This is a genomic window from Paenarthrobacter sp. YIM B13468, from assembly GCF_042788025.1.
In the GTDB taxonomy this organism is placed as follows: Bacteria; Actinomycetota; Actinomycetes; order Actinomycetales; family Micrococcaceae; genus Arthrobacter; species Arthrobacter aromaticivorans.
In genome coordinates, this window is record NZ_JBHZPI010000002.1 from 57672 (window position 1) to 287591 (window position 229920).

General features: G+C 61.9%; 219 protein-coding genes and 5 tRNA genes (2 of these 224 running past the window's edge). 155 read left to right on the forward strand and 69 right to left on the reverse strand.

The genetic code is table 11. The features are described 5' to 3' along the window. Together ACFX4T_RS02270 and ACFX4T_RS02275 are read right to left on the reverse strand one after the other, a co-directional pair. Window positions 1-15: the 5' portion of an MFS transporter gene (locus tag ACFX4T_RS02270; protein WP_377650662.1), read on the reverse strand. It extends 1266 nt beyond the left edge of the window; the window shows 15 of its 1281 coding nt (coding positions 1-15); the start codon lies at window positions 13-15; its stop codon lies off the left edge, out of view. A 76-nt stretch (window positions 16-91) separates the two neighbouring features. Further along, window positions 92-1534: a PucR family transcriptional regulator gene (locus tag ACFX4T_RS02275; protein ID WP_216927352.1), complete on the reverse strand. Its 1443-nt coding sequence runs from the start codon at window positions 1532-1534 to the stop codon at window positions 92-94. A gap of 146 nt (window positions 1535-1680) precedes the next feature. Between ACFX4T_RS02275 and ACFX4T_RS02280 the strand changes: the two genes are divergently transcribed. Together ACFX4T_RS02280 and gabT are read left to right on the forward strand one after the other, a co-directional pair. Further along, a complete protein-coding gene (locus ACFX4T_RS02280) occupies window positions 1681-3111 on the forward strand; it encodes a gamma-aminobutyraldehyde dehydrogenase (protein WP_223946637.1) in 1431 nt (476 codons plus the stop codon). Window positions 3112-3165: 54 nt separating this feature from the next. Then, the gene (gene gabT, locus ACFX4T_RS02285; RefSeq protein ID WP_377650663.1) at window positions 3166-4521 is read left to right on the forward strand and encodes a 4-aminobutyrate--2-oxoglutarate transaminase; all 1356 of its coding nucleotides are present in this window, start codon (window positions 3166-3168) and stop codon (window positions 4519-4521) included. A gap of 443 nt (window positions 4522-4964) precedes the next feature. Here gabT and rarD read toward each other — a convergent pair whose 3' ends face one another. Next, the gene (rarD, locus tag ACFX4T_RS02290) at window positions 4965-6059 is read right to left on the reverse strand and encodes an EamA family transporter RarD (RefSeq protein WP_377650815.1); all 1095 of its coding nucleotides are present in this window, start codon (window positions 6057-6059) and stop codon (window positions 4965-4967) included. A 128-nt stretch (window positions 6060-6187) separates the two neighbouring features. Here rarD and ACFX4T_RS02295 point away from each other — a divergent pair, with 128 nt between their 5' ends. The 6 genes from ACFX4T_RS02295 (at window position 6188) to ACFX4T_RS02320 (ending at window position 14015) form a co-directional block, all read left to right on the forward strand. Beyond that, a complete protein-coding gene (locus ACFX4T_RS02295; protein WP_377650664.1) occupies window positions 6188-7639 on the forward strand; it encodes an FAD-dependent oxidoreductase in 1452 nt (483 codons plus the stop codon). 148 nt (window positions 7640-7787) lie between these two features. Then, on the forward strand, window positions 7788-9131 hold the full coding sequence (locus tag ACFX4T_RS02300; RefSeq protein ID WP_377650665.1) for a GAF domain-containing protein: 1344 nt from the start codon (window positions 7788-7790) through the stop codon (window positions 9129-9131). Between the two features lie 96 nt (window positions 9132-9227). Further along, a complete protein-coding gene (locus ACFX4T_RS02305) occupies window positions 9228-10751 on the forward strand; it encodes an aldehyde dehydrogenase family protein (protein WP_377650666.1) in 1524 nt (507 codons plus the stop codon). Window positions 10752-10845: 94 nt separating this feature from the next. Continuing rightward, on the forward strand, window positions 10846-11868 hold the full coding sequence (gene adhP / locus ACFX4T_RS02310) for an alcohol dehydrogenase AdhP (RefSeq protein WP_216924996.1): 1023 nt from the start codon (window positions 10846-10848) through the stop codon (window positions 11866-11868). Continuing rightward, window positions 11868-12302 (forward strand): DUF779 domain-containing protein, encoded by a 435-nt coding sequence (locus ACFX4T_RS02315; RefSeq protein WP_377650668.1) that lies wholly within the window; start codon window positions 11868-11870, stop codon window positions 12300-12302. The genes adhP and ACFX4T_RS02315 overlap by 1 nt, the downstream gene beginning before the upstream one ends. A gap of 156 nt (window positions 12303-12458) precedes the next feature. Beyond that, window positions 12459-14015: an amino acid permease gene (locus tag ACFX4T_RS02320; RefSeq protein ID WP_377650669.1), complete on the forward strand. Its 1557-nt coding sequence runs from the start codon at window positions 12459-12461 to the stop codon at window positions 14013-14015. A 141-nt stretch (window positions 14016-14156) separates the two neighbouring features. Here the strand turns inward: ACFX4T_RS02320 and ACFX4T_RS02325 are convergent, their stop codons facing one another. From ACFX4T_RS02325 to ACFX4T_RS02340, 4 genes are all read right to left on the reverse strand, one after another. Further along, entirely contained in the window at window positions 14157-14792 is a 636-nt protein-coding gene (locus ACFX4T_RS02325; RefSeq protein WP_377650670.1) for a DUF2461 domain-containing protein, read from the reverse strand. Window positions 14793-14922: 130 nt separating this feature from the next. Next, entirely contained in the window at window positions 14923-16404 is a 1482-nt protein-coding gene (locus tag ACFX4T_RS02330; RefSeq protein WP_223946628.1) for a catalase, read from the reverse strand. Window positions 16405-16418: 14 nt separating this feature from the next. After that, on the reverse strand, window positions 16419-16898 hold the full coding sequence (locus ACFX4T_RS02335; protein WP_223946627.1) for a Fur family transcriptional regulator: 480 nt from the start codon (window positions 16896-16898) through the stop codon (window positions 16419-16421). A 30-nt stretch (window positions 16899-16928) separates the two neighbouring features. Further along, complete coding sequence (locus ACFX4T_RS02340) at window positions 16929-17723, reverse strand: hypothetical protein (protein ID WP_223946626.1); 795 nt, start codon at window positions 17721-17723, stop codon at window positions 16929-16931. A gap of 108 nt (window positions 17724-17831) precedes the next feature. Between ACFX4T_RS02340 and ACFX4T_RS02345 the strand changes: the two genes are divergently transcribed. Together ACFX4T_RS02345 and htpX are read left to right on the forward strand one after the other, a co-directional pair. Beyond that, window positions 17832-19103: an MFS transporter gene (locus tag ACFX4T_RS02345; protein ID WP_223946625.1), complete on the forward strand. Its 1272-nt coding sequence runs from the start codon at window positions 17832-17834 to the stop codon at window positions 19101-19103. A 115-nt stretch (window positions 19104-19218) separates the two neighbouring features. Then, entirely contained in the window at window positions 19219-20088 is an 870-nt protein-coding gene (htpX, locus tag ACFX4T_RS02350; protein WP_223946624.1) for a zinc metalloprotease HtpX, read from the forward strand. Window positions 20089-20186: 98 nt separating this feature from the next. On the opposite strand, the gene efeB is transcribed toward htpX, so the two are convergent. From efeB to ACFX4T_RS02370, 4 genes are all read right to left on the reverse strand, one after another. Continuing rightward, window positions 20187-21626 carry an iron uptake transporter deferrochelatase/peroxidase subunit gene (efeB, locus tag ACFX4T_RS02355; protein WP_223946623.1) on the reverse strand — a complete coding sequence of 480 codons (1440 nt, stop codon included), beginning with the start codon at window positions 21624-21626 and terminating at the stop codon, window positions 20187-20189. Next, entirely contained in the window at window positions 21623-22819 is a 1197-nt protein-coding gene (gene efeO, locus ACFX4T_RS02360) for an iron uptake system protein EfeO (RefSeq protein WP_223946622.1), read from the reverse strand. The genes efeB and efeO overlap by 4 nt, the downstream gene beginning before the upstream one ends. 69 nt (window positions 22820-22888) lie before the next feature. Then, entirely contained in the window at window positions 22889-23749 is an 861-nt protein-coding gene (gene efeU, locus ACFX4T_RS02365; RefSeq protein WP_223946621.1) for an iron uptake transporter permease EfeU, read from the reverse strand. Between the two features lie 245 nt (window positions 23750-23994). Continuing rightward, window positions 23995-24486: a YajQ family cyclic di-GMP-binding protein gene (locus tag ACFX4T_RS02370; RefSeq protein ID WP_018776783.1), complete on the reverse strand. Its 492-nt coding sequence runs from the start codon at window positions 24484-24486 to the stop codon at window positions 23995-23997. A 180-nt stretch (window positions 24487-24666) separates the two neighbouring features. On the opposite strand from ACFX4T_RS02370, the gene ACFX4T_RS02375 reads away from it, so the two are divergent. Together ACFX4T_RS02375 and ACFX4T_RS02380 are read left to right on the forward strand one after the other, a co-directional pair. Beyond that, window positions 24667-24933, forward strand: coding sequence for a hypothetical protein (locus ACFX4T_RS02375; RefSeq protein WP_216925007.1), 267 nt, complete (start codon window positions 24667-24669; stop codon window positions 24931-24933). Between the two features lie 128 nt (window positions 24934-25061). Then, window positions 25062-25143, forward strand: a tRNA-Tyr gene (locus ACFX4T_RS02380). A gap of 156 nt (window positions 25144-25299) precedes the next feature. On the opposite strand, the gene ACFX4T_RS02385 is transcribed toward ACFX4T_RS02380, so the two are convergent. Both ACFX4T_RS02385 and ACFX4T_RS02390 read right to left on the reverse strand, forming a co-directional pair. Beyond that, the gene (locus tag ACFX4T_RS02385; RefSeq protein WP_377650671.1) at window positions 25300-26088 is read right to left on the reverse strand and encodes a potassium channel family protein; all 789 of its coding nucleotides are present in this window, start codon (window positions 26086-26088) and stop codon (window positions 25300-25302) included. A gap of 45 nt (window positions 26089-26133) precedes the next feature. Then, complete coding sequence (locus tag ACFX4T_RS02390) at window positions 26134-26355, reverse strand: hypothetical protein (protein ID WP_377650672.1); 222 nt, start codon at window positions 26353-26355, stop codon at window positions 26134-26136. Between the two features lie 190 nt (window positions 26356-26545). Between ACFX4T_RS02390 and ACFX4T_RS02395 the strand changes: the two genes are divergently transcribed. Beyond that, window positions 26546-27091: a thioesterase family protein gene (locus ACFX4T_RS02395; protein WP_216925010.1), complete on the forward strand. Its 546-nt coding sequence runs from the start codon at window positions 26546-26548 to the stop codon at window positions 27089-27091. 6 nt (window positions 27092-27097) lie between these two features. Here the strand turns inward: ACFX4T_RS02395 and ACFX4T_RS02400 are convergent, their stop codons facing one another. From ACFX4T_RS02400 to ACFX4T_RS02410, 3 genes are read right to left on the reverse strand one after another with little or no spacing between them, the layout of a single operon-like run. Next, window positions 27098-27898 carry an ABC transporter permease subunit gene (locus tag ACFX4T_RS02400; protein WP_377650673.1) on the reverse strand — a complete coding sequence of 267 codons (801 nt, stop codon included), beginning with the start codon at window positions 27896-27898 and terminating at the stop codon, window positions 27098-27100. After that, window positions 27891-28877 (reverse strand): ABC transporter ATP-binding protein, encoded by a 987-nt coding sequence (locus tag ACFX4T_RS02405; RefSeq protein WP_377650674.1) that lies wholly within the window; start codon window positions 28875-28877, stop codon window positions 27891-27893. The genes ACFX4T_RS02400 and ACFX4T_RS02405 overlap by 8 nt, the downstream gene beginning before the upstream one ends. After that, the gene (locus ACFX4T_RS02410; RefSeq protein WP_216925013.1) at window positions 28874-29551 is read right to left on the reverse strand and encodes a TetR family transcriptional regulator; all 678 of its coding nucleotides are present in this window, start codon (window positions 29549-29551) and stop codon (window positions 28874-28876) included. The genes ACFX4T_RS02405 and ACFX4T_RS02410 overlap by 4 nt, the downstream gene beginning before the upstream one ends. 202 nt (window positions 29552-29753) lie before the next feature. On the opposite strand from ACFX4T_RS02410, the gene ACFX4T_RS02415 reads away from it, so the two are divergent. Then, entirely contained in the window at window positions 29754-31568 is a 1815-nt protein-coding gene (locus tag ACFX4T_RS02415; RefSeq protein ID WP_377650675.1) for a GDSL-type esterase/lipase family protein, read from the forward strand. An 81-nt stretch (window positions 31569-31649) separates the two neighbouring features. Then, window positions 31650-32027, forward strand: a complete 378-nt coding sequence (locus ACFX4T_RS02420; RefSeq protein ID WP_223946614.1) for a co-chaperone YbbN — start codon at window positions 31650-31652, stop codon at window positions 32025-32027. A gap of 120 nt (window positions 32028-32147) precedes the next feature. Here ACFX4T_RS02420 and ACFX4T_RS02425 read toward each other — a convergent pair whose 3' ends face one another. Beyond that, window positions 32148-32426, reverse strand: coding sequence for a putative quinol monooxygenase (locus ACFX4T_RS02425; RefSeq protein ID WP_216925016.1), 279 nt, complete (start codon window positions 32424-32426; stop codon window positions 32148-32150). Between the two features lie 83 nt (window positions 32427-32509). Between ACFX4T_RS02425 and ACFX4T_RS02430 the strand changes: the two genes are divergently transcribed. Both ACFX4T_RS02430 and ACFX4T_RS02435 read left to right on the forward strand, forming a co-directional pair. Further along, window positions 32510-34204, forward strand: coding sequence for an AMP-binding protein (locus ACFX4T_RS02430; RefSeq protein WP_377650676.1), 1695 nt, complete (start codon window positions 32510-32512; stop codon window positions 34202-34204). Between the two features lie 132 nt (window positions 34205-34336). Then, complete coding sequence (locus ACFX4T_RS02435) at window positions 34337-35242, forward strand: endonuclease domain-containing protein (protein WP_377650677.1); 906 nt, start codon at window positions 34337-34339, stop codon at window positions 35240-35242. Between the two features lie 75 nt (window positions 35243-35317). Here ACFX4T_RS02435 and ACFX4T_RS02440 read toward each other — a convergent pair whose 3' ends face one another. Then, on the reverse strand, window positions 35318-36292 hold the full coding sequence (locus ACFX4T_RS02440) for a DNA-3-methyladenine glycosylase family protein (RefSeq protein ID WP_377650678.1): 975 nt from the start codon (window positions 36290-36292) through the stop codon (window positions 35318-35320). Window positions 36293-36424: 132 nt separating this feature from the next. Here ACFX4T_RS02440 and ACFX4T_RS02445 point away from each other — a divergent pair, with 132 nt between their 5' ends. The 6 genes from ACFX4T_RS02445 to ACFX4T_RS02470 all read left to right on the forward strand — a co-directional run bounded on the left by ACFX4T_RS02445 (window position 36425) and on the right by ACFX4T_RS02470 (window position 42868). Continuing rightward, a complete protein-coding gene (locus tag ACFX4T_RS02445; RefSeq protein ID WP_216925020.1) occupies window positions 36425-36817 on the forward strand; it encodes a VOC family protein in 393 nt (130 codons plus the stop codon). A 57-nt stretch (window positions 36818-36874) separates the two neighbouring features. Continuing rightward, complete coding sequence (locus ACFX4T_RS02450; protein WP_377650679.1) at window positions 36875-38260, forward strand: cystathionine beta-synthase; 1386 nt, start codon at window positions 36875-36877, stop codon at window positions 38258-38260. Window positions 38261-38308: 48 nt separating this feature from the next. Next, complete coding sequence (locus tag ACFX4T_RS02455) at window positions 38309-39478, forward strand: cystathionine gamma-synthase (RefSeq protein WP_377650680.1); 1170 nt, start codon at window positions 38309-38311, stop codon at window positions 39476-39478. 4 nt (window positions 39479-39482) lie between these two features. After that, a complete protein-coding gene (locus tag ACFX4T_RS02460) occupies window positions 39483-40772 on the forward strand; it encodes a glycosyltransferase 87 family protein (protein ID WP_377650681.1) in 1290 nt (429 codons plus the stop codon). 150 nt (window positions 40773-40922) lie between these two features. Continuing rightward, on the forward strand, window positions 40923-41447 hold the full coding sequence (locus tag ACFX4T_RS02465; protein ID WP_377650682.1) for a winged helix-turn-helix transcriptional regulator: 525 nt from the start codon (window positions 40923-40925) through the stop codon (window positions 41445-41447). After that, window positions 41444-42868, forward strand: a complete 1425-nt coding sequence (locus ACFX4T_RS02470; RefSeq protein WP_216925025.1) for an MFS transporter — start codon at window positions 41444-41446, stop codon at window positions 42866-42868. Before ACFX4T_RS02465 ends, ACFX4T_RS02470 begins: the two co-directional genes overlap by 4 nt. A 52-nt stretch (window positions 42869-42920) precedes the next feature. On the opposite strand, the gene ACFX4T_RS02475 is transcribed toward ACFX4T_RS02470, so the two are convergent. After that, window positions 42921-44096, reverse strand: coding sequence for an acyl-CoA dehydrogenase family protein (locus ACFX4T_RS02475; RefSeq protein ID WP_377650684.1), 1176 nt, complete (start codon window positions 44094-44096; stop codon window positions 42921-42923). A gap of 159 nt (window positions 44097-44255) precedes the next feature. Here ACFX4T_RS02475 and ACFX4T_RS02480 point away from each other — a divergent pair, with 159 nt between their 5' ends. Then, window positions 44256-45596: a glycosyltransferase 87 family protein gene (locus ACFX4T_RS02480; protein WP_377650685.1), complete on the forward strand. Its 1341-nt coding sequence runs from the start codon at window positions 44256-44258 to the stop codon at window positions 45594-45596. A 15-nt stretch (window positions 45597-45611) separates the two neighbouring features. On the opposite strand, the gene ACFX4T_RS02485 is transcribed toward ACFX4T_RS02480, so the two are convergent. From ACFX4T_RS02485 to ACFX4T_RS02495, 3 genes are read right to left on the reverse strand one after another with little or no spacing between them, the layout of a single operon-like run. Further along, window positions 45612-47159: an APC family permease gene (locus tag ACFX4T_RS02485; protein WP_377650687.1), complete on the reverse strand. Its 1548-nt coding sequence runs from the start codon at window positions 47157-47159 to the stop codon at window positions 45612-45614. After that, on the reverse strand, window positions 47156-48361 hold the full coding sequence (locus ACFX4T_RS02490; RefSeq protein WP_377650688.1) for a glutathionylspermidine synthase family protein: 1206 nt from the start codon (window positions 48359-48361) through the stop codon (window positions 47156-47158). The genes ACFX4T_RS02485 and ACFX4T_RS02490 overlap by 4 nt, the downstream gene beginning before the upstream one ends. A 2-nt stretch (window positions 48362-48363) precedes the next feature. Next, the gene (locus ACFX4T_RS02495) at window positions 48364-49113 is read right to left on the reverse strand and encodes a Tat pathway signal protein (protein WP_377650690.1); all 750 of its coding nucleotides are present in this window, start codon (window positions 49111-49113) and stop codon (window positions 48364-48366) included. Window positions 49114-49264: 151 nt separating this feature from the next. Here ACFX4T_RS02495 and ACFX4T_RS02500 point away from each other — a divergent pair, with 151 nt between their 5' ends. From ACFX4T_RS02500 to ACFX4T_RS02540, 9 genes are all read left to right on the forward strand, one after another. Continuing rightward, entirely contained in the window at window positions 49265-50788 is a 1524-nt protein-coding gene (locus ACFX4T_RS02500; RefSeq protein ID WP_377650691.1) for a DUF4118 domain-containing protein, read from the forward strand. Next, complete coding sequence (locus ACFX4T_RS02505; protein ID WP_377650692.1) at window positions 50785-51459, forward strand: response regulator; 675 nt, start codon at window positions 50785-50787, stop codon at window positions 51457-51459. Before ACFX4T_RS02500 ends, ACFX4T_RS02505 begins: the two co-directional genes overlap by 4 nt. Before the next feature lie 30 nt (window positions 51460-51489). Next, on the forward strand, window positions 51490-52146 hold the full coding sequence (locus ACFX4T_RS02510; RefSeq protein WP_377650693.1) for an MOSC domain-containing protein: 657 nt from the start codon (window positions 51490-51492) through the stop codon (window positions 52144-52146). A gap of 417 nt (window positions 52147-52563) precedes the next feature. After that, entirely contained in the window at window positions 52564-54732 is a 2169-nt protein-coding gene (locus ACFX4T_RS02515) for a DEAD/DEAH box helicase (protein WP_377650694.1), read from the forward strand. A 311-nt stretch (window positions 54733-55043) separates the two neighbouring features. After that, window positions 55044-55604, forward strand: coding sequence for a LysM peptidoglycan-binding domain-containing protein (locus ACFX4T_RS02520; protein ID WP_377650695.1), 561 nt, complete (start codon window positions 55044-55046; stop codon window positions 55602-55604). Window positions 55605-55722: 118 nt separating this feature from the next. Then, window positions 55723-55794, forward strand: a tRNA-Thr gene (locus tag ACFX4T_RS02525). 61 nt (window positions 55795-55855) lie between these two features. Next, window positions 55856-55929, forward strand: a tRNA-Met gene (locus tag ACFX4T_RS02530). Window positions 55930-56013: 84 nt separating this feature from the next. Continuing rightward, a complete protein-coding gene (locus tag ACFX4T_RS02535; RefSeq protein WP_377650696.1) occupies window positions 56014-56670 on the forward strand; it encodes an NAD(P)-binding oxidoreductase in 657 nt (218 codons plus the stop codon). A 97-nt stretch (window positions 56671-56767) separates the two neighbouring features. Then, the gene (locus ACFX4T_RS02540; RefSeq protein WP_223946595.1) at window positions 56768-58339 is read left to right on the forward strand and encodes a Na+/H+ antiporter; all 1572 of its coding nucleotides are present in this window, start codon (window positions 56768-56770) and stop codon (window positions 58337-58339) included. A gap of 36 nt (window positions 58340-58375) precedes the next feature. Here ACFX4T_RS02540 and ACFX4T_RS02545 read toward each other — a convergent pair whose 3' ends face one another. Further along, window positions 58376-59599, reverse strand: a complete 1224-nt coding sequence (locus tag ACFX4T_RS02545) for an ROK family protein (protein WP_377650697.1) — start codon at window positions 59597-59599, stop codon at window positions 58376-58378. Window positions 59600-59834: 235 nt separating this feature from the next. Between ACFX4T_RS02545 and ACFX4T_RS02550 the strand changes: the two genes are divergently transcribed. From ACFX4T_RS02550 to ACFX4T_RS02570, 5 genes are all read left to right on the forward strand, one after another. Then, the gene (locus ACFX4T_RS02550) at window positions 59835-61109 is read left to right on the forward strand and encodes an extracellular solute-binding protein (RefSeq protein WP_377650698.1); all 1275 of its coding nucleotides are present in this window, start codon (window positions 59835-59837) and stop codon (window positions 61107-61109) included. A 24-nt stretch (window positions 61110-61133) separates the two neighbouring features. Then, entirely contained in the window at window positions 61134-62048 is a 915-nt protein-coding gene (locus tag ACFX4T_RS02555; RefSeq protein WP_216925038.1) for a carbohydrate ABC transporter permease, read from the forward strand. Next, a complete protein-coding gene (locus ACFX4T_RS02560) occupies window positions 62048-62959 on the forward strand; it encodes a carbohydrate ABC transporter permease (protein ID WP_377650699.1) in 912 nt (303 codons plus the stop codon). Before ACFX4T_RS02555 ends, ACFX4T_RS02560 begins: the two co-directional genes overlap by 1 nt. A 76-nt stretch (window positions 62960-63035) precedes the next feature. Continuing rightward, window positions 63036-64790, forward strand: a complete 1755-nt coding sequence (locus ACFX4T_RS02565) for a glycoside hydrolase family 13 protein (protein ID WP_377650700.1) — start codon at window positions 63036-63038, stop codon at window positions 64788-64790. 33 nt (window positions 64791-64823) lie between these two features. After that, window positions 64824-65783 (forward strand): aldo/keto reductase family oxidoreductase, encoded by a 960-nt coding sequence (locus tag ACFX4T_RS02570; protein ID WP_377650702.1) that lies wholly within the window; start codon window positions 64824-64826, stop codon window positions 65781-65783. 92 nt (window positions 65784-65875) lie between these two features. On the opposite strand, the gene ACFX4T_RS02575 is transcribed toward ACFX4T_RS02570, so the two are convergent. The 4 genes from ACFX4T_RS02575 to ACFX4T_RS02590 are packed head-to-tail and all read right to left on the reverse strand — an operon-like array spanning window position 65876 to window position 69774. Beyond that, complete coding sequence (locus ACFX4T_RS02575; protein ID WP_377650703.1) at window positions 65876-66814, reverse strand: TauD/TfdA dioxygenase family protein; 939 nt, start codon at window positions 66812-66814, stop codon at window positions 65876-65878. Between the two features lie 52 nt (window positions 66815-66866). Then, the gene (locus ACFX4T_RS02580; RefSeq protein WP_377650704.1) at window positions 66867-67811 is read right to left on the reverse strand and encodes an ABC transporter permease; all 945 of its coding nucleotides are present in this window, start codon (window positions 67809-67811) and stop codon (window positions 66867-66869) included. Beyond that, on the reverse strand, window positions 67811-68719 hold the full coding sequence (locus tag ACFX4T_RS02585; protein ID WP_377650706.1) for an ABC transporter ATP-binding protein: 909 nt from the start codon (window positions 68717-68719) through the stop codon (window positions 67811-67813). Before ACFX4T_RS02585 ends, ACFX4T_RS02580 begins: the two co-directional genes overlap by 1 nt. Window positions 68720-68721: 2 nt before the next feature. Beyond that, entirely contained in the window at window positions 68722-69774 is a 1053-nt protein-coding gene (locus ACFX4T_RS02590; RefSeq protein WP_377650707.1) for an ABC transporter substrate-binding protein, read from the reverse strand. Between the two features lie 378 nt (window positions 69775-70152). Here ACFX4T_RS02590 and ACFX4T_RS02595 point away from each other — a divergent pair, with 378 nt between their 5' ends. The 6 genes from ACFX4T_RS02595 to ACFX4T_RS02620 all read left to right on the forward strand — a co-directional run bounded on the left by ACFX4T_RS02595 (window position 70153) and on the right by ACFX4T_RS02620 (window position 74299). Then, on the forward strand, window positions 70153-71016 hold the full coding sequence (locus tag ACFX4T_RS02595; RefSeq protein ID WP_216925045.1) for a CoA ester lyase: 864 nt from the start codon (window positions 70153-70155) through the stop codon (window positions 71014-71016). Window positions 71017-71018: 2 nt separating this feature from the next. Next, window positions 71019-71939, forward strand: a complete 921-nt coding sequence (locus ACFX4T_RS02600; protein WP_377650708.1) for a DUF2797 domain-containing protein — start codon at window positions 71019-71021, stop codon at window positions 71937-71939. A gap of 85 nt (window positions 71940-72024) precedes the next feature. Then, window positions 72025-72249 (forward strand): DUF3188 domain-containing protein, encoded by a 225-nt coding sequence (locus tag ACFX4T_RS02605; RefSeq protein WP_216925047.1) that lies wholly within the window; start codon window positions 72025-72027, stop codon window positions 72247-72249. Between the two features lie 43 nt (window positions 72250-72292). Further along, window positions 72293-72754, forward strand: coding sequence for a MaoC family dehydratase N-terminal domain-containing protein (locus ACFX4T_RS02610; protein ID WP_216925048.1), 462 nt, complete (start codon window positions 72293-72295; stop codon window positions 72752-72754). Window positions 72755-72756: 2 nt separating this feature from the next. Continuing rightward, the gene (locus ACFX4T_RS02615) at window positions 72757-73194 is read left to right on the forward strand and encodes a MaoC family dehydratase (protein ID WP_216925049.1); all 438 of its coding nucleotides are present in this window, start codon (window positions 72757-72759) and stop codon (window positions 73192-73194) included. A 37-nt stretch (window positions 73195-73231) separates the two neighbouring features. Further along, window positions 73232-74299 carry a UDP-N-acetylmuramate dehydrogenase gene (locus ACFX4T_RS02620; protein WP_223946582.1) on the forward strand — a complete coding sequence of 356 codons (1068 nt, stop codon included), beginning with the start codon at window positions 73232-73234 and terminating at the stop codon, window positions 74297-74299. A gap of 25 nt (window positions 74300-74324) precedes the next feature. Here the strand turns inward: ACFX4T_RS02620 and ACFX4T_RS02625 are convergent, their stop codons facing one another. Beyond that, a complete protein-coding gene (locus ACFX4T_RS02625; protein ID WP_223946581.1) occupies window positions 74325-74804 on the reverse strand; it encodes a hypothetical protein in 480 nt (159 codons plus the stop codon). Window positions 74805-74890: 86 nt separating this feature from the next. On the opposite strand from ACFX4T_RS02625, the gene ACFX4T_RS02630 reads away from it, so the two are divergent. Together ACFX4T_RS02630 and ACFX4T_RS02635 are read left to right on the forward strand one after the other, a co-directional pair. Then, window positions 74891-76033 (forward strand): winged helix DNA-binding domain-containing protein, encoded by a 1143-nt coding sequence (locus ACFX4T_RS02630; protein ID WP_377650709.1) that lies wholly within the window; start codon window positions 74891-74893, stop codon window positions 76031-76033. Between the two features lie 1178 nt (window positions 76034-77211). Continuing rightward, complete coding sequence (locus ACFX4T_RS02635; RefSeq protein WP_377650710.1) at window positions 77212-78216, forward strand: DUF559 domain-containing protein; 1005 nt, start codon at window positions 77212-77214, stop codon at window positions 78214-78216. A 23-nt stretch (window positions 78217-78239) separates the two neighbouring features. Here ACFX4T_RS02635 and asd read toward each other — a convergent pair whose 3' ends face one another. The 8 genes from asd to ACFX4T_RS02675 all read right to left on the reverse strand — a co-directional run bounded on the left by asd (window position 78240) and on the right by ACFX4T_RS02675 (window position 86527). Further along, entirely contained in the window at window positions 78240-79382 is a 1143-nt protein-coding gene (gene asd, locus ACFX4T_RS02640; RefSeq protein ID WP_223946578.1) for an aspartate-semialdehyde dehydrogenase, read from the reverse strand. 106 nt (window positions 79383-79488) lie between these two features. Further along, complete coding sequence (locus ACFX4T_RS02645) at window positions 79489-79710, reverse strand: NF038396 family protein (protein ID WP_223946577.1); 222 nt, start codon at window positions 79708-79710, stop codon at window positions 79489-79491. Window positions 79711-79730: 20 nt separating this feature from the next. Continuing rightward, complete coding sequence (locus tag ACFX4T_RS02650) at window positions 79731-80330, reverse strand: dihydrofolate reductase (protein WP_223946576.1); 600 nt, start codon at window positions 80328-80330, stop codon at window positions 79731-79733. Continuing rightward, the gene (locus ACFX4T_RS02655; RefSeq protein WP_223946575.1) at window positions 80327-81130 is read right to left on the reverse strand and encodes a thymidylate synthase; all 804 of its coding nucleotides are present in this window, start codon (window positions 81128-81130) and stop codon (window positions 80327-80329) included. The genes ACFX4T_RS02650 and ACFX4T_RS02655 overlap by 4 nt, the downstream gene beginning before the upstream one ends. 144 nt (window positions 81131-81274) lie before the next feature. Continuing rightward, window positions 81275-82243 (reverse strand): NUDIX hydrolase, encoded by a 969-nt coding sequence (locus ACFX4T_RS02660; RefSeq protein WP_216925058.1) that lies wholly within the window; start codon window positions 82241-82243, stop codon window positions 81275-81277. Window positions 82244-82252: 9 nt separating this feature from the next. Continuing rightward, window positions 82253-84502 (reverse strand): RNA degradosome polyphosphate kinase, encoded by a 2250-nt coding sequence (locus ACFX4T_RS02665; protein ID WP_223946574.1) that lies wholly within the window; start codon window positions 84500-84502, stop codon window positions 82253-82255. A 104-nt stretch (window positions 84503-84606) separates the two neighbouring features. Continuing rightward, window positions 84607-85587 carry a mycothiol synthase gene (gene mshD, locus ACFX4T_RS02670; protein ID WP_377650711.1) on the reverse strand — a complete coding sequence of 327 codons (981 nt, stop codon included), beginning with the start codon at window positions 85585-85587 and terminating at the stop codon, window positions 84607-84609. A gap of 241 nt (window positions 85588-85828) precedes the next feature. Continuing rightward, window positions 85829-86527 (reverse strand): response regulator transcription factor, encoded by a 699-nt coding sequence (locus ACFX4T_RS02675; protein WP_216925061.1) that lies wholly within the window; start codon window positions 86525-86527, stop codon window positions 85829-85831. Between the two features lie 262 nt (window positions 86528-86789). Between ACFX4T_RS02675 and ACFX4T_RS02680 the strand changes: the two genes are divergently transcribed. The 6 genes from ACFX4T_RS02680 to ACFX4T_RS02705 all read left to right on the forward strand — a co-directional run bounded on the left by ACFX4T_RS02680 (window position 86790) and on the right by ACFX4T_RS02705 (window position 92322). Continuing rightward, window positions 86790-87524 carry a permease gene (locus ACFX4T_RS02680; protein ID WP_216925062.1) on the forward strand — a complete coding sequence of 245 codons (735 nt, stop codon included), beginning with the start codon at window positions 86790-86792 and terminating at the stop codon, window positions 87522-87524. Window positions 87525-87691: 167 nt separating this feature from the next. After that, window positions 87692-88291, forward strand: coding sequence for an FABP family protein (locus ACFX4T_RS02685; protein ID WP_216925063.1), 600 nt, complete (start codon window positions 87692-87694; stop codon window positions 88289-88291). Between the two features lie 55 nt (window positions 88292-88346). After that, entirely contained in the window at window positions 88347-89069 is a 723-nt protein-coding gene (locus tag ACFX4T_RS02690) for a flavodoxin family protein (protein WP_216925064.1), read from the forward strand. Window positions 89070-89144: 75 nt separating this feature from the next. Further along, window positions 89145-90230 (forward strand): YgfZ/GcvT domain-containing protein, encoded by a 1086-nt coding sequence (locus tag ACFX4T_RS02695; protein ID WP_377650712.1) that lies wholly within the window; start codon window positions 89145-89147, stop codon window positions 90228-90230. Beyond that, the gene (locus ACFX4T_RS02700) at window positions 90227-90661 is read left to right on the forward strand and encodes an ankyrin repeat domain-containing protein (RefSeq protein ID WP_377650713.1); all 435 of its coding nucleotides are present in this window, start codon (window positions 90227-90229) and stop codon (window positions 90659-90661) included. Before ACFX4T_RS02695 ends, ACFX4T_RS02700 begins: the two co-directional genes overlap by 4 nt. A gap of 92 nt (window positions 90662-90753) precedes the next feature. Continuing rightward, window positions 90754-92322, forward strand: coding sequence for a DHA2 family efflux MFS transporter permease subunit (locus tag ACFX4T_RS02705; RefSeq protein ID WP_223946571.1), 1569 nt, complete (start codon window positions 90754-90756; stop codon window positions 92320-92322). Window positions 92323-92332: 10 nt separating this feature from the next. On the opposite strand, the gene ACFX4T_RS02710 is transcribed toward ACFX4T_RS02705, so the two are convergent. The 5 genes from ACFX4T_RS02710 to ACFX4T_RS02730 all read right to left on the reverse strand — a co-directional run bounded on the left by ACFX4T_RS02710 (window position 92333) and on the right by ACFX4T_RS02730 (window position 96701). Further along, the gene (locus ACFX4T_RS02710) at window positions 92333-93082 is read right to left on the reverse strand and encodes a GNAT family N-acetyltransferase (protein ID WP_377650714.1); all 750 of its coding nucleotides are present in this window, start codon (window positions 93080-93082) and stop codon (window positions 92333-92335) included. A 17-nt stretch (window positions 93083-93099) separates the two neighbouring features. Next, window positions 93100-94125 (reverse strand): ATP-dependent 6-phosphofructokinase, encoded by a 1026-nt coding sequence (locus ACFX4T_RS02715; protein WP_216925068.1) that lies wholly within the window; start codon window positions 94123-94125, stop codon window positions 93100-93102. Window positions 94126-94332: 207 nt separating this feature from the next. Further along, a complete protein-coding gene (locus ACFX4T_RS02720; protein ID WP_377650715.1) occupies window positions 94333-94581 on the reverse strand; it encodes a PspC domain-containing protein in 249 nt (82 codons plus the stop codon). Window positions 94582-94648: 67 nt separating this feature from the next. Continuing rightward, window positions 94649-95179, reverse strand: a complete 531-nt coding sequence (locus ACFX4T_RS02725; RefSeq protein ID WP_377650716.1) for a hypothetical protein — start codon at window positions 95177-95179, stop codon at window positions 94649-94651. 1 nt (window position 95180) lies between these two features. Next, entirely contained in the window at window positions 95181-96701 is a 1521-nt protein-coding gene (locus ACFX4T_RS02730; protein ID WP_377650717.1) for a PspC domain-containing protein, read from the reverse strand. 125 nt (window positions 96702-96826) lie between these two features. On the opposite strand from ACFX4T_RS02730, the gene ACFX4T_RS02735 reads away from it, so the two are divergent. Together ACFX4T_RS02735 and ACFX4T_RS02740 are read left to right on the forward strand one after the other, a co-directional pair. Next, the gene (locus ACFX4T_RS02735; RefSeq protein WP_377650718.1) at window positions 96827-98371 is read left to right on the forward strand and encodes a PspC domain-containing protein; all 1545 of its coding nucleotides are present in this window, start codon (window positions 96827-96829) and stop codon (window positions 98369-98371) included. Beyond that, a complete protein-coding gene (locus tag ACFX4T_RS02740; protein ID WP_377650719.1) occupies window positions 98368-99042 on the forward strand; it encodes a LuxR C-terminal-related transcriptional regulator in 675 nt (224 codons plus the stop codon). The genes ACFX4T_RS02735 and ACFX4T_RS02740 overlap by 4 nt, the downstream gene beginning before the upstream one ends. Window positions 99043-99219: 177 nt before the next feature. Here ACFX4T_RS02740 and ACFX4T_RS02745 read toward each other — a convergent pair whose 3' ends face one another. Next, entirely contained in the window at window positions 99220-100449 is a 1230-nt protein-coding gene (locus tag ACFX4T_RS02745; RefSeq protein ID WP_216925073.1) for a pyridoxal phosphate-dependent aminotransferase, read from the reverse strand. Between the two features lie 256 nt (window positions 100450-100705). Between ACFX4T_RS02745 and ACFX4T_RS02750 the strand changes: the two genes are divergently transcribed. From ACFX4T_RS02750 to rplL, 9 genes are all read left to right on the forward strand, one after another. Next, window positions 100706-100778: transfer RNA gene (locus tag ACFX4T_RS02750), tRNA-Trp, on the forward strand. A gap of 81 nt (window positions 100779-100859) precedes the next feature. Further along, window positions 100860-101141 carry a preprotein translocase subunit SecE gene (gene secE, locus ACFX4T_RS02755; RefSeq protein ID WP_216925074.1) on the forward strand — a complete coding sequence of 94 codons (282 nt, stop codon included), beginning with the start codon at window positions 100860-100862 and terminating at the stop codon, window positions 101139-101141. Between the two features lie 114 nt (window positions 101142-101255). Beyond that, window positions 101256-102095 (forward strand): transcription termination/antitermination protein NusG, encoded by an 840-nt coding sequence (nusG, locus tag ACFX4T_RS02760; RefSeq protein WP_377650720.1) that lies wholly within the window; start codon window positions 101256-101258, stop codon window positions 102093-102095. 130 nt (window positions 102096-102225) lie between these two features. Then, window positions 102226-102657, forward strand: coding sequence for a 50S ribosomal protein L11 (gene rplK / locus ACFX4T_RS02765; RefSeq protein ID WP_166183617.1), 432 nt, complete (start codon window positions 102226-102228; stop codon window positions 102655-102657). A gap of 148 nt (window positions 102658-102805) precedes the next feature. Next, window positions 102806-103513, forward strand: coding sequence for a 50S ribosomal protein L1 (rplA, locus tag ACFX4T_RS02770; protein ID WP_216925076.1), 708 nt, complete (start codon window positions 102806-102808; stop codon window positions 103511-103513). Between the two features lie 120 nt (window positions 103514-103633). Further along, window positions 103634-104746: a GNAT family N-acetyltransferase gene (locus ACFX4T_RS02775; protein ID WP_377650722.1), complete on the forward strand. Its 1113-nt coding sequence runs from the start codon at window positions 103634-103636 to the stop codon at window positions 104744-104746. After that, window positions 104725-105897 carry a GNAT family N-acetyltransferase gene (locus tag ACFX4T_RS02780; RefSeq protein ID WP_216925078.1) on the forward strand — a complete coding sequence of 391 codons (1173 nt, stop codon included), beginning with the start codon at window positions 104725-104727 and terminating at the stop codon, window positions 105895-105897. The genes ACFX4T_RS02775 and ACFX4T_RS02780 overlap by 22 nt, the downstream gene beginning before the upstream one ends. A 313-nt stretch (window positions 105898-106210) precedes the next feature. Beyond that, complete coding sequence (rplJ, locus tag ACFX4T_RS02785; protein ID WP_216925079.1) at window positions 106211-106801, forward strand: 50S ribosomal protein L10; 591 nt, start codon at window positions 106211-106213, stop codon at window positions 106799-106801. A 76-nt stretch (window positions 106802-106877) separates the two neighbouring features. Next, window positions 106878-107255 carry a 50S ribosomal protein L7/L12 gene (gene rplL / locus ACFX4T_RS02790; protein ID WP_144659408.1) on the forward strand — a complete coding sequence of 126 codons (378 nt, stop codon included), beginning with the start codon at window positions 106878-106880 and terminating at the stop codon, window positions 107253-107255. A gap of 124 nt (window positions 107256-107379) precedes the next feature. Here the strand turns inward: rplL and ACFX4T_RS02795 are convergent, their stop codons facing one another. Together ACFX4T_RS02795 and ACFX4T_RS02800 are read right to left on the reverse strand one after the other, a co-directional pair. Next, a complete protein-coding gene (locus ACFX4T_RS02795; protein ID WP_223946564.1) occupies window positions 107380-107847 on the reverse strand; it encodes an aminoacyl-tRNA deacylase in 468 nt (155 codons plus the stop codon). A gap of 40 nt (window positions 107848-107887) precedes the next feature. Continuing rightward, window positions 107888-109087, reverse strand: a complete 1200-nt coding sequence (locus ACFX4T_RS02800; protein ID WP_377650723.1) for an acetyl-CoA C-acetyltransferase — start codon at window positions 109085-109087, stop codon at window positions 107888-107890. 458 nt (window positions 109088-109545) lie between these two features. Here ACFX4T_RS02800 and rpoB point away from each other — a divergent pair, with 458 nt between their 5' ends. From rpoB to ACFX4T_RS02840, 8 genes are all read left to right on the forward strand, one after another. Continuing rightward, window positions 109546-113052 carry a DNA-directed RNA polymerase subunit beta gene (gene rpoB, locus ACFX4T_RS02805; RefSeq protein WP_216925082.1) on the forward strand — a complete coding sequence of 1169 codons (3507 nt, stop codon included), beginning with the start codon at window positions 109546-109548 and terminating at the stop codon, window positions 113050-113052. A 104-nt stretch (window positions 113053-113156) separates the two neighbouring features. Continuing rightward, window positions 113157-117056 carry a DNA-directed RNA polymerase subunit beta' gene (locus ACFX4T_RS02810; protein ID WP_216925083.1) on the forward strand — a complete coding sequence of 1300 codons (3900 nt, stop codon included), beginning with the start codon at window positions 113157-113159 and terminating at the stop codon, window positions 117054-117056. Window positions 117057-117410: 354 nt separating this feature from the next. Beyond that, window positions 117411-117785, forward strand: coding sequence for a 30S ribosomal protein S12 (rpsL, locus tag ACFX4T_RS02815; protein WP_009358312.1), 375 nt, complete (start codon window positions 117411-117413; stop codon window positions 117783-117785). A gap of 1 nt (window position 117786) precedes the next feature. Beyond that, a complete protein-coding gene (gene rpsG, locus ACFX4T_RS02820; RefSeq protein WP_003803829.1) occupies window positions 117787-118257 on the forward strand; it encodes a 30S ribosomal protein S7 in 471 nt (156 codons plus the stop codon). 69 nt (window positions 118258-118326) lie between these two features. Beyond that, complete coding sequence (fusA, locus tag ACFX4T_RS02825; RefSeq protein ID WP_377650724.1) at window positions 118327-120441, forward strand: elongation factor G; 2115 nt, start codon at window positions 118327-118329, stop codon at window positions 120439-120441. A 232-nt stretch (window positions 120442-120673) separates the two neighbouring features. Beyond that, on the forward strand, window positions 120674-121864 hold the full coding sequence (gene tuf / locus ACFX4T_RS02830; RefSeq protein ID WP_216925085.1) for an elongation factor Tu: 1191 nt from the start codon (window positions 120674-120676) through the stop codon (window positions 121862-121864). A 157-nt stretch (window positions 121865-122021) separates the two neighbouring features. Continuing rightward, on the forward strand, window positions 122022-126239 hold the full coding sequence (locus ACFX4T_RS02835; protein WP_377650725.1) for a hypothetical protein: 4218 nt from the start codon (window positions 122022-122024) through the stop codon (window positions 126237-126239). 25 nt (window positions 126240-126264) lie between these two features. After that, on the forward strand, window positions 126265-126390 hold the full coding sequence (locus ACFX4T_RS02840) for a hypothetical protein (protein ID WP_256449717.1): 126 nt from the start codon (window positions 126265-126267) through the stop codon (window positions 126388-126390). A gap of 26 nt (window positions 126391-126416) precedes the next feature. On the opposite strand, the gene ACFX4T_RS02845 is transcribed toward ACFX4T_RS02840, so the two are convergent. Beyond that, the gene (locus tag ACFX4T_RS02845) at window positions 126417-127850 is read right to left on the reverse strand and encodes a GH1 family beta-glucosidase (RefSeq protein WP_216925086.1); all 1434 of its coding nucleotides are present in this window, start codon (window positions 127848-127850) and stop codon (window positions 126417-126419) included. A gap of 385 nt (window positions 127851-128235) precedes the next feature. Here ACFX4T_RS02845 and rpsJ point away from each other — a divergent pair, with 385 nt between their 5' ends. From rpsJ to ACFX4T_RS03025, 36 genes are all read left to right on the forward strand, one after another. Then, window positions 128236-128544, forward strand: coding sequence for a 30S ribosomal protein S10 (gene rpsJ / locus ACFX4T_RS02850; protein ID WP_003803825.1), 309 nt, complete (start codon window positions 128236-128238; stop codon window positions 128542-128544). A gap of 17 nt (window positions 128545-128561) precedes the next feature. Next, window positions 128562-129212, forward strand: a complete 651-nt coding sequence (gene rplC / locus ACFX4T_RS02855; protein WP_026539807.1) for a 50S ribosomal protein L3 — start codon at window positions 128562-128564, stop codon at window positions 129210-129212. Between the two features lie 4 nt (window positions 129213-129216). Further along, window positions 129217-129834 (forward strand): 50S ribosomal protein L4, encoded by a 618-nt coding sequence (gene rplD / locus ACFX4T_RS02860; RefSeq protein WP_216925087.1) that lies wholly within the window; start codon window positions 129217-129219, stop codon window positions 129832-129834. Then, window positions 129831-130136: a 50S ribosomal protein L23 gene (gene rplW / locus ACFX4T_RS02865; protein ID WP_011775593.1), complete on the forward strand. Its 306-nt coding sequence runs from the start codon at window positions 129831-129833 to the stop codon at window positions 130134-130136. Before rplD ends, rplW begins: the two co-directional genes overlap by 4 nt. Window positions 130137-130165: 29 nt before the next feature. Next, a complete protein-coding gene (gene rplB, locus ACFX4T_RS02870; protein WP_011775592.1) occupies window positions 130166-131005 on the forward strand; it encodes a 50S ribosomal protein L2 in 840 nt (279 codons plus the stop codon). A gap of 12 nt (window positions 131006-131017) precedes the next feature. Further along, window positions 131018-131299 carry a 30S ribosomal protein S19 gene (rpsS, locus tag ACFX4T_RS02875; protein WP_011775591.1) on the forward strand — a complete coding sequence of 94 codons (282 nt, stop codon included), beginning with the start codon at window positions 131018-131020 and terminating at the stop codon, window positions 131297-131299. A gap of 38 nt (window positions 131300-131337) precedes the next feature. Beyond that, the gene (gene rplV, locus ACFX4T_RS02880; protein ID WP_090817766.1) at window positions 131338-131703 is read left to right on the forward strand and encodes a 50S ribosomal protein L22; all 366 of its coding nucleotides are present in this window, start codon (window positions 131338-131340) and stop codon (window positions 131701-131703) included. Next, on the forward strand, window positions 131704-132525 hold the full coding sequence (gene rpsC, locus ACFX4T_RS02885; protein WP_216925088.1) for a 30S ribosomal protein S3: 822 nt from the start codon (window positions 131704-131706) through the stop codon (window positions 132523-132525). Further along, on the forward strand, window positions 132526-132942 hold the full coding sequence (gene rplP / locus ACFX4T_RS02890) for a 50S ribosomal protein L16 (RefSeq protein ID WP_003803795.1): 417 nt from the start codon (window positions 132526-132528) through the stop codon (window positions 132940-132942). It abuts the gene before it with no gap. A 2-nt stretch (window positions 132943-132944) separates the two neighbouring features. Next, on the forward strand, window positions 132945-133259 hold the full coding sequence (rpmC, locus tag ACFX4T_RS02895; protein ID WP_216925089.1) for a 50S ribosomal protein L29: 315 nt from the start codon (window positions 132945-132947) through the stop codon (window positions 133257-133259). After that, window positions 133256-133552 carry a 30S ribosomal protein S17 gene (gene rpsQ / locus ACFX4T_RS02900; RefSeq protein WP_142938371.1) on the forward strand — a complete coding sequence of 99 codons (297 nt, stop codon included), beginning with the start codon at window positions 133256-133258 and terminating at the stop codon, window positions 133550-133552. Before rpmC ends, rpsQ begins: the two co-directional genes overlap by 4 nt. A gap of 354 nt (window positions 133553-133906) precedes the next feature. Then, window positions 133907-134275 carry a 50S ribosomal protein L14 gene (gene rplN, locus ACFX4T_RS02905; protein WP_003803789.1) on the forward strand — a complete coding sequence of 123 codons (369 nt, stop codon included), beginning with the start codon at window positions 133907-133909 and terminating at the stop codon, window positions 134273-134275. A 3-nt stretch (window positions 134276-134278) separates the two neighbouring features. Next, on the forward strand, window positions 134279-134638 hold the full coding sequence (gene rplX / locus ACFX4T_RS02910; protein WP_062073171.1) for a 50S ribosomal protein L24: 360 nt from the start codon (window positions 134279-134281) through the stop codon (window positions 134636-134638). Next, window positions 134638-135216, forward strand: coding sequence for a 50S ribosomal protein L5 (gene rplE / locus ACFX4T_RS02915; RefSeq protein ID WP_144659421.1), 579 nt, complete (start codon window positions 134638-134640; stop codon window positions 135214-135216). Before rplX ends, rplE begins: the two co-directional genes overlap by 1 nt. A gap of 78 nt (window positions 135217-135294) precedes the next feature. Further along, entirely contained in the window at window positions 135295-135693 is a 399-nt protein-coding gene (gene rpsH / locus ACFX4T_RS02920; RefSeq protein ID WP_216925090.1) for a 30S ribosomal protein S8, read from the forward strand. An 18-nt stretch (window positions 135694-135711) separates the two neighbouring features. Beyond that, window positions 135712-136248: a 50S ribosomal protein L6 gene (gene rplF / locus ACFX4T_RS02925; protein WP_144659422.1), complete on the forward strand. Its 537-nt coding sequence runs from the start codon at window positions 135712-135714 to the stop codon at window positions 136246-136248. A gap of 3 nt (window positions 136249-136251) precedes the next feature. Beyond that, window positions 136252-136635: a 50S ribosomal protein L18 gene (gene rplR, locus ACFX4T_RS02930; RefSeq protein WP_216925091.1), complete on the forward strand. Its 384-nt coding sequence runs from the start codon at window positions 136252-136254 to the stop codon at window positions 136633-136635. Window positions 136636-136664: 29 nt separating this feature from the next. Beyond that, the gene (gene rpsE / locus ACFX4T_RS02935) at window positions 136665-137336 is read left to right on the forward strand and encodes a 30S ribosomal protein S5 (RefSeq protein ID WP_216925200.1); all 672 of its coding nucleotides are present in this window, start codon (window positions 136665-136667) and stop codon (window positions 137334-137336) included. 2 nt (window positions 137337-137338) lie between these two features. Continuing rightward, window positions 137339-137545 carry a 50S ribosomal protein L30 gene (rpmD, locus tag ACFX4T_RS02940; RefSeq protein WP_216925092.1) on the forward strand — a complete coding sequence of 69 codons (207 nt, stop codon included), beginning with the start codon at window positions 137339-137341 and terminating at the stop codon, window positions 137543-137545. Then, window positions 137545-138027, forward strand: a complete 483-nt coding sequence (rplO, locus tag ACFX4T_RS02945) for a 50S ribosomal protein L15 (RefSeq protein WP_216925093.1) — start codon at window positions 137545-137547, stop codon at window positions 138025-138027. The genes rpmD and rplO overlap by 1 nt, the downstream gene beginning before the upstream one ends. Window positions 138028-138213: 186 nt before the next feature. Next, the gene (gene secY, locus ACFX4T_RS02950) at window positions 138214-139524 is read left to right on the forward strand and encodes a preprotein translocase subunit SecY (RefSeq protein WP_216925094.1); all 1311 of its coding nucleotides are present in this window, start codon (window positions 138214-138216) and stop codon (window positions 139522-139524) included. A gap of 5 nt (window positions 139525-139529) precedes the next feature. Continuing rightward, window positions 139530-140099, forward strand: a complete 570-nt coding sequence (locus tag ACFX4T_RS02955; RefSeq protein WP_216925201.1) for an adenylate kinase — start codon at window positions 139530-139532, stop codon at window positions 140097-140099. A gap of 111 nt (window positions 140100-140210) precedes the next feature. Continuing rightward, entirely contained in the window at window positions 140211-141266 is a 1056-nt protein-coding gene (locus ACFX4T_RS02960; RefSeq protein WP_377650726.1) for a 3-oxoacyl-ACP synthase III family protein, read from the forward strand. Then, window positions 141263-142051, forward strand: coding sequence for a glycosyltransferase family 2 protein (locus ACFX4T_RS02965; protein WP_377650727.1), 789 nt, complete (start codon window positions 141263-141265; stop codon window positions 142049-142051). Before ACFX4T_RS02960 ends, ACFX4T_RS02965 begins: the two co-directional genes overlap by 4 nt. Beyond that, window positions 142008-143321 carry a cytochrome P450 gene (locus tag ACFX4T_RS02970; RefSeq protein ID WP_377650728.1) on the forward strand — a complete coding sequence of 438 codons (1314 nt, stop codon included), beginning with the start codon at window positions 142008-142010 and terminating at the stop codon, window positions 143319-143321. The genes ACFX4T_RS02965 and ACFX4T_RS02970 overlap by 44 nt, the downstream gene beginning before the upstream one ends. Then, window positions 143314-145053: a class I adenylate-forming enzyme family protein gene (locus ACFX4T_RS02975; RefSeq protein ID WP_377650729.1), complete on the forward strand. Its 1740-nt coding sequence runs from the start codon at window positions 143314-143316 to the stop codon at window positions 145051-145053. The genes ACFX4T_RS02970 and ACFX4T_RS02975 overlap by 8 nt, the downstream gene beginning before the upstream one ends. Continuing rightward, the gene (locus ACFX4T_RS02980) at window positions 145050-145961 is read left to right on the forward strand and encodes an NAD-dependent epimerase/dehydratase family protein (RefSeq protein WP_377650730.1); all 912 of its coding nucleotides are present in this window, start codon (window positions 145050-145052) and stop codon (window positions 145959-145961) included. The genes ACFX4T_RS02975 and ACFX4T_RS02980 overlap by 4 nt, the downstream gene beginning before the upstream one ends. A 33-nt stretch (window positions 145962-145994) precedes the next feature. Then, complete coding sequence (map, locus tag ACFX4T_RS02985) at window positions 145995-146822, forward strand: type I methionyl aminopeptidase (RefSeq protein ID WP_223946554.1); 828 nt, start codon at window positions 145995-145997, stop codon at window positions 146820-146822. Between the two features lie 78 nt (window positions 146823-146900). After that, window positions 146901-147968, forward strand: coding sequence for a P1 family peptidase (locus tag ACFX4T_RS02990; RefSeq protein ID WP_377650731.1), 1068 nt, complete (start codon window positions 146901-146903; stop codon window positions 147966-147968). A 195-nt stretch (window positions 147969-148163) separates the two neighbouring features. After that, complete coding sequence (gene infA / locus ACFX4T_RS02995) at window positions 148164-148385, forward strand: translation initiation factor IF-1 (RefSeq protein WP_011775571.1); 222 nt, start codon at window positions 148164-148166, stop codon at window positions 148383-148385. 72 nt (window positions 148386-148457) lie between these two features. Beyond that, a complete protein-coding gene (gene rpmJ, locus ACFX4T_RS03000; protein WP_011775570.1) occupies window positions 148458-148571 on the forward strand; it encodes a 50S ribosomal protein L36 in 114 nt (37 codons plus the stop codon). Between the two features lie 196 nt (window positions 148572-148767). Next, the gene (rpsM, locus tag ACFX4T_RS03005) at window positions 148768-149145 is read left to right on the forward strand and encodes a 30S ribosomal protein S13 (RefSeq protein WP_011775569.1); all 378 of its coding nucleotides are present in this window, start codon (window positions 148768-148770) and stop codon (window positions 149143-149145) included. A 51-nt stretch (window positions 149146-149196) separates the two neighbouring features. Then, entirely contained in the window at window positions 149197-149598 is a 402-nt protein-coding gene (rpsK, locus tag ACFX4T_RS03010; RefSeq protein WP_014922380.1) for a 30S ribosomal protein S11, read from the forward strand. A gap of 149 nt (window positions 149599-149747) precedes the next feature. Then, entirely contained in the window at window positions 149748-150758 is a 1011-nt protein-coding gene (locus ACFX4T_RS03015; protein WP_011775567.1) for a DNA-directed RNA polymerase subunit alpha, read from the forward strand. A 66-nt stretch (window positions 150759-150824) separates the two neighbouring features. Then, the gene (rplQ, locus tag ACFX4T_RS03020) at window positions 150825-151385 is read left to right on the forward strand and encodes a 50S ribosomal protein L17 (RefSeq protein ID WP_216925100.1); all 561 of its coding nucleotides are present in this window, start codon (window positions 150825-150827) and stop codon (window positions 151383-151385) included. 32 nt (window positions 151386-151417) lie between these two features. After that, window positions 151418-152308, forward strand: coding sequence for a tRNA pseudouridine synthase A (locus tag ACFX4T_RS03025; RefSeq protein WP_377650732.1), 891 nt, complete (start codon window positions 151418-151420; stop codon window positions 152306-152308). Between the two features lie 148 nt (window positions 152309-152456). On the opposite strand, the gene ACFX4T_RS03030 is transcribed toward ACFX4T_RS03025, so the two are convergent. The 9 genes from ACFX4T_RS03030 to ACFX4T_RS03070 form a co-directional block, all read right to left on the reverse strand. Further along, a complete protein-coding gene (locus ACFX4T_RS03030) occupies window positions 152457-153335 on the reverse strand; it encodes a type II secretion system F family protein (RefSeq protein WP_377650733.1) in 879 nt (292 codons plus the stop codon). A gap of 12 nt (window positions 153336-153347) precedes the next feature. After that, complete coding sequence (locus ACFX4T_RS03035; protein WP_377650734.1) at window positions 153348-154289, reverse strand: type II secretion system F family protein; 942 nt, start codon at window positions 154287-154289, stop codon at window positions 153348-153350. Between the two features lies 1 nt (window position 154290). Further along, a complete protein-coding gene (locus tag ACFX4T_RS03040) occupies window positions 154291-155655 on the reverse strand; it encodes a CpaF family protein (RefSeq protein WP_377650816.1) in 1365 nt (454 codons plus the stop codon). A gap of 74 nt (window positions 155656-155729) precedes the next feature. Further along, a complete protein-coding gene (locus tag ACFX4T_RS03045; RefSeq protein ID WP_377650735.1) occupies window positions 155730-156929 on the reverse strand; it encodes a CpaE family protein in 1200 nt (399 codons plus the stop codon). After that, window positions 156926-157693, reverse strand: coding sequence for a Flp pilus assembly protein CpaB (locus tag ACFX4T_RS03050; protein ID WP_377650736.1), 768 nt, complete (start codon window positions 157691-157693; stop codon window positions 156926-156928). The genes ACFX4T_RS03045 and ACFX4T_RS03050 overlap by 4 nt, the downstream gene beginning before the upstream one ends. Window positions 157694-157746: 53 nt before the next feature. After that, on the reverse strand, window positions 157747-158787 hold the full coding sequence (locus ACFX4T_RS03055; RefSeq protein ID WP_377650737.1) for a pilus assembly protein TadG-related protein: 1041 nt from the start codon (window positions 158785-158787) through the stop codon (window positions 157747-157749). Continuing rightward, window positions 158775-159182 (reverse strand): TadE/TadG family type IV pilus assembly protein, encoded by a 408-nt coding sequence (locus tag ACFX4T_RS03060; RefSeq protein WP_377650738.1) that lies wholly within the window; start codon window positions 159180-159182, stop codon window positions 158775-158777. The genes ACFX4T_RS03055 and ACFX4T_RS03060 overlap by 13 nt, the downstream gene beginning before the upstream one ends. Window positions 159183-159296: 114 nt before the next feature. Next, entirely contained in the window at window positions 159297-159491 is a 195-nt protein-coding gene (locus ACFX4T_RS03065) for a Flp family type IVb pilin (RefSeq protein WP_377650739.1), read from the reverse strand. A 330-nt stretch (window positions 159492-159821) separates the two neighbouring features. Further along, a complete protein-coding gene (locus tag ACFX4T_RS03070) occupies window positions 159822-160466 on the reverse strand; it encodes a prepilin peptidase (protein WP_377650740.1) in 645 nt (214 codons plus the stop codon). Window positions 160467-160753: 287 nt separating this feature from the next. Here ACFX4T_RS03070 and rplM point away from each other — a divergent pair, with 287 nt between their 5' ends. The 3 genes from rplM to glmM all read left to right on the forward strand — a co-directional run bounded on the left by rplM (window position 160754) and on the right by glmM (window position 163284). Continuing rightward, window positions 160754-161197 carry a 50S ribosomal protein L13 gene (gene rplM, locus ACFX4T_RS03075; protein ID WP_011775554.1) on the forward strand — a complete coding sequence of 148 codons (444 nt, stop codon included), beginning with the start codon at window positions 160754-160756 and terminating at the stop codon, window positions 161195-161197. Window positions 161198-161235: 38 nt separating this feature from the next. Continuing rightward, a complete protein-coding gene (rpsI, locus tag ACFX4T_RS03080) occupies window positions 161236-161742 on the forward strand; it encodes a 30S ribosomal protein S9 (RefSeq protein WP_216925110.1) in 507 nt (168 codons plus the stop codon). A gap of 177 nt (window positions 161743-161919) precedes the next feature. Beyond that, window positions 161920-163284 carry a phosphoglucosamine mutase gene (gene glmM / locus ACFX4T_RS03085; RefSeq protein WP_377650741.1) on the forward strand — a complete coding sequence of 455 codons (1365 nt, stop codon included), beginning with the start codon at window positions 161920-161922 and terminating at the stop codon, window positions 163282-163284. A 103-nt stretch (window positions 163285-163387) separates the two neighbouring features. On the opposite strand, the gene ACFX4T_RS03090 is transcribed toward glmM, so the two are convergent. Both ACFX4T_RS03090 and coaA read right to left on the reverse strand, forming a co-directional pair. After that, entirely contained in the window at window positions 163388-164239 is an 852-nt protein-coding gene (locus tag ACFX4T_RS03090; protein WP_377650742.1) for a D-alanyl-D-alanine carboxypeptidase family protein, read from the reverse strand. A gap of 22 nt (window positions 164240-164261) precedes the next feature. Further along, window positions 164262-165227, reverse strand: a complete 966-nt coding sequence (coaA, locus tag ACFX4T_RS03095; RefSeq protein ID WP_216925113.1) for a type I pantothenate kinase — start codon at window positions 165225-165227, stop codon at window positions 164262-164264. A 144-nt stretch (window positions 165228-165371) separates the two neighbouring features. On the opposite strand from coaA, the gene glmS reads away from it, so the two are divergent. From glmS to ACFX4T_RS03135, 8 genes are all read left to right on the forward strand, one after another. Beyond that, on the forward strand, window positions 165372-167255 hold the full coding sequence (gene glmS, locus ACFX4T_RS03100; protein ID WP_377650743.1) for a glutamine--fructose-6-phosphate transaminase (isomerizing): 1884 nt from the start codon (window positions 165372-165374) through the stop codon (window positions 167253-167255). Between the two features lie 4 nt (window positions 167256-167259). Then, the gene (locus ACFX4T_RS03105; protein ID WP_216925115.1) at window positions 167260-167607 is read left to right on the forward strand and encodes a holo-ACP synthase; all 348 of its coding nucleotides are present in this window, start codon (window positions 167260-167262) and stop codon (window positions 167605-167607) included. Between the two features lie 18 nt (window positions 167608-167625). Then, window positions 167626-169197: an NAD(P)H-hydrate dehydratase gene (locus tag ACFX4T_RS03110; protein WP_377650744.1), complete on the forward strand. Its 1572-nt coding sequence runs from the start codon at window positions 167626-167628 to the stop codon at window positions 169195-169197. 69 nt (window positions 169198-169266) lie between these two features. Next, a complete protein-coding gene (glgX, locus tag ACFX4T_RS03115; RefSeq protein WP_216925117.1) occupies window positions 169267-171639 on the forward strand; it encodes a glycogen debranching protein GlgX in 2373 nt (790 codons plus the stop codon). Beyond that, a complete protein-coding gene (treY, locus tag ACFX4T_RS03120; RefSeq protein WP_377650745.1) occupies window positions 171636-173948 on the forward strand; it encodes a malto-oligosyltrehalose synthase in 2313 nt (770 codons plus the stop codon). The genes glgX and treY overlap by 4 nt, the downstream gene beginning before the upstream one ends. 69 nt (window positions 173949-174017) lie before the next feature. Continuing rightward, entirely contained in the window at window positions 174018-175790 is a 1773-nt protein-coding gene (treZ, locus tag ACFX4T_RS03125) for a malto-oligosyltrehalose trehalohydrolase (RefSeq protein WP_377650746.1), read from the forward strand. Window positions 175791-175871: 81 nt separating this feature from the next. Next, the gene (gene mgrA, locus ACFX4T_RS03130; RefSeq protein ID WP_377650747.1) at window positions 175872-176909 is read left to right on the forward strand and encodes an L-glyceraldehyde 3-phosphate reductase; all 1038 of its coding nucleotides are present in this window, start codon (window positions 175872-175874) and stop codon (window positions 176907-176909) included. A 168-nt stretch (window positions 176910-177077) separates the two neighbouring features. Continuing rightward, window positions 177078-178163, forward strand: a complete 1086-nt coding sequence (locus ACFX4T_RS03135) for an inositol-3-phosphate synthase (protein ID WP_216925121.1) — start codon at window positions 177078-177080, stop codon at window positions 178161-178163. A gap of 90 nt (window positions 178164-178253) precedes the next feature. On the opposite strand, the gene ACFX4T_RS03140 is transcribed toward ACFX4T_RS03135, so the two are convergent. Next, entirely contained in the window at window positions 178254-179942 is a 1689-nt protein-coding gene (locus ACFX4T_RS03140) for a formate--tetrahydrofolate ligase (protein ID WP_377650748.1), read from the reverse strand. A 105-nt stretch (window positions 179943-180047) separates the two neighbouring features. After that, window positions 180048-181292: a D-inositol-3-phosphate glycosyltransferase gene (gene mshA, locus ACFX4T_RS03145; RefSeq protein ID WP_216925123.1), complete on the reverse strand. Its 1245-nt coding sequence runs from the start codon at window positions 181290-181292 to the stop codon at window positions 180048-180050. A 123-nt stretch (window positions 181293-181415) separates the two neighbouring features. Here mshA and ACFX4T_RS03150 point away from each other — a divergent pair, with 123 nt between their 5' ends. Beyond that, window positions 181416-181949, forward strand: coding sequence for a GNAT family N-acetyltransferase (locus ACFX4T_RS03150; RefSeq protein WP_377650749.1), 534 nt, complete (start codon window positions 181416-181418; stop codon window positions 181947-181949). Between the two features lie 13 nt (window positions 181950-181962). Here the strand turns inward: ACFX4T_RS03150 and ACFX4T_RS03155 are convergent, their stop codons facing one another. Beyond that, entirely contained in the window at window positions 181963-183339 is a 1377-nt protein-coding gene (locus ACFX4T_RS03155) for a 6-phospho-beta-glucosidase (RefSeq protein WP_377650750.1), read from the reverse strand. A gap of 46 nt (window positions 183340-183385) precedes the next feature. Between ACFX4T_RS03155 and ACFX4T_RS03160 the strand changes: the two genes are divergently transcribed. From ACFX4T_RS03160 to tsaD, 6 genes are read left to right on the forward strand one after another with little or no spacing between them, the layout of a single operon-like run. After that, complete coding sequence (locus tag ACFX4T_RS03160) at window positions 183386-184480, forward strand: carbohydrate kinase family protein (RefSeq protein WP_223946531.1); 1095 nt, start codon at window positions 183386-183388, stop codon at window positions 184478-184480. A 50-nt stretch (window positions 184481-184530) separates the two neighbouring features. Next, on the forward strand, window positions 184531-185802 hold the full coding sequence (alr, locus tag ACFX4T_RS03165) for an alanine racemase (protein WP_377650751.1): 1272 nt from the start codon (window positions 184531-184533) through the stop codon (window positions 185800-185802). Next, the gene (tsaE, locus tag ACFX4T_RS03170; protein ID WP_377650752.1) at window positions 185799-186410 is read left to right on the forward strand and encodes a tRNA (adenosine(37)-N6)-threonylcarbamoyltransferase complex ATPase subunit type 1 TsaE; all 612 of its coding nucleotides are present in this window, start codon (window positions 185799-185801) and stop codon (window positions 186408-186410) included. The genes alr and tsaE overlap by 4 nt, the downstream gene beginning before the upstream one ends. Next, the gene (gene tsaB / locus ACFX4T_RS03175) at window positions 186410-187081 is read left to right on the forward strand and encodes a tRNA (adenosine(37)-N6)-threonylcarbamoyltransferase complex dimerization subunit type 1 TsaB (RefSeq protein WP_377650753.1); all 672 of its coding nucleotides are present in this window, start codon (window positions 186410-186412) and stop codon (window positions 187079-187081) included. The genes tsaE and tsaB overlap by 1 nt, the downstream gene beginning before the upstream one ends. A 13-nt stretch (window positions 187082-187094) precedes the next feature. Beyond that, window positions 187095-187598, forward strand: coding sequence for a ribosomal protein S18-alanine N-acetyltransferase (rimI, locus tag ACFX4T_RS03180; protein ID WP_216925129.1), 504 nt, complete (start codon window positions 187095-187097; stop codon window positions 187596-187598). Beyond that, a complete protein-coding gene (gene tsaD / locus ACFX4T_RS03185) occupies window positions 187595-188737 on the forward strand; it encodes a tRNA (adenosine(37)-N6)-threonylcarbamoyltransferase complex transferase subunit TsaD (RefSeq protein ID WP_377650754.1) in 1143 nt (380 codons plus the stop codon). Before rimI ends, tsaD begins: the two co-directional genes overlap by 4 nt. Before the next feature lie 10 nt (window positions 188738-188747). Here tsaD and ACFX4T_RS03190 read toward each other — a convergent pair whose 3' ends face one another. After that, window positions 188748-189899, reverse strand: coding sequence for a glutamate--cysteine ligase (locus ACFX4T_RS03190; RefSeq protein ID WP_216925131.1), 1152 nt, complete (start codon window positions 189897-189899; stop codon window positions 188748-188750). Between the two features lie 186 nt (window positions 189900-190085). Here ACFX4T_RS03190 and ACFX4T_RS03195 point away from each other — a divergent pair, with 186 nt between their 5' ends. From ACFX4T_RS03195 to ACFX4T_RS03205, 3 genes are read left to right on the forward strand one after another with little or no spacing between them, the layout of a single operon-like run. Continuing rightward, window positions 190086-191225, forward strand: coding sequence for a GTP-binding protein (locus ACFX4T_RS03195; protein WP_377650755.1), 1140 nt, complete (start codon window positions 190086-190088; stop codon window positions 191223-191225). Between the two features lie 45 nt (window positions 191226-191270). Then, entirely contained in the window at window positions 191271-191393 is a 123-nt protein-coding gene (ykgO, locus tag ACFX4T_RS03200; RefSeq protein WP_011775528.1) for a type B 50S ribosomal protein L36, read from the forward strand. Between the two features lie 39 nt (window positions 191394-191432). Continuing rightward, entirely contained in the window at window positions 191433-192245 is an 813-nt protein-coding gene (locus ACFX4T_RS03205) for a shikimate 5-dehydrogenase (RefSeq protein ID WP_223946524.1), read from the forward strand. 6 nt (window positions 192246-192251) lie between these two features. Here ACFX4T_RS03205 and ACFX4T_RS03210 read toward each other — a convergent pair whose 3' ends face one another. Then, complete coding sequence (locus ACFX4T_RS03210) at window positions 192252-193478, reverse strand: SAM-dependent methyltransferase (protein WP_377650756.1); 1227 nt, start codon at window positions 193476-193478, stop codon at window positions 192252-192254. Between the two features lie 67 nt (window positions 193479-193545). Here ACFX4T_RS03210 and ACFX4T_RS03215 point away from each other — a divergent pair, with 67 nt between their 5' ends. The 17 genes from ACFX4T_RS03215 (at window position 193546) to ACFX4T_RS03295 (ending at window position 219093) form a co-directional block, all read left to right on the forward strand. Further along, window positions 193546-193974, forward strand: a complete 429-nt coding sequence (locus ACFX4T_RS03215) for a hypothetical protein (RefSeq protein WP_223946522.1) — start codon at window positions 193546-193548, stop codon at window positions 193972-193974. Window positions 193975-194165: 191 nt separating this feature from the next. Beyond that, window positions 194166-194462: a co-chaperone GroES gene (groES, locus tag ACFX4T_RS03220; RefSeq protein ID WP_011775524.1), complete on the forward strand. Its 297-nt coding sequence runs from the start codon at window positions 194166-194168 to the stop codon at window positions 194460-194462. 84 nt (window positions 194463-194546) lie between these two features. Continuing rightward, complete coding sequence (groL, locus tag ACFX4T_RS03225; RefSeq protein ID WP_377650757.1) at window positions 194547-196160, forward strand: chaperonin GroEL; 1614 nt, start codon at window positions 194547-194549, stop codon at window positions 196158-196160. Between the two features lie 310 nt (window positions 196161-196470). Continuing rightward, window positions 196471-198159, forward strand: a complete 1689-nt coding sequence (locus ACFX4T_RS03230) for a LuxR C-terminal-related transcriptional regulator (protein WP_377650758.1) — start codon at window positions 196471-196473, stop codon at window positions 198157-198159. A gap of 168 nt (window positions 198160-198327) precedes the next feature. Then, the gene (locus ACFX4T_RS03235) at window positions 198328-198654 is read left to right on the forward strand and encodes a hypothetical protein (RefSeq protein ID WP_216925137.1); all 327 of its coding nucleotides are present in this window, start codon (window positions 198328-198330) and stop codon (window positions 198652-198654) included. 35 nt (window positions 198655-198689) lie between these two features. Then, window positions 198690-199799 (forward strand): flavin-containing monooxygenase, encoded by a 1110-nt coding sequence (locus tag ACFX4T_RS03240; RefSeq protein WP_377650759.1) that lies wholly within the window; start codon window positions 198690-198692, stop codon window positions 199797-199799. Between the two features lie 147 nt (window positions 199800-199946). After that, window positions 199947-202049, forward strand: a complete 2103-nt coding sequence (locus ACFX4T_RS03245) for an acyltransferase family protein (protein WP_223949328.1) — start codon at window positions 199947-199949, stop codon at window positions 202047-202049. Then, on the forward strand, window positions 202046-204133 hold the full coding sequence (locus ACFX4T_RS03250; RefSeq protein WP_377650760.1) for an acyltransferase family protein: 2088 nt from the start codon (window positions 202046-202048) through the stop codon (window positions 204131-204133). The genes ACFX4T_RS03245 and ACFX4T_RS03250 overlap by 4 nt, the downstream gene beginning before the upstream one ends. 264 nt (window positions 204134-204397) lie before the next feature. Further along, window positions 204398-205909 carry an IMP dehydrogenase gene (guaB, locus tag ACFX4T_RS03255; protein WP_216925140.1) on the forward strand — a complete coding sequence of 504 codons (1512 nt, stop codon included), beginning with the start codon at window positions 204398-204400 and terminating at the stop codon, window positions 205907-205909. Window positions 205910-205998: 89 nt separating this feature from the next. Further along, window positions 205999-207888, forward strand: a complete 1890-nt coding sequence (locus ACFX4T_RS03260) for an ABC transporter ATP-binding protein (RefSeq protein WP_377650761.1) — start codon at window positions 205999-206001, stop codon at window positions 207886-207888. Window positions 207889-207940: 52 nt separating this feature from the next. Continuing rightward, a complete protein-coding gene (locus ACFX4T_RS03265; RefSeq protein ID WP_216925142.1) occupies window positions 207941-209077 on the forward strand; it encodes a GuaB3 family IMP dehydrogenase-related protein in 1137 nt (378 codons plus the stop codon). 72 nt (window positions 209078-209149) lie between these two features. Next, window positions 209150-210904 (forward strand): glycerol-3-phosphate dehydrogenase/oxidase, encoded by a 1755-nt coding sequence (locus ACFX4T_RS03270; RefSeq protein ID WP_216925143.1) that lies wholly within the window; start codon window positions 209150-209152, stop codon window positions 210902-210904. 47 nt (window positions 210905-210951) lie between these two features. Then, complete coding sequence (locus tag ACFX4T_RS03275; RefSeq protein ID WP_216925144.1) at window positions 210952-211440, forward strand: PTS sugar transporter subunit IIA; 489 nt, start codon at window positions 210952-210954, stop codon at window positions 211438-211440. An 85-nt stretch (window positions 211441-211525) separates the two neighbouring features. Continuing rightward, entirely contained in the window at window positions 211526-212422 is an 897-nt protein-coding gene (locus tag ACFX4T_RS03280) for an SURF1 family protein (protein WP_377650762.1), read from the forward strand. Further along, window positions 212419-212919: a DUF3817 domain-containing protein gene (locus ACFX4T_RS03285; protein WP_377650763.1), complete on the forward strand. Its 501-nt coding sequence runs from the start codon at window positions 212419-212421 to the stop codon at window positions 212917-212919. Before ACFX4T_RS03280 ends, ACFX4T_RS03285 begins: the two co-directional genes overlap by 4 nt. Before the next feature lie 121 nt (window positions 212920-213040). Continuing rightward, on the forward strand, window positions 213041-214630 hold the full coding sequence (gene guaA / locus ACFX4T_RS03290; RefSeq protein ID WP_223946515.1) for a glutamine-hydrolyzing GMP synthase: 1590 nt from the start codon (window positions 213041-213043) through the stop codon (window positions 214628-214630). A 128-nt stretch (window positions 214631-214758) separates the two neighbouring features. Then, a complete protein-coding gene (locus ACFX4T_RS03295; RefSeq protein ID WP_377650764.1) occupies window positions 214759-219093 on the forward strand; it encodes an AAA family ATPase in 4335 nt (1444 codons plus the stop codon). A 60-nt stretch (window positions 219094-219153) separates the two neighbouring features. Here the strand turns inward: ACFX4T_RS03295 and ACFX4T_RS03300 are convergent, their stop codons facing one another. The 3 genes from ACFX4T_RS03300 to ACFX4T_RS03310 all read right to left on the reverse strand — a co-directional run bounded on the left by ACFX4T_RS03300 (window position 219154) and on the right by ACFX4T_RS03310 (window position 221057). Beyond that, complete coding sequence (locus tag ACFX4T_RS03300; RefSeq protein WP_377650765.1) at window positions 219154-219804, reverse strand: RcpC/CpaB family pilus assembly protein; 651 nt, start codon at window positions 219802-219804, stop codon at window positions 219154-219156. Between the two features lie 209 nt (window positions 219805-220013). Continuing rightward, window positions 220014-220286, reverse strand: coding sequence for an FmdB family zinc ribbon protein (locus ACFX4T_RS03305; RefSeq protein ID WP_377650766.1), 273 nt, complete (start codon window positions 220284-220286; stop codon window positions 220014-220016). 156 nt (window positions 220287-220442) lie between these two features. Continuing rightward, window positions 220443-221057, reverse strand: a complete 615-nt coding sequence (locus ACFX4T_RS03310; protein ID WP_223946513.1) for a 5-formyltetrahydrofolate cyclo-ligase — start codon at window positions 221055-221057, stop codon at window positions 220443-220445. Window positions 221058-221169: 112 nt separating this feature from the next. On the opposite strand from ACFX4T_RS03310, the gene galU reads away from it, so the two are divergent. The 5 genes from galU (at window position 221170) to ACFX4T_RS03335 (ending at window position 224694) form a co-directional block, all read left to right on the forward strand. Beyond that, window positions 221170-222102, forward strand: a complete 933-nt coding sequence (galU, locus tag ACFX4T_RS03315; RefSeq protein ID WP_377650767.1) for a UTP--glucose-1-phosphate uridylyltransferase GalU — start codon at window positions 221170-221172, stop codon at window positions 222100-222102. A gap of 5 nt (window positions 222103-222107) precedes the next feature. Beyond that, the gene (locus ACFX4T_RS03320; RefSeq protein ID WP_377650768.1) at window positions 222108-222734 is read left to right on the forward strand and encodes a GNAT family N-acetyltransferase; all 627 of its coding nucleotides are present in this window, start codon (window positions 222108-222110) and stop codon (window positions 222732-222734) included. Between the two features lie 131 nt (window positions 222735-222865). Then, window positions 222866-223777 (forward strand): hypothetical protein, encoded by a 912-nt coding sequence (locus ACFX4T_RS03325; RefSeq protein WP_377650817.1) that lies wholly within the window; start codon window positions 222866-222868, stop codon window positions 223775-223777. Window positions 223778-223783: 6 nt separating this feature from the next. Next, the gene (locus ACFX4T_RS03330) at window positions 223784-224584 is read left to right on the forward strand and encodes an SDR family oxidoreductase (RefSeq protein WP_377650769.1); all 801 of its coding nucleotides are present in this window, start codon (window positions 223784-223786) and stop codon (window positions 224582-224584) included. A gap of 37 nt (window positions 224585-224621) precedes the next feature. Next, window positions 224622-224694, forward strand: a tRNA-Ala gene (locus ACFX4T_RS03335). Window positions 224695-224750: 56 nt separating this feature from the next. On the opposite strand, the gene ACFX4T_RS03340 is transcribed toward ACFX4T_RS03335, so the two are convergent. The 3 genes from ACFX4T_RS03340 to ACFX4T_RS03350 all read right to left on the reverse strand — a co-directional run bounded on the left by ACFX4T_RS03340 (window position 224751) and on the right by ACFX4T_RS03350 (window position 226110). Further along, a complete protein-coding gene (locus ACFX4T_RS03340) occupies window positions 224751-225500 on the reverse strand; it encodes a dienelactone hydrolase family protein (protein ID WP_377650770.1) in 750 nt (249 codons plus the stop codon). Between the two features lie 46 nt (window positions 225501-225546). Then, window positions 225547-225729 (reverse strand): putative glycolipid-binding domain-containing protein, encoded by a 183-nt coding sequence (locus ACFX4T_RS03345; protein ID WP_377650771.1) that lies wholly within the window; start codon window positions 225727-225729, stop codon window positions 225547-225549. Between the two features lie 177 nt (window positions 225730-225906). Then, a complete protein-coding gene (locus tag ACFX4T_RS03350; protein ID WP_216925157.1) occupies window positions 225907-226110 on the reverse strand; it encodes a cold-shock protein in 204 nt (67 codons plus the stop codon). Window positions 226111-226313: 203 nt separating this feature from the next. On the opposite strand from ACFX4T_RS03350, the gene ACFX4T_RS03355 reads away from it, so the two are divergent. From ACFX4T_RS03355 to ACFX4T_RS03375, 5 genes are read left to right on the forward strand one after another with little or no spacing between them, the layout of a single operon-like run. Beyond that, window positions 226314-226658 (forward strand): zinc ribbon domain-containing protein YjdM, encoded by a 345-nt coding sequence (locus ACFX4T_RS03355; RefSeq protein ID WP_377650772.1) that lies wholly within the window; start codon window positions 226314-226316, stop codon window positions 226656-226658. Between the two features lie 15 nt (window positions 226659-226673). Then, complete coding sequence (locus ACFX4T_RS03360; RefSeq protein WP_377650773.1) at window positions 226674-227180, forward strand: universal stress protein; 507 nt, start codon at window positions 226674-226676, stop codon at window positions 227178-227180. Beyond that, window positions 227170-227598 (forward strand): fluoride efflux transporter FluC, encoded by a 429-nt coding sequence (locus ACFX4T_RS03365; protein ID WP_377650774.1) that lies wholly within the window; start codon window positions 227170-227172, stop codon window positions 227596-227598. Before ACFX4T_RS03360 ends, ACFX4T_RS03365 begins: the two co-directional genes overlap by 11 nt. Further along, window positions 227595-227966, forward strand: a complete 372-nt coding sequence (crcB, locus tag ACFX4T_RS03370) for a fluoride efflux transporter CrcB (protein WP_377650775.1) — start codon at window positions 227595-227597, stop codon at window positions 227964-227966. The genes ACFX4T_RS03365 and crcB overlap by 4 nt, the downstream gene beginning before the upstream one ends. 45 nt (window positions 227967-228011) lie before the next feature. Further along, a complete protein-coding gene (locus tag ACFX4T_RS03375) occupies window positions 228012-228542 on the forward strand; it encodes a ferritin (protein ID WP_223946507.1) in 531 nt (176 codons plus the stop codon). Between the two features lie 52 nt (window positions 228543-228594). On the opposite strand, the gene zapE is transcribed toward ACFX4T_RS03375, so the two are convergent. Beyond that, entirely contained in the window at window positions 228595-229749 is a 1155-nt protein-coding gene (gene zapE, locus ACFX4T_RS03380) for a cell division protein ZapE (RefSeq protein WP_377650776.1), read from the reverse strand. Then, window positions 229746-229920, reverse strand: the 3' end of a protein-coding gene (gene corA / locus ACFX4T_RS03385) for a magnesium/cobalt transporter CorA (protein WP_377650777.1). Its footprint extends 821 nt past the window's final position; the window shows 175 of its 996 coding nt (coding positions 822-996); its start codon lies off the right edge, out of view — the gene reads right to left on this strand; its stop codon occupies window positions 229746-229748. The genes zapE and corA overlap by 4 nt, the downstream gene beginning before the upstream one ends.

Consider the following 229920-nt stretch of genomic DNA (forward strand, 5'->3'; position numbering starts at 1 on the left):
GGTCGTCGCAGCCATATCTAAAGGTTAGACGTTTGACGTCTAATGTCTACACTTTTGTGGTGAACCTCTCCAGGGACTTCAGAGGGGCCCCCTACCGCGGGTTGCGCGAACCCAAGCGCTGCACCGCCAAAGCGAGCCACAACTGCACCCGGTCCTGCGTTTGGGATGGGTCATAGCCAGTCAGTTCGGTGATCTGGGCCAGTCGGTACCGCACAGTATTGCGGTGCAGGGTCAGGGCTTCGGCGACGGCGGCGACGGACCCGTTGTGGTTCAAGTAGCTTTCCAGCGTGGCTACCAGTTCAGCACCGTGGGCGGCATCGAACTTCCTCAATGGTGTGAGCGACTCGCTGGCCATGTCGGCCAAGGGGACATCCTCGCTCGCCAGCAGGAGGGATGTGAGGCTCAGCCGTTCGGGCTCGTTGACCGGTAAGCCGTGCGCTACGGCGTCGCGCGCTTCAAAGTAGCTCCAGCGCAGGCCGTTCGGCTTGGTGTAGGCGCCGCCGATTCCGATCACGGCGTGGATCCCGGCCTCCTGCAAGTGATCGCTCAGGCTCTTGGCCAAGGCTGTCGCGGAGCTGCCGTCGTCGGTGATGACGGTGACCAGATCCTTCCCGACGACGGCGCTGACGCCGGCTTCCAGCGCCTGGGGCAGCGAGATGTTCACCAGTTGTTTATGGTGTGCCGTGGACTCCGCCACGAGCACCACGTTCTTCCGGGTGCTGTTGATTCCAACGCCTGCCAAACGGCGGGCAGCTTCTATGGTTTCCAGGGTCCCGTGGATGACGTCGTCCAGAACCTGTCCAGCCATGGCGCGCTGGGCCTGCCGCTGCTTGACCATGTTGTTCAGCTCCACGCTGATGAGGTTCTGCGCGTAGCTGACGATCCCCGAGTCCACGAACGGCTGGCGCAACCACAGCGTGCAGGCATCCCTGCGGCCGGTGGGGATCGGGTACGAAGCCCAGCCATCCGCCGTCGGGGCCGGTTTTCCGGGAACGCTGTTGTAGAGCTGCGCGCTGAACTGCGTGAGCACAACATCAGTGCGCAGCATGCTGCCCAACTGTTTCAGGAGCTCGCCCAAGCCGCCGCCAGTGAGGAGTGACCGGGCCAGGATCTGGTGTCCGGCCAGAAGCCGTTCCAGGTTTGAGTAGTGGTCAGCTGAATGTGACTCGGCGACGAGCTTTCCGATCGCGATAAAGGGAATCTCGTAGGGCACTTCAACCAGGGGCAAACCCCAGCGGTTGGCTTCGGCGATGAGCGCCTCCGGAACGGACTCGTGGGTGAGGCCGATGCCGAAGCCGATGCCCACCGCACCTGCCCGCTGGACCTGCCGGACGAATCGGCGCTGGTCGGCGGCACTCTTCAGGCGCAGGCCCGTAGTGAGGACCAATTCCCCGCCGCTAAGGAAGCGCTGTGGATCCTCCAGCTCGGTTACGGCCACCCAACTGATGTCCTGGGTCCAGGTTGCCTCTGCGCTACCTGTTTTACGGAGCTTCAATGACGGGACAGCGACGAGCGAAGAGAGGGACATTGCCATGGTTACAAGCGTAACCCGGCGCTGGTCAAGCGCACTAAGGAGGGTATGCCGGTGTGTGCAGCTGACTATTCCTTGGACCCCTCCGCTGGCATAGGCTCTGATCAGCTAAAACCCATGCCCCAGACACCGAAAGAGGGTTGCACACCGTGGTTCAAACCTTGCAGAACTTCATCAACGGCGAATTCGTTACGCCGGCAGGTACGGGTCTCCTGGACATCGTGAACCCCACCAACGGGGAGATCGTTGCCAAGTCGCCGATTTCGGTGCAGGCCGATGTTGACGCCGCCATGACTGCAGCCAGCGAGGCCTTCAAGACGTGGAAGCACGTTACGCCGGGCCAGCGCCAGCTCATGCTGCTCAAGCTCGCCGACGCCGTGGAGGCCAACAGCGAAGAACTCGTTGACGCCCAGCACCGCAACACCGGTCAGGTGCGTTCCCTGATCGCTTCCGAGGAAGTTGCCGCCGGCGCAGACCAGCTCCGCTTCTTCGCAGGTGCGGCACGCATCATGGAAGGCAAGTCCGCCGGGGAATACTTTGAGGGCCACACCTCCTACGTTCGCCGCGAACCGATCGGCGTCGTTGCCCAGGTTGCCCCTTGGAATTACCCGTTCCTGATGGCCATCTGGAAGATCGGCCCCGCCCTCGCAGCCGGCAACACCGTTGTCCTCAAGCCCTCGGACACCACCCCGGAATCCACTCTGGTGCTGGCCCGCCTCGCCGGTGAAATCTTCCCCGCCGGCGTGCTCAACGTTGTCCTCGGCACCGGCGAAACCGGCGCGATGATGGTCGACCACAAGGTGCCCGGCCTCGTGTCCATCACCGGTTCCGTTCGCGCCGGCATCGCGGTGGCCAGCGGCGCAGCCAAGGGCCTCAAGCGTGCACACCTGGAACTTGGCGGCAAGGCTCCGGCCATTGTCTTCAAGGATGCCGACATCAAGAAGAGCGCAGCGGCCATCGCCGAGTTCGCCTTCTTCAACGCGGGCCAGGACTGCACTGCCATCACCCGTGTGCTGGTGGAAGACTCTGTCCACGATGATGTTGTGGCAGCAATGGTGGAGCACACCAAGACCCTGCACACTGGTTCGCAGAACGACGAAGAGAACTACTTCGGCCCGCTGAACAACGTGAACCACTTCAACGCCGTCACTTCGGTGGTGGAGCACCTCCCGGCCAACTGCAAGATCGAAACCGGTGGCCACCGCGCAGGCGAGAAGGGCTTCTTCTTCGAGCCCACCATCATCACCGGCGCCAAGCAGACCGATGACATCGTGCAGAAGGAAACCTTCGGTCCGGTCATCACCGTCCAGAAGTTCAGCACGGAAGCCGAAGCGCTCGAGTTGGCCAACGACGTCGAATACGCCCTGGCGTCCAGCGTCTGGACCACTGACCACGGCACGGCCATGCGCATGAGCCGTGACCTGGACTTCGGTGCGGTCTGGATCAACACCCACATCCTCCTGACGGCAGAGATGCCCCACGGCGGCTTCAAGCAGTCCGGCTACGGCAAGGACCTCTCCATGTACGGCGTTGAGGACTACACGCGCATCAAGCACGTGATGAGTGCATTAGATGCATAACGCATTCGCGTAACCCGTACCCCCACCACAGCTTCCCAGAAAGGCCAATTCCCCATGACCACTACCGCGAATGAACTCTCGTACCGCATCGAGCAGAAGCGCAACATCAACGGCGCCTTCCCCGGCCCCAAGTCGCAGGCGCTGGCCGAGCGTCGCTCCGCCGTCGTTGCTGCCGGTGTCGCCTCCGGCGTCCCCGTTTATGTTGAAGACGCCGACGGCGGCATCATCCGCGACGTCGACGGCAACTCCTTCATCGACCTCGGCTCGGGCATCGCCGTGACCAGCGTCGGCGCGTCCGATCCCGCCGTCGTCGCCGCTGTCCAGGAAGCTGCTGCGCACTTCACGCACACCTGCTTCATGGTGACCCCGTACGAGGGTTACGTAGCTGTGGCCGAGCAGCTCAACCGCCTCACCCCGGGCGACCACGTCAAGCGCACCGTGCTGTTCAACTCCGGCGCTGAAGCCGTGGAGAACGCCGTCAAGGTTGCACGCCTGGCTACCGGCCGCGACGCAGTGGTTGCCTTCGACCACGCCTACCACGGCCGCACCAACCTGACCATGGCGCTGACTGCCAAGGCCATGCCGTACAAGACCAACTTCGGCCCGTTTGCGCCCGAGGTCTACCGCATGCCCATGAGCTACCCGTTCCGTGAAGAGAACCCGGAGATCACCGGTGCCGAGGCTGCCAAGCGCGCCATCACCATGATCGAGAAGCAGATCGGTGGCGACCAGGTTGCCGCAATCATCATCGAGCCCATCCAGGGCGAGGGTGGCTTCATCGTGCCGGCCGAAGGTTTCCTCCCGGCACTGTCCGCATGGGCCAAGGAAAAGGGCATCGTCTTCATCGCCGACGAGGTCCAGTCCGGCTTCTGCCGCACGGGCGAATGGTTCGCCGTTGACCACGAAGGTGTTGTCCCGGACATCATCACCATGGCCAAGGGCATCGCCGGCGGCCTCCCGCTGTCCGCGATCACCGGCCGCGCCGACCTGCTCGACGCCGTTCACCCGGGTGGCCTCGGCGGCACCTACGGTGGCAACCCGGTTGCTTGTGCAGCCGCCCTCGCTGCCATCGACACCATGGAACAGCACGACCTCAACGGCCGCGCCCGCCACATCGAAGAGCTCGCCCTCGGCAAGCTCCGCGAACTGGCGGCTGAAGTTTCCGTAGTTGGCGACGTCCGTGGCCGTGGCGCAATGCTGGCCATCGAGCTCGTACAGCCTGGCTCGAAGGAACCGAACGCCGAGCTCACCAAGGCCGTTGCGGCTGCCTGCCTCCAGGAAGGTGTCATCATCCTGACCTGTGGCACTTACGGCAACGTGATCCGCCTGCTCCCGCCGCTCGTGATCAGCGATGAGCTGCTCATCGACGGCCTCGAGGTCCTCGCTGCAGCCATCAAGGCCCACGCGTAAGATTCTCACGCTGTATACAAGGAGGGCCGGGATTCCCGGCCCTCCTTGTGCGTTAACGGGCGGCGCGTCGAGTTCGCCGGAACGCGTCCAGACCGCTGGAGCTATCCGGCGATTTCGCACTGTTCCCGCGTCCTCGGCGCAAGGAAGCCACGGAAGCGCTCGACGGCGGAGCTTGGCCATGTCCGTCGAGTTGTCGACTTCGCCGGAACGCGTCCAGGCCGCTGGAGCTGACCGGCGGTCTGGCAGTGTTCTCGCGTCCTCGGCAGGGGATCGGAGCTCACGAAACCAACTCCACTCCGAGAACGCGGGAAAGCGCTGAGTTCGCCGGAGGTTTCCGGGTGACCTCGCACCGTTCCGGCGACCTCGCTGCAGGAAGCGCTCGACGGCGGAGCTCGCTTGGGTGCCTAGCGCCAGATGAGCGCCAGGTGACCGTTCAGCAGGGGCTAGGCTCCCGCAGCAGCTGCGATCCGGGCCTTCTTCTTCAGCGACGAGTTCTTCTTCGCTGTGCGCAGCATGTCCACCGTGAGCACCAGCAGGGCGAGCCACACCACGCAGAATCCGATCCAGCGGGCCGTGGTCATGGCCTCGTTGAAAACGGCCAGCGCCACGATGAACTGAAGAATCGGTGCGAAATATTGGAGAAGGCCGATGGTGGTCATGGGCAGGCGACGGGCTGAGGCGCCGAAGAAGAGCAACGGCACTGCGGTGATGACGCCGGATGCCAGAAGCAGCCAGAAATGTCCCGGGCCAAGGGCCGTGAGGGTGGCGACGCCACTCACGCCCAGTACAACCATGGTGACGGCTGCAAAGGGAGCCAGGACCACTGTTTCAACGGAGAGGCTGGTGAGCGCATCGACCCTGGGTCCAACCCGCTTCTTCACGAATCCATACAGGCCGAAGCTGAAGGCCAGGATAAGCGCGATCCAAGGGAGCTGCCCGTAAGAAAAGGTCAGCACGCCCACGGCAACAAAACCAATGCCCACTGCGGCCCACTGGAGTGGACGCAGCTTCTCCTTGAGCACGAATACGCCGAGCAGGACCGACACCAACGGGTTGATGAAGTATCCAAGGGACGTCTCCACTGCGTGCCCTGTGGTGACGCCGAAGGTATAGGTGAGCCAGTTGATGGCTATCAATCCAGCGGCCAAGGCCAACGGCCCAAAGACTGTGCGGTTCTTCACAGCGGCGCCGAAGACCCTCCACGCCCGCGTGACCGTGATCAGCAACGCGCAGAAGATCAGTGACCAAACGACGCGGTTGGCAACGATTTCGATGGCCCCCGCCGGTTGAAGCGCGAGGAAGTACAGCGGAAGCAGTCCCCACAGGCTGTAAGCGCCAATACCAAAGAGGATTCCCGCCGTCGACTCGCTCCAGATCGGCTTTCGTCCACGGTTCCTGGCGCCGGAAGTATCGCCGTTGAGTTCACTGCTGGACGCACTCGCAGTCGCGGCTTGGCTGGAAGCGGACGAGTTTGCGGTGATCTGCTCGGGTGTCGACACAATGTCGCCAACACCAAACGTGAGCGCAATATTCCGCAATGTTGGCATCAATCGCCTGTTTTCGTGTGACTCCCGCCATATAGGAGGCCGGGTGCAGGGCAGACATCTAGAATTGGAATCTGCGCGCCCCAACAACGGCGTGGCTTACTGCTTCGGAAGGGCTTACGGTGTCCAACTCAGCCGGAACCACCCCCAAACGTCCGCTTCGCGTCGCCATCGTGGGCGCCGGTCCCGCCGGCGTGTACGCCGCCGACATCCTGACCAAGTCCAACGAGGTCAAGGACGGGGACGTGGAGGTCAGCATCGATCTCTTTGAGGCGTACCCTGCCCCCTATGGGCTGATCCGCTACGGTGTGGCACCGGATCACCCCCGCATTAAGGGCATCGTCAATGCCCTGCACAAGGTGCTGGACAGGGGGGACATCCGTTTCCTTGGCAACGTGACCTACGGCCGGGATCTGTCGCTTCACGATTTCCGTGCTTTCTACGACGCCGTGATCTTCTCCACGGGGGCCATCAAGGATGCGGACCTGAACATTCCCGGCATCGGGTTGGACGGGTCCTTCGGCGGAGCCGATTTTGTTTCCTGGTACGACGGACACCCGGACGTTCCCCGCGATTGGCCGCTGGATGCCAAGGAGATTGCGGTCATCGGCAATGGAAACGTTGCCCTTGACGTGGCTCGCATGCTGGTCAAGCACCCCGATGAGCTGCTGGTCACCGAGATCCCGGAAAACGTGTACGAGGGGTTGAAGAAATCGCCTGTTACCGACGTCCACGTGTTTGGTCGCCGCGGCCCTGCACAAGTAAAGTTCACCCCGCTGGAATTGCGGGAGCTGTCCCACTGCAACGACGTAGACATTGTGCTGTACCCGGAGGACTTCGAGTTTGATGAAGCCTCCGATGAGGCAATCCGTACCAACAACCAGATCAAGACCATGGTCAACACCATGACCAACTGGCTGGTGGAGGAACATGCGGAATCCGATCAGCCATCCTCGCGCCGCCTGCACTTGCACTTCCTGCATAGCCCGGTGGAAATCCTGGACTCGCCGGAAACTCCCGGCAAGGTTTCCGGCATCAAGTTCGAGCGCATGCAACTGGACGGAACCGGCAACGTCAAGGGAACCGGGGAATTCGTGGAGTACCCGGTGCAGTCCGTCTACCGCGCGATCGGCTACCACGGCTCGCCGCTTGAGGAGCTTCCGTACGATGCCCGCCGCGGTGTCATACCGAACGACGGCGGTCGCGTCCTGGATGCCGACGGCAAGCCCGTACCGGGAATTTACGCCACTGGCTGGATCAAGCGCGGACCAGTGGGCCTGATCGGTCATACCAAGGGCGATGCGCTTGAGACCATCGGCTGCCTCCTCGAAGACCGGCTGACGTTGCCTCCAGCAGAGAACCCGGATCCGCAGGCGATCATCGATCTCCTCGAGGAACGTGGCATCGAATACACCACTTGGGAGGGCTGGAACCGCCTGGATGCTCACGAGGCCGCCCTCGGTGCGGCCTGGTCGAAGTCCCAGTCCGAGTCCGGATCCAACGGCAATGGCGTGATCCGGGAACGCATCAAGGTAGTCCCGCGTGAGGAAATGATCCAGATCTCGCGCGGCTAACCCTTGGGATGATGCAGAGCCAACGTCCTGAATCGGCTTCCGAAAGACGCCAGCTGTACACAAACTCCATTCCTGGAACTAGACTTTCGGGTACTGTGCCGCCAGCACATGCGCAGCGCAGTGTCGTTGCGGATTACCGGGGAGTTCGATGAGGAATCCAATCCATCCGCCTGTTCCAGGCAGCGAAGCCGGAAGGCTGCTGCAGAAGCGCGCCTTGGCTGGCCACGAACAACTGGATATGCTGCGGGCCGGGACTCCGGAGGAAATCTCCGGCCTCCGACGCTTGGTGCGCGAATCCTGGCAGCGTTCGGCCAACCTGCTGGCCAATCCCGATGTTCCGGAAGCGCCACTCGCGATGGACCGCGACGAACTGGAGGACTACCGCCGTCAACACCCGCTGGCCGCGATCATGCCGGTCATCAGGAAGTTGCTGGTCCAGCCCAGCCATGACAGTGGGCTGCTCGTCGCGGTGGGAGATGACGTCGGGCGGCTTTTGTGGGTGGATGGCGATCCCGTCATGCAGCGCAGGGCCGAGGGAATGATGTTCGTTGCGGGCGCCGACTGGTCCGAAGCCTCAGTGGGTACAAGTGCCCCCGGGACGGCGCTTGCCTTGGATCGCAGCATCCAGATCTCCGGTGCCGAGCACTTCAAGAGATCAGTGCACCCGTGGAGTTGTACTGCTGTTCCCTTCCATGATCCCGATTCCGGTGCCGTGTTGGGCGTCGTGGACATCACCGGAACGGAGACCGCGGTTGCCCCGCACACGGTATCCCTGGTGGAAGCAACCGTTGCGGCCGCGCAGGCGCAGTTGCGCATCGAGCGTCTCCAGCTCGCTGCTGCCGTGCGGGAAAAACCACAACGCCGCAGCTCAATTTCCGCTTCCAGCCACACTCTTTACCGGAATAGCCTGCAGTTGTTGGGCCGCGACCAGGCCCTTCTCAGCATTGATGGCCGGACGGTTTCCCTGTCGGCCCGGCACAGCGAAATCCTGGCCATCCTCTGTAGCCAACCGGCCGGCCTCAGCGCGGATGACCTCTGCGCGCAGCTGTACCCCGGAGATGGATCGCCGGTGACGTTGCGGGCGGAAATGGTGCGCCTGCGCAAAGTTCTCCAGGAGCTCAGCCCCGAGGCGGTTCCAGAATCGAGGCCCTACCGCTTGCCTGTCGAGTTGCTTCCCGATTCGGGCCAGGTGCTCAGTTGCCTGCAGCGCGGTGCCCACCGGATCGCCTTGGAGATTTACAAAGGAGCAGTCCTGCCGCGCTCGGAGGCGCCCGGCGTCGTGCAGTTGCGTGAGCGGGTTGCGCATCTGTTGCGGGAAGCGCTGCTCAGCGATGGCAGCGTTGAGTCACTCCTGAAGTACGCTGAGCTGCCCGAGGCGAAGTACGACGTCGAACTCCGCCTTGCCGTGCTGAAGCTGCTGCCGCCGCGCTCACCCAAGCGGGCCGCCGTCGTGGCGGACCTTGAACGGATCGACACGGAATTGACAGCGTGAGCTGACTCACACTGTTGCAACGTAGCTGCAACCTGCCCGCTCCTAGGCTCGAATCAATGGCGACAGCCACCGTGATTCGCAGCAAAGGAGCTAGCAATGACCGTTTATGCACAGCCGGGTGCCGAGGGTTCGAAGGTCACCTTCAAGGACCGGTACGAGAACTGGATCGGCGGGGAATGGGTTGCTCCCGTCAAGGGCGCCTACTTCGAAAACATCACGCCCGTCACAGGCAAAGCTTTCTGCGAAGTTGCCCGTGGCACATCCGAGGACATCGAACTGGCACTCGACGCCGCGCACAAGGTCGCGCCCTCATGGGGCAAAACGTCAGCCACGGAACGCGCCGCGATTCTGAACAAGATCGCGGACCGGATCGACGAGAACGTGGAGCTGCTCGCCGTTGCGGAGACGTGGGACAACGGCAAGCCCGTCCGGGAGACCCTCAACGCGGACATTCCCTTGGCTGCCGATCACTTCCGCTACTTCGCTTCGGCTGTCCGTGCCCAGGAGGGCCACCTTTCCCAGCTCGACGAGGACACCACCGCCTACCACTTCAAGGAACCGCTGGGCGTGGTGGGCCAGATCATCCCCTGGAACTTTCCCATCCTCATGGCCGTGTGGAAGCTGGCCCCCGCGCTTGCCGCAGGTAACGCCGTGGTGCTTAAGCCAGCCGAGCAGACGCCAACGTCGATCCTGGTACTGATGGAATTGATCGGTGACCTGCTGCCCGCAGGCGTAGTGAACGTCGTCAATGGTTTCGGCGTCGAAGCCGGAAAGCCGCTGGCTTCCAGCCCCCGTATCCGCAAGATCGCCTTCACGGGCGAGACAACCACGGGCCGGCTTATCAGCCAGTACGCGTCCAACAACCTCATCCCTGTCACGTTGGAACTTGGCGGCAAGAGCCCCAACATCTTCTTCGACGACGTCGCAGCCCAGAATGACGCCTTTTACGACAAAGCACAGGAGGGCTTCACGCTGTTCGCCTTCAACCAGGGCGAGGTCTGCACCTGCCCATCACGTGCCTTGGTCCAGGAGGGGATATACGAGTCCTTCATGGCTGACGTCGTCGCCCGCACCAACAAGATCATCCAGGGCAACCCGCTGGACACGGAAACCCAGATCGGTGCCCAGGCTTCCAACGACCAGCTGGAGAAGATCCTCTCCTACATCGACATTGGAAAGCAGGAGGGCGCCAAGGTCCTCACGGGCGGCGCACGGGCAGAGCTTTCCGGTGACCTTGCCGGCGGCTACTACGTCCAGCCCACCATCTTCGAGGGACACAACCGGATGCGGATCTTCCAGGAGGAGATCTTCGGACCTGTTGTCTCCGTGACCAAATTCAGCGACTACAACGACGCAATCGGCATCGCCAACGACACCCTCTACGGTTTGGGCGCCGGGGTTTGGTCGCGCAACGGAAATGTCGCCTACCGCGCAGGCCGCGAAATCCAGGCCGGCCGCGTCTGGGTCAACAATTACCACGCCTATCCGGCAGGTGCCGCTTTCGGTGGCTACAAGTCCTCAGGCATTGGCCGTGAAAACCACGCCATGATGCTGGACCACTACCAGCAGACCAAGAACCTCCTGGTCAGCTACAACGAGAACAAACTCGGCTTCTTCTAGGAATTTGTGCACAGCTGATGCCCCTCATCGCGTTCGCAAGGGGCATTGGCTGTGCACCATCCGCTTCATTCATAGAGATCAAAGGAGATCGTCAATGTCCACAACCATGCAAGCTGCAGTAGTTACGGAGTTCGGAACCGACCTTAAGGTCATGGACGTGGAAAGGCCGACGCCGGGTCCCGGCCAAGCGCTGGTGCGCCTGATCACGTCGGGGGTATGCCATACGGACCTGCACGCTGCCGAAGGTGACTGGCCGGTCAAACCCACCCCTCCGTTCGTGCCGGGTCACGAGGGAGTGGGCGAAGTAGTGGCCCTCGGCGAAGGAGTAACGGACGTCGCGGTGGGGGACATGGTTGGAAACGCCTGGCTGTGGTCTGCCTGCGGAGATTGCCAGTACTGCCGAACTGGATGGGAAACGCTGTGCGAATCCCAGCAGAACGGTGGCTACAGCGTGGACGGTTCGTTCGGCGAGTACATGTTGGTGGACACACGTTTTGCAGCCCGCATCCCGAAGGGCTCGGATCCTGTGGAGGTTGCCCCGGTATTGTGCGCCGGAGTCACCGTCTACAAGGGACTGAAGATGACCGAAGCCAGGCCTGGCCAGTGGGTCACCATCTCCGGAATCGGCGGATTGGGACACATCGCGGTCCAGTATGCAGTGGCCATGGGACTTCGTGTTGCCGCCGTTGATATTGCCGACGACAAGCTGGCGTTGGCCAGGGAACACGGCGCTGAGCTCACGGTCAATGCACTGCATGAGGATCCAGCGGAGGTCATCCAGCGCGAAACCGGCGGCTGCCACGGTGTCCTGGTGACGGCGGTGCACCCCTCTGCTTTCGGGCAAGCGATTGGAATGGCACGCCGTGGCGGGACCATCGTCTTCAATGGGCTTCCTCCTGGTGACTTCCCGGCGCCGATTTTCGAGATCGTCCTTAAGGGGCTCACTGTGCGGGGATCGATTGTGGGCACCCGCCAGGATCTTGAGGAAGCGCTGGAGTTCTACGCACAAGGCAAGATCAAACCCACGGTCTCCACGCGTGAGTTGTCCGAGGTCAACGCGGTCTTTGACGAGATGAAGCACGCCAAGATCGATGGCCGAGTGGTTCTGAAGTTCTGATGGACCAACCCGTATTGGAAGCTGCGGTGACGCTCTCCGGGGAGACCTTTTCCCGGGTGGCGCTCGCCGCGGCCTCCGTCGAACTACTGCGGAAGCTCTGGGAGCAGCATGGCCCGCTCATGTTCCATCAATCCGGTGGTTGCTGCGACGGTTCCGCTCCCATGTGCTACCCGGCGGGGGAGTTCCTCACTGGTGATTCTGATGTGCTCCTGGGCCGGTTCGATATCAGTGCAGGCTTTGGAACCGGAGCGGGCGAGGATCCAAAGCCCCTCGAGTTCTGGATGTCCAGGGAACAGTTCGCCTACTGGTCCCACACCCATCTCACTGTTGACGTGGTCCCAGGCCGCGGAAGCGGCTTCTCTGTCGAGTCCCCGGAGGGGAAGCGGTTCCTGATCCGCTCCGCCCTCATGGACTGGAACGTCCCGGGAGTTTAGTGGTGTGACGGGGGCTACTAGCCTCCGTCACACCAGTCACATGAGTAACGTGGACGCGCAGGCCGTCTCACTATCTGGGATAAATATGGCCGTCCACTGACCGGACACTATTCTTGATGAGTCCTATACCACCCCCATCCAGAATGTGGCATTTTTATGAACATTTTCAGGACCAAGTCGATCGAGCAGTCGATCGCCGACGCCGACGAGCCCGGGCGCAAGCTGAAGCGAAGCCTCAGTACCTGGGACCTGATGATCATGGGTGTCGCCGTCGCTGTCGGTGCCGGTATCTTCTCCGTTGGCGCCAAGGCTGCCGCAAACTTTGCCGGCCCGGCCGTCACCATCTCCTTTGCCATCGCAGCCGTCACGTGCGCCTTGGCCATCATGTGCTATGCCGAATTCGCCACGGCAATTCCCGTGGCAGGCTCCGCTTACGTGTTCACTTATGCCACCATGGGCGAGGTGCTCGCGTGGATCATTGGATGGAACCTCATCCTCGAACTCTTTACTGCTGCCGCGGTGATCGCGAAGTACTGGGGCATCTACCTCAGCAAAGTCTTCGCCCTGATGGGCCTGGACATTCCGCCGGCGCTCAGCCTGGGCGGCGTTGACCTCTATTGGGGCGCCTTCCTGATTGTCGCGATCTTCACCGTGCTGCTGGTGCTGGGGACGAAGTTGTCCGCGCGCGTTGGCAACATCTTCACTTTGATCAAGATCGCCGTAGTGCTGTTCGTGATCGTTGTGGGCTTTAGCTATGTGAAGTTCTCCAACTACACCCCCTTCATTCCCGCCTCCGAGCCCACTTCCGGAACGGGTGCCGCTGATGTCATGAAGCAGTCCTTCTTCGGCTTCCTGACCGGTGCTGCTCCCGCCCAGTACGGCACCTTGGGCATCTTCGCAGGGGCTGCCCTGGTGTTCTTCGCCTTCATCGGCTTCGACGTCGTTGCAACCTCCGCGGAAGAGGTAAAGAACCCGCAGAAGACGCTGCCCCGCGGTATCTTCGGCGGCCTGGCAGTGGTCACGCTGCTCTACATCCTGGTCTCCCTTGCCTTGACCGGCATGGTCTCCTACACCCAGCTTGCTGAGGAAAAGAACCCCACGCTGACCACAGCTTTCGAGGCCGTGGGTAACAACGACGCCGCCAAGGTCATTGCCTTCGGATCCCTGGTTGGCCTGACGACGGTGATCATGGTGCTGCTCATGGGCCTTTCCCGTGTGGTGTTGGCCATGAGCCGCGATGGACTGCTCCCGCGATCCCTCTCCAAGACCAGCGACAAGCGCTCCACCCCTGCACGCCTGCAGATTATCTGTGGTGCGGCAGTGGCCCTGGTGGCCGGGCTGACCAACGTGGATCTCCTTGAGGAAATGATCAACATCGGAACGCTGTCCGCCTTTGTGATGGTCAGCCTGGGCATCCTGGTACTGCGCAAGAAGCGGCCGGACCTCAAGCCTGCGTTCCGGGTCCCCTTCGGCAAGGTCTTGCCCTGGGTGTCCGCCATCCTGTGCATCTACCTCATGACCAACCTGGCAGTGGAAACCTGGATCTTCTTTGCGATTTGGCTGATCATCGGCATGGTCATCTACTTCGCCTACGGGCAGCGCCACTCGCGGCTCAACGAGAAGTTCGCTTCAGCCAGGGCAGCCGTCAATGGCGATTCTGCAAACCCCGCGGTCAAGGGCGACGAGGACGAAGACTCCTTCACCAAGGTCTAAACCAATTCCAGCTGCTTGTCAGACAGCTGGCTTGAATCACCATCGAAAGCGCTCGGGAGCATCAATTCCCCGGGCGCTTTTGGTGTTCCTGGGCGCTCGACTGACGACGGACCCCGCGCTGTTCCGGGTGAGGACCAAAACCTAGGGCGCAGCGTGCTTCCCAACCCATTCCACCAGCGGCCTCAGCAGTTCCCAGCGGTCAGCGATCTCTTGTTTTGCTGAAGGCGTGGAGAGCCATTCCGGTTCACCAACCTCAACCCCGGCAGACAAGGACTTGTGCTTCAGGAGCTCGGCCCGTGGATGATCTTTGTCGAAGCCCCGCGGAACTGTCTTGAGTTTCTCGCCTTGGATGGCGAAGCCCGCCGCGGCAACCGAATCCACAATCTGCTGTAGTTCCCCTCCACTGTCAGGAGCGTCCACAGCCGCGCGGAAGCGTGCCAATTGCGCGGGAGTATAGGAATGGCAGCCGCCACCGACCAACAGACCATCGGCGCTTACCTGGAGGTAGAACCCGAGGCCTTCATGTGATGCTGCGAAGGCGCCCTGGGCCGTTTTGTAGGGCGACTTGTCCTGGGAGAACCTGACGTCCCTGTTTGGCCGGAAGATCTTCGCCGGCCCGAACTCAGGCTCCAGCTCCGAAAGGAGCGCCGCCAGCGGTTCCTTCACGGCGGCGTCGTAGATGTCTTTGTGCTCCAACCACCACTCGCGGTTGTTGTTCTCTTCCAGTTCTTCGTAGAAGCGGAAGGCTGCGGACGGAATTCCCTCGAATGTGCTCATGGAAGGATCCTATGGACCACGGCACCAGAGCGGCCAGAGCCCAGCCGGTCTATGTGGAAAACAAAGAAGAACACCCCGTTGCGGAGATCCGCAACGGGGTGTTCGACCTAATACTTACCGGCTCAGATGCTTAGAGCTTGTTGGCTGCTTCGGCGTCGGAAGCGGCCTGGCCTGCACCGAGGTTGGCGCGCAGCTTGGCGCCGAGTTCGGCGTCAACGTTGGTCCAGTACTGGATGGCGCGTTCCTTGATGTCGGCGCTCTTCACGCCACCCACGGCACCGGTGATGGTCTCCAGCAGGCGGGCCTTGGCGGCGTCGTCGTAAACCTCGCGGTACAGGGTACCGGCCTGGCCGAAGTCGCTGTCCTCGGAGTGCAGGGTGTGCGCGGAGAGGGTGAGCTCGCCGTCGTTCTCCCAGCCACCTGCCGGTGAAGCGGGCTCAAGAGCAGCCGGGCCACCAACGGAGTTCGGTGCGTAGACCGGGGTGGTGGGGGCGTTGAACAAGTAACGTCCGGCGCCGTCCTGGCTGTAGTTGTTGACCTGGTTCTTGGGCTGGTTCACCGGGATCTGGGCGTGGTTGGTGCCAACGCGGTAGCGGTGTGCATCGGCGTAGGAGAAGATGCGGGCCTGCAGCATCTTGTCCGGCGAGGCAGCGATACCCGGTACGAAGTTCGACGGCGCGAAGGTGGCCTGCTCGATCTGCGCGAAGTAGTTCTCCGGGTTCTTGTTCAGCTCCATGGTGCCCACGTGGATCAGCGGGTAGTCCGCGTGCGGCCAAACCTTGGTGAGATCGAACGGGTTGAAACGGTACGTCTTGGCGTCCTCGTAGGGCATGACCTGGACGTGCAGTTCCCAGGAGGGGAAGTTGCCGGCTTCGATGTTCTCGGAGAGGTCGCGGATGTAGAAGTCTGCATCCGAGCCTGCCAGCTCCTCGGCCTGGTCGCCGGTGATGGTCTTGACGCCCTGGTTGGACTTGAAGTGGTACTTGACCCAGAAGCGCTCACCAGCGGCGTTGATCCACTGGTAGGTGTGCGAGCCGTAGCCCTGCATTTCACGCCAGGAAGCCGGCAGGCCACGGTCGCCCATGAGCCAGGTGACCTGGTGTGCGGATTCGGGGGAGAGGGTCCAGAAGTCCCACTGCATGTCAGCGTCACGCAGGTGGGTACCCGGGAGGCGCTTCTGGGAGTGGATGAAGTCCGGGAACTTGATGCCGTCGCGGATGAAGAACACGGGGGTGTTGTTGCCCACGAGGTCGTAGTTGCCCTCGGAGGTGTAGAACTTCACGGCGAAACCGCGGGGGTCGCGCCAGGTGTCAGGAGAACCATTCTCGCCGGCAACGGAGGAGAAACGGATCAGCATGTCCGTCTCTACGCCCGGCTGCAGGAACGCGGCCTTGGTGTAGGCCGATACGTCCGAGGTGGTCTTGAACGTACCGAATGCGCCGCCACCCTTGGCGTGCACCACACGCTCCGGGACCCGCTCGCGGTTGAACTGCGCAAGCTTCTCCACCAGGTAGTGGTCGGTCAGGATGATGGCACCGTCGGCGCCGACGGACTTGGAGTGCGCGTCGGAAGTAACGGGGGCACCTGACTGGGTTGTTGAAATAGCAGTCATTGTTCTCCTTGTTCTTATTTTTGAGTTACGGACGTTTGTTTGGGGAGCTGTTGTTTTGCCTGGCAATCCTGGCAGATGCCCTGATAGAGGACGTCTGCGATCTGGATGGTCATTGGCTTGGAATTTTCATCCCAGTGCGGTGTGAGGCACGGTGCGTGTCCCACGGCGCAGTCCACGTCTTCCACGCGGCCGCAACTAACGCAGACGGCGTGGTGGTGGTTGTCGCCCACCCGGGTTTCATAGAGCGCCGGGGAGTGCGGGGGTTCAAAGCGGCGCAGCATCTGCAAATCCGTGAGGTCGCTAAGCACAACGTAAACGGACTGCGCCGTCAGTTCAGGGAGTTCTTTGCGGGCAGCGGCAAGGATGCCTTCTGCCGGGGAGTGCGGATGGTGCTGGACAGCGGCCAGCACTGCCAGCCGCTGTTTGGTCACACGCCTGCCGTGGGCATGCAGGGCACCGGCCCATGCTTCCTGGTCGGCTGTGTGATCGGTCATGCACTCATTGAATCACTTATTTTGAGCAGTTCACAATAAGGCAAAGCTAACTTCCGGCAAATTAAACAAATCCAGCATCGGATTGGCTTGCTCCGCAGCAGATCGACCCACCGCGTGGATGCGAAGGGCTGAACCCGGATTCCCGCCTTCGATAGCCACGCAGCTGAAGCCAGTGAGTCCACTTGTCAGCGGCAGGACACCCAGGGCGCTCCCCATCGCAACTAGTTCCCCCGGAAGGACACTGGAAATCGCGGCCGCCCCGCTGGCGGGCTCAATCACGCTGTGATGGCGGGCTGCGTCAACTGTCGCGACCAAGGGAACCGGCACCTGAACGGGTACGACGCCGGACGTGGCCGCAGGCGCGGACGCCACCTGCCCGGTGGGTGCTTCCGCGACGATGGCGGCACCAAGACCCAGCGAAACCCGGATCCGCGCATCGACGATGTCCAGGCTGTCCTCAGGCTCGGGCACGCGACGGTGGGCCGGCAGCGCGAGTTGGCGTCCCGGCGTCGTGCTTTCCGCCTCCCACCGAGCGAAGAGGTGAAACGTGGGCGTAGACGACTCAGCCACCGGCTCGCCAATAGCCGAACCTAGGGGGTGCCACCGGTTGGCGAACATCACGGCGAACCTCTTCGCTCCAAGGACGTCCTCCAATGCTGCCCGGGCGAGGTTGTGGCAGAACAACCAGTCGGCCGCCGAGGCTTCAGTAAATTCCGTGGAGGGGTCCGAGAGGCGGATCAGCACGTGCCCGGCCGTCAAAGGGTGGCGCGGCCTGGCAATTTCCCAGATGCCCGAGCGGAACAGCAAGCGTCGCGACAAGACCATGTGGACTCCTTCCCCCGGGTGAGCCTACCAACCAGCGCGTTACGGCGGGAGACGCACTATGGAAGCCAAACGGACAACAACGTCACTGGGGGTCGCTAGGGTGGCTAGGTGGCGAAATTACTGGCAGACATCACCCCGGTTAGGGAGAGCCCGGCTTTCCGGAGACTTTGGCTCGGGGCCTCGGTGGCTGCCATCGGTACCCAGCTCACGTTGGTGGCCGTCAGCTTGGAGGTTTACCGCCTGACCCAGGAGAGTTTCTACGTAGGCCTCCTGGGCATCTTCGCGCTGGTTCCGCTGGTCATCACCGGGCTTTACGGCGGATCCATTTCCGATGCCTACGACCGCCGCAAAGTAGCACTGATCGCATCCTTGGTGCTTTGGGCCACCACGGCTGGCTTGGCACTGCAAGCGTGGCTGGAGATCGGCAACATCTGGTTGCTTTATGCGTTGGTTGCCATCCAAAGCGGTGCACAAGGCATCAACGGTCCCGCCCGTAGCGCGATCATTCCGCTCCTTGTCCGCAAGGACCTGCTCCCTGCGGCGAACGCCTTGAGCCTGCTCACGTTCGGCCTGTCCATGACCGCCGGACCACTCCTGGCGGGTGTTTTGGTGGCCACCATCGGCTTCGGATGGACCTACACGATCGATGTCATCAGCTTCACTTTTGCCCTGTGGGGCCTCGCCAAACTCCCGCCGCTGCCACCATCAAAGGAGGCCGTCCGGCCCGGGCTTCGCTCCGTAGTTGAGGGTTTCCGGTTCCTGGGTACGCGGCCCAATGTCCGGATGACCTTCATCATTGACCTCATCGCCATGATCTGCGCCCAACCGCGCGCCCTGATGCCTGCAATTGGGGCAGTCATGATTGGCGGCGGTGAAACAACGGTGGGTGTGCTGTTGGCGTCTACCGCCGTGGGCGCCTTCCTGGCGGGATTGTTTTCCGGTCCCCTCGGCAGGGTGAGGCGCCAGGGCAGCGCAGTGGTGTGGGCAGTGGTTGGATGGGGCGCCTCGATTGCAGGCTTTGGCCTGGTGGTATTGCTGGCTGAAGATTCGGGCCGCGAGGGCGTAACTCCCTGGCTCCTTCCTGCTGCCCTATGTTGTGCGTTGGCGGGGATTTCCGATTCTGTCAGTGCGGTCTTCCGCACCACCATCCTCCAGTCAGCGACACCCGACCACCTGCGCGGAAGGCTGCAGGGAGTGTTCATTGTGGTGGTCGCAGGAGGCCCTCGAGTGGGGGACATGCTGGCAGGCGGTGTCACGCAATTCCTTAGCGAAGGCGGCGTGCTGCTGATTGGGGGGATCGTCTGCATTCTCTTGGCCTGGCTGGCATCGCGCATGCAGCCGGGTTTCGTCGCGTACGATGCGAAGCACCCGGTGCCGTAGCCAGCAGGGCTCGAGCGGGGCGACGCAGCCCAGGCGTGCTGCGGAACACGGCGACCGCCGTCGGCGTTAATCGATACAGAACTGTTCACGAGCCAACGAGAGTGGAAGAACAACCGTGCACAAACACAACAATGGACTCAAGACCGCGGCGCTTTTCGGTGTGCTGTGGGCGGTGCTGTTGGGTTTGGGCGCCATCATCGGGGCCGGCACGCGCAGCACCACGCCCATCTGGATCTTTGCCCTGATCGGGGTAGCCACTACTGCCTACGGATACTGGAACAGCGACAAGATCGCCATCCGCTCCATGGCGGCCTATCCGGTCACGGAAGCACAAGCCCCGCAGCTGTACCAGATTGTCCGGGAGCTTTCCGTGCGGGCAAACAAGCCCATGCCGCGGATTTACCTCTCGCCCACCATGACGCCGAACGCCTTCGCTACCGGGCGCAGCCCCAAGAACGCCGCTGTTTGCTGCACAGAGGGAATCCTGCATGTCCTTGACGCCCGCGAACTCCGGGGCGTCCTGGGCCATGAGCTTATGCACGTGTACAACCGTGACATCCTGACGTCTTCCGTGGCGGCTGCCGTTGCGGGCGTGATCACGTCCGTGGGGCAGATGTTGTTGTTCTTCGGCGGCGGGGATCGGCGCAACGCCAACCCGATCGCGATGATCGCCATGGCGCTGCTGGCGCCGTTCGCGGCCTCGCTGATCCAGATGGCGATCTCCCGCACCCGCGAGTACGACGCCGACGAGGATGGTGCCGAGCTGACCGGCGACCCACTGGCGCTCGCCTCGGCGCTGCGCAAGATCGAATCGGGCGTCTCCCAGCTTCCGCTCCCACAGGACCAACGGCTTGTGAATGCCTCCCACCTCATGATCGCCAACCCCTTCCGTGGCGGTGGCATGCGGCGTTTGTTCTCCACGCACCCGCCTATGCAGGAGCGCATCAGCAGGCTTGAACGGATGGCTGGGCGGCCGCTTTCCTAAGGACGCGGCTTACTCAACGCCTAAAACGTCGTGAACCCGCTATTCCGTGGTTGGCCAACAACGGGATAGCGGGTTCGCAACGTAATAGATGAATCAGCCTAGGCGAAAAGTCCTTCGCCGATGAAGCCGCCCTGCTGGGTCCCCGGAGGCACGGCAAAAAGCCCGGAGCCCGTGTGTTTCAGGTATTCCACGGACAAGGTATCGCCCTTGGCCAGCGCCAGCTGCATCGGAACGTAGTGGGTCCGTGGATCCTTCACGAACGCGATGAAGAACAATCCCGCGTCCAGATGCCCGAGTCCGTCTGAGCCGTCGGTGAAGTTGTAGCCACGGCGAAGCATCCGCACACCCCCATTCTGGTCGGGGTGGGCCAGCCGGACGTGCGAGTCCAAGGGAATGAGCGGGTCACCGTCGCGGCCCGCGAGCTTGAAATCGGGCGCCGTGAACTCTTCGCCACCGGACAACGGCGCTCCTACGCCCTTCGTCCGGCCGATCAGGCCTTCCTGTTCACGCAGGGACGTCCGGTCCCAGATCTCGATATGCATCTGGATCCTGCGCGCCACAAGGTAGCTGCCGCCCCTCATCCACTCTTCATTCGGTGAAGCGGGGGAGCCTACCCAGACATGCTCATCGAGGAGGGCGTTGTCCTCAACCTTGAGGTTGTTGGTGCCGTCCTTGAAGCCAAAGAGGTTGCGGGGCGTCACCTGCGCACGGGACGTGGAGGACGTGCGGCCAAAGCCCAATTGGGACCAGCGGACTCGCACCTTTCCGAAACCGATGCGCGCGAGGTTACGGATGGCGTGTACGGCTACTTGGGGGTCGTCGGCGCATGCCTGGACCACGATGTCGCCTCCGGTGCGGCCAGGTTGAAGGTCGTCACCCGGGAAATGCGGGAGGTCGATCAAGGCCTCGGGCCTGCGGCCGTCCAAGCCAAAGCGGACCTTGCCATTCTTCTCAAACAGCCCCGCGCCGAAACCGAAGGTCAAGGTCAATTGTGCGGCGGCCAGGTCCAGCGCCTCACCGGTATCTTCCGGCGGAGCATCGTAAGGGCCATCGACGGCGCCAGTCGCACCCGTAGTGCGGCCCGCCGTCATGGCCGCAGCCGCAGCAGTCCAGTCCTTCAGGAGCTTGATCAGCTCTTTCCGGTCCTCCGTGGTGACGTCGAACGCAGCCATGTGCAGGCGGTCTTGGGCCGGGGTGGTAATGCCGGCCTGGTGCTCGCCGAAAAAGGGAACAACAGCATCCCCTGCGTCGGATTCCGCGGCCGATGCAGCACCGGCTGTGACCAGGTCGTGGCCCAGGAAACCTGCGGCCAGACCAGCGACTGCTCCAGCGCCGCCCACTCCGGCAAGGGAAAGGAGGCCGCGGCGCGACAAGCGGGAGGTGCCAGCGGTGGCCGACGCACCGCCGTCGGACGTCCCCGTGGAAAGTTCGACGCCGGTCGCCTCGCCTGCGCGCGCGGAACCGTTCACATCCAGCGGCAGTCCGGCACCGGGGGCCTCCGGGGCGTCGCCGGTGTGCCCGTAGGGGCAGCCGCTCACAGCACGACGGCCGACGTGAGCTTGGACAGGGGTTCGCCCAAGGAGTCGACCAGTGCGGCGAGTTGCTGGATCTGATCCTCGCTCAGCTCGTTGTAGTAGGCGAAGCCATCGCCCTTGGCATGCTTCTTGAGCTCGGCCTGGAGGGCTGTGAACTTCTCGTCCAAGGACTTGGCAAGCTCTGCGTCTTTTTGAGCCAATGCCGGCTTCAGGCTCTCGAAGGCGATGCGGGCGCCGTCCACATTGGCCTGGAAATCCCAGAGGTCGGTGTGGGACCAGATCTCTTCCTCACCCGTCACCTTGCCGGTAGCAACCTCATCGAGGAGCTCCTTGGCGCCGTTGCCCAGCTTGTCGGCTGTCAGCTCCACTGTGCGGGTACGCGTTGCGAGGTCTGCAGTGTCTGAAACCAGCTGGGTGGATATCGCGCTACGTTCGGCCGGGGTCATGGCGGTGTAGTCCGCAGGCGGGAACAAGTCCTTCTCTGCGCGGTGCCAGCCGGTCCATTCCTGGCCGGGCTCGAGATCAGCCTCGCGTGCATCCAACTTGGGATCGAGATCGCCAAACGATTCTGCGACGGGCTCGATCCGCTCCCAGTGCATACGGGTCGCGGCGTAGAGCTCACGGGCCTTGGCGGCGTCACCGGCTGCGAAGGCGTCTGCAAAGGCTTTTGTGCCCGTGACGAGCTGCTCCGTTTGATCCTTGACATAGGCGGCGTACTGCTGGGACCCGGTCTCGAGGAGCTTTTGGAAATCAGCGTCCGCGCTCGGCTTGTTTCCCGATTCTGTGACCTCAAACGAAGCCCGGATGCCGTCGCCCTGCATACCCGGCTTGCAAGCGGTGGTGTACTTGCCGGCAGGAGCTGTAACTACAAGGTTGCGCGTAATTCCCGGGCCGATGTTTTCCACTTCACCGATGATCCGCAGGCCGTCCTCGGCCAGCAGATAGAACTCGGTGACCTCGGTGCCTTCGTTCTTCACGGCAAACGTCAGGTTGCCGCTGGGAGCGGTACCTGTGGAGACCTTGCACTCGTTCGCGGTGCTGCTGACCTGGATCGGCCCATCCTTGGCCGCCGTGGTTGTTTTCGTATTGTCAGTGCAGCCCACCACAAGCATGGGGACGGCCGCAGCCACACCGATGACGGTGAGGGTCCTGCGAAGCTTCGGGGACATGGACGGGGACAGGAACGTGCCAGGCATGGGGGTCCTTTGCGTTGGGGGAAGGCGCGGGGTGCGAGGGATGCCCACGAGTCGGGTGGGCTGCGGGTATTACTGCTGCAGGGCGACTGCCGGGTTCGGGGCCGACGTCTTCGCTGCTGCCGCCGGAGGATGGGAACGGTTGGCCCGGATGTACAGGAACAGGACGGGGATGACATACAACAGCCATGCTCCAGCTTCCAGCCAGGTGGTGGCCGGGGAGAAGTTCAGAGTGCCCTTCAGCAAGGTTCCGTACCAGGACGACGGCGGGACGGCGGCTGAGAGGTCGAAGGCCAGGCTATGCAGGCCCGGAAGGATGCCGGCTTCCTGGAGATCGTGGATGCCATAAGCAAGGACCCCTCCGGCAATGACGATGAGTCCCACTCCCGTCCAAGTGAAGAAGCGGCCCAGGTTGACCTTCAGGACGCCACGGTGGAGCAGGTATCCGAGTCCGGCGGCTGTCAGGAGGCCAAACAGGGCACCAAGGAGGGGGAACGTGGTTTCGCCTGTGGCTTGCGCTGCCGCCCAAATGAAGAGTGCAGTTTCGAGTCCTTCGCGGCCCACGGCCAGTGCCGCAACTAGCACAAGGCCCCATGCGGCGCCGTCGGCTGCTTTGTCCACGTGGGACCTGAGGTCGCTTCCGAGGCTGCGGGCAGTGCGCGCCATCCAGAAGACCATCCAGGTCACGAGTCCCACGGCAACAATGGACAGCCCTCCGCCGATCGCTTCCTGGGCCTCAAAGGTGAGGCCCCGCGGTCCGAAAGTAAGAAGGGCGCCGAAAGCGAGGGAGATGGCGATGGCCAGCCCGACGCCGGCCCAGAGCCGGGGGAGCAGGGACTGCCGGCCGGTCTTGATGAGGTAGGCCATCAAGAGGACCACGATGAGCGAGGCCTCGAGGCCTTCACGCAGGCCTATCAGGAAGTTGGCGGTCATGTGCGTTTCTTTCACTCAGGGGAGCCATACTTAGGCTTGCCTAATGAAGAAGAATACTGCCATGGGGTGATTACGCAAAAAGTTTGTGCCCTAATGCCCCGGCCATTACGATAATCGATGTAGCCAGGCCGCAAAAACCGGGGCACAGCAAAAAACCGGGGCATAGCGCCAAAAAACCGGGGCCCAGCGCCCTGAGTGGCGCCGGACCCCGGCTTTTATGACGCTGACGGTCCAGCGTCGGCAGCCTAGCTGCGGAAGTTCACGAACTGCAGGTCTGCCTCTTCGAACTTCTTGAGGATGTTCATGGTTTCCTGCAGGTCATCGCGGGACTTGGAGGTGACGCGAAGCTCGTCGCCCTGGATCTGGGACTTGACGGACTTGGGGGCTTCGTCGCGGATGATCTTGTTGATCTTCTTGGCGATGTCCTGCGCGATGCCCTCCTTGATGGTGCACTCCAGCCGGAATTCCTTGCCGGACGGGTAAGGCTCGCCCTGGTCCAGGGACTTCAGTGAGATGCCACGCTTGATGAGCTTGGACTGGAAGACGTCCAGGACGGCGAGGACACGATCCTCCGAGTTGGCCTTCATCAGGATCTTTTCGCCGCTGAAGTCAATCTCTGCGCCGACTCCCTTGAAGTCATAGCGCTGGGCGATTTCCTTCTGGGACTGGTTGAGCGCGTTGGCGACCTCTTGCTTGTCTACCTTGCTGACGACGTCGAACGTTGATTCGCCTGCCATGACTCTCCTTAGGTTGGGGGCCCGGTAAGGGCGGTTTGTCTGCCATCCAGCCTAGTACGGAAGGAGCGGGATGGGGCCGTGGATAACTCTCACAGTTCGCTCACAGCACATGCTTGGTTGGAACCGAGGTGGATGTTTGAGAGTTGTACCAGTTGGAAGAGCCCACCCCCGGAGGTAAGCATGAGCCACAAAGCCGTCCACTACGTCACGAAGTCCGCATCCGCGGCGGCTGGTTCGATCGGTACGGCGGCCGCAGCCGCGGCGAGTGCGGTGGCAGCGGTGACCGTGGCGGCGTCGATCGTCCTGAGTCCGGTGCCGGATGCGGCTTCGCGTATGGACGGGGTGCATGCGGATTTGCAGCGGGCTGTGGAGCTTAACCAAATCACGGCTGAGCAAGCTGAAAAGTTTGAAGCGAAACTGGCTGGCCGGATCCTCGGAGAAGCCTGAAATACAGGCCATTCGGGCGTGTCTGCCCTCGATTAGATTCTTGGCCGGAAGTTCTGTAAGGTTGTCTCTGCCTTCGGTTACCGGATCGAAAAGAAACGGTCTCCGGAAGTGATCTTCTTTTGAAGTTCGGCAGATTACCCGAGCGGCCAAAGGGGGCTGACTGTAAATCAGCTGGCAACGCCTACGGGGGTTCGAATCCCTCATCTGCCACCCAAAGGGAAATCCCCGGAACCAACAGGTTCCGGGGATTTTTCGCGTTCGAGGGTACACGCGTCAGGAATGCGGGGCCAGGGAACCCGCGGCTCCCGCTCTTGTTCGCTGAACTCACCGTTGTGCGGAGGGGAATTCGAACGATTCCGGGACTTCTCAGCTGGCCGTTGACTCCGTGCCAGTGTCACGCCCAGCAACCGCGCTCTCCCGAAGCTCGGCGATCTCACGCCGCAGCGCTGCAATTTCAGTGACAAGGTCTGCCAACTCAGCGCGGACCGGTTCTTCGGCGGCTGCTGCTTTGGTTTCCGCGGCGGCAGCCACGTCTTCTGCGTTTTCCTCGATTCGTTGCACCAGCCACGAGGCAATGGAGGCCGTCACGATACCCAGGACGGCAATCCCGCTCATCATGAGCGCTGCCGCCACGATCCTGCCGATGGGGGTGACGGGGTAGAGGTCTCCGTAGCCGACTGTGGTGATGGTGGTGATGGCCCACCATGCAGCGTCGCCGAAGGTGAGGATCTTGGCGTCCGGGGCATTCTGTTCCACATCAAGCACTGCCAAGGCGCCGATAAGCACCAACATGGCGGCTGAGCCGGCAACATATGTGGCGACGCGTCCGCGCAGGGTTTCTCCCACGGTGCGTTGCAGTACGGACAGGAGAGTGACTAGCCGAAGGAGTCGGAGTGGCCGGAAGAAGGGGAGCACCACGATGAGGAGCTCATGCAGGTTCCAGATGAACCATCGCCTTGGATCCTCGGCCAGCCAAAGGTTGGCGAAGTAGTCCAGCGCGAAGATCCCCCAGGTAATCCAGAGGATTATTTCGAAGGGAAGGCCTGCCGCGCCGTCTACCCGTCCTATGACCTGCCAGGCATATGCCGCGAGGAAAATCAGTGCGGTCGCCATCAAGGGCCATTCGACGAGGTCCCGGTATCGCGCTTGAGTCATACGGGAATCCTAGCCACAGCAGCAACCACGCCACTGAAAAACGGATCAGACGTTGGGCGTCTCCAGCCAGTATCCGTCCATGTGGTGAACCAGTTGCCGGCCCAAACCGCCCTTGAGCTGAACCCAGAGTGTGCTGCGGTCATCGGTCATGCCATCGATGGTTCCTTCGATGCGGTTGCCCCGGGCGTCCCGGAGCACGACGTCCTGGTGCCGGGCGAGGTCGGGCCAGACGTCGGCGTGCGGCTTGGTGGTTTGCAGTGTGCTCAAAGGGATCTCCCTGGGTGTGAGTCGGTGTTTCCGGGTTTCAGATATTGTGCACGGGATGGATGAACTGGCGGTAAACGTTTGTGCAATCGTTGGACATAAAGCCCCGGATGTACTACCGCGGCGCCTGCAGCATGTCCACCATGCGGTCCGCCTATTCCCTCGGAAGTTACTCGCAAGTAACATTGCTCGCATGCATTTGCTTCTTCGCACCCTCATGCTGCTGTTCACTTCATCCAAGCGTTCACCCTTGGGTGCTTGGGAGGCGTCCTCGCTGCCCCTGCGGGTTCTGCCGACGGACATCGACATCGCGATGCATGTGAACAACGGTATGTATTTCTCCTTGATGGACCTTGGCCGTTTCGACCTCATGGTTCGGAGCGGTATCTGGAAAAAGATGCGTAGACGCGGTTGGAGCCCCGTTGCGGCCGGAGAGACCATCGCTTTCCGCAAGTCATTGCAACTCTGGCAGCGCTACACCATCGAAACACGCATCATCGGACTGGACACCAAAGCTATCTACTTTGAGCAGCGCATGGTGGTGGACGGCGAGATTTACGCACGCGCCCACATCGCAACCCGCCTGGTAAGCAAGGGGAAGCCAGTGACGCAGGAGGAGATCATTGCTGAGTTCGGCGCGCCACCGGCTGATCTGGAATTACCGGAGTGGATCCATGAGTGGCGGGAAAACAATGCGCTCCCAGGAGCACGCCGGCCAGCTCCGCATTTGTGGGCCTAGGGGAGCTCAAACACCTACGTCCCGCCGCTGAAGCGCAACCGCGCCCAGGGCGATAAGCGCCGCGGAGATACCAAGTAAGCCTGCAGCCGCTCCCCAATCAGCGCCGTTCGTTACCGGTGAATTGCCGTACGCCCAGTGGTACGGCGAAAGGTTCAGCAGCCAGTCGACGTCGGGGCTTTGCCTCCCAACAGCGTTGAAGACATAGCCGAGGACGGCGACGGCCGCACCAGCAGCAATTGCATAGACCTTCCGCCCCGTCAGCGCACCCACGCACAGCGCCGCTGTTCCACTTAGCAGTGCCAAAGCGGCAAACAGCACTACCGCACCGAAGAGATGCCCGACGTCGATGTCCAGTTTCGAGGGCCCGTTCAGCACCAGCACCAGCAGGAAGACCAAGGCCGAAAGGATCCCGACGCGCACCACGAGTGCCAGGGCTCGTTCAAGGACCACCTGGATTCGGGTCACGCTATGGGCAAGGGTCAATTCCAGCAGCCCCGATTCTTCGTCCCCGCCCACTGCAGCCGCGCCCCAGCCTACGGATGCCATGGACATCAGCAGGAAACCGATCAGGCCGAACATGGTGGCCTGTGTATAACCAGGTCCGGTGGCTATCTGGTCATAGTTCAGGGCTTTGGTCATCTCTTGTGGGAGTGCGTCGATCATTTGCTGCATTTGCGCGCTGCCCCCGATGGACGGATAAAGGGGCAGGTACAGCATGATTGCGCCCGTCAGTCCCAAGGCCCACGCGAGGGTGGACCGCCACGAGTCTGTCAAGGCTTTGGTGAAGAGGGGGAGGAACCTAGGCATGGTGCGCTCCTTCCGTGTGGCTCGCGGATTTGTGTCCATTTCCGTTCCCCACATAGTGCCCCGTGTAGAGAGTCAACACGGCCTCCTCCAAATCCGGTTCCTCCAGGACGAGGTCTTTGAGGTTCAGCCGAGCCAGCTCCTGCACCAGTGGCTGGACCTGACCGGAAAGTGTCGCCGTTGCTTCGACGGCGGCTTCCGCTGCGCCGTCGCCGGGAAGCTCCCGCAGCACAACGTTGGCGACGCCAGGCACTCGCGCCAGCAGCGCGCCGACGTCGTTCGCTTCCGCGCCGGCCGCGTTGAACCGCAACTGCCGTACAGCCGCGTTCCGCAAGGCCTCAACAGTGGAGATTGTCACGATGCCGCCATCGCGGAGGATAGCTACGGTGTCGGCGGCCTGCTGGACCTCGCTCAGGACGTGTGAGCTGAGGAAGACCGTTGCGCCGCCGTCCACCACTTCGCGGACCAGTGCATGGAACTCCTGTTGGACCAGGGGATCCAGGCCGCTGGTTGGTTCATCGAGCACCAGGAGCTCGGGGCGGTGCATAAATGCCTGCAGCAGGCCGAGCTTCTGCTTGTTCCCCTTGGAGAGCTTGCGGGTCTGCCGGTCCAAATCCAGATCCAGCCGCTCTGCCAACTCGTTAACATACTTGGGCTCTACCGGGCCGCTGATAGCGGCGAAGTGTTCAAGCATGCGCCGGCCCGTGGTTCGGTTCTCCAAGTGAAGTTCGCCCGGGAGATAACCGATCCTTCGGCGCAGCCCGGTTCCGGCGCGGCGTGGATCCCGCCCCAACACTGAAATGGTTCCCGCGCTTGGCCGGATGATATCCAGCAGGCAGCGCATGGTGGTGGTTTTGCCCGCTCCATTCGGTCCAATAACGCCGAAGACCGTTCCCGGTTCGACGGCGAAATCGAGTCCGTGGAGGACCTCGCGCTGGCCGAACTTCTTGCGCAACCCTTCGACGACGATTGCCTGGGTCACGGGGCATGCTCCCTTCCTTGGTTGTTGGTGTCTTGTTGCAGGGCGTCGCGGGCCGCATCCAGGAATCGCGAATCCGCATAGAAGCCGTTGGTGTAGATGTCCAGCGCGGGGACGGTCAGTTGCCGCAGCAGTTCCGGTCCTATGCCGTGCGGTTCTATTACGTCCGCTCCCAGCGCCCGTGAGAGGTGCCTGCCGAGCATGAGCATGGAGAGGCTGTTTGAGGCGACGACGACGGCGGTGGACCGGACGTCGTCGAATTCGCGGATGGTGCCGGCGGCGATCCCGGCCTCGATAACGTCCTGCGTCTGGCGCACAACGGCGTCGAAGAATGCGTCGCCAGCCTCGGATTCGTCCCCCAGGGAGCGCCGAATGTAGGCGATCTCATCGGCGTACTGGTCCGGATGGTTGAGGTAGTCCTGGATCAATTGACGTGTAGTGGCGGGGTCGGTTTTCTCCTTGCCCTGGCTGGCGGTCTGCGCAAGGACATGCTGGTCGCATGCTTCGCGCAGACCTGCCTTGCTGCCGAAATGGTGGATCACCAAGCCGGGGCTGACCCCCGCCGCAGAGGCGACCGCCCGGACGGTGGCAGGGCCGAAACCATCGCGGCCGAACAGCCCGATTGCGGCATCGCGAATGCGCGCCCGGGTGGTTAAATCCTCTGCGGTTAAACGCATGTTTCATACACTAAACACTTGTTCAATCGCGATCAAGAGGCCGCGAACATAACGATGTGACACCGAACGTTGAGTCGTCGCTGCATGAAGTCCCGGCGTCGAAGATACTGGCTTCACTGTCTTCGTGGGGGAGCAGTGACGGGGCCCATGGGTCCGAAGATGCAGGGGTAGATAAGTGGGTTGTGCAGGGTCGGCTTCGTCCTTGAAGAAAAGCAAAATCGCCGGATCAGTGGCGGCGCTGCTGTTGGTCCTTGGCCAGCTCGGAACCTCGGTACCGGTGCAAGCCGTGCCGTCGGCGAGCATCCAGCTTGAGACTTCCACCCCTCCCGTTACGGGTGCCATCGGGCAGCTTTACAGCACGAGCACCTGGGCGCGAAGCGTGCTGATCCGGCCCACGGCAGCTGAGGAATGCTCCAGCACCGGCTGCGTGCAACGGTTCCTCGGTGGCGATATCGCTTGGTCGGCCCGCACGGGAGCGCGGGTGGTGGTCAATGGACCAGTCCGCAACGCATGGTGGGAAGCCGATGGCCCCGCGGGCTATCACGGCTATCCCACAACAGACACAGTCAGCGGCCTGCGTAACGGTGGTTCCAAGCAACTCTTCGAACGAGGAGCGATCAGCTACTCGGCAGCCACTGGAGCCCAACGCGCAACAGGGTCCATCCACTTGGCGTGGGGGAGAGCGGGTTTTGAGACTGGTTTCCTCGGGTACCCGGCTGGCAGCGAACGCACAGGACTGCCCGACGGCGGTGCCTACCAACTCTTCGAGCGCGGCTTTGTCGTGTGGTCCCCTGAAACTGGGGCGCATCCCTCCATGGGAGCCATACGTGAGCGCTGGCGCCAATCGGGGCTGGAAAGCGGCGAATTTGGCTATCCCACGTCGGATGAAGCGACCGGCCTGCGCAACGGTGGCTCCGCACAGCAGTACCAGCGCGCAACCATCATCTGGTCGCCCGCCACCGGCGCGAGGGCCTTGACGGGAGCTATCCGTAGCTACTGGTCCGCGACTGGAGGCCAGAACGGTGCCTTGGGGTATCCGGTCAGCGAGGAATACCGGCAAAACGACTTCGTCTACCAACTCTTCCAGGGCGGCACGGTCTATTGGTCGGCGGCAACGGGTGCGCATTCAACCACCCATGGTGACGTCCACAACCGCTACGTCTCCCTGGGTGGAGCTGCCGGACAATTGGGCTTGCCCCTCACGGACAAACTGCCTCGTGCCGGGGGACTGGTGCAGCAGTTCGTCAACGGCTGGCTTGTCTGGGGGCCGGCCACGGGAGCACGGATCGTAGGGCACCCGACGTACAAAGTGTGGTCCATCAATCCGGGCGAGTTCGGCTGGCCAGTGCGCGATACCTGGTCCGATGCCAGGGGCTCCCACGTGGCCTTCCAAAAGTTGGAAACCATCTGGAACGATTCCACGCAGGAGTTGTATTCAGCCGAAGCAGTGGACGCCTCCACAGTGGTCTTCCTTGGCGACTCGCAGCTGGACCTTGACTCATGGGGCGAACAGGGTGCCCGAGCCGCTGGCTATACCCGCCAGGTGGTCCGGAGCGTCGGTGGGATCGGATACGTTTCGGGGAGCCCCGCGGTCGGTGGCAATTCAGCGACGGATGCCGTACTCCTGGATCGGATCCTTTTGCCCCAAGGGAACCCAGGGCTGGTGGTGGTCACACTTGGCGGAAACGACGCCCGGATTTTTGCCACCGATGCCGCGATCCTGTCCCAAGCCAACCGGCTGTGGGATGAACTGCGCCGCAAATATCCCCGCAGCACGATCCTTATCACCGGGGTTCTCTCCCGCTATGACGCCAGCCATTTCCAACGTCGATGGGTGGACGGGCTCTTGACCCGCGAAGCCGCTGTCCGGGGCTGGCCCCGTATCTCGATGGCCGGCACAGCAACTATCGCCGGGGCCACCTGGAACTATCTGGATGATGTGCACATGAACCAAACCGGACACAACAAGGTGGCTCCGCTCTACGCGTCCGCGCTCAAGTACGTTCTGGGCAAGTAGCAGTTTATTCCCGGTGACGCGTGAAGCGAACATCGCCCCTCTCCACGGGACTTAGCGAGCGGGGTCGCGTACCGTGGAAACATGGCTACAGTTGACATCACTGGAGAACAGTTCGCATCGACCATCGAAGGCAATGACATTGTCCTGGTGGATTTCTGGGCTGCCTGGTGCGCCCCGTGCCGCCAGTTTGCGCCCACTTATGGGGCAGCTTCTGAGAAGCACCCGGACGTGGTCTTCGCGAAAGTGGACACCGAGGCTGAGCAGCAGCTCGCCGCCGAAGCCGGGATTACGTCTATCCCGACGCTCATGGCATTCCGTGAGAAAGTGCTTGTCTTCTCGCAGCCGGGTGCCCTCAACGGCCCGCAGCTGGAGCAGGTCATTGAGGCCGTGAAGGGCCTGGACATGGAAGAAGTCCACGCCCACGTGGCCAAGGCACGTGCCGAGGCCCAGGAAAGCTAGTACCAACCCGGCGAAATCGCCGGAAGCACATCGAGGCCGCCGGAGAGTTCCGGCGGCCTCGATGCTTTAAGGCGTTCCCGCAGTTTTGCAGCGGTTTCGCTGAGCTGGTGCTGGGAGAGATTAGAGCCGTTCGAGCTTGACCGGCTCGGCAAGCAGGGCGCTGAGGGACTCGTTCAGGTCCTGGACGGCAATGCCCTTGGAGTGCTTCTCCAAGGCCTCCTCAGACTCCCAGCGCTCTGTGAGCACCAGCTTCTCCTCAGTGGCTTCGGTCAGTTCATAACGGATGCAGCCGGGCTCGTTGACGACCTCGTCGATCGCGATTTCCAAGGCGAGCTTCACGCGGAAGAATTCGCCGTCGTTGGGGATGAACGTGGCCTGCAGGTCGATGGGTGCACTCATGGATCCAACCCTACCGGGAGGACACGGAGCCGATTGTCCACTTTACGGTTCTGTTGCGCGGACTGTCTTGGTAGCGTTCGGTCATGTTGTCCTACACCGCCGGAGACACTGACGTCCCGCTGCTCGAAGAGACCATCGGTGCCAATTTTGAACGCATCGCAGCGCAGTTTCCGCTCAGGGACGCCCTGATCGAAGCAGCTGCCACACCCGGCGGGGACGCCCGTCGGTGGAGCTACGAAAAGCTTAACGACGACGTCGATCACCTCGCCCGCGCGCTCCTCGCCCAAGGCGTGGAGAAAGGCGAGCGCATCGGCATCTGGAGCCCGAACTGTGCCGAGTGGACCATCCTGCAGTACGCCACGGCAAAGATCGGGGCCGTGCTCGTCAACGTCAACCCGGCTTATCGCAGACACGAACTGGAGTTCGTGGTGAAGCAGAACGGCATGCGGATGCTCGTGGCTGCGCCCTCAGATAAGAACAGCGATTACGTGGGCATGGCCAGGGAGACTGCCGGTACGTGCCCCGAACTCAGGGAGATCGTCTTCCTCCCCGGGGACCCGGTTGCGGGCCTCTCGGCGGGTGTCCCCGAGGCCGGCCACGAACTGACGTACGCCGAGCTCCTGACCCGGGCGGACGGCGTCGGGCCTTCTGCATTACGGGACCGCATGGCCGAACTGGGTCCGCACGATCCCATCAACCTTCAATACACTTCGGGCACCACGGGCTTCCCGAAAGGTGCAACCCTCACGCACCACAACATCCTCAACAACGGCCATTCGATCGGCAACGGCCATTCGATCGGCCGCCTCCTGGGATATACGGAACATGACCGCGTGGTGATTCCGGTCCCGTTCTACCACTGCTTCGGAATGGTGATCGGAAACCTGAATGCCCTGAGCTTCGGGGCGGCAACCATCATCCCAAGCAGGGGATTCAACCCATCCGCGGCGTTGGAAGCCGTGCAGGACTTTGGCGGCACATCGCTTTATGGCGTGCCCACCATGTTCATTGCCGAGCTCGCGCTGCCCGACTTCGCCACGTTCGATCTCTCTACGCTCAGGACGGGCGTCATGGCGGGGTCGCTGTGTCCCATGGAGGTGATGCGCCGGGTCATCGATGAGATGCACATGGTGGACGTGGCCATTTGCTACGGCATGACCGAGACTTCGCCGGTATCCACCATGACCCGGGCGGGGGACACTTTGGAACATCGGACCAGCACGGTGGGCAGGACCATGCCGCACCTTGAGAGCCGGATCGTGGATCCGGGTACGGGTGAAGTGGTGGAGCGCGGTGTCATCGGCGAGCTGTGCACGCGCGGCTACGCGGTGATGCAGGGTTACTGGGGCCAGCCGGACAAGACGTCCGAGGCCATTGACCCTGAAGGCTGGATGCACACGGGCGACCTCGCCCGAATGGACGAGGACGGGTATCTGGTGATCGAAGGCCGGATTAAGGACATGGTGATCCGTGGCGGCGAGAACATTTATCCCCGGGAGATCGAGGAGTTCCTGTATCTGCATCCGTCCATCCAGGACGTGCAGGTAATCGGTGTTCCGGATGCCAAATACGGGGAGGAGCTCATGGCCTGCATCATCCTCAAACCGGGGGCGGAAACCCTGACCGCCGAGGACATCGCCGAGTACTGCAGGGGCAAGCTGGCGCACTACAAAATTCCGCGATACGTGGATGTCCGCGAGAGCTTCCCGATGACCGTCTCGGGCAAGGTCCGGAAAGTAGATATGCGCCAGGAAGCCGTGTCCCGCCTCCACCTCTAAATGCAACGCGGGGTCACTTACGGCCCATGTTGACGACGTTTATGGGCCGTAAGTGACTCCGCGTTGCTGTCATCGGTATCCGGGCTGTGGATAACCCCGTGCTGACAGTTCCAAGCCGACACACTGGAATGCATGGTCCGTATCAACCCTCTGCCCGACGAACTCCAGTACCGTGCCTTCACGACGTACGAGTCCCGGGAGCTCGGTATCCCAGCTAAAAGGCTCAGGGCGAAGGACCTTTCCGACGGCGGTCGGCTGATTCATCTGCCAACGGGACGTGAGATTGAACTGCTGGAACGCGCGCGGGTTCTGGCCGCCGCAACACCCGGCGCCTGGGTTTCGCACGAGACTGCTGCCCTCTTGACCGGGCTGGGGCTTCCCCCTTGGATGGGCGGGGGAGACGCCATCCACCTCAGCAAACCGCATACCCTCCCGAGGGTCCGCCGTGCCGGGGTGACGGGGCATAGAGTGCGCGTCCACCCCGGTGAAGTCATGGATTTCGAGGGAATACCGGTTGCAGTTCGTCCTCGCACCTGGCTGGACTTGGCCAAGGACCTGTCTCTTCCCTATGTCATTGCGATGGGCGACCAGCTGATCCGTCGCCCTCGACCAAGCTTCGAATCACGGTCCGAACCCTATGCTTACCCTTCTGGTCTTCGACTGTTGATTCGGCAGCACCCCAACCTCCAAGGGGTGGAGAAGGCCCGCCTGGCGCTGGACGAAATGCGGGTGGGCGCGGACTCGTATCCAGAAACATTCCTTCGTCTGGCCATGCGGGATGCCGGCCTTCCCGAACCTGAACTACAACTGCAGTTGGACCTGCTGGATCCGATATCACCAAGGGCCGACCTCGGGTACCGGCGGTTTCGAATCGCAGTGCAGTACGACGGCGCCCATCACCTGACACGTGAACAGCAGTCCCGGGACAACCGGCGCGACGAGGCATTCCTCAGAGCGGGGTGGTCTTACTTCAAAGTCAATGCAGACGACCTTGCCGAAGGCTTCGCCGGGGTGATCTCCAGGATCAAGAGGGTATGACCCAACGCGGGGTCACTTACGGCCCATGGTGAGGGCAAACATGGGCCGTAAGTGACCCCGCGTTGCTTTAGAAGGTCAGTGGGCGCGGTGGTCCTGGACGGTCATGCGTGGGCCGAAGGTTGGTTTGCGGAACCCGCTCAGGTAAAGCATGCGGACCAGCCGCTGCCTCTGTCCCCGCCAAGGTTCCAGCAGTTCCAGCATGCCGGCGTCGTCAATTTTCCGTCCCAGCAGCGCATAGCCCACGAACGACGCCAGATGGTAGTCGCCCACGGAGATCGAATCCGGGCAGCCGTGCGTACGTTGGACCACTTCCGCGGCAGTCCAGACGCCGATGCCGGGAATAGTCTGCAGTTTGGCTCCGGCCCGGGCTGGGTCCAACCCAGCCAAGCGTTCAAGCGCGACGGCGGATTGCAGCGCCCGCATCACTGTCGCCGAGCGTTGTGGCCCGACTCCCGCCTTGTGCCACTCCCAGGACGGAATGGCCAACCATTGCCGCGCGGTGGGAGGCACGAGGAGCCCTGGCGGAGCCATACTGCCGGGGGCTTTGGTTCCGAAGCGGTACATCAAGTACCGGTAGCCACGCCTTGCCTCCAAGGTGGTGACCTTTTGCTCCAGAATGGTGGGCACCAGCGAGTCAACCAGCCGCCCGGTGGAGGGCAGCCGCAGGGCCAGGTTCCGGCGTCGTGCTTCGGTAACCAGGCGCGGCAGGGTTGCATGGAAGCCGGGTTCATCGAAAGCGGACCAGTCATCGTCGGCGCCGAGTAGCCGGGGAACGCTGGAAATGGCCTCCTCCGCACCGGGCCCCCACGCCTGGGCGTCAACGAACGTATCCTCGCCCAGTCCACCCGCAGAGAGCCGCAGGGTGACAGCGCCTGAGGGAGTGGTGAAGGCAATCCAGAAACCAGTGGGATGGGCCGCGAAAGAGGGGTCGGCGTTGCCACGCATCAGGGGAAACATGGTTTGGTCGAGCCTGTAAGAGGCGCCGGGGTGCCATCGTATGGAAGCGTCTGCCGCGGCCGCAACAAGGGGCGGAGCGTCTGCGATGGTCATGTTTTCATGGTCCCACGGCTGGCTGACAATTCACTCCTGTGAGCCTCTTACGGCGGCTGCTTCACGGGTCTAGACTCCCTGATGTGGCGCGGGTGGGCCGCGTCCGAACCCCAAATTCCAGGAGCACGAACCATGGCCGGAATAGTGCATTTCGAGATTCCCACGGATGACAACGAGAGGGCCAACACTTTTTACCAAAGTGCTTTTGGCTGGAATCTCAGCCCTATGCAGGAAATGGATTACACGATCGCCATCACTACTCCGTCTGATGAAGAGACGGGCAGGCCCAGCGAACCCGGAGCCATCAATGGTGCGCTGTTTCCACGCACGGACAGCCTGAAAAATCCCATCCTCACCATCGATGTGGACGATGTGGATGCTGCCCTCGGCCAAGTGGAATCCGCCGGTGGCTCCATCGTCCAGGGTAGGGACGCCGTCCCCGGGATGGGCTGGTACGCCTACTTCAAGGACACCGAGGGCAACATCCTGGGCCTCTGGCAAACCGACTCCTCCGCCGGGAAGTGATGCTCCGCAAGTGAGGCACGGCGGGGCGGGCTACGGGCAGGCGGTAACTTTGTACCTATGAAGTACGCCCAGTCCGTGTTGGAACTCATTGGCAACACGCCGCTCATCAAGCTCAACCATGTAACGGACGGGATCAAAGCCACCGTCCTGGTCAAGCTCGAGTACGTCAATCCCGGTGGATCCATCAAGGACCGCATCGCCGTGAAGATGATCGAAGAAGCGGAAAAGGACGGGCGGCTGCAGCCGGGCGGGACCATTGTTGAACCGACGTCGGGCAACACCGGAGTCGGCTTGGCGCTTGTAGCCCAGCAGAAGGGCTACAAGTGCGTTTTCGTGGTTCCGGACAAGGTGGGCGAGGACAAGCGGGCGGTCTTGGCCGCGTACGGGGCGGAGGTCGTGGTGACGCCCACGGCTGTTGCCCCCGACAGCCCGCAAAGCTACTACGGCGTCTCAGATCGCCTGGTCAAGGAAATTCCCGGTGCCTTCAAGCCGGACCAGTTCTCCAATCCAGCAGCCCCGGACAGCCACTTCGAGTCAACAGGACCGGAGATCTGGCGCGACACTGACGGCAAGGTGACGCACGTCGTCATCGGCGCCGGAACGGGCGGCACCATCACGGGCACGGGCCGCTTCCTCAAGGAAGTATCGGCAGGCAGGCCCGGGTCCGACGGCGGCAGGGTCAAGGTGATCGGCGCGGACCCGGAAGGTTCTGTGTACTCAGGCGGTTCGGGACGCCCCTATTTCGTGGAGGGCGTTGGCGAGGACATGTGGCCCGCCAACTACGACAAGACCGTGCCGGACCAGGTCATTGCAGTATCCGACGCTGATTCATTCGCCATGACCCGCCGCCTTGCACGCGAAGAGGGCCTCCTGGTGGGCGGCTCCTCCGGCATGGCCGTGGTCGCTGCCCTGGAGGCGGCCAAGGACCTGGACGAGTCGGCCGTCGTCGTGGTGATCCTCCCCGATTCGGGCCGCGGCTACCTTGCCAAGATCTTCAACGATCAGTGGATGCGCTCCTACGGCTTCCTCTCCGGCGGCGAAGAGTCATCCGTGGGCGAGGTGCTGAAGTCCAAGACAGGCGAGATGCCGGACCTAGTCCACATCCACCCGAACGAGAGTGTTCGCGACGTCATCAACATCATGAATGAGTTCGGCGTCTCACACATCCCGGTCCTCTCGCAGGAACCGCCGGTGGTCATGGGCGAGGTCCTCGGCGCAGTCGATGAACGCAGCCTCACCACCAAGCTGTTTCGTGGCGAAGCCAAACTCACGGACAAGATTGCCGAACACATGGGGGAGCGCCTGCCCGTTATTGGATCCCTGGAGACCATCTCCGCGGCACGCGAGCTCTTGTCCGACGTCGATACTGTCATGGTCACGTTCGTTGGGGCCCCGGTGGGCATCCTGACGCGCCACGACCTTCTGGCCTACCTGAGCAACTGAGCGCCACGCGCCCACTTCCAACCGTTGAACACTGAAAGAGGAGCTTCCATGTCCGTCAACAACAACGCCGGGTTCAACACGAGGGCCGTCCACGCGGGCCAGGCCTTCGAACCCCGGACCGGCGCTGTGGTGCCCCCTCTGCACTTCAGCTCAACCTACGCCCAGGACGGGATCGGCGGCCTGCGTTCGGGCTACGAGTACGGCCGTGGCGGCAACCCCACGCGTGACGCCCTGCAGGAACAGCTGGCAGCCCTTGAGGGTGGTTCCGCCGCATTCTCGTTCGGCTCTGGCCTTGCTGCCGAGGACTCGCTGATCCGCGCTGCGGCCCGCCCCGGGGACCACATCGTCCTGGGCAACGACGCCTACGGTGGCACATACCGCCTCATCGACCGTGTGCTCGGCGACTGGGGCATTGGCAACACTCCTGTTGACATGTCCGATCTCGATGCTGTGGCACGTGCCGTTGCAGGGAACAAGACGCGCATGGTGTGGGTGGAAACCCCGTCCAACCCCTTGATGAAGATCACCGATATTGCGGCGCTCGCCGCCGTAGCGCACGACGCCGGTGCCCTCCTGGTGGTCGACAACACCTTCGCGTCTCCCTACTTGCAGACCCCGCTGGACTTGGGCGCCGACGTCGTGATCCATTCCACCACCAAGTACATCGGTGGCCACTCGGATGTGGTGGGCGGTGCGATCGTGGTCAACGATCCCGAACTCGCCGAGAAGATCGGTTTCATCCAGTTCGCCGTTGGTGCCGTTTCGGGACCGATGGATGCTTTCCTGACCACGCGGGGCCTGAAGACCCTGGGCGTGCGCATGGACCGGCACAGCGAGAACGGGCAGGCTGTAGCTGAATGGTTGCTGCAGCGTCCCGAAGTTGAAGCCGTGCTGTACCCGGGCCTCCCGGACCACCCCGGCCACGAACTCGCTGCCAAGCAGATGAAGAAGTTCGGCGGCATGGTCTCTGTCCAGTTCAAGGGCGGCGAGGCCGCAGCCCGTACAGTTGCCGAATCCACCTCGATTTTCACCCTGGCCGAATCGCTGGGCGGAATCGAATCGCTCATGAACTACCCCTCGGAGATGACGCACGCATCCGTCAAGGGGACCGAACTGGCCGTCCCCGTGAACCTCTTGCGCCTGTCCTGCGGCATCGAGGAGTCCGAAGATCTGATCGCGGACCTTGAGCAGGCCTTCGCCAAGATCAGCAACGGCTGACACTGTGGCTTCTTCTTCACCCACGGTCGTTTCGGCTGCCCAGCGCGGCTGGATCCTGACCATCGCAGGCGTTCTGACCCTCGCCGTCGCCGTTTGGTTCCTCTACACGGACTACAAGCCGTTCCTGAACGACTTCGAGGTCTATTTCTACGGCGGCGGCAAGGTTCTCCAAGGCGGGGACCTTTATGCCGTGCGCGACGGCCTTCCCTTTACCTACCCGCCGTTCGCGGCCTTGCTCTTTGCCGGCCTGGCAGCAATGGGTTTCTTCGCCAGCAGCATGGTCTTCATCATCGCCGCCCTGGCAGGTGCCGCAGTGGTGGCTGCCTGGTTGGCACGCCACTACTTCGGCCTGAAGACATGGCGTTCAGCTTTCGCCGACTATCGCTTCAGGACCACGGCTTTGGTGGGAACGGGAGCGATCCTGCTTCTGGGCCCATGGCGGGATACGTTCGTTTTCGGCCAGATCAACATCATCCTGATGGGCGTGATCCTTGCCGACTTCGCGCTCTACGGTAAGGTGCGGGCGGGCCTCATCCGCTGGCCCGCCGGGCTGTTGATCGGCCTGGCCGCTGGCGTGAAGCTCACGCCGCTGGCGTTCGGACTGTATTTCCTGGTCCGCCGGGACTTCAAGGCCCTCGGGTGGATGGCCGCTGGGTTCTTTGGATCCATCGCCATCGCGTGGGCCATCCTGCCGCAAGCATCCCTGGCATTCTGGACCCAGATCCTCCCCGATACCGGGCGCATCGGTGGTCCGGCCTACGTGGACAACCTGTCCGTCAAGGGGCTGCTCCTGCACTTCGGCATGCCGGATTCCTCTCTCACCAGCTTGGTGTGGATGGTTCTTTCGCTGGGACTCGCGATCCTCGCGGCCTTGGTCATCAAATGGGCCGTGGATGTGGAAGAAAACTTCATCGCGGTCTCGGCCACAGCCATCCTGATGCTCCTGATCAGTCCTGTCTCCTGGTCCCACCACTGGGTGTGGGTGGCAGTGGCCCTGCCGAGCATGGCCTTCGCGATGCATCGGGTGCCGTCCCGCAGCGGGCGCATGCGAACAGCAGGGTGGATCATCGTGGCCTGTTCCACGGTTGCCTTCTATATGACGCCAAAGAACCTTGCCGTCTGGGCCGGTGCTGCCGAGTGGGGCAAGGACCCCCAGACGCAATGGCAGCTGATGGTGTCAAGCCTGGGTGTGGTGTGCGGAATCGCGCTGCTGGTGTACTGGGCCTTGGCTTACCGGCCTTCGCGCACGGGCCTCGTTCCCGCAGGTATGCGCGCGGGGCATGTGGCTTCCTGACTTCCTTTGCCGCGCTTTTCAGGCCAAATCAACCCAAATAGGGTGCTTCCGAGGATTTTGAACTGCAAAGAAGGTCAGGAAGCAGCGGCGCTCACCAGGACAACTGCAGCGAGCATAGCTTTCTTTAGAAAAGTCATGTACTTTGTCCACATGCCTTTACGATCCGACTGGTCCGCCCGGACGTGCAGCCTGGCCCGCGGACTCGATGTCCTGGGCGATCCATGGGGAAGCCTGGTCCTGCGCGAGATCTTCTTCGGGAACGGGCGCTTCGACGCCATCAAGCAGCGCCTGGAAGTGGCGGACAACATACTCAGCAAACGGCTCGGATGGCTCCTCGAGGCCGGTCTGCTGGCACAACGTCCCTACCAGGATGGTGCCCGGACCCGCCAGGAATACGTACTCACCTCCAAGGGCGAGGACGCTCTCCCGGTCCTCAACGCCATCATCATTTGGGCCGAGAAGCACCTGAACGCACCTAACGAGGTGTCCCACATGCGCGTCATTCATACTGACTGCGGACAAGTCACGGCATCAGCAGACACCTGCACCCACTGTGGGGTCCAGCTGACGGCCGCCAACACGAGCTGGCATAGTTTCACCCGCAGCGACCATCCGCTGCCACTGGCCGTCGCTCCCGCTTTAGCAACTTCCCCTGAAACGGAGATCTCCGCATGACCGCTCCCGATGTCACAGGAACTCCGACAAGCGATGAAAAAGTCCCAACCAGCAAGCAACCCCGCAAGCAACCCCAACCCCGCAAGCAATCCAGTCGCAGGCTTCACCCGGCCTGGATCGTGGCCGCCGTAGCTTTCCTCGCCCTGGTTGGGGCGGCCGGCTTCAGGGCCGCGCCCGGAGTACTGATGGTCCCGCTGCAACAGGAATTTGGCTGGTCCACCACAGTGCTGTCCCTTGCGGTAAGCATCAACCTCGTCCTGTTCGGGCTGACGGCACCCTTCGCCGCTGCCCTCATGGAACGCTTCGGCATACGCAAAGTCACCTCGCTCGCGCTTTGCCTGATCGGTCTGGGCTCAGCGCTTACTGTGTTCGTGAACCAGTCCTGGCAGATCCTGCTCACCTGGGGCGTGCTGATTGGCCTGGGAACGGGATCAATGGCCCTCGTCTTCGCAGCCACCATCGCCAACACCTGGTTCGCCAAGAGCCGTGGCTTGGTCATTGGCATCCTGACCGCCGGCAGCGCCGCTGGCCAGCTCGTCTTCCTGCCCTTCATCGCCGCCCTGGCCCAAAACCCGGGCTGGCGGGGCGCGTCGCTGCTCATCGCCGCCGGGGCGCTCGCTGTAGTACCGCTGGTCCTGCGCTGGCTGCGGAACTCACCAGCCGACGTCGGCGTGTTGCCATACGGTGCGGAAGCACCTGACGCCAATCCCTCAGGTTCAAAGACCACGACGCCGGGCGTTGCAGTTGCGTCGCCACCGTCGGGTTCCGCGTCAGTCAAGCCGGATTCGGCGAACGCGGCCGTCCGGGCGTTGCAGGTCCTCAAACGTGCCAGCAAAGTCCGTACGTTCTGGGCGTTGGCGGCGGGTTTCGCCATTTGCGGCGCGACGACCAACGGGCTCATTGGAACGCATTTCATTCCCTCAGCGCACGATCACGGCATGCCGGAAACAACAGCGGCGGGCTTGCTGGCCGTCGTCGGGATCTTCGACATCGTGGGGACCATCGCCTCCGGGTGGCTGACAGACCGCTTCAACCCCAAGGTCCTGTTGGCGGTGTACTACCAGTTCCGGGGGATCGGGCTGTTGGTCCTGCCTCTGTTGTTGGGCTCATCCGTGGAACCCAGCATGATCATCTTCGTCGTGGTCTACGGCTTGGACTGGGTAGCTACGGTGCCTCCGACGGCAGCCATCTGCCGCTCGGTGTTCGGCGCCGATGGCTCCGTGGTGTTCGGCTGGGTGTTTGCGGCCCATCAGCTCGGTGCAGCCGCTGCCGCACTGGCCGCCGGTTTTATCCGCGATGCCACCGGCCACTACAACTACGCCTGGCTGGGTGCAGCCGCGATGTGCACGGTAGCTGCGGTGATCAGCGCAACCATCCGCAAGGATGCAGCAAAGAAGCAACCCAAACCGGTTTCCGCCTGACCCGGGCCTGACCCAGCCGGCAGCGCCAGCCCAATCCAAGCCCAACCCAGCCTCAGCCCCGGAACGCGGCAACCCCTGTGATGTGCTGCCCAAGGATCAGGGTGTGAACCTCGTCAGTGCCCTCATACGTGCGCACTGATTCGAGGTTGTTGGCATGCCGCAGCGGCGAATAGTCCAGTGTGACTCCGTTGCCGCCCAGGATCGTGCGGGCCTCCCGCGCGATTTTGATGGCCTCCCGGACGTTGTTGAGCTTGCCCACGGAGATCTGCTGGGGCTGAAGGTGTCCGGCGTCCTTCAGGCGGCCAAGGTGAAGGGCAAGCATGGTGCCCTTTTGGATCTCGAGGAGCATGTTCACCAGCTTCTCCTGCGTCAGTTGGTATCCAGCGAGTGGTCGCCCGAACTGGAGCCGGCTGCCGGCGTATTCCAGAGCGGACTCATAGGAGTCGCGGGCTGCGCCCATGGCTCCCCACGCAATGCCGTACCGGGCCTCGTTCAGGCACGAGAAGGGTCCACGAAGGCCGATGGCACCCGGGAGGATTGCTTCCGGACCCAGCCTTACGTCGTCGAACTTTATGTCGCATTGGATTGATGCGCGCATGGAGAGTTTCGGTTCGATAGGCGTGGCCGTTACACCCGGGGTGCCCGCGGGTACCAGGAAGCCGCGGATGCCGTCGCCTGTTTGGGCCCACACCACCATGACGTCGGCAATGGAGGCGAGTCCGATCCAGCGCTTGGCGCCGTTGAGGACCCAGCCGTCGGAGGTCTCTCGGGCGAACGTGGCCATCGATGACGGGTCCGAACCGGCCGTCGGCTCCGTCAACGCAAAGCATCCGATCAGTTCGCCGGCCGCCATCCGTGGCAGCCACTGTTCTTTCTGCTCCTCCGAGCCCCATTTGTGAATGGCTGTCATGGCGAGCGAGCCCTGCACCGAGACGAAGGTGCGGATGCCGGAATCGCCGGCCTCCAGTTCCATGGCCGCCAGGCCATATTCGACGGCGGTGCGTCCGGGACAGCCGTAACCCTCCAGATGCATTCCCAGGACGCCGAGCTCACCCAACTCCGGCACGATCTCCTGCGGGAAGACTGCGTCCTCATACCAGCGCGCGATGTTCGGCCGGATCCGCTGGGTTGTGTAATCCCGGACCTTTTCGCGGAGAGCCAGTTCTTCGCTGGTCAACAGGGAATCGAGGGCCAGCACATCCGAGGTGTTCGTCGTTGAATCGCTCATTCCAGCATCCTAAGTGGCTGGATGCCCTCATGAAGCGGAGGCCCCGCGCCGTCTGCTGGGTCGGGCCGCCGCCGGGCGTTTAATCCGGGCGTTTAAGTAGTATGTATTCCGGGAGCCACTGGGTTCCCACTGCACAAAGAAAATATTGGGGGACAAGACATGGCACTGCCCGGCGTCGATTTACAGTCTAAGGCGGATGCCCGAAAGTCTGCATCCACCACTTCACGGGCACTCCATTGGCTCCCGTGGGCGCTCTTGATATGGCCCGTCTGGCTGATGCTTGCTGGCTGGAGTAAGGAGGGCCTGGACTTCAGCGTCTACTGGTTCGGCGGAAGCATCCTCAACGACGCCGGTGCCTCGCCCTCGGACTTGTACGGCCCAAGCGTTGCCGCAGCCGGAGGACCGGAACTTCCCTTTACCTATCCGCCGTTCGCAGCCCTGATCTTCGGCCTGCTCGCCCTCTGGCCGCAACCCGCCGCGCTAATGCTGTTCAACGTGGCCGGCGTGGCGATTGCCGCCTGGGTTGCCGCCACCATTGTGAAGTATTGGGCCTCCAAGCACGACTGGCGCAGTGCGTTGTCATCTAGCCGCAGCCGCTGGGTCGTAGGGGCGCTGTTCCTGGCTGTCCTGTTCCTTGGTCCATGGCGTGAGACGTTGGCGTTCGGCCAGATCAACATCCTCCTCATGGGCTTGATGGCCGTCGACCTGCTGGGCGCCTCCCGTCGTCGGGGGTTCCGTGGCAGCGGCTTCCTGGTGGGCATAGCTGCGGGTATCAAGCTGACGCCTCTTGTCTTTGGCCTGTACTACCTGATGCGCAAGGATTGGCGTGGACTGGTCAACATGTCCATCGGTTTCGCCGGCACCGTCCTCCTGGCATGGGTGGTCCGGCCAGCTGAGTCGCTGCAGTTCTGGCTGGAAATACTCCCTGATACGTCCCGGATCGGCGGCGCTGGCTACGTGGACAACCTCTCGATAAAGGGCGCTTTGCTGCACTTCGGCGTGCCCCAGGATTCAGTAACCGTTCCGTGGCTCGCGCTCAGCCTCGCCACGGTTGTACTCGCGGCCTTCCTGATCCGCGCGGCCAGTTCGCAAGGAGCCCGCGTCATTGCAATGTCGACGACGGCACTCACCATGTTGCTCATCAGCCCCGTCTCGTGGTCCCACCATTGGGTCTGGATGGCCGTGGTCCTGCCGGCGTTCGCCTGGAGCATCAAGGAAACGCCTGGCCGGTACAGGGCGCAGAGAATCGTGATGACCGCTGTGCTGGCCGTTTCCACCCTGGTCTTCTTTTATTCGCCAAAGACCATCGGCACGGCACTGGGTGCCGCGGACCTCAACGTCCAGACGCCGGGGCTCTGGATCATGGCATCCAGCGCAGGCGTGTTCTGCGCCGTGGCGATTCTGGTCTGCTGGTTGGTCGCGTTGCGGCGGGACGCTGTCCAGCTCGAGGTCCCTGACATTCCCACCCGGCTGCGTCAGTGGACCGCAGCGCAACGCTAGGCTTGCTCGCGCAGCTTAGTCGCCGCGTACCAGCCCGGCGTCAGCGCGCTCCCCAGTGAAGAAGCCACGCGTGGCAGGTGCAAAACGGCACACGATGGCCAGCACCACGCCCAGGAGCAGAAGCAGGACTCCGCTGACAAACGCTCCGCCGATTCCAAAGATCTGGGTATCTCCATACTCCGGATCCCACATCTGCACCGCCGAAATGAAGAACGCCACCGTCAGCGATACCGCTCCCAGGAAGGGCAGGATGCCACGGAACCACAGGTTGCGGGCAGAATCCCGGAGGGTGGAGCGGAAGAACCACACGCACGAGAAACCGGTCAGGGCGTAGTAGAACGCGATGAACAGGCTGATGGCACTGATGGAGTCCGCCAGCAGGTCCTCGCTGAGGAAGCTCATGGCCACGTAATACACCACGGCAGCCACGCCCATGACCTGGGTTGAGAAACCCGGTGTCTGGAATCGTTCGTGGACCTTGCCAAAACGCGCCGGCAGGGCACCGTGCACCCCCATGGACAGCGTGCCCCGGGCTGTGGGGAGGATGGTGGTCTGCGTTGAGGACAGCACGGATGCCAGAACTGCCACCACGATCAGCCAACCCCACGGACCCAGCACTACATCCTTCATAGCCAGGAAGACGTCATCCTGGTTCGCTTCATTGCCCAGGCCGATGCCCTCGGTCCCGACACTCGCGTACATCATCACCAGCAGGGCAACGGAGACATAGATTGCCACCAGGACGAACGCAGAAATGACTGCACCCCGGCCGGGAGTCTTCGCAGGGTTTTCGGTTTCTTCGTTCAGGGCCAGGCAGGTGTCCCAGCCCCAGTAGATGAACAGGGCCAGCAGGACCCCGTGAACCACCGCGCTGGGATCGGCGAAGGCACCGGCGGGGTTGAACCACTCAAAGTCGAAAGGCTGGATGGTTGCGCTGCCGTTGGCTCCGCCAGGCGCGCCACCGGCGATCCCAACAATAATGGCCACCGCGAAGATGCCCAGTGAAATGTACTGGATGTAAGTCAAGGTCCGCTGGACGTGCTCGCCCAGCCGGATGCCGCGGTGATTAACGTAGGTCATGAACGCGATGAACAGGACCCCGGTGGCGGTAACCAGCCAGGTGTTGGCGGCCAGGGAACCGTCGCCGATCAGCAACCACAGATATTTCCCTGCGATCTGGGCCAGGTTGGCGAGGACTACGATGCCGGCCAACGCCACGCCCCAGCCGCCCAGCCAGGCAGCCCACGGACCAAAGGCCTTGCGGGCCCAGAAGAACGTGGTGCCACAGTCAGGGAGCGCACTGTTCAGCTCGCGGAATGCATAGGCGATAAAGAGCACTGGAATGAAGGCAAGAACCAGGATCAGGGGCGTGTAGTTGCCGTTGACGGCAACAATGAGCCCCAGTGTAGCGGCCAGCGAATATACGGGAGCCGTGGACGCCAGCCCGAGCATGACCGAGTCGCCAAGGTCCAGGATGCCTGCATGGAGGCCTTTGGAAGGTACGACGGCGGTACGGCCGCCGCCCGCTGAACCGCCGTCCGGCGTCGAGGTTTCAGTGCTCAAAGTGCAGCTCCGTAAGAAGTAGTAGTTGGCGCGGCAGGCGCCGGGGCGTCGATGGTGTTGGGGACGAAGCGGCAGAAATAATCCGTGATGGGGCCATCCGATTCACGGATGCCGCAGCCCACGGACTCGCCGTCCACCACCCAGAGACCAAGCACCGGATGGTTTCCATCGAAGTCGGGGAGAGAGTGGTACTCCTGGAAGCACCACCCTTCACGGCCATAGCCGCCGGGCTGCTGCAGTTCGATGCCGGGCGCATGGATGCGGATGTTGTCGCCCTCGCGGCCATGAAGAGGCTTGGCCACCCATTCCTTGAGCGGGCCAGGATCGCCAAGGAACGCCGGCAGCAGGTTCTCGTGGCCGGGGTACAGGTGCCACAGCGCAGCGAGCAGGGCCTTGTTGGAGAGCAGCATCTTCCACGCGGGCTCCACCCAGCGGGGGTTGTGTGCCCGCGTCAGCAGCCGGTGTCCGAAAGGTTCCTTCATCATCAGTTCCCACGGATACAGCTTGAACATGGTGTTGATCATGAAATTGTCCAGGTCCACAAAGCGGTTCAGGTTCGGGTCCCAGCCGATGTCGGACATATTGATGCCGATAGTCGTCCACCCACCCTGGCTCGCCACATCCCGCATGTAGGCGGCAGTCATCCAGTCCTCACCGGACTCTTCGGCCTCCGAGTGAGCCACATGCAGTGTGCTCATCCCGGTGCGGAACTGCAGCTTTTTCCATTGCCGGATCAGCGCCTCATGGATTCCGTTCCACTGGTCCTTTTCCGGGAACACATCCTGCAGCCAGAACCACTGCGCAACGGCTGCTTCAATGAGGCCTGTCGGGGTATCGGCGTTGTACTCCAGCATTTTTGCCGGACCACCCTTGCCGTCATAGATGAAGTCGAAGCGACCGTAAATATCCATATCCCCGGCCTGCAACGATTCGCCGGCGAGCTCCAGCGCCTGTTGTCCGATGCCAATATCGCCCATGGCCCCGGTGGCAAGGAACTTTGCTGCTTCCAGGCACATGAGGTGCATGTCCTCGGCAGTCTTCTCGAGCGTCTCCACCTCGTCCATGGTGAATTCGTAGTACGCCGACTCGTTCCAGTATTCGATTTTGCGGCCATCGGGCATGGTGGTGGTCGAAAAGACCAGGCCCTGTTCTTCGATCTTCTTTTTCCAGTCCGGCCTGGGCTCGGAGGGCAAACGCTGCACGCCTAGCCTCCCGAGCTTCCGCCGCTTTTGGAACTGCTGCCAAAGCCGCCACGGCTGACTGTGCCGCCCTTGGTGCTGTAGCCCGTTGAAGTCTTTGCGCCCTGTGGAACTGTCTTGTTGGCGCCCGGGTAGGAGTTGCGGGTCTGTCCCACAGCAGGCACGCTGGCTCCCCGCGAGTAGAAGTACCAGGCGTAGATGGCCGAACCACGGCCATTCGAGCTGCTGTTGTTGCACTGGGAATCGTCCACGCGCTCGCCGGTTTCATCGTTGAAACAGACCTGCGCGTAGTCAGCCTCTTGTTCGCTGCTGGCAACCACGGCGGTGATGGTTCCGGCCAGAAGAGCCGTAACGCCCAAACCCACGACGACGGTGCGGCGCCGGGAACGCTTCTTCCGGGCTTCGGCGTGGGCTGCTTCGCGTTCACGTTCCTTGGCGAACGGGTCAATAATGGGGAGCGGCCCGCCGGGCCCGGGCTGGGATGCGCCGGGCTTGGAAGTACCGGGCTTGGAAGAGCCTGCGTTTAAAGAGCCTGGCTCCTGTCCGCTCGGAGCTTTGTCCCTGTCGTCATTGGCAGGAGGAATCAGCTCGGGATGGAGCTCGGGTTTGGGCACCTGCCACGGTGGCGGCTTGGGCGGATTCTTCGCCGCGTCCGGGCCTTGGCCGCCCCCGGCAGCGCCGCTGCCTGACGCGCCGTTGCCTGAAGCGCCGCTTCCTGAAGCACCGCTGCCTGCGGCGCCTTCGTTCGGGTCCATGTATATCCCCCTGGATAGACCGTTGGATTGTCCGGCGCCATGCCGGACCAGATGCTGAAAGCAAGCCTAGTCCTTGAGTGAAGCGCGGGCACTGCTCTCACCGCAGGATGGGCAGAACTGCCCACCCTGCCAACCGTGGAAGGATGTAGCCATGCCAGGTCCTGAAGCACAAAGCAGCGATTCCGACGCCGTTCTGCTGCGCCTTCCCGCTGTTCGAGGCATCGGCCGTGGACGCGTCGTGACTGGCCTGGTCCTCGCCCTGCTGTTGCCGCCGGGCGTCGAAGTCATGGTCACTGTGCTGGGCTTCCGTAACTTCGCCATGATCATGCTCCTTCAGCTGGCAGCGGCCGTGGCCGTTGCCGCAATCGGAGGCCTGTGGCCCGCCGTGGTCGCGGCGGTGCTGGGTAGTTTCCTGCTGAACTACCTCTCCGCCGAACCCGTGGGTTCCCTGTCCATCGCCGATCCAACCACCCTGTTTACCCTGGTGGTTTTCCTGGCTGTGGCTTGCGGCGTGGCGCTCGCGGTGGGACTGGCAAGCCGCAGGGCCCAGGAGGCTGCGAGGTCCGAGGCCGAGGCCACAGCCCTGAGCGAGTTGGCCCTGCGCATCCTTAGCTCGGACGGCAGCCTTGAATCCTTTCTTGAGAAAGTCCGCGGAAATCTCGGCATGGAGGCTGTGACACTCTTGGGCTCCCCGGGACCGGACAGCGTTACAGTGCCAGGAGCGCCGCCGCAGTGGCGGATTCTTGCGAGCGCCGGCCCCAATCCGCCGGTGACCCATGCAGCCGCGGACCACGCCGCCGTCGTCGATCCCCATTACACGCTGTTGTTGCGCGGTGGTGCGCTGTCCTCCCAACACCAGCGGCTGCTGGCGGCCTTCGGAGCGTTTGTGGTGGCTGTGCGTGAGCGGCAGCAGTTGGTCAAGAGCCGGCGGGACAACCTTCGCCTGGCCGAGGGAAACAAGATGCGGACGTCCATCCTTCGCGCCGTTTCCCATGATTTGCGGACTCCGTTGGCCGGAATCAAACTGGCTGTGAGCAGCCTGCGGCAGGAAGAGGTCCAGTTCCCTCCGGACGTGCAGAAGGAGTTGTTGGAGACGATCGAGAATTATGCTGACCGCCTGGATCATTTGGTGGACAACCTGTTGGATATGTCCCGGATTACCGCCGATGCCGTGAACCCTTTGCTCGCGGGCACCACCTGGACCGAGATATTGCCCGAAGCACTTCGAGGGATCCCGAAGGAAAGGATACGCAGCGAGCTGCAACCCAACCTGCCGCCCGTAACAGCGGACGCCGGCATGTTGGAGAGCGTGGTGGCAAACATTGTTGAAAACGCGGTGAAGTACGCGCCTGGTTCGGACGTTATCCTGACTGCGCGTGCCGGTGCCGGGATCACAGTGGGGGACCAGCCTGCCAGTGAACTGAGGATCGTGGACCACGGAAGCGGGGTGGGGCATAACGAAGTGCTCGAGATGTTCCAGCCCTTCCAGCGGCTTGGTGATTCGCCCTCCCCGGCAGGTGGCGCGGGCGGCGGCATCGGGTTGGGACTTGCGGTGGCCAAAGGCTTCACGGAGGCCATGGGCGGCACGCTCATGGCGGAGCCGACGCCAGGTGGCGGCTTGACAATGGTGGTTACCTTGCCGCTGTGGACCGGTCACGGGGGAGGCAGGGCATGACCCGTGTGCTGATTGTTGAGGACGAAGCCCAGATCGCGCGGGCAATGCAGGTAACCCTGCAGGCCCACGGGTACCAGGCAATGACCGTTGGAAACGGCGCCGATGCCCTAAACGCCGTGGCGAAACAAAGCGTGAACATTGTTGTGCTGGACCTTGGATTGCCGGACATGGACGGGGTGGAGATCATCCGCCGCATCCGCGGGTGGAGCAGTGTGCCCATCATCGTGTTGTCCGCCCGGCATGCCTCGGAGGACAAAGTGGAAGCGCTCGACGCCGGTGCGGACGACTACGTGACCAAGCCCTTCGGACTGGATGAGCTGCTTGCACGGCTTCGGGTCGCCTCGCGCCGGGTGCTTAGCGATCGGGAGGAACCTACCTTGGCGACGTCGGACTTCATGGTGGACCTGGCGGGCAAGAAGATCGTGAAGGACGGGTCAGAGGTGCGGCTGACCCCCACCGAGTGGAACATCCTGGAGTTGCTGGTCCGGAACAAGGGAAAGCTGGTGAGCCAGCAGCAGATCCTGACCCAGGTCTGGGGGCAGGCCTATGCGAAGGAGACGCAATATCTCCGGGTCTATATTGCCCAGTTGCGGCGAAAGCTGGAGCGGGACCCGGCCGTGCCCCGGCACCTGCACACTGAAGCGGGAATGGGTTACCGTTTCGACCCTTAAATCAGGCTCCCCGTCCGTAAACTGTTGTCCATGAACACCGCATCCCTCCTCGCCGTCTGCCGTGTCCACCAGTTGTTGCCGGACCCGGAAGGAAGCGTTGGCGTCACCGCGATAGATAAGCGTCCTGTGGAAGGCCCCGTCAAGATCCACAAGCTCGGCGTCCACGGCGACGTCCAAGCCAACAGGATCGATCACGGCGGTGCAGACCAGGCTCTGTATGCCTATTCCCAGGCGGACGCCGATTACTGGTCAGCCGCACTGGACCGGGAGCTTCCAGCTGGCGTCTTCGGGGAGAACTTGCGGGTGGACGGAATCGAGACCACGGGAGCCGTCATTGGTGAACGTTGGAAGATCGGGCTGGACGTGGAAGTGGAGGTAACGTCACCGCGCGTCCCGTGCGCCACCTTCCAGCGCTTGCTGGACGAGCCGCAATGGGTGAAGCGCTTCACGCAGGCCGGGCGGGTGGGGACCTACCTGCGGGTGATCAAGACCGGGACGGTCTCAGCGGGAGACCATATTCACCGGCTATTCGTTCCGAAGCACGGCATAACTGTTGGCCAGTGGTTCAGTGAGCCTACCCCGGACATGGTGCAAACCCTGCTCGATGCCGAGGCGGACGGGGAGATCCGGCTTCAAGACGAATACCATGAGAAGTTCGAGAAAGTGCTGCGGCGTAACGGGTTGTAAGCCTACTTGAGCGGGCTGGAGGGCTGCCTGGAAGGGCCGAAGGTTCCGGGTGTGCTCAAGCTCACCTGGTCTTCATCGGCCCTCAAGTCGCGGTGATGGCACTCTGTGCCCTACACTTGAAATATCCCCCACTCCGGAAATCCCTTTATCCTGCCCAATTCTTGAGGCAGGACTGGTAAGTGTTGGGGCCCGCAAATGTGTGCGGGCATTTTCATAGGGAGAGCCGGCTAAAGAAAACGCTGTACAGACTGCTGGGATAGCAGCCAAGAGATGCAGCGGGAAGTCCTGCCATGGGATTGCGATAGCGCCGGACTTCTTGCGAAAGCAGGGCACCTTTGCCTGGCTCTTCGCGACGAGTAATGCGGCCAAGCCCAACCGGGCCGCGCCGACTGCCCTATGGATGAGGAATTTCCCCCTATGACCGAAAATCTCAACGAAAACTTCGACGCCCCCAACGCTGAGTCTGCTAACGCAGCAGAGACCGCCGCTGAAGGCACCGTAGTAGACGCACCGGCCACCGCCGCTGCCCCCGTCGAGAACGCTGCACCCGAGTCTGCAGCCCCCACCTTCACCGAAGCTCCTGCCCCCAAGGCAGACGACGAGGAAGAAGGCGTCCGCTTCGTCGATCTTGGCATCGATGGCCGCGTTCTGGCCGCACTGCAGGATGTCGGGTACGAAAAGCCGTCCCCCATCCAGGCAGCCACCATCCCGCTGCTCCTGGAAGGCCGCGACGTCGTCGGCCTTGCCCAGACCGGTACCGGCAAGACTGCAGCCTTCGCTGTCCCTGCCTTGTCACGCCTCGCTGAGCTGCACGACCTCAACGGACCGTCCCGCAAGACCCAGGCATTGGTCCTGGCGCCGACGCGTGAACTGGCCCTGCAGGTTGCTGAAGCGTTCACTTCCTACGCCAAGCACATTGACGACTTCACCGTGCTCCCGGTTTACGGTGGTTCCGCTTACGGTCCCCAGCTGGCCGGCCTTCGCCGCGGTGCGCAGGTTGTTGTCGGTACCCCCGGCCGTGTGATCGACCACATCGCCAAGGGCTCCCTGGACCTCTCCGAACTCCAGTACCTGGTGCTGGACGAAGCTGACGAGATGCTGCGCATGGGCTTCGCCGATGACGTAGAGCAGATCTTCCAGCAGACCCCGGAAACCCGCCAGGTTGCGCTGTTCTCTGCCACCATGCCGGGCCAGATCCGCCGCATGTCCAAGCAGTACCTGAACAACCCTGCTGAAATCTCGGTGAAGTCCAAGACCACCACCGGTGCCAACACCAAGCAGCGCTACCTTCAGGTCATGGGCCCGCACAAGCTGGACGCCCTGACCCGCATCCTCGAGGTTGAAGACTTCGACGGCGTCATCGCCTTCGTGCGCACCAAGATGGCAACCGAGGACCTCGCTGACAAGCTGAAGGCCCGCGGTTTCCAGGCTGCCGCCATCAATGGCGACATCCCGCAGCAGCAGCGCGAACGCACTGTTGACGCGCTGAAGGAAGGCCGCATCGACATCCTCGTTGCTACCGACGTCGCAGCCCGTGGTCTTGACGTTGAGCGCATCAGCCACGTCATCAACTACGACATCCCCCACGACACCGAGTCCTACGTCCACCGCATCGGCCGTACCGGCCGTGCAGGCCGTTCCGGTGACGCGATCCTGTTCATGACTCCGCGGGAGAAGTACCTGCTGCGTTCCATCGAGAAGGCTACGCGCCACCCGGTGGAGCAGATGCACCTGCCCACGGCCGAGACCGTGAACACGCTGCGCCTGGGCAAGTTCGCTGAGCGCATCACCGAGACCCTCGAGTCCGAGGATGTTGCAGCATTCCGCGACCTCATCGCCTCCTACGAGGAAGAGCACAACGTACCGGCCTCGGAGATCGCTGCTGCACTCGCGGTCATGGCACAGGGCGGACAGCCGTTGCTGGTCAAGGAACTGCCTGCAGCTCCTGAGTACCAGAAGCGCGAACGCTCCAAGGACGGCTTCGGCTCCCGTGGTCCGACCCGTGCACTGACCGAGGGCAACGCCACCTACCGGATCGCCGTCGGACGCCGTCAGCGCGTCATGCCGGGCTCCATCGTGGGTGCGATTGCCAACGAAGGTGGCATCTCCTCCGCACAAATCGGTGGCATCGACATCCGCTCGGACCACTCCCTGGTGGAGCTCCCGGCAGACTTGAGCCCCGAGCAGCTGCGCGCACTGTCCCGTACCCGCATTGGTGGTGAACTGATCCACCTCGAGCTGGATAACGGACGCAGGCCCAACAGCGACCGTGGCAGCTACTCCGGTGGTGGCGCCGGTGGCCGTGGTGGCTATGGCGACCGCGAAAACCGTGGTGGCGGCAACTTCAAGGGCAGCGGTGGGTTCAAGAAGGACTTCCGCAAGTCCGAAGGTGGCGAGCGTTCCTCTGCCGACCGCGGCGGCCGCACGTACAGCGACCGCTCCGAGCGCACTGCAGGCAGCTTCGGCGATCGCGATCGCGGCCAGTCCAGCGGCTCCCGCTTCGGCGGACACGGCGACGGCGCCCGCAAGCCCCGCAGCGGCGGCGAAGGCGGACACCGCGACTTCAACCGCAAGGGCAAGTGGTAAAGAGTAAGTAGTTCCCGTCAGGGGGTCGGCTTTCGGGTCGGCCCCCTGTGGCGTTTAATCCCCTCAATCCCTGCCCTTGTTCGATATACGGCGCCTTGTACGTCGGGTATGTCGAACAAGACCGGGATTTGTGTACCCGTCCACAGAGCCCTGCCCATGAAATAGCTGCTTGACCGCCCCTGCAGGCCGTGCAGGCCTCGGAAGTCTTGGAAGCCTTGGAACGGCCGGAGTGCCGCCGTACGATCGAGGTGCTACGCGTGGCGTAGCTGCGAAGAGCCTGACGGTCGCACGCTGAATGTAGGAGGGTTCCGATGGGATTGCTCGACAACTTGAAGAAGAACCTGGGCCTTGGTGAGAAAGATCACCCAAGCACGGATGCCAGTGTGGTGGATGCCGGTGAAAAGGATCACGGGAACCAAGGTGCGGCCACCATGCCGGACATCTCAGTTGATCCAGCTGACCAGCCGGCTGCCGACCCCTCCGCTGTGGCCCAGGCGGCAGAGGATGCTGCCGCCGTCGATGCTTCTGCTTCGAGCAAAGCCGATGCAGAAGCCGCTGCAGCCCAGGCCGCGGAACAGCAGGCGGCAGCCAACGCTGCGGGCGCTCAGATCGCCGAGCAGGCGGGCGTGGAGCCGGAAGCCCCGGAGGTCCAGCCAATGGCCCAGCAGGCAGCCTCTGAGGCCGCAGCCGAGGCAGGACAACGTGGTCCGGTCGCCCCGCGCGTCACGGAGGTCGTGGTGGAGCCCGGCGACACCATGAGGGGCATCGCTGCGCAGTTCGGGGTGGACCTCGGAGCCCTGATCGCGACGAATGCTGACACCGTGCCCAACCCGGACCTCATCTACCCCGGACAGGTGCTCCGGCTGCCCTGATTTGGGCGGTATCTGGATCAGGAAAATGGCGTCTGCGCAAATTGTGTCGGCGCCGTTTTTCCCCGGTTTTTCGCCGATTTGTAGCTTCTGAAAACGTCCGGTAGAGTATTTACTCGTTGCCCCCCTAGCTCAGTGGTAGAGCGCGTTCTTGGTAAGAACGAGGTCACCGGATCGATTCCGGTGGGGGGCTCTGAATGAGGGCCTGTGTCAAGGCGGTTTTGACCGGCTTGACACAGGTTTTTCTCATTCGTGGCGGTGTAGCTCAGTTGGTTAGAGCGCACGACTCATAATCGTGAGGTCGGGAGATCGAGCCTCCCCACCGCTACAGAGCAAGACCCCGCAGGTATCATCTGCGGGGTCTTTTCGTTTGCCCGTCGGCGCCGCCTTCCATCTGGGACAGAATGGGTGCATGAGCCGAATCGCAATCATTGGCGGCCACGGCAAAGTGGCCCTTCATTTATCCCGGATTCTTAGTGGCGAAGGTCACGATGTCACGTCGTTCATTCGAAATCCCGACCATGTGGCAGATGTCACGGAGACTGGAGCCGCTGCGCAGGTACTGGACGTGGAAAACTCGACGACGGCGGAACTCGCCCAGGCGCTGAAGGGCCACGACGCCGTGGTCTGGTCGGCGGGGGCCGGTGGGGGCAACCCGGCCAGGACGTATGCCGTGGACCGGGACGCCGCGATCCGATCCATGGACGCGGCCAAGGAAGCCGGCGTTAAGCGTTACGTGATGGTGTCCTACATAGGAAGTGCAAAGGATCACGGCATTCCCCAGGACCACCCTTTCTTCCCTTACGCAGAGTCCAAAGCAGCGGCCGATGACTACCTGCGCAGTAGCGGCCTGGATTGGACGGTGCTGGGACCCGGAACCCTGACAGAGGAGCCGGCGTCCGGGTTGATCGAAGTCAACCCGGCAAACCCTGGCAACGGCACCGGGACGTCCCGTGCCAACGTCGCCCTGGTGGCCGCTGCCGTCCTGGAACTTCCTGGCACTATCCACCGGACCATCACTTTCAAGGATGGAACAGTTGACGTGGTGGATGCCCTGACCGCGGATTAACGTGGCAAGGCATCCGTGGACCCCGGGATAGGTTGGTAGGTAGCTTCCGCAGGCCAGGCCTGGGGAAAGCTCGTACAACTTCTGGGGAAGCGGGAACATGGATCAGCTGGCACTCATTATCGGATTGCTGCTTGCCACGGTGCTGGCCGTCGGCTTGGGGGACAGGCTTCGGCTTCCTTATCCGGTCCTGATGCTGCTCCTGGCTGTTGCACTAACGTTCATACCAGGCTTCCCTGAGTTTGAGATTTCACCGGAACTGATCCTGCCGATCTTCCTCCCACCGTTGCTCTTTGCCACTGCGCAGAAGAGTTCCTGGGCCGTTTTCCGCGTGCGGTGGCGGACGCTGCTACTCATGGCTGTCGCCTTGGTGGTGGTTTCCACCGCGGTGGTGGCTGGTGCTGCATGGCTCATGATTCCTGGCATCGGGATTCCGGCAGCGATTGCCCTGGGAGCCATGGTTGCGCCGCCGGACCCCGTTGCAGTGGAGTCCGTGGCTGGCCGGGTTCACATGCCCAGGCGGCTCATTACCGTTCTGCAGAGCGAGGGCCTTTTCAATGACGCCGCCGCCATCGTGATCTTCCAGGCAGCGGTTGCCGCTACGGTCTCCGGTAGCGAGGTGGGGCCTAATGTCATCCTGCAGTTCGTGGTGGGTGCGGCCTTGGCGGTGGTCATCGGCATCGCCATGGGCTGGCTGACGAAGTTCATTACCAAGCTTGTGACGTCCATGGTGGCACGCAGCGCGGTCACGCTCGTGGTTCCGTTTGCTGCGTACATCCTGGCGGAAGAGCTGCACGCGTCAGGTGTGGTGGCCGTCGTCGTGACCGCCTTGGAACTGCAACGGCACGCACGGCCGCAGGACGCTGCTGAGCGCATCACGCGGACAGCGTTCTGGGACGTGGTGGAGCTTCTGGCGACCGGACTGGCCTTCGGCCTGGTGGGCTTGGAGATCCGCCACGTCATCCGTGACGAGGGGACGGCGATTTTCGGGATGATCGGCGTTGCCGTGGTGATTTGTGTCCTGGTGTTCGTTGTTCGTTACCTATGGCTCGGTCTTCTAGCTCTAACCGCCCACCAGCGACGAAATCTCCTGCAGCCAACCTCGCCCAAGGAAGTACTCATCCTGACGTGGTGTGGAATGCGTGGGCTGGCCACACTGGCTCTCGCTTTGGCGCTCCCGGTGACCTTGCCGGATGGGAGTGACTTTCCCGCACGGCACGAAATCCTGGTCATCGCATGCGCCGTGCTTCTGGCCACGCTGGTACTGCCGGGCCTGACGCTTCCTTGGCTGATGCGGGTCCTGAAAGCCACGGAGGACGGTTCCCATGAAAAGGACGCGGCACGCGTTCTGGCTAAACGTGCCCAAACGGCAGCGGTGTCGGCGCTGAAGGACCACGAGCTCATGAAGGAACTCCCAGCGGACAAAGTGGCACTGGTCAAGGAAAAGATGCGCCGGCTCCATGCAGAGCTGCTGGATGGGACGTTGCGGAACGAGTCGGCGGCGGAGAAACGCAAGCGGGGGCGTGAACTTGCCATTGCCGTGCAGACGATCGCCCTGGATGCCGCCCGCCAGGAAGTGGTGGAGGCCCGCAATGAGCCTGGGACTGATCCTGAAGTGGCAGATCGTGTTCTGAGGCAGCTGGATCTGCGCACCATGTCCATGCCGGAATAGCGATCCGCGTGGGCCCGCAGCCGGGCACGGACAGGATCAGGAAGCGTTCGCGGGCTTCGGCAATGACGACGGGGAGAGATCCAGCGCGTGCTCCTCGACGTAGTCCAGGGCGTGGCGGATCGCACCGAGGGACACAATGCCCTCACTGAGGGTGGAGGTTGCCAGCCGCGGGGGAGTGAACGTGAAGTCCGGCAACTGCTTTTCAATGGCTGGGATCAGGGCGTTTGCAGAGGATGCGACGGCTCCCGCAATAACAACCAACTCGGGGTTGACCAAAGTGCTGATTGAGCCGATGACCCGGGCCATGCGGTGCGCCAAACGGTCCAGGACCTGAGCGGCGGCGTGGTCGCCTTCCGCGGCTGCCTTGAAAACCATCTCTGCTGTCAGCGCTGCGGGATCATCCCCGCAAAGTTTCCGAAGCTTCGTGCCCTTGGTATCGTCAAGGACTTCCCGCCCCCAGAGCGCAGCGTAGTGCGCGATGCCGTAGGTGTCGCCCACGCCGTCCACGGTGTCCAGGTATCCCAGTTCCCCGAAGCCACCAAGCTGCCCGTGGAGCAAACGGCCGGATTCGAGGATTCCGGAACCCAGACGGTCGCCGGCGAGCATGACAACGAGGTTGTCGACTCCCTGCGCGGTGCCCTGCCACCGTTCCGCGAGGGCTGCGAGGTTGGCGTCGTTTTCAAGGAGTACATGCCAGCCATGCCGCTCTGAAACAATCCCGCGGACATCGAAGGATTTCCAGAATTCCTGGACGGTGAGGACCTCGCCGTCGCGGCTTACCGGGGCAGCCACTCCAACGGACACAGCAAGGATCGAGTCTGCAGATACGCCGGCCTTTTTCAGGACGTCTGCTGCGATCCGGTCCAGCACATCTGCGCGCTCATTGGCAGAGACGTTGTACGTCCGGAAGGGCATCGTGACCTGGGATAATGGTGTTCCGGCCATGTCGGCCACTATGGCGGTGATCTTATTGGCGCCGATGTCGATTCCGAGCACGCTGGCCGCGCTGTCGTCGAAAACAAAGCGACGTGCCGGCCTGCCCTTGATGTAGTCTCCTGCCCCTCGCTGGTTTTCCAGCTCCTGGAGCCAGCCCAGCCGGACGAGTTCTTCGCAGATGGAAATGACGGTGGCGCGGGAGAGCCCAGTGGAAGCCATGAGTTCGGTGCCTGTTACCACACCGGCGCCACGCATGGCCTTGAGCATCGCGCCGGCATTGACCCTGCGAACCAGCTGTGTTGACGGCGCAGTCCCGATCAGCATTCCGGCGCTCCCACCTTTCCAGCCGCCTACCGGAGTGATAGAACGGTCTCTCTAAATTTAGTACATAAATTTAGATGACGACGCATTTCCCCAAAAGCTTGACGGTGTGGTGCTCCTCACTAAATACTAGCGATAGGTCATAAATTTACCTCCTATCTAAAACCGGGTTGAGGTTGAGGTCGACCACTTCCCCCAAGGCATAGCGGCCACTGGGGATCCGCGAGACGAAAGGACTATGGAGTCTGTGAAAGCTACGCGCAAGAAACGCATGGCAGCGATGGGCCTGGGTCTGGCTCTGCTGGCCGGCCTTCTCTCGGGCTGTACCGGAGAACCGGGTAAAGAGACCATCCGCTTCACCTTCAGTAAGCGGGAGGCCATCGGCTTCATGACCAAGCTGGTGGCCGACTACAACGCTTCCCAGGACAAAACCCAGGTGGTGCTGGACACTTCGGGCGTCGACGTCGTGTCCGCAAGCTTCGTCCGCGGCAATCCACCGGACATCGCGCTTGCAAACTACAACATGGAAACGTCCCGCTTTGTTCAGCGCGGAGCGTTGAGCGACTTGTCCGGCACGCAAGCCGCCTCCCGCGTCCGCGAGGACCTCCAGCCGCTGATGGACCAGTACGGTTCCTATCCGGGACGCACCAGTGCCCTGCCCTACTCAGTCATGGCGTCCTCGGTGATCTACAACAAGGAGATCTTCGCTGCGCACAACATCGCGGTGCCGAAGACCTGGAGCGAGATGATCGCGGCGTGTGAAGCACTGAAAGCCGCTGGGGTGACGCCGTTCTATGCCACATGGAAGGATGACTGGACGATCGCCCAGGGGTGGTTTGACTACTCCGTAGGTGGGCAGGTGGACACCATTGACTTCTTCAAGAAGCTTGCTGCCGAAGGCACGGAGGTTGGGCCGGAATCCTCGGTGTCATTCCAGAAGGACTTCAACCAGCCGGTCGAGAAGATGCTGAGGCTCGCAAAGAACTACGTCAACAAGGATGCTGCAAGCCGCGCCTACGGTGACGGTAATCTTGCTTTCTCTCAGGGCAAAGCGGCCATGTATCTGCAGGGCCCGTGGGCATTCAGCGAGATCGCCAAGACCGCCCCGGACCTCAAGCTCGGAACCTTCCCACTCCCGATGACCGAGGACCCCAAGGACCTGCGTGTTCGGGTCAATGTGGACCTCGCGGCCTGGATTCCAGAGGCATCCAAACACAAGGACGCTGCGCGTAACTTCCTCGAGTACCTGTACCGGCCAGAGGTGATCGATGCCTACAACAAATCACAGCTGGGCTTCACACCAACCAAGGATTCTGCGAACGTCCCGGACCCCCGGATCGAGGGGATGGTGGAGTACTACGAGAAGTCGCAGGTTTACCAGGGGCCGTCGGTACTCGTTCCGCGCACCATACCGATCATGAACTACACGCAGGCAATCGTGTTCGGCGCGTCCCCTGCATCCACCCTTCGCACACTCGACGCTGATTGGGCGCGCCTGGCCTTCCGCCAGTAGTGCAGAACATAGGAAGTCAGAATCATGTCCAGCATTAGCACCTCAACCACATCCGGGCAGAGTCGCCAAAGGCCACGCAGCAGGCGCCGTGTGGAACCGATCTTCTACTTTTTCCTGGTACCCAGCCTCATCCTGTTCACCCTTGCCATCACGATCCCGGGCATCATCGGTATCTTCTTCAGCTTCACCAACTCCATCGGGATCGGTGACTGGGAGTTCATCGGCCTGACCAACTACATCGCGATCTTCAGTGACCCCGCTATCCTGCAGAGCTATCTGTTCACCTTTGGGTTCTCGATCGTCACGGTGATCGCGGTCAACGTGATCGCTTTCCTCCTTGCCGTCGGCCTCACTGCACGCATCCGGATGAAGTCGGCACTGCGGACCATCTTCGTCATCCCGATGGTGGTTTCCGGCATCATCATCGCCTACGTGTTCAACTTCCTGTTCTCGAACTCCCTGCCGGAGGTCGGTGCTGCGGCAGGGATCCCGTGGCTGGAAAGCAGTCTGCTGGCCAACCCCGATCTCGCGTGGATTGCGATTGTTCTTGTCACAGCATGGCAGGCAGTACCTGGGGCGTTGCTCATCTACATCGCGGGCCTCGTTGCCGTGCCCGGGGACGTCTATGAGGCCGCGGAAATCGACGGCGCGAGCAAATTCCAGCAGCTCTTGAAGATCACCCTTCCGTTGGTGGCCGGTTACGTCGTCATCAACATCATTCTCGGGTTCAAGGGCTTCCTGAATGCTTACGACATCATCGTGGGGCTGACGAACGGTGGCCCGGGGACCTCCACCAGGAGCATTGCGATGACTGTCATTGCCGGCTTCAATGGCGGCGACTACGCCTACCAGATGGCCAACGCGACGATCTTTTTCGTGGTCGCCATCCTTATCTCACTCCTGCAGCTTTCGCTGACTCGCGGACGGAATGCACTCTGATGACCAAGCAAACCACCCTCGCAATCGAGGACTCCTCCCACGTTGAAACCGTCACCGCTCCAAACATCCGACGGCGGCCGGCTCCGGCGATCGAGCGCGTCAACTGGCCTGCGACCACGGTCCTCGTCCTGTGCGCAGTGACCGTCCTGCTTCCTCTCTATGTCACGGTGTCCATGGCTTTCAAGACCCAGGGGCAGGCTGTGGATGGCAACGCCTTCTCATTTCCCGCCCCCTTCAGCCTCGACGGTTTCATCCAGGCCTGGACCCTGACGAACTTTCCCGTGGGTGCCGCGATGTCATTGCTGGTGACTGCAGGGACCGTCCTTGCCACCATCGTCCTTGCTGCATTCGCCTCCTACGCGATTGTGCGCAACTGGGAACGCCGTTTGTTCAGGTACTCGTTCTTCTACCTTCTTGGAGCGATGTTCATTCCGTTCCCGGTGGTTGCACTGCCGCAGATCCAGCTCACCGGTCGTCTTGGGCTGGACAACCCGTTCGGCGTAATCCTCCTGGCCACCATGTTCCAACTGAGCTTCAGCGTGCTGCTCTTCACGGCATTCCTGCGTTCCATACCCATGGAACTGGAAGAGAGTGCCCGGATCGATGGCGCCACAACATGGCAAACATTCTGGAAGCTGATCTTCCCGCTATTGGCGCCGATGAGCGCGACCGTGGGTATCTTCGCATTCCTTTATGCATGGAATGACTTCATGATGCCGTCGCTGATCATTTCCGATCCCGCACTGCAGACACTGCCGGTACGGCAAAACCTGTTTCAAACCCAGTTCAGCAACAACTACCACGTATCTTTCGCCTCCTACCTGATGGCGATGGCACCCGCGATCGTCGCGTACCTCTTTACACAGAGGTGGGTCATGGCCGGCGTGACACAGGGGGCCGTCAAGGGCTAGTGGATGTTGACCTTCCGTGCCCAGCGTTTCATACTGGTCCGGGATATAAATTTAGATTCTAAATCAAAGGAGTTTCGTGAGCACTTCCGCCACTCAGGCACACCGTACCGATGCAGAGCGAATGGCTGATCCGAACTGGTGGCGCCAGGCAGCTGTGTACCAGATCTACCCCCGCAGCTTCGCCGATTCCAATGGCGACGGCATCGGCGACCTCAAAGGCATCACTGCCAAGGTTCCGTACCTGAAGGAACTGGGGATCGACGCCGTATGGCTGAGCCCGTTCTACCCGTCGGCGCTTGCGGACGGTGGCTACGACGTCGATGATTACCGCAACGTGGACCCCAAACTGGGGACGCTTGAAGATTTCGATGAGATGGCAGCAGCACTGCATGCCGCCGGCATCAAGCTGGTGGCCGACATCGTGCCCAACCACTCTTCGGACCGCCATGAATGGTTCAAGGAGGCCCTGGCATCGCCCAAGGGCTCTGCAGCGCGGGAACGCTACATCTTCCGTGACGGCAAGGGGGAAAACGGCGAACTGCCGCCCTCGGATTGGGACTCCGTGTTTGGCGGACCGGTCTGGGAACGCATCACCGAGCCCGATGGCACACCCGGCCAGTGGTACATGCACATCTTTGCCAAGGAGCAACCCGACTTCAATTGGAACAACCCTGAGGTTCGCGAGGACTTCCTCAAGACCCTGCGGTTCTGGTCCGACCGCGGCGTGGACGGCTTCCGCATCGATGTCGCCCACGGCATGGCCAAGGATCTCTCCGAGCCGTTGCCGATGAAGGCAGACCTCGAAGCCCGCGCTCACGGCACGGACGGTTTCGTGGACGGATCGCACCCCTTCTGGGACCGCGACGAAGTCCACGAGGTCTACGCGGAGTGGCGCAAGCTCTTCAACGAGTACAACCCGCCGCGCACCGCCGTAGCCGAGGCCTGGGTCCACGAATCGCGTCGTGCCCGCTACGCCAGCCCCGAGGGACTGGGCCAAGCCTTCAACTTCGACCTCCTGCAGGCCGACTTCGAAGCACCATCCTTCCGGAAGATCATCACGGAAAACCTGATCGCGGCCAAGGAAACCGGGGCGTCCTCCACCTGGGTGTTCTCCAACCACGACGTCGTTCGGCACGCCACCCGCTATGGACTGCCCAAGGGCGGTTCAGTTGCGCAGGGAACCAACGCCGCCCAGGACGTCTCGGCCACCAAGCCAAAGGGCCAGGACGGCAAAGGCTGGCTGCTTGCCGGCGCACCGGCGGAAGAGCTAGACGTCGAACTCGGCTTGCGTCGTGCCCGCGCCGCCACGCTGCTGCTCCTCGCGCTACCCGGCTCCGCCTACCTCTACCAAGGCGAAGAGCTTGGCCTGCAGGAAGTAGCTGAGATCCCGGACTCTGAGCGGCAGGACCCGTCCTTCTACCGCAACCCAGGGGTCGAGATCGGCCGCGATGGTTGCCGTGTCCCGCTGCCATGGACCGCAGAAGGGCCCTCCTTTGGCTTCGGAGAAGGCAAAGCCCACTTGCCACAGCCGGAATGGTTCGCAAACTACGCGGTGTCCGAGCAGGAAGGACGTGAAGGCTCAACCCTGGAGCTCTACCGCAAAGCCCTGCGCCTGCGCAGGGAACTTCAGACCGACGAGGAACTCGAATGGGTTGAGACCGGAAACCAGGACGTTCTGCACTTCAGCCGTCCGGGCGGTTGGGAAACCGTAACCAACTTCGGAACTGAGCACTTCGCGCTTCCGGCGGGCAGCGTCGTCGTGAGCAGTGGACCGGTGGAAGGCGGCCTGCTGCCGGCCGACACCACAGCCTGGGTGGTCCGCGACGCGTAAGCGCCGGGCAAGTCAACTGGATTGAATACAGGTATGAATAACGCGAACGGGCGCGGGCGCCTGATCTACGGCTGCATGGGACTTGGCGGTCCTTGGGACGGTACGTCCTATGGTGCCGCCGAGATCGAACAGGCCGCCGCAGTCATCGAGGCAGCACAAGGTATCGGCATTGAATTGTTCGATCACGCTGACATCTACCGCAGCGGCAAGTCCGAAGCCGTCTTTGGGGAAGTCCTCGCCCGTTCGCAGGGCCTGCGCGAGAAGATCCTGCTGCAAACCAAGTGCGGGATCAGGCTGGGGGAGCGCGGGCTGGATACGCACTACGACCTCAGCCGGGAAGCCATCCTTGAACGGGTCAATGAAAGCCTGAAGCGGCTTCAAACGGATTGCGTAGACGTCCTTCTCCTGCACCGCCCGGATCCTTTGATGGATCCGCGCGAGGTGGCGGACGCCGTCGGGCAGCTTGTTACGGAAGGAAAGGTGCGGCAGCTGGGTGTGTCCAACATGTCCGGTGCGCAGATCGCGTTCCTGCAGGACTGCCTTGAGATGCCCATCGTTGCCAACCAGCTGGAGATGAGCCTGCTGCGACGGGACTGGCTGGAAAGCACCGTGTTGGTCAACCATGCCGACGGCCTGGGCTTCAACTTTCCGCATGGGACGGTGGAGCTATGCATGGCCAAGGGGATTGAGCTCCAGGCCTACGGCTCCTTGGCTCAGGGACGCTACACAGGGGCGCCGTCCGAGGAAATGTCGCCGGCCGAGTCCGCAACCGCTGGAATGCTTCAGCGGCTCGCGGCGGAGAAAGGCACCACCCCCGAATCGGTACTGCTGGGGTGGCTGATGCGGCATCCGGCGCGGATCTCTCCCGTACTCGGAACCACCAATCCCGGGCGGATCGCTGCCTGCTCTGATGCCGCGTCCGTGGCTGCCGCCATGACCCGCGCCGAGTGGTATGGCCTGTGGGTGGCAGCTCGGGGAAGCAACATCCCTTAAACCCAACTGAGTCGCAGTTAAGCACGTTTTGAGGGTTCAAAACGCGCTCAGCTGCGACTCAGATGGGTTACAACAGCAACACATACGGGCTCCTACGAAACTGCCGCGGCAGCGACCGGGGCCACCACCGAGTAGGTGCTTGAATCACCCTGGATGGCCTGGCTTGCCTTGCCGTCGATGCTTACAGGAATGTCGCCGGCAATGGTCACACGGTTCAACTTGCGGGGCTGGCCGTCGTAGTTGTCCGGGGCGTAGTGCTGGGTGATCCGGTTATCGAACAACACAACCTGGTTGGGCTCCCAGTTCACGCGGACCACATTCTCAGGACGCGTCACATAAGCCTGCAGCAGCCTGATGATGTCCCGGGATTCAGTGTTGGACAAGCCCACGATCCGAAGCCGCTGCGCGAAACCCCCAATGAACAATCCGCGCTCGCCGGTCAACGGGTGGACCCGCACCACGGGATGGGCGGTTTCGAACTTCAGGCGGGTAAACTCCTTGCGGCGCTTCTCGGCATTCTGGTGCTCAAGGTTTTTGGGCACGGAATAGTCGTAATCGTTGGTGTGGATGGCCCAAAGGGTGTCTGCGAAGTTCCGCAGTTCCTCCGGCAGGTCCTGGTACGCCCCGGCGGAGGAAGCAATGAGCGTCTCGCCGCCGTAGGCGGGCAAGTCGATGCTGCGCAGCGTGGAGGCCTGCGGCGGATTGACGACGAACGTGACGTCCGTGTGCCAGTTGTTCGCGGAGCCGTTCTCGCTGTCCACCGGCAAGACGTTTTCTTCACCTTCCACGGAGGCAACCGTGGGATGCGCCTTCGTGAGCGGGCCGAAGTGGCTGGCGAACTTCACCTGGGCTTCGTCGGTGCGGATGTTGGCCTCCCGGAATACCAGCGCCTTGTGCTCGTTGAGCGCGCCGCGGATCTGAGCGATCGTGTCCTCGCTGAGGTCTCCACTGATATCGAGTCCTCGTATTTCCGCGCCGATGCGGGAGCCTAGCTTGGCGAATTCAAGCTTGGTTTCGGTAATGACGGTCATTATTTCTTTCCTTACTTTGTGATGGGTTGTGGCAAGTGCCACGGGGTGGTTTTCAGGGTGCATCCGCGCCCACTGCGGTCCGCCAGCGGGAGAAATGGCGTTCCAGTGCGACCAGCAGGAAGTTCACGCCAAGGCCCAGGAGCGAGACTGTGAGGATGCCCGCGTACATGTCCGGGATGAGGAAGCTGCTCTGTGCGTTCACGATCAAATACCCAAGGCCGGCCTTGGCGCCCACCATCTCGGCGGCGATCAGCACCAGGATGGACGCGGTGCCAGCCATCCGGATTCCGGTAAAGATCGTGGGCACGGCCGATGGCAGGATGACCTTCTGGAAGAGCCGGAAACTGTTCAGCCCCAGCGAGCGCGCAGCCCGTATGAGCAGCGGATCCACGGTTTTCACTCCTGCGATCGTGTTCAGCAGCACCGGGAAGAAGGCTGCGTAAGCCACGATGCTGATCTTGGATTCCTCGCCGATGCCCAGCAGGAGCGTGAACACCGGCAGCAGGGCTAGCGCGGCCGTGTTGCGGAAGAGTTCCAGCAAGGGGTTGAGGACTGCGTTGAGCCGTCCGTACCAGGCGATCAGGAGTCCCAGCAACACACCTGCAACGAGCGCCGCGCCGAAACCGGTGACTGACCTGGTGAGGCTGGCCGCAATGTGGCCTTGGATGGTGCCGGCTTCAAAGAGCTTGCCCCATGCCAAGAGCACGTCGTGCAACGGTGGCAGGAATACCTTGGTGGACGGGCTGGCCAGATACGTCGGGCCGAACTCCCACAGTGCCAGGAAGGCCAGGATGCCGGCGGACTTCCACACGCCTGATCCGGCTGCTGCCGTAACCCTTCGCGCGGTGGCGAGGACCGGCGTCGAACGTTGCGCGTTAGCCTCGGGGGCGGGTGCGGCAGCAGTACCGGACGGCCCGACGGCGTTACCCGGCTCAGTCCTGATGCTTGCCTTGCGCGTTGCCGCCGCGGTTTCTGTCTGGGTCAATGTGGTGCTCATCAGGCCGCAGTCCTCTCGTGGGTAATGGTTCCCTCTTTGGTGGCGGTTGCCGGTTCATCCGGTGCGCTGCCGTCCGGGAGGATCTTCCGGTGCCCGGCGTCCTGCGCGCGGCGGACCTCATCGTGCAGGAGCGTCCACACCTCGTGCCGGTGCTCGACGAAGGCCGGGTGGGAGCGGATGTCGTCCTCGCCGTCGCGATCGGGGATGTTGATGTCCACAATTTCCTTCAGCCAGCCGGGGCGGGCGCTCAGCACAGCCACGCGCTCGCCGAGGTACACGGCCTCGTCAATGCCGTGCGTGATGAACACGATCGTCTTGCCGGTTGCCCTCCAGATGCGCAGCAGTTCGTCCTGCAACTGCTCGCGGGTTTGGGCGTCCAATGCCGCGAAAGGCTCGTCCATCAGCAGGACGTCGGGCTCATAAGCCAAGCTGCGGGCAATGGCGACACGTTGCTTCATGCCTCCCGAGAGCTCATGGGGATAGCGGTCCTCGAAGCCGGCCAGCCCGACGAGCGCCAGATACTCCTTGGCCTTCGCTGCCCGTTCCCGGCGGTTCAATTTCCTGCCGTCCGGCCCTGCTCCTTCCAGGCCGATGGACACGTTGGCGGAAGCTGTCCGCCAAGGGAACAGTGCGTACTGCTGGAACACCACAGCACGGTCCTTGCCGGGACCCGTCACGGGCTTGTTGTCAACGAGAACCTCGCCGGACGTGGGTGTTGAGAGACCCGCGAGCAAGTCCAGCAGCGTGGTCTTGCCGGAACCACTTGGCCCTACCAACGTAAGGAACTCGCCGTCGCGCACGTCCAGGCTTAGCGAATCGATGGCCGTGAGCGTCGTTGCGGCCGTGGACTTCGTAGCCCGGACCGTGAATTGCTTGGTGACATTGCGGAGGCTGATTTTGGCAGTCATGGCTATCCCTTCTTGGCTGCGTTAGTAGTTGTGCCGTTCGTGGCGCTGGCGAGATCGTTGAATTCATTGGTGTAGTACTTGGCCGGCGTGAGCTTGTCCTTCACGATCCCGGCAGAGTTCAGCCACGCCTCCCACCGGGTAAAGTCCTCGTCCTTGATCACGCCGCTGTCCGGAACACCAGGGCTCTTCCAGAACTTCAGGTTGGCTGTGCTCTCATTGCGTCCGCGGTTTTCGATGATCTTGGTGAAGCGGGCAATGACTTCGTCGCGCGGTGATTCTGCCGCCCATTTGATGGCTTTGGCAACGCCGGTAGTGAAGGTGCGGGTGGTGTTCGGGTTCTTTTCGATGAAGTCGTTCCGGAGCACGATCTGGCCGCCTGCAAAGTTGCCGAACAACTGCACATCGCTGAACAGCGAACGTAGTCCGCCAGCCTCAATGGCCCTGTCCTGCAGCACGCCGCCCAGAGTTCCCGCGTCCACTTGCCCGCGGCGGATGGCTTCCTCGGTGTCGTTCGGAGCCAAGGGGACGAGTTGGACCTGCTTGATCTCGTCCTGGCTGAGACCGTTCCGCGTCAGGTATGTGTTGATGACCGCTTCGTGGTGGGCGCCCAGTGTGTTGACCGCGATCTTCTTTCCGATCAGGTCACGGGGTCCCTTGATGGAGCTGTCTGCCTTCACGTAGTAGCCACTGAAGGTCTTCTCATCCGAGCCGTAGTAGTTGACCACGGCCTTCACCGGGGCGCCCGCTTCGATCAGCTTCACCACCGCTCCGGAGAACGCGCCACCGAAGTCGGTCTGGTTGGTGGCTGCGGATTGGATGTCCTGGGGTCCGCTGGTGGTGTTGCCCACCCAGTTCAGTTTCAGGTCGCCCAGGTATCCGAGGTCTGCGGCAAGTTCGGGGAAGGTCACGTTGTTGGCTGAGCCTTGGTAGCGGAGTTCTTTGACCTCCGTGCCTTGGTTGGCTTGTCCGGCTTCGGCTGCACCGCCGCAGCCGGACACCGTCAGCGCTAGTACGACGGCGGCCGCGACGCTCAGCAGGGGCAGGTGCAGTTTCATGGGAGCTACTTTCGAGTGCAAGTTGTTAGTTGGAGAGCCGTACGTTCACCGGCTTGGGAACGATGTAAGCCCATCCACGTGGCCCGTGGAAAGCGCCGCGGTCACGCTGGGAAACCGCGGGAAATGGTGTGAAACAGCGGGCAACGCGAAGCCATGAACTGCAATCGACGGACACAAAGTCGCAGCGTTGAGCTTGATGAAGACTGTGTTAAGTTCAATTACTCACGGCGGGTGGTGCGTTGAAAACGAATGGTGCCTGCCGCCGTCGGCCGGTCATACTGGGCGCGGGCACAGTCATAAGGGATTTAGTTCGTATTGATCCTCACAACCGGGCGGATTTCTTCGCCTTGCGGGCCGCCGGGCGGATACGGTAGATACATGACGTCTAGCATCGCCGCCGAATCCATTCGGCCTACCCGCAACATTCCCGCCGACATCGCCCGTTCCTGGCTCCTTGTGAATGCCATGAAGACGGAGCTTTTTGACGAATCCGCGGGTTCACGGGCAGACGCCATCATCCTTGACATCGAAGACGCCGTTGACCCCTCCCAGAAGGACGCGGCGCGCGAGAATGTCGTGAACTGGCTGAGGTCCGGCGGTCAGGCCTGGGTCCGCATCAACGATGCCACCAGCCCGTTCTGGGCAGACGACCTCGCAGGCCTGCGCGGTACCCCGGGCCTGCTCGGGGTGATGCTCGCCAAGACTGAGTCCGCGGACCAGGTCACGGAGTCCTACCACCGCATGGACGGCAAGACTCCCGTGATTGCACTGGTCGAGTCCGCCCTCGGCATCGAGGAAGCCAACCACATTGCCCGCGCCCAGGGCGCGTTCCGCCTGGCCTTCGGTTCCGGTGACTTCCGCCGCGACACCGGCATGGCCGCCACCCCCGAGGCCATGGCCTACCCGCGTGCCAAGCTCGTCGTAGCCAGCCGCGTGGGCAACCTGCCCGGCCCCATCGATGGCCCCACGGTCGGCACCAACCACCCCATCCTGCGCGAGCAGACCGGTATCACGGTAACCATGGGCATGACCGGCAAGCTGTGCCTGGCCATCGACCAGACCACCGTGATCAACGAGGTCATCAGCCCCACTCCGTCGGACGTTGCCTGGGCTACCGACTTCATGAGCGACTTCGAAGCCAACGGCCGGGTCATCCGCGATGGTTCGGACCTCCCACGCCTTGGCCGCGCCGAGAAGATCATGAAGCTCGCAGTTGCCTTCGGGGTTCAGCCCTCCCTGTAGCCATGCTGGTCCACGGCATAGCTTGGGACTCTTCTTCACCGGCTTTGAAGTTGTTGTCGCCGGATGGGGAGTTCACTGACCTTGCGTTGGCCCCGGGTTCAACCTTGGGCCTGCGCGTCATGCCCGGGGTGTGGTGCCTTGGCCATACCAAGGTCCACGGGCCGGGCAACCGTACCCATGTTCCTTGCCGCAGCGGCTCCCCAGCCGAACGTGGGAAACAGTGCGGGGCCTGCTTTGCCCGGGACGATTCCCGGCTCATGCATGACTTCCACCGGGGCGGCTCTGTGCCTGCCGGTCTTCGCGCTTACCTCATGCAGCCACACTGGCTTTACGTTGCAACGTTCGCCAATGGGGCAACCAAGGTCGGGACTGCCTCGGCGCCGCGCAAGTGGAACCGGCTGGCCGAGCAGGGCGCCGTTCAGGCTTCCTATGTTGCCCTTGCCGAGGACGGCCGGGTTGTTCGAGTGCTCGAGGACCTTGTGACCCGCGAGCTTGGACTCGTCCAGCAGGTCCGTTCCGCCGCCAAGGCGGCGTCGCTCGTTGAGCCGCGCCCCGGCGTCGAGCTTGTTGCCACCAATCGCCGGCATGCCGCGCAGGTTCGTGGCTTGCTGGGCGGACTTGCCATGACCGGATTCGCCCTTGTGGAGGAAGAGTGGGAGCGGCCGGCCTTGGCTGACCGGCTCTGCACCGTTCGTGCCGCCGGTTCTTCGCGCCACCCGTACCCGGCAGCGTTCGACGGCGGAGGGCATGGCCTGCGGGTCCACTCACTTTCCGGTGCTATCGCCTTGGTTGGCCTCCCGGATGCCAAGGGAAACGAGGTGGAGGGTAGCTTCGTGGCAGATCTGGGCGCGTTGAAGGGACGAAAGATCGAGTTCGGCGCCCACGTCACGGAAATCCCAGCACTGCAGGATTCTTTGTTCTAACTCCTTGTGCGGCCTGCTGTGCGCGCTATTCCTGGGTTTTGGGGCGCAGAGCGGGCCCCGCAACGCGCACCGGTAGACTTGGACGGTGCTGAACGAATTCTGGGCCACCTCCTCCACCGCCTACAAAACGCTGGTTTTCAGCGCCATGGGGCTCATCGCCGTCGGACTCATCCTTTCCATTGCCGGAAACACCACCGGCAACCAGGGATTGGCCATTGCATCACTGCCCGTGATTGGCGTCGGGCTGCTGCTCCACGTCACAGGGCTCGTAGTCCGGGGCCAGAAGATCCGCAAGAGCTACAAGAAGTAGTCGCAACACCACCGGAGGCTCGCTGGCCCGATAGGGTTGGACCATGAGTATCAATCCGGACCTGCAGGGCCGAAGCTACCCTGCCGCAGAGGTTTATGACGTCTCCCGCGAGAAGATCCGCGAATTTGCGAAGGCCGTGAAGGCCAGCAATCCTGCGCACTTCGACGTTGAGACAGCACGGGCCATGGGGCACAGCGATCTTGTAGCCCCGCCGACGTTTGCCATCATTGTTGCCCAGCGCGCCGACGCCCAGCTTGTGGAGGACCCCGAGTCCGGCATCGACTTCTCCCGCGTGGTGCACGCGGACCAGCGCTTTACCCATCACCGCGCCATTGTGGCCGGGGACCGCCTCGTGGCTGAACTGCATGTTGATGGAGTACGGGCCATGGGCGGGGGCGCGATGATCACAACGCGTTCAGAGATTTTCGCCCTCGACGGCAACGATGACCGTGAAAAAGTAGCCACCACCACCTCGTCCATCCTGGTCCGCGGAGAGGGACAGTAACCATGAGCCCAAAATTTGAAGAACTGACGGTAGGCCAGGAAATTGGCACCCGCAGCATTGAGGTCACCCGCCAGGACCTGGTCAAGTATGCCGGCGCTTCGGGGGACTTCAACCCGATCCACTGGAACGAAGCTTTTGCGACCTCTGTTGAGTTGCCCGGCGTGATCGCCCACGGCATGTTCACCATGGGCTCGGCAGTGCAGCTGGTCAGCGACTGGGCAGGGGACCCCGCCGCCGTCGTCGATTACCAGACGCGCTTCACCAAGCCGGTCCTGGTGGCTGACACCACCGGAACGGACGAGGCCGGTGCTGTTATCGATGTCACCGGGGTAGTGGGAGCCCTCGACGCCGAGGCCGGCACCGTGCGCATCGACCTCACCGTTGTAGCCGCCGGGCAGAAGGTCCTCATGAAGTCCCAAGCAGTCGTGAAGGTTTCTTGAATCAAGTGAGCACTTCATTCCCCGTTAGGCTTGATTGGTGACCCAGACGCTGCTTTCCGACCTGACCACAGCTGCCGTCGGCGGCCCGGCAGGAAAATATGTAGAGGCCCGCACTGAGGCCGAAATCATCGACGCCGTGCGGTCGGCTGACGCTGTGGGGGAGAAACTCCTCATCATTGGCGGGGGTTCCAACCTCCTGATCTCGGACGACGGCTACCCCGGCACGGTCCTGAAGATAGCGTCCGAGGGCTTCACCGTGGACTCGGAAGACAGCTGTGGCGGTGTGTCCGTGGTGGTTCAGGCCGGCCATAATTGGGACGCGCTGGTGGAGTACTCGGTTCTGCATGCGTGGTCCGGGCTTGAAGCTTTGTCCGGCATCCCGGGGGCCACAGGGGCCACGCCCGTACAGAACGTTGGCGCGTACGGCGCGGATGTTTCGCAAACCATCGCCGCCGTGCGGACTTGGGACCGGCAACGCAATGCAGTTCAGACGTTCACCAACTCAGAACTCAAGTTTGGCTACCGCGATTCCATCCTAAAGCAGACCACGGTGGAAGGTTCCCCGCGCTACGTCGTGCTGACTGTTGAATTCCAATTGCCGCTGGGGCGAATGAGCGCCCCCATTCGGTACGGTGAACTCGCCCGCGTGCTGGGCGTGGAAGCCGGCAAACGTGCCTACTCCAACGATGTCCGCCGGGAAGTCCTCCGGCTCCGCGCGTCCAAAGGCATGGTCTTGGACGCCGCAGACCGGGACACTTACTCCACAGGCTCGTTCTTCACCAACCCGATCATCCCTGCCGAACGCGCCGCAGGGTTGCCGGAGAACGCGCCGAAGTACCCGGCAGGCGAGGACGGACTAGTAAAACTTTCCGCTGCCTGGCTCATCGATCACGCGGGATTCGGCAAGGGATTCGGACTCGATGAAAGCAGTGTTTCCGGTGGCAGGGCATCCTTGTCCACCAAGCACACCTTGGCGATCACCAACCGCGGCTCGGCCTCGGCGTCGGACATGGTGGCTATCGCGCGCGAAGTGCGTGCCGGCGTCGTGAATCGCTTCGGCATTGAGCTGCACCCTGAACCCTTGCTGATTGGCGTTTCCCTCTAGCGCGACACAGCGCGCCGCCGTGGGCTTAGCGTGTGCGTCGTGCCGCGATGGGCAGGACTTTGTTGAGTAGCAGGAAGGTCAGCCCGCAACTCACTGATCCCAGTAGGAAGATCTGGCTGAAGGCAATACTTTGGGGTGAAGGGCCGCTAGGCATGAAGAGCCCTGCCATGGCGAAGCCAACCAGGCCCAGGAGCATCACGATGGCACCAAGCAGGAAGCTGCGTACTTGTGCTGCGGCCGCGGGGTAGAACCAGGGTTCCGGGGCGTCGTCCCCGGGATCGGCAACAGGTTGGATAGCGGCTGCGGAACCTATGAGCAAAGCGGCAGTGGCAGTTGCCACCAGCCCCGCCATCTGGATCACTTGCATGGCCGGCGTGAGGCTGACCCCGGTACCGACGGCCACAACGAGTCCCGTTCCAAGCCCGACGACGGTGCAGCACCAGCCAGCCGCAGCCAACCATCTGCTGAGCGGCCGCACAAGCGGAGCAAGATCACCAAAGAGCATGCGTCCATCCTAGGAAACTGTGCTGGAAGGCTGCTGGGAGGTGTTGCAAGGTTCCCTGTACCGGCTGGGCGCTTTTAGGATGGAGCATGCCTGCACCCCAAGCGCGTCCTGCCGCTATCACTCCGCGAGTTATGGGCCGCCTGCGGCTCGCTAGCCAGGGACTCCTGAATGGTGGTCTTGCCGCCGTGCCTGATGTCGTTCGCTGGATGACAGCCATGCAGGCGCAGGACCTCGGATCCGCGCTGTGGGCCGTGGGGCAGCGTGTCCCGGGATCTGCAGCATCCGACGTCCGCGCAGCCCTTGACTCCGGAACCATAGTCCGGTCATGGCCAATGCGGGGAACACTGCATCTACTGGCACCCGAGGATCTCCGCTGGATCCTGCGAATCACCAGCCCACGACTCATGAACATGGTGGCAGGGCGGCATCGGGAGCTTGGCATCACCGCCGAGGACATCAGCCATTGCCGGGACATTGCACTGAAGACGTTAGAGTCCCTCAAGACGGCCGACGGCGGACGTGGGGCCACGCGCGAGCAACTCTTTGACGCCTTCGAGGAAGCCGGCCAGATCACCAAGGCCCAGCGTGGCATCCATCTGCTTGGAAGCCTGTGCCAGCGTGCGTGGCTCGTCCAAGGCCCCATGGCTGGTTCACGCTGCAAGGTGGGCGTCCAACAGTTGTTTGTGCCCTTCGAGGAGTGGATCAAGGACTCCAGGGACCTTGATCGCGAGGAAGGAATTGCGGAGCTCCTCTTCCGGTACATCCGCAGCCACGGACCTGCGACGGTGAAGGACTTCGCCTGGTGGAGCCAAGTGCCCCTCACCGAAGCGCGCAAGGCCCTCGCCTCGGTTCAGGATCGACTGGTGGAGCTGCCGTTCGGCGATACCAGCTATTGGCTTTCGCCTGAAACAGCAGCACTGCTCGACGACGGCGTCCCCGGCTCGCGGGCGTTGCTGGCTCTTCCTGGCTTCGATGAATTCCTGCTCGGTTACCAGGACCGAAGCCTGGTCCTTGCGCCCGAGCACGCTGAATTGGTAGTGCCGGGCAGGAACGGAGTGTTCAAACGGATCATCGTGGCCGGGGGAGAAGTGGTGGGCACGTGGGCGAGGACCGGCAACGGCAAGGCGCCCGGCGTTGTTCCCGAGCCCTTCGAAGGGCAGCTGGGCCCGGCCGCGGAGCGTTCGTTCCAAGCGCAGGGGCTGGCTTACCTGAAGTTCATGGCGGGCTGAGCGCTGGGGGCCGGGTGCTGGGGGCTGGGGAACCCGTCGCTTGCCCGCAATCTCGTGGTTTGCCCGCTTCCAAGTTGTTGGCCAACAACGGGTCGGCGGGCCCACGACGTTGTTAAGGGGGGGCAGGCCCTTGTGGCTCAGGGCAAGGCGGGGCAGGGCTCGGCTGCGGCTTGGAACCCCGTTGCTTGCTGCATTCTCGTGGCTTGCCCGCTTCCAAGTTGTTGTCCAACAACGGGTTAGCGGGCCCACGACGTTGTTAGCTGGCAGGGCATCGTGACAGGGCAGGGCTCGGCTGCGGTTGGAAACCCGTCGTTTGCCCGCAATCTCGTTGCTTGCCCGCTTCCAAGTTGTTGGCCAACAACGGGTTAGCGGGCCCACGACGTTGTCAGGTGGCAGGTCATTGTGGCGCAGGGCAAGGGCGGGGCAGGGCAGGGCACGGCTGCGCTTGGAAACCCGTCGCTTGCCCGCATTCTCGTGGCTTGCCCGCATTCTCGTTGCTTGCCCGCTCCTGCGTCGTTGGCCAACAACGGGTTAGCGGGCCCACGACGTTGTTAGCTGGCAGGTCATTGTGGCGCAGCGCAGGGCAGGGCAGGGCAGGGCAGGGCAGGGCTGCGCTCGGAAATCCGTCGCTTGCCCGCGATCTCGTTGCCTGCCCGCTTCCAAGTTGTTGCCCAACAACGGGTTAGCGGGCCCACGACGTTGTTAGGTGCCAGGCCTTTGTGGCACGGGAGGGCTCGGCTGCGCTTGGAAACCCGTTGCTTGCTGCATTCTCGTTGCTTGCCCGCTCCTGCGTCGTTGGCCAACAACGGGTTAGCGGGCCCACGACGTTGTTAGCTGGCAGGTCATTGTGGCGCAGGGCAGGGCAGGGCAGGGCAGGGCAGGGCAGGGCAGGGCAGGGCAGGGCAGGGCAGGGCTGGGCAGGGCAAGGGCGGGGCAGGGCAGGGCGGGGCAGGGCAGGGCCGGGCTGGGGCTTGGAAACCCGTGGCTTGCCCGCTTCCAAGTTGTTGCCCAACAACGGTTTAGCGGGCCCGCGACGTTGTCAGGTGGCAGGGCATCGACAGGGCAGGGCTGTGCTGACAGCTGCGGCTTGGAGTGTCCAGGGCCGACAGGCCGTAGTTGTCCACATACGCCCTTGAAGGGCTGTCCGCGAGGCCCACGGCAGACGCACGATGGACCCCATGAAACCACAAAAACTTGACGCCCTGATCGCCGGGAACTGGCCGGATAACATCATCGCCGTGACAGCGGATCTCGCCGAGAGTGGTCTCGGCGACCGGGTGCTTACGGCGGGTGTGCGATCGGGAAAGCTGATCAGGCTAAGACGCGGCGTGTATGCCCGTGCCGCTGACTGGCGCGGACGAAGTCCTTGGGAGCAGGACATGCTGAGGATCCAGGCACATCAGAGCGGGTCATGCGTCGCGAGCATCTACAGCCATCTGAGTGCCGCGCGACTACATGGGTGCTCACCCTGGGATGGTGGCCCACTGGTGCACGTCACCACGCCGTTTTGGCCAGCTCAGGCGAGTTCCGGGGAAGATGTATCGGCGCACGGTGCTCCACTGGAGTCCGCGGAGATCGTTGAGCTGCAGGCGCCGTGGCGACGACCCGTCAAAGTTACGAGCCTTGAGCGCACTGTTGTGGACTGTGCACGGACCCTGGATTTTGAACGGGCATTGGTGATCGCAGACCAAGCTGTTCGCAGGGGCGCTGATCCGCTTTTGATGCATGACTATGTGGACACTGGCAAAATCACAAGAGGTGCACGACGCTTGCGACGGGTTCTCGACGCAATGGATGCACGTTCGGAATCCGTGGGAGAAACCCGGACGCGCGCACTCCTGAGCAAATTGGGGATCCACGGAGCGGTGCTTCAGCTCGAAGTCGATACACCCCTCGGTCGGTACCGAGGAGACTTCGGCTGGCCGGAAAACAAGGTGATTTTGGAATTTGACGGCCGGGCCAAGTACTTCGATTACGCACCAACCGATGAGGTGCTCTTTCAGGAGCGACGCCGGGAGAAGGCACTCCAGGCTCAGGGTTGGAAAGTGGTCCGCATCGAATGGGATGATCTCAGCCGCCCGTGGGACGTTGACCGGAATCTCAGGCAGGCACTTGCCGAGACACCCCTTAAGCGTGGAAAACCCGCTGTTCCGTTGCTGGGCAGCAACAGAACAGCGGGTTGACGACGAAACAGCGCGGACAGGGCCTAGAGCTTGCCCGTCACGATGTTCAGCATGCGGCGCAGCGGCTCAGCTGCACCCCAAAGGAGCTGGTCACCCACCGTGAAGGCGCTGATGTACTCCGGACCCATTTCCAGCTTGCGGATACGTCCAACGGGAATGTCCAGGGTGCCGGAGGCAGCCACAGGAGTCAGGTCCGCCATGGAGGCTTCCTTGGTGTTTGGAACAACCTTGGCCCACTCGTTGTCCTTGGCCAGGAGGTTCTCGATCTCCGTGACGGACAGGTCTTCACGCAGCTTGAGCGTGAGGGCCTGGGAGTGGGAGCGCATGGCGCCGATGCGGACGCACAGGCCGTCCATGGCGATGTGGTCCTTGCCCGCGGTGCCCTTGCCCGTTCCGAGGATCTTGTTGGTCTCCACTCCTGCCTTCCACTCTTCCTTGGACTGGCCGTTGCCGAGGTCGGCATCGATCCAGGGAATGAGCGAACCGGCCAGCGGAACGCCAAACTGGGTGGCGTCAACGCCAGTGCGCTGGGCGGCGAGGACCTTGTGGTCGATCTCCAGGATGGCTGAGGCCGGATCCTGCAGTTCGCTGCTTACCTCGTTGTTGAGGGTGCCGAACTGGTTCAGGAGCTCGCGCATGTGGCGGGCGCCGCCACCGGAGGCAGCCTGGTACGTCATTGAGGTGCCCCATTCGACCAGGTTGTTCTTGAACAGTCCGCCAAGGCCCATGAGCATGCAGGAGACCGTACAGTTGCCGCCGATGTAGTCCTTCACGCCGCCGGACAGACCGGCGTCGATTACGTCGCGGTTGATCGGATCCAGCACGATGATCGAGTCATCGTTCATGCGCAGTGTGGAGGCAGCATCGATCCAGAGGCCATCCCAGCCGCGGTTGCGGAGTTCGCCGTGAACCTGCTTGGTGTAGTCACCGCCCTGGGCGGTAACAATAATTGGCAGCTTGGCAAGCGTCTCAATATCGAACGCGTCCTCGAGCTTGCCAGCCCCGTCAGCAAAGGAAGGGGCGGCACCTCCTGCGTTCGAGGTGGAGAAAAATACCGGGTTGATGTTGGCGAAGTCGTTCTCGTCCTGCATACGCTGCATCAGGACAGAGCCGACCATGCCACGCCAACCGACCAGTCCTACGGACGGATTAGCTGCTGTAGTCATTTACCCAGTCTAAACTTTTGCGGCGGAGAGCCGCTGTTGGTTACGTCACGCGCGCAACGCACGACGCCGGCACTCGCCCCAGGGTCACGTCAGCCGACCGCCGCGGCTAGCTCCCGGCGTCGGGCCCTTGCAGCAGGACGGCTTTGCGCTTGCGCAAGGCAAAGAACGCACCGAACGTGAAGACCTGTGTGACCACGATCAAGACGATGATGCCGACGACGCGGTTGCCGCCAAGAATCATGGTCAGTCCAACAATGGCTGAGATCAGCGCGAAAAGCGGCAGCAGCATGTATCCCAGCACGAACAATGTTTCGGGTTTCTTCAGCATGTGGAGCATGTCCTGGTTTTCTAGTTTTCCGTCCGGCGCCACGTGGTGAACCGGTATTGTGTGCCGTTCTTGGCGGCCAGCCAGCCTTCGGGCGGCGCGGCAATATCAAAGGTCCAGTCGTCGCCGAGTTCAGGCGCGAAGGTATCGCCGTCGAGGTCGGCATCGATGATGGTGACGACGGCAACGTTGGCAATTCCCATCGACTGTTCAAAGATCTGGCCGCCGCCGATGATCCAAACCTTCTGGCCACCGGGTGCGAACTGGGATTCCAGCAGGGCTGCGTCCAACGAGGAAACCACGACGGCGCCCTCGGCCTCGGGCGTGGAAGCCCACTCCGGGTTGCGGGTCACCACAATGTTGGTGCGCCCAGGCAGGGGTCGGTACTTGTCCGGGAACGATTCCCAGGTCTTGCGGCCCATGATGACGGGGTGTCCCGTGGTCAGTTGGCTGAAGTGCTTGAGGTCCTCGGGGAGGTGCCACGGCATGGAGCCGTCCTTGCCAATCACGCCGGATTTGGTCTGGGCCCAGATCATGCCGATGCCGGTCATCTTGGCCGCGGTTTCCTGAGTGAAGATAACACCGGGAAGCTGGGAAGGATTCTCGGACGGGGGAGTGCTCATACGGCGATCGGCGCCTTGATGGTGGGGTGGTGCCGATATCCCACAACTTGGAAGTCGTCCAAGGTGTAGTCGAAGATAGAGTCCGGTTTGCGCAGGATTTTCAGCTGCGGATACTCGTACGGTTCACGGGTGAGCTGCTCGGCGACTTGCTCCACGTGGTTGTCGTAAATATGGACGTCACCGCCTGTCCAGACAAACTCGCCAGGCTCAAGGCCCAGCTGCTGGGCGACCATGCACGTCAGCAAAGCGTAGGAGGCGATGTTGAACGGGACTCCCAGGAAAGTGTCCGCGGAGCGCTGGTACAGCTGGCAGGACAACTTGCCATCGGCTACATAGAACTGGAAGAACGCATGGCAGGGCGGCAGTGCCATGTCCTTGAGCTCGGCGACGTTCCAGGCGGAGACGATGTGTCGCCGGGAATCCGGGTTGGCCGCCAGGTTGGCCATGAGCTCGGAGATTTGGTCGATGTGCCCACCGTCGGGCGTGGGCCAGCTGCGCCACTGCACACCGTACACGGGGCCGAGTTCGCCGTCGGCATCCGCCCATTCGTCCCAGATGGAAACACCTTGGTCCTGCATCCACTTCACGTTCGAATCGCCGCGAAGGAACCAGAGGAGCTCCACTGCCACTGATTTGAAGTGGACCCGCTTGGTGGTGATGAGCGGGAAGCTTTCGGCGAGGTCGAAGCGCAATTGACGGCCGAAAACGCTTCGCGTTCCGGTTCCGGTGCGGTCCGACTTATGCGTGCCGTTGGCCATGACGTCGCGCAGGAGGTCTTCATACGGGGTGGGGATGCTCACGAGTCCAGCTTACTGGTTTCGACCATGCGGACCCTCAGTAGATCGATGAGTGTCTCATCACCGACGCCGGCTGCCCAAGCTCCTTGTAGGCGCGCGTGACGCTCCCCGCGGCAGATCCCCGGATCGCCGCCGGGAGCGTCGCCACTAGTCGTCGAAAGGTTTGACCTGTTCCACGGACACAATCTTCCGTTCAGAGCCACGCGCCACCTGGCAGACGATGACCTCGCCCGGAGAAAGGAACGGATCGGACGTTGGCAGCAAGCCCCGCAAGGCGGCCGACATGTGCTGGCCCAGTTGGTTCAGCACGGTGGGCAACGCCGGGCGATGGGTGCACACAGCGATTGGCACCTGCTTATCGAACAGGGCCTCCACTGTAGCCGCCGTTTTCTTTGGTGACCGGTTGTGGTTGTGCTCGGTGAGGGCTTCAACCAGCTTTACCTTCGCTCCACTTGCCTTCGCATAGGGGGCAATGGTTGCTACGCAACGGGTCCACGGGCTGGTAACTATCCGTTGCGGCTTCCACACTTCCAACAGGCGCCGGACGGCAGCAGCCTGGCGTTGTCCGCTGGCGGCCAGCGGACGCTCGCCCTCAGCCTTGGTCCATGAGGACCTGGGCTTTGCCTTTGCATGGCGGATCAGTACGAGCGGCCACGTATCGAGTTCGCCCCGGATATGAGCCTTCTCGAGGTACTCGAGGGGCTCCACATCCGTGGGGTTGCTGAGGAAGGATGCAGCCCTGTCCGGGCTGCACCACATGACGCTGTCTACTTCCTTGCCGTCGGGCCTGAGCTGTTCGCCGTTGACCCGCATGGCCCAGTAGTGCACAACTTTCAGGCCGGCACTGACGTGGTAATGAATGGGCGGCAAGGGCAAGCCGAGCCAACTATTGAGGCCGATCTCTTCATGCACTTCACGGACGGCACACTGCGGAACTGTTTCGCCGTCGTCGAGCTTTCCTTTGGGCCAGGACCAATCGTCGTAGCGGGGCCTGTGGATCAGGAGCACCTCAAGGGCGCCCTTCTGAACGCGCCAAGGAATGGCACCGGCCGCGACAACGGCCACCCGTTCACCGGGGTGGTCCGTTTGATCCGCCACGGGGGTATCGCTTTTCAACTCGTTCCCTTACCGCCGGGCCGCAGCCCGCTGGCGTGACCGGGATGCAAGGAGCCAAGACTGCATGTCCAACAGAGGCTTTCCGTCCTCGTCAAGGTGGTGCCTGGTCCAATGACCTTGGTTGTCCAAGTGCCAACTCGCGGTTCCGTCGTCTACGTAACGGTTCATGAGGTCCACGACCGTCGCGGTGTCTTCCTTGCTGGCCAACTGGACGAGCGCCTCAACACGCCGGTCCAGGTTGCGGTGCATCATGTCTGCGGATCCGATGTAGACCACAGGATCTCCACCGTTTGCAAAAGCAAAGACGCGGGAGTGCTCCAGGAACCGGCCGAGGATGGAGCGGACCGTGATGTTTTCGCTCAGGCCCGGTACGCCCGGCCGGAGGGAGCAGATGCCACGGACCACCACGTCCACCTTCACACCGGCCTGTGAGGCGCGGTAGAGGGCGTCGATGATGGCTTCGTCCACCATGGAATTGACCTTGATCTGGACGCGGGCAGGAACGCCGGCGCGGGCGTTGCGGATTTCCGCTTCGATTCTTTCGATCAGGCCGGCACGCACGGAACGCGGCGCTACGAGCAGGCGTTTGAACGTGGACTTCGGCGCGTAACCGGAGAGCTGGTTGAAGAGCTTGGACAGGTCTTCGCCCACTTGCTCGTTCGCCGTAAGCAAGCCGAGGTCCTCATAGTAGCGGGCGGTCCGAGGGTGGTAGTTGCCGGTACCAATGTGGCAGTAGCGGCGCAGGCCGTCCACTTCCTGCCGAACCACCAGGGACAACTTGCAGTGGGTCTTCAGGCCCACAATGCCGTACACAACGTGCACGCCTGCCTGTTCCAGCTTCCGGGCCCAGGAGATGTTTGCCTGCTCATCAAAGCGGGCCTTGATCTCCACCAAGGCAAGGACCTGTTTGCCGGCCTCGGCCGCATCGATCAACGCGTCAACGATGGGGGAGTCGCCGGACGTCCTGTACAGGGTCTGTTTAATGGCCTGGACTTTGGGGTCCGCGGCAGCCTGCTCCAGGAAGGCCTGAACGGAGGTGGAGAACGAGTCGTACGGGTGGTGGAGCAGGATGTCCCGGCGGCGCATGGCGGCAAATACGTTGGCCGCCTTGGACGTTTCGGATTCGTTGAGATACCTGGACGTGTGCGGGACATGCTTGGGGTAGTGGAGATCGGGGCGGTCAATGGCGCTGATCGCAGAGAGACCACGGAGATCCAGGGGTGCCGGAACGGAGTAGACCTCGGACTCTTCAACGCCGAGTTCCCGGATGAGCAGCGCTTTGATGTTCGGGTTGATGTCCGTGGTGACTTCCAGACGCACAGGAGGACCGAAGCGGCGGCGAAGGAGTTCCTTCTCCAAGGCCTGGAGGAGGTTCTCGGCGTCGTCTTCTTCTACCTCAAGGTCCTCGTTGCGGGTGACGCGGAAGGTGTGGTGCTCCAGGACTTCCATGCCGGGGAAGAGCTTGTCCAGGTGGACTGCGATGACTTCTTCCAACGCAATGAAGCGGGCAACACGGCCTGGAATGGCACCTGCACGGGGGCCATCCACGGAGATCAGGCGCGGCAGCTGGTCCGGAACCTTCACACGGGCGAAGAGTTCCTTGTCGCTGATCGGATTGCTGACAATCACCGCAAGGTTCAGTGAGAGGCCGGAAATGTAGGGGAAGGGGTGCGCAGGATCCACGGCCAGGGGCGTCAGGATCGGGAAGACCTTTTCCTGGAACATGATGCTGATCCGGTGACGGGCATCTTCATCCAATTCATTCCAGTGCATGATGTGGATGTGTTCGTAGGCCAGGGCAGGACGGATCTGTTCGGCGAAGACACGTGCATGGCGTTCCTGTAGCTTGTGCGCCTCCTCACCGATCTGCTCCAGCACCTCGATGGGGCTCAAGCCTGCAGGGGAGGGAACAGCCAGTCCGGTGGCGATGCGCCGCTTCAAACCTGCAACGCGGACCATGAAGAACTCGTCCAGGTTGGAGGCAAAGATCGACAGGAAATTCACTCGTTCCAGAAGGAAGAGGTCCGGATCCTCCGCGAGTTCCAAAACGCGGGAGTTGAACGCCAGCCAGCTGAGCTCACGGTCCAGGAAACGGTCCGGCGTGATGTCGCCTTCGGGTTCCAGGCTCGGCGCAAATTCCGGGATGTCAATGCGGTCCTGGGTGGCTCGTGAAGCCGGAACTTCCGATGATCCGAAGCGTGGGGGCAGCGTGGCGCCCTTCGAAGTGGATCCGGCGGTGCCGACGGGGTCCGGCTGCATGGGGGTTCTCCTAAGCTCAGGACTGGGTTTCCTCCCACATTACAAGCAATTCCAGTGCCCGAATCCAAGAAGTCCCGGGCTTTCCTTGCGGCGGGATGCTGACGTTAATTCTTGGTTAAAGGTCCATACATCACATCGGTGTCCCAGCGGATAAAGCCAAGCTTCTGGTATAGGGATACGGCGGCCTGGTTGTCGGCGTCGACGTAAAGCATGACGGCGTGCAGGTCCTTGTCCTGCAGATGCCTGATTCCGGCCACGGTGAGTGCCTTGCCCAAGCCCAGGCCCTGCGCCTCGGGCGTCACACCCACTACGTAAACCTCGCCGATCGCGGGATGGGGTCCCTGCCGCGGGTGAACCTTGGTCCAGTGGAACCCCAGTAGTTCGCCGGCATCATTAACGGCCAGGAGGAAGCCGGCCGGATCAAACCAATCTTCGGCCTTGCGGGCCTCAAGGTCGGCGCGCGTCATCGAGCCCTGCTCGGGATGATGCGAGAAGGCCGCGCCGTTAGCTGCCAACCAAGCGTCCTCGTCCTGTCCCGGCACGAAGGCACGTAATGAGACCCCGTCCGGAAGGCCGACGTCGGGCAGTGCGGACGTGGAGGTCATCAGCCGCATCTTCCACAGTTCCCGCACGGGACCGTAGCCAAAACGAGTGGCCAGCTCCGCCGCGGCCTCGTGATTGCCGTGGGACCAGGCACTCAAGCCGTCAAAACCGCGTTTGCCTTCCAGCGCTTCCAGCAGGCGGCCCGCTACGCCTTGGTTGCGGTAGGCGGGGTGGACCGCCAATTCGAGGACACCCGTTGTTCCTGATGGGCCCGGCGCTTCAACGACGACGGCGATTCCCGCCAGATCTTCTCCGGTCGCCGGATCCGAATCCTCATCAGGGGCATAAAGGGCAAGCGACAGGACGGAGTGATCGCCCGCATCGACGCCCCGCAACATGACCAGTGTCTGTTCAGACAAGGGAGGGTTGCCGTCGGATTCCTCGGCGGCCGCTGCGAGGGTCCTGAAGTCCTTGAGGAGTTCGGGATCGAGGGCGCCGGTGACGAGCAGTACTGGCCAGTTCTCGGGGTGCGCGTGACTCATGATGCAAGGCTATACGTCCGGGGCAAGCACTGTAATTTGAAGTCCCCTTGAATCGGCTGTAGGCTCGTTATCTCGTTCGGCTTTGCGGCGGGGTTCTGTAGCTCACCGTGAAGTCAACACAGGGGGGATCCACCAGTGGGGTGGCCTCGATACGTTCGACCCGTATGTCCTCCACGAAAAGAAGAAGAGGCCAGGATTCTTGTGAATCCTGGCCTCTTCGTTTGTCTCTGAAGTGGAAGCCTTACGCTTCCGAGAGTTCGTCATCCGGGAGCCTGACCAACGTCAGGCGATAACCGACGTTGCGGACTGTGCTGATGAGGTTCTCGTGGTCAACACCGAGCTTGGCGCGAAGGCGTCGGATGTGCACGTCTACAGTCCGGGTGCCACCGTAATAGTCGTAGCCCCAGACTTCAGTCAACAGCTGCTGACGGGTAAACACGCGTCCGGGGTGCTGGGCGAGGTACTTGAGGAGCTCGAATTCCTTGAACGTCAGGTTCAGGGGTTGGCCGCTGACCCGGGCGGTGTAGCTCGCTTCGTCGATAACGACGCCGGCGGCGCGGATCTCCGTCTGGGTCTCCTCTTCGCCTGGTACAGCCCGGGCCATGGCCAGGCGGATTCTGGCTTCGACCTCAGCAGGGCCTGCAGAGTCCAGCACGATGTCATCCACTGACCACGCAGAAGAAACGGCTGCCATGCCGCCCTCGGTAAGAATCAGCATGAGCGGGGCGCTGAGTCCGGTGGCCTTCAGCAACTGCGTTAGGGAGCGTGCCCCCACCAAGTCCTTGCGGGCGTCCAGGAAGACGATATCCGTGGGATCGGTTTCGAGCAGCGCGGTCGGTTCTGCCGGGAGAATGTGAACACGGTGGTTGAGCAGCTCAAGGGCAGGCAGAATGTCCACCGAAGAGCCGGTGCTGTTCGTCAGGAGCAGGATGTGCGACATAGTTCCTCCAATGGGCTTTACGCGCATCATCGGGCGTCGAAACCGGAGTTTCACCGGCCGGTCACGGCAGCTGGCAAACCTTTGCCCGTTGTAACGGGATCAAGGCAAACAGTGTGCGCCGTTGAAGTCCGAGTATACCCACCCGAGCCCCGCCAGTCAGGGATTCGTGACGGGCTGCCACCGGAATTACGACATATTTGCCCGCCATAAGGCAGGATTGTCGAGAGGTCGTAAGGCGCATCGAATTGAGGTCGGGCACACAGTGAAGTCTTGGAGCATCGGGGTATTCGGACTCGTGGCGCTCGCAGCCATCGTGGCCAGCACCTTCGTTTCCCGGGAAGCCATGGTGGGCGTTGGCATCGTGGCGTCCGCGGCCGTGGGGCTTGGTTGGCCGCATTTCCTTGCAGTCCCGGCGAAGAAAACCCTGGCCTCCGTCATTGCCTTGGCCGGCGCCGGCTCGGCAGTCACGGCAGCTTACATGCCGGCTCCTGGATTCCTGGATGGTACCCCCGCCTTTATTGCCTTGGGGGTAATGGCGGTGTTCATCATCCAGCTCGTGCGGGGAACGGGGCAGGCACAGCGCCTGGAATCCACGCTCGGCTGTTGCGCTGGCGTCCTCTTGAATTGCCTCGGTGCCGGATGGATTGCCGGCGCCCGGTTCAACGGTGTCAAGGAAATGGTCCTGGTTGCCGGGTTGAGCGCCGCAGTTGCACTCCTGGTAGGCATCATTCGATGGCCGGACCGGATTGTGGCTCCCCTTGGCATCGTCATGGCCGGCCTCATGGGCCCCTTGGCCGGACTTGTTTTTTCCGACATCGCCGTCCTGCCTGCTGCCTTGGTGGGCATGGTGGTCGGATCGGTTCTGGTTTGCTTCCGGCGGATGACTACTCTCAGGCGCGGGCGGCTCAATATTCCCGCAGCACTGGGAATGGGTGTCGCGCCAGTTTGGGCCGTGGGAGCCTTGGCCTACTTCATAGACAAACTACTCATCTACTAACGGTTAGGATTGCATCATGTCTGTACTCGCATTTGAAATCTTCTTCCTCGTTCTCCTTGGCCTGGCAAGCATTGCCATGGCGTGGTTTGCGGGTTTCGTTGTTTACCGCCTTTTCAAGGGCCAGAAGTAGAGCCTTCTGATCCTGCAGTCCAAAAGAGGTAGTCGTTGTGCCTATTGAGATTCCAACAGACCTGACGCCTGAACTCGTCCCGCTTTCCTGGCTCATTGGTGAGTGGGAAGGCCGCGGCCGGCTTGGCAGTGGTGATGAGGATTCGGAACATTTCGTCCAACACGTCTCCTTCACCCATAACGGTTTGCCGTACCTGCAGTACAGGGCCGAGACCTGGCTCAGCGACGACGCTGGCGCAAAGTTGCGCCCGCTGACCGTGGAAACCGGGTTCTGGGCCCTGGAGCGCAAACTCCAGGAAGGCGACGGTGGTCCCGGACTTATCCCGGCGGACATCGTTCCTGTGCTCAAGACCGCCGATGAGGTTGAAGAACGCCGCAACAAAGAAGGCGGCTTCGATATCTCCGTGTCAATTGCCCACCCCGGGGGAATTACCGAGCTCTACTACGGCCAGATCAAGGGGCCGCAGATCCAGCTCACCACGGATATGGTGATGCGCGGCAGCCACTCCAAGGAGTACACCGCCGCAACACGGATCTTTGGCCTGGTGGATGGCAATCTCCTCTGGCGCTGGGATGTTGCCGCCAACGGCAAGGCGCTGGAAGCACACGCATCAGCGTTCCTGCACAGGGTTTCCTGACGCCGGCACGAGGTCTCACTGAACGTTCCACACGCAACCAGCAAAGGAGCAGCTAGTGAATAACCACCTCAAGCCGGGAGGCTACGAGGGCCTCAAGGCCGTGTTCTTCAACGGCACCTTGAAACCTTCGCCTCAGGTCAGCAACACCGATGGGCTGATCCGCATCAGCCGCGACATCATGGAAAAGCAGGGCGTCACCACCAGCCTCATCCGGACCGTGGACCACGATATCGCCAGTGGTGTCTATCCGGACATGCGCGAGCACGGCTGGAAAACCGATGAATGGCCAGAGATCTATCCCATGGTCGCCGAGGCCGACATCGTGGTGGTGGCCGGTCCCATCTGGCTGGGTGATAACTCTTCCCAAACCAAGAAGCTCATCGAGCGGCTTTATGCCCACTCCGGAGAACTGACTGACAAGGGGCAGTGGGCGTTCTACCCGAAGGTGGGCGGATGCCTTATCACCGGCAACGAAGACGGCATCAAACACTGTTCCATGAATGTGCTGTACAGCCTCCAACACATAGGCTTCACTATCCCTCCGCAGGCTGACGCCGGCTGGATTGGCCCAGTAGGCCCAGGGCCCAGCTACCTGGACGAAGGGTCTGGTGGTCCGGAGAGTGATTTTACTAACAGGAACACCACGTTCATGTCCTGGAACCTGATGCACATGGCCCGCCTTCTCAGGGATGCAGGTGGCATCCCTGCCTATGGCAACCTTCCGCAGGAATGGAAGGCCGGCACACGATTCGATTTCGAGAACCCGGAATACCGCTGACCCCGGAATATCTGCGAGTTCCGGAATACCACTGAGTTTCGGAATACCACTGAGCCGCAAGGACTTCTACTACATATGACTTACAAGAGCCCCCTGTTGTCGCGCCCTGGCGCCGTTGAAGACACTGGCCTGGATGCCGGCGTCGCGGCCCACTACGGCGAGCCCCTGCGGGAGCAACGCGCCCTGGCAACCGGAACCGCCGTCGTTGATCTTTCGCACCGGGGCGTGGTGACGGTGTCCGGACCGGACCGCCTCAGCTGGCTCAACACGCTGTCTTCCCAGCATGTGACCAATCTCCAGCCGCAGGTTGGTAGCGAACTATTGCTGCTCAGCGTCCAGGGCCGCATCGAGTTCGATGCACGGGTCATTGACGACGGTGAAACCACCTGGCTTATCGTCGAAACCGCGGAAGCGGCGCCGTTGGCCGAGTGGTTGAACAAGATGAAGTTCATGCTGCGTGTGGAGATCACGGATGTCTCCGGGGAGTGGGCTGTCCTTGGTTCCACGAAGCCCGTGGAGAAGCTCGGCGGTTACTTGGCTTGGGAAGATCCGTGGCCGCATGTAGGCCCGGGCGGCTATTCCTACAGCACCGTCCCGGAGGAGTCCCACCCTGGGCTGGAACGCCCATGGTTCGAATACCTCGTCCCGGCGGCAGAGTTGGAATCCGTGGTCGAAGGCCTTCCTCTAGCGGGTGCCATGGCGGCCGATGCCCTGCGGATTGCCGCGTGGCGGCCACGCCTGGGGGCGGAGACCGATGATAAGACCATTCCGCATGAGCTGGACCTTATTCGTACTTCCGTTCACCTGAACAAGGGCTGCTACAAGGGCCAGGAAACCATCGCACGCGTTCATAACCTCGGCCATCCGCCGCGGCGCCTCGTCTTCCTGCAACTGGACGGCTCACAGCACACGCTTCCGGCCGTTGGCAGCGTTGTATTTGCGGGGGAGCGCAAGGTGGGTACTCTGACATCTGTGGCGCAGCACTTCGAGATGGGCCCCGTGGCTTTGGCTGTCATCAAGCGCTCCGTTCCGGCGGATGAAACGTTGACAGTCATGGACGGCGAGGAGCCTTATGTCGCAGCCCAGGAAGTGATCGTCGCCCCCGACGCCGGCCAGGTCGTCGGGCGCCAAACCGGATTCCTGAAGGGACCCCACCGATGAGCCAACCAAGTCACAGCACCGGACCCGAAACCGGGTCCGCCAGCACCGATATGGGCGCCGACGACGAAGCAGTTGCCTTGGCCCATGCGCTCTTCGATGCCGCACGCGAAGGCGACACCGAGATGCTTCGCAGCTACCTGAACGCCGGTGCACCCGCCACGCTCACCAACGCTTCCGGAGATTCGCTGCTCATGCTTGCTGCCTACCATGGGCATGAGGAAACCGTGCAGTTGATTCTGCACCACGGCGCTGACGTGAATACCCCCAATGACCGTGGTCAGACCCCCCTTGCCGGGGCCGTATTCAAGGGATACACGGGCGTCGCCCGGGCGCTGCTGGACGCAGGAGCAGACCCCGACGCCGGAACTCCCACCGCGCGCGAAGCAGCCAAGATGTTTGCCAGGGCGGAAATATTGGCCCTTCTCGGCTAAGGCGCGGGGGGTTCCAAGAAAGCCCGGCAGCTACGACAACCGCACTAATGGGTGCGGGATCAGAGAACTTTCATACCAGCCGAAGGAATCCCTTGGAAAACGTAGCTAAGCCGTGGCCGGCGTTGTGGTCACTGGTCATAGGCTTCTTCATGATCCTTATCGACACCACTATCGTGTCGGTCGCGAATCCGCGGATCATGGAGGGTCTCAATACGGACATCAATGCCGTCATCTGGGTTACCAGCGCCTACCTCCTGTCGTACGCAGTTCCACTGCTCATCACCGGCAGGTTGGGTGACCGTTTTGGGCCGAAGAATCTGTACTTGATCGGCCTGGTGGTCTTCACTCTGGCTTCGCTGTGGTGCGGCCTCTCCGGCGATATCACCATGTTGATCGCCGCCCGCGCGGTCCAAGGACTCGGCGCGGCCATGATGACGCCGCAGACCATGGCTGTCATCACCCGTATTTTCCCTCCGGACCGCCGGGGTGCCGCCATGGGACTTTGGGGAGCAACAGCCGGCATGGCTGTACTCGTGGGTCCCATTCTGGGCGGGGTCCTGGTGGACGGACTGGGATGGGAGTGGATCTTCTTCGTCAACGTCCCGATTGGAATTGTTGCCTTCGTCATGGTCACGCGTTTCGTCCCGAAGCTGACTACGCACAGCCATTCATTCGACGTCGCGGGCGTGGTGCTCTCCGCCGTCGGCATGTTTCTTTTGGTCTTCGGCCTCCAGGAAGGCCAAACCTATAAGTGGGGAACCGTAACCGGTGCCGTTACCGTGTGGGGCTTGATCATCGCAGGGCTCGTGGTCCTGGTTCTCTTTGTTCTCTGGCAGTGGCTACTGGGCCGGCGCGGCGGGGAACCGCTGCTGCCGCTCGCTTTGTTCAAGGACCGCAATTTCTCGCTGGGCAACACCACCATCATGGTGGTCGGCTTCACCGTGACGGCGTTCCCGCTGCCCACCATCTTCTACTACCAGGTTGTGCGGGGCTTGACCCCCACCCAATCAGCCTTGCTGATGATTCCCATGGCAGTGATCTCCGGCGGCCTGGCGCCGGTGGTGGGTAAGCTGATCGACCGTGCCAACCCGCGCTGGTTCGCATCCTTCGGCCTGGTTTGTATGGCAGGAGCGCTCTTCTGGACAGCTTCACTTCTGCGTCCGGATACTCCCATTTGGATGTTCCTGCTTCCCAGCGCCCTGCAGGGTGTTGCCAATGGCTTCATTTGGGGGCCGGTATCCAATGCCACAACGCGCAACCTTGAGCCACGCCAAGCTGGCGCCGGTTCGGGCGTGTTCAACACTACCCGCCAGATCGGGGCAGTCCTTGGATCGGCGGCCATTGCCGCCCTGATCCAGGCCCGGCTTGCGGCCGAGTTGCCTGCAGCGCCAGCGGGAGCTCCGGCGAACGAAGCGTCCATGAACGGTGCCCTGCCCGAGGCCCTGCATGCAGGATTCTCGACGGCGATGGGCCAGTCGATCGTGCTGCCCGCCTGTGCGATTCTCGTCGGGGCAGTGGTGGCCATGTTCTTTGCCAAGCCGAGGTCCGTTGAAGGGTGGGGCGGTGCTGCTGCAAAGGGCGGTGCCGCTGCAAAGGAGGCTCCTCATGGCCGGGACACCGATGCAGCCGGTGCTTCGCGCCAGGACGCCGGGCGGAAGTAAAGGCTTAGGCTCAGCCGAGCAGCACGCTCGCATGGAGTCCGCCAGTGGCGAATCCCAAGCTCCGCGCCATCGCGAGCGCGCTGCTGTTGCTGACATCGGCCTTCCACTGGAGCGTCAGCCCGGCGGCCAGGGCTTCGTGGGCGGCAATCGATGCAGCGAGAGTTCCCAGACCCCGCCGACGCCAGGGGGGAGCTACCAGGACGCCCATGTTGGCCAGGATTCCCTCCCACTCGGAGTAGGCCCCGCACGCCACGGGAGTGGGCTGCTCTTCCTCGGGATGCATGATGGTGAAGCGGTACTCGAGGGCTTGCAGGCCCACTTCGTTGACGTCATCCGGCGGGCACAGCCCTTCCAGCGCGATCGCCTCTGGATTGCCACGTGAGACCGTGAGGTCTTCGGAAGGTTGATTGAGCTGGAGGTCGTCGGCAAAGAACAAGGCAGAGGACCCCAAGCCGTGTCCACCGTGGGAGCGGGTGAGGGTCAACAGCGTGACATGCTGGGCAAGCTCAGTGTCTGGAATTCCAGCGGCTGCGTCGAGGACCCATTGGGGTCCCACCAGTGCTGAGGCACCAAAAAGGCGGAGGAAAACGACCGCCCGCGCCGATTCGTCGGCGAGGGTGATGCGGTTTGAGGGGTCGGTTGGGTCTACGTCCGAAGTGGTGACCCGGGCCGCAGCGGCGGCGAAAGCGTCGTCGTCGAACCCCAAATGGCGAGCCCACGCCAGCTGGATAATGGCAGCGGACGTGGGCTCAAGAGTCATGGATTCAGCCTAGCCGACTAGCCGAACAGCACCGACGCTTCGTCGTAGCGGTGCTGGGGAACGGTCTTGAGCTTTCCCAGTGCTTCTTCGAAACCAACGTGGGAGATGTCCGTCCCCTTCAGGGCCACCATGGTGCCCCAACGGCCTTCTACCACTGAATCGATGGCTGCCATGCCCAGGCGGGTCGCCAGAACGCGGTCATAGGCAGTTGGTACGCCGCCACGCTGGATGTGGCCAAGAATTGTGGCGCGGGTCTCTATGCCGGTGCGTGCTTCGATTTCCGGTGCGAGCTGGTCCGCGATTCCGCCCAGGCGGGGTCGGCCAAAAGTGTCCAGTCCGCGTTCGGAGTGAGGGGATTCCATGTGGTCAGGAACGAAGCCTTCAGCTACCACCACCAGGGGCGCGCGACCGCGGTCGTGGGCTTCTTGGACCCACTCGGTGATCTGCTCGATGCTGACCGACTGTTCCGGGATAAGGATGGCGTGCGCACCAGCGGCCATACCAGCGTGCAGGGCGATCCAGCCTACGTGGCGGCCCATGACCTCGGCGATCATGCAGCGGTGGTGGGACTCACCTGTGGTGCGGAGGCGGTCGATTGCTTCGGTGGCGATTTCAACCGCGGTATCGAAGCCGAAGGTGTAGTCGGTTGCATCGAGGTCGTTGTCCACGGTCTTGGGAACACCAACAATTTTCAGTCCGGCATCGGTGAGTCGTTTTGCCGCCGCCAGCGTGCCTTCGCCGCCAATTGCGATGATGGCGTCAATGCCCAGGCGTTCCATGTGGGCCTTGATGACGTCCGGTCCGCCACCATTTTCGAACGGGTTGGTACGCGAGGTGCCCAGGATAGTGCCGCCCTGCTTGGCGATGCCGCGGACCAAGGTGCGGGGGATGTCGATGACATCACCTTCCACAACGCCGCGCCAGCCGTCCTTGAAACCCACGAACTCCTGGCCGTGGATTGCGATCCCCTTCAGGACCGCTCCCCGGATTACTGCGTTGAGTCCGGGGCAGTCGCCACCGCTGGTAAGAATGCCAATTTTCATGTTTGCTCACTCATGGCTTGGAGGAATACGTGTAGAGCGCCACGCTGAGCTCCCAACGATTCTAGACGTGGATGTGGGGTGGGACACAAATGGTTACTTTCGACCCCGGCCGTGCGGTATTGGAAATCTCCCTGAAAACAACGAAAGCGCCCCGGAGGTGCGGGGCGCTTTGTGTCGCTGACGTCGAAGTTGTTGGTCGTTGTGACCCTAACGGGAACGCTGGCTGGTGAACGATTCCAGCGCGATCCTGTTCTTCTGGTCCGGCAGGATGAGCCAAGCGAGGATATAGAACACGGCAGCCGGGCCGGGCAAGAGGCAGAAGAGCAGGAAAGCGACGCGAACATATGCGACGTCCACCCTGAGCTTCGCAGCGATCCCACCGCAGACGCCACCCAACCAGCGCTGGGGTCCACGCTTCAGGCCGAAGCCCCTGACGATGCTGAAGAACTTGTCCATGGCTACAGACTTCCTTGTTGTGGTTGCTTTGTCACGTTGTTGGTACCTGTCCCGATGGTGTTGGCAGTTACTTCGCAGGGCTCTTCGGTTTGCCAGCACTCTTGCGGGCGGCGAGGAGCCCTCCGATGACCAAGGCTGCGCCTGCACCGATCATGAGGCCGATCAGCACGTAGGTGCCGTCCAGCACCACCCAACCAAGGGTGGAGATCACCAACAAAGCGGCCAGGGCAATCACAATCAATCCCCACACCACGGTGCCGATCCGCGCCTGCTGCGGTTCGTCGTCGTCGATGTTCCGTTCCACCCGATAGCTGGGCTCAAGCGGTGGCGTGAGCGGTATTGGCTGGAGCGGCGGGGTTGGCTGGAGCCGCGGTGTTGGCTGGAGCGGGGGTGTTGGCTGCAGCCGCGGTGTTGGCTGGGGCTGCGGGGAGGGTGCCGGCTCCTCTGCCAGAGGCTCCCTTGCGGGGGTTTCCCTTGTCAGCGGTTCCGTCGGATTGTTGTTCTGTTCCTGGGTGAGCGGAGTGGTGGGCACTGAATTCTTGGCATCACTGCTGGATTCCGCTGCTTCACGGGCGTTGCTTGACTCGTTCGTGCTCATGTCAGTTTCCTTCCTGGATGGTCACGTTGCTGAAGGTGCCATCGATCTCCACCACGAGGTTGGCTCCGGGCTTTTCGGCGTTGTAGACCGTCCGCTCGTCCTGGAGGCGGCCGCCGCGGTCCGAGCCGTGTTCGTTGAGGTTGCCGAAAGTCATATCCGCCCTGACCTCAACGGGTACGTCGTCCGGGATGATGACGGTTACGTTGCTGAAGGTGGCGTCCACGGGGACCACGATTTCGGTGGTCAGCGGAGGCGTCAGGGCCAGATCGTCCAGGTTCACCGTGCCCTTGCCGCCAGTGACGTCCACCCCCTGCCGGGCCTGCTCGATGCTCAGCGGTGCCCAGTTCACGTCATGGAAGGTGAAGCGATCGCCATTCCGTGGGACAACATTGAAGATTCCACCGATGATCAAGGCCACTACCGCCAGGAAACCGAGGAAACCGGAGGTCCGTCCGCGCAACCCCGCGATGAGGATGCCCAGACCCAGAACCGCTGCGCCCGTGGCCCACACCACGGTGTTGGCTGAATGGCCGAGCTCGATGATGTTGCCGGCGTCCAACGCTTTCAGGGTGCCCCCAACCAGCAGTGCCACACCCGCGGTGACTGCAACCATCGCCGGCCCGGGGCCCCTGCGCCTGGCGCGGGGCGGCTTGGGTTCACCGTTGTGCGGCTGGCCGCCAAAAGGCTCGCCGCCCTGGGGAGGGGTAGGGCCGAAGGGCGGTCGCGGGCCTGATGGCTCGTATGTGCCAGCCCCATGAACCTGCGGTTTGGTGCCTGCCTGGCCTGGGCCGTACACCGGAACACCGCTGTTGGTCCCGGTAGCAGCGTTTGTCCCGGTTGCTGTTGGCGTTCCGTAGGCTGGCGGGGCTCCGTAGGAGCTGGCCGTTCCGTAAGAATTGCCCGCAAAGTTCTGTTGGGTCATGGGCTGGCCGGCCTTCGGTCCCTTGTTGCGTTGCACCAGGTAGTAGATGAGGTAGATGACGCCGCCCACCCAGAAGAGCGTCCACAACAGGCCAGGAACGCCGTTCCAGCCCCACCCCCAGAACCCGCGGCCCAGGCCGGGCAGCCCGATGATCGTGGTGATCAATGCACCCGTCATGCCACCGGACCAACGCCCGGCGGCTGCTTCCTGAACGTGGATGCGGCCGTCAGGTTCAGGCAGCAGGGCCCACGCCAGGCCGTAGAGGAGGACGCCAATGCCGGCAAAGAGCGCAAGGACGATGAATATGCCCCGAACAATCAGGGGGTCGATGCCGAACCGGTGCGCCACTCCGCTGCAGACACCACCGATCCAGCGGTCCGGCCCACGGCGGACGCCCTGGCCGCGGATCCAGTCGAAGAAGTTCTGCTGGGGTGCACCGCCGGGTTGGGGTGCAGCGGGACCGGTCCCGGAGGAAGGATCGGTCTGGGGAGACGGTTCCCCTGGGGCGCCGGCGGAGGTGCTGGCGTTGGCGCCAGGATCAGGTGTGCCGGCATTGCCAGGCGTTCCGGATCCCTCTGGGTTCATGCTGTTCGCGTTCATACTTCGATCCTGCCGTCCCGGGCATCCTGTCCTCTACTGGGGGATACCCTGAATGATCCCTGAGGGACCCCCGAAGAACGCTGGTTTCCGGTCCTGGCAACCCTGATCCGTGTTTGGATTGGTACATGACAACCGCTGTAGAACGCCCGCCGCTGGTCCGCAGCAGCGACCGCATGATCGCCGGCGTCTGCAGCGGACTGGCCGACCATTTGGGCTGGCCCGTGAAGTACGTCCGGCTGGGCATGGTTCTCGCATGCTTCGCCGGGGGAGCGGGGCTAGCCTTCTACGCCTGGCTGTGGACCATGGTTCCCACCGCTGATGAGAGCGCGCGCCGCAATGCCCGCCGGCCGGCGTCGCCTATTGCTCCTGCAGTCAGCTTTCCGCCGGCAACGGAGTCCGTACCAAGAGCGCCCGACGCCGGACCCGCACCGCCGGTGGTCGGCTCTCCAGCGGTGAGTGGCAACCCTTCGGCACCCGATGGCACAGGTGGCTTTGGTCCACCGTTTGGTAGCCCACCGATTAGTAGCCCCCTGCTTGGTAGCTCAGCGTCTGCCAGGACAACTACAGGCAGCCCGGCGGCTCCAGCCGGCGGTTGGGCCGAATCCGGAAGCCCCGCACTAGCCGTCTCGCGCTTCAACCTGCGAAGAATCCCTTATGGCAAGGAGATCCTGCTCGGAGCCGGCCTGCTTCTTGTCGCTGTGATCCTGATTGTCCGCCAGTTCGGCGTCGATGTGCCCTTGGGAACGCTGATTCCGGCAGCTGCCATCCTGGGCGGCGCGGCGATCGCATGGATGCAACTCGACGAGACCCGCAGGGCTGGTTTGGTAGACAAAACCAAGGCCGACCAAGCTGGCGGCTGGGTCCGCCTGGCTGCTGGCCTTGCGTTGGTGGTGGCCGGGGTCCTGGTCATGGTGTCCGGATCGGGATCCTGGGAGCAGACCTGGCTGGCGCTCCTGGCGTCCGTTGCCGTCCTGGGCGGCGTTGCACTGGTCCTACTGCCGTGGGGACTGAAATTCTGGAAGGACCTTGAGACTGAACGGGCGGGGCGTGTACGGGAAACCGAGCGCGCAGAGATCGCAGCCCACCTGCACGATTCGGTGTTGCAGACCCTTGCGCTGATCCAGCGCAGGGCAGGCTCGGAGCAGGATGTTGTCCGGCTGGCGAGGGCCCAGGAACGTGAACTTCGGTCCTGGCTCTTCACCGATGCCGCCAAGGACGCCGGACTCCTGGCCGAGCGGATCAAGGCCGTAGCCGCCGAAGTGGAAGATGCTCACGGCCAGGCCGTGGAAGTGGTTACCGTGGGCGACGCAGATATGACTGACAGGCACGAGGCCCTGGTCCAGGCAGCCAGGGAAGCCATGCTCAATGCGGCCCGGCACGGCGGGGGAACAGTATCCGTCTACATGGAGAGCACCGCAGGAAGTACCGAGGTCTTCATCAAGGACCGCGGTCCGGGATTTGACCTCGAATCTGTCCCCGATGACAGGCTGGGCGTCAAAGAATCAATCATCGGCCGCATGAAGCGCCACGGAGGCACGGCAACCATCAACAGCAGCAAGGACGGAACCGAAGTCCGGCTGGCCCTCCCCTCGATAAACGCCGACGGTAGCGATACACGCACTGGAGATGTGCCCAGCGGCGAAGTACGGAATGGAGAACCACGGCAATGAACAACTCCTCCCACAGCGGTGAGCCGCGCAGTGTACGAGTGGTGATCGTCGATGACCACACGATCTTCCGTTCCGGGCTGAAGGCGGATCTCGATCACCGCATGGACGTCGTGGGCGAGGCGGGCACGGTTGAGGAGGCCATTGCTGTCATTGCGGAAACCCGGCCTGAGGTTGTCCTGCTGGACGTGCACCTTCCCGGTGGCCTTGGTGGCGGAGGGCGCGAGGTCATTGCGGGGTCCGCGGCGCTGCTGGGCACCACCAGCTTCCTGGCCCTGAGTGTTTCCGACGCAGCCGAGGACGTCGTGGCAGTGATCAGGGCTGGTGCCCGTGGCTACGTCACCAAGACGATTTCCGGTGCCGGTATTTCCGATGCGGTGATCCGCGTGGCGGACGGCGACGCCGTCTTCTCACCCCGGCTGGCTGGCTTCGTCCTGGATGCCTTCGGTACGGCACCGGCGGACATCGCGGACGACGAATTGGACCGCCTATCGGCGCGTGAGCTGGAAGTCATGCGCCTCATCGCGCGCGGATACAGCTACAAGGAAGTGGCCAAGGAGCTGTTCATTTCCGTCAAGACCGTGGAGACGCACGTGTCCGCAGTGCTCCGGAAACTGCAGCTCTCCAGCCGCCACGAACTGACCAAGTGGGCCGCCGAGCGCCGCCTCCTCTGATCCTCTCTCACATCCGCCAGCCTTTGAACGGATCCTCTCTCACATCCGCCGGCCTTTGAACGGATGTTCTCTCACATCCCGCCGCTTAAACGGAAATGCTCCCGCACCAAACATTGGTGCGGGAGCATTCAACCTTGAAGCGCTGCCGGCAATCCTGAAGCGCTATTGGGCCATGAGCTATTTCGCCCGGCCCAGGAATTCCTGGATCCGGCGGACACCCTCGGCGAGGTCGTCGTCGCCCAGTGCGTAGGAAAGGCGGACGTAACCGGAGGGGCCGAATGCTTCGCCGGGAACGATGGCAACCTCGACCTCGTCCAGGATGAGCGCGGCCAGCTCTGCCGAAGTGCTCGGGCGCACGGGGCCGTGGGAGGTTTCGAATTCCTTACCCAGCAGTCCGCGGACGTCGGCATACACATAGAAGGCGCCCGTCGGCGTCGGGCATTCCACGCCCTCAATCGCGTTCAGGCCGGCGACGATTGCCTTGCGGCGGCGGTCGAAGGCGACCTTCATTTCGTCGACGGCGGTCAGCGGACCCGTGAGGGCAGCGGCGGCGGCGACCTGCATGATGTTCGAAACGTTGGACGTCGCGTGCGACTGGAGGTTGGTTGCGGCCTTGATGACATCGGCCGGGCCGATCATCCAACCCACGCGCCAGCCTGTCATGGCGTAGGTCTTGGCCACGCCGTTCAGGATGACGACCTTGTCGCCAAGCTCCGGGGCAGCGGTGGCGATGGAGGTGAACTCCACGCCGTCATAGGTCAGGTGCTCGTAGATTTCATCCGTGACCACCCACAGGCCCTTGGAAGCGGCCCACTTTCCGATCTCCGCAACCTGCTCCGGGCTGTATACGGCACCAGTCGGGTTGGACGGGGAGACGAACAGCAGGATCTTGGTCTTGTCCGTCAGCGCGGCTTCCAACTGCTCGATGGTGACGAGGTAGCCCTGCTCGGGACCGGCGAATACCTCCACCGGAACGCCTCCTGCGAGACGGATGGCTTCCGGATACGTGGTCCAGAAGGGCGTGGGGATGATGACTTCGTCGCCCGGGTCAACCAGGGTGGCGAAGGTGTTGTAGACAGCCTGCTTGCCACCATTGGTCACCAGGACCTGCGATGGGTCCACTTTGTAGCCGGAGTCCCGGAGGGTTTTATCGGCGATGGCCTTCTTCAGCTCGGGAAGCCCGGCGGCGGGGGAGTAGCGGTGGTACTTCGGCTGGGCAGCAGCCTCAATTGCTGCCTTGACGATGTAATCCGGGGTGGGGAAATCGGGTTCGCCGGCACCGAAACCGATCACGGGGCGCCCCGCGGCCTTCAGTGCCTTGGCCTTGGCGTCAACGGCAAGGGTGGCGGACTCGGCAATAGCGGAGATTCGTTGTGAAATGCGGGCGGCAGGTGTTCCGGCAGACATCTATGTACCGTTCTTCGCAGGCAGCTCGTGGGCTGGATGATGGGATTCGACGTAAACTACCTTATGCTGTTCTGCGGAGCTCCCGGGCGCCTGCTGGACAATGTGACTGATAATGATGCTCACATTGATTTATAAGCGGCCGGAAGGCCCGGAATTAGTCCGGTTCGACTAACGCGAAGTTCTTGCGTAGACTGGTTCACCGGTGTTGAAAAGCACCACAGGCTGAAGTGCGGCCTGAAACATGGATTCGATCCATAGGGTAGTGGCGCAATTGGTAGCGCAGCGGTCTCCAAAACCGCAGGTTGCAGGTTCGAGTCCTGTCTGCCCTGCGCAAGCTGTTCCGGCGGAAACGCCGGGGCAAGCGCAGCAACCATGGCTCTGATCAGAGCCGGGTCAAACGACTTTGCAAGGTGAGTGAGGACCAGGTGACCGAAACGGCTGCTAGCAGCTCAAAGGGCCGTCCTGCCAAGAAAGCCGATGCCGGCTTCTTTGCCCGAATTGCACTCTTCATCCGCCAGGTCATCGGCGAACTGAAGAAGGTCGTCGCACCGACCCGCAAGGAACTGATCAATTACACGGTCGTGGTGCTGGTGTTCGTAGCCATCATGATGCTCATCGTCACCCTGCTGGACCTTGCCTTCGGCACGGGAGTGAGCTGGGTCTTCGGTGGATCAGGTGCTACGGACCGCTAAGCGGATCTGTCCGTAAACCGTACGAAATTCCTTGATACTTTAGGAATTTTGTGGGGTTTGCGGAATTGAGCCATTTAAATAGGCATGTTAGGCAATGAGGAAGCAGGAGACCAAGTGTCTGAGCAGGAGCTTGAGGTAAACGAGGCTGAGCTGGATGGGCCCGCTGAAAGCACGGACGACGCCGCGGCTGAGGCTGCGGAAGAGTCGGAGGCTGACTCTGCTGCGCCCGAATCTGCCGACGTCGATGATTCCGAAGAGGATTTCGAGTCTGACGTAGACGCTGAGTCTGATGACGAGTCCGACGAGGATGCTGCTGATGTCTCGCTGGAAGCCGCTGCTGCTGCAGCGCCCGCGGATCCGGCTGAGGAATTCAAGGCCAAGCTGCGCCGCCAGGAGGGTGACTGGTACGTCATCCACTCCTACGCCGGTTACGAAAACCGCGTGAAGGCCAACCTTGAGACCCGCATCCAGACCTTGGACATGGAAGATTACATCTTCGAAATCCAGGTCCCGATGGAAGAAGTCGTCGAGATCAAGAACGCGCAGCGCAAGGTGATCAACCGCGTCCGCATCCCCGGTTACGTCCTGGTCCGCATGGACCTGACCGACGCTTCCTGGGGCGCCGTCCGCCACACCCCTGGCGTCACTGGCTTCGTGGGCAACGCCCACAACCCGGTCCCGCTGCGCCTTGACGAGGTCTTCTCCATGCTCGCCCCGGTCTTCGAAGAAGAGCAGGCCGAGAAGGGCAAGCCGGTCAACAAGCAGAACCAGGCTCCCGTGGCCGTCGACTTCGAGGTCGGCGAGTCCGTCATCGTCAAGGAAGGCCCGTTCGAGACCCTTCCGGCAACGATCTCCGAGATCAAGCCCGAGTCCCAGACGCTCGTGGTCCTGGTCTCGATCTTCGAGCGCGAAACCCCGGTTACGCTCGCATTCAACCAGGTCACCAAGATCTAGCTGATTCCAAGATTTCGCTCCCGTTCCGCCTGCTTTGCGGTTCGGAAGCGGCCGGCCGCCTTGCCATGGCGGCCACAAACCTGGGACGCGCTCCTGTGTCCCAGGAAGCTATTGAGAGAAGGACCCTACATTGGCTCCCAAGAAGAAGGTCACCGGCCTCATCAAGCTGCAGATCCAGGCAGGTGCCGCTAACCCGGCTCCGCCGATCGGTCCTGCGCTTGGCCAGCACGGTGTCAACATCATGGAATTCTGCAAGGCGTACAACGCTGCAACGGAATCCCAGCGCGGAAACGTCATCCCGGTGGAAATCACGGTCTACGAAGACCGTTCCTTCACCTTCATCACCAAGACCCCGCCGGCTGCAGAGCTCATCAAGAAGGCTGCAGGCGTTGCCAAGGGTTCGGCTACCCCGCACACCGTCAAAGTTGCCAAGCTGACCCAGGCACAGGTCGAAGAGATTGCTTCCACCAAGATGGAAGACCTCAACGCCAACGACATCGCGGCAGCTGCCAAGATCATCGCAGGCACCGCCCGCTCTATGGGCATCACGGTAGAAGGCTAGTAACCGTCGAAGGCTGTTTACAGCCTTCACCGCCGGGCAACCGGCATCTGAAACATTGAAATGTCGCAGGATCCTTGCCGGATCCACGACTTGTGGCAGGGCCCAGCGCGGTCCGCAGACCACAACTGCACAAGGAGAAATAAGCAGCATGGCAAAGCGCAGCAAAGCATATGAGGCAGCCGTAGCCAAGATCGAGGCAGACAAGGTCTACGCCCCGTTCGAGGCAATCACCCTCGCGAAGGACACCAACCCTTCCAAGTTCGACGCAACCGTTGAGGTCGCTTTCCGCCTGGGTGTTGACCCGCGTAAGGCCGACCAGATGGTTCGTGGCACCGTCAACCTGCCGCACGGCACCGGTAAGACCGCCCGCGTCCTCGTTTTCGCAACCGGCGACAAGGCTGAAGCAGCAATCGCTGCCGGCGCCGACTTCGTTGGTTCCGATGACCTGATCGAAAAGATCGCAGCCGGCTGGACCGACTTCGACGCCGCAGTGGCAACCCCTGACCTCATGGGCAAGGTTGGCCGCCTCGGTAAGGTCCTCGGCCCGCGTAACCTCATGCCGAACCCGAAGACCGGCACGGTTACCCCGGATGTCACCAAGGCTGTCAACGACATCAAGGGCGGCAAGATCGACTTCCGCGTCGACAAGCACTCGAACCTGCACTTCATCATCGGCAAGGTGTCCTTCGACGCTCAGAAGCTCGCTGAGAACTACGCAGCTGCACTGGAAGAGGTGCTTCGCTTGAAGCCGTCCGCTTCCAAGGGCCGCTACATCCAGAAGGCTACTGTCGCCACCACGTTCGGCCCGGGCATCACCGTTGACCCGAACGTCACAAAGGTTCTCACCGAGGCGTAAGCTCCGCGAGTACGAACTCTAAAAGGGACCGTCCGGCATTGCCGGGCGGTCCCTTTTTGTGCCTTCGTTCCGGCTGGCTATGACTTGTTTGGCACCTGCGGCGGCCGTAGGCTGTGGGGCGTGGCGTCGTCGTCGAACTTTTCCGCCAGCGGTGGGCTCACCATAGAGCCATTGCCTGTTCCGCAAGGGCCGGAGGCCACAGCCTCACCGGACTTCAAAGCCTTCCATGCGTTACGCATCGCCCATGAGCTTGCTTTGTGGGGGGATCTGAACCATTCGGCCACCCTTGCCGAGGCGTTCAGGTTCTGGCAGGGCAACGAATACGAAAAGCGGCAGGTTTACTTGGCCCGCCTGGACGGCGTCGTGGTGGGCTCCGGTTCGCTGACCCTCCCGCTGAGCGAGAACACGACGACGGCGGGTGTGGACGTCGTCGTGGACGCTGCTTTCCGGCGGCGAGGCATCGGGACGAGGATCCTGAAGTTCCTTGAAGAGGCGGCAGTGGAGCGGAACCGCACTTCCCTTGACGGGTACTGCGGGGAGCCGATCGCCCCCGTGCTGGCCGGGGAAGCCCTGCTGGAGGCAAAGTCCGGTACGGGCGGTGTACCCCTGGACGCGGCATCGACCCGCTTTGCCTTGCACCACGGCTATTCCCTGGAACAGGTGGAAACCAGTAGCACACTGACCCTGCCGGTTGATGAGGCCCACCTGATCGCGCTTGAGGTGGAGGCGATGCGTCGGGCAACGGAGTACGACATCATCGCTTGGACGGACGAATGCCCTGAAGAACTCGTGGATCGCTTTGCCACGCTGAAGAGCCTCATGAGCACGGAGGTGCCCATCGCCGGTCTGGGGTGGGAAGGCGAAGAGTGGGACGCCGTGCGGGTTCGGCGTGAGGAATCCACGTGGCAGGCAAGCGGCGTGAACTCAGTTGTAGCTGCCGCCCAGCACCACGGGAGCGGGGAGTTGGCGGCCTACACAGTCCTGACCCACCGTGAGGCGTTGCCGGCGGTCGTCAACCAGGAGGACACACTGGTGGCTCCCGGGCACCGGGGACACGGCCTTGGCATGCTGGTCAAAATCGCCAATCTTCGGGGTGTAGAAGATCTTTGGCCGGACGCCACGTGCGTCATGACATGGAACGCCAATGAAAACCGGCATATGCTGGCCATAAATATCGCCCTTGGATTCAAGCCTTCCGGTTTTGAAGGCGAATGGCAGAAACGGCTGGGATGACTGTAGACGAGGCGAAGACCGTTGTAGTCGAGCAGCTATGGGTGCCGGACAATCTGGACAGCCCCAAAGCAGGGGATTTCCTGGACGCCGTGGAGGTTGCCCGGCGGGTCCGGATGCAGACCTGGGGGAGTGACGACCTCGCGTACACGCCCTTGGAGAAGCTGCTTGAATTTTCCGACCCCTACGAGCGCCAGATCATTTTGGTAGCCAAGGTGGACGGGGTCATCGTGGGAACAGTGGACATTGCGCTGCCGCTCGCGGACAACATGGACCTGGCGGAGTTCACCCTGGATATTCTCCCGGAGTATCAGAGCCAGGGCGTCGGACGCCAGCTTCTGGAGGCCGCTGAGCAGTTGGCACGGTCCGAGGGCCGCACCATGGTTTTGGTGGACACGAACCACCCGGCAACCTCGCTAACAGAGATACCTGAAGACCAATTGATTCCCGGCAGCGGCCCAGGCTTCGTTCCTGTCAGCAGCAGGGAAGTGGACTTTGCCCAGCGGGCCGGGTACACACTTCAGCACATCGAACAATTCAGTTCCTGCGTGTTGCCGCTGGATTCCAAGCTGGTTGCGGATCTTCAAGCCGAAGCCGAGGATGCGAACGCTGGCCGCTACAGGCTGCACCACTGGACTGATCGGTGCCCTGAGGCTTGGTTGGAGGCCGTGGCGGAGCTGGAAAACGCTGCGGGTGAGGTTGTCCACGGTGAGGACGGCGAGGAAGAAGACTCGGCTGTCGAGGTTACCGGGATGGTCTTCGACGCCGCGGTTTTGCGCGAAACCGAAGACGCCGCATTGGCGCAGGGCCGGCGTACGGTGGTTACCGCCGTCGAGCATATTGAGAGCGGGCGGCTGGCAGGCCTCACCACCATCAGCGTCCTCGCGCATCGCCAGGACGTCGTTTTCCAGGACGATACTTTGGTCCTGCAGGAACACCGCGGCAACAAGTTGGGCCTGCTGATCAAGGTTGCCAACATGGAAAGGCTCAGTGAGCAATTTCCCGATGCCCGGGTCATTTACACCTGGAACGCACCGGAAAACCGATACCTCCTGACCGTGAACAAGCAATTGGGATTTACGACGGCGGGAGTCACCGGGCTCTGGCAAAAGGAGCTTCCGGATCGGGGACCGAAGGTCACCTCGTCGGAGTAGCGCGCACCCGGCAGGCCTAGCCGATTTGGTTTGCTGATCCCTCTCCCGTAACCTTGAAGTACCAAAGACCGTCGGTTGATGGGAATCCACTCTTTCGAGCGCAGCTCAATTCTGCAGCGACGCCCCTGAGAACAAAGTGCATTCCTTGACGAAGGACCCTGAACATAGGGCGGCCAACGCAGGTGAACGAAGCAAGTCTCCGCAGTGCAAACTGCGTTGAGCCAAGCCCCGTGCATCTGCGCGGGGCGTTTTTAGTTTTAGCTCTCGTGAGCGGGGACCCGGAAGACCGGCTTTATTCCCCGGAAGGAGGGTTATGACAACGCCTAGCAAGGTCTCCGCTGTTGCAGAGATCACCAACGATTTCAAGGAATCGAACGCGGCTGTCCTGACCGAATACCGCGGGCTCACTGTTGCACAGCTCAAGGAACTGCGTGTTGCGCTCGGCCAGGACACCAAGTTCTCGGTCGTCAAGAACACCCTGAGCGCCATTGCAGCCAAGGAAGCTGGTGTCGACGCGTTCGGCGATCAGCTTGCCGGCCCCACTGCAATCGCCTTCATCAAGGGCGACGCTGTTGCTGCTGCCAAGAGCCTGACGGACTTTGCCAAGACCAACAAGCAGCTGGTTATCAAGACCGGTTACTTCGAAGGCAAGGCATTGGACGCAGCAGGTGTTGCCGCACTGGCAGCCCTGGAGTCCCGCGAGCTGCAGCTTGCACGTGTTGCTGGTGTCCTCAAGGCCCCCGCATCCGCTGCCGCACGCATCATCGATGCACTGCGCCTCAAGCTTGAAGAAGAGGGCGGCGCACCTGCACCGGCCGCTGAAGAAGCTCCGGCCGCCGAGGCTGCTGCTGAAGAGGTTGCGGCTCCGGCCGAAGCCGCTGAAGCTGCAACCGAAGAGAACTAAGTTCTCCCCCCAATCAAACTCTGGTGCAGGGAGCGGCATTGTCCGGATCTGCACCGACTAATGGAAGGACGCCACCATGGCGAAGCTCAGCAACGAAGAGCTCATTGAAGCTTTCAAGGAACTGACCATCATCGAGCTCTCCGAGTTCGTCAAGCTCTTCGAAGAGACCTTCGAAGTTACGGCTGCTGCTGTTGCAGTTGCTGGTCCCGCTGCCGGCGGTGCCGCTGAAGCTGCTGAAGAGAAGACCGACTTCGACGTCATCCTCGAATCTGCTGGCGACAAGAAGATCGCAGTGATCAAGGAAGTTCGCGCCATCACCTCCCTCGGCCTCAAGGAAGCCAAGGACCTGGTTGACAGCGCACCGAAGGCTGTTCTCGAAGGCGCCAACAAGGAAGCCGCAGAGAAGGCAAAGGCTCAGCTCGAAGAAGCTGGCGCAACGGTTACCCTCAAGTAACTCGTCTTGCTTTGGAAGCCCCGTCCGGTTCACCGGGCGGGGCTTCCTGCTTTAACAAGCAACGCGGGGTCACTTACGGCCCATCCCAGGGGGAATTACGGGCCGTAAGTGACCCCGCGTTGGTTTAAGCGGGTTCACTGATGTCCGCGACGGTGGCATTCAGTGCGGAGGTCAGGGCGTCGGCGTCCACGAATGCACTCCTGCCGTGCGCGCCGGCACCCATGGAGATGCGGCGTCCGGTGATGGTGGCATCCGCATACACCGGCCAAGGGGTCGTGCTTCCCAAAGGAGTGATGGTCCCGCGTTCATAGCCGGTTGCGGCCAAGGCAACATCGGCGTGCGGCAGCGAGAGCTTGTTGACGCCCACCAACGCCCGCAGCTTGGGCCAGGAGATCTGCCGGTCGCCGGGGATCAGCGCGAAGAGGAAGCTACCATCGCGATGCTTGACCACGAGGGACTTTACGATGTCCCCGGGGCTGATCCCAAGGATGCCTGCGGCCTCCTCGAGACTTCTGGCAGCAGGACGCTCGACGACGTCAACGTCCAGTCCGCGCGCGGCGGCGTCGGACAAGAACCGTTCGGCCCCGTTCATTTGTGGTTCCACGCCGGATGCCATCAGTCGCGGTACAGCATCAGTCGCGGTACAGCAGGAGGGCTTCACCCTGGCCACCGCCGCCACAGAGGGACACTGCAGCCTTGCCCGTTCCCCTGCGCTTGAGTTCGTGGGCCGCGTGCAGGGCAAGCCGGGCGCCGGAAGCACCGATCGGGTGGCCGAGGGCGATTGCGCCGCCGTGGATGTTGCACTTCTCCAGCGGGTAGCTCAAGTCCTTCAATGATTGGACGGCCACTGAGCCAAAGGCCTCGTTGATCTCGATGAAGTCCAGGTCCTCTGCAGTCCATCCGGCCCGCTTCAATGCTTGCGAAATAGCGTTGGACGGCTGGGAGTGCAGCGAGTTGTCCGGACCGGCCACTTGGCCGGGCTTGCCCACGACCGCAAGGTATTCCAGCCCGTTGTCCTTGGCAAAGCGGCGACTTGTCAGCACGAGTGCGGAGGCGCCGTCGGACAGGGGAGAGGAGTTGCCGGCGGTAATGGTGCCGTCCGTAGCGAAGGCGGCCTTCAAAGGGGCAAGGGTTTCCAGTGTGGTGTTCGGGCGAACGCCCTCGTCCGAGGTGAGGTTTACTGGATCGCCCTTACGCTGCTTCACGCTCACGGGAGCGATTTCGGCGTCGAAAATTCCCGCAGCGATCGCGGCAGCCGCGCGCTGGTGGGATGCAGCAGCAACTTCGTCCTGCGCCCGGCGGTCAATGCCCAGCGTTACGTTCTTGGTTTCTGTGGACAAGCCCATGGACTGGCCATCGAACGCATCCGTGAGGCCGTCATGTGCGGCAACGTCCAATGCCTGGATTGCGCCGTAGGTCCAACCCTGCCGGGAGCCGGGGAGCAAGTGCGGCGCGCGGGTCATGGATTCCTGGCCCCCGGCCACAACCACGGTGGCGTCCCCGCTGCGGATCATCCGGGCGGCATCTATGACAGCCGTGAGGCCGGAGAGGCAAACCTTGTTGATGGTGACGGCAGGGATGTTCCAACCAACACCTGCCGCGATGGCGCTCTGCCGTGCAGGATTCTGGCCAGCGCCCGCTTGCAGCACCTGTCCCATGATGACAGCGTCCACTTGTTCGGCTTTTACGCCGCTGGCCGCCAGTGCGGCGCTGATGGCGTGGGCGCCAAGGTCGACGGCGGTGAATCGGGCAAGCTGCCCATTCAGCCGACCCTGTGGGGTACGGGAAGCAGCAAGGATGACAACGTCATTGTCGTCAGCGGAGTTGTTCATGGTCTCTCTTCCGATCCGTGGTGGTGTAGCCAAGGCTATCGCGCGGTGTGCGCCAGCCTATCCTTTTCAACGTTCCTACCCATCGCTGGATTCCACGTCACGAGATTTCACGACTGGTTTGACGCCTCTGTCCGGCAGATGCCCCGGTCAGAGTCCGTGGACCCTGTATAGGTGCCTGTAGCAACAGTGCTTGCATTCGCGGACAATCTGGGGTAGACAGGAAGGCTACTTTGCCGTATCGTAGATATTTGCGTCTTCCCTGTTAACCTTCAGCCTTCATATAGCGGTGGGCTTTACCTCTCAGCTGCAACATTGACGTGCCGTTCACAACGTGCACTGCATGTTCGGACTGGGTCCGGGTCATATAGCGGAACCGGAATAAGTATGCTGCGGAGCACTCCGCATCATGCAAACGGGGGAGATCTGAAAACGCCTGAAGGTCTGTGGAAGGATCCCTCTTGGTCGCCTCGAGCACCTCTAATAACGAAACCGCTAACACGGCAAGCACCGATGGTGCCACTCGCCGCCTCTCATTCGCAAAGATTCACGAACCCCTTGATGTTCCGAATCTTCTCGCCCTGCAGACGGACAGCTTTGACTGGCTCGTCGGAAACGAACGCTGGCAGGCGCGGGTAGCGAAGGCTGTCGAGGAGGGCGACCTCAGCGTCGCCACCACCTCCGGACTTGCCGACATCTTCGAAGAGATCTCCCCCATCGAGGACTTCCAGGGCACTATGTCCCTGAGCTTCTCCGAGCCGGAGTTCGCTGATCCGAAGTACACCATGGCCGAATGCAAAGACCGTGACGCCACTTACTCGGCACCGCTGTATGTCAAGGCCGAGTTCATGAACAACAACACGGGCGAAATCAAGCAGCAGACCGTGTTCATGGGCGACTTCCCCCTCATGACTGAAAAGGGAACGTTCGTCGTCAACGGCACCGAGCGTGTCGTTGTCTCCCAGCTGGTCCGTTCGCCGGGCGCCTACTTCGAGCGCACCGCGGACAAGACCAGTGACAAGGACATTTTCACTGCGAAGATTATCCCGTCCCGCGGTGCATGGTTCGAACTCGAAATCGACAAGCGCGATCAGGTCGGCGTTCGCCTCGACCGCAAGCGCAAGCAGTCGGTCACCGTTCTGCTGAAGGCCCTCGGTTGGACCGAAGGCCAGATCCTGGAAGAGTTCGGCCAGTACGACTCCATGCGTGCAACGCTGGAGAAGGACGCCACCGAAACCCGCGAAGACGCACTTCTGGACATCTACCGCAAGCTGCGTCCGGGCGAGCCGCCCACCGTCGAGGCTGCCCAGTCCCTGCTGGACAACCTGTACTTCAACGCCAAGCGTTATGACCTCGCCAAGGTTGGCCGTTACAAGATCAACCGCAAGCTCGGCATCGACCGCTCCCTTGGTGACAAGGAAGCTTCGGTCCTGCACGTCGAAGACATCGTCGCCATGATCAAGTTCCTCGTCGCGCTGCACGCCGGCGAGAAGACTCTCATGGGCAAGCGTGATGGCGAAGACCACGAGCTCCGCGTCGAGATCGATGACATCGACCACTTCGGCAACCGTCGCATCCGCGCCGTTGGCGAACTGATCGAAAACCAGGTCCGCACTGGCCTTTCCCGCATGGAGCGTGTTGTTCGCGAACGCATGACCACGCAGGACGTCGAGGCCATCACGCCGCAGACGCTGATCAACATCCGCCCGGTTGTCGCTGCCATCAAGGAGTTCTTCGGAACCTCCCAGCTGTCGCAGTTCATGGACCAGAACAACCCGCTTTCGGGTCTGACCCACAAGCGCCGCCTGTCGGCTCTTGGTCCGGGTGGTCTTTCCCGTGACCGCGCAGGCATGGAAGTTCGAGACGTTCACCCGTCCCACTACGGACGTATGTGCCCCATCGAAACCCCTGAAGGCCCGAACATTGGTCTGATCGGTTCGCTGGCTTCCTACGGCCGCATCAACCCGTTCGGCTTCATCGAGACGCCTTACCGCCTCGTTTCCGAGGGCGTTGTTTCGGACGAGGTCCAGTACCTCACTGCCGACGACGAAGCTGAAGTCCTGATCGCACAGGCCAACGCTCCGCTGGACGCTGACAAGAAGTTCTCGGAAGAGACCGTCCTTGTCCGTGCCCGTGGTGGTGGAGGCGAGCCGGTTCTGGTTCCCGCTGCCGAAGTTCAGTTCATGGACGTTTCCCCGCGCCAGATGGTGTCCGTGGCAACCGCCCTGATCCCGTTCCTCGAGCATGACGATGCCAACCGTGCACTCATGGGTGCCAACATGCAGCGCCAGGCTGTGCCGCTGGTCCGTTCCGAGGCTCCTTTCGTGGGTACCGGCATGGAGCGCGCAGCAGCAGTCGACGCCGGTGACGTTGTCATCGCGAAGAAGGCCGGTGTGGTCACCGAGGTTTCCGCTGAGCTCGTTGTCATGATCAACGACGACGGCACGGAGACCAACTACCGCATCAACAAGTTCGCCCGTTCCAACCAGGGCAACTGCTACAACCACCGTGTCCTGGTCAACGAAGGCCAGCGCCTGGAAGTCGGCGGCATCATCGCCGACGGTCCTGCAACGGACCAGGGTGAACTCGCCCTCGGTAAGAACCTGCTCGTGGCATTCATGTCATGGGAAGGCCACAACTTCGAGGACGCCATCATCCTGTCCCAGCGCATTGTTGCTGAGGACGTTCTTTCCTCCATCCACATCGAGGAGCACGAGATCGATGCCCGCGACACCAAGCTTGGTGCCGAGGAAATCACCCGTGACATCCCCAACGTGTCCGAGGAAGTCCTTGCAGGCCTGGATGAGCGCGGCATCATCCACATTGGTGCCGAGGTTGAAGCCGGAGACATCCTGGTTGGAAAGGTCACACCCAAGGGTGAAACCGAACTGACTCCGGAAGAGCGTCTTCTCCGCGCTATCTTCGGTGAGAAGTCCCGCGAAGTCCGCGACACCTCCCTGAAGGTTCCCCACGGCGAGTCCGGTACGGTCATCGGCGTCCGCGTCTTTGACCGAGACAACGACGACGAACTGCCCCCGGGCGTGAACCAGTTGGTCCGCGTCTACGTTGCAGCCAAGCGCAAGATCACCGACGGCGACAAGCTCGCCGGCCGTCACGGCAACAAGGGTGTTATCTCCAAGATCCTTCCGATCGAGGACATGCCCTTCCTTGCAGACGGTACCCCGGTGGACATCGTCCTGAACCCGCTTGGTGTTCCGGGTCGTATGAACGTTGGCCAGGTCCTGGAAACCCACCTCGGTTGGGTTGCCAAGACCGGTTGGAAGATCGAGGGCGAGCCGGAGTGGGTCAAGAACCTGCCCAACCTGCCCCGTGAAACCGGCCAGACCACCGTTGCCACCCCGGTGTTCGATGGCGCCCGCGAAGAAGAAATCACGGGACTGCTTGACTCCACCAACGTGACCCGCGACGGCGACCGCCTGATCGATTCCTCCGGCAAGACCCGTCTGTTCGACGGCCGCTCCGGCGAGCCGTTCCCGGACCCGATCTCCGTCGGTTACATGTACATCCTGAAGCTCCACCACCTGGTGGACGACAAGATCCACGCGCGTTCCACCGGTCCGTACTCCATGATCACGCAGCAGCCGCTGGGTGGTAAGGCACAGTTCGGTGGCCAGCGCTTCGGTGAAATGGAAGTGTGGGCGCTCGAAGCTTACGGCGCTGCCTACACGCTTCAGGAACTCCTCACGATCAAGTCCGATGACATTCATGGTCGTGTGAAGGTCTACGAAGCCATCGTCAAGGGCGAGAACATCCCTGAGCCTGGCGTTCCCGAGTCCTTCAAGGTCTTGATCAAGGAAATGCAGTCGTTGTGCCTGAACGTGGAAGTTCTTTCCACCGATGGAACCACGATCGAAATGCGTGACTCTGATGACGCAGTCTTCACGGCTGCGGAAGAACTGGGCATCGATCTGTCTCGTGCAGAGCCCAGTTCCGTAGAAGAGGTCTAGTAGCCGTTCCGGTGGGCAGCAGTACGTCACTGTCCACCGGAACAGCTCCCTCTTCCCGTAACCAAGACTTCAGAATTTAGAGAACAAGAGAGAACAGGGACCATATGTCCAGCGAATCCTCCTTCGGCCTCATGCAGATCGGCCTCGCCACCGCGGAAGACATCCGTGGCTGGTCTTACGGTGAGGTCAAGAAGCCGGAAACCATCAACTACCGCACGCTCAAGCCTGAGAAGGACGGTCTTTTCTGCGAGAAGATCTTCGGTCCTTCCCGCGACTGGGAATGCTACTGCGGCAAGTACAAGCGCGTCCGCTTCAAGGGCATCATCTGTGAGCGTTGTGGCGTTGAAGTCACCCGCGCCAAGGTGCGCCGTGAGCGCATGGGCCACATCGAACTGGCTGCGCCCGTAACCCACATCTGGTACTTCAAGGGCGTTCCCTCGCGCTTGGGCTACCTCTTGGACCTGGCTCCGAAGGACCTTGAGAAGGTCATTTACTTCGCTGCCTACATGATCACCAGCGTTGACACGGAAAACCGCCACGCTGAACTGCCGAACCTCCAGGTCGAGCACGACCTCGAGAAGAAGCAGCTGGTGGACAACCGCGACAGCGACATCGCCACGATCGCCCGCGACCTTGAAGACGAGCTTGCCCGTCTTGAAGGTGAAGGCGCCAAGGCTGCCGACAAGAAGAAGGCCCGGGACTCCGCAGACCGCCAGATGGCGAACGTCCGCAAGCGTGCCGACGCCGATATCGAGCGCCTTGAGCAGGTCTGGGACCGCTTCAAGAACCTCAAGGTCGCTGACCTTGAGGGCGACGAGGGCCTGTACCGCGAACTGCGTGACCGCTACGGCATGTACTTCGAAGGCTCCATGGGTGCCGAAGCGATCAAGAAGCGTCTTGAGACCTTCGACATGCAGGCTGAAGCCGAGTCGCTGCGCGACACCATCCAGAACGGCAAGGGCCAGCGCAAGACGCGTGCCCTGAAGCGCCTGAAGGTTGTCAACGCATTCCTCACCACCAACAACAGCCCGCTCGGCATGGTTCTGGACGCCGTCCCGGTGATCCCGCCGGAACTGCGCCCGATGGTCCAGTTGGACGGTGGCCGCTTCGCGACCTCGGACCTCAACGACCTCTACCGCCGCGTGATCAACCGCAACAACCGACTCAAGCGACTGCTTGACCTTGGTGCTCCGGAGATCATCGTCAACAACGAGAAGCGCATGCTTCAGGAAGCTGTTGACAGCCTCTTCGACAACGGTCGTCGTGGCCGCCCAGTTACGGGTCCGGGCAACCGTCCGCTGAAGTCCCTGAGCGACATGCTCAAGGGCAAGCAGGGTCGTTTCCGCCAGAACCTCCTCGGCAAGCGTGTTGACTACTCCGGCCGTTCGGTCATCGTCGTTGGCCCGCAGCTGAAGCTGCACCAGTGTGGTCTGCCCAAGCAGATGGCGCTGGAGCTCTTCAAGCCGTTCGTGATGAAGCGCCTGGTTGACCTCAACCACGCGCAGAACATCAAGTCGGCAAAGCGCATGGTCGAGCGTTACCGTCCGCAGGTTTGGGACGTGCTGGAAGAGATCATCACCGAACACCCGGTGCTGCTCAACCGTGCACCTACCCTTCACCGCCTCGGCATCCAGGCCTTCGAACCGCAGCTTGTGGAAGGCAAGGCAATCCAGCTTCACCCGCTGGTTTGTGGCGCCTTCAACGCTGACTTCGACGGCGACCAGATGGCAGTGCACCTGCCGTTGAGCCCGGAAGCCCAGGCCGAAGCCCGCATCCTGATGCTGTCCTCGAACAACATCCTGAAGCCGTCCGATGGCCGCCCGGTTACCCTGCCTTCGCAGGATATGATCATCGGCCTGTACCACCTGACCACCAAGCGCGTCGGCTCTGCCGGCGAAGGCCGCATCTTCTCCTCGGTTTCGGAAGCCATCATGGCGTACGACGCCCGCGATCTGCACCTGAACTCCCAGGTCAAGATCCGTCTGGAGAACTTCGTGCCTTACGCCGGTTGGGAAGCTCCGGAAGGTTGGGAGCCGGGTCAGCCTGCTCTCGTGCAGACCTCCCTGGGCCAGGTCATCTTCAACCAGACGCTGCCCGAGGATTACCCGTGGGTTGAGGCTGTTGCGGACAAGGGCGAACTGTCCCGGATCGTCAACGACCTCGCCGAGCGCTACCCGAAGGTTGTCACGGCCGCAACGCTGGACAACCTGAAGGATGCCGGTTTCTACTGGGCAACCCGCTCGGGCGTCACCGTGGCTATCTCCGACATCGAGGTGCCTACGTCCAAGCCCGCCATCCTGGCTGGTTACGAGAACATGGCCGCCAAGATCCAGGGCCAGTACGACAAGGGCCTGATCGACGACGACGAGCGTCGCCAGGAACTGATCGAGATCTGGAACAAGGCCACCAACGAGATCGCCCAGGCGATGCGTGACAGCCTGTCCCCGATGAACACCATCAACCGCATGGTGTCCTCCGGTGCACGTGGTAACTGGATGCAGGTTCGCCAGATCGCGGGTATCCGTGGTCTTGTGGCCAACCCGAAGGGTGAGATCATCCCTCGCCCGATCAAGTCCTCCTACCGCGAGGGCCTGTCCGTGTTGGAATACTTCATCGCCACGCACGGTGCCCGTAAGGGTCTGGCCGATACCGCTCTCCGTACCGCCAACTCGGGTTACCTGACCCGTCGTCTGGTGGACGTTTCGCAGGACGTCATCGTCCGCGAAGAGGACTGCGGTACCGAACGTGGTCTGCTCACGCCGATCGCCGTTCCGGATTCCAACGGTGAGCTCGTCCTGGACGAGAACGTCGAGAACAGCGCTTACGCACGTACGCTGGCTGTCGACGTCGTCGATGCCCAGGGCAACGTCCTGGCTGCCGGTGGAACCGACTGCGGCGACGTCGTTATCGACCAGCTGCTGGCTGCAGGTATCACTGAAGTCAAGGTCCGTTCCGTACTCACCTGTGAGTCCAAGGTCGGCACCTGTGCACTCTGCTACGGCCGTTCGCTGGCAACGGGCAAGACCGTGGACATCGGAGAGGCCGTGGGCATCATCGCCGCACAGTCCATCGGTGAGCCCGGTACCCAGCTGACCATGCGTACGTTCCACACCGGTGGTGCCGTTTCTGCTGGTGGTGGCGACGACATCACCCAGGGTCTGCCCCGTATCCAGGAGCTCTTCGAAGCCCGTACTCCGAAGGGTGTTGCACCGATTGCTGAAGCAGCCGGCCGCATCACCATCGAAGAGTCCGAGCGCCAGATGCGCCTGGTGATCACTCCGGACGATGGTTCCGAAGAGATTGCCTACCCGGTGCTGCGCCGTTCCCGTCTCCTCATCGAGGATGGCGAGCACGTCAGCGTCGGCCAGAAGCTGATCAACGGTCCGGTGGACCCGAAGCAGGTTCTGCGCATCATGGGTCCCCGTGCCGCACAGAAGTTCCTTGTGGACGAGGTCCAGGGCGTTTACCGCAGCCAGGGTATTGGTATCCACGACAAGCACGTCGAGGTTATCGTCCGCCAGATGCTGCGCCGCGTGACCGTCATCGAATCCGGCGACTCCGACCTGCTCCCTGGTGAGCTTGCAGAGCGCTCCCGCTTCGAAGACGAGAACCGCCGCGTCGTGTCCGAGGGCAAGTCCCCGGCTTCGGGTCGTCCGGAACTCATGGGTATCACCAAGGCGTCCCTGGCAACTGAGTCCTGGCTGTCGGCCGCTTCCTTCCAGGAGACCACCCGCGTCCTGACGCAGGCGGCCATGGAAGGCAAGAGCGATCCTCTGCTCGGCCTCAAGGAGAACGTCATCATCGGTAAGCTCATCCCGGCCGGTACGGGCCTGCCCCGTTACACGGAGGTCACGGTTGAGCCGACCGAGGAAGCAAAGGCAAGCCTGTTCACGGGCCCCAGCGCTTTCACCGATTTCTCCTATGACGCCCTGGGCGGCGACGGTGCTCCCGAGTTCCACGCCATCCCGCTGGATGACTACGATCTCGGCAACGACTTCCGCTGAAACCAGCAGTAGTTAATGGCTGAAGGACGGGCCCCGCACTCAAGAGTGCGGGGCCCGTCCCGTTAACGGAACGCCATACACCCGATTAAGGCCTCAGATCAAGCCGTGCTAGAATTTTGGTAATTGTTCTGTGTGGCAGTGGATGAAGGCCGCCGCAGCATCATTTTGGTTTTGTTCTCATGGTGCTGGGTGGAGCCTGTTTCCGGGTTGCGGGCAACATGCGCAACGAATGCCGCACTTTTGCACGCCTACCGGATGTTTCGGCCGGCCGCATGAGCAACGCCAAAGTTCCCACGTTTACACTGGCTGGCGCCTGTGTGTGGGGGCAGAGATCAAACAACGGAGAACACGAAAGTGCCTACGATTAACCAGCTGGTCCGCAAGGGCCGCACGCCGAAGGTCTCCAAGACCAAGGCTCCCGCGCTGAAGGGCAGCCCGATGCGCCGCGGTGTTTGCACCCGCGTTTACACCACCACCCCCAAGAAGCCGAACTCGGCTCTTCGTAAGGTGGCACGTGTGCGCCTCAACGGTGGCGTTGAAGTTACCGCTTACATCCCCGGCGTTGGCCACAACCTCCAGGAGCACTCCATCGTGCTCGTCCGTGGTGGTCGTGTGAAGGACCTTCCGGGTGTCCGCTACAAGATCGTCCGCGGCGCACTCGACACCCAGGGTGTCAAGAACCGCAAGCAGGCCCGCAGCCGTTACGGCGCAAAGATGGAGAAGAAGTAATATGCCTCGCAAGGGTCCGGCCCCGAAGCGGCCGCTAGTTTCCGATCCCGTTTACGGCTCCCCGTTGGTCACTCAGCTGATCAACAAGGTTCTGGTTGACGGCAAGAAGTCCACCGCAGAGCGCATCGTTTACGGTGCCCTCGAAGGTGCACGTGCCAAGTCCGGCGGCGACCCCGTTGCTGCCCTCAAGAAGGCCATGGACAACGTCAAGCCTTCCCTCGAGGTGCGTTCACGCCGTGTTGGTGGCGCCACCTACCAGGTTCCGGTTGAGGTCAAGCCGGGTCGCTCCACCGCCCTCGCCCTGCGTTGGCTCGTGGGCTACTCCAAGGCCCGCCGCGAGAAGACCATGACCGAGCGTCTCCAGAACGAAATCCTGGATGCCTCGAACGGTCTCGGTGCCGCTGTCAAGCGTCGCGAAGACACCCACAAGATGGCCGAGTCCAACAAGGCCTTCGCACACTACCGCTGGTAAATCCTCCCGGGCGCCGTCGGCTCAACCGAGCCGGCGGCGAACGTGTAGTCCATCCGAAAGGGAGACCCCGTGGCACAGGACGTGCTTACCGACCTTAACAAGGTCCGCAATATCGGCATCATGGCCCACATCGATGCCGGCAAGACCACCACTACCGAGCGCATCCTGTTCTACACGGGTGTGAACCACAAGATCGGCGAGACGCACGACGGCGCCTCGACGACCGACTGGATGGAACAGGAAAAGGAACGCGGCATCACCATCACGTCTGCCGCCGTGACTTGCTTCTGGAACCAGAACCAGATCAACATCATCGACACCCCGGGCCACGTGGACTTCACGGTTGAGGTTGAGCGCTCCCTGCGCGTCCTCGACGGTGCTGTCGCAGTGTTCGACGGCAAGGAAGGCGTGGAGCCGCAGTCCGAGACTGTTTGGCGCCAGGCTGACAAGTACAACGTTCCGCGTATCTGCTTCGTCAACAAGATGGACAAGCTGGGTGCGGACTTCTACTTCACCGTAGACACCATCATTTCCCGCCTTGGTGCCAAGCCGCTGGTCATGCAGCTGCCGATCGGCGCTGAGAACGACTTCATCGGCGTGGTTGACCTCCTCGAAATGCGTGCCCTGGTTTGGCCTGGCGACGCAAAGGGTGACGTCACCATGGGCGCTTCCTACGAAGTGCAGGCAATTCCGGCGGACCTCCAGGCCAAGGCTGAAGAGTACCGTGCACAGCTCGTAGAGACTGTGGCTGAAGCCTCCGAAGAGCTCATGGAGAAGTACCTCGAAGGTGAAGAACTCACCCTTGAGGAACTGAAGGCCGGCATCCGCAAGATGACCATCAACTCCGAGCTCTACCCCGTGTTCTGTGGCTCTGCCTTCAAGAACCGTGGCGTACAGCCGATGCTTGACGCTGTTGTTGACTTCCTGCCGAACCCGCTCGACGTCCCGCCGATGATCGGTCACGATCCCCGCGAGGAAGAGAAGGAACTCACCCGCAAGCCGTCTGCAGACGAGCCGTTCTCGGCCCTCGCCTTCAAGATTGCTGCGCACCCGTTCTTCGGTCAGCTGACCTTCATCCGCGTGTACTCCGGTCACGTTGAGGCCGGCGCCCAGGTGGTCAACTCCACCAAGGGCAAGAAGGAACGTATCGGCAAGCTGTTCCAGATGCACGCCAACAAGGAAATGCCCGTTGAGGGCGCTACCGCCGGCCACATCTACGCAGCCATCGGTCTGAAGGACACCACCACAGGCGATACCCTGTGTGACTCCAACCAGCAGATCGTCCTCGAGTCCATGAGCTTCCCGGAGCCCGTGATCTCGGTTGCCATCGAGCCCAACACCAAGGGTGACCAGGAGAAGCTCTCCACGGCTATCCAGAAGCTCTCCGCTGAGGACCCGACCTTCCAGGTCTCCCTCAACGAAGACACGGGCCAGACCATCATCGCCGGCATGGGCGAGCTCCACCTGGACATCCTGGTGGACCGCATGCGCCGCGAATTCAAGGTTGAGGCAAACGTCGGCAAGCCGCAGGTTGCTTACCGCGAAACCATCAAGCGCGCTGTAGAGCGTCACGACTACACGCACAAGAAGCAGACCGGTGGTTCGGGTCAGTTCGCAAAGATCCAGATCGCGATCGAGCCGATGGACACCTCTTCCGGCGAGCTGTACGAGTTCGAGAACAAGGTCACCGGTGGCCGCGTTCCGCGCGAATACATCCCGTCCGTTGACGCTGGTATCCAGGATGCATTGAACGACGGCGTCCTGGCCGGCTACCCGGTTGTCGGCATCAAGGCCACGCTGATTGACGGCGCGTCCCACGATGTTGACTCTTCGGAAATGGCGTTCAAGATCGCCGGCCGTATGGCTTTCAAGGAAGCTGCACGCAAGGCGAACCCTGTTCTGCTCGAACCGCTCATGGATGTTGAGGTCCGCACACCTGAGGAATACATGGGTGATGTTATTGGTGACCTGAACGCCCGTCGTGGCCAGATGCAGTCCATGGAGGACGCAGCAGGTGTGAAGGTTATCCGTGCACACGTTCCGCTGTCCGGCATGTTCGGTTACATTGGCGACCTCCGTTCCAAGACGCAGGGTCGTGCCGTGTACTCCATGACGTTCAACAGCTACGCGGAGGTCCCGAAGGCTGTAGCCGACGAGATCATCCAGAAAACCCGCGGAGAGTAATCTCCCGGAAAACGGATGCTATTCCGATTCCGGGAGGGCATCTTAGCGTGTGAGGTGGGGCTGCGGCGAAGGCCGCGGCCCGGCCCCTGCGCGAACAGGCTCTAGGAACTAGTATTGGTTCCTGAATCTGCAATTTCACCAAAACCAAGCCCCCAAGTAGACTTGCTAAAGTTTCTGCCGCGAAAAGCGCGGCCGAGGAGCACTTCACTTGAAATCGTTCTAGGAGGAACCTGTGGCAAAGGCAAAGTTCGAGCGGACTAAGCCGCACGTCAACATCGGCACCATTGGTCACGTTGACCACGGTAAGACGACGCTGACTGCCGCCATTTCCAAGGTGCTGTACGACCAGTACCCGGATCTCAACGAGCAGCGCGACTTCGCGTCCATCGACTCTGCTCCGGAAGAGCGCCAGCGCGGTATTACCATCAACATCTCCCACGTGGAGTACCAGACCGAGAAGCGTCACTACGCACACGTTGACGCCCCGGGTCACGCTGACTACATCAAGAACATGATCACCGGTGCTGCCCAGATGGACGGCGCAATCCTCGTGGTTGCCGCAACCGATGGTCCGATGGCCCAGACCCGTGAGCACGTTCTGCTCGCCCGCCAGGTTGGTGTTCCCTACCTGCTGGTCGCACTGAACAAGTCGGACATGGTTGATGACGAAGAACTCCTCGACCTCGTCGAAATGGAAGTTCGTGAGCTCCTGAGCTCGCAGGGCTTCGATGGCGATGAAGCTCCGGTTGTTCGCGTTTCCGGTCTGAAGGCTCTGGAAGGCGACCCGGTTTGGGTCAAGTCCGTCCAGGACCTGATGGCAGCTGTCGACGAGTCCGTTCCGGACCCCGTACGTGACCGCGACAAGCCGTTCCTGATGCCGATCGAAGACGTCTTCACCATCACCGGTCGTGGCACCGTTGTTACGGGCCGCGCCGAGCGTGGAACCCTCGCCATCAACTCCGAGGTCGAGATCGTTGGCATCCGCCCGATCCAGAAGACCACGGTTACCGGTATCGAGATGTTCCACAAGCAGCTCGACGAAGCATGGGCCGGCGAGAACTGTGGCCTCCTGCTCCGCGGTCTCAAGCGCGACGACGTCGAGCGTGGCCAGGTTGTCGTCAAGCCGGGTTCCATCACCCCGCACACCGACTTCGAGGCCAACGTCTACATCCTTTCCAAGGACGAAGGCGGACGTCACAACCCGTTCTACTCGAACTACCGCCCGCAGTTCTACTTCCGTACCACGGACGTAACCGGCGTTATCACCCTGCCGGAAGGCACGGAAATGGTTATGCCTGGCGACAACACTGAGATGACCGTTGAGCTCATCCAGCCGATCGCTATGGAAGAGGGCCTCGGCTTCGCTATCCGCGAAGGCGGCCGCACCGTTGGTTCGGGACGTGTTACCAAGATCATCAAGTAGTTTCTACTTGTAGATCGGCAAACTTCCGGCATCGCCGGTAGCAAGCTAAGGAAGAACCCCATCGCTTATGTGGTGGGGTTCTTCTTTGTTATCATTAATCTATCGATTGGATTAATGTCGTGCAGGCCTTATGCCCGGCATCACCGTAGGAGCTTCCATGCTGGGATTCTTGACAACAGGCCTTGTGCTGCTGCTTTTGGCCGCTATCGGCGTCATTGGCTACGCGCTGGGCGTGGTGCGGGGCCGGCGGGAGGGGGCCCGTTCGACGCCGCCTGTCAGAATCGACGACGCCGCCACTTACCGTGCGGGGTATCTCGCCGGGCATCTGGCAGGTTGGGAGGACGCGCGAGGGCAAAGCCAGCGGCCCGCAGTGCGGCAGCAACCGGCGACAGTGGAGCAATCGGCGACTGTAGTGCAATCGTCTGCTCCACGGCAGCCGGCGACGTTCCAGCCGACGATCTTGCCTCCTGTCTTTCAGCAAGCGGTGGGGATCGCTGCGCCACCCGCGGTGCCGCCGTCGTACAGTCGCGGGCCGGTTCCCCCGCGCAATGTGGCTCCTACGCCACAACAACTGCAATTCCAGCCGACGCTTCCCCCGCGCGAGAGCCCGGAAACGGTAGCGGCGAGAAAGGAGAAGCGCGACCGCCAAAACATCAACATCACGTTGTACGTCGCGAGTCTGTTGCTTGTTGCCGCTGGCGCCCTGTTTGTTGGAACCAGCCTTCCGGAGGTTTTTCGTTTTGTGGCTATTTGGGCCATCACCATCTTGTTCTATTCTTCGGGGCTCATCATCCAGCGAAGGGTGCCTCGGCTTCGCCCGGCAGCCATAGCCTTTACAGGTACAGGGCTGGCATTGGTCCCGGTTACAGGCTTGGCCATGTACAACTTTGCCCTCCATGACGGCCCCATGGCATGGCTGATCACGTCATTGCTGGGAACTGCTGCCTACGTTTACGCTGCGCTGCGCCTCGATAACAAGGTGCTGGCGTTGCTCTCACTCACCTTCGTGGTTTCCGCTGCCTGGTCCGGAGTATCAGTGCTTGGCGGTGCCTTGGTCTGGTACTTTACCGCGCTGATTGGCGTTGCCTTTCTCTTCACACTGGGTGCACTGGTTCGCCCCCGTTGGCTTCCTCCGCTCTATATGCGTCCTCTGGTGGTACTGCATCCGTTTGTGGTGCCGTTCGTCGGGCTCGCCGTCAGCATGACGCCCAATTTCCTGGCCAAGGGGGAGTACCCCATGGTCATGGTGATGTGCGGGCTTTATTTTGCCGTGATGGTGTTTGTGAAGTCAGATCAGCACCGATTGCTCAATTTCTATGGCGCCCGCACCGCCTTCACCCTGGCCGTTTTGGGTCTTGTGTGGGATGTATCTGCGGACTCAAGCCGTGTGGTGCTGGCTGCAATCATCTGCCTGGGGGTTCAATCGGTTGGAGTCGCGTTCGGCGGAAAGCGCGTGGTTTCGCGCACGTGGTGGTACGACGCCGTCTCGTGCCTCGGGCTGCAAGTTGTTGCCGCGGTTGTCCTCACGGTCATGCTTGGCGTGGGAACATTCCAGATGCCGGAGTTTGTGCCGTTCTTCATTGCTATGCCGACAGCCATGGTGCTGGGCTGGAAGCTGGGCCACGGGGCAGAGTTCGCACCGGCCGCCGTACTTGTTGTAGCAGCACCGTTCGTTGGGTTGCTGGGTGCGTGGCCTGTGACCGTGCTGCTCGCTGTCGCGGGCCTCTATTGGTTCCTTCTGGGAGCCATCACGCCGGGGCCCCTTCGACATGTCTACTTCCTGGCTGGGCGGGTCGCCCTGACGCTAGCCGTAGCGGCGTCGGCTGCGGGCGTCTTCACCGATCATCCGGGCAGGTCTTCCTACACGTTGTTCGCTTTCCTGGCGGCGTGTGCCGTACAGCAGCTGGTGAGTGCCTTGCTTGAGGGCAACGGTGTTCGCACCGTGGGAGGGCGGGCGTCCACAGCGGGGTTCGGCGGGGCGGCGATGGCAGGACTTCTTGCTTTGCCTATTTTCGATGACGCACCCGGGCGGCCCACTGTGGCAGTTGCTGTAGGAGTAGTGGTTGCCGCAGGAATGGTCTCCGGCTGGTTGGCGTTCCCGCAAGGTAGGGACAGTAGTAGTTCCGGTCCCACAGGTGGTGGCGTGCTGATCTGGCGTCCGACAATGGGGGAGTTCCTGGCTCCGGCCGCCGCTACGGTGGCAGGCATCGTGGCTGCGGTTTCTGTGTCGCGCACACTGGCTAACGTGGTTCTCTTGGCCGCTGTCACATACTTTTGCGCCACAGCCCTCCGGTCGCCAGCTTCCTTGCATAGGCAAAGCTACTGGTGGTTGGCGCGCGCTGCAGGAACCGTGTTGGTGGCCTCGGCCTACTACGACACAACGAAGGACGCCCTATTCCAGATTGCCGGTGAAGGGGTTGGCGTCGGCCTGATTGTCATCGTCGTCCTTGCTCTGCAGCTGATGCTGCCGCTGCGTGCAGGTTATGTTGCGAAGTTCCTGCGGCCCGCCATTATCGATGCTGTAGTCGTGCTTGCCGGGATGGTTCTGTGCAGTATGTTCCTCACCATGGCGCCCGGGGTTCGCGAGGGCTGGCAGCCAGGTGCGAGTGCCACCATTACGGCTCTTGCGGCTGTGGCCATCAGTACGACGCTTCGAGCCGACAAACTGGGATGGTTGTTCGCTCCCGCGGCAATGGTTCTGCTGTTCGCGCTCCGGCTAGGAAATATCAGGGATCTGGAACTCCTGCTGGTCATCTTTACGGCATATAGCGGCTTCATGGTTGCTGTGACCGGCAAACGCCTCGCCCGCGGTGGATACCTGTTGGCTGTGCGGCTTCTGTCCGGGGTCTTGGTCACCCTAGTGGTGGCCGACTTCACGGAGTCGGCTGCGGCTACGTCCGTCGCTGTCGCGCTGATCCTCATCCTGCAGTTGCCAGTGCAGTTCCTTGTGCAGTCCTTCCTCCGGGGCCGAGGCAGCGATGACCCCTTCCAGAAGGCAATGGTTTGGGCTGTACCAAGTGCACAGCTTCTTCTCCCACTGGCCTACTTACTCACAGCAGATTACGACGGCGGTGGCCGTTGGGTGCTCCTCGTGGATTTGGCGTTCGTTCCGCTAGGGGCCGTGATTGCGTGGCGCACCTTTGGTGCCCGGGGAGCGCAGTACTTCGGGATCGCTGCAGTCACAGCAGGAGTGATTGCGGCTGGACCATCTCTGGGCTTCCCATCCGATACGTGGCTGTATCAGCCGTTGCTGGACAAGTATCAAGTGCCATGGGTGCTGCTGGGGCTGGCGGTGGTTGCCGTCGTAGCCAGGGCAGTTTTCGCGCCTGTGAACGCAGGGCCCGTCAAGACTGGCGAGGGTTCCGTTGCAGCTGTGGCCGAACGGTGGTTGTGGTTGGTTTCTGCACTGACTTTCACCACTACCGGCGGTTTGTTGGCTGTGACGACGTCGCTGTCGCTTAGTGGTTTTACCGTCCTGGTTCTGGCGTCCGTGCTGTTCGCTGCCTCGCACTTTGAGTGGATGCCCTCCCTCTATGCCGCTGCCGCGCCCGCCGCGCTGGTTGGTGCCGTGACCGCCGTCGACGGTTTGCTGGATGGGCGGGAGTTGACCGCCTGGGACTCCTTCCTTCCCTGGCTGATAGGCGCAATGGGAACCGGGGCAGCCATGTATGTGGTCCGACGGTTGGGCGGCCCCTCTATCACCTCACAACCCTGGCGGCGCAACGCCCTGGTGATAACTTCGATCACCGGGCTTGTCATAGCTGCGGCCGTCGGCCTGGGACGGGACCAGACCTCGCTGGTGGGTGCGGCCCTGATCCTTGTTTCCGGAGTGTTGGTGGTTACCGAGGTCACGAACGGCAAGTGGCTGGCCGGAGAAATCACTGTCCTCGCAACCCTTGCGGGATTCCAGCGGGCGCTGCTGTTTGTGGATGGCGGCTCGCCTGATTGGTTCTGGGCGGCACAATGGTACGTCGTTGCCGGCGCGGTTATGGCAGAGGTGCGCTACATGGGCCGGCAACGTTCCGAGGGACAAATGCGGCTTACAGTCACAGCAGGGCTGCTCTCCTTGACCGCCGTGGGGACAATTTTCGCGGGGACATCATCCCAGCAGATCTATGTCCTCGTGGCCCATGTGGTGCTCCTGGTGGCCGGACTTCTCCTGGCCGAGCGCATGTTCGTGTGGTGGGGCGCTGCGGGCGTGGCTGCCAGTGTGATGTGGGCGCTGCGAAGTTACGCATTCGCCATGCTGGCGCTCGTTGCCTTGGCCCTGATCGTGCTGGCGGTATGGCGGCTGAATCGAAAACCGCCAGCAACCGGCGGCAACATCCCAACAGAAGAAACTACACAAGCATCCAGCCGGGATGGGATCCGCTAACGTTGAACCCTATGAGAGGAGCACCATGGAATTCCTGATTTTCCTTGTCATCATCGCGGTGATCGGCGGCGGACTGCTGTGGGGTCGCAAGTACTTCCGCCATGAAATTGACCGCGCCAAGCGCATCAACCGCGCCAACAAAAACAAGTAGCCCGATCGGTAGTTAACCCACATGGGCTAGGGTTCCCGGTGGCGTGCCCGTTCCAGTGCCCGGAACCAGTAAAACGAGTCTTTGGGTGTGCGCTCCAAGGTATCGAAGTCCACATGCACCAAGCCAAAGCGTTGCGAGTACCCTGCCGCCCACTCGAAATTGTCCAGTAGCGTCCACACGTAGTAACCGCGGAGTTCAACGTCCTCGGCGATGCCGCCGGGTCCTGTAGCAGTCAGAGCGTGGCCAAGATGCTCCGCCAGGTAACTGATCCGGTTATGGTCCCGTATGGGCCCATCCACGTGCGAAGGCTCGGGGAAACTGGCTCCTCCTTCGGTGATATAAACCGGTGGAAGGGCGTCACCGTAGCGGTCCTTCATCTCGCGGAGCAGTACTGCCAAATGCTCCGGCGCAACCGGCCAGCCGAACCCGGTCGTTTCGTACTCCTGATAGGCGGCCAGATGGAATGGCACTTTCGTCATTTCTACGGCAGTGCCTGTGGGGATCTCCGCGGGTCCGCGCCCGGCAGCAACCTTGATGGGGTAGTAGTAGTTGAGCCCATAGAAGTCCAGTGGCTGGCTGATCAGCTCAAGGTCACCATCCCTGACGGTTCCCAATGACCGGAACCACGGTTTCATGGGCAAAGGTGGCCTGGGGTACTGACCCAGCAGGACGGCGTCAGCATATATGCGATTGAGGAGCACATCGAAGGACTGGGCCATCAAGCGGTCCGAGAGGCTGTTGCTCGCCGGGCGGACGGGGGAGTGCATGTTGGAGATGCCGATCTGCCCCTTCACCCCGGCTTCACGCAGGGCGCGCACTGCCAAGCCATGGCCCAGCAGTTGGTGATGCGCAGCTGGCAAGGCATCGAACAACAACTGGCGGCCGGGCGCGTGGACCCCCAAGGCATAGCCCTGGAGCGTGACGGAAACTGGTTCATTCATGGTGACCCAGTGCTCCACGCGGTCCCCAAATCGCTCTGCTGCAGCGCTGCAATAGACAGCAAAGCGTTCCGCTGTATCCCGGTTCATCCAGCCGCCCGCGTGTTCAAGCTCCAAGGGAGTATCCCAATGGAAGAGCGTTGCCATGGGTGAGATGCCCGCAGCAAGGAGTTTGTCGATCAGGCGATCGTAGAAGTCCAGCCCACGTCGATTGATTCCGCCCTTGCCGCCGGGCTGGATCCTTGGCCAGGAAAGGGAGAAACGGTACGAATCGATGCCGAGTTCCTGCATCAGGGTGACATCTTCGTCGGCGCGGTTGTAGTGATCGCAGGCTATGGTGGGGGAGTCGGCGTCGACGATTGCTCCAGGCTTTTGCGCGAACGCATCCCAGCCCGACGGTCCCCGCCCATCAGCGGTCACGGAACCTTCAATCTGGAAGGCGGCGGCCGCGACCCCCAGCGTGAACCCTGGACGTAGGCGCGCGGCCAGATCTTCCACGGAACCCGTATCCTGGGCGGTCATTCCACTATCATCCACAGCGGGTGGCAGATGTGGCAATGCCCGCAAAGGGCCCGATTGGCCTTTGGTCTTTAATTCCGGCATACTGGATGAGTTGTTCAAGCGCTTCTTCGTGTCCCGATCCGGATAATGCCGGGTGTCAGGGTCCAGGCTGAAGCCCAAACATAACCCTGAACCCCATGGAATGCGGTCGAGTTTGCGTGAAAATCGCGACACGCCCGACCGCGGGGGTCGGTGCGCCGGCAGGTTGAGGAACCCGGAATGATCCGGATTCAGCTTGTGCGGCGTGTGGTGGTAAAACCTCAAACGCTTCGGCGGCCACGCCAACAGGTAAGTAAACAGAGCAGCCCTAACTAGAGCAGCACTAGCTGAAAGAGAGTCAGGCGACATGGCGGGACAAAAAATCCGCATCCGGCTGAAGTCATATGACCACGAGGTCATTGATGTTTCAGCGCGGAAGATCGTTGAGACGGTCACGCGCGCAGGCGCAACGGTAGTCGGCCCGGTGCCGCTTCCGACGGAGAAGAACGTGTACTGCGTTATCCGCTCTCCGCACAAGTACAAGGACAGCCGTGAGCACTTCGAAATGCGTACTCACAAGCGTCTGATCGACATCATCGACCCCACGCCGAAGGCTGTTGACTCGCTTATGCGTCTCGACCTGCCGGCCGACGTGAACATCGAAATCAAGCTCTAGGGAGGTGCTGAGAGACTATGACCGCAACCCGTAACGTAAAGGGCCTGCTGGGCACGAAGCTCGGCATGACCCAGGTCTGGGACGAGAACAACAAGCTCATCCCGGTAACTGTCGTCCAGGCTGACTCCAACGTCATCACCCAGCTGCGCAACGCAGAGGTAGATGGCTACGTCGCCGTCCAGATCGGCTACGGCCAGATCGACCCCCGTAAGGTCACCAAGCCGCTGGCTGGTCACTTTGAAAAGGCAGGCGTAACCCCTCGCCGCCACGTTGTCGAACTGCGTACCGCAGACGCCGCATCCTACGAGCTGGGCCAGGAGCTCTCTGTTGAGATCTTCGAAGCCGGCCAGAAGATCGACGTCGTCGGCACCTCCAAGGGTAAGGGCTTTGCCGGTGTTATGAAGCGTCACGGCTTCCACGGCGTTGGCGCTTCCCACGGTGCCCACAAGAACCACCGTAAGCCTGGCTCCATCGGTGGCGCATCCACCCCGAGCCGCGTCTTCAAGGGCCTGAAAATGGCCGGCCGCATGGGCGCCGAGCGTCACACGACGCTGAACCTCACGGTTCACGCTGTTGACGTTGAGAAGTCGCTGCTCCTTATCAAGGGTGCCGTCCCCGGTGCCCGCGGCCAGGTCGTACTCGTACGCACCGCCGTGAAGGGAGCCTAGTTAGATGACTAGCACTGTCAAGGTAGACCTGCCTGCAGAGATCTTCGACGTCCAGACCAACGTGCCGCTGCTGCACCAGGTCGTCGTCGCACAGCTCGCTGCTGCCCGCCAGGGTACCCACAAGACGAAGACCCGCGCCGAGGTTTCCGGTGCAGGTCGCAAGCCGTTCAAGCAGAAGGGCACCGGCCGCGCCCGTCAGGGTTCCATCCGTGCTCCTCACATGACCGGCGGTGGCGTTGTCCACGGTCCGACCCCTCGTGACTACAGCCAGCGCACCCCCAAGAAGATGAAGGCTGCTGCTCTCCGCGGCGCCCTGTCTGACCGCGCCCGCAACGGTCGCATCCACGTCATCGCTGAACTGGTAGCCGGCACCAAGCCGTCCGCCAAGGAAGCACTGGCTTCGCTGCGTGCAGTCTCCGAGCGCAAGAACCTGCTCGTTGTCATCGAGCGCGCGAACGACGTCGCTGCACTCTCCGTGCGCAACCTCGCAGATGTTCACGTTCTGTACGCAGACCAGCTGAACACCTACGACGTTCTCGTTTCCGACGACGTGGTCTTCACCAAGGCTGCTTTCGAGGCGTTCGTCGCTGACAAGGCTAAGAACGAGGAGGCCTCCAAGTGAGCGTAACCACCATCAAGGACCCGCGCGACGTCGTGCTTGCACCCGTCGTATCGGAAAAGAGCTACGGTCTGATCGACGAAGGCAAGTACACCTTCCTGGTGGACCCTCGCTCGAACAAGACCGAGATCAAATTGGCCGTAGAGAAGATCTTCTCGGTCAAAGTTGACTCGATCAACACCATCAACCGTGCCGGTAAGCGCAAGCGCACCAAATTCGGCTGGGGACAGCGCAAGAGCACCAAGCGTGCAATTGTCACCCTCAAAGAAGGCACAATCGACATCTTCGGCGGTCCGCTCGCGTAGCGGAGACCACTTTAACGAGGAAATAAATTATGGGAATCCGTAAATACAAGCCGACTACCCCGGGCCGTCGTGGCTCGAGCGTAGCCGACTTTGCTGAAATCACGCGATCGACTCCGGAAAAGTCGTTGCTGCGTCCGCTGCACAAGACTGGCGGCCGTAACAACTCCGGTAAGATCACCACCCGTCACAAGGGTGGTGGGCACAAGCGCCAGTACCGTCTGATCGACTTCCGTCGTCACGACAAGGACGGCATCAACGCCCGCGTTGCCGAAATCGAGTACGACCCGAACCGCACGGCTCGCATCGCACTCCTGCACTACGTTGATGGCACCAAGCGTTACATCATCGCTCCTAACAAGCTGTCCCAGGGTGACTTCGTCGAGGCTGGTCCCGACGCTGACATCAAGCCGGGCAACAACCTGCCGCTGCGCAACATCCCGGTTGGTACCGTTATCCACGCAGTTGAACTGCGTCCGGGTGGCGGCGCCAAGATGGCACGTTCCGCTGGTGCTTCGGTACAGCTCGTTGCCAAGGAAGGCCGCTTCGCCCAGCTGCGTCTGCCCTCCGGCGAAATCCGCAACGTTGACGTGCGCTGCCGCGCAACCGTCGGCGAGGTCGGCAACGCCGAGCAGTCGAACATCAACTGGGGCAAGGCCGGCCGTATGCGCTGGAAGGGCGTTCGCCCGACCGTCCGTGGTGTAGCCATGAACCCGGTTGACCACCCGCACGGTGGTGGTGAAGGTAAGACTTCCGGTGGACGTCACCCGGTTAACCCGAACGGCAAGCCCGAGGGCCGTACCCGCCGTCCGAACAAAGAGAGCGACAAGCTTATTGTTCGTCGCCGCCGTACTGGCAAGAACAAGCGATAGGAGCCTGGACACATGCCACGCAGCCTGAAAAAAGGTCCTTTCGTTGACCAGCACCTCTTTGTGAAGGTCGCACGGGAAAACGATAAGGGCACCAAGAACGTCATCAAGACCTGGTCCCGCCGTTCGATGATCATCCCCGACATGCTCGGGCACACGATCGCCGTACACGACGGACGCAAGCACATTCCGGTGTTTGTCACTGAGTCGATGGTCGGGCACAAGCTCGGCGAATTCGCTCCCACGCGGACATTCCGCGGCCATGTTAAGGACGACCGTAAGGGCAAGCGCCGCTAGGCGCCTGACTTTACGTCTTAGACGAGAGAAGGAAAGCAATGGAAGCCAAGGCTATTGCGCGTCACATCCGCGTAACGCCTATGAAGGCCCGGCGCGTCGTCAACCTTGTTCGTGGTAAGCAAGCGAATGAGGCTCTGGCAATTCTGAAGTTTGCCCCGCAGGCAGCTTCGGAGCCGGTATTCAAGGTACTTCAGTCGGCAATGGCCAACGCACGTGTCCTCGCGGACCGTGACGGCGTTGCATTCGACGACAGCGACCTGTTCATCAGCGAAGCATTCGTTGATGAAGGCCCGACCATGAAGCGGTTCCAGCCGCGTGCCCAAGGCCGCGCTTACCGCATTAGGAAGCGGACCAGCCACATCACCGTGGTCGTCGCAACCCCGGAGAAAGAGGAGGCTCGCTAAGTGGGACAGAAAGTAAACCCGCACGGGTTCCGACTCGGCATCACCACCGACCACGTTTCGCACTGGTTTGCTGACAGCAACAAGGCCGGACAGCGCTACAAGGACTTCGTCCGCGAGGACATCAAGATCCGTCAGCTCATGTCCACTGGCATGGAGCGCGCCGGCATCGCCAAGGTTGAGATCGAGCGCACCCGTGATCGTGTCCGCGTGGATATCCACACGGCACGCCCGGGTATCGTCATCGGTCGCCGTGGCGCCGAGGCAGACCGCATCCGCGGCGAGCTCGAAAAGCTCACTGGCAAGCAGGTTCAGCTGAACATCCTCGAGGTCAAGAACCCCGAGATGGAAGCACAGCTTGTTGCCCAGGGCATCGCTGAGCAGCTGACTTCCCGCGTGGCTTTCCGCCGTGCGATGAAGAAGGCCATGCAGTCCGCACAGCGTGCGGGTGCCAAGGGTATCCGTGTTGCTTGCTCGGGTCGTCTGGGTGGCGCAGAAATGTCCCGCTCGGAGTTCTACCGCGAAGGCCGTGTGCCCCTGCACACCCTCCGCGCGAACATCGACTACGGCTTCTACGAAGCCAAGACCACCTTCGGCCGCATCGGTGTGAAGGTTTGGATCTACAAGGGTGACGTAACTGCCAAGGAACTGGCTCAGCAGGCAGCTGCTGCTCCGTCCCGTGGCCGCGCAGGAGACCGTCCGGGCCGCCCGGGTGGCGACCGCCGTCGTCGTAACGACCGCCCGGCCGCTGACGCAGCACCGGTTGCTGCAGAGGCTCCGGCCGCTGAAGCTGCTGCTCCGGCAGCAGAAGGAGGAGAGGCTTAAATGCTTATCCCACGTCGAGTCAAGCACCGTAAGCAGCACCACCCGGGTCGTTCCGGCGCTGCAACGGGTGGCACCAAGGTCAGCTTCGGTGAGTACGGTATCCAGGCCCTGAGCCCGGCATACGTGACGAACCGTCAGATCGAGTCCGCCCGTATCGCGATGACCCGCCACATCAAGCGTGGCGGTAAGGTCTGGATCAACATCTACCCGGACCGTCCGCTGACGAAGAAGCCTGCTGAAACCCGTATGGGTTCCGGTAAGGGTTCTCCGGAATGGTGGGTCGCAAACGTCAAGCCGGGCCGGGTTCTCTTCGAACTCTCCGGTGTCAATGAAGAGGTAGCTCGCGAGGCCCTGCGCCTGGCAATCCACAAGCTCCCGTTGAAGGCACGCATTGTGCGTCGCGAAGGTGGTGAATAGAAATGGCAGTAGGGTCGAAGGATCTCGCACCCGCACAGCTGGACGGTTTCGACAACGAGCGTCTCGTTGAAGAACTCCGCAAGTCCAAGGAAGAGCTGTTCAACCTGCGTTTCCAGTCCGCCACCGGTCAGCTGGAGAACCACGGTCGCCTGCGTGCGGTAAAGAAGGACATCGCACGCATCTACACCGTTCTGCGTGAGCGCGAGCTGGGCATTCGTGCCGAGGTTGCCGCACCGGTTGTGGAAGCCAAGGAAGAAAAGAAGTCCAAGAAGGCTGCCAAGGCTGAAACTGCCGAAGCTGGAGAGGACGCCAAGTGAGCGAGAAGGAAACTGTGACGGAAGCAGCAGCCAGCGCTGAACAGCGCGGTTACCGTAAGACGCGTCGCGGCTACGTTGTCTCTGACAAGATGGAAAAGACCATCGTTGTTCAGGTTGAAGACCGCGTGAAGCACGCTCTGTACGGCAAGGTTATTCGCCGCACTTCGAAGGTCAAGGCTCACGACGAAGAGAACACCGCCGGCATCGGCGACCTCGTTCTCATCTCTGAGACCCGCCCGCTGTCCGCTACCAAGCGGTGGCGCCTGGTGGAGATCCTCGAAAAGGCCAAGTAAATCCGCCGCCGGGCTTGCCCGGTTGGGATTCACTGGAAGGGTCCGCGTTCCGCATGGAACGCGGGCCCTTCCGCGTTCCCAGCACGTTTCGGAAAGACCAACGAAACATGCTAGGATATTGAGTTTGTATGGCGCCATTTGTGCGTCATCGACTACCTCGTAAACAATCGTGCCGCTGCATACTGCCCCGCGCAGAGTTTTCTGCAAGGGAAGCTGATGCTCGTGGCACGGGCGTTTAGGCCTGTTCTGGCAAAATCCAGGCAGGTCAAGAGACACCCCGATCAACCGTTCCGCAAGGCTCATTCCGTATGCATGATTTCGGTCTGAGAACCGGCGCGACGCAAGGAGTAAAAATTGATTCAGCAGGAGTCGCGACTCAAGGTCGCCGACAACACGGGTGCTAAGGAAATCCTTACCATTCGCGTTCTCGGTGGATCCGGTCGTCGCTACGCAGGCATTGGCGACGTCATCGTCGCTACCGTCAAGGACGCTATTCCCGGCGGAAACGTAAAGAAGGGCGACGTCGTCAAGGCGGTCATCGTCCGTACCAAGAAGGAACGCCGCCGTGCGGATGGTTCCTACATCAAGTTTGACGAAAACGCAGCTGTGATCCTGAAGAACGACGGTGACCCCCGCGGTACCCGTATCTTCGGCCCGGTTGGTCGTGAACTTCGCGACAAGAAGTTCATGAAGATCGTTTCGCTGGCCCCGGAGGTGCTTTAGTCCATGGCTAAGATCAAAAAGGGTGACCTCGTTCAGGTCATCACCGGCGCCAAGCAGGAACGTGGCGGCGACCGCGGCAAGCAGGGCAAGGTCCTGCGCGTATTCCCGGACACCAACCGCGTGCTGGTAGAGGGAATCAACCGCGTCACCAAGCACACCAAGGTCGGTCAGTCGCAGCGCGGCACCAAGACCGGTGGCATCGAGGTTGTTGAAGCCCCGATCCACGTTTCCAACGTTGCTCTGGTTGACCCGTCGACCAAGAAGCCGACCCGTGTTGGTTTCCGTCTCGACACCGTTGAGAAGGATGGCGCTACCAAGACCGTCCGTATCCGCGTGTCCAAGGCCACCGGGAAGGACATCTAATGACTGAGACTCTCGAGACTCCAGTGAAGATCGTTCCGCGTCTGAAGACGAAGTACGCAGAGACCATCAAGAAGTCGCTGCAGGACGAATTCAACTACGCGAACGTGAACCAGGTTCCCCGTCTGGTGAAGGTTGTTGTGAACATGGGTGTTGGAGATGCCGCCAAGGACTCCAAGCTGATCGACGGCGCTGTCCGCGACCTCACCCTGATCACCGGCCAGAAGCCGCAGGTAACCAAGGCCCGCAAGTCGATCGCACAGTTCAAGCTGCGCGAAGGCATGCCGATCGGTGCGCACGCAACCCTGCGTGGAGACCGCATGTGGGAATTCGTGGACCGTCTGGTTTCGCTGGCTCTGCCGCGTATCCGTGACTTCCGCGGCCTCAACGGCAAGCAGTTCGATGGCAACGGCAACTACACCTTCGGTCTGACCGAGCAGGTTATGTTCCACGAAATCGACCAGGACTCCATCGACCGCGTTCGCGGTATGGACATCACGGTCGTCACCACTGCCAAGACCGACGACGAAGGCCGCGCGCTGCTCAAGGCGCTTGGTTTCCCGTTCAAGACCGAAAACTAACTACGTAACAGGTCCGGCAGCGCAGGCTCGCAAGAGCAGGCGCAGCGGAAACCGTTATGAGGAAGGGCTATAGCCCAAATGACTATGACAGATCCTGTCGCAGACATGCTCACGCGTCTGCGCAATGCAAACTCGGCGTACCACGACACCGTGACCATGCCGTACAGCAAGCTGAAGGCACGCGTTGCTGACATCCTGAAGGCAGAAGGCTACATTGCCGGCTGGAAGGAAGAAGACGCCGAGGTTGGCAAGAAGCTGACCATCGACCTGAAGTTCGGTCCGAACCGCGAGCGTTCCATCGCTGGCGTCCGCCGCATCTCCAAGCCCGGCCTCCGCGTTTACGCGAAGTCCACCAACCTGCCTCACGTGCTGGGTGGCCTGGGTATCGCTATCCTGTCCACCTCTTCCGGCCTCCTGACTGACAAGCAGGCCGGTAAGAAGGGCGTGGGCGGCGAAGTCCTCGCGTACGTCTGGTAACGGGAAAGGAAGAGAATAATGTCACGTATTGGACGTCTCCCCATCACCGTTCCTGCCGGAGTTGAGGTCAAGCTCGATGGCTCCGTCATCAGCGTCAAGGGTTCCAAGGGAGAGCTGAGCCACACTGTGGCCAGCCCGATCGAGGTTTCCCTGGAAGAGAACACTCTCACGGTCACCCGCCCGAACGACGAGCGCAACTCGCGTTCGCTGCACGGCCTGACCCGCACCCTGATCGCCAACATGATCCAGGGCGTTACCGAGGGCTACGAGAAGAAGCTTGAAATCGTTGGTACTGGTTACCGCGTTCAGGCAAAGGGTTCTGACCTGGAGTTCGCTCTTGGCTTCAGCCACCCGGTTAACGTCTCGGCACCCGAAGGCATCACCTTCGTAGTAGAGGGTCCGACCAAGCTCTCTGTTGCGGGTATCAACAAGCAGCAGGTCGGCGAGGTTGCTGCCAACATTCGCAAGCTGCGCAAGCCTGACCCCTACAAGGGCAAGGGTGTCCGTTACGCCGGCGAAGTCATCCGCCGCAAGGTCGGAAAGGCTGGTAAGTAAACCATGGCCATCGCAATTAACAAGAAGCGTACGAACAAGAGCAAGTCTGCTGCACGCAGCCGTCGCCAGCTTCGTATCCGCAAGCGCATCACCGGTACGGCTGCACGTCCTCGTCTGGTCGTCAACCGTTCGGCTCGCCACATCTTCGTCCAGGTTGTCGATGACAGCAAGGGTGTAACCGTGGCTTACGCTTCCACCTTGGAAGCTGACCTTCGCGCTCTCGACGCAGACAAGACTGCCAAGGCCAAGCGCGTCGGCGAGCTCGTTGCCGAGCGTGCCAAGGCTGCAGGCGTCGAAGCTGTTGTCTTCGACCGTGGCGGTAACAAGTACCACGGCCGCATCGCCGCCGTCGCTGACGGTGCTCGCGAAGGTGGGCTGGCACTGTGACCGTTGAAAATAACGAAAAGGACATTCAGGTGACTGAAGCTGTAGCTGCTGAAGCAACTGAGACCGCACCCGCTACCGACGACCGCCGCGGCGGACGTCGTGGCGAGCGCGGCGAGCGTGGCCAGGGCCGCGGCGACCGTGGTGGCCGTGGAGGCCGCGACGGCGGTCGCGAAGCCGAGAAGAGCCAGTTCGTAGAGCGCGTTGTAACCATCAACCGCGTTGCCAAGGTCGTCAAGGGTGGTCGTCGCTTCAGCTTCACCGCTCTCGTCGTCGTCGGTGACGGTAACGGCATGGTCGGCGTCGGCTACGGCAAGGCCAAGGAAGTTCCCGCTGCTATCGCAAAGGGCGTCGAAGAGGCCAAGAAGTCCTTCTTCCGCGTTCCCCGCGTTGGCAACACCATCCCGCACCGCGTGCAGGGTGAGGCTGCTGCAGGCGTTGTCCTGCTGCGTCCGGCTTCCGCCGGTACCGGTGTTATCGCCGGTGGTCCGGTCCGCGCGGTACTGGAGTGCGTGGGTATCCACGACATCCTCTCCAAGTCGCTCGGTTCCTCCAACGCGATCAACATCGTTCACGCGACCGTTGACGCTCTGAAGCAGCTCGAAGAGCCCGCTTCGGTGGCTGCCCGCCGTGGCCTGCCGCTGGACGAGGTTGCTCCTGCTGCTCTGGTGCGCGCGCTCCAGAACCAGAAGGCAGGTGTTTAGTCATGGCTAAGAACCTGACTCCCTCCGACGCCAAGTTGGAGATCACCCAGATCAAGGGCGTCATCGGCGCCAAGCAGAACCAGAAGGCTACCCTCCGGTCCCTCGGCCTGAAGCGCATCGGACACACCGTTGTCCGTGACGCCGACGCCGTGACCGTTGGAATGCTCAACACGGTTCCGCACCTCGTGAATGTAGAGGAGGCGAAGTAATGGCCGAGAACAAGACCGCTGCAGAGGCTGCTGAGAAGCAGAACGCTCTGAAGGTCCACCACCTGCGTCCCGCCCCGGGTGCCAAGACCGCCAAGACCCGTGTTGGTCGTGGTGAAGGCTCCAAGGGTAAGACCGCTGGTCGCGGTACCAAGGGTACGAAGGCCCGCTACCAGGTGAAGGCTGGCTTTGCCGGCGGCCAGCTGCCGCTGCACATGCGCCTGCCGAAGCTGCGCGGCTTCAAGAACCCGTTCCGGGTTGAGTTCCAGGTTGTGAACCTGGACAAGCTCAACGAGCTGTTCCCGGAAGGTGGCGCTGTCACCGTTGAGTCCCTGGTTGAGAAGGGTGCCGTTCGCAAGAACCAGCCCGTCAAGGTCCTGGGCACTGGCGACATCACCGTCAAGGTTGACGTCACCGCCCACGCTTTCTCTTCCAGCGCTGCTGAAAAGATTGCTGCAGCAGGTGGAAGCACCACTGCTCTCTAAGAGCCAGTGGGGCTGATCCCCGTTGTAAAAAAGATCCCGGTATGCGGGGCTTCGGCCCCGTATACCGGGATTTTTTGCGTGAAGGTGGACTCTCGATTATTACGACGGCGTCACAAGCAGCTAGACTCGGTTGTTGGGTTTCATTGAGCCCATCCACATCCTTGTACTTTCTACTCAGGAGGACGCTTGCTAAGCGCATTCGGCCGGGCGTTTCGGACGCCTGATTTGCGACGCAAGTTGTTGTTCACGCTGGGAATCATCACAATCTTCCGCTTGGGAGCTTTCATCCCCTCGCCTGGTGTGAACTACCAGAATGTCCAGCAATGCTTGAACAACGGTGACACCTCGCAGGGCATCTACCAGCTGGTCAACTTGTTCAGCGGCGGCGCGTTGCTGCAGGTCTCGATCTTTGCACTGGGCATCATGCCCTACATCACGTCGAGCATCATCGTTCAGCTGCTCCGGGTGGTCATTCCCCGGTTCCAGCAGCTCTATGAAGAGGGCTCCTCGGGCCAGTCGAAGTTGACCCAGTACACCCGGTACCTCACCATCGCGCTCGGACTCCTGAACGCCACCACGCTGGTGTCCTTGGCGCGGTCCGGCCAGCTTCTTCCGGGTTGTAACCTCCCGATCATTCCTGATGACAGCATCATTACGACGCTGCTCATCATCATCACCCTGACGGCCGGCACGGGCCTCATCATGTGGATGGGCGAGCTCGTTACGGAGAAGGGCGTGGGCAACGGTATGTCGCTGCTCATCTTCACCTCTATTGCTGCAGGCTTCCCGCGTTCACTTGGTTCCATCTGGGAGACGAAGGGCCCGGGAACGTTCTTCATTGTCCTGGCAATCGGCTTGCTCACGGTGGCCCTGGTGGTCTTCGTGGAGCAGTCCCAGCGGCGGGTTCCCGTCCAGTACGCCAAGCGCATGATCGGACGCCGCACCGTGGGTGGCACAAGCACCTACATCCCCATCAAAGTGAACATGGCCGGCGTCGTGCCCGTCATCTTCGCTTCCTCCATGCTGTACCTGCCAGGCCTGATTGCGCAGTTCAACCAGCCGAAGGCAGGGGAGCAGCTGGCACCATGGGTTGAGTGGATCAACAATAACCTCACCCGTGGTGACCACCCCATCTACATGGCGCTCTACTTCGCCATGATCGTGTTCTTCACCTACTTCTACGTGGCCATCACCTTCAACCCTGAAGAAGTGTCGGACAACATGAAGAAGTACGGCGGGTTCATTCCGGGCATCCGGGCGGGTAAACCGACCGCGGACTACCTGCAGTACGTGCTTTCCAGGATCACCTTGCCGGGAGCCTTCTACCTGGGCTTTGTGGCATTGATTCCGCTGGTTGCACTCGTCCTGATCAATGCCAACCAGAACTTCCCGTTCGGTGGTACGTCAATCCTGATCATGGTGGGTGTCGGCCTGGAAACCGTCAAGCAGATTGATGCGCAGCTACAACAACGTCACTACGAAGGGCTTTTGCGATGACGAGAATGCTGATCATTGGACCTCCCGGTTCGGGTAAGGGTACGCAGGCTGAGCGGATTTCCGAGCGCCTCGGCGTAGTCGCCATCTCCACCGGCGACATCTTCCGTGCCAACGTTAAGGGCGAAACCCCTTTGGGCATTGAAGCCAAGAAATACATGGACGCTGGTGACTTCGTTCCGGACAGCGTCACGAACAACATGGTTCGTGACCGCCTGAGCCAGAGCGACGTCGAGAATGGCTTCCTCCTGGATGGTTACCCGCGCACCACCGCGCAGGTCGACTACCTGGACCAGATCCTCGCTGAAGGCGAGCAGGAGCTCGACGTCGTGCTCCAGCTGACTGCCGACGACGAAGAACTGGTGTCCCGCCTCCTGGGCCGTGCGAAGGAAACCGGGCGCTCTGACGACAACGAGGCCGTCATCCGTCACCGGCTGGACCTTTACCACGAGCAGACTGAGGCCGTTGTTGCCAAGTATGCCGAGCGCGGCATCCTGACGAAGGTGGACGGAATCGGCGGCATCGACGAAGTGACCGACCGCGTCCTGACCGCCATCGAGTCGGCCAAGGCCGTCTAGCACGGCTTTTCCACATAGCCGGATCATCGGCGCTGGAGCAAAGGGTGTGTCCCGTACCATTGGTGCGGGACACACCCTTTTCGTTTCGCGGCAGTTTTTTGGGGGAACCGCATGCAAACAGCTCTTTCCGGACACAGCAGGATTGCAGGTTTGGAGGTCTACCTTCCACCTGCGCGCCTGGGGACTTCCGCCGTCGAACGCCGTATTGGTGAGTCGAGTCCGGGGTTCCGGGTACCCAAGGGTTTGATTTCCCGTGTTACCGGGATCCACTCCCGGAGCGTCATGGCTGACTCCGAGCAAGCATCGGACCTTGCGGCCAATGCAGCGGCAAAGCTCCTTGCCGAATGCGGGCTGCAGGCCCCGGACATAGACCTCCTCATCTTCGCGTCCGCCAGCCAGGACATGGTGGAACCGGCCACGGGCCACATGGCCGCCGCCAAACTTGGACTCTGCTGCCCTGTGATGGACGTGAAGAATGCGTGCAACAGTTTTCTGAACGGCCTGGAAGTGGGCGATGCTCTGATTGCCACGGGACGGTATGCCAGGGTCCTGGTGGTCACAGGGGAGTCGCCGTCGCGGGCGATCCGTTGGAGGGTTCCGGACTTTGCCACTTTCGCGTCAAGCTTTCCCGGGTACACCATGAGCGACGGCGGCGCGGCAGTGTTGCTTGAACCTGCGGGTGCAGAGGCAATGGAGTCGGACGGACTTGAGGCCGGGTCGGCCGGCATTCTTGGCATGGGCTTCACTGCCCGAAGCAGCCACTGGTCTGTCGGCACTTTGGCTGCAGGTGGTTCTGCGTATCCGCGCGATCCGGAAGCTACCTATTTCACCATGGACGGGGAGAAGCTCAAGGACGCGTTTCTGGATCTGGGCTGCGGCGTCCTGGACGAAACATTGGACCGGCTGGAACTGCAGTGGACGGACTTCGCCGTGGTTTGCGTGCACCAAGTGAGTGGACCGTACCGGGAGGTCTTTGCGGAACGGGCCGGTGTTCCACCTGAGTTGCTGGTGCCTTCGGTAGAGGACTTCGGAAATTTGGCCTCAGTTAGCCTGCCCCTGCAATTGAAACTCGCCGTGGACAGCGGACGCTGCGGTCCGGGCGATCTCGTGGCCTTGGTGGGACTCGCCGGCGGCGTCAGCCTGGGTATGGCGGTGGTGCGGCTGTGACGCTGGAACGCCATCTCGGAAGCACGGCCCCTACCCGGCCCTTGTCCATCGCGCTGCCCATGCTGAACGAAGAGAAGCTTGTCCAGCAGACGCTGGACTCTCTCGCGGCCCAGGAACATCAGGACTTCACGGTGGTGGTGGTCGACAACGGATCGACGGATGCCAGCTGTTTGATCGTCTCAGAGTTCGCCGCGGCTCATCCCCACATGGATATCAGGCTTGTACATGAAGCCGAGAAGGGGACGGGCACGGCCGCTGACACGGGCATGCGCTTCGGTGTGGAGCACGGCGCAAGGTGGCTCGCCCGGACAGATGCCGATTGCCTCGCTGCGCCGGATTGGACCGCCAAAATTGTTCGGGCGTTCGACGACGGTTTGGAACTCATCGCCGGCCAACTTGTGCCCCGACGGGACGAAGGGATCAGTACCCGGGAGCGGCGGATGATGTTGCTCGCAGTCGAGATCGCATCTTTCTTCGGCCGGATCCGTCCCGGCAATAAGGGGGAGGGGTACCTGGGCCCTTATCAGATGCTTCCAGGGTGCAATATGGCGATCACGGCAGACATGTATCACCGTTCCGGGGGATTCCCGCGGACCAGCATAGAAGACCTCCATGAAGACCGAGCACTGTCCAACCGCGTGCGAAAGCTGACCCGCAATTACGCGTTGCGCCGGGATGTTGTGGTGTACGGCTCCTCACGGCGGGTCAAAGCCTGGGGTTTGAAGAACACCCTTGCTTGGTATGCGGACCACCGGTACCGCCCAGAGCACGTGGACATCCGGTGACGCCGTGATTTTCGACGGAGGGGTGCCCAACAGCGGGGTGCCGAGCGGCAGGATGCCCAACGACCGCATGCCCAACAGAAGAATGTCCAGCGGCGTCAGGAGTAAGGCTGAACGCTGGGAGCAGCGTGTCCAGTTGGGGGCGCATCCATTGCTGTACCCGGCCATCCGGGGTCTCGGCAGCATACGGCCGGTGATGCGTTTGCCCGGCCTGGGGATTCTTGTCAGCGAAGCCGCCTTGGTGCGCGAAGTTCTCATGGATAGCCAACGATTCATCAAGAACGGACCGTCGGGTTCGGGTGCGCTCTGGACTCCCGTAGTGGGACCAAAGGCGTTAGTGAACATGGACGGCGCGGAGCACAGGGAGCTGCGGCGCAAGCTGGCTGACCTCTTCACTCCAGGCTCAGTGGCGGCGATTGTCGAGCCGGCGGCTGATTCGCTTCATGACCGGTTACACCACGGACTGGACGCAGGTGGCCACGTAGATCTGGTGGACTGCGTCAAGGAGCTTGCTGGGGGAGTCATCTCCAGGCTGCTGGGCGTGCCAGATGATGCCCCTGGCCGGTTGCCCAATAGGGAACTCTTCAATTTAGGGTCTTCCATCTCTTCGCTCGTGCGCCTGGGGCGTCCCACGCTGACGGAGAGGCAGATCGCCAAGGGAAGATCCGCCGTCGGGGTTTTGGCAGGACCGGCGCGGGCAGCGTACAGAAAGAGCGACTCCCAAACGTTTCCCGGTCGGCTGCGCGCACTCGGCATGACCGAGGAAGAAGCCATGGGCATCGTCAGCGCGTTCGTGATGGTGGGAACAGAGACGTTGGTGTCCTTTGTTCCGCGCCTGATTGCCCTGCTCGCTGACAGCGGACGCATAGAAGGCCTCGTTGAGGATCGGTCAGGTGTTCCCTCCGCCGTGAACGAGGCATTACGGTTCACTGTGCCGTCCCCGATGATGCTGAGGGATGCTGTGTCTTCTTGCACCCTTGGCGGAGTCGCTATCCGGGCCGGAGACCGTCTTTTGCTATCCACCGTTCACGCCTCCAAGAGCCTGGGCGGATTCGAGCCTGGGATTCCCATCCCGCCGCATGCGCGGCAGCTGTGGTTCGGTGCGGGTCCGCACTTTTGCATCGGCATGCCGTTGGCCATGGCCGAGATCAATGCGACGCTGTCTTTGCTTCTGGACAGGTATGCCCGGCACCCGTGGGTCGTCTCCTCCCGGCAAGTGAGCAGAGGTGTGCTGATTCCCGGATACAGGAAGTTGGAACTGGCCAATGCCTAATGACGCATTGTTCGAAGAAACCTTGTCCGGCACCGATCTCATTGAGGCGGTCTATGCCGCAGCAGGGCGCGTGCCAGACAGCCCAGCGATCACGGCGCCCGGCAGGTTGCGTCCAGGACGGACCATCACATACCGCGACCTGGTGAAAGGTATAGATGCGACTGCCCGGCATCTCCGTGATGATGGCTTCGGTGCCGGTGAACGGATGCTGTTCTCGGTTCGCCCCAGCCCAGCAGCGTTCATCCTGGCACTGGGGGCCGTCCGCGCCGGTGGTTCTGTGGTGTTCATCGATCCAGGGATCGGACCGTCGCTGTTCCATGACCGGGCAAGGCTGGCTGCCCCACGGTGGGCTGCCGCTGAGTCCCTTCTGTACGCGCTGAGTACCAGGAGCCCACTGCGGCCGCTGGCCCGGCGACGGGGATTGCTCCTTCCGGATTACGGTGCCATGGACGTCCGGCACTACTATTCCGGCCCCTGGCTCCCTGGCGTACCCCGAGGCGCGACGCCGGTGAAGCGACTCGCCAGTCCGGCGCTTCCTGTGGATAGCGTTCCGCCTTCCACAGGGGAGGCCTCCGGGCAGGAAGCCGTGGTCATTTTTACGTCGGGGACCACGGGCGCGCCCAAGGGTGTAGTACACACACGGGGTTCGCTGGGAGCAGGCTTCGAGCAGCTCAACCAGCGCTGTACCTTTGGCGAGGGCGATCGTATCCACTCCGAGCAGCTCATGATGGGCTTGCCGGCACTCGTCGCCGGCGCGCACTGGACCATGCCCGGCTATGGCTTCTCCGCGCACATTGAACCTCTTCGTTTGGCAGGCGAGCTTGGGCCTGTTGCTGGCAAGAAGCACTCCTACGACGGCGCGACGCACCTTTTCCTTGTCCCCTCTCAATTGGCGCCCATCCTGGATGCTGTCGAGGACGGGAGCGTCAGGCTCCCAGGAACACTGCGGACCGTGATGCTTGGAGCCGCGCCGGTGCTGGCTCCCTTCCTGAAACGGGCAACGGCACTGCTTCCCGGCGTCGAGTTCAAACTCATCTACGGCATGACGGAGTTGCTGCCAATCGCCGTCGCCGATGGTACGGAGAAGCTGGCCTTTGCGTCCGGCGCTGATGCCGAATTCACGTCGCCGGACGGAAGTGGCGAAGGCGATTTCCTCGGCGAGCCGCTGCCCGCCGTCGGGATCCGGGTAGGGGAGGATCACGAACTACACGCCCGGGGACCGAACATGTGCCACGGATATCTGGGTGAGGACGCCATGATCGAGCACGCAACCGGAGACTTGGTACGGCTGGACCACGGTGCGGGAGGCCCCGGAACGGGTCCCGCGCGCCTGGTGATGATCGGTCGCAAGAAGGACATGATCATCCGGGGCAAAACCAACATCTACCCTGCACTGTATGAACCGCTGATCACTTCCGTTCCCGGAGTTAAGCAGGCCGTCATGGTGGGGGTTCCGGACGGGATCGGTGATGAAGCTGTGTGGCTGGCCGTCGTGGCTGCACAGGGGAAACCAGGGGCGCAAGGAGAGCCAAAGGCAAAGGGGCAATCAGTGGGGCAGCTCAAAGCAAAACTAACCGAAGTCCTCCCGGCCTTGATTGACGAATCCGCTCTCCCCGATCACATCGAAATCCTTGATGCCATCCCTCACAGCGGACGCCACAAAAAACCGGACCGGGAAGCACTTCGGCGCCAATTTGCCCGCACGTCCGCTGACAACGCCGGGGCGCCGTGAAAATCGCTGTTACCGGGGCCACAGGCTTCATAGGGGGAGCAATCGCCGCTGCCGCCCAGGCTCAAGGGTGGGATGTTGTTCGTTTCGCGCGACGCCACGGCCCTGGACTGACGTATTGGGACCTAATGGGTTTGCCGCCTGGCCAAATGCCAGCCGTGGAGGCGGTGATCCATGCCGCCGCCCACGTAGCGGACTGGGGCGCGGCCCGCATGTTCTACCGCACGAATGTGCTGGGTACCCGTGCCGTGGCCGAGGCCTACCCAACAACACGACTGGTGCACATTTCCAGTTCAAGCGTGTACCCGTGGTGGGAGCCCTGTACCAACCGCGGCGAAGAAGACGTGGCTGTGCGCCACCTCAACGCCTACGCAAGTAGCAAGGCGCTCGCCGACGTGGAGGCCCGACGACATCGCAACGCCGTGGTTCTTCGGCCACATGGAGTTTATGGACCAGGGGACCGGACGCTGCTGCCGCGCCTGATCAGCAATGTCCGCCACGGACGGCTTCTCACCGTTGGGCATGCCGGTATTCGTCATCAACTCACCAATGTTGAGAATCTGACAGAGGCGGCGCTGGCAGCTTGCCAGTCCGATGCCCGCGGGGCCATCAACGTCGCCGACGCGGAGCCGGTGGAGCTCGGCACCGTGCTTAGGCAGGCGCTTGCTGTCACTGGCCATGCGGGGGTGGGTATCAGCTACATTCCGGAACCCGCTGCCATGGCTCTTGCCGGCATTTCCGAGGCCGTTGCCCTCGCTTCCGGCCGGGCACCACGCCTCACGCGCTACGCCGTGAGCCAGCTCGGAAAGGACAGAACTTACCGTTTGGACCGCCTCCGCGAAGAGCTGGGAATCGAACCAATTTCGACCACGCTCTCCGATGCGGGAAAATGGTTGGAGCACGGGGCCTGATCGGCTCCTACAGCAAACCATCCAGAGGAGAACATGGCGTTCGGTCAGCCCCGCATCGAATACAAAACCAACGAGCAAATGCGCAAAATGCACGAGGCTGGTTTGGTACTCAGCCGTGCCCTTGACGCTGCCGTTGCCGCGGCCAAGGCAGGCGTCACCACCAAGGACCTCGACGACGTTTTCGCGGCGGTCCTGAATGACGCGGGGGCCAAGTCCAACTTCCTTGGCTACCATGGCTTTCCCGCCACCATCTGCACGTCAGTCAACGAGGAAGTCGTCCACGGCATCCCTGGAAACCGCGTCCTCAACGATGGCGACATTATTTCCATCGATGGCGGCTGCATCGTCGACGGATGGCACTCGGACTCCGCCCGCACCGTCATCGTTGGCACGGCAGATCCTGAAGACCAGCGACTCTCGGACGTCACTGAGGCCGCCATGTGGCGAGGGATCGCTGCGCTGGCCAAGGGCAAGTTCGTCGGCGACATTGGCAATGCGATTGACGACTACGTTTCTTCCGTCCCCGGTAAGCCCCTGGGCATCCTGGAGGACTACGTGGGCCACGGCATCGGTTCGGAAATGCATATGGCACCGGACGTCCTGAATTACCGCACCAATCACCGCGGCCCGAAGATCCGCGCGGGGCTGTGCCTCGCGATCGAACCCATGCTGGTGCGCGGTGGCATCGAGACTGCCACCTTGGATGATGACTGGACCGTTGTCACCACCGATGGCAAGCGCTCGTGCCAGTGGGAACACTCGGTGGCCGTGCACGAAAAGGGCATCTGGGTCCTGTCCGCCCCGGACGGCGGTGCCGAGCAGTTGGCGCCGCTCGGCGTCGTGCCCGTCCCGATCCCGTAACCTAGCGAAGCCTGCTCCCGGCCCGGCCCGGCGTGCTGCGCAGGCTCAGGGCGTTGCCTCGAGGTGGACAATGGTGCCATGAATGCGATCACCGATGTACCGGGAATCCGTATTGGCCACGTTCAGAGGAACGACGGCGGGTGGCTCAGTGGCGTGACAGTCGTCCTTCCACCTGTGGGAACCGTGGGATCGGTGGACGTGCGCGGGGGAGGCCCTGGTACGCACGAAACGGATGCCCTGGACCCTACGACGTTGGTTTCGACGGTCGACGCCGTCGTGCTGACGGGTGGGAGTGCGTTTGGGCTGGCCTCAGCTACTGGTGCCCAGCTCTGGTGTGAGGAGCAGGGCCGGGGCTTTGCGGTTCCCGGCACCGTGGTGCCGATCGTTCCGGCCGCCGCCATCTTTGACCTGGGACGCGGTGGTGATGTCAAAGCGCGGCCCGACGCCGGCATGGGTTACCAGGCAGCCGCCGCAGCGTTCGCCTCAGGTGACCACGCCGCCGTCGAACGCGGAAATGTCGGCGCAGGCACGGGCGCCGTAATCGCCCGCGGCCAGTACAAAGGTGGTGTCGGTACATCCTCGATCACGCTCGAAAGCGGGATCATCGTCGGTGCCATAGCTGTGGTGAATGCGCTGGGTGCGCCCGTGGGTGGGGGCCCGCAACCCTCTGCGCGCTCGGTCGTTCCTCCCCAACGGCTCCCCAACCTCGCAAGCTCGGCCGGGGACCCCGGCCGTCGTGGCCCCACCTTGGACGCGCGCGGCCGGGTTCCGGGCCCCCAAGGCAAGTCCCCCTCTGCTCCCGTCGTTTCTCCCCAAGGGCTTAACACCACGCTCGTCGTCATCGCCACGAATGCTGTGCTCGATGTTGCCGAGTGCAAGCGGACGGCCAGCTCTGGGCATGCCGGGCTGGCGCGGGCCTTGGATCCGTCCCACACTTTGGCGGACGGTGACACCGTTTTCGCCCTGGCGACTGGCGCCGTCGGGCTTGATCGCAGTACCGAGCAGGCGCGGCAGGTATCGCTCATAACGCTCCAAAGTGCCGCAGCTGAGGCCGTACGTTTGGCGATCCTGGACGGTGTTGAAGCGGCCGAAAGTGTCACGACGGCGGCAGGAGACTTCCCTGCTTACCGGACCGTAGGGGAGTGACGGGCGGCGGTACGTGCGCTACCATGGACGGATTTAACTTTCCGGCCCCATTGGCGTAGAGTTATTTGTTGGTTGTCTGTGCAGCCACGCCCTTTTTAGTGTCGTGGTTCCAAGAGGGCCAAGCAAACAAAAAACGTCCGTTGGATTTTCGGTGCCTAACCGGAGGACAGCGGCAAACAACAGTTAGCGGAGGATATGGCCAAGAAGGACGGGGTCATTGAGATCGAGGGCGTTGTGACTGAGGCGCTGCCCAATGCGATGTTTCGTGTTGAGCTCACCAACAAGCACGTCGTTCTCGCACACATCTCTGGGAAGATGCGTCAGCACTACATTCGAATCCTCCCCGAGGACCGGGTAGTGGTGGAGCTGAGCCCATACGACCTCACACGTGGTCGTATCGTCTACCGCTACAAGTAAATTGCTGGGCGGCCCAGGCAATAGTGCCAAGCCGCTCCAGCAGATCAACTGCAAAACACGCAAAGGAACGCCATGAAGGTCAAGCCGAGCGTCAAGCAGATCTGCGACAAGTGCAAAGTGATCCGCCGTAACGGCCGGGTCATGGTGATCTGCGAGAACCCGCGCCACAAGCAGCGCCAGGGCTAATTCCCCTTCAGGGAATCAGCGCCCGCAAGGGCAAACCTGGGTTGCTAGCCCACGCAAGTAAATAAAGGCAGCACAAGTTGTGCCAGGACTGCATTACAGAGCCTGGTCAACGTACCCCCGGTCGGAGGCTGGGGCCACACGGATCGTGTGGGTGTACTGCCTACGACCTCCGGTTTATTCAAGGAGTACCGCCACTATGGCTCGTCTCGCTGGCGTAGACATTCCCCGCGAAAAGCGGTTGGAAATTGCGCTTACTTACATCTACGGCGTGGGCAAGACCCGTGCACACGAAACCCTGGCTGCCACCGGCATCAGCGCTGACGTTCGCGTCAAGGACCTGACTGACGCCGAGCTGGTCCAGCTGCGTGACTACATTGAAGGCAACTACAAGGTTGAGGGTGACCTTCGCCGCGAGGTAGCCGCTGACATCCGCCGCAAGGTTGAGATCGGCAGCTACGAAGGCCTGCGCCACCGCAAGGGCCTGCCCGTACGCGGTCAGCGTACGAAGACCAACGCTCGTACCCGTAAGGGCCCGAAGCGCACCGTCGCCGGCAAGAAGAAGGCCGGACGTTAATCCCTCGGGATTGACCTGGTTTTCCCCCGATAACTTTCTGTAGGAGAAACAATGCCCCCGAAGACTCGTGGAGCGGTTCGTAAGCCGCGTCGCAAGGATAAGAAGAATATTGCGCTTGGCCAGGCGCACATCAAGAGCACCTTTAACAACACCATCGTGTCCATCACGGACCCGAACGGTGCTGTAATCTCCTGGGCTTCCGCCGGTGAGGTTGGCTTCAAGGGCTCCCGTAAGTCCACCCCGTTCGCTGCCCAGATGGCTGCTGAAGCTGCTGCAAAGCGCGCTCAGGAGCACGGTCTGCGCAAGGTTGACGTATTCGTCAAGGGTCCGGGATCCGGACGCGAAACCGCAATCCGTTCGCTTCAGGCTGCTGGCCTTGAGGTTGGCTCCATCCAGGACGTCACCCCCAGCGCCCACAACGGTTGCCGCCCCCCGAAGCGCCGCCGCGTCTAATTAGGTATTCCCTGTCTGACCGGCCGGGCCTGCTGTACATGGTTTAGACCATCTACAAGCATGGCCCGGCTGGTCAGGCTGGAAACCGAAGCCGATTTCCACCACCTGTGTTGCGTCATATAGCGGATGCTCGCCGAAAGGAAACCTAAGTGCTCATTGCACAGCGCCCCACCCTGTCTGAAGAAGTTGTATCCGAGAACCGCTCCCGTTTCATCATTGAACCGCTGGAGCCGGGCTTCGGCTACACCCTCGGAAACTCCCTCCGCCGTACCCTGCTCTCCTCCATCCCCGGTGCCGCTGTAACCAGCATCCGGATCGATGGCGTGCTGCACGAGTTCACCACGGTTCCGGGTGTCAAGGAAGATGTCACCGAGATCATCCTGAACATCAAGAACCTTTCGGTTTCCTCCGAGCACGACGAGCCGGTTGTTGCTTACCTGCGCAAGCAGGGCCCCGGAGTCGTCACCGCTGCGGACATTGCTCCGCCGGCCGGCGTCGAATTCCACAACCCGGATCTGCACATTGCCACTCTTAACTCGAAGGGCAAGTTCGAACTCGAGCTGACCATCGAGCGCGGCCGTGGCTACGTTTCGGCAGCTCAGAACAAGTCCGGCGACTCCGAGATCGGCCGTATTCCGGTCGACTCGATCTACTCGCCGGTCATGAAGGTAACCTTCCGCGTGGAAGCTACCCGTGTTGAGCAGCGCACCGACTTCGACAAGCTCATTGTCGACGTCGAGACCAAGCAGGCAATCGCTCCGCGCGACGCCGTTGCTTCTGCAGGCACCACCCTGGTGGAACTGTTCGGTCTGGCTCGTGAGCTGAACACCGCAGCTGAAGGTATCGAGATTGGCCCGTCGCCGACGGACGCTGCCCTGGCAGCGGACATGGCTCTGCCGATCGAGGATCTGGACCTTACCGTCCGTTCCTACAACTGCCTCAAGCGTGAGGGCATCCACACCGTGGGTGAACTCGTTGCCCGCTCCGAGGCTGACCTGATGGACATCCGTAACTTCGGTGCGAAGTCCATTGACGAGGTCAAGGCAAAGCTCGTCGAACTGGGTCTGTCCCTCAAGGACTCCCCTCCCGGTTTCGATCTCGCAGCCCGCGCCGCAGCCATCGAAGAGGACGACGCCGCGTTCAGCGACGACGAGCTCTAAAAAGCAGATCTTGGCCGTCAGGTCCAGCGATGGATCTGACCGGCTTACATAACAGGAGAAATTATTATGCCTACCCCCACTAAGGGTCCGCGCCTCGGAGGCGGCCCGGCTCACGAGCGCCTGATGCTCGCGAACCTGGCAGCTGCTCTGTTTGAGCACAAGCGCATCACTACCACGGTCACCAAGGCCAAGCGCCTGAAGCCGTACGCAGAGCGTCTGGTCACCTTCGCCAAGCGTGGCGACCTTTCTTCCCGCCGCCGCGTTCTCGGCCTGATCAGCGACAAGGGCATCGTCCACGAGCTGTTCACCGACATCGCCGGCGCCGTTGCCAACCGCGATGGTGGCTACACCCGTATCACCAAGATCGGCAACCGCAAGGGCGACAACGCTCCCATGGCTGTCATCGAGCTCGTCCTCGAGCCGGTTTCCCCGAAGCAGGCCGTAGTTGCTGAAGCAACCGCTGCTGCTGCGAAGGCTGCCCCGGCTGCTGAGGAAGAGGTTGTTGAGACCGAGGCTGTGGAGACCGAAGCTGCTGAAACCGAAGAGGCTCCGGCCGCTGAGGCCGAGGCTGCTGACGCTGAAGTTGCTGAGACCGAAGAGGCTCCGGCCGCTGAGGACAAGAAGTAATTCACTGAATTCTTCACAGTAGACTTAAGTCTATGAACGAACGAAAACCCGCTGCCCCCGCTTTGGGGGGCAGCGGGTTTTTGCGTGTCCGCATGGATCTTTCGTATGACGGAGGACCCTTCAACGGCTGGGCACTCCAGCCCGGTCTGCTTACGGTGCAGGGGGCATTGGAGGAGTCATTGGCACTCCTCGTGCGCCGTCCGGTCCGGGTCACGGTTGCCGGCCGCACCGACGCCGGTGTCCACGCCCGCGGCCAGGTAGTCCACCTCGATCTGACGGAAGCCGAGTGGCTGGGACTTCCGCGCGGGCACGAACTCGACCCCGCCGTCGCGCTTTTGCGTCGCCTTCGCGGGGCACTTAGCCGTATTCTCGGCGATCTTACCGGCGCCATAGAAGTGCACGACGCCGGTCTGGCACCTGAAGGTTTCGACGCCCGGTTCTCCGCGTTGTGGCGTCGTTACAGTTACCGCATTGCTGACGGCGCGGAGCGCTGGGATCCCGTGCTTCGAGGAATTACGCTGTGGCACAAGGCGCCGCTGAATGTTGAGCTCTTGAACGAAGGCGCCGCCCAGTTGCTGGGCCTCCAGGATTTCCGTTCCTACTGCAAGCCCCGCGAGGGCGCCACAACCATCCGCGAGCTTCAGAAGTTTGAGTTCGGACGGGGGAGCGACGGGGTCATTGTGGCTACCGTTCAGGCCGATGCGTTCTGCCACAACATGGTGCGGTCCTTGGTGGGCTCGTCCCTGCGCGTGGGCGAAGGCCTGGAGCAACCGGGCTGGCTACATGAACGTCTTCTGGAACGTAAGCGTGATGCCAAGTCCGTGTTGGCCGCGCCCCACCCCTTGGTGCTGGAGGAAGTTGCGTACCCATCGGATGGTGAGCTGCTGGCGCGGGCTGAGCTGACGAGGGCCCGGCGCGAGTAATTCCCATGGGACCGGGACCCGCGTCCGAGGACCGGGCGAGCCGGACATTGGAGGACCCCCTCCCGGCTCTGGGTACCGGAAGGGGGCCGTTGTGGCCGTCCGTGGTCTGGGATCCGCGAACGGCCGGTCTAATTCCCGCGGGGCAAGATCAGCTGAAGGCTTGGATGATCTTGATGGCCGCCGGACCCAGAAGGACTATGAACAGCACCGGGAAGATGCAGAACAAGAGTGGAAAAAGCACTTTGACCGGAAGCTTCATGGCCTTTTCTTCTGCGTTCTGTCGACGCTTTACCCTCGCTTGTTTCGCTTGAGCGCGGAGAACGCTGGCGATGCCGATGCCGTATTTGTCGGCTTGGATGACAGCCAAGACAAAGCTGCGAATGTCCGGTACGGAGCAGCGTTCTGATAATGCCTCATAGGCTTCCCGCCGGGGGCGTCCCACCTGGATGTCCTGAAGTGTACGCATCAGCTCGTGGGCCAGGGGGCCGGCGCCCTGCATGGACGCCCGCTCCATTGCAGCTTCGAATCCAAGGCCAGCCTCGACCGAGATAAGCATCTGATCGAGAGTGTTGGGGAATTCCAACTTGATGGCTTCCTGACGTTTGGTTCCCGTGTTGTAGATCAAGAGGTCTGGCAAGAAGTACAGGAATATTGTCAGAAAGATACCCATTCCAGCGAGCGTAGGAGTGGGGTTCCCCGCGAAAAGGAGTAGGCCGATGACTGCGCCGGCCAGGGCCAGGACAGGCTTGAGTGCGATCAACTTGGTGAGTGGCATGGAGCGGGGCCGCCCTGCCAGGGCCAATAACTGGTCCAGCTTTGCTTCATAACTACCGGGCGTGAGCTTTCTGGCAATGCCCAACAAAAGCGGCGGCCTGTGGGCGACGCCTCCGCCGCCCTGGGCGAATCCTGATCCCAAGTTGGTCTGGATGGCCACAATCCCCTTGCGGTCAATGGTGACCAAGGACCAAGCAAAGTAGGCGATGGGGAGAACGATAACTGCAATGATGATCCAAGCAACGGGAGTCATTGGGGGTGCTCCTTAGAACTTGATCTTGACGGTGCGGCTCATCCAAAAGCCGCCGATGATGAACAGGACAACGCTCGCGATCAGCATTGCGATGCCGACCGGGTGGGTGACGAACGTCTTCATGTAGCCGGGGTTAATGGCACTCATGAAGATCCCGACTGCCACCGGCATGGCCATGAGGATGAGGGCGGACATTTTACCCTCCGCACTCAGAGCCCGTACATGACCCTTGATCTCGCTCCGCTCCCGAATGGTTCCAGCGACCTGTTCGAGCACCTCGGCAAGATCACCGCCTACCTCCCGGTTAATTTGCATTGCTTGGCCGATCCAACGGAAGTCCTCGCTGTCCATCCGCGCAGCACAGTCGTCTAGGGCCTGGCGGGGGTCCTTGCCGATTCTTACTTCGTTGACAATCCGGCCCAGTTCTTCGGACGTGGGGGATTGAGCCTCCCGGGCAGCAGCTTCAAGCGAACGCATGATACTGTGTCCCACGCGAAGCCCGCCGATCAACATTTGAATGGTGTCGGTTAGTTGTGTCTCAAACCGGGAACGACGCTTTTCTGTCTTGAGCACCAGGAACAGCTTGGCTGCGAACGGGGTCGCCAATGCTAAGACGATGCCTATGAACAGGTTCACCAGAAGGGTACCGAGCGTACCCACTACGAGAGTCGCCACTGCTACCAAGACCGTGAAATCGGCCGGAGCCTGTTTTACTCCGGCGCGGTAGAGAATTTCACGGTTGAAGGGACCGCCGGAACGGCCCAACGCAGAATCGACCGCTGCAACCGCTGTTTGGGATACCCGGCCGAGGGCAGACTCGTCGGGCACGGAGCCCACCCGACGGCGTTCGATGGGGATGGCTCCGTTTCGAGGCTTGAGGACCACCACAATAACCAGTGCGAGCGCAGCGACGCATAGGCCGACGGCAGCTATGAAAATAAGCGAGTTTTCCATCTCACCGCCTCCCGACCGGTGTGGGTGCCACCCCGAAGACAGCGGGTGACACAGTGATACCGAGTTCCGTGAAGCGGTCCAGGAACCGGGGCCGAATACCCGTTGGGAGAGCCCTTCCCAGGAATCGCCCCTGCGCATCGAGGCCAGCAGAGTAATCGAAAAGGAAGGCATCCTGTAGGGTCACGACGTCGCCCTCCATTCCCTGGACCTCCGTCACATGCGTCACACGGCGGCTTCCGTCGCGAAGCCGGGTAACCTGCACGATGAGATCGACAGCCGATGAGACCTGCTCGCGGATGGCTCGAAGGGGAAGATCCATCCCTGCCATGAGGACCAGGGTTTCCAAACGCGCAATGGCATCACGTGGAGAGTTCGCGTGGACTGTTGAAAGGGACCCGTCGTGCCCGGTGTTCATTGCTTGAAGCATGTCCAGGGACTCACCGCCACGGACTTCGCCGACGATGATTCTGTCGGGTCGCATGCGCAACGAGTTTCTCACTAAGTCACGGATGGTGATAGCGCCCTTGCCCTCGATGTTCGGTGGCCGGCTCTCCAACCGCACAACATGTCTTTGCTGGAGTTGGAGTTCAACAGCATCTTCAATGGTCACGATGCGGTCGGCTTCCGGGATGAACGACGAGAGGACGTTCAACAGTGTCGTTTTGCCGGTACCTGTACCACCGGAAACGATGACGTTCAGTCTGGCGCGGACACAGGCACTTAGCAGCTCTGCCATCTCGGGACTCATGGAACCCCATTCGATCAGATTTCGAACCGTCAAAGGCACGTGGCTGAACTTTCTTATGGTGAGGGACGGCCCATTGACAGCCAACGGCGGAATGATGGCGTTGACGCGTGAACCATCCTCCAGCCGAGCGTCAACCAGCGGTGACGACTCATCGATACGGCGCCCAACCTTGGAGACGATCCGTTCAATGACTTTCCGCAGGTGATCATCGGAACTGAATTGCAGGTCAGTGAGCGCCAGTTGCCCATGACGCTCAACGTAGATCTGGTCGAAGCGATTGACCATCACTTCCGTAATGGAAGGATCCTCGAGAAGACGCTGCAGCGGGCCGAAGCCCATGACTTCGTCGGCTATTTCCCGGATGAGGCGGCGACGTTCTTCGGGCGAAAGCGGGACCTGCTCCTCGTCGATGACCGACGAAAGCTCGTCAACGGCGAACGTCCGAAGTTCCTCCTCGGACGTTGAGCTATCCCCAAGCCTGTTGCCAATGCGCTCAAACAGCGCGGTGGCCGCCCGATGCTTCAGCCCTGCGAGGGCATCCACCGCCGGGACGGAGGGGGCGCCACCCAGCAGGGACGTCTGCCCGGGTTCGACTCCCGGAGCATCGGTGGTGCCCATGAAACCGCCGGCCTGGCCAAGCCCTTCTTCCACCGAGGAGAGCGGTCCGTTCTTCGAAAGCCTTTCAGACAGTTTCATGACACAACCACCCGTCGGTGAAGTTTGTTCTGGGGAAGGGCTTCCAGCTTGGGATCAAATCGCTCGACGAGCTTCCTCAACCCTTTCGTCGCGGAATCCCTGGTGGTTCCTTGAAGGACCGGAATGCCCCTGTTCGTGGAGAAGGGCAGGTTCCTGGACCGCGGGATGACCGTATCCACGGGAACTCCGATAGTCGCCTCGACGTCCTGAACAGAGATGCCACTCTTTCTGTCCGCGAAATTCAACACAGTGTGCCTGTTCTGTGGCAAAAGTTGAAGTTCCTTGAGCACACTGAAGCTCTTTCGAAGACCTCGAATGCTGGGTACGTCCATGCCGCACACCCAAACTCCGTCGGTGGCCAACTCGAGCGTCGCCAGGCAGTGTTCGCCCAAGCCCGGAGCTGTGTCAACTACGACGTATTTGAACTCGCCGGCCAGTTGGTTGATCAGCCGCGATACATGGTCTGCCGTTATGTAATCCGATTCCGATGGCCTGCTGGGAGCGCACAGGGCGTAGATCCCAGCCGGATGCACCGTCAGGAAGGCCTTGAGCACCATGGAGTCCTGAGCTGCGGCGCCATGAACTGCCTCGGTGATCGAGTGCTCAGGCTCCAACAACAGGCCGGAAGCCACATCACCGAACTGGAGGTCCAGGTCGACAATAACCACTCCCATGGGCGCTACGGCGCCGAGGCCTACAGCAAGGTTGGTGGCCACCGTGGTCTTGCCGACTCCGCCCTTGGGAGACATTACGGCGATGACACGGCCCCTCTCGTGCCCTGTCTCTGCTGCAGGCTGCATGCCCCTGCGCCGGCTGGCTGAAGCAAGGCAAGCCCGTTCCAAGAGGACCCGCAGCTCATTGACTTCGATTTCCGGCGAGATGACGTCCCGGATACCGGCGTGCATGGCTCGGAGCACCGTTTCGGCCTCTGGCTCGCAAACAAGAAGCAGACTAATTTCCGGGTACTGCAGATCAAAGACAGTCGCCAACTTGAGTGCATCGTCAGGATTAACACCGGGCCCCAGGATCATCACCTCTGGTGGAGCGCCGGTCAGTTCTTTGAAGACATCGTCCGTGCTGCCGTGCAGGACAGCTGGTGAAAGTGTCTGCAGGTCCCCATGCAGTGCACCCGTAATGGCCTGGCGTACCCGACCCTCAAAGTCGCGAACCGCGGTGATGGCTACGAAGCGAGTCATTGGACTAGCCCTCCAAAGGTTGTTGTTGGGGGATCGCTCTTTGCGGTCTTGTCGGTCTGTTTGGAGAGCCATAGGGTTCCGAATTCGGCGCCGAAGACCATCTTGGAGGCGTTCGCATCGCTCAGCGCGACGGTGACGTAGGCCGAACCGTTGGGGAGGGCTACTCCCTTATCGGTGCCCGCCGACTTTTCTGCGTCCGGAGCGGCCTGCTGAACGGCAGTAACCAGGACATCGTGGTAAAGCAACTCGGTGAAGTTCTTCCAGCCCGTCAGTCCCGGCGGGAGGTTGGCTCCGGCGGGGACGTTGTCGTCCAGTTTGAAGGACGCGAAGACGGTAACGGTGTCGCCGGCCTCAATGCGACCACCCAGGATCCGCTCCGGGGCCAGTACGAAAGTGGTCTCCTGGAGCCCCTCCGGGACGGGGACCGTGCCCGGGACAAGTTGGTTGGGGGCGACGAGCTTGACTCCGAGTAATTGCTCACCGGGTTGAAGGTCGACGTTGGTGACCTTCCCGGACTGATCGTTGAGGGCACTGATGGTTCCTGGCGCGACAGCGGACTGAGGCAAGGTTTCTGTCTTCACTTTCGAGCCCAGGTCCTCGGCCTTGGTGCCGGCGGGGATGCGTTCCTTGGCAACAAGGACGCTGACGGGATCAAGCCCTTGTTGCGCGCGCTTGTCGGCTCCCTGAACGTAGGTGACTAGCAGAACGGTGCCGATGACTGCCAACAGCAGTGCCGCAATGCCTCCCAGTAGGCGTGTTTTCACGGTGTAACTCCCTTCGGATTTCTAACTTGACGTAGTCGGCATTGGGCCGGCTGCTATTTGGTAAGTGAAACGACAGACGCTCCATAATTGGGGATACCGCCGGTGACCTTCATTCCGTCTTCCAGTGAGACGAAGCGGTCAAAGAAGCCCTGGATGCCACGGCAGTTTCCGTTGCATTTCGGGGCAGCTGGATCGACCACACCTCCGGTGCCGCTGAATTGGTAACCGGTAACTTGGAACGCAGCAAAGCCAATCAGCGTGTAGGTGGCATTTGATCCGTTGCCAGTAGCGGTTCTGAAGAGCGGAACAAGCGCGGGTTGGTCCATGATGTGTGCCAGCACGGTGTTGCACTCCGCTGCGTTCGGGAAGTGGTTGCCTGTTTGGCCCTGGACTGTGGCGTTGAGCGAAATGTCTGTTGAGCAGCCCGAGGTGGTCAGCAGCCAGCCAAAACCACCGGGATCGTAGCCATTTTGGGCTGCGCAGCCAGGGTATGCCGGCGCATTTTCGTCATAACGCAGCAGCACGTGCGTTGGAATGGGGTCTCCAGTGAAGTTGCCGGTGGAGTTCAGAGATGCCAGCTGCGTTGGCGACAAGTACTTCTTGAAGACGCACTCGCTGATCGTCCACGGCAAAGTGCTCGCCTTGGACGGCGCACCCCAGCTGGCTTCAGCCGTCGCTGTTACGGTGGTCGACTCAAACCCCATGACCTGGGCGAAGTAGAGCGAGAAACTGTTGACGCCGCCCTCCTTGGCGTTGGTGACGACCCTGACCGTCGTGGCGGCCGGGAAGGTGACTGTGGCCCCGCTCTGGCCGTCATTGGCGTTCTTGTTGGCGAAGTCGTTGCCGGTAGTCGTGCTGTTTCCACAGCTGCCGTTGGCGCAGTCCGTTGCAATTGCCAGGGCTGCGGCGTCGGCACCGTTCTGCAGTTGGGCCTTTTCGGCGTACAGGGCGCCGACGTCGACCGCCAGGGCCGCAAAGCCGAGCAGCACGACCATGAGTCCGGCCACCATGATGGTGGCGGCCCCGCGGCTTCCTTGATCAGCCTCCGCGCCCGTCGCTACGCGCCTTTGGAGTGCTTGTACTATCCGCCGCATCTCATCACTCCCTCGCCTTTGAGGTTCATCGGGAAGAGGCCCGGGGAACCAAAGAAGCCGGCATCCAGGAAGCCGGACATCGAGGTCAACGAAACACTCGTGGTTACCTTGACGTTGGATCCGGGTTTGCAGCTGGAAGCGTTGTCGGTGACAGTGACACCAAGCCCGTTCAACGAGGGGGCCGCCGCGAGAGCAACCCCCGACACGTTGAGGCCGCCTTTGTCATAGTTCACTGCCGCGTAGCGGGCGCCTTCGCGGGCCGCTTGGGTCAGGGAAACCTGAACGTTCAGTACGCGCCCAAACTCTATAATTCCAACCAAGATCAACAGTAGGAGCGGCAAGAGAATTGCCATTTCCACGGCTACTGCACCGCGCTCTTTCTTTCGTGTTGTCACGACTGTCTCCCAGACCCAGATCCCCTTTAGGGGTGTACGGAACAGTGGTTAAGAAGAAATGGCCGACGGCTGTGGCGGAAGTTCGTTCCACAGCCGCCGGCCAAGAGGAAGACGCTAGATCTTGGTTGTGACGTCAGCGAACATGTCGTGGATAGCAGTGCCCAAGGGGCCTACAGCTGCAAGGACCACTACTGCGATCAGGGCGACCATGATGCCGTATTCAACCATCGTCGCGCCCTTCTCCTCGGATGTGAGGCGGGCCTTGACGCCGGCGATGTACGAAGTAATGGTGAACATAAGAGCAGACATTGGAAAATCCTTCCCAGATGAATTTTTGGGTATTGGTAAATCATGGATATAGGTCCAGCAAATTATCGGAATTTGCCTTCGATTCCCGAACTACCCCCATGTTGCGTTTAGCGGTTCGGAATTCGATGAGATAAGAATTCACCCTGGACGCGCTGCTGAACAATGCGTAGTCGTACTCGAATTCCTGCAAGGCAAATCAAGCCGTCACCCGTAGAAGGGCAGGGGAGTACTCAGTTTGGAAGGCGAAAAAGGGAAGCGACTACTTGGAATAGACAGCAGCCTTACTTTTGGAGCCCATGAAGGGCCCCGTGAACGCCGAAGGCTGCAGCCCTACTGGAGTAGGAGAGTCACACCCAGTGCCGCGACGACCATGGCTGGTCCGTGCGCTGTTTCCACGGTCTTTTCCTTGCGATTCAGGCGCAACATCAGCACCGTCAGCACCCCGCCCACCACGAACCCCAGTAGTCCGCCGTAGAGTACTTGCTTCCAACCCAAGTACCCCAAGTACAGCCCGACGGGTGCTGCGAGCTTCACATCACCCATTCCGAGGCTTCTCGGCGAAATAAGTCCCAGAATCAGGTAGCCAACGAAGAGTAGGAGCCCTCCGGCGAGTGCTCGGAGCAGCTCGGGCCAGGCGGGATCCAGTGCCGCGGAGGTGGCAAGGAGAACAAAACCGCCTCCTAGCAGGAACAAAACGAGGGGGTTTGGCAGCAAATGGAGGGTGAAATCTATTCTCGAAAGCTGCACCCCAAGAAGTGCCAATAAAAGGAACGCCGGCAATTCCGGGGTAAAACCGAAGCGCCATCCCAACAGGGCAAATAGCAGTGCGGTGACTGCCGCCGTCGTAATCCGGACCGCGGGGGAGGGGAGTCCGCCGAGGCGCGGAAGGCCACGGGCGATCACGAACTCGACGGCCGGGCTCAACAGCAAGCCGGCGATGGCAAGCAGGAGCAGGAAAACGGGACCGTTGGTCATGTACTCTCCCTCAAAGCGCATGCGACCCCGAGGGGCGGATACCCCATTTTGACCCGGACGGCCCGTTGAAGGTATTGTTTATAGTCGTTGTGCGTGTCCTATCTCGATGACACATGCCTTCTCGGGGATCCAGTTGCAGGATCGCTAACTCAAGAGGCATATCGAGATTCTGGGATGACTGGTCTATAGAGCCCTCACCTCTGCTCCGGTAACGCATACATAGTAGGTACACGCCTCACTGCGTGTCGCCTAAAACATGAACGCCAGAACAAGAACGAGGCAAAACCGTGCGTACGTACACCCCGAAGCCCGGCGATATCAACCGCCAGTGGCACGTCATTGACGCCACCGACGTTGTCCTTGGTCGTCTTGCCAGCCAGACCGCAACACTGCTGCGCGGAAAGCACAAGCCGACCTTTGCGTCCCACATGGACATGGGCGACTTCGTCATCATCATCAACGCTGAAAAGGTTGCCCTCACCGGCGCCAAGCTGGAGCAGAAGCGCGCATACCGCCACTCCGGCTACCCGGGCGGCCTGACCTCCGTCAACTACGCCGAGCTGCTGGAATCCAACCCGGTTCGCGCTGTTGAGAAGGCCATCAAGGGCATGCTCCCCAAGAACTCCCTCGCCGCTCAGCAGCTGGGCAAGCTCAAGGTCTACGCAGGCCCCGAGCACCCGCACGCTGCACAGCAGCCGAAGACTTTCGAAATCACCCAGGTCGCCCAGTAGTCCTGGCCACCAAACAACTTTTCATTACAAGGAGAACCGTGGCTCAGAACGAAGAACTGACCGCCGAAGCCGTCGAGGCTGAGGAAACCCTCACCAGCTACACCTCTGAAAGCACATCTGTTGAAGATGCGCCCAAGAAGGAGCGCCCGGCGCTGACCGTTGCCGGTGCAGCTGTTGGCCGCCGCAAGGAAGCCGTTGCACGCGTTCGCGTCATCCCGGGTTCCGGCAAGTGGATCATCAACGGCCGCACGCTGGAGAACTACTTCCCGAACAAGCTGCACCAGCAGGATGTCAACGAGCCCTTCAAGATCCTTGATCTTGAAGGCGCCTACGACGTCATCGCCCGCATCCACGGTGGTGGCATCTCCGGCCAGGCCGGTGCACTGCGCCTCGGTGTTGCTCGCTCGCTGAACGAGATCGACGTCGACAACAACCGCGCCACCCTCAAGAAGGCCGGTTACCTGCGCCGTGACGCCCGCGTCATCGAGCGTAAGAAGGCTGGTCTCAAGAAGGCACGTAAGGCTCAGCAGTACTCCAAGCGTTAATCTGCGCTTACTCGAAGGCCCGTTCCGCCGTTTCGGCAGGGCGGGCCTTCGTCGTTTAAGAAGTTGCGCTTTAAGCAGTTGGAAGATGCAAGCGTTGAGCCGGATTTGACCAGTGCACATGACCTTCCGACACGCTGCTGGACGGGTGGTGTCCCGTCGTCGTCTAAACTTGAGCCGATGTCTAGATTATTTGGAACAGATGGCGTGCGCGGTCTCGCGAACGGATTGCTCACCGCCGAGCTGGCTATGCAGCTAGCCCAGGCCGCCGCCGTCGTACTCGGCCATGACCGCACAACCGATGGCAAGCGGCCTCGCGCCGTAGTCGCCCGGGACCCCAGAGCGAGTGGCGAGTTCCTTGCCGCCGCCGTCGAAGCGGGGCTCTCGAGCTCCGGCATCGATGTCTATGACGCCGGGGTGCTGCCCACCCCGGCTGCGGCCTACCTGGTGGCAGACCTCGACGCCGATTTCGGCGTTATGCTCTCGGCTTCCCATAACCCGGCCCCTGACAACGGGATTAAGTTCTTCGCACGCGGCGGCCAGAAGCTGCCCGACGACGTCGAGGACGCCATCGAAGCACAGCTGGGCAAAGAGCCTCAGCGACCCGTCGGCGGCGACGTCGGACGCATCCAGCGCTTCTCCGACGCTGAGGACCGCTACATTGTCCACCTGCTCGGCACCCTCCCCAAGCGCCTTGAGGGCCTGAAGGTTGTCCTGGACTGCGCTCACGGCGCGGCCAGTGGTTGTTCGCCTCAGGTGTTCAAGGACGCTGGCGCGGACGTTGTCGTCATCGGCGCCGAGCCGGATGGCCTGAACATCAACGACGGCGTGGGCTCCACCCATCTGGGCCCGTTGAAGGAAGCGGTGGTCAGGCACGGTGCGAACCTTGGCATTGCCCACGACGGCGACGCCGACCGCTGCCTCGCTGTAGACCACGAAGGCAATGAAGTAGATGGCGACCAGATCATGGCGATCCTGGCGCTGGCGCTCAATGAAGCGGGCAAGCTCAAGGACAGCATCCTGGTTGCCACGGTCATGAGTAACCTCGGACTCAAGATTGCCCTCCGCAACGCCGGCATCACCATCCGCGAAACCGCCGTTGGCGACCGTTACGTGCTGGAGGAAATGCGCGACGGCGGCTACAACCTGGGTGGCGAACAGTCCGGCCACGTGATCTTCTCCGATTACGCAACCACTGGCGATGGCGTGCTCACCGGCCTGCAGCTTGCTGCGCAGGTGGCCCTCACGGGTCGTAGCTTGAAGGAACTCGCAACGGCGATGACCAAGCTCCCGCAGCTCATGATCAACGTCAAGGGCGTGGACAAGGCGCGTGCAGGCACAGACGAAGGCGTGGCCGCAGCAGTAGCCGCTGCTGAACTGGAACTGGGCGAAACCGGCCGTGTGCTGCTGCGCCCTTCCGGAACCGAGGCCTTGGTCCGCGTCATGGTGGAAGCTGCGGATATGGAGACGGCCGAGCGAATTTGCAACAGCCTCGCTGCCGTAGTCAAGGAACGCCTGAGCGCTCCCAGCGAACTGGCTGTGTAAGAATCCAAGCAACTTCGGCCCGCCTTCCTGATTACCGGTTTACTGGTTTCCAGGAGAGCGGGCCGAGCTGGTTTAAAAGGACCTGCGTTTCAAAGGACCTGCGCTACAGGTAGTCGGGGGCTGCTTCCAACCCGAAGTACTCCTCGAGCGTTGCGATCCCCCGGGTGTTCATCTCTGTCGCTGCTTCGACGCCGATGTAGCGCAGGTGCCAGGACTCGTAGAAGTATCCGGTGGTTTCATGGAACATCCACGGATAGCGCACGATGAAACCGAATTTGTGTGCGTTGGCTTTTGCCCAAATAGCCGCGGGCTGATCGGCGAAGCAGGGCTGGAAACTGCAGGCACCTCCACCGTCGGCTATGTCAAAGGACCAGCCGGTTTGGTGTTCGGAATGACCGGGGCGTGCAGAGGCCCGGTCGGCTGCAGCCTGGCCGCTGCTTGCGACGTAGCCGTTGTACGTGACCACCTGGGTGGAATAGGAACGATACCCGGACGCCAATGCCATGATGACGCCTTCGGCCGCCGCTGCGGCGAACATCTTTTCTGCGGCAGCCGCCGTCGTGCTGTTCATCAGTGTGGCTTCGCCAGTGACGGCGAGCCGGATGTTCGGCCGAACCAAATCGGCCGGGACATAATTTTGAGGGTTCAACGGCCGGTGCTTGTTGACCACCACCCATGGGCTCGCTGGATCGGTCAGCGAGAACTGCTTGGCTGCGCCTTGTGATGGTGCTGCAGCTTGTGAGGGCGCTGCGCTTGGAGGAGCGCTTGAAGGCTCGGTAGCGGCAGCAGGCGTAACGGCAGTGACTTGGGTGGGCGTGGCGCTGGAGGCAGCGGTGGACGGTGTCGCCGAAGCCCCGGCGGAGGACGAGGCGGGGCCATCCGGAGTGCAGGCCGTCAGTGCGGCCAGGCCTGCGCCAGCTGTGAGGAAGCCCGCGAATGCCCTGCGGCTGGGCATGGGCTGAGGTTGGAAGTCCACGCTAGACCTTCCGCAAAAGCATGCGGCGAATGGAGTGGTCTGCATCCTTGGTAAGTACCAGTTGGGCGCGGCCACGGGTGGGGAGCACGTTCTCTTCGAGGTTGGGCTCGTTGATGCGCTTCCAGATGCCGCGGGCTGTTGACTCGGCATCTTCGTCTGACAGCGTGGCGTAGCGGTGGAAGTAGGACTCTGGCTGCGCGAAGGCTGTGCTGCGGAGCTTTCGGAACCGGTCCACGTACCACTCCTCGATGTAGGAGGTCTTGGCGTCAACGTAGATGGAGAAGTCAAAGAAGTCGCTCAGCGCGAGGCCCTGCTTGCCATCCATGCGGGGCCTGGCAGGGGCCAGAACGTTGAGGCCTTCCACGATCAGTACGTCCGGGCGGCGCACTACGACTTCCTTGCCCGGGACGATGTCGTAGGTGACGTGGGAGTACCACGGTGCCCGGACTTCCTCGGCTCCACCCTTGATTTCCGACACAAAACGCAAGAGCGCGCGTCGGTCGTAGGACTCGGGGAAACCCTTGCGTTCCAGCAAGTGCCGGCGCTTCAGCTCCGCCAACGGGTAGAGGAAGCCGTCCGTGGTGATGAGTTCTACGTTGGGTGTTCCCGGCCAGCGCCGCAGCATTTCACGGAGAACGCGGGCGATGGTGGATTTTCCTACGGCAACGGAACCGGCCACGCCGATGACAAACGGGGTGCGTTGTGTTTGCTCGCCCAAGAACGTGGTTGTTGCCGCGTGAAGTTGATGTGAAGCCTCGACGTAGAGGTGCAGAAGCCGCGAAAGGGGGAGGTATACCTCCCGCACTTCCTTCATATCCAGGGGATCGCCGAGGCCTCGCAGACGGAAAATGTCCTCTTCGTTGAGGGGCTGCTCCATTTGTGCTGCAAGCCGCGACCACGTTTGGCGGTCCAGCTCAACAAAGGGGGAAGCGCCGTCGCCGTTTGCTTCGGTGCGTTGCAAAGTCACGTTCTGATTCTGCCCTTAGCCCGGCCGATCAGGAAATGCGGGACGACGTGAAGGTGAATTGTGGGTGATCAACGCCTCAGAAACAAGAGGGAGAGGGGGGACGTCCCACATCAGTTGTTTGACCTAGCCGTTAGGCTTATACCCATGTGTGGAATCGTAGGCTATGTTGGCAATTCGTCTCGTAAGGCAGCTGGTCACAGCGCCCTTGACGTCGTCGTGGAGGGGCTGCGTCGTCTTGAGTACCGCGGCTATGACTCCGCTGGCGTCGCAGTGGTGGCTGATGGAACCATCTCGTCCCGTAAAAAGTCCGGCAAGTTGAGCAACCTGATCAGTGAACTGGAAGCAAACCCGGTCCCTGAATCCCTGACCGGCATTGGCCACACCCGTTGGGCCACGCATGGCGGACCCACCAACCGTAACGCACACCCCCACCTTTCCGACGGCGGGCGTCTGGCGTTGATTCACAACGGCATCATCGAAAACTTCGCCGAGCTTAAGCAGGAACTGCTGGCTAAGGGCGTCACGTTCGAATCCGAAACGGACACTGAAGTTGCTGCCGCCCTGGTTGGCAACATCTTCCGCAACGAACTCAACGGCACCGGCGGCGACCTCACCCAGGCGATGCGCCTGGCTTGCCAGCGTCTGGAAGGTGCTTTCACCCTCCTCGCCGTCCACGCGGACCAGCCCGACGTCGTCGTGGCCGCCCGCCGCAACTCCCCGCTCGTGGTCGGCCTTGGCGAGGGCGAGAACTTCCTCGGCTCGGACGTCTCCGGCTTCATCGACTACACGCGCCGCGCAGTGGAACTCGGTCAGGACCAGATCGTCACCATCACCGCGGACTCCGTGGAGATCACCGACTTCTTCGGCGCTCCCGCTGAAGGCAAGGAATACCACGTTGACTGGGACCCGGCTTCTGCCGAAAAGGGTGGCTTCAGCTCCTTCATGGAGAAGGAAATCCACGACCAGCCCGACGCCGTAGCCCAGACCCTCCTGGGACGCTCGGACCTCAACGGAAAGCTGACGCTGGACGAGGTCCGCATCGATCCTGAGCTCCTCAAGCAGGTTGACAAGATCATCGTTCTGGCATGCGGTACCGCGGCCTACGCTGGGCTGGTTGCCAAGTACGCCATCGAAAACTGGTGCCGTATTCCCACGGAAGTAGAGCTCGCACACGAGTTCCGTTACCGCGATCCGATTGTCGACTCCAACACCCTGGTGGTTTCCATCAGCCAGTCCGGCGAGACCATGGACACGCTCATGGCCGTCCGCTACGCGCGTGAACAGGGCGCCAAGACGATCTCCATCTGCAACACCAACGGTTCCACCATCCCGCGTGAATCCGACGCCGTGCTCTACACCCACGCTGGCCCGGAAATCGCGGTTGCATCCACCAAGGCGTTCCTGGCCCAGATCACTGCCGCTTACTTGCTTGGCCTTTACCTGGCCCAGCTGCGTGGCAACATCTTCTCCGGCCAGATCAAGGACGTCCTCGCGGACCTGAACAAGATTCCGGCCAAGATTCAGAAGATCCTGGACAACGCAGGTCCTTTGCGTGAACTCGCCCGCAGCATGAAGGACGAAAAGTCCGTCTTGTTCCTGGGCCGCCACGTTGGCTTCCCGGTGGCCCTTGAAGGTGCCTTGAAGCTCAAGGAAATTGCCTACATCCACGCTGAGGGCTTCGCCGCCGGTGAACTCAAGCACGGACCGATCGCCCTGATCGACGACGGCCAGCCGGTTTTCGTGGTTGTCCCGTCCCCGCGTGGTCGTGACTCCCTGCACTCCAAGGTCGTTAGCAACATCCAGGAAGTCCGCGCACGTGGTGCACGTACGCTGGTCATTGCTGAAGAAGGCGACGAGTCGGTCAAGGACTACGCAGAGCACGTCTTCTACGTTCCGGAGACGCCCACGCTGCTCATGCCGCTGCTCACCACCGTGCCACTGCAGATCTTTGCTGCTGAACTGGCCGGGGCGAAGGGTTACGACGTCGATCAGCCGCGTAACCTCGCCAAGAGCGTGACCGTAGAATAACCGCATGATTGTTGGCATTGGAGTAGACGTCGTAGACATCGAGCGGTTCGCCCGGCAACTGGAGCGGACCCCCGGACTGCGGGACAGGCTGTTCGTTCCTGCAGAGCGCGAGCTCAACACCAGGTCACTCGCTGCGCGCTTCGCCGCCAAGGAAGCAGTGGCCAAGGTCCTGGGTGCTCCCGCTGGCATGAACTGGCAGGACTGCTGGATTGGTCTTGACCAGAATGGTCCTACCGTCCAGGTCAAAGGAACGGTCTTGGCCGTGTCCGACGCCAAGGGCGTTAAACGCTGGCACCTGTCCATGAGCCACGATGGCGGCATCGCTACGGCGTATGTCCTCGCCGAGGGCTAAACGGACCTCTACATAACGATGATCAGCGCCTTCACCGGACAACAGATCAGGGATGCGGAACAACCGCTCCTGGACTCCGGTGAGGGCGCTGTTCTCATGCAACGGGCCGCTTACGGCCTGGCGCAGGAAGTGGTTCGCTTGGTCAAGGCCAAGCGCAAGCTGCGCGGGGCGAGCGTCACAGTCCTGGCAGGAAAAGGCAATAACGGCGGTGACGGACTCTTCGCGGCTTCCATGCTTGCACGCCGTGGCATGCGGACGACGGCGGTACTCGCCTCAGCGGAAGTCCATACCGAGGCTTTGGGGGCTTTTCTGGCGGCAGGCGGCCGCGTGCTGCGATTGGATCCCGGAAACGCGGAGGAACTTGCCGTCCTATGCGCTGGTGACGATGTCATTATCGATGCCCTCCTGGGCACCGGCGCCCGCGGCGGATTACGTGATGCTTCTGCTGAGTTGGTCGCTTCCCTTCAGGAGTTGAAGCCGCGTTCCGTGGTGGCCTGCGATCTCCCCAGTGGGCTGGATGCCGCCACGGGCGAAGTCCACTGGCCGGTGCTGGAAGCCGATGTCACAGTGACTTTCGGTGGTATCAAGGCCGGTTTGATGACAGACCCGGGCGAGGGCTGTGCCGGCCATGTGGTCCTGGTACAGATCGGAATCGAAGACTCCCTGGACACCCCTGAGTTGCATCGGCTTGATGCCACGGACCTGCACGCCTTGCTCCCCAAGCCTGGGCGCCGCTCCCATAAATACTCCCGTGGCGTGCTGGGCGTGGTCGCCGGCTCGGCTCGGTTTGCGGGGGCAGCCGTGCTGAGCGTCCATGCGGCAGCGATGGCCGGCGCGGGCATGGTCCGCTATGTAGGACCGGAATCTGCGGCACGCCATGTATTGAGCCGGACTCCGGAGGCCCTGTGGGAGACGGATGACCCAGGGCGCGTTCAAGCGTGGTTGCTTGGTCCTGGCGTGGACGGGGAGGACCAGCTCGGACGTGCCGGGGACGCCGCACAGTCAGCGCTGGCCGCTGAGCTGCCGGTCGTCGTCGACGCCGGAGCCTTGAGTATCCTGCCAGAGCGGTGTCCCGCCCATTGGATCCTCACTCCGCACGCCGGGGAACTGGCGACGCTCCTGGCAGCCCTTCCATCCACCGGCGAGGTTGCCGTGACCCGCGAGGACGTCGAGTCCCGGCCGCTGCACTTCGTACGGCAAGCAGCCGAACAAACCGGTGCCACAGTCCTGCTGAAGGGTGCCACCACACTGGTGGCCTCGCCGTCGGGCGTTGTTTTCAGCCAGTCCGAGGGCACTGCCTGGATGGCGACCGCAGGCAGCGGTGACGTCTTGGCCGGCATCTTGGGCGCCTTGCTGGCGCAATCTGCGGACTCGGTGAGGGACGACGACGGCGCTTACGCAGCCATGGGCTTGAAACCGGACGACCGCTGGGCTGCTGTGGCGGCGGTTGCGGCTAGCGTTCACGGCCGCGCCGGCTCGATGGCATCGAAGGATTTTAATGGTGGCCCCATTACAGCCTCGGCGATCATGACTGCTGTGCCGCACGTCATAGGTTCGCTGACCGCTGAATACGACCCCGCAAGACCGTAAGGTTACTGTCCGTGTCATGGGTCATGAGTAGGCTTGCAGCAAGTTATCCGCATCACCAGAGGAGAACGCATGGAAGTCTGGCCTGGATCGGCCTATCCGCTTGGAGCCACCTTTGACGGGACCGGCACCAACTTCGCGCTGTTCAGCGAGAAGGCCGAGGGAGTGGAACTGTGCCTCTTCGACGACGACGGCGAGGAAGTCCGCGTAGAAGTCACCGAGGTGGACGGCTATGTGTGGCACTGCTACCTGCCGCAAGTCCAACCCGGACAGAAGTATGGCTATCGCGTGCACGGGCCGTACAACCCCGATGCCGGCCAACGGTTCAATCCCAACAAGCTGTTGCTGGACCCCTATGCCAAGGCCATCCACCGGCAGATTGACTGGGACCCGGCACTGTTCTCGTACAACATGGGGGATCCGGACTCCCGGAATGACGCCGACTCCGCACCGCACATGATGCTCGGCGTCGTCATTAACCCGTTCTTCGACTGGGACGGCGACAAATTACTGAAGATTCCGTATCACAAGTCGGTCATCTATGAAGCCCACGTCAAAGGGCTCACCCAACTCCACCCCGAGGTTCCCGAGGAACAGCGCGGCACTTATGCCGGCGTCGCCCATCCCGCAGTTATCTCGCACCTGCAGAAGCTTGGCATCACCGCCATCGAGCTCATGCCGGTGCACCAGTTCGTCAATGACGGCATCCTCCAGGACAAGGGGCTGAACAACTACTGGGGCTACAACACCATCGGCTTCTTCGCGCCGCACAACAGCTACAGCTCCAAGGGCGATACCGGCCAACAGGTCCAGGACTTCAAAGCCATGGTCCGTTCCCTGCACAACGCCGGGATCGAGGTCATCCTGGACGTCGTTTACAACCACACGGCTGAGGGCAACCACCTGGGGCCCACGTTGTCCTTCAAGGGCATCGACAACTCGGCCTACTACCGCTTGGTGGAGAACGACCAGAAGTACTACATGGACTACACCGGCACGGGCAACTCGCTGAACGTCCGTAGTCCGCATTCGCTGCAGCTGCTCATGGATTCGCTCCGCTATTGGGTGACGGAGATGCACGTCGACGGTTTCCGTTTCGATCTCGCGTCCACGCTGGCCCGTGAGTTCTATGACGTGGACAAGCTGTCAACCTTCTTCGAACTCATTCAGCAGGACCCTGTGGTCTCGCAGGTGAAGCTGATCGCTGAGCCGTGGGATGTTGGACCCGGTGGGTATCAGGTGGGCAACTTCCCACCGCAATGGACAGAATGGAACGGCCAATACCGGGACACTGTCCGGGACTTCTGGCGCGGCGAACCATCCACCCTGGGTGAATTTGCATCGCGCCTGACAGGCTCGGCCGACCTCTACGAACACTCGGGACGCCGACCCGTGGCTTCCATTAACTTCGTCACCGCGCACGACGGCTTCACCTTGGCGGACCTCGTGTCCTACAACGAGAAACACAACGAGGCCAACGGCGAGGGCAATAACGACGGCGAATCGCACAACCGCTCATGGAACTGTGGCGTTGAAGGTCCCACCGACGACCCCAAGGTTCTTGGCCTTAGGGCCCGCCAGCAACGGAACTTCATCGCCTCGCTCTTCCTGTCACAGGGTGTTCCCATGCTCTTGCATGGTGACGAACTTGGCCGGACGCAACAGGGCAACAACAACGGGTATTGCCAAGACTCGGAGCTGACCTGGATTAATTGGGACAGCGTAGACCAGCCCTTGGTGGAGTTCACGGCCGCCGTCAGCGCCCTGCGGGCGAAGCACCCCAGCCTGCGCCGAAGCCGCTTCTTCGACGGCAGGCCCGTGCTGCGGGGCGAGGGCGAGAGGCTTCCGGACATCGTGTGGTTGGATGCCGACGCCAGCACCATGACGCCGTCGGACTGGGACACCGCGCTGGGCCGTTCTGTTGGAGTGTTCTTGAACGGTGACGGCATTCACGGACGCGACACCCAAGGTCGCCGGATCACAGACGTCAATTTCCTGCTGTACTTCAATGCGGACGAGGACGAAGTTGGGTTCCGCGTGCCGTCAGACGAATATGCCCCTGCGTGGGACGTCATGATCGACACCGGCGGTGAAGGTGCAGATTCGGACGTCGTGAAGGCGGATCAGATCCTGATGATCGCTGCGAAGTCGCTGGTGGTCCTTCGCGCCCACAGCGCGCCAGAGACTGAGCCGGACCATTCAGTGGCCGCCTCCCTTGCTGCGCTCACTCAGACCAGCACCCCCGAAACGGCTTCGCTGACGGCTCCTGCCGTTACTTCGGCACCTGCTGACTCCGTGCCAAATGATTCAGCGCCGGAGGTTGAACCGGGTGCGTCGCAAGGCGATGGAGCTGCAGAGGGTGCGGCTTCCGACGGTGGAGATCCGCCCGCTGGGAAATCTAAACCCGCAAGGAAGCGCCGTAGTTCGAAGAAGGCGGACTCGTGAGGACCCCCGTTTCAACGTACAGGCTGCAAATCCGCCAAAGCTTTACGCTTCAGGACGCTGCGGAACTCACCGGGTACCTGCACAACCTTGGGGTCGATTGGATCTACGTTTCGCCGATCCTCACGGCGGAGGAAGGCTCAGACCACGGCTATGACGTCACGGATCCTTCGTCCGTGGATCCTGCCCGGGGCGGAGCCGGGGGCCTCGCAGCGTTGTCCAAAGCCGCCCGCTCGAAGGGACTTGGCATCCTGGCGGACATCGTCCCCAACCATATGGGTGTAGCCTCGCCAGGACAGAATGCCTGGTGGTGGCAGCTCCTGAAGGAGGGTCGCTCGTCCAAGTACGCCGAAGCGTTCGACGTCGACTGGGACTTTGGCGGCGGAAAGATCCGCATCCCCGTGCTCGGCGGCGATGACGACCTTGCGCAGCTCACTGTGGTGGACGGCGAACTGCACTACTACGATCACCGTTTCCCGTTGGCCGAGGGCAGCTTCAGCGATGGAGACAGCCCGCAGGACGTTCATTCGCGGCAGCACTATGAATTGGTGGGCTGGCGCCGCGCGGACGCCGAACTGAACTACCGCCGCTTCTTCGCTGTGAATACCCTGGCCGGCGTCCGCGTCGAGGTTCCGTGGGTCTTCGATGAGGCGCACGAGGAAATCGTGCGATGGTTCCGCGAAGAGCTGGTTGACGGGCTCAGGATCGATCACCCCGATGGGCTTGCGGATCCCGCAGGATACCTGGCAAGGCTTCGCAAGGAGACGGGCGGGGCGTACCTCTTGGTGGAGAAGATCCTGGAACCGGGAGAGAAACTGCCGGAAACCTTCGATTGCGAAGGCACCACAGGATACGACGCACTGGCGGATGTTGACCGTCTGTTCGTGGACCCAGCAGCCGAGGAATACCTGGACTCCCTCGACGCCCGGCTGCGGGATGCACCCGAGCCGGCTGACTACGAGGCAATGATCCATGGGACCAAACGGCGCATCGCTGACGGCATCCTGAGGTCTGAGATCCTGCGGTTGTCCCGTCTTGTTCCCGAATCACCAGCTTTGCCGCGCACCGCGGTAGCCGACGCCCTGGCCGAGATTATTTGCTGGTTCCCCGTCTACAGGACCTACCTTCCGCACGGTCAGGAAATTCTGGAAGCAGCCGTAGAACGCGCAGGGCAGCACCGGCCCGAGCTCGGGAACGTGCTGGAAGGACTGCTCCCACTCCTGGTCGATACCACGGGGGAACTCGCCCGCCGTTTCCAACAGACCTCCGGCATGGTGATGGCCAAGGGTGTGGAGGACACCGCATTCTTCCGCTACACACGCTTGGGGACGCTCACCGAAGTGGGCGCTGATCCCACTGAGTTTGCGCTTTCCCCTGATGGGTTCCACGAGCGCATGACGCGTCGTCAGGCAGAAATCCCGCTCTCCATGACCACGCTGAGCACCCACGACACCAAGCGCAGCGAGGATGCCCGGGCCAGGATTTCGGTGATTTCCGAATCTGTCCCCGAATGGGAACTCTTCCTCGGCACTGTCCAGGAGCTGGCGCCCATCCCGGACGGTCCTCTGGCAGCCCTTGTTTGGCAGTCAATTGCAGGCGCTTGGCCGGCCGATCGTGGGCGCCTCCAATCGTATGCGCTCAAGGCCGCCCGCGAAGCGGGAAATTCGACCAACTGGACCGACCCCAACCTGGACTTCGAGCGTCACTTGGCTGCCGCCGTCGACGCCGTTTTTGATGTACCCGAAGTTGCTGCCGCCTTGGAGAATTTCGTCGAGGAACTGGAACCTTACGGGACCTCCAACTCGCTCTCAGCCAAGATCATTCAACTAACCATGCCGGGCGTCCCGGATGTCTATCAGGGCACAGAGTTCCGGGACGGTTCGTTGACCGACCCCGACAACCGGCGACCAGTGGATTTTCAAGCCCGAATCGCCGCGCTCGCAGAACTCGATACTGGTGCGCGGCCCGCGTTCACAGAGGAGGCCGCCAAACTGCTGGTGGTCTCCAGGGCGCTCAGGTTGCGTCGGGACCGGCCCGAACTGTTTGCCGGCTACCAGCCCGTGCATGCGAGCGGCGCGGCAGCTGAACACGTGATTGCGTTCAGCCGCGGTCTGGATGCGCCCGGTGCGATCACCGTTGGCACGCGGCTGCCCAAGCGCCTCGCGCGGGAAGGCGGTTGGCGGGATACGGCCATCGACTTGCCGGTGAACTGCCACGACGAACTGACCGGGACCACGTATGACGCCGGTTCTGTGGCGGTCGCTACGCTGCTGGAGCATTACCCGGTGGCCCTGCTGGTGCCCACTGACTGATCCGCTGAAACACGAACACCCGCCAACACCGCCACTGCAACGCAAGCTAAAACAAGCACAGGGGACACGATGCTGGAGCACGCTGCTGGAAGAAACCGTTACGACGTCTGGGCGCCCAACGCCGGATCAGTGAAGCTGCTGGCCGGAGGTAGCGAGCACGCGATGGAACAAATTCACGACGGCGGCGCTACGGGTTGGTGGCGCGCGTCCGCCGAGGTCACTGGCAAGGAAGGCGACGCCGTGGCGTACGGCTACCTCGTGGATGGGGAGGGGCCGTTTCCCGATCCACGCTCACGGCGACAGCCGGACGGGGTACATGGACTGTCGGCCACCTTCGATCCTTCCGCCTACGAGTGGGGGGACGGCGAGTGGAAGGGGCGCAGCCTCAAGGGTTCCGTGATCTATGAGCTCCACCTGGGCACGTTCACGCCCGAGGGGACGCTTGACGCAGCCGCCGGGAAATTGGACTACTTGGTGGATCTGGGCGTCGACTTCATTGAACTGCTTCCGGTCAATGCATTCAACGGAGTTCACAACTGGGGTTACGACGGCGTGCTTTGGTACGCCGTCCACGAGCCCTATGGTGGCCCGGAGGCCTACCAACGGTTCGTCGACGCTGCCCACGCCGCTGGCTTGGGGGTCATCCAGGACGTGGTCCACAACCATCTTGGACCCAGCGGCAATTACCTTCCCAAATTTGGCCCGTACCTGAAATCGGGGGAGGGGAACACCTGGGGAGATTCGGTAAACCTCGATGGTCCGGGGTCCGATGAGGTACGTCGTTACATTCTGGAGAATGCGGCGATGTGGCTCCGGGACTATCACGTAGACGGGCTCAGGCTGGACGCCGTGCACGCACTGCGCGACGAACGTGCCGTGCACATCCTTGAGGACTTTGGCGGGCTGGGAGACCAGATCGAAGCCGAAACCGGCATTCCGCGGACGCTCATCGCAGAATCGGACCTGAACAATCCGCGCCTGATCTATCCCCGCAAGGACAACGGTTATGGCTTGGAAGGCCAATGGAGCGACGACTTCCACCACGCCCTGCACGTGAACCTTAGCGGTGAAACCACCGGGTACTACGCCGACTTCGAGTCCCTCGCTGTCCTCGCCAAGGTCCTTGAGCACGGCTTCCTCCACGATGGCAGCTATTCAAGCTTCCGGGGACGTCACCACGGCAGGCCGATCCGGCACGACCTCGCGCATCCTTCCGCGTTGGTCGTTTGCCTGCAGAACCACGACCAAATCGGCAACCGCGCCACCGGTGACCGACTTACTGCATCACTGTCATTTGGTCGGTTGGCGATCGGCGCAGTGCTGACCATGACATCCCCATTTACACCCATGCTTTTCATGGGCGAGGAATTTGGGGCTTCCACGCCGTGGCAGTTCTTCACCTCCCATCCCGAGCCGGAATTGGGGGAGGCCACAGCGAAGGGCCGGATCAAGGAATTTGAACGGATGGGCTGGGACCCTGCCGTTGTGCCGGACCCCCAGGACCCGGAAACTTTCAAGCGCTCAAAGCTGGACTGGAGCGAGCCCAACACCGGGGACCACGCCCGCCTGCTGCAGCTGTATCGGGATTTAGCACAGCTGCGCCGGAATACGCCTGAGCTGGTGAACGGGGGTTTTGGCGAGACCAAGGTGGAGTTCGACGACGACGAGCACTGGCTGGAGTTGACCCGTGGCGCCATCCGCGTGGTGTGCAACTTTGGGGACGAGCCGTTGGATTCGCCTATGGGTGGATCCCTGCTGTTGGCAACCGACACCGGAGTAGCCCTCGGCGACGGTTCGCTGGCCTTGGCCGGTGGGAGTGCCGCCGTCGTGCGTGTCCAGTAAGGCGAGCAGTGACGAGGGTGACGGCGCCCACATTGCGGACAGCCCGAACACCGTGATCTATGCAGTGGCAGGATAGTACGTATGACTTATCCGGCTGCGGAAAACCGCTACGAAACCATGCCCTACCGCCGCGTCGGACGCAGTGGTCTCAAGCTCCCCGCTATCTCGCTGGGCCTTTGGCACAACTTCGGCGACGACAAGCGTTTCGAGGAACAGCGCGCCATCCTGCGCCGTGCCTTCGATCTGGGCGTCAACCACTTCGACCTCGCCAACAACTACGGCCCGCCGGATGGGTCGGCAGAAACGAACTTCGGGCGTCACCTGAAGGAAGACTTCAAGCCGTACCGTGACGAGCTCGTCATCTCCACCAAGGCCGGCTACTACATGTGGCCGGGCCCCTATGGTGAATGGGGATCCCGCAAGTACCTGATCTCCAGCCTCGACCAGTCCCTGCAGCGTATGGGCTTGGATTACGTGGATATCTTCTACAGCCACCGTCCGGACCCCGAGACGCCGTTGGAGGAAACCATGGGGGCGCTGGATTACGCGGTTCGGTCCGGCAAAGCCTTGTACGCAGGTATCTCCTCCTACACCCCTGAGCAGACACTCGAGGCGGCGCGGATACTGAAGGAACTCGGCACGCCTCTGCTGATCCACCAGCCCAGCTACTCCATGCTGAACCGGTGGACCGAGAATGGTTCGCCGAACCTCTACGAGGCACTGGACCAGGTGGGCGCCGGCTCCATCGCCTTCTCGCCTCTTGCCCAGGGGATGCTGACCAACCGCTACCTCAATGGTGTGCCGGCTGACTCGCGGGCCGCCAAGGAACGGTTCCTCTCCGAATCCGCATTGACGGAGGACAAGCTGGACCGCGTTCGGGGACTCAACGCCATCGCCGAGGGCCGTGGACAGACCCTCGCGCAGATGGCTATTGCATGGATTCTCCGTGATCAGCCAAAGGGCTCTGCCGTAACATCCGCGCTTGTTGGGGCCTCCAGCGTTGCGCAGCTTGAAGACACGCTGAGTGCCATCAACAACCTCAAGTTCACCACGGATGAGCTGACGGCGATCGACGAGTTCGCAGTTGAATCAGACATCAACTTGTGGGCTCAGGAGTAGCTTGCAGAACTGACACATTAGGGAAGGTGCCTGCCGGGAACAAAGGCGGCCCCTTCTGTGTTGGCTACAATGCAAGTGTGCGCCGAATGGCGCCGTGCCAATCAGTCGTGCTCTGAACTCAGTCAGGGTCGCGCCTGGCACCTGAGGTTTAGTTCTCAAAGGAGTTCCGTGTCTTCACATCCGATTCGTGTTGCCATTGTCGGCGTAGGAAACTGCGCCGCATCGCTGGTCCAAGGTGTTCAGTACTATCGCGACGCTGACCCCAAGGCCACGATTCCGGGTCTGATGCACGTCGAGTTCGGCCAGTACCACGTCAACGACGTCCAGTTCGTTGCTGCTTTCGATGTTGATAGCAAGAAGGTTGGACTGGACCTTGCCGACGCCATCGGCGCCAGCGAAAACAACACCATCAAGATCGCCGACGTCCCTGCTACCGGGGTCACCGTTCAGCGTGGCCACACCCTTGATGGCTTGGGCAAGTACTACCGCGAGACCATCGTCGAAGCTCCCGAGGAGGACGTCGACATCGTGGCTGCCCTCCGCGAGGCCAAGGTAGACGTCATGGTTTGCTACCTGCCCGTTGGTTCCGAGCAGGCTGCCAAGTTCTATGCCCAGTGCGCCATCGACGCCGGCGTGGCCTTCGTCAATGCTCTCCCCGTCTTCATTGCCGGGACCAAGGAGTGGGCTGACAAGTTCACTGCAGCGGGCGTTCCGATCGTGGGCGACGACATCAAGAGCCAGATCGGTGCCACCATCACCCACCGCGTGATGGCCAAGCTGTTCGAAGACCGCGGCGTCACCTTGGACCGCACATACCAGCTGAACGTTGGCGGCAACATGGACTTCAAGAACATGCTTGAGCGCGATCGCCTTGAGTCCAAGAAGATCTCCAAGACCCAGGCCGTCACCTCCAACGTTGAGGCAGAGCTTCACGCTGACGACGTCCACATCGGGCCGTCCGATTACGTTGCCTGGCTTGACGACCGCAAGTGGGCCTTCGTCCGCCTCGAGGGCCGCAACTTCGGTGATGCTCCCGTGTCCCTCGAATACAAGCTCGAAGTATGGGATTCCCCGAACTCTGCTGGTGTGATCATCGATGCCATCCGCGCCGCCAAGATTGGCCTGGACCGCGGCATCGGCGGCCCGTTGCTCTCTGCCTCCAGCTACTTCATGAAGTCCCCGCCGGAGCAGTTCAACGACGATATCGCCCGCGAAAACGTAGAAGCCTTCATCCGCGGCGACATCGAGCGCTAAACCGCAACAGCACAAGCAACGCGGGGTCACTTACGGCCGATGATTGACCATCGGATGGGCCGTAACTGACCCCGCGTTGCTTTAAGAGGGTTAGAAGAGGCCGGTGGGGTTGCCGTCTGGGCCGACGTCCATGCGCATGGCGGCCGGTTCCTTGGGCAGGCCGGGCATGGTCATGACGGCTCCGGTCAGGGCGACAATGAAGCCCGCACCCGTTTTTGGAATGAGTTCGCGTACGTGTACCCTGAATCCCTTTGGCGCACCGAGCTTGGACGCGTCGTCGGTGAATGAGTATTGCGTCTTGGCCATGCAGACGGGGAGCCCGCCCCACCCATTCTTTTGGATGTCCACAAGCCGCTTCTGTGCCGGGACCGAAAATTCAACGCCGTCGGCGCCGTAGATCTCCTGCACAATGGTGCGGATCTTGTCCTCCACAGAAAGTTCCAGAGGGTACAAGTGGTGGAAATTTGACGGCCCTTGCACCGCCGCTGCCACCTTGGACGCGAGCTCATCGCCACCATCGCCTCCGCCGCCATGGCCCCAGACATCGGCGACGGCGGCTTCCACGCCTTCCGCGGCGCACCACTTCAGCAGCCACTGAAGTTCTTCGTCGGTGTCGGTGGCGAACTTGTTGATGGCGACCACCGGTGAAATGCCGAACTTGGCGACATTCCCAACATGCCGTTTGAGGTTTTCCACCCCAGCCGCTATGGCGTCCACGTTGGGTTCGCTGAGTTTGTCCTTTGGAACTCCGCCTTGCATCTTGAGCGCACGGATCGTTGCCACTACAACGACGGCGGACGGCGCCACGTCAGCGATGCGCGACTTGATGTCCATGTACTTTTCGGCCCCCAGGTCCGCGCCGAATCCGGCCTCGGTGACCACGATGTCGGCAAGTTCCTGGGCCGTCCGCGTTGCGATGATCGAGTTACACCCGTGGGCAATGTTGGCGAAGGGGCCACCGTGGACCAGCGCGGGCGTCCCGGCGATGGTCTGGACAAGGTTTGGTTTGATGGCGTCCTTCAAGAGCAATGTCAGGGCACCTTCCACACCAAGATCCGCAACAGTTACCGGTTGGCGGTCGAAGGTGTAGCCAAAGGTGATCCGGCCCAAGCGCGTACGGAGGTCGTTCAGGTCCGCGGCCAGGCAGAATACGGCCATGATTTCGGAGGCCACTGTGATGTCAAAGCCATCTTGCCGGGGAACGCCCTGGGCAGGACCGCCGAGGCCGATAATGATTTCCCGTAAGGAGCGGTCGTTCATGTCGATGACCCGCTTGAACGTCATGCGGCGGGGGTCGATTCCGAGGTGGTTGCCTTGGAAGATGTGGTTGTCCACGAGTGCCATGAGTGCGTTGTTGGCCGAGGTGACGGCGTGGAAGTCGCCGGTGAAGTGGAGGTTGATATCGTCCATGGGCAGGACCTGGGAGTAGCCGCCTCCGGTTGCTCCTCCCTTCATGCCAAGGATCGGCCCAAGTGACGGTTCGCGGAGCGCGATCATCACTTTGTGGCCGGCGCGTGCGAGGGAATCGGCAAGGCCTACAGTGGTTGTCGATTTGCCTTCGCCCGCAGGGGTAGGGGACATGGCTGAAACGAGGACTACCTTGCCGGGCTGCTTGCCCACTGGGAGCACAAGCTTGGCCGGATTGATCTTGGCTTTGTAAGGCCCATATAGTTCCAGTGCGTCCACGTTGATGCCCGCACGTACCGCAATCTCTTCGATGGGCAGGATGGTGGCGTTATGGGCTATCTCAAGGTCGCTCAGGCCCTTGTTTTCAGACATCGTTGTCCTTCGGCTTAGTGCTTATGCTGTGTGGGCTGACGCTCGGCGCCCTGCCTACGCTGTGCGCGACAATCTATCAGTCGCCAGGCAGTAATCGCGTGAGGTTTATGGCCGAGGGACCAACAGGCCGCCAACAGATTCGCGATAGCTTTCCAAGGTGATCGCAGCAGTACGCTGCCAGCCGAAGGATTCGGCGTGGGTCGCGGCCAAACGGCCCATGTCCTCGCGTGTCTGTACGTCGTCGTACAAATCCTCGAGGGCATCAGCCCAGTCGGAAGGATCGTGACCATCCACGAGGATGCCCGTCCGGCCATCGGAAATGGCGCGTGAGAGCCCACCCACGTTGGTGGCCACCACAGGGGTACCGCACGCTTGTGCTTCCAAGGCCACAAGTCCGAAGGACTCGCTGAACGAGGGCATCACCACGACGTCGGCGGAGCGGAACCAGCTGGCGAGCTCGGGCGCTACAACCGGCGGGCGATGCGTGACGACGTCGGCCAGCCCGGCCTCCTCGATGATGTGCTGCAGGTTGAAGTCCTTGGCGCCGCTCAGCGAGCCCAGAATGGTCATTTCCAGATCGATGTCCGGCCTGCGCTTGCGCAGCAGACCAGCTGCTTTGACGAAGACCTGGGGACCCTTAAGCCGTTGGATCCGGCCTGCGAACAGAATGTGGAAGCTGTCCGGCCTGACGTCCCGCTGGGCGCGCGACTTGCGACGGAAGGATGGTGTGAAGACTTTGAGGTCCACGCCAGGAGGTGCGACGTCGATCTTGTCGATATCGGCGCCGTAGTGGGAGACGAGCTCTTCTGCCTCGGCTGGAGTATTGGCGATGAGGCGGGCAGCCCCATCAACAATCCGCTGCTCGCCTTCCTCCCGACGCCGGGGTTCGGGGCGCTCGCCGGACTCGAGAACAAGATTCTTGACCTTGGCCATGGTGTGCATGGTGTGGACCAGCGGAACACCCCAGAGCTCAGCCAATTCCAGCCCCGCAACGCCGGACACCCAGTAATGCGAATGGATGGCGTCGTAACGGCCGTGGGGTTGCTGCTGCCGGATCCGATCGATCTCCTCCACCATCTGGTGGAGGAGGGCAGGCAATTCTTCCTTGGGGACTTTCCGCCGGGGTCCGGCCATCACGTTGTGGACGCACACGCCGGGTCCTGGGTGCTCGACGGCGGCTTGGCCGGCTTTGGTGGAACGGGTGAAGATCTCTACCTCCACCCCAGACTCGGCCAGCGCCATGGCCAACGCACGGACGTAGACGTTCATCCCACCCGCGTCCCCGGCCCCTGGCTGCTCCATGGGGGAGGTGTGCAGTGAAAGGAATGCCACGCGGCGGATCAGCGGCACACTTTCCTCCTTCATATGAAGCTGACTTGCGGGGCCAAACCACTTTCGCCCTGCAGAAAACACTACTCCTGAAGCCCAGCTCTACATGGTGCCGATCCCGGCTATGTGGACAAGGCTGCTAGCGTGTGCGCTGTGAGCCAAGAAACCCTTTTCGATATCCGCCCCGCCACACCCGATGACTGGCCCGGCATCTGGTCCCTCATGGAGCCCGTCCTCCGCGAGGGGGAGACCTTCACCTGGGACCGCGACACCACAGAGGAAGCTGCCCGTGCCAAGTGGATGAAGGAAGCGCCCGGCCAAACCTTCGTTGCAGTGCGTACCGCGGACGGGCCGCATCCGGGCGGAGAAGTCCTGGGCACTGGCGAGTTCCATGCGAACCAGGCTGGTGGTGGCAGCCACGTGGCGAACGCGGGGTATATGGTGAGCTCCAAGCATTCGGGCCAGGGAATTGCACGGGCACTGTGTGCCTACTCCTTAAAGGAAGCCAATACAGCAGGATTCCGCGCCATGCAGTTTAATGCTGTGGTGGAGAGCAACGTCCGGGCGGTGTGGTTGTGGCAATCCATGGGTTTCCGCATCCTGGCCACGGTTCCCGAGGCGTTCAACCACCCTGAAATTGGATACGTCGGCCTGCACGTGATGTACCGGAAGCTCTAGATACACAGGGAAATCACTTCCATAGTCCCCGCAGTTCCGGGAAGGCTGCCTCGTAGCCGTCAAGGAGTTCAGCGCCCAGCGACGCAGAGCCTACCAGCGGGTGGGCGGCAAAAGCCTGCAGCGCAGCGTCCCGGTCGCAGTCCCGAACCGCCTGGACCACCAGCCGCTCCACCTCCTTGACGTGTTGCATCAAGGTGAGGAACTGGCCTCCGGGCCGTTCCTGCGCAAGCGGCAGGGCGCCGTCGGGAGTCACCTCGCAGGGAACTTCGACGACGGCGTCCCCCGGGAGCCCGGGCACGGCGACTTCCGCCGCATTTGCCGAAGAGTTGGCGACGGGTGAATTGGGCACATTGAGGATCAACTGCGCCGTCCCACCACCGGATAGGGCCCGCATCACGGACAACGCCACACGCTCATACCCACCCCCGGCGAGGTCTTCCTCGTCGCGGTGCTCCCCGTGCGTCCGGGCCTCGGCCAAGTACCCTTCCTCACGGGAGCGCCGGGCCGCATCCCACATGGCGTAGGCGTTCGAGGATTCCAAAAGGGAAGGGTAGAGCGAGCTTTGTTGATGGTGGATGGACGCCCCACGCGTTTCGCGTTGCTTCAGGATGGCTTCGATCGCTTGGTCAGTTTGGTAGTAGTAGTAAAGGTATTCATTGGGCAGGCAACCGAGTTTGTCCAGAGTGTGCTGGCCGAACAAGCGCCCTTCTTCCATGGTTTCGAGCGCCCTACGATCCGATAACAGCTCCGGCAGGAGGTCCCGGCCACCGGGCGCCAGCTTGTAAAGCCAGCCGAGGTGATTCAACCCGAAGTAGCCCACGCCGTCGAGCGTTCCTTCGTGAAGGGGCGAACCGGCGGCCCGGGCAGCGCGTTGGACCAAGCCGCCGGCGGAATCGCAGATGCCAATGACCTTTCGTCCCAGCACCGGCACAAGCGCCTCGGTCACCATCCCGGCGGGGTTGGTGAAGTTGATGAGCCACGCATCCGGGCAATAGTGCCGCATTCCCTCGGCGAGTTCCAGCATGTGCGGAATGGAGCGGAGGGCATAGGAGATGCCGCCCGCGCCCGTGGTTTCCTGGCCCAGCAAGCCGAGGTCCAAGGCAACGCGTTCGTCGGCGATCCGGCCTTCGGTGCCGCCGGGGCGGATCGCCGCAAAGACCATATCGGTGCCGGTGAGAGCCTGCCCCAGGTCCGTGGAAATCACGACGGCGGGCCGGGAGCCTTCCGGAGCCGGCATGTCGCGGAGGACTGCCTGGATGGCGGCGAGCCGTGCGGGATCGACGTCGTAGAGCACCACCTCGCGCACCAGTCCCGCGAACGGACCCGTGCATAACGCACGGTACACAAGGGGTACCCGGAATCCGCCGCCACCGGCGATCATGAGCCGCATGATCCGAGTCTATGCAGCCCGGAAGGCGCAGCGTAGTGTGCCGTGCATGGACGCAATGCCCCAGCGACGTTTTGATCCCCTTGCCGCCGTGCGTACGGAGGGCGACGGCCAATGCGACCTTCTCCTGGCAGGAACGGTCTTCCAGGACATCATTTTCACCGGACTCCCGCACTCTCCCGAGCCCGGCACTGAGGTGTGGAGCGAAGGCATGGGCAGCTGCCCGGGCGGGGTTGCCAACCAAGCGATCGCCGCGGCACGGCTTGGCCTGAGGACCAACTTGGCGGCGGCCTTTGGCGACGACGGTTACGGGGATTACAACTGGCAGATCCTTGAAAGCCAGGAGCATGTGGACTTGTCCCTGTCGCGTCGCGTCCCTGGCTGGCACTCGCCGGTAACGGTGTCCATGTGCGTGAACCAGGATCGATCCATGGTCACCCACGGGCACCCGGCGCCGATCAAGGCCTCGGACCTGATCGGGCAACCACCCAAGGCGCTCGCGGCCGTCGCGGACCTGGGCGAGGAGTTGGAACCGTGGATGCTGGCGGCGAAGACCGCGGGAACGAAGCTTTTCGGCGTGGTGGGCTGGGACCCCAGCGGAGAGTGGTCACAACGCAGGTTGGACCAGCTGGAACACTTTTATGCTTTCCTGCCCAACGCGCCGGAGGCCATGGCGTTCACGGGCAAGACCGATCCGTGGGCGGCGCTCTATTCCTTGGCAGATCGCGTTCCAGTGGCTGTGGTGACGTTGGGCGCGCAGGGCGCCATGGCCGTGGACTCGGAGACGGGTGAAGAGGAATGGGTGCCATCGCTGCCCGTGTCTGCATACGATCCGACCGGCGCCGGCGATTGTTTCGGGGCGGCCTTCATTGTGGGGTGCCTGGCGGGATGGAGATTGGGGGACCGCCTGCGGTTCGCGAACCTCTGTGCCTCGCTGGCCGTACAACAGGTGGGCGGGTCCCTCGCCGCCCCTGGCTGGGGCGACATCGCGGACTGGTGGCAGCGTGCCAACGCCCGCAAGGAACGCCAATCGAGCCAGTGGTTGCGGCGTTTCGCTTTCCTTGAGCCGATCGTGAAGGACATCCCCGCCGAAGCCCAACGACGCGCCCGCGCCACGATCGCGCACTTGTCCGATGCCCAGTAGGAGCGGGGGGAATTGAACCCCCGTTCCCCGGCACCACTAGAATCTCTAGGGTGACTTACGAAGCAGCTGCAGATATCGGGATCGGGTCCAAGACCTCCATAGCAAAGTCAGCGGTGCTCGAGCGTTCCGCCGTGATCGATCTTGAGGCCGTGCGGCACAACGTTCGTCAGTTTGTCGCGATCGCCTCCCCGGCCTCCGTGATGGCTGTGGTGAAGGCTGACGCGTATGGCCATGGCGTGGTTCAGGTTGCACGTGCAGCGCTCGACGCCGGAGCGGCCTGGCTCGGAGTCGCCCATATTTCTGAGGCGCTCGCCTTGCGTGCCGCTGGCATTGAGGCACCCTTGTTGGCCTGGCTGCACACCCGTGAGAGCAACTTCCAAGCCGCAGTTGCCGCGGGCATCGACGTCGGGATTTCCGGTTGGGAGCTGGATGCCGTGATGGCGGCTGCCCGCGAACAGGAGCGCCCCGCTCGTGTCCATCTGAAGGTGGATACCGGGCTGGGCCGCAATGGCTGCACGATCGCCGACTGGGACCAGTTGGTGGGGCAGGCCATGGAATACCAGGACGAAGGCCTGCTTCGCGTCGTTGGCATTTTCTCCCACCTTGCCGTGGCCGACGAGCCGCACCGGCCCGAAACGGATCAACAATTGGCGGTTTTCCGTGAGGCACTCGCCATCGCTGAGGATGCAGGCGTCGATACCGAGGTCAGGCACATCGCCAACACTCCCGCAGCCCTGTCCCGGCCGGATTCGCACTTCGACCTCATCCGCGTCGGGCTCGGCATCTACGGCTTGTCGCCCTTCGAAGGGGTTACCTCCGCCGAACTTGGCCTACACGCCGCCATGACCGTCCGCACGCTCCTCTCCAACTGCAAAAAGGTTCCGGAGGGGCAAGGCGTTTCCTACGGCCTGAAGTACCACACCAGCCAGGAGAGCACGCTTGGCCTGGTTCCCTTGGGCTATGCCGATGGCGTCCCGCGCGTTGCCACGGGCGGTCCAGTTCGCGTCAACGGCGTCACCTACCCTGTGGTGGGCCAGATCGCGATGGACCAGATGGTGATTGATCTTGGACCGCTCACCCCTGAAGAAACGGCCGGACTCAAGGGCAGCGAAGCCGTCATGTTCGGCGACGGCGCCGATGGCGGCCCCACCGCGGATGACTGGGCGGCCGCAGCGGGAACCATCAACTATGAGATCGTCACCCGCATTAGCCCGCGGGTGCCCCGCAGCTACATCAACGAGGCTCCGGCGGTCAACGAGGCTGCGGCAAAGCCTGAGGTACACCAAGGGACCCGGGCAGCGTCGGAAACGGCGACGCTGTGAATGAGCCACTGAACGAACCAAGCCAACCGGTATGGGAACGCAGGCTGAAGGTCACGACGGCGGAACAAACCCACGCGCTCGGCGCAGCACTCGGCGGGGTACTTGAGGCGGGGGACCTCCTTGTCCTGACCGGAGAGTTGGGCGCGGGTAAAACGACGTTCACGCAGGGGCTGGGCGAGGGCTTGGGCGTACGTGCCGGGATCATCTCTCCTACGTTCGTGCTGGTTCGGATTCATCCCAATCTTCAGGAGGGCCCGCGTCCCGGTGGCCCGGACCTGGTCCACGTCGACGCCTACAGGCTGGAATCAGCTGCTGAGATCGATGACATTGATCTTGAGAACACCATGGACACGTCCGTAACCGTGGTGGAGTGGGGGAGGGACCGGGTGGAGCACCTCTCGGACAGCCGCCTGGAAGTGGATCTTCACCGGTCTGTGGGTAGCGGAGGCGCTGTGCCGGCCGCCGATGTCGCCGACAGCGGCACGGTCCTGGACTTTGACACTGATGACGACGACGAACCCCGCACCATCGTTTTCCGCGGTTTTGGCCCACGCTGGGCCGAGGCACCGAAGCTTCTTGAAAACACGATCTCCGAGGGAGGCCACTAATGCTCATCCTGGCCATCGACACCTCCGCAGTCGCCAGCGCTGCGCTCATTTCGGATGTTGCCATGGAAGGCGTGGTGGATTCCTTCTCCACTGAGGACACACGAAGCCATGCCGAAGTCCTTGCACCCGGCATCGAGAAGCTCCTGGCTGGAGCCGGCGTTACCGGCGCGGATATCGATGTGATCGTCACGGGCGTGGGCCCCGGACCCTTTACCGGGCTGCGTTCGGGTATTGCAACCGCACGCACCCTGGCTTTCGTCTGGAACAAACCGCTCTATGGCCTGATGAGCCTTGATGCGATTGCCCTTGAAGTAGCGGAGTCCACTGCCGCTGTTTCCGAATTCCTGGTGGCCACTGACGCCCGGCGCAAAGAGGTCTACTGGGCACGGTACGTCCTGGAGGAGGGCCAGCTTCCCCAGCTCATCGACGGACCGCATGTGGGTTTCGCCTCGGACTTGCCAGACCTTCCAGTGTTCGGAGCCGGCGCTGGCCTGTACGCCAACGTCCTCCGTGCCGACGATGACTTTGCCGAGACCCAACCGGACGCGGCCTCCCTTGGCCAGGTGGCGCTTGCTCGGTTGACGGCAGGGCAGGAGCTCTTGGATTCCACGCCCTTGTACCTGCGCGAATCGGACGCCCAGGTACCGGGTCCCAGGAAGCGTGCCCTGTGATGAAAGGGGAACGATGAAACTTTCACCCAAACTTGAGCTCGCAGGAGTTTCGCTGCGGGACATGACCGAGGCTGACGTCCCGGCCGTGGAAGCCTTGGAACGTCGACTGTTCCCCGTGGATGCCTGGCCCTTGCAGATGTTCTTCGACGAGTTGTCCCAGCCCGAAACACGCCGCTATGTGGTGGCCGAGGTTGAGGGCCAGATCGTGGCATACGCCGGCTTGATGTGCATCGAGCCGATCGCGGACGTCCAGACGATCGCCGTCGTTCCCGAATTTGAAGGCAAAGGCATTGGTTCGGCCATCCTGACCGAACTGATTGAAGAGGCCCGGCGGCGTCGCGCGGCGGACGTCCTCCTGGAGGTGCGCGCGGACAACCCCCGTGCACAGCAGTTGTATCTTCGCTTCGGATTCGAACAGATCCACGTCCGTCCCCGGTACTACCGGGATGGGACGGACGCGTTGATCATGCGCCTGCCCCTCACCGAGCCACATTCCACAGAAGGAGCCAACGCGTGAGCGGCCCTTATCCCGAACAGCCGAAGCAGCCTTTGGTGCTGGGCATCGAATCGTCCTGCGACGAAACCGGCGTCGGAATCGTGCGCGGTACAACGCTGCTGACCAACACGGTGTCTTCCTCCATGGACGAGCACGTGCGCTTTGGCGGCGTCATCCCCGAGATCGCTTCGCGCGCCCATCTGGATGCCTTTGTCCCCACGCTCCAGGAAGCGCTGCATGAGGCGGGAGTGACCCTGGAGGACGTCGATGCCATTGCTGTCACCTCCGGCCCCGGCCTGGCGGGCGCCCTAATGGTTGGAGTCTGCGCCGCGAAGGCACTGTCCGTCGCTACGGGCAAGCCGCTCTACGCGATCAATCACCTCGTAGCGCATGTTGGCGTGGGGCTGCTGGATTCAAAGCCCGACGCCGGTGCTGCCGCCGGCCAGTTGCCGCAGAACCTCGGTGCCGGCCAGTTGCCACAGAATCTCGGTGCACTTCTGGTTTCCGGTGGGCACACGGAGATCCTGCGTATCCGCAGCATCACAGATGACGTGGAACTCCTGGGGTCCACCATCGATGACGCCGCCGGTGAAGCCTACGACAAAGTTGCCCGGATTCTGGGCCTTGGCTACCCGGGTGGTCCAGCCATCGACAAACTCGCACGCCAGGGCAATCCCAAGTCCATCCGCTTTCCGCGCGGCCTCACGCAGCCCAAATACATGGGCACCGCGGAGGAAAAGGGACCGCACCGCTACGACTGGTCCTTCAGCGGCCTGAAAACCGCGGTGGCCAGATGCGTGGAGCAATTCGAAGCCCGCGGTGAGGAAGTACCTATAGCTGATATCGCCGCGGCATTCCAGGAAGCCGTGGTGGACGTCATCAGTTCAAAGGCGGTCCTGGCCTGCAAGGAGCACGGGATTACTGACGTGCTCCTTGGTGGAGGCGTTGCCGCCAACTCGCGGCTGCGTGAATTGACCGGTCAACGGTGCGTGTCTGCGGGCATCAAGCTGCACGTGCCGCCGCTGGATCTCTGCACGGACAACGGTGCCATGGTGGCAGCCCTTGGTGCTCAACTGATCATGGCCGGAATCGGGCCCAGCGGAATAGCGTTCGCGCCGGATTCCTCCATGCCCGTTACTACGGTGTCGGTGGCTGCGTAGCTCCACTCAATTATGCGTCTGGGCCTTTGCGCATTTGTTGCACGAGGTCCATGACCACTGCTTGCAGGTCCCCGTTGTGTTCGGCGGCCACGCGGCGCTGGCGTTGGTAGCTGGCGCCGCGTTCGATGATCTTCATGACGTCGGCCAGTTCTTGAGAGCATCCGAGCTTGGCTGCCACGGGTTCCAAGCGGGCGACGGTTTCTGCGAGGTGCTCGGTGACCAACTGCTCGTTGCCCTTGGCATCCAGGATGATGATGGCTTCCATGCCATAGCGGGCGGCTCGCCACTTGTTTTCCTGGACGTGCCAAGGCGGCATGGTGGGGATGCTGCCGCCGGCGTCGAGGATGGAGGAGAACTCGTCCACGAGACACTGCGTCAGTGCGGCGATCGCGCCCACTTCCTCAAGGGTGGCGAGGCCATCGCAGATGCGCATCTCGATAGTGCCCAGGTTGGAAACAGGCCGGATGTCCCAGCGGATTTCAGAGATGGCGTCGATGACACCCGTGGTGAACATGTCCTGGACGTAGGACTCGTATGCTTCCCAGGTTTCGAACTGGAACGGCAGGCCAGCGGTGGGGAGCTGTTGGAACATGAGGGCCCGCTGGGATGCGTAGCCGGTTTCTTCGCCGGCCCAGAAGGGGCTGGAAGCGGACAGTGCCTGGAAGTGCGGGAAGTAGTTGACCAGGCCGTCCAGAATGGGGAGTACTTTGTCCCGGCGATCGATGCCCACGTGGACGTGGACACCATAGATGACCATTTGGCGTCCCCACCATTGGGTCCGCTCGATCAGCTTGGCGTAGCGCTCCTTGTCGGTGACCGGCTGAAGCAGGGGAGGGCTGAAGGGATGGCTGCCTGCGCAGAACACCTCCACTCCCATGGGGTCGGTGACTTCGCGGACAGCGGCGAGGGAGCGGCTGAGGTCCTCTTTGGCTTCCTTGACCGTTTCGCAGATTCCGGTAACGAGTTCCACCGTGTTCAGGAGCAGTTCGCGCTTGATGTGGGGGTGTTCGTCGTCTTCGTTGAGGTCCGGATGGTTCGCGGCGACACCCTTGAGGACGTCGTTCGCGACTGAGACCAGTTCTCCGGTGCGTGCATTGACGAGCGCCAACTCCCATTCCACACCCAGTGTCGATTGCCTGGATGGCGCAAACTCAATCTGCACGTAGTCCCCTCGTTGCTTGTTTCTGCTGGACTTTCTGCTGGACGCAACCCGCTGCGGGGCCGTCAGCGGTCGGCTCAAGTCTAGTGCAGCCGGAGCATGGCTGATTGCGGACAGGTTGAAGTTAAGCGTCGTGACACCCGCCACTGTTAATTGCTAATGAGAATGATTTGCATCTATAATCTTTCCATGCACCTCACCGTTGTCAGCTCTCTGGACAGTCAGTGCCGCGAAGCGGCCACCGCCCGGCTTGGCCGAACCCACACGAACTCCGTCGTAGTCCTTCACGACCTCCTGGATGGTTCCTTGGTCATGCGGCGCGTATACAGGGGAGGTCAGTTGTTTGAGCGTGAAACAACCGTTCTGGAACACGGTTGCCTCAGCTGTACGGTCAAGCTGGATGTTGTGCCGACGGCGGAACGCCTCGCCGCGTGCGGGTTCGATCACGTGGTTTTGGGCCTACCCCCTGGCGTCGCAGCAGGGATGGCAGTCGCAGAACTCCGGCGCGGCCTCAGCCAGCCAGCCGTCATGGACAACGCCATCCTGGCTCTGGACCCTGTGGATCTTGACGATCACATCTGGGACCGTCACACCCTTTTTGAATCCGGCTTCACATCGATGCCGGAGGATGACCGGACTAGCGGCGAGTTCCTGATCGGCGAGTTCGGGCACGTTGACACTGTCATGTTGCATCCCGGCCTCGGGGCAGAATTGTCCGGCAATCCCCGCCTGGGATCCGAAGAATGGGTCACTGGCGTGGAGCTGCTGGGCCAGCTCGCACCACACGCCGCAGCAATCGGTGCAGACGATGACTTCAGGTCAGGCTGCTTCGACGACGCCGAAGCAGCCGCACGTACCAGGCCCGGCGTCGTGCGTCTGCCCTTGGACGATGAGACCGGTTCCTTCCGGACAGTCCTCCATAAAGCGGGGCGGCCGCTGCACCCTGGCCGTTTCCGTGACGCTCTTCCCCAACTCGCGGCCGGAACCCACTGGCTCCGCGGACGTTTGTGGATCGCCTCGGCTGCCAAGACGCGGATTGCGGTACAGGGAATTGGTCCCCGTGTGTGGCTTGAGAGCACCGGGACCTGGCTGGCGGACGCACCCACCGCAGGCCGCAACACGAAGGTGGGATCCGACGTCGACGCCGTCCTGGACTGGCACCCGAACTATGGCGACCGCGGAACGGTCCTGGCCATTACCGGACGCTCCGAGGACATCGACCCCCAGGAAATCCGCGCCCTCCTGGAGGGCTGCCAATTGACCGAGGCCGAGATGGAACTCGACTTTGGTATCTGGGAGGACCCCCTGGAACTCAGTGAAGCCCTCTAACCCAGCCACCCGAAAGCCCATCCACTAACAAGAAGGAGAAGAAACATGAAGGTCAGGAACTCACTGCGTGCCCTCAAGAAGATTCCGGGCGCACAGATAGTCCGTCGGCGTGGGCGCACGTTCGTCATCAACAAGAACAACCCGCGCATGAAGGCCCGCCAGGGCTAACCGCGCGGCAGCGAAAAGAGGCCGTTGTTTAATGGGTGAATGCCAATCCTGAACAAAGACATGTCCCTGTGCATTTCGCTCGCGGCCCGGCCCAGCAACATCGGGACCCGGTTCCACAATTATTTGTACGACCTGCTCGGACTGAACTTTGTCTACAAGGCATTCGCCCCGGCGGACATCACTCTTGCAGTGGCTGGCATCCGCGGCCTCCCCATCAGGGGAGCCGCGGTGTCCATGCCCTACAAGGAAGCTGTCATCCCGCTTGTGGACGTGATGGATCCTTCGGCCAAGGCCATCGATTCGGTCAACACGATTGTCAACAACGACGGCGTCCTGACCGCGTACAACACCGACTACATCGCCATCGCCCGGCTCCTGAAAGACCACAAGGTTCCCAACAGCCACACAGTGCTGCTGCGCGGAGCCGGAGGAATGGCGAAAGCGGTGGCCGCAGCTCTCCGCGATGCAGGCTTTACGTCCGTGACCATCGTTGCCCGTAACGAAACCACGGGCCGTGCGCTCGCGGACCTTTACGGTTTCGGCTGGCAGGACGACGTCAATGGATCAACAGCGGACCTCATCATCAATGTCACGCCCCTGGGCATGGCTGGTGCGGACGAAAGGGCACAGTCTTTTGACGACGCCACCATTGCCGCCGCGAAGATAGTGTTCGACGTCGTCGCCCTCCCCTCGGAGACGCCGCTCATCACGGCTGCCCGTCAAGCAGGCAAGCCGGTGATCACCGGAGCCGAAGTTATCGCGATCCAGGCTGAAGAACAATTCGTCCTGTACACGGGCGTCCGCCCGAGCGCTGACCAGGTCCGCGAAGCCTCGGAGTTCTCCCGCCGCTGACGGAGCCTAGAACGTCACGGGCTCCACAACTACGGCCACTCTTTCCTCGCCAATCCTGGTGAGGACCAGGGTGGCCGTCTTTGCATGCTTGGTGTCGCGCTTGGATGGAAGGAGTTGTTTCCGCAGTTCCTCCGGAGTGACTGCCGTGCCGCGCTTCTTGATATCCAGCACCGTGATGCCGTTCGCTTTGACCCAGGCTTTGAGCGCCTTCACGTTGTAAGGCATTACTTCCAGCACCTTGTATGCGCGGGCAAAGGGCGAGTCGTGGAGTTCCGGGGCGCAGATGTAGGCGATATGTTCATCAACCAAGTGCCCGCCAAAACGTTCTGCGACGTCGGCCACCAGGCCTGCGCGGATGACCGCACCGTCCGGTTCGTAGAGGAACCCTTCAACCGGCCCGACGGCGGCTACCGGGCCGCCGTCGAAATCCTCGCCGCTGGTGAGTTCAGCAGCGCCCTGGGAGCCGATGACAAGTGCCGCGCGCCGTACCCCGGGCCGGGCCACCGCATTGAACCATAGGGTGACCTCAGTGACATCGCCGCCTACGGAGACCCACTGCGCTTCGCAGTTCGCCGGAACCGAGTCGTGTGGCATCCCGGGACCCATCTTGACGCCCACCGCCCGGCCGCCCGCAGCCAGCCCTTCAACGAACGACAACGGGGGAGAGAACGCTTCCGGATCCCAAATCCTCTTGGTCCCGGACGTAGAGGTTGTGCGTCGTGCGGGATCCAGCCACACGCCGTCGATGCCATCCAGGTCAACTGATGTGGCGTCGGAATGCACCACTGTGGCGTGCGGGAAGGGCATGAGGTTGATGGTGGCGCAGGCGGCAGTGGTTTCATCCATTTCCACGGCGGTCACGGCAATATCCATCGATGCCAAGGCCATGGAGTCCGCTCCGAGGCCGCAGCCGAGGTCGGCTACGTGGGAGATGCCGGCCTTGGCAAAACGCTCGGCGTGCCGGGCTGCCACGTTGAGGCGGGTTGCCTGCTCAAGTCCGGCCTGGGTGAACAGCATCTGCCGGGCGAACTCGCCGAACTTGGCCTCGGCGCGGGTCCGGAGGCGGGACTGCGTCAATACCGCAGCCACGAGTTCGGGGGAGTGGCCTGCTTTCCGGAGTTCGGCGTTAACGCTGAACGAATCGGCTTCGCGGTACGGCCCCAGCGAGGCAAGAAGTTCCCATCCTTCAGTGGTCAGCAAGGGTGCGATCTGTTCCTGCGGTGCGTGAGACATGGGATCAAGCCTAACGGCGCGCGCCCTGACGCCGTGAGTTGGGAATCGGCCCGATAGGGTTGTTTTCATGGAAGACAACGCAGCTCCGCAGCCCTCCGATACGAACAACCCGGGCGGGAACCACTCCGCTGGCCCAGGAGCTCCAGAGCATTCCTCCGGCCGATCCCTTGTGGCGTTTGCCCGTCCTGCCTTGATCGCAGGGGCCGTGATCGCTGTAATCTGCATCGGCCTGCTGATCGTGATCTTCGCCTTGGACTCTTTCAACGCAGCGGCATACTCCGTCACAGGCAAGAGCGTGAATGACGCTACGGATGAAGCCCGCGATATCCGTGACCTCTACAGCGGGGCCCGCATTGGCGGGATTATCGCCTTGGTAATTTCCGGCGTCGTGGCCCTGGCGGCCGCCGTCGTGCTGTATTTGAACCGCGGATCGGCTCCCACAGATGAGGATGACGACGGCGAAGACTACGATCTGGATGACCTCACCGGCCGGTAGCGGGAGTTCACCTAGGACGAAATTCTGGCACTCGCCTTGACCGAGTGCTAACGCTTACATAGAGTCTTGTTAGCACTCTCCCCCGGAGGGTGCTAATCACGCCAGGCGTCCACCGGCACCGCGACGACGGTTGCACGCTACGGCACCCTAGTTCTTAGTCCATGAATCAGCTCATGAAAAGGAGAGTCCGAGTGTCGGTCTCGATTAAGCCTCTTGAGGATCGTATTGTTGTTCGCCCGCTCGAAGCAGAGCAGACCACGGCTTCCGGCCTGGTAATTCCGGACTCCGCACAGGAGAAGCCGCAGGAAGGCGAAGTTGTTGCAATCGGCCCCGGCCGCTTCGATGACAACGGCAACCGCGTGCCGGTTGACGTAGCTGTTGGCGACGTCGTTATCTACTCCAAGTACGGTGGAACCGAAGTCAAGACCGGCGGCAACGAGTACCTCGTTCTGTCCGCCCGCGACGTCCTTGCGATCGTCGTAAAGTAACTTCCTGGAGCCCCGCACCGCAGCCGCGTTGGAATCATTCCGACCCTCTGCGGTGCGGGTTTTCTGTCTTGAAAGGACACAACCATGGCAAAGCAGCTTGCTTTTAACGATGCTGCCCGCCGGTCTCTTGAGGCCGGTATCGACAAGCTCGCCAACACTGTCAAGGTGACGCTTGGCCCGCGCGGCCGCAACGTCGTGCTGGACAAGAAGTGGGGCGCTCCCACGATCACCAACGATGGCGTGACGATCGCCCGCGAAGTTGAGCTTGACGACCCCTACGAGAACCTTGGTGCCCAGCTGGCCAAGGAAGTAGCCACCAAGACCAACGACGTCGCTGGCGACGGCACCACCACCGCTACGGTGCTGGCGCAGGCGCTGGTCAAGGAAGGCCTGCGCAATGTTGCTGCTGGTGCCGCTCCTGGCGAGATCAAGCGTGGCATCGAGGTTTCCATTGAAGCCATCGCAGCCCGCCTCCTGGAGAACGCAAGCGAAGTGCAGGGCACCCAGGTGGCCAACGTTGCCGCTATTTCCGCACAGAGCGACGAAATTGGCGAACTGCTGGCCGAGGCGTTTGGCAAGGTCGGCAAAGATGGCGTCATCACCATCGAAGAATCCTCCACCACCCAGACCGAACTCGTCCTCACCGAAGGCATGCAGTTCGACAAGGGCTACCTTTCCCCGTACTTCGTCACTGACGCAGAACGCCAGGAAGCTGTCCTCGAAGACGCCTTGATCCTGATCAACCAAGGCAAGATCTCCTCCCTGCAGGAATTCCTGCCGTTGCTGGAGAAGGCGCTGCAGGCCTCCAAGCCGCTGTTCATCATCGCCGAGGACATCGAAGGCGAAGCCCTGTCCACGCTGATCGTCAACCGCATCCGCGGCACGCTGAACGTTGTAGCTGTCAAGGCTCCGGGCTTCGGCGACCGCCGCAAGGCCATGCTCCAGGACATCGCGACGCTGACGGGCGCACAGGTTGTTTCTCCTGACCTTGGCCTGTCGCTGGACACTGTTGGCCTCGAGGTACTGGGTACGGCACGCCGCATCACGGTCACCAAGGACAACACCACCATCGTTGATGGCGCCGGAACCGAGCAGGACGTTGCCGACCGCGTGGCCCAGCTGCGCGCCGAGCTCACCCGCACGGACTCCGACTGGGACCGCGAGAAACTGCAGGAGCGCCTTGCCAAGCTGGCTGGCGGCATCGGCGTTATCAAGGTTGGCGCAGCCACCGAGGTGGAACTGAAGGAAAAGAAGCACCGCATCGAGGACGCCGTTTCCTCCACGCGTGCAGCCCTTGAAGAAGGCATCGTTTCCGGTGGCGGTTCCGCCCTCATCCACGCCCTCAAGGCACTGGACGAGTCCCCGGCCGTCAAGGCCCTGGAAGGCGACGCAGCAGCAGCTGTTGGCATCGTCCGCCGTGCCTTGATCCAGCCGCTGCGCTGGATCGCCCAGAACGCTGGCTTCGACGGCTTCGTCGTCGTCTCCAGGGTCTCCGAACTCGAAGCCAACCACGGCTTCAACGCCAAGTCCGGTGAGTACGAGGACCTGATCGCCGCCGGCGTGATCGACCCCGTCAAGGTCACCCGCTCCGCACTCCGCAACGCCGCTTCCATCGCTGCCCTGGTTCTTACCACCGAGACCCTGGTTGCCGAAAAGCCGGCTGAGGAAGAAGACGCACACGCAGGCCACCAGCACTAACAGCCTGTTCGAAAAAGCCCTGGTCGCTCGTGGCCAGGGCTTTTTTCTGCCCTCTTGGGCTGCCCGAGCGCCGGCTTTCAGTGTCCGCTTGTGGCGTCCTGACCTTCTTTGAGCCCCGGCCGGCCGCCATGCAACCGAAAATGGGTGAAAACAGGGCTTCCAGACTTCAAAGATGGTCAGGGAACCACACTGCTCGCCAAGGATGCGTGGACCCATTGTGGGCTTACGACGGCGGCGGTACCCTGACGCTAATACGGCCGCTTGGGGTGCGCCAACCGGGTTGCTCCCGGTCGCAGAGTGGGTGTGGACTATGCCGGTTACAGCCTTGGATCTGGGACGCTCGGCGTTCTCCGAGCACCGCTGGGGCGATGCACTTGACTGCCTTGCGCGGGCAGACGCCGAGGGCGGATTGCCACCCCAGGACATTGAAGTCGCGGCCTCCGTGGCAATGCTGTTGGGCAAGGACTCCGAAGGCGTTGCCTACCTGACACGGGCGCACGACGAATACCTCACTGTAGGAGACATGGCTGCCGCCGCCCGTTGCGCAGCGTGGCTGGTGCTGTTCCTCATGGACCTCGGAGAACCGTCCCGCAGCTCGGGCTGGATGTCCCGGGCAAAACATCTAGTGGAAGAACTGGACGAGCCCACCGAAGCTGAAGGCTATCTCCTGATTCCGTCGGCGCTCGGAGCGTTGTACGGGGGAAATCCTGAAGCAAGCAACGAGCTCTTTGGCCGCGCCCTGGCTGTGGGGGAGCGGTTCCACGATAAGGACCTCATGGCCCTTGGACAGCTGGGTCTGGGCACCGCCAGCATCACCCTTGGATTCCCGGACAAAGGCTTGGAGATTCTGGACGAAGTCATGGTTTCCGTGACGGCAGGGGAAGTGTCGCCCATCCCTTCGGGCATCATCTACTGCGCCGTCATCGGCAGCTGCCGCCTTGCCTTCGATGTCCAGCGAGCCCATGAATGGACCGCAGCGTTGCAACGTTGGTGCGGGGATCGTCCGGACATGGTGATGTTCAGTGGGCAGTGCCAGTCCCACAGGGCAGAGCTGTTCATCCTCCATGGCGCTTGGGATGACGCCATGGCTGCCGTCCACATTGCCCAGGACCGTTCGCGCCGCGGCGATCCGGAAGCGGCCTGGGGTGCGTGGTATCTGCAGGGCGAGATCCTGCGTCTGAAGGGCCGGTTTCATGAGGCCAGCGAGGCGTATGCCAAGGCCGCAGAGACCGGCTTCGAAGCCCTCCCCGGGCTCGCGCTGGTACTGGCAGGCCAGCAAAAAGTGTCCCAAGCCCAAGCAATGTTGCGCCGTGCGATGTCAGGCTCGGACCCCGCCAACCGACGGCGACTGCTTCCCGCCGTCGTCGACGTCGAGCTTGCCGCTGGTGATCTTAAGGCGGCAAGGGCGGCGGTTGACGAGCTGGCGGCCCCGGTCCCGGAAACGGGCAGGCCCCTGGAACGGGCACTTGCGGCGCAGGCAGAAGCCCAGGTCCTGCTCGCAGAGGGCAATGCGGCCGCAGCACTTGTGGCCTCCAGAAAGGCATGGCGGCTCTGGTACAGCCTCGAGGCACCTTATGGTGCCGCCACATGCAGGGTGCTGACGGGTCGCGCGTGTTCGGACCTGGGAGACCCCGACTCCGCCGCCATGGAATTCGAAGCTGCTATGGCCGAGTTCGCTGAACTTGAGGCAGCGCCAGCCGTCACTGAAGTGCTGGCGCTAAGTGCGGGAACCGGCATGGTGGGAGGTGCCAGGAATGGTTCCACGCGCACTGCCGGTGACCTGACCGCCCGTGACCTGACCGCCCGTGACCTGACCGCCCGTGAACTGGAAGTCCTGCGGCTTGTCGCCGATGGAAAAGCCAACAAGTCCATTGCCCGGGAACTGTTCCTGAGCGAAAAGACCGTCGCCCGCCATGTCAGCAACATCCTCAGCAAACTTTCCTTGCCATCCAGGGTTGCTGCGACCAGATACGCCTTTGAACACCATTTAGCCCACTGATGCTCTCTCACATCCCACAGCTTTTCCCCCGATCTTCACTCACATACCGCTGGGTTTTCCCGAACGCTCTCTCACTTCCCGGAATGCGCATAAATACCCATGCCCATTCCAGCAGGATGCGTCATTTGGCCGACGCGGTAGAGGGCGCCGGACTCATAGCTTGGGCTTATGAACATTCCACTGCTCGCCGGCTCCGTATCCACCGTGCTCTTTGCATCCAGCATGCTGCCCATGTTGTTCAAGGCAGTCCGCACCAAGGACCTGGCCTCCTACAGTTTGAGCAATATCACCCTGACCAACATCGCCAATGCCGTGCACTCCTTTTACGTCTTCGACCTTCCGGCGGGGCCAGTGTGGCTGCTGCACAGCTTCTACGTGGTGACGTCGGCACTGATGTTGGTGTGGTGCCTGCGATACCGGAAGGCTCCCGCTGAAACTCCAGCAACGCGGGGTCACTTAAGGCCCATGCCAGCCGCTGCGATGGGCCGTAAGTGACCCCGCGTTGGATCAGAAACGAGAAAGGAAAAGCCATGAAAAATGCTAGTGACCCACAGTTCGATACCGTGATCGTGGGCGGTGGCCAGGCCGGCTTGGCCCTCGGCTACTGGCTGGCCAAAGGGCACCACAACTTCGTCATCCTTGACGAGAACGCCAGGACCGGCGATTCGTGGCGCCAACGGTGGGATTCGCTTCGTCTCTTCACACCGGCCAAGTACGACGGTTTGCCGGGCGCGCCTTTCCCGGGCGACCGCCTGGCGTTCCCCCATAAGGATGAGTTGGCGGACTACCTCGAAGAATATGCACGGCGGTTCAGTCTTCCCGTGGTTCACGGAGTCCATGTCGATGAAGTGACGCAACAGGGTGATCGCTTTCTTGTGAGCTCCGGTGATCGGTCCTGGACCGCCAACAACGTAGTGGTTGCGACCGGTGGATATCGCCTGCCCAAGCGTCCGGCATTCGCGAATGAGCTGGATCCCGGCATCGTGCAGCTTCACTCGCAGGAATACAAGAACCCCGGGCAACTCCAACCTGGACCAGTGCTCGTGGTCGGGCTCGGCAATTCCGGCGCGGAGATTGCCCTTGAAGCCAGCCGGACCCACACCACGTTGCTGGCCGGCAAAGCCAGTGGCGAAATCCCCGTTCGCCATGGACGCGCTGCAGCCCGGTTTGTCCTGCCTGTGATCCGGTTCGCAGGCCTTCACATCCTGACCCTTAACACGCCGGTTGGCCGGAAAGTGGCGCCGGCATTCAAGATGATGGCGGCACCTTTGATCCGAACGCGGACTAAGGAACTGCGTGACGCGAAGGTGGAACTGCTGCCAAGGATAACCAGCGTAAAGCAAGGTAAACCGTTGCTGGAAGAGGGCCGGACCTTGGACGTGGCGAACGTCATCTGGTGTACCGGATATCGGGTGGACTACTCGTGGCTGAAGCTCCCTTACCAAGACGGAGAGGGGACGCCGGCCCACAAAAGGGGAGTCGTGGAATCTGTTCCTGGACTCTATTTCCTCGGCCAGGAGTTCCTGTTCGCGGCCGTCTCGGCAACCCTTCCAGGAGTTGGTCGCGACGCCCGTTACCTGGCTCGCCGCATCACAGCCGACCGGCAGCTGACGGCTGAGCGTCGGCCGGCCCTGACCTAGTTTCCGGGCGTCCAAACACACGTGCCTTGGCACAGGCAACGCACAGTTTCATCTTTGCAAATGCATAGTCCAACCTGAGCTAATAGACACTCGTAAGGCGGTTCCGCAGGCCGGCCCGACTGGGGCCGGCGCCTGGAACAGCGTATGATGGATGCTTTGTGCAATAGCCTTGAGGAACTGCCTAACGTGACTACATCAACGATCCGACCGCCCGCCCGTCCCAACAGGCGGGCTACCGGTCCCGTTGTAAAGTCCACCTTCCGACCCGAAATCCAGGGCCTCCGCTCCCTCGCTGTCCTCATGGTGGTGAGCTACCACATCTGGATTGGGCGGGTCTCAGGCGGGGTAGATGTCTTCCTGCTGATCTCGGCATTCCTCATGACTCTTCAGTTCACCAGCCGCTTCAAACAGCGGCGTCCGATGGACTTGCTGCGGCACTGGCTGCACTTGTTCAGGCGTCTGCTCCCGGCAGTCGTGGTTGTACTCTTCGGAACACTGGCTGCTACTTTTGCGTTCCTGCCTGCCACCCGCTGGGTGGAAGTGGTCAATCAGGCTTGGGCCTCACTTTTCTATTACGAGAATTGGCTCCTGCAGACTCTTGCGGTCAACTACTACGCAACAGATCACAGCCTGGCCAGTCCTGTACAGCACTTCTGGTCGCTTTCCATCCAAGCCCAGGTATTCATTCTCTGGCCGGTGATCTTCGCCGTGATGGCGGTCATCTGCCGCAAATTCGATCTCCGGTACCGGGCTTCGCTCGCGTACGTTTTTGCGCTCATCTTCGTCGTTTCCCTGACGTACTCCATCATCTTTACGGCGAACAACCAGGCGGTGGCTTACTTCGACACCTTCGCCCGGCTATGGGAATTCGCCCTCGGAACACTCGTTGCCTTGATCTTGCCTGCCTTGGACTTTTCCAAACCTGTCCGCGTGGCAATGGGATGGATCGGCGTTGCCGCCATGCTCAGCTGCGGCATCCTGCTGCAGGTCCAGACCGCGTTCCCCGGCTTTGTTGCGCTCTGGCCAACCCTGGCTGCCGTTGCAGTGATCGCAGCGGGACAGACTGGTAGCCGCTTCGGCGTGGATCGGATCCTGAGCTCCAAATTCCTGGTTCGGCTTGGCGATAATTCCTATGCCCTCTATCTCTGGCACTGGCCCATCCTGGTGATCGCCTTGGCTTGGAGCGGCAAGGATCATGCGGGTTGGCTTTCCGGCACGGCGATTGTGGCGTTGGCACTGATCCTGGCGTTCCTGACCACGAAGTATGTGGAGAAGCCATTCCGCGAGTGGAAGTGGCCCGAGGTGAAGCGTCGCCGCGCAGCCATCTCGATCGCAGTGTGCCTGGCCGTGGCATGCACCCCGTTGCTCGGCTTCCAGTACAAGCAGTATCTGGACCAGAAGGCCGCTGATACGCAGGCATTCAACGACAACCCGGGAGCGCATGCCCTCCTGCCCGGGTACGTGGACCAAGTCAGCCAGGATGCGAAGACGCTCCCCACCGCAGAGCAACTACCTGAGGACTGGGCCCACCTTGGTGGGACGTGCGAGGGAGCGTCCCAGCCCGAAGACAAGACGCTGCAGGAGAACTGCCAGCAGAACGACGTGGGCGACGACGCCACCAAGAGCATTGTGGTCCTGGGTGATTCGCACGCCCAGCAATGGCTTGCGGCGCTCGGTCCCCTCGCTGAGGCTCAGCACTGGAAGGTTACGGCCCTCCTTTTGGGCGGATGCCCCTTCATGCCGGAGAACCCGGACGCTGACAAGCACTGCAATGATTTCAACTCGGCGGCTTTCAAGTACGTGGCAGCCCACACCCCGGATTCCGTGTTCATGGTGGGCACCAAGGCGGCTCCGTCGTCACCGGATGAGGAGTTGGTATACGGCTTTGAACAGTCGGTCACCAACTTCAACGACCTCGGCATCCAAGTGGTGGCCATCCGGGACAACCCACGCTACGACCACAACGTCACCGAATGTGCACTGTCCAAGGGCGTGGACAGCCCTGACTGCAAGTCTGACCTGCATGACGTCCTGGCCGCAGAGAGCCCCTTCGCCTCTGTGCAGGGAAAGTTTGGAAATGCAGCATTCCTGGATATGACAGATCTCCTCTGCAATGGTGTCCAATGCCCCAGCGTCATAGGAAATGTGTTCGTCTACCTGGACGACAACCACTTGTCCAAGACCTACGTCACCAGCATGGGTGAGATGTTCGATGAAAGGTGGTTTGCCGCGACGGGGTGGGAGCGATGAGCGAGAACGTGAAAGCAGCTGCACCTTTGGGTGGCAATTCCACCACAGCCAAGCCCACGACGCCGGAACGCACCTTCCGCCCCGAGGTCCAGGGCCTGCGGGCCTTGGCGGTGTTGATGGTAGCGGCTTACCACATTTGGCTGGGCCGGGTGTCCGGTGGCGTCGACGTCTTTTTGCTCATCTCGGCTTTCCTGATGACGCTGTCCTTTACACGGAAGCTCGAAAACCATAAGCCCCTGAGGCTCGTGCAACACTGGCTCCACGTGTTCAAGCGGCTGCTGCCCGCCGTCGTCGTTGTCTTGTTGGCGGTTCTGACCGCAACGTGGGCTTTTGTCCCGCAGAGCCGGTGGCCGGATGTGCTCGCCGAGGCCTGGGCCTCCCTGCTGTACCGGCAGAACTGGCAGCTTGCGGACTCTGCCGTTGATTACTATGCACAGGACCACTCCGGAGCGAGTCCCCTTCAACACTTTTGGTCCCTGTCCGTCCAGGGCCAGGTCTTTATCCTGTGGCCGCTGATTTTCGCGGCGGTGGCCCTGCTGCAGCCACAACTGGCAAAGTTGTTCCCGCGCCGTAAGGTCATGGAACACCGGCAGCTGCTGTTCATGGCGTTCGGCCTGGTCTTTGTGGCCTCGCTGATCTATTCCATCGACCAGACGGCCAACAACCAGGCCTATGCCTATTTCGATACCCGGACAAGGCTGTGGGAATTTGCGCTGGGTTCCCTGCTGGCGCTGGCTCTCCCGTACCTCAAACCGGGACGGCGGCTTCGGGTCTTCCTGGGTTGGGCAGGGCTGGCCGCCATGCTCTCGTGTGGCTTGATCCTGACGGTGGACCGTTCCTTCCCGGGATTCGTTGCCCTCTGGCCCACGCTCGCGGCAGCGGCCGTTATTGTCGCCGGCCAGAGCAACAGCCGGTTTGGTGCGGACCGCGTGCTCAGCTCAAAGCCCCTGGTCCTGGTGGGCAACAATTCCTATGCCTTGTACTTGTGGCACTGGCCTGTGCTTGTGTTCTTCCTGCTCGTCACGGAGACCGCAAGCCCCAACCTCCTGGAGGGCCTGGGCATCATGGCGGTATCCATGGTGTTGGCCGTGGCCACCACACGGTATGTCGAGGTGCCGATGCGCCGCTGGCAGTGGCCGGACGCACGGTCCTGGCGGGCCGCCGTGGTCGTTGTTTCCTGCGGTGCGCTGCTGGCGCTGCCGATGACCGCCTGGCAGGGTGCCATCGCCGCCGAAAGCGTCGCGATTGCGGATCAGCCAAAGGAACTGACGCCCGGTGCTGCAGCGCTGTCGCCTGAGTTCGCGGGCCAAGCGACTCCTAAGGCAATGATCATTCCCGCACCTTCCGCCATGAAGGATGAATGGGCGGACATCGATGGCCTGTGTACTGGCGCGAACGTCCCGTCAGATCCTTTGCTGCAGGGTTGTCTCCAGAATGCTGAACCGGAAGTAGTGACCAAGAGGATCGTGGTCCTGGGCGATTCCCATGCCCAGCAGTACATGGCCGCCCTGGGCCCCATAGCCAAGGAGCATGGTTGGGAAGTGGTGACCCTGTTGAAGGGGAACTGCCGGTTCGGTGCCGACTCTCCTGAACGCACCAGCGACTGCAACGACTTCAACAAGGCAAGTGCCGCTTACGTCATGGAGCACAAACCCGATGCAGTGTTCACTGTGGCGTCACTGACTCATGTCACGGCCCCTTTCGAGACCGAAGTGCCCGGCTATTTGGAAGGGATCAAGCCCTTCACGGATGCAGGAATCGACGTCGTAGGTGTCCGTGACAACCCGCGGTTCAGCATCAATATGCCCGAGTGCGTGCAAAAGAAGGGGCCCGATTCGCCCGACTGTAACCCTCCTTTGGAAGATTCCCTGGCTGCATCCTCGCCCTTGGACGATTACGCGGGCAAGGTGGATCGTTTGTACCTGATGGACATGAGCGACTTCATCTGCGAGCGGGGCACGTGTCCGGCCGTGGTGGGCAATGTGTACGTCTACAAGGACGACAACCACCTCACCAAGACCTATGTACAGAGCATGATCCCGATGTTCGAGGAGCGGCTCCTCGCCGCGACGGGGTGGTCCTGAGCGCTAGCCTCGCCACCCTCAGGAGCATGGAACGCACGACGTCGGCCTGCCGCCAGTGCTATTGCTCACAGTCAGGCGTCGCGGAATATGGCGATCGCCGCGAAGGTTCTACTATTTATTCAATACCCGAAGCACCTTCGCCTTGCAGTACTTCATGCATAGGCCCGTATTTTATGCACAGGCCAGTCCCGTAATGACGGGCTGGTCATCAGTTGCAACCCCTACCAGTTATAGCCCCCAGAACCCAGGTAAGAGGCCGCACTCATGACCCAGCCCGAACACGATCCCTTTGGCTTTGTAGGCCTGACGTACGACGACGTCCTGCTCCTCCCCGGACACACCGATGTCATCCCCTCTGATGCAGACACGTCCTCACGCATTTCCAAGCGAATCACGGTGCAGACGCCGTTGCTGTCCGCTGCCATGGACACCGTCACGGAGTCCCGCATGGCAATCGCCATGGCCCGCCAGGGTGGCCTGGGCGTAGTGCACCGAAACCTTTCCATCGATGACCAGGCTGAGCATGTGGACCGCGTCAAGCGCAGCGAATCCGGCATGATCACCAACCCGCTGACCATTGGCCCGCAGGCCACGCTGCAGGAACTGGACGAGCTCTGCTCCCGTTACCGCGTTTCCGGCCTTCCCGTTGTGGACACTGACGGGCGGCTTCTGGGCATCGTCACCAACCGCGACACCCGGTTCATTCCGGAATCTGAATTCCCGCTGCGAAGCGTCAGCGATGCCATGACCAAGATGCCGCTCATCACCGGCCATGTGGGCATCAGCCGCGAGGAAGCCTCGCACAAGCTGGCCACCAACAAGATCGAGAAGCTCCCTCTCGTTGACGAGCAGGGCCGCCTCAAGGGCCTCATCACCACCAAGGACTTCACCAAGGCAGAGCAGTACCCGCTGGCCACCAAGGACGATGAGGGCCGACTGCGTGTAGGTGCTGCCATCGGCTTCTTCGGCGACGGTTGGGAGCGCGCCATGAAGCTCATCGACGCCGGGGTGGACGCACTTTTTGTAGACACCGCCAACGGTCACTCCCAGGGCGTGCTGGACATGATCCGGCGCCTGAAGTCGGACCCGATTGCTGCCCACGTGGACATCATTGGTGGCCAGGCTGCTACGCGTGAAGGTGCCCAGGCCCTGATTGACGCCGGTGCCGATGGCATCAAGGTCGGTGTGGGCCCAGGCTCCATCTGCACCACCCGTGTCGTAGCCGGTGTCGGCGTTCCCCAGATCACGGCCATCTACGAATCCGCGAAGGCTGCCATTCCGGCGGGCGTGCCGCTGATTGCCGACGGCGGCCTCCAGTACTCCGGTGACATCGGCAAGGCACTGGTGGCCGGTGCCGACACCGTCATGCTCGGCTCGTTGCTGGCTGGTTGTGAAGAGTCTCCCGGCGAGCTCATCTTCGTCAACGGCAAGCAGTTCAAGAGCTACCGCGGCATGGGCTCCCTGGGCGCCATGCAGTCGCGTGGAAAGAACACGTCCTACTCCAAGGACCGCTATTTCCAGGCCGACGTCTCCGGTGATGACAAGCTCATCCCGGAAGGCATCGAAGGCCGCGTCGCGTTCCGTGGTCCGCTGGCATCCGTGGCGTACCAGTTGGTGGGCGGCCTCCGCCAGACCATGTTCTACACCGGCGCTCCCACGATTCCCGAGCTCAAGGCACGCGGCAAGTTCGTCCGGATCACGCCTGCCGGCCTGAAGGAATCGCACCCGCACGATATCCAGATGACGGTGGAGGCACCCAACTACGGTTCCCGCTGACCACTACTGTTCCCCGTGGACTTGTCCGCGGGGAACAGCTGTTTAAGGGCCGCACCGGAAATGTCTGTGGGTAGGAATAGGCTGGGGACATGTCCGAAAAGCCCGCACAACCGCGGCACCCGGAGTCAGTCCGGCTGAACCCAGTCCAACCCGGCAAAGCGCCCCGCAAGCTGGCCCTCCGGCCGTACGCACGCGCCGTCGGGCAGGTCCTGAAGGTGAGTTTCAAGGCTTCACCGGTTGCAGTCATCATGAAAGTGGCTGGCTCCCTGATTTCGGCCACGCTGCCGCTGGTAACCACCTACTTTGCCGCGTTGACCACCACGGCGCTGGCCGCCGGTTACGCGGGAGATCCCGACGCCGGTCCACGGGCAATTCTGTACGTCATCATTACTGCGGCGCTGGGACTGTTCTGGGGCGCCTTCAGCAGCGTGGACCGGTACATCCAGCAGCTGATGAGCTTCAAAGTGGGCGCGATCGTCGGCGACATGATGTATGAGCGCTTCCTTGCCTTGGAGTTCTGGCGTTATGACGACAAAGAAACGGTGGACCTCTACGATCGCGCCAAGCGGTTCTCCGATTCCTATGCTCGGGTCCTGGACAGGATCGCGGCCATCTTTACGCAGTTGGTTTCAGTCATCCTGGCAGTCGGTGCGCTGTTGTTGGTCAGTTGGTGGATCGCCGTCATCGTCCTTATCGCCATCGTCCCGAGCGTCTACCTTCAGTTCAAACTCTCAAGAGAGCAAATAGCCCATTGGAATACCCAGGTGGATTCCCGGCGGCAACGGCGAATGATTGAGACGAACCTCCTGCGGCCCCAGCACATTGCCGAGATGCGGCTCTACGGAATCGTGGGCTATTTGATGGACCTGCGGTCCCGGCTTCGGGACGCTGACGAGCGCAGGCGGCTGGACTTCCAGAAACGTTACATTCCCAAGCAACTCGCGGCGGACGCCCTGCAGTATGGGGCCGAAGTTGTGTCCTTGATTTGGGTGGTGGGACAAATCATCGCCAGGGCGCAGCCGGTAGGGCAGTTCCTTTACATCCAACAGATCGTCAGCCGGGCTCTGTCCACCGCCAACAACCTGGTCTCGTCATTGAGTTCCATCGACGAAGACCTGGCCAACCTCAAAGACTACGAGCTGTTCATGGCGCTTCCCGTGCCCAGCGGCCACGAGCCTCCGTTGGCAAAGTCGCCTTCCGTAGTGGAAATGCGGGACATCCGGTTCAGCTACACGGGGAGTGACATTGAGGTTATCAAGGGCATATCGCTGACCATCAGGGCAGGCCAGCACATTGCCATAGTTGGCGAGAATGGCGCAGGAAAATCCACGCTGATCCGGATCCTGGCCGGTCTGTACCGGCCGGATTCAGGCCAAGTACTGCTCGACGGCGTCGATCTCACCGGTATCGACGTCACCAGTTGGCACCGGCACCTCGCGGTCCTGAGCCAGGAGTTCCTGAAGTATGAATTCGCCACTGCGGCGGAGAACATCTACCTGGGCGATGTCGATCAACCCCGGGACGAGCAACGCATCCGAAGGTCAGCATCAGACGCCGAGGCCATGGAGTTCATCAACAAGCTGCCCAATGGCCTGGAAAACCATGTGAGCAATTGGATGGAGGATCCCCGCGGGCGCAAGGGGAGTGGCCTCTCCGGCGGGCAATGGCAGCGACTCGCCATGGCCCGGAACTTCTACCGGGATGCCTCCTTCATGGTCATGGACGAACCGACGTCGGCCATTGATGCTTTGGCTGAGCATCGGATCTTCACCCGGCTTTTCGCGGACCGGAACAGCACCATCATTGCCATCAGCCACCGGCTTGCCACCATCGAAAAGGCAGATGTTGTGTACATGCTCGAGGATGGGCGTATTGCCGAACAGGGGACCCACAAGGAGCTTGTGGCCTTGAGGGGCCGCTACTTCCGGATGTTCGAATCCCAGCTCACCGTGGAGGAGACCAGCCAGAACACCCCGTAAGAGCAGGTCGGAACAAAACGGTGGCTTGGTTTTGGTGGGATAAACTCGAGCAGTGACTTATGAGATTGAGATTGGCCGTGGCAAGCGTGGGCGTCGTGCCTACTCCCTGGATGACATCGCGATCGTTCCGAATCGTCGGACGCGTGACCCGAAGGACGTCTCTGTCTCCTGGCAGATCGACGCCTATAAGTTCGATATGCCGGTGATTGCTGCCCCCATGGACTCTGTGATGTCCCCGGACACGGCCATTGCCTTGGGCCGTTTGGGTGGTCTTGGCGTCCTGGACCTTGAAGGCCTCTGGACCCGGTACGAAAACCCACAGAAGGTGCTCGACGAAATCGCCGGACTGGCCAACGAAACCAGCAGCCCGGCCGTCACGCGCCGGATGCAGGATCTGTACCAGGCGCCCATCCAGCCAGAGCTCATCAGCTCCCGCCTGGCCGAGATCCGCGCCGCAGGCGTCACCGTTGCCGGCTCCTTGACCCCGCAGCGCACCCAGGAACACTACAAGACCGTGGTGGCCGCCGGCGTCGATATCTTCGTCATTCGTGGAACCACAGTCTCCGCGGAGCACGTGTCCAGGAATCACGAGCCGCTGAACCTTAAGCAGTTCATCTACGAACTCGATGTCCCTGTGATCGTTGGTGGAGCGGCTGGTTACACACCGGCCCTGCACCTCATGCGCACGGGTGCCGCAGGCGTCCTGGTTGGTTTCGGCGGAGGTGCTACCACCACCACGCGCCGTGCGCTGGGCATTCATTCGCCCATGGCATCGGCCATTTCAGACGTCACTGCGGCCCGCCGCGACTACATGGATGAGTCCGGTGGGCGTTATGTCCATGTCATTGCCGACGGCGGCATGGGCAGCTCGGGAGACATCGTCAAGGCCATCGCGATGGGCGCGGACGCAGTTATGCTGGGCAGCGCCCTGGCACGCGCCGAAGAAGCTCCGGGCCGCGGCTGGCACTGGGGTCCGGAAGCCCACCACCTCGAATCACCCCGTGGCGACCGCGTCAACGTCGGTACAGTTGGTCCCCTGGAGGAAGTCCTCTTCGGGCCCGGGCACCACACTGACGGCACCTCCAACCTCATTGGCGCACTGCGCCGGTCCATGGCGACCACAGGGTACTCCGACCTCAAGGAGTTCCAGCGCGTGGACGTCGTAGTATCCCCATACTCGGGCAACTAGGACTTCTGCCAATCGGACCTGGCAACAAGTAGGGTAGGGGACTACCAGCTGTTGCGTTTGAGGAGGGGTCCGATGAGCAATGTCGCAGGCGGTCCGCAGGTGAATTCTCCGGGAGCATTAAGCCCGGAATCCCGTGCCGCATCCATTGAAGTCCTGAAAGCCACAGCCGAAGCCGGCAAACAGCTGGACATCCTGATTGTCGGCGGAGGCGTGGTGGGGGCTGGAGCAGCCCTGGATGCGGTGACCCGCGGCCTTACAGTCGGCATCGTCGAGGCGCGGGACTGGGCCTCGGGTACATCGTCGCGCTCGTCCAAGCTCATCCACGGCGGCCTCCGGTACCTTGAAATGCTTGATTTCGGACTGGTCCAGGAGGCTCTGCAGGAACGCGGGTTGCTGATCCAGCAGATCGCACCCCATCTTGTACGTCCTGTCCCTTTCCTCTACCCGTTGACCCGTAGGTTCTGGGAGCGCCCCTATGTGGGCGCGGGCATCATGCTTTACGACACATTGGGCCTCACTTCCGGGCACAGCCGCGGGGTCCCCATGCACAAGCACCTCTTCCGGCGTGGCACCCTCAGGGCCGCCCCCAGCCTCAAGGACGATGCCTTCGTTGGTTCCATCCGCTACTACGATGCCCAAGTGGACGACGCCCGTTTGGTGGTCAACGTTGTGCGGACCGCAGCCCATTATGGTGCCCATGCTGTGAACAGGGTGCGTGTGGTGGACTTCCTCCGGGAAGGCGAACGCGTGGTGGGCGCCAAGCTGGAAAACCAGGAAGACGGCAGCGTCTTTGAAGTGCGTGCCAAGCAGGTAGTCAATGCCACGGGAGTCTGGACGGACGAAACCCAGGCCATGGTTACGGACCGGGGACAGCTCAAAGTCAGGGCATCCAAGGGCATCCACCTCGTGGTACCGCGGGACAGGTTCCAATCCACCGTTGGGCTGATCCTGCGCACGGAGAAGTCGGTGCTCTTCGTGATCCCCTGGGGCCGCCACTGGATCATCGGGACTACGGACACGGACTGGAAACTGGATAAGGCCCACCCCGCCGCGTCCAGCAAGGATATTGATTACGTCCTGGAGCACGTCAACAAGGTCCTGAAGCGGCCCCTGACCCGTGAGGACGTAGAAGGCGTTTACGCAGGACTCCGCCCGCTTCTGGCAGGCGAAAACGACTCCACCGCCAAACTCTCCCGTGAACATGTGGTGGCTCATCCGGTGCCAGGCCTGGTTGTGGTGGCCGGCGGTAAGTTCACCACCTACCGCGTCATGGCCAAGGATGCCGTTGATGAGGCCACCCGGGCGATGGATGAACGCGTTCCCTCCAGCTGTACCGAAACGATCCCATTGCTCGGTGCCGAGGGGTTCAAAGCCGCCTGGAACCGCCGCGCCCGCTCCGCGCAAGAAGCCGGCGTCCACGTTGCGCGCGTGGAACACCTGCTCAACCGCTACGGGTCCATGGCCTCTGAAGTGCTTGATCTCATCGCTGCGCAGCCCGGGCTCGGGGAGCCGCTTCCCGGGGCTGACGATTATCTTGCCGCGGAGGTGGTCTACGCCACCACCCATGAGGGCGCCCGTCATGTTCACGACGTTTTGACGCGCCGCACCCGGATCTCGATCGAAGCGTGGGACCGGGGTGTGTCAGCAGTGCCCGTAGTGGCTAAGCTGATGGGAGAAATCCTTGGCTGGAGCGAAACGCAGCGGGAAAGCGAAATCAAGCACTATCTGGCACGGGTGGAAGCTGAGCGGTTGAGCCAGCAACAACCCGATGACGAATCAGCTGACGCCGCGCGCATGGGAGTCGATGACATCGTTCCCCTTCGCTGAGCAACACAGGACCTGCGGCCGGGAGGCCACACTGGAGGGAACACGACTTGGCTGAACCACTTGACCGGTATGACGCGGAACTGACTACGCCGGACACCGTCATCTTGGAACTCGTTGCCGAGGACAAAATCGACGCTGCGGCTCAACTTGCCGAGCGGCTTCATGCGGCTGGCCGGATCTCCAACCTCCAGGGCTTCCTGGAGCAAGTTCATTCCAGGGAACACCAGCTGGCTACGGGGCTTCCCGGCGGCATAGGACTGCCGCATGCGCGGAGTGAGTTCGTGGACCGGATTTCCATCGCCGTGGGCGTCACCAAGTTCGGCCACGCCCTGGATTTTGGTGCCACCGATGGCCCAGCCACGCTGATCCTGCTCATTGCCACGCCAGCCAGTTCTTTCTCGGACCATTTGGAAGTCCTGGCCACTTTGGCCCGTTCGCTCTCCAAAGAGTCATTCCGGGAGTCCCTGCGCCGGGCGCACGATACCGAGGTCATTTCCGAACTCATCAACTCCAGCCTGGTGTTCTTCGACCACTGAGATTGGCGCCCAAGGACCAGTTCCTGGGCTTAGGTTCCTACTGTTCGTTTCGTTGTTCTACAGCCGGACGAAGTACGGTTAAGGGGTGTTGAAAACCGCGCTGAAACCCCGCTGGATCGCAGGACTCGTCTTTGCGCTTCTCTTGTCCGCGGTGTTTGTGCTGCTCAGCCAGTGGCAGCTCAGCCGGTCCACCCAGCACGAAGCTCCCGTTTCGTCCAGCATTGAAGAGGTCAAGCCGCTGGTGGACGTCCTGCAGCCGGGGCAGTTTTTTCCTGGTTCTGTTTCGGACCAGATGGTTACCGCCACAGGGTCCTACGATCCTGCCAAGCAGGTCCTGGTTGAGGGCCGCCTGTACAACGGCCAGAAGGGATTCTGGATTGTCTCGGCCTTCGCGGTGGACAATGCTCCCAAACTGAGCGGTGTCGCAGCCTCGCCCAACACCTGGATTCCAGTAGCCCGGGCCTGGGTGGCCGATGCCGCCCAAGCCGGTCCGCCGCCGTCGGGCACCATCACGCTGACCGGCCGCCTGCTGCCCTCTGAAGCGCCGGTGCCAAACGTCGACGCCGGTCCAGGCCGGGCGTCCGCGGTGGCCGTTGCCGAACTTATCAACATCTGGGACGTCTCCAGCTACCAGGGCTTCATTGCCGCAACATCCGAAGTAGCTGGTGGTGTTCCCGTCGCCGCCAATGACGCGGCAAAGCCTCTCAATATTCCAGCGCAGCCGCCGGAACAACAAATCAACTGGCTGAACCTCTTCTATTCCGTTGAGTGGGTGGTCTTCGCAGGATTCGCACTGTACATCTGGTGGCGGATGGTGGCAGACGACTACCGTCGCGACCTCGAAGACGACGAGTTCGACTCACCTGACGACGGATTTGACGACGGATTCGACGAGCCATTCGACGATGACAGAGACCACCCCAACGAACCGACCAGCCCTGAACCCCAGCAACCTGGGCCAGAACAAAAGGTGCAGCAATGATTGAGCCCAAGCCGGCCATCCAGCCCGAGCAGTCCGGACCCAAGCCGGAGAAGCGCAGGTTTGGCGGAACGGAAGCCCAAATCCGTTCGGCGCTGAAGTTCTACAAGGTCATGGCCTACCTGACCGGTGCCATGCTCCTGCTGCTCTGCGCCGAGCTGATTGCGCGCTACGGTTTCGGCGTTTCACTTTTCGCCGGTGGGACGGACGCTGTTACGGGTCAGCCCTTCGGCTTCGGATTCGCCGAGTCTGAGCCCAAGGGCGTGATCGGTGGCTTCAATATCTCCACCACCGTCTTGATAGTTCACGGCTGGATGTACGTGGTGTATCTGGTGTCCAACTTCCGGTTGTGGTCGCTCATGCGCTGGCCGTTCTCCAAGCTGGTCTTGCTGGCATTGGGTGGTGTGGTTCCGTTGATGTCCTTCATCGTGGAGAAGAAGTTCCACGCCCAGGTTGAAGCGGAGCTGGCAGCGAACCCGCAGGCCTCAAAGCGCTACTAGCCGCGGCGAAGGCCGCCTGTTAGGCATCAGGATGTGAGATGCCTAACGGCTGGCCCGTAATTGACCTGTTCGGGCCCCCGCCAACGTGCACCGGGGCGGTCCGGCAAAGTAGTCTTGGTTGGTGACTACTCCCACCGCACCCCAGACTTCCCAGAAGCCGGTGCTGGTTGTTGACTACGGTGCCCAGTACGCGCAGCTGATTGCCCGCCGCGTCCGTGAAGCGAATGTGTATTCGGAAATCGTTCCGCATACCTTCACCACCGAGCAGCTTCTGGCCAAGAACCCGGCAGCCATCATCCTTTCCGGCGGACCTTCCAGCGTCTACGCAGAAGGTGCTCCGCGCGTTGGAGCGGACCTTTTTGAAGCCGGGGTGCCCGTTTTTGGTATCTGCTACGGCTTCCAGGCCATGGCCAACGCCCTGGGCGGAAAGGTGGCCCAGACGGGCCTCCGGGAGTACGGTGCCACCGAAGCACTGGTAGTTGGCGATGCCCGCTCCATCCTTGATGGCGTGCCGTCTTCACAGAACACCTGGATGAGCCACGGCGACTCCGTCCATGAAGCACCCGAGGGCTTCGAAGTGCTGGCCACCACAGCCGGTGCGCCGGTAGCCGCCTTCGCCAACGAGGAAAAGCGCCTCTACGGTGTGCAGTGGCACCCCGAGGTCAAGCACTCCGTGCATGGCCAGCACGTCCTGGAGAACTTCCTGTTCAAGGGCGCAGGCCTCAAGCCCAACTGGACCACGGGCAACATCCTCGAAGAGCAGGTGGAACGTATCCGCCAACAGATCGGCGATTCCAAGGTCATCTGCGGTCTTTCCGGCGGTGTGGATTCGGCGGTTGCCGCAGCCCTGGTACAGCGAGCCGTTGGCGACCAGCTGACTTGTGTCTTCGTGGATCACGGCCTTCTTCGCGAAGGTGAAGCGGAACAGGTTGAACGCGACTTCGTCGCTGCTACGGGTGTCAATCTGTACGTTGCCAACGAGCAAGAGCGCTTCCAGTCTGCGCTGGCCGGAGTCAGCGATCCCGAGACCAAGCGCAAGATCATTGGCCGGGAATTCATCCGCGCCTTCGAGGAAGCTGAGCGGGCCATCATCGCCCAGGCAGCTGCCGAGGGTGAGAAGATCAAGTTCCTGGTCCAGGGCACGCTGTACCCCGACGTCGTCGAGTCCGGCGGCGGCGAGGGCGCTGCGAACATCAAGAGCCACCACAACGTGGGTGGGCTTCCCGAAGATCTGCAGTTCGAACTCGTCGAGCCGCTGCGCGCCCTGTTTAAGGACGAAGTCCGCGCGGTCGGAGCCCAGCTTGGCCTGCCCCAGGAAATCGTTGGCCGCCAGCCATTCCCCGGCCCTGGCCTCGGTATCCGCATTGTCGGTGAAGTCACCAAGGAACGCCTTGACCTGCTTCGCAAGGCTGACGCCATTGCCCGTGCCGAGTTGACTGCTGCCGGCTTGGACAACGACGTATGGCAGATGCCGGTGGTTCTGTTGGCTGATGTCCGCAGCGTCGGCGTCCAAGGCGATGGCCGCACCTACGGCCACCCGATCGTTCTCCGTCCGGTATCGTCCGAAGACGCAATGACGGCTGACTGGTCGCGTTTGCCGTACGACCTCCTGGCCCGCATCTCCAACCGCATTACCAACGAAGTGGATGGAGTTAACCGCGTGGTGCTGGACGTCACCAGCAAGCCGCCGGGAACCATCGAGTGGGAATAGCATTCTGAGTGGCCGGCCTCCCTTGGGAGGCCGGCCACTGTTCTTTCAGCTGTGAAATGACGGCGAATTTCGCATTGCCACAGTGTTGCGGAGCGGGCTGAAGGAGTATTCCCGCTACCCTCGAAAGTATGCCGGTATGGTCCAAGGCGTCTAAAGCTAGTACAGAAAAGAAGGCAGCAGTTGTGTCATTAGGTCAAGGCCAGGAAGAGGGCTCCGAAGAGCTCCGGAAATGGCTGTCCGGACTTAAGCCCGTTACAGGGGCGGACACGATGCTGCGTTTCGTGAAGACGCCCGAAGGCGCCATCGATCTCAGCAACGCACATCCCTCGGGCCTCGCGCAGCTGCTGGCGGGGCGTAGAACGCGGTTGTCCACGCTGATCCGCGACCGGCAGCAATATCTGGTGGCGGCACGGGCCGCGCGCAACATCCGGTCCAAAATTTTTGAGCTCAGCAATGATCGCGGTATCGAGGCCGGGTACCTCTCCGCGGGCACGGTGGTGTGGACTTCAGCCGTAGGTGGGAAACCCCAGCGGGTTTCGGCTCCTGTCATGCTGACCTCCATTGTCCTGACCGTTCGCCCGGGCGAGGACGATTTCGAGTTGCAGCTCACCGAGCAAGCACGCATGAACCCGGCTTTGGTGCGTCACCTGAAGACCGTCCACGGAATCGTCTTCGACGTCAATGCAGTAGCCCGCATGGCCTACAACACCGCCAGGCTGGACCCCCAGCCGGTCCTGGATCGCCTGGCTACCCTGGTTCAGCCCATTCACGGCGCCGAAGTTGAATTCAACTTGCTCGTAACCACTTTGGCTGATCTTTCAGGAAACCTGGACGATCCGTGGATCAACATGAACAACCCCACCGTGGCAGCCTTGGCAGCTGTTGCCAATGGTGGCGACATCGAGCCTGAACCCATCAAAGCGGGGCGATTCGCCAGCCTCGATGAACGCGACCCGGCAGACGAACTGCTTTTGCTAGATGCCGACACGGACCAGCAGTATGTTGTGGACGCTGTCCGCGCAGGAGATTCGCTTGTTGTCAGCACCCCACCAGGCAGCGGCCAGACCCAGACAGCAATCAATGCGATTGGCGCCTTGGTCAGCGAAGGCAAATCCGTCCTCGTAGTGGGGGACCGGCAGTCCAGCCTTGCGGGACTATCTGCGCACCTGGAGTCGCTGGGCCTCGATTCGATGTTGTTCCGTCCAGGCAACGGCACCACACCCCAGCAGCTAAAGGGCCAGTTGGTCCGTGCCATCATGCGCAACGAAAAGGCACTGGAACCGCAGCTTGGGAACCTCCATCAGACGCTGATCGGACACCGGCATGCCCTGATGGACCATGTTGCCTCGCTCCACAACGTCCGCGAACGTTGGGGCTGCTCGCCGTACCAGGCGATGCAATCATTGGCCGAATTGACGTCCATCCACCCTGCGCCGTCCACCACAGTGCGCCTCAAGCGCAGTGTGCTGGACAACATCAAGGACCGTGAAGAACTCGCTGGCCGCTTGCGTCGCGCTGCCGAGCTGGGTAGCTTTAGCCGCTCTTCCACGTCCAGCCCCTGGTACGGTGCCCGCCTCGTAACCCGCAAGGAGACAGAAGAGGCCCAACAGCTTGCCCGCATCGCCGTGGAGAAACTTCCCGTACTGCGCGATCGTATGAAGCAGGTTTCGGATCATGCCGAGATCCGTTTGGCGGACACTTTCACCGAGTGGGGCGCGCAGCTTGAATTGTTGATTGCCGTGCGCGAGAGCCTGGACAAGTTCACTCCGGATATTTTCGATCGCCCGGTGCATGACCTCATCTCTGCAACTGCAAGCTCTGCGTGGCGGCGGGAGCGAAACCTGGAGATGCCCTCCATGCAGCGTTCGAGGCTGCGGCGGGTGGCAAAAGAGTATGTGCGGCCTGGTGTTCACATTGCGGACCTGCACAGCTCCCTGGTCCTCGTCCAGGAGCAGCGTGCACTGTGGGCAGGCTATGCCACCACGCAACGCCACCCGGCCGTGCCGTCCGGGCTCGCCGACCTCGGGTCCTTGTACCGCGAACTCGATGGCGAGCTTCGCCGACTGGGTGAGGCACTCAAGCACACCTCTGCCGGTGGTTCGCTGCACCAGACGCCATACCTGGAACTGATGGAGCGGCTCGAACGGCTCGTAGCGGACACAGCCACGCTTGAAACGCTCCCCGAGCGCACGCTCCTGATTGAGGAGATGCGCGAGCACGGACTTGGCGAGCTGCTCGCTGACCTTGCTGCCCGTGAAGTGCCGGCCGCTTCCGTGGCAGCCGAGCTGGACCTCGCCTGGTGGCAGTCTGCTTTGGAAGCAATGATCAGTGGTGACGACTACCTCGCCATGTCCGACGGCGACTCCCTCCGCCGCCTTGAAGCTGAGTACCGCCTTGCGGACCAAGCGCACATTGCCAGTGGTGCTGCACGTTTGCGGTGGCAGTTGGCCCGGAAGTGGGGCGAGGGGATAGTGGAGCACCCCCGGCAGGCCGAGTTGCTTCGAGCCCTGCTCAAGGATGGCCGGGTTACGCTCCCGGCTCTGAGTGCCCAGGCTCCTGACCTCGTACCCATGCTTGTCCCGGTGTGGTCCGTGAGCCCCTACCTGTTGACGGGAGTTCTTCCCGCGGAGCAGAAGTTTGACGCCGTGATCATCATCGATGCTGAATCGACGTCGCTTCAGGCGGTCCTTCCGGCGATTGCGCGAGCCCGGCAGGTCATAGCCTTCGGTGACGCGAAGATCGCCAATGCCCGCACCTTCAGCGTGGCCGTGGAACCTCCGGTGGCGGGAGTGGCAAGCCATGAGACCGTGGACAGTGCGTTCAAGGCCCTGGCACGCGTCCTGCCCACCTGGCAGCTGAACTGGGTCTACCGGGCCGTCGATGAGGACCTGATCCTGCAGTTGAGCAAGAACTACTACGACGGCGGCCTCCGGCGTTTGCCCGATGGCAGTTCGGTGACGGGCCTGGATCGTTCGATCCTGGTGGAGTACATCCCCGATGGAACCGGACTCCCAGGCGCCGACCATGAGGGCGTTGAATCCGTTACGGCGGAGGTCAACCGAGTGGTAGATCTTGTCTTCGAGCATGCCAGGCTTCGGCCCCGGACTTCCTTGGCTGTGGTCACGGCCAGCCTGCGCCATGCTGCGCGGATTGGCGAGGCTATCAGGCTTCAATTGCCCAACCACCCCTTGTTGTCCGCCTTCTTCGGAGCTGGCCCCGAGTCCTTCCGCGTAGTGGACCTCGAGCGAGCCCAAGGCCTCGTGCGTGACCATGTCATTTTCTCCCTGGGCTACGGCCGGACTCCACATGGCCGCGCCTTGCACTCGTTCGGACCCCTGTCCACCGAGGGCGGACGAAACCGCTTTGCCTTGGCAATGACCCGCGCACGCCGTTCCATGCACGTCCTAAGCTGCTTCCGCCCGGAAGATCTGGATCTGGATCGCCTGGCACATGGGGCCGTGGACTTTTACGAACTGCTGGACCGGGAACTGTCCGGGAACAGCAACCTTGGAACTCCTGCCTCGCGCGCCGTTGCCAGCGAACAGGCATTGGGCGAGGACCCTCTGGTTGCCGATCTCGGCGAGAGGTTGCGGGCCAGGGGTGCGCGCGTGTGGCACCTCTATGACGGTGTGCTGGACATTGCCGCCGCTGCCGATCCCGTCCACACGATTGGACGGGAAGGCGCCGAGATTCCCACGCCCGTTGCAATCGAGTCGGATGGCACGGAACGTTACCGGCGCATGAGTGTCCGCGAACGTAGCCGTCTGAGGCCCCAGCTTCTGGAACGCATGGGCTGGCGGTACATGTCCCTGTGGACCATTGAAGTGTTCACGGATCCCTCGTCCTGCGCAGATCGAATCGGCTCCTATTTGGGACTTGAGAACCATGTTCCCCAGGCCGTGACGCCATCGGAGCATGGCTTCCTGGACATGGATGTTGAACAATTGAATCTGGACAATGCAGGTTCCTCGTATGCCAGCTCCTCCTTTGGGAGTTCCTCGTACACCGGGTCCTCGTACAGCAGTTCCTCGCAAAGCAGGTCCTCGTACAGCAGTTCCTCCGCAACCCGGGCTTCGCATCGGCAAGGCCCAGGAGGTGCCCAGGCATCGCTGGAACCACAGCAGCCCGGGCAGGCGGATGTGGACAGGCGCAGGGGATCGGATAGCGAACCAAGCGACGCTGAAGCCGGCAATCCAACCCGCAGTGATCCAGAGGATGGGACTGAAGCACCAGTGAATGAACAGGGAACCGGCAACGACAGCGGCTCTGAGGAACAGGCCACAGCTGGGGGCGCCGAAAACGCACAAGAGCAGGCAGAGACAAAGACGCCAGCGGCGAAGCAAGCCTCGGGTGGAATCTTGCCTACCAAGGCAGCTGAAGACGATCCCCGGCGTTGGGGCGACGAAGACAACTATGACCATGAGCAGTGGTTGAAGGAGCAAAAGCCCCCGCATTGGGGCTGATTGCGTCATGGAATTCAAACCTGCACCATGGATTGACCAAACCCTGGGATTGAACAAAACCTAGGGATTGACCAAAACAAAGAAAAGCTTGCCTTGCGTTGATGCGCCGGCAAGCTTTTCTGCTTGTGGGCGATCTGCAGCTACCACCATCAAGCCGTCGGTGTCGCTGGTTCCGAGCCATTGGCCGGGTTTACCTCCTTGGGCAGATGTCCATAGAACAGGGACGGACGCGGCCAGGACTTCGGTTTGCCGGGATTCGTCGTATGAACCGGCGGCGGTAAGTACTATATTCACCAGCTGTCCCGGGGACAGAAGCTGGATGGATGAAGGGTCGGCCATGCGAAGGGGGACCGCAGCTGAGCCGACAGGTGCACCGGTGAGAAGTCCCGGCCCTAGAAGGTTGGATTCAGTGGGGATCTGCCCTTTGGTCAAGGGCGAGGCAAGCTGGCGGCCCACCAGTGAAACGTGATCCTCCAGGGCTCCGGAAATCGCGAGGTCGGGCGGCACGCCAACATTGGTGAAGTCTGTCTTGGTGAGGCTTGTGCCTGCTGCGAGGTCATGGGCAGCCACGAGAATGCTGACGCGCTGCTCAGAGACAGGGGTCAGCTGTTGGACAGTAATGCCCGTGGCCAGGCAGAGCAGCAGTGCAACTGTCAGCCGACGATTCCGGGCGGCCCAGAATTTGTGGCTCTGCCTGGAGCCCAGCCTCACTTGGCGATGTGGCCTCTGGTTCCGAGGGAGGAATTGGCCAGCCCTGGTTGATGGCTTGTTCCGGGAGCGACCAAGGCCCCTGATGGGCGGACTGGCATGTTCGCGGCGGGGGAGTAGCGAAGTGGTTGACTTTAGTGGCATGACGCCACGTTAGCCACCGGGCTCGGCCGCCCAACAGCGGCCGGGTGCCCTATGTGGAAAAGTGCTGGCTAGCTGGCTGCGGCGGCGGCTGCGGGTGCAGGGGTGGCAGCGGGGGCCGGCGCGGCCGGGGAGGAGGGCGCAGCGGAGACGGTGCTGCCCTTGGCATCGCGCGAATCCGTGCGGTAGAAGCCCGAGCCCTTGAAGACAACGCCGACGCTGTTGAACTTCTTGCGAAGCGCGCCCTTGCATTCAGGGCACTCCGTCAGGGAGCTGTCAGAGAAGGACTGGACGATGTCAAAGGCATGGTCACAGTCTTTGCAGGCGTATGCATATGTGGGCACTGAGTTCCTCCTTCAGGACAAAGTTCAGGTCCTGTGGAGCCGTGGCGGAGAATCTCCGCATTAGCAGTCCCAGGGCCTGAGTGCCAATTCTATCATCCCCAGCCGGCTCATTCGCTATCTGCCAAGTCGATGTAAGTGCGGGACTTTACGTATGCGTCAATCCAGGTCACTCCCGCCGCCAAGGGTGATGATTCCCGAGGGCGTCAGAGCATCCGGCACCGGGCGGTCAAAGGGCTCGGCGGGGATAGCTCCTGAAGGCAACACATCGTCGTCGTACACCACCGCAATGGTGGGCGGCCGCCCACCGGAATTGTCCAGGTGTTGGAGGAGACGGTCGTAGTAGCCGCCGCCTTGTCCGATGCGGTTGCCATCCCGGTCCACGGCGGTGGCCGGCATGAAGATGCCCGCAACGGCGCTCACCACAGCACTGTCCAAACGCTCACCTTCGGGTTCGTCGATGGGTGCGTAGTCGGATCGGACGAATGCTGTCTCCGGCGTCCAGTACACCCAGCTCAACTGGCGGCCGGCCTCGCAAACCGGAAGCAGGACCTGGTGACCGGCGTCGTGGAGCCCTGCGATCAGGGGCATGGTTGGGGGTTCGTGGGAGACACCCACGTAGATGGCGAAGGTCCTGGGTGATCCGGCCGAAATTTTCCGGGCCCATGCCAAGCCGTGCCGCGCAATCGATTCGCCGGCTTGGGCTAGTTGCTCCTTGGAGAGGCTGCGCCTGTATAGGCGTCGGCTGCTGCGGATGTCTTCCTTCGATGCCATTTTTGTCCGATCATGAGATTCCCGAGGGCTGCCGTGGTCTACGTAAAGCAGCAAATCCGCTCAATTTCAAGGGTTCTTTCTGCGTCTTGCCACGGCGAGGGTTTACCCGTTGATGTATTCCTTCCGTTACATTAGTCCGGTGACTCTCGATAACAATGCTGTCCGTAAGGCCGTCATCCCCGCAGCGGGTCTTGGTACCAGGTTCCTCCCCGCCACAAAGGCGATGCCGAAGGAAATGCTGCCCGTGGTTGACAAGCCAGCCATCCAGTACGTCGTCGAAGAAGCGGTGAAGGTTGGCCTGCACGACGTCCTGATGATCACCGGGCGCAGCAAGCGCGCCCTGGAAGATCACTTTGACCGTGTGCCGGCGTTGGAAGCAACGCTGGCAGAGAAGGGCGATACGGCCAAGCTTGAAGCCATCCAGTCCGCCACCAACCTGGGCGACATCCACTACGTCCGCCAGGGCGACCCCAACGGCCTCGGCCACGCGGTCCTTCGTGCAAAGCAGCACGTCGGGCACGAGCCCTTCGCCGTCTTGCTGGGCGATGACCTGATTGATCCCCGCGAGGACCTGCTCAGCGAAATGATCGCTGTCCAGCAGAAGACGGGCGGTTCCGTTGTTGCCCTCATTGAAGTTGAGCCGTCCAAGATCAGCGCCTACGGTTGCGCCGACGTCGAGGAAAACGATGAGGACGGCTACGTCCGCATCAAGCAGCTGGTGGAAAAGCCGTCCCCCGAAGAAGCTCCATCAAACCTCGCGGTGATCGGCCGTTACGTTCTCCACCCGGCAGTGTTTGACGTTCTGGAGAACACTGCTCCCGGACGCGGCGGAGAGATCCAGCTGACGGATGCCCTTGAGGTTCTGGCTGCCGGGGAAGGTGAAGGCTACGGCGTTTATGGCGTTGTCTTCCGTGGACGCCGCTATGACACCGGTGACAAGCTGAGCTATTTGAAGGCCTGCATCGAGTTGGCATGCGAACGCGATGACCTGGGGCCCGAGCTCCGCGAGTGGCTGCCCAGCTTCACCGCCGGTCTTCCCAAATAACACCGGTGTACGGCTCTGCGATCTGGCCGGTAACGCTGGAAAGCGGAGCCTTGGTGCTCCGGCCAATCCGTTACCGCGACAAGCGGGAGTGGTCTGAAGTCCGTTCGCGGAACAGTGAATGGCTTGCGCCTTGGGAGGCGTCCAATCCTGCGCCGGGTGGGCGCCTGCCCAGTTACCGCCAAATGGTGGCATCCCTGAATGCTCAAGCCCGGCAGTCCACGGCCTTGCCCTTCCTCATCACAGAGCGGACCGAGGGTTTCCGTGATCCTCAAATTGTGGGCCAGTTGACGGTCTCATCCATCGTGTGGGGTTCGGCAATGATGGCCACCCTCGGCTACTGGGTTGATAAGGAACGCGCCGGGCACGGTATTGCTCCCACTGCAGTTGCGATGGCTACGGACCACTGCTTCCGGACCCTTGGCCTGCACAGGATGGAAATCAATATCCGGCCTGAGAACGCGCCCAGTCTCAGGGTGGTGGAAAAGCTCGGATTCCGGGACGAGGGCTACCGGCAGAGATACCTGCACATCAATGGCGAGTGGGCGGATCATCGCTCTTTCGCGCTTACGTCGGAGGAAGTTCCGCTGGGACTCCTTGACGGGTGGCTCAGAGGAAGAACAGGCACCTCATAGGCCCTTTTGAGCCGTATCTCCATTCATTTGCGGACTCGCCGACGACACACCGACCGCAATGCCGCCGCCCCTGATGATTTGCTTCTACGGTTTTGAATGTGGACTTCCCTCTCAGCAGCTCAGTGATACTCGTGGTCACTGTCGCGCTTTGGATGGTATGGGTCGCTCCTTACGTTCTTCGGAACAGACGGCAGCAGGTCCAGGCAGCCGCTGTTTCAGCAGAGGCATTTGACGACGAACCAGACGAAACGCAGGCAGGGGTGGTACTGACTTTGGCACCCCGGCAGGAGAAACCGATGGAGACCATGCACAGCAAAGCACCGGCGTCGCCCCAGGAATCCAGCATGGCTGAGTCGTCTACCAGGAAGCCGCCCGCCACTCCCTTTACGATCCGTTATGCCCGGCTCACCTTGGCCTTGGCCGGCCTTGCCTTATTGCTGACTGCCATTGTTTCGGGTGTGCTGCGGCTGTTCGGCACCGGTACCGTCTGGCTGCCGTTGGTGTCGTTCGTGGGTTCGGTACTTGCCGTGGTGACTTTGCGTCGACTCGCCCTCCGGGATCTCCGGGAACGGCGCGCGCGTCGGGCTGCACCAGTGGTGCCTATCAAAACCCCTGCACGGTACCTGCCAAAGGAACCGCCTGTCGAAGCCAAGGAAACTCCGGTTTTCGATGCTGAGGCTGGAAAGCTCGAAGCCGCACGCCTTTCGGCCGTGGAACTACGCCAGGCTGCCTTGGCTGTTGCCCTGGCTGCTGGCGACAAGTCCGTTGGTGACAAGTCTGCTGAAGCGGCGGCAGGTTCCGAAGATGCCAGCTGGGAACCGGTTGAGGTTCCCAAGCCCACCTATGTTGGTGCCGCCAAGGCGCCGCGCCCCGCTCCGGAGCCCTTGGATCTTCCTGAAGCTCCCAAGCCTGTGGGCAAGCCGGTGCTAAAGCAAAGCGTTGAGCAGGCGGAGGCCGCAGCAGCTGCGCAGGTGCGTACCGCATCCAAGGGCCAGAGTGCCCTGAGCAACCTGGATGATGTCCTGCAGCGTCGCCGCGCCTAGCCTCGCATGACCACGCTCTGTGTTGCAGGTGGCACCGGCCAGGTAGGCCATGAAGTTGTTCGCCAGGCGCTCGACGCCGGCCACACAGTATCCGCCCTGAGCCGCCATATGCCGCCTCCCGGTTCGGAGAAGCATCACGACGGCGCCACCTACTTTGCTGGCGACGTCACCACGGGCGAAGGTTTGGCAGCTGCGCTGGCGGGAGCCGACGTCGTTATTGATTGCCTTGAGGGCCGGTTCGGGAAAGCCCAAAAGGAATTCGCCGACGGCGGCGCGCGTCTTCTGGAAGCCGCTCACCACGCAGGGGTGCGCAAGGCTGTGGCCTTGTCGATTATCAATTGTGACCAGAGCACGTATTCCTTCTATGTTTCCAAGGCGGACAAGGAACGGGTTTATGCGAGGGCCGAACTGGAAACGGTTGTTATCAGGGCGACACAATTCCACAGCTTGGTGGAAATGATCTTTGCTGCAGGCGCAAAGGTGCGGTTGATTCCGACATTCAAGGGTGTGCGCTTCCAAACGATTTCACCCAGGGAAGTCGCAGTTGCCTTGCTCGAAGTTGCACTCGAAGCGCCTTCGCCGGAGCGGCATCGTGTCAGGACTATTGGTGGGCCGGAGGTCCTGGCGATGAAGGACATGGTGGAGTCATGGAAAGCCATTACTGGTGCGCGAGGAAAGGTTCTGGACGTCCCAGTGCCGGGTGCCATGGGCGCCTACCTACGTGCAGGGCTCAACCTCATGCCCGAGCAAAGGTATGGCACTGAAACGTTCGTGTCGTGGTTGGAAAAGCGCCCGGAAACTTTGTAGCCTAGGGACACTGGCCCGGCCGTAGACGCCGTGCCCAGGGGCTATAGCTCAGTTGGTAGAGCGCTTCGTTCGCATCGAAGAGGCCAGGGGTTCAAATCCCCTTAGCTCCACAGAAGAGGCCCTCCAGCCTCCAAGCTTCGCCGGCCGCGGCGGCGGTCCGGGGTGTTCAGCCCTTCAATGTGCTGTCGAGCAAAGCCTGCAGCTCCTGGAAGTGCCGCTCGGTGGCTTCGGGGTGGAAGGCGGAGGTATCCGCCATGGTGTAGCCGTGTGGCGCCCCTGCATATATTTCGTTCGACGCCTGGAGCCCCGCGGCCTTAAGGGCGGCGCCCAACCTGGCTACGGCATCCGGTGCCATGCTCCGGTCATGGTCCGCGTGACCGAATACGAAACGGGATCGTGCCTTGCTCAGCCCGAGGTGCGGGCTATCAGGCTGGTCCGTGGCCAGCCCGCCGCCGTGGAAGCCGCCGCAGGCTGCCACCACGTCCGGGTGGGAGTTGGCGGTGCGCACAGCCAGCCGGGCACCCATGCAGTAACCGGTTGTCCCCACGGGTCCGAGAGCCACGCCGTCGAGCCCGGCCAGTGCGGACAGCCATGCCTCGATGTCCGGCATTGCCTTGTCCGGCGTCAGGCGGGCCACCCGGGGGAAGGCAGCCTTGCCTGCCGCCTCCCTGCCTTCCTGGGTTGACATGTCCCCGACTGTGGCGAGCTCAGCGACTGATCCTTCGCGGTAGAAAACGTTCGGCGCTAGCACCACGTATCCCCAGTCGGAGATGCGCTGCGCCATCTCCTGGATTCGGGGGCGCAGGCCGAAGGCGTCCATGTAGAAGATCACGCCGGGAACAGGGCCGGTTACGGTGGACGGCCGGGCCACCAATGCCTCTGCGGTGCCTTCTGCGGCAGGGATCTCGATAGGCATGGACCCACACTATCGGAGCTTGCTGGAATCACGGCGGGTATTGGGACTAGCCAGATGGTGGATTGCGTGAGTACAGGCCGGGGTAGTCGATGACGAACCCGTCAGCATCGACGGTGATTTGCCGGCTGAAGTCGCTGTCCAGTGATTCATAGAGGTATAGATTGACGGCGATTCTCGTGTACGCCTGTGGGTCAGTGATGGTGGAGCGGGCCCTGAGTTTTCCGCCCACGGTGAAAGTGGAGGCATTCGATGCTGCGCATCTGCACGCCATACCAGGTGTAGCTCACAGGCACACTTCCCACCGCTTCCGTGATGGCATCAGTTTCTTCCGGAGTTGCCCCGCGAGGAAGCGGTCCAACAAAACCGGCCAGGCACGTAACATGCCTGGCCGGTTTCTTGTGGGAGTTTAGAGGGGTTGGATGTTCTCCGCCTGAGGTCCCTTAGGGCCTTGGGTGATGTCGAACTGGACCTTCTGGTTCTCGTCCAAGGAACGGTATCCGCTGGAGGCAATTGCGGAATAGTGGGCGAATACATCCGGGCCACCGTCGTCCGGGGCAATAAATCCGAAGCCCTTTTCAGCGTTGAACCATTTTACTGTGCCTGTAGCCATGCTTGTTTTTCCTTCACGGGTCGCTGGTCGGTACCGCTTGTCGGATCACCGTCCCCGCCACTCACATTATTGAGCCTATGTGTCGATCTGACATGGGGCAACAGATTCTGCAGCGTCTTTCGTAATGTCGTGGTCCCTGGGTGCGCTGTCTGGCTGTGCTTGGAACAGCCGGGCTGCGGTGGATCCCCCTTTAGAATTACCCTGTGAACGACTCTCTGCCTCCGTGCCCCGAATGCTCCAGTGAATACACCTACCAGATGGGCGCGCTGCTGGTTTGCCCTGAATGCGCCCACGAATGGTCACCCGCAGCCGAGACCGACGGGCAGGCCCACGTCATCAAAGACGCGGTGGGCAACATCCTGAGTGACGGAGACACCGTCACGGTGGTTAGGGACCTCAAGGTGAAGGGCAGCGCTACGGCCATCAAGGTCGGCACCAAAGTGCGGAACATCCGGCTCGTCGACGGCGTGGGAGACCACGATATTGACTGCAAGGTGGACGGATTCGGCCCCATGCAGCTCAAGTCCAGCGTTGTGAAGAAAGTCTGACGGGAGGCCTGCACGATGACCGGGACCTCCGTACCCAAAGGCCTCGTCGGCCCCGTCCTGGTAGGCGTCATGCCCGGGCAGCGGCCCGTCGTCGTCGAGCGTGCCGCCGAGGTGGCGCTCAGCGCCGGGCTCCCGCTGGTGTGCGCGTTCGTCGATGTGACCGTCTATCCCGTGGACGGCACCACGGGTGGGCCGTCTGCCCCGATCGATCCCGACGGCGTGGACGATGACGCCGAGAACGCTCCGGAATCCGTGCGGGCAGCAATCGCCACCCAGTTGGCTGAGGCTGATCTGACCTGGTCCATCGTTTCCCTGGCAGGGGAGCCGGCACGGGCGTTGGCACGCGAGGCCGAAGATATCGGGGCGTCCATGATTGTGGTGGGCTCAAGGGACCGCAAGCTCGGTTCGGCCATCAAAGAGCTGACGGCGGGCTCCATTGCCCGGCAGCTCTTCCACCGCCAGGATCGTCCTGTGCTGGTTGTGCCCGTGGAGCCACGCGTACCGGTGGATGATGACGACTGAGATCAGGCGTCCCGTCCATCTTCACTGGGGGTTCATCGGAATTGTGGCAGCAGGCGGCGTCTTGGGGGCGCTCGCCCGCTACGGCCTCGGACTGTTGATTCCTGCGCCAGGGTCCTGGCCGTTACCCACCCTTCTGATCAACCTTTCCGGCGCCCTGGCACTCGGCGCTTTGCTGGAGGGGTTGGCCAGGAGGGGGCCCGACGTCGGGCCTCGCCGGGTGTTGCGCCTAGCCTTGGGTACGGGCTTCCTGGGTGCTTACACCACGTACAGCACGCTTGCATTGGATGCTGTGCACCTGTGCACTGCCGGTCACACGACTGCTGCCCTGGGTTATCTGGGCGTGAGCCTGCTGGGTGGGGCGCTTGCAACCCTGGCCGGAATCTGGTTCGCCGCATGGCATCACAGGCGTGCGAAATGACTGTCCTCCTGTTGGCCCTCGCGGGGGGACTGGGCGCGGCTGTGAGGTTCATGGTGGACGGGCTCATCCGGGCACGCGTACGTACTGCCATGCCGTGGGCCACCATCCTCATCAATGTTTCCGGTTCCTTGCTCCTGGGGTTCCTGGCCGGCTTGGTGATGGAAGGGCAGGCGCCTGAATCCCTTCAACTCATCCTCGGCACTGGTTTCCTGGGCGGCTACACCACCTTCAGCACGGCAAGCCTGGAGACCATCAGGCTGGTACAGAGTGGGCGGCTAGGGCTGGCGCTCGTCAACGGATTGGGTTCCATGGCCGTTAGCGTCGGGGCTGCCGCCGCGGGTGTTTGGTTCGCTCTGCTGCTGGCTTAACAGATGACCTTCTGGCTGTCTTGGCCCGGCTGTAGGATCGGTCCCATGGCTAAGAAGACATTCAATGAGCTGTTGTCCGTTCAGGTCGCCAATGAATTTGCGGCCTCCCAGCAATACATTGCAGTGGCCGTGTATTTTGACGGCCAGGACTTGCCGCAGCTTGCCCGGCATTTCTACCGCCAGTCCCTCGAGGAGCGCAATCACGCCATGATGATGGTCCAGTACATGCTGGACCGCAACGTGCCCGTTGAGATTCCCGGCATCGCCCCGGTCCGCAACAACTTCACCAACGCCAAGGAACCGATCGCTTTGGCTCTTGAGCAGGAAAGGGAAGTTACGCGCAACATTGAGGAGATGTTCCGCGCCGCCCGTGCTGAGGGCGACGCCTTGGGCGAGCAGTTCATGCTGTGGTTCCTCAAGGAACAGGTTGAGGAAGTTGCCTCCATGACCACGCTTCTCAACATCACGGAGCGGGCGGAAAACCTCTTCGACATCGAGAATTACGTTGCCCGTGAGAGCGTTGGCGATGCCGGGCATGATTCCAGTGCGCCCTCTGCTGCAGGCGGCGCGATCTAGGAGCAATAAACCAAGGGTCAACACCCACAGCATTCCCGAGGCCGCCCGAGGCTCAGCTTCCGGCGGCCTCTTCGATCGCCAAAGCATCGTCATTGTCGGACCTGCCCAGCAGCGACAGGCGGCTGGCAATGCGGGCCAGATCCACGGGCAGGACGCTGCCGGAGGGCTCAGCGTCCCAGTCCAGGGGCCCCGCGCCGATCAGGAACAAGGTGATGTCCTGATCGTGAAGCACATCCACGGCATTACTGAACCGCTGCCATGCGGGCGCGGAAGCGGGGTCGCCCCCGGCAGGGGAGGGAACGTCGTCGATAACCCAAGTCTTGAAACTGTGCGCCAAGGTCAGGAAGTCCGCGGTGGAGGTCAGCCCCGCACACAATTCCGGGAACCCCACCCAGAGCAGGTCCGGGTCTGCGTTCTTGACAACGATCGGTTGCGTTGTTGGGGTCAGTACACGGCTTTGGGACAGGGACGGCCGGAAGAGTCCCAACCGTCCCAGTTGTTTGGGCGTGCCCGGAGTGATGATCCGGCCAGAGCTAAATGCCTTGGGCGCGTCGCCGGGTTTTGAACCTGCTGATGGAAACCGCCGGAAATCGGCGGGGCCGTTGATCTCCACAATCTCCATCATCTCTTTGATGGCTTCGATGGTGGGCACAAAATGGTCGTGCCACAGGGGATTGGGCAGTAAGTCGTCAGGGGCGTAGTTGGACGTCACCACCAAAGGAATCCGGCGCTGCGCTGCGGTTCGCAGTAATCGCGCGATAAACATCCCATCGCCGACGTCGTGGACATGGAATTCGTCGAAGAACAGGACGTCGATATCGGCCAGGAGCACATCCACAGAGTGCTGTATGGCTGTTCCATCCGCGGAACCGGAACGGTGCGTTCCGGTGTGGAGCTTGCGGAAGAAATCATGAAAGTGGATGCGGCGTTTCCGAGCCCGGAGCCTGTCGTGGAAACTGTCCATGAGCCACGTTTTGCCGCGACCCACAGGTCCGTGAAGATAGATGCTCCGCGGCGTCCTTTGCTGACGCGCTCGACGGCGGGCCGTTACCGCTGCGCCAAATGCCGCCAACCGCTGCGCTGCTTCATGCTGACTGGGCTCGAGCTGGAAACCCAACCGTCCGGCGTCGTGCGTGATGCCCTCCAGCAGCGCCAGGACAGAATCGTGTGCTCCCGGCCCTCGCTGCGGTAGGAGCGGGGGCGTCACAGCCAACCCTTCCGCTTGAAAATGAGATACATGAGCATGGCTGCGCCGAACATGAGCCCGATGGCCATTGGATAGCCGAAGTCCCAGTGCAGTTCGGGCATGTGGTCGAAGTTCATGCCGTAAACGCCTGCCACGAAGGAGGGAGCGAACAGAATGGCGGCCCACGAGGAA

Coding starts and splice junctions, on each gene's coding strand:
- ACFX4T_RS02275 (WP_216927352.1), bottom strand. CDS start 1,534: ATGGCAATGTCCCTCTCTTCGCTCGTCGCTGTCCCGTCATTGAAGCTC.
- gabT (WP_377650663.1), top strand. CDS start 3,166: ATGACCACTACCGCGAATGAACTCTCGTACCGCATCGAGCAGAAGCGC.
- ACFX4T_RS02300 (WP_377650665.1), top strand. CDS start 7,788: ATGAGGAATCCAATCCATCCGCCTGTTCCAGGCAGCGAAGCCGGAAGG.
- ACFX4T_RS02305 (WP_377650666.1), top strand. CDS start 9,228: ATGACCGTTTATGCACAGCCGGGTGCCGAGGGTTCGAAGGTCACCTTC.
- adhP (WP_216924996.1), top strand. CDS start 10,846: ATGTCCACAACCATGCAAGCTGCAGTAGTTACGGAGTTCGGAACCGAC.
- ACFX4T_RS02315 (WP_377650668.1), top strand. CDS start 11,868: ATGGACCAACCCGTATTGGAAGCTGCGGTGACGCTCTCCGGGGAGACC.
- ACFX4T_RS02320 (WP_377650669.1), top strand. CDS start 12,459: ATGAACATTTTCAGGACCAAGTCGATCGAGCAGTCGATCGCCGACGCC.
- ACFX4T_RS02325 (WP_377650670.1), bottom strand. CDS start 14,792: ATGAGCACATTCGAGGGAATTCCGTCCGCAGCCTTCCGCTTCTACGAA.
- ACFX4T_RS02330 (WP_223946628.1), bottom strand. CDS start 16,404: ATGACTGCTATTTCAACAACCCAGTCAGGTGCCCCCGTTACTTCCGAC.
- ACFX4T_RS02335 (WP_223946627.1), bottom strand. CDS start 16,898: ATGACCGATCACACAGCCGACCAGGAAGCATGGGCCGGTGCCCTGCAT.
- ACFX4T_RS02340 (WP_223946626.1), bottom strand. CDS start 17,723: ATGGTCTTGTCGCGACGCTTGCTGTTCCGCTCGGGCATCTGGGAAATT.
- efeO (WP_223946622.1), bottom strand. CDS start 22,819: ATGCCTGGCACGTTCCTGTCCCCGTCCATGTCCCCGAAGCTTCGCAGG.
- efeU (WP_223946621.1), bottom strand. CDS start 23,749: ATGACCGCCAACTTCCTGATAGGCCTGCGTGAAGGCCTCGAGGCCTCG.
- ACFX4T_RS02370 (WP_018776783.1), bottom strand. CDS start 24,486: ATGGCAGGCGAATCAACGTTCGACGTCGTCAGCAAGGTAGACAAGCAA.
- ACFX4T_RS02375 (WP_216925007.1), top strand. CDS start 24,667: ATGAGCCACAAAGCCGTCCACTACGTCACGAAGTCCGCATCCGCGGCG.
- ACFX4T_RS02385 (WP_377650671.1), bottom strand. CDS start 26,088: ATGACTCAAGCGCGATACCGGGACCTCGTCGAATGGCCCTTGATGGCG.
- ACFX4T_RS02395 (WP_216925010.1), top strand. CDS start 26,546: ATGCATTTGCTTCTTCGCACCCTCATGCTGCTGTTCACTTCATCCAAG.
- ACFX4T_RS02400 (WP_377650673.1), bottom strand. CDS start 27,898: ATGCCTAGGTTCCTCCCCCTCTTCACCAAAGCCTTGACAGACTCGTGG.
- ACFX4T_RS02410 (WP_216925013.1), bottom strand. CDS start 29,551: ATGCGTTTAACCGCAGAGGATTTAACCACCCGGGCGCGCATTCGCGAT.
- ACFX4T_RS02420 (WP_223946614.1), top strand. CDS start 31,650: ATGGCTACAGTTGACATCACTGGAGAACAGTTCGCATCGACCATCGAA.
- ACFX4T_RS02425 (WP_216925016.1), bottom strand. CDS start 32,426: ATGAGTGCACCCATCGACCTGCAGGCCACGTTCATCCCCAACGACGGC.
- ACFX4T_RS02430 (WP_377650676.1), top strand. CDS start 32,510: ATGTTGTCCTACACCGCCGGAGACACTGACGTCCCGCTGCTCGAAGAG.
- ACFX4T_RS02435 (WP_377650677.1), top strand. CDS start 34,337: ATGGTCCGTATCAACCCTCTGCCCGACGAACTCCAGTACCGTGCCTTC.
- ACFX4T_RS02440 (WP_377650678.1), bottom strand. CDS start 36,292: ATGACCATCGCAGACGCTCCGCCCCTTGTTGCGGCCGCGGCAGACGCT.
- ACFX4T_RS02445 (WP_216925020.1), top strand. CDS start 36,425: ATGGCCGGAATAGTGCATTTCGAGATTCCCACGGATGACAACGAGAGG.
- ACFX4T_RS02450 (WP_377650679.1), top strand. CDS start 36,875: ATGAAGTACGCCCAGTCCGTGTTGGAACTCATTGGCAACACGCCGCTC.
- ACFX4T_RS02455 (WP_377650680.1), top strand. CDS start 38,309: ATGTCCGTCAACAACAACGCCGGGTTCAACACGAGGGCCGTCCACGCG.
- ACFX4T_RS02465 (WP_377650682.1), top strand. CDS start 40,923: ATGCCTTTACGATCCGACTGGTCCGCCCGGACGTGCAGCCTGGCCCGC.
- ACFX4T_RS02470 (WP_216925025.1), top strand. CDS start 41,444: ATGACCGCTCCCGATGTCACAGGAACTCCGACAAGCGATGAAAAAGTC.
- ACFX4T_RS02475 (WP_377650684.1), bottom strand. CDS start 44,096: ATGAGCGATTCAACGACGAACACCTCGGATGTGCTGGCCCTCGATTCC.
- ACFX4T_RS02480 (WP_377650685.1), top strand. CDS start 44,256: ATGGCACTGCCCGGCGTCGATTTACAGTCTAAGGCGGATGCCCGAAAG.
- ACFX4T_RS02495 (WP_377650690.1), bottom strand. CDS start 49,113: ATGGACCCGAACGAAGGCGCCGCAGGCAGCGGTGCTTCAGGAAGCGGC.
- ACFX4T_RS02500 (WP_377650691.1), top strand. CDS start 49,265: ATGCCAGGTCCTGAAGCACAAAGCAGCGATTCCGACGCCGTTCTGCTG.
- ACFX4T_RS02505 (WP_377650692.1), top strand. CDS start 50,785: ATGACCCGTGTGCTGATTGTTGAGGACGAAGCCCAGATCGCGCGGGCA.
- ACFX4T_RS02510 (WP_377650693.1), top strand. CDS start 51,490: ATGAACACCGCATCCCTCCTCGCCGTCTGCCGTGTCCACCAGTTGTTG.
- ACFX4T_RS02515 (WP_377650694.1), top strand. CDS start 52,564: ATGACCGAAAATCTCAACGAAAACTTCGACGCCCCCAACGCTGAGTCT.
- ACFX4T_RS02520 (WP_377650695.1), top strand. CDS start 55,044: ATGGGATTGCTCGACAACTTGAAGAAGAACCTGGGCCTTGGTGAGAAA.
- ACFX4T_RS02535 (WP_377650696.1), top strand. CDS start 56,014: ATGAGCCGAATCGCAATCATTGGCGGCCACGGCAAAGTGGCCCTTCAT.
- ACFX4T_RS02540 (WP_223946595.1), top strand. CDS start 56,768: ATGGATCAGCTGGCACTCATTATCGGATTGCTGCTTGCCACGGTGCTG.
- ACFX4T_RS02545 (WP_377650697.1), bottom strand. CDS start 59,599: ATGCTGATCGGGACTGCGCCGTCAACACAGCTGGTTCGCAGGGTCAAT.
- ACFX4T_RS02550 (WP_377650698.1), top strand. CDS start 59,835: ATGGAGTCTGTGAAAGCTACGCGCAAGAAACGCATGGCAGCGATGGGC.
- ACFX4T_RS02555 (WP_216925038.1), top strand. CDS start 61,134: ATGTCCAGCATTAGCACCTCAACCACATCCGGGCAGAGTCGCCAAAGG.
- ACFX4T_RS02560 (WP_377650699.1), top strand. CDS start 62,048: ATGACCAAGCAAACCACCCTCGCAATCGAGGACTCCTCCCACGTTGAA.
- ACFX4T_RS02570 (WP_377650702.1), top strand. CDS start 64,824: ATGAATAACGCGAACGGGCGCGGGCGCCTGATCTACGGCTGCATGGGA.
- ACFX4T_RS02575 (WP_377650703.1), bottom strand. CDS start 66,814: ATGACCGTCATTACCGAAACCAAGCTTGAATTCGCCAAGCTAGGCTCC.
- ACFX4T_RS02580 (WP_377650704.1), bottom strand. CDS start 67,811: ATGAGCACCACATTGACCCAGACAGAAACCGCGGCGGCAACGCGCAAG.
- ACFX4T_RS02585 (WP_377650706.1), bottom strand. CDS start 68,719: ATGACTGCCAAAATCAGCCTCCGCAATGTCACCAAGCAATTCACGGTC.
- ACFX4T_RS02590 (WP_377650707.1), bottom strand. CDS start 69,774: ATGAAACTGCACCTGCCCCTGCTGAGCGTCGCGGCCGCCGTCGTACTA.
- ACFX4T_RS02595 (WP_216925045.1), top strand. CDS start 70,153: ATGACGTCTAGCATCGCCGCCGAATCCATTCGGCCTACCCGCAACATT.
- ACFX4T_RS02600 (WP_377650708.1), top strand. CDS start 71,019: ATGCTGGTCCACGGCATAGCTTGGGACTCTTCTTCACCGGCTTTGAAG.
- ACFX4T_RS02610 (WP_216925048.1), top strand. CDS start 72,293: ATGAGTATCAATCCGGACCTGCAGGGCCGAAGCTACCCTGCCGCAGAG.
- ACFX4T_RS02615 (WP_216925049.1), top strand. CDS start 72,757: ATGAGCCCAAAATTTGAAGAACTGACGGTAGGCCAGGAAATTGGCACC.
- ACFX4T_RS02625 (WP_223946581.1), bottom strand. CDS start 74,804: ATGCTCTTTGGTGATCTTGCTCCGCTTGTGCGGCCGCTCAGCAGATGG.
- ACFX4T_RS02630 (WP_377650709.1), top strand. CDS start 74,891: ATGCCTGCACCCCAAGCGCGTCCTGCCGCTATCACTCCGCGAGTTATG.
- ACFX4T_RS02635 (WP_377650710.1), top strand. CDS start 77,212: ATGAAACCACAAAAACTTGACGCCCTGATCGCCGGGAACTGGCCGGAT.
- asd (WP_223946578.1), bottom strand. CDS start 79,382: ATGACTACAGCAGCTAATCCGTCCGTAGGACTGGTCGGTTGGCGTGGC.
- ACFX4T_RS02645 (WP_223946577.1), bottom strand. CDS start 79,710: ATGCTGAAGAAACCCGAAACATTGTTCGTGCTGGGATACATGCTGCTG.
- ACFX4T_RS02650 (WP_223946576.1), bottom strand. CDS start 80,330: ATGAGCACTCCCCCGTCCGAGAATCCTTCCCAGCTTCCCGGTGTTATC.
- ACFX4T_RS02665 (WP_223946574.1), bottom strand. CDS start 84,502: ATGCAGCCGGACCCCGTCGGCACCGCCGGATCCACTTCGAAGGGCGCC.
- mshD (WP_377650711.1), bottom strand. CDS start 85,587: ATGAGTCACGCGCACCCCGAGAACTGGCCAGTACTGCTCGTCACCGGC.
- ACFX4T_RS02675 (WP_216925061.1), bottom strand. CDS start 86,527: ATGTCGCACATCCTGCTCCTGACGAACAGCACCGGCTCTTCGGTGGAC.
- ACFX4T_RS02695 (WP_377650712.1), top strand. CDS start 89,145: ATGACTTACAAGAGCCCCCTGTTGTCGCGCCCTGGCGCCGTTGAAGAC.
- ACFX4T_RS02700 (WP_377650713.1), top strand. CDS start 90,227: ATGAGCCAACCAAGTCACAGCACCGGACCCGAAACCGGGTCCGCCAGC.
- ACFX4T_RS02710 (WP_377650714.1), bottom strand. CDS start 93,082: ATGACTCTTGAGCCCACGTCCGCTGCCATTATCCAGCTGGCGTGGGCT.
- ACFX4T_RS02715 (WP_216925068.1), bottom strand. CDS start 94,125: ATGAAAATTGGCATTCTTACCAGCGGTGGCGACTGCCCCGGACTCAAC.
- ACFX4T_RS02720 (WP_377650715.1), bottom strand. CDS start 94,581: ATGGACAAGTTCTTCAGCATCGTCAGGGGCTTCGGCCTGAAGCGTGGA.
- ACFX4T_RS02725 (WP_377650716.1), bottom strand. CDS start 95,179: ATGAGCACGAACGAGTCAAGCAACGCCCGTGAAGCAGCGGAATCCAGC.
- ACFX4T_RS02730 (WP_377650717.1), bottom strand. CDS start 96,701: ATGAACGCGAACAGCATGAACCCAGAGGGATCCGGAACGCCTGGCAAT.
- ACFX4T_RS02735 (WP_377650718.1), top strand. CDS start 96,827: ATGACAACCGCTGTAGAACGCCCGCCGCTGGTCCGCAGCAGCGACCGC.
- ACFX4T_RS02740 (WP_377650719.1), top strand. CDS start 98,368: ATGAACAACTCCTCCCACAGCGGTGAGCCGCGCAGTGTACGAGTGGTG.
- ACFX4T_RS02745 (WP_216925073.1), bottom strand. CDS start 100,449: ATGTCTGCCGGAACACCTGCCGCCCGCATTTCACAACGAATCTCCGCT.
- rplA (WP_216925076.1), top strand. CDS start 102,806: ATGGCAAAGCGCAGCAAAGCATATGAGGCAGCCGTAGCCAAGATCGAG.
- ACFX4T_RS02780 (WP_216925078.1), top strand. CDS start 104,725: ATGGCAGAAACGGCTGGGATGACTGTAGACGAGGCGAAGACCGTTGTA.
- rplJ (WP_216925079.1), top strand. CDS start 106,211: ATGACAACGCCTAGCAAGGTCTCCGCTGTTGCAGAGATCACCAACGAT.
- rplL (WP_144659408.1), top strand. CDS start 106,878: ATGGCGAAGCTCAGCAACGAAGAGCTCATTGAAGCTTTCAAGGAACTG.
- ACFX4T_RS02795 (WP_223946564.1), bottom strand. CDS start 107,847: ATGAACGGGGCCGAACGGTTCTTGTCCGACGCCGCCGCGCGCGGACTG.
- ACFX4T_RS02800 (WP_377650723.1), bottom strand. CDS start 109,087: ATGAACAACTCCGCTGACGACAATGACGTTGTCATCCTTGCTGCTTCC.
- ACFX4T_RS02810 (WP_216925083.1), top strand. CDS start 113,157: ATGTCCAGCGAATCCTCCTTCGGCCTCATGCAGATCGGCCTCGCCACC.
- rpsG (WP_003803829.1), top strand. CDS start 117,787: ATGCCTCGCAAGGGTCCGGCCCCGAAGCGGCCGCTAGTTTCCGATCCC.
- ACFX4T_RS02835 (WP_377650725.1), top strand. CDS start 122,022: ATGCTGGGATTCTTGACAACAGGCCTTGTGCTGCTGCTTTTGGCCGCT.
- ACFX4T_RS02840 (WP_256449717.1), top strand. CDS start 126,265: ATGGAATTCCTGATTTTCCTTGTCATCATCGCGGTGATCGGCGGCGGA.
- ACFX4T_RS02845 (WP_216925086.1), bottom strand. CDS start 127,850: ATGACCGCCCAGGATACGGGTTCCGTGGAAGATCTGGCCGCGCGCCTA.
- rpsJ (WP_003803825.1), top strand. CDS start 128,236: ATGGCGGGACAAAAAATCCGCATCCGGCTGAAGTCATATGACCACGAG.
- rplC (WP_026539807.1), top strand. CDS start 128,562: ATGACCGCAACCCGTAACGTAAAGGGCCTGCTGGGCACGAAGCTCGGC.
- rplD (WP_216925087.1), top strand. CDS start 129,217: ATGACTAGCACTGTCAAGGTAGACCTGCCTGCAGAGATCTTCGACGTC.
- rplB (WP_011775592.1), top strand. CDS start 130,166: ATGGGAATCCGTAAATACAAGCCGACTACCCCGGGCCGTCGTGGCTCG.
- rpsS (WP_011775591.1), top strand. CDS start 131,018: ATGCCACGCAGCCTGAAAAAAGGTCCTTTCGTTGACCAGCACCTCTTT.
- rplV (WP_090817766.1), top strand. CDS start 131,338: ATGGAAGCCAAGGCTATTGCGCGTCACATCCGCGTAACGCCTATGAAG.
- rplP (WP_003803795.1), top strand. CDS start 132,526: ATGCTTATCCCACGTCGAGTCAAGCACCGTAAGCAGCACCACCCGGGT.
- rpmC (WP_216925089.1), top strand. CDS start 132,945: ATGGCAGTAGGGTCGAAGGATCTCGCACCCGCACAGCTGGACGGTTTC.
- rplX (WP_062073171.1), top strand. CDS start 134,279: ATGGCTAAGATCAAAAAGGGTGACCTCGTTCAGGTCATCACCGGCGCC.
- rplE (WP_144659421.1), top strand. CDS start 134,638: ATGACTGAGACTCTCGAGACTCCAGTGAAGATCGTTCCGCGTCTGAAG.
- rpsH (WP_216925090.1), top strand. CDS start 135,295: ATGACTATGACAGATCCTGTCGCAGACATGCTCACGCGTCTGCGCAAT.
- rplF (WP_144659422.1), top strand. CDS start 135,712: ATGTCACGTATTGGACGTCTCCCCATCACCGTTCCTGCCGGAGTTGAG.
- rplR (WP_216925091.1), top strand. CDS start 136,252: ATGGCCATCGCAATTAACAAGAAGCGTACGAACAAGAGCAAGTCTGCT.
- rpmD (WP_216925092.1), top strand. CDS start 137,339: ATGGCTAAGAACCTGACTCCCTCCGACGCCAAGTTGGAGATCACCCAG.
- rplO (WP_216925093.1), top strand. CDS start 137,545: ATGGCCGAGAACAAGACCGCTGCAGAGGCTGCTGAGAAGCAGAACGCT.
- ACFX4T_RS02955 (WP_216925201.1), top strand. CDS start 139,530: ATGCTGATCATTGGACCTCCCGGTTCGGGTAAGGGTACGCAGGCTGAG.
- ACFX4T_RS02960 (WP_377650726.1), top strand. CDS start 140,211: ATGCAAACAGCTCTTTCCGGACACAGCAGGATTGCAGGTTTGGAGGTC.
- ACFX4T_RS02970 (WP_377650728.1), top strand. CDS start 142,008: ATGCGGACCACCGGTACCGCCCAGAGCACGTGGACATCCGGTGACGCC.
- ACFX4T_RS02975 (WP_377650729.1), top strand. CDS start 143,314: ATGCCTAATGACGCATTGTTCGAAGAAACCTTGTCCGGCACCGATCTC.
- map (WP_223946554.1), top strand. CDS start 145,995: ATGGCGTTCGGTCAGCCCCGCATCGAATACAAAACCAACGAGCAAATG.
- ACFX4T_RS02990 (WP_377650731.1), top strand. CDS start 146,901: ATGAATGCGATCACCGATGTACCGGGAATCCGTATTGGCCACGTTCAG.
- infA (WP_011775571.1), top strand. CDS start 148,164: ATGGCCAAGAAGGACGGGGTCATTGAGATCGAGGGCGTTGTGACTGAG.
- rpmJ (WP_011775570.1), top strand. CDS start 148,458: ATGAAGGTCAAGCCGAGCGTCAAGCAGATCTGCGACAAGTGCAAAGTG.
- rpsM (WP_011775569.1), top strand. CDS start 148,768: ATGGCTCGTCTCGCTGGCGTAGACATTCCCCGCGAAAAGCGGTTGGAA.
- rpsK (WP_014922380.1), top strand. CDS start 149,197: ATGCCCCCGAAGACTCGTGGAGCGGTTCGTAAGCCGCGTCGCAAGGAT.
- rplQ (WP_216925100.1), top strand. CDS start 150,825: ATGCCTACCCCCACTAAGGGTCCGCGCCTCGGAGGCGGCCCGGCTCAC.
- ACFX4T_RS03025 (WP_377650732.1), top strand. CDS start 151,418: ATGAACGAACGAAAACCCGCTGCCCCCGCTTTGGGGGGCAGCGGGTTT.
- ACFX4T_RS03030 (WP_377650733.1), bottom strand. CDS start 153,335: ATGACTCCCGTTGCTTGGATCATCATTGCAGTTATCGTTCTCCCCATC.
- ACFX4T_RS03035 (WP_377650734.1), bottom strand. CDS start 154,289: ATGGAAAACTCGCTTATTTTCATAGCTGCCGTCGGCCTATGCGTCGCT.
- ACFX4T_RS03040 (WP_377650816.1), bottom strand. CDS start 155,655: ATGGGCACCACCGATGCTCCGGGAGTCGAACCCGGGCAGACGTCCCTG.
- ACFX4T_RS03045 (WP_377650735.1), bottom strand. CDS start 156,929: ATGACTCGCTTCGTAGCCATCACCGCGGTTCGCGACTTTGAGGGTCGG.
- ACFX4T_RS03055 (WP_377650737.1), bottom strand. CDS start 158,787: ATGCGGCGGATAGTACAAGCACTCCAAAGGCGCGTAGCGACGGGCGCG.
- ACFX4T_RS03065 (WP_377650739.1), bottom strand. CDS start 159,491: ATGTCTGCTCTTATGTTCACCATTACTTCGTACATCGCCGGCGTCAAG.
- ACFX4T_RS03070 (WP_377650740.1), bottom strand. CDS start 160,466: ATGACCAACGGTCCCGTTTTCCTGCTCCTGCTTGCCATCGCCGGCTTG.
- glmM (WP_377650741.1), top strand. CDS start 161,920: ATGTCTAGATTATTTGGAACAGATGGCGTGCGCGGTCTCGCGAACGGA.
- ACFX4T_RS03090 (WP_377650742.1), bottom strand. CDS start 164,239: ATGCCCAGCCGCAGGGCATTCGCGGGCTTCCTCACAGCTGGCGCAGGC.
- glmS (WP_377650743.1), top strand. CDS start 165,372: ATGTGTGGAATCGTAGGCTATGTTGGCAATTCGTCTCGTAAGGCAGCT.
- ACFX4T_RS03105 (WP_216925115.1), top strand. CDS start 167,260: ATGATTGTTGGCATTGGAGTAGACGTCGTAGACATCGAGCGGTTCGCC.
- ACFX4T_RS03110 (WP_377650744.1), top strand. CDS start 167,626: ATGATCAGCGCCTTCACCGGACAACAGATCAGGGATGCGGAACAACCG.
- glgX (WP_216925117.1), top strand. CDS start 169,267: ATGGAAGTCTGGCCTGGATCGGCCTATCCGCTTGGAGCCACCTTTGAC.
- treZ (WP_377650746.1), top strand. CDS start 174,018: ATGCTGGAGCACGCTGCTGGAAGAAACCGTTACGACGTCTGGGCGCCC.
- mgrA (WP_377650747.1), top strand. CDS start 175,872: ATGACTTATCCGGCTGCGGAAAACCGCTACGAAACCATGCCCTACCGC.
- ACFX4T_RS03140 (WP_377650748.1), bottom strand. CDS start 179,942: ATGTCTGAAAACAAGGGCCTGAGCGACCTTGAGATAGCCCATAACGCC.
- ACFX4T_RS03155 (WP_377650750.1), bottom strand. CDS start 183,339: ATGCGGCTCATGATCGCCGGTGGCGGCGGATTCCGGGTACCCCTTGTG.
- ACFX4T_RS03160 (WP_223946531.1), top strand. CDS start 183,386: ATGGACGCAATGCCCCAGCGACGTTTTGATCCCCTTGCCGCCGTGCGT.
- tsaB (WP_377650753.1), top strand. CDS start 186,410: ATGCTCATCCTGGCCATCGACACCTCCGCAGTCGCCAGCGCTGCGCTC.
- rimI (WP_216925129.1), top strand. CDS start 187,095: ATGAAACTTTCACCCAAACTTGAGCTCGCAGGAGTTTCGCTGCGGGAC.
- ACFX4T_RS03195 (WP_377650755.1), top strand. CDS start 190,086: ATGCACCTCACCGTTGTCAGCTCTCTGGACAGTCAGTGCCGCGAAGCG.
- ykgO (WP_011775528.1), top strand. CDS start 191,271: ATGAAGGTCAGGAACTCACTGCGTGCCCTCAAGAAGATTCCGGGCGCA.
- ACFX4T_RS03205 (WP_223946524.1), top strand. CDS start 191,433: ATGCCAATCCTGAACAAAGACATGTCCCTGTGCATTTCGCTCGCGGCC.
- ACFX4T_RS03210 (WP_377650756.1), bottom strand. CDS start 193,478: ATGTCTCACGCACCGCAGGAACAGATCGCACCCTTGCTGACCACTGAA.
- ACFX4T_RS03215 (WP_223946522.1), top strand. CDS start 193,546: ATGGAAGACAACGCAGCTCCGCAGCCCTCCGATACGAACAACCCGGGC.
- groL (WP_377650757.1), top strand. CDS start 194,547: ATGGCAAAGCAGCTTGCTTTTAACGATGCTGCCCGCCGGTCTCTTGAG.
- ACFX4T_RS03230 (WP_377650758.1), top strand. CDS start 196,471: ATGCCGGTTACAGCCTTGGATCTGGGACGCTCGGCGTTCTCCGAGCAC.
- ACFX4T_RS03235 (WP_216925137.1), top strand. CDS start 198,328: ATGAACATTCCACTGCTCGCCGGCTCCGTATCCACCGTGCTCTTTGCA.
- ACFX4T_RS03240 (WP_377650759.1), top strand. CDS start 198,690: ATGAAAAATGCTAGTGACCCACAGTTCGATACCGTGATCGTGGGCGGT.
- ACFX4T_RS03245 (WP_223949328.1), top strand. CDS start 199,947: ATGGATGCTTTGTGCAATAGCCTTGAGGAACTGCCTAACGTGACTACA.
- ACFX4T_RS03250 (WP_377650760.1), top strand. CDS start 202,046: ATGAGCGAGAACGTGAAAGCAGCTGCACCTTTGGGTGGCAATTCCACC.
- guaB (WP_216925140.1), top strand. CDS start 204,398: ATGACCCAGCCCGAACACGATCCCTTTGGCTTTGTAGGCCTGACGTAC.
- ACFX4T_RS03260 (WP_377650761.1), top strand. CDS start 205,999: ATGTCCGAAAAGCCCGCACAACCGCGGCACCCGGAGTCAGTCCGGCTG.
- ACFX4T_RS03270 (WP_216925143.1), top strand. CDS start 209,150: ATGAGCAATGTCGCAGGCGGTCCGCAGGTGAATTCTCCGGGAGCATTA.
- ACFX4T_RS03285 (WP_377650763.1), top strand. CDS start 212,419: ATGATTGAGCCCAAGCCGGCCATCCAGCCCGAGCAGTCCGGACCCAAG.
- ACFX4T_RS03295 (WP_377650764.1), top strand. CDS start 214,759: ATGCCGGTATGGTCCAAGGCGTCTAAAGCTAGTACAGAAAAGAAGGCA.
- ACFX4T_RS03310 (WP_223946513.1), bottom strand. CDS start 221,057: ATGGCATCGAAGGAAGACATCCGCAGCAGCCGACGCCTATACAGGCGC.
- galU (WP_377650767.1), top strand. CDS start 221,170: ATGTATTCCTTCCGTTACATTAGTCCGGTGACTCTCGATAACAATGCT.
- ACFX4T_RS03330 (WP_377650769.1), top strand. CDS start 223,784: ATGACCACGCTCTGTGTTGCAGGTGGCACCGGCCAGGTAGGCCATGAA.
- ACFX4T_RS03340 (WP_377650770.1), bottom strand. CDS start 225,500: ATGCCTATCGAGATCCCTGCCGCAGAAGGCACCGCAGAGGCATTGGTG.
- ACFX4T_RS03350 (WP_216925157.1), bottom strand. CDS start 226,110: ATGGCTACAGGCACAGTAAAATGGTTCAACGCTGAAAAGGGCTTCGGA.
- ACFX4T_RS03360 (WP_377650773.1), top strand. CDS start 226,674: ATGACCGGGACCTCCGTACCCAAAGGCCTCGTCGGCCCCGTCCTGGTA.
- ACFX4T_RS03365 (WP_377650774.1), top strand. CDS start 227,170: ATGACGACTGAGATCAGGCGTCCCGTCCATCTTCACTGGGGGTTCATC.
- crcB (WP_377650775.1), top strand. CDS start 227,595: ATGACTGTCCTCCTGTTGGCCCTCGCGGGGGGACTGGGCGCGGCTGTG.
- ACFX4T_RS03375 (WP_223946507.1), top strand. CDS start 228,012: ATGGCTAAGAAGACATTCAATGAGCTGTTGTCCGTTCAGGTCGCCAAT.